Source organism: Blastococcus litoris (assembly GCF_003075095.1).
Lineage (GTDB): Bacteria > Actinomycetota > Actinomycetes > Mycobacteriales > Geodermatophilaceae > Blastococcus_B > Blastococcus_B litoris.
The window spans coordinates 110,990-340,474 of sequence record NZ_QCZF01000005.1; the positions used below are offsets into that span (position 1 = coordinate 110,990).

213 protein-coding genes, 1 tRNA gene, 1 pseudogene and 2 riboswitches (1 of these 217 running past the window's edge) are annotated in these 229,485 nt (G+C 71.8%); of the genes and pseudogenes, 142 read left to right on the plus strand and 73 right to left on the minus strand.

The genetic code is table 11. The features are described from left to right. Window positions 1-150 precede the first annotated feature (150 nt). On the plus strand, window positions 151-1,092 hold the full coding sequence (locus DCS98_RS12245) for a LysR family transcriptional regulator (protein ID WP_164704534.1): 942 nt from the start codon (window positions 151-153) through the stop codon (window positions 1,090-1,092). Window positions 1,093-1,165: 73 nt separating this feature from the next. Here DCS98_RS12245 and DCS98_RS12250 read toward each other — a convergent pair whose 3' ends face one another. Continuing rightward, window positions 1,166-2,194 carry a GAF domain-containing protein gene (locus DCS98_RS12250; protein WP_164704535.1) on the minus strand — a complete coding sequence of 343 codons (1,029 nt, stop codon included), beginning with the start codon at window positions 2,192-2,194 and terminating at the stop codon, window positions 1,166-1,168. Continuing rightward, window positions 2,191-2,508: a helix-turn-helix transcriptional regulator gene (locus tag DCS98_RS12255; protein ID WP_116451658.1), complete on the minus strand. Its 318-nt coding sequence runs from the start codon at window positions 2,506-2,508 to the stop codon at window positions 2,191-2,193. Before DCS98_RS12255 ends, DCS98_RS12250 begins: the two co-directional genes overlap by 4 nt. Window positions 2,509-2,735: 227 nt before the next feature. Between DCS98_RS12255 and DCS98_RS12260 the strand changes: the two genes are divergently transcribed. The 5 genes from DCS98_RS12260 (at window position 2,736) to DCS98_RS12280 (ending at window position 6,878) form a co-directional block, all read left to right on the plus strand. Then, on the plus strand, window positions 2,736-3,890 hold the full coding sequence (locus tag DCS98_RS12260) for a glutathione-independent formaldehyde dehydrogenase (RefSeq protein ID WP_116451659.1): 1,155 nt from the start codon (window positions 2,736-2,738) through the stop codon (window positions 3,888-3,890). A 1-nt stretch (window position 3,891) separates the two neighbouring features. Beyond that, on the plus strand, window positions 3,892-4,467 hold the full coding sequence (locus DCS98_RS12265) for a type 1 glutamine amidotransferase domain-containing protein (RefSeq protein ID WP_116451660.1): 576 nt from the start codon (window positions 3,892-3,894) through the stop codon (window positions 4,465-4,467). Continuing rightward, a complete protein-coding gene (locus DCS98_RS12270) occupies window positions 4,464-4,952 on the plus strand; it encodes a hypothetical protein (RefSeq protein ID WP_116451661.1) in 489 nt (162 codons plus the stop codon). Before DCS98_RS12265 ends, DCS98_RS12270 begins: the two co-directional genes overlap by 4 nt. Continuing rightward, a complete protein-coding gene (locus DCS98_RS12275) occupies window positions 4,949-6,124 on the plus strand; it encodes a zinc-dependent alcohol dehydrogenase (RefSeq protein ID WP_116451662.1) in 1,176 nt (391 codons plus the stop codon). The genes DCS98_RS12270 and DCS98_RS12275 overlap by 4 nt, the downstream gene beginning before the upstream one ends. Before the next feature lie 79 nt (window positions 6,125-6,203). Then, window positions 6,204-6,878: a DUF1345 domain-containing protein gene (locus DCS98_RS12280; protein ID WP_241037741.1), complete on the plus strand. Its 675-nt coding sequence runs from the start codon at window positions 6,204-6,206 to the stop codon at window positions 6,876-6,878. A 24-nt stretch (window positions 6,879-6,902) separates the two neighbouring features. Here the strand turns inward: DCS98_RS12280 and DCS98_RS12285 are convergent, their stop codons facing one another. Beyond that, complete coding sequence (locus DCS98_RS12285; protein WP_206340234.1) at window positions 6,903-7,583, minus strand: maleylpyruvate isomerase family mycothiol-dependent enzyme; 681 nt, start codon at window positions 7,581-7,583, stop codon at window positions 6,903-6,905. Window positions 7,584-7,642: 59 nt separating this feature from the next. Here DCS98_RS12285 and DCS98_RS12290 point away from each other — a divergent pair, with 59 nt between their 5' ends. The 4 genes from DCS98_RS12290 to DCS98_RS12305 all read left to right on the plus strand — a co-directional run bounded on the left by DCS98_RS12290 (window position 7,643) and on the right by DCS98_RS12305 (window position 10,279). Next, on the plus strand, window positions 7,643-8,074 hold the full coding sequence (locus DCS98_RS12290) for a MarR family winged helix-turn-helix transcriptional regulator (protein ID WP_116451665.1): 432 nt from the start codon (window positions 7,643-7,645) through the stop codon (window positions 8,072-8,074). Window positions 8,075-8,332: 258 nt separating this feature from the next. After that, window positions 8,333-8,530, plus strand: coding sequence for a hypothetical protein (locus DCS98_RS12295; protein WP_116451666.1), 198 nt, complete (start codon window positions 8,333-8,335; stop codon window positions 8,528-8,530). 58 nt (window positions 8,531-8,588) lie between these two features. After that, complete coding sequence (locus DCS98_RS12300) at window positions 8,589-9,530, plus strand: NAD(P)H-binding protein (RefSeq protein ID WP_116451667.1); 942 nt, start codon at window positions 8,589-8,591, stop codon at window positions 9,528-9,530. Further along, on the plus strand, window positions 9,503-10,279 hold the full coding sequence (locus DCS98_RS12305; protein WP_116451668.1) for a CPBP family intramembrane glutamic endopeptidase: 777 nt from the start codon (window positions 9,503-9,505) through the stop codon (window positions 10,277-10,279). The genes DCS98_RS12300 and DCS98_RS12305 overlap by 28 nt, the downstream gene beginning before the upstream one ends. Window positions 10,280-10,328: 49 nt before the next feature. On the opposite strand, the gene DCS98_RS12310 is transcribed toward DCS98_RS12305, so the two are convergent. Then, a complete protein-coding gene (locus DCS98_RS12310) occupies window positions 10,329-10,760 on the minus strand; it encodes a hypothetical protein (protein WP_116451669.1) in 432 nt (143 codons plus the stop codon). Further along, window positions 10,757-11,005 (minus strand): hypothetical protein, encoded by a 249-nt coding sequence (locus tag DCS98_RS12315; RefSeq protein WP_116451670.1) that lies wholly within the window; start codon window positions 11,003-11,005, stop codon window positions 10,757-10,759. Before DCS98_RS12315 ends, DCS98_RS12310 begins: the two co-directional genes overlap by 4 nt. 385 nt (window positions 11,006-11,390) lie before the next feature. Between DCS98_RS12315 and DCS98_RS12320 the strand changes: the two genes are divergently transcribed. Further along, a complete protein-coding gene (locus DCS98_RS12320; protein ID WP_116451671.1) occupies window positions 11,391-12,050 on the plus strand; it encodes a hemerythrin domain-containing protein in 660 nt (219 codons plus the stop codon). Here DCS98_RS12320 and DCS98_RS12325 read toward each other — a convergent pair. Both DCS98_RS12325 and DCS98_RS23330 read right to left on the minus strand, forming a co-directional pair. Further along, window positions 12,031-14,271 carry an ATP-binding protein gene (locus DCS98_RS12325; protein ID WP_116451672.1) on the minus strand — a complete coding sequence of 747 codons (2,241 nt, stop codon included), beginning with the start codon at window positions 14,269-14,271 and terminating at the stop codon, window positions 12,031-12,033. The genes DCS98_RS12320 and DCS98_RS12325 overlap by 20 nt on opposite strands. A 462-nt stretch (window positions 14,272-14,733) precedes the next feature. Continuing rightward, on the minus strand, window positions 14,734-15,006 hold the full coding sequence (locus DCS98_RS23330; protein WP_206340236.1) for a helix-turn-helix domain-containing protein: 273 nt from the start codon (window positions 15,004-15,006) through the stop codon (window positions 14,734-14,736). A 355-nt stretch (window positions 15,007-15,361) separates the two neighbouring features. On the opposite strand from DCS98_RS23330, the gene DCS98_RS12335 reads away from it, so the two are divergent. The 28 genes from DCS98_RS12335 to DCS98_RS12475 all read left to right on the plus strand — a co-directional run bounded on the left by DCS98_RS12335 (window position 15,362) and on the right by DCS98_RS12475 (window position 43,868). Then, window positions 15,362-15,814: a helix-turn-helix domain-containing protein gene (locus tag DCS98_RS12335; RefSeq protein ID WP_116451674.1), complete on the plus strand. Its 453-nt coding sequence runs from the start codon at window positions 15,362-15,364 to the stop codon at window positions 15,812-15,814. A 385-nt stretch (window positions 15,815-16,199) separates the two neighbouring features. Next, window positions 16,200-16,610: a hypothetical protein gene (locus DCS98_RS12340; protein ID WP_241037743.1), complete on the plus strand. Its 411-nt coding sequence runs from the start codon at window positions 16,200-16,202 to the stop codon at window positions 16,608-16,610. Further along, a complete protein-coding gene (locus DCS98_RS12345) occupies window positions 16,604-17,521 on the plus strand; it encodes an ATP/GTP-binding protein (protein ID WP_241037745.1) in 918 nt (305 codons plus the stop codon). Before DCS98_RS12340 ends, DCS98_RS12345 begins: the two co-directional genes overlap by 7 nt. Beyond that, window positions 17,518-18,201 carry an SAF domain-containing protein gene (locus DCS98_RS12350; RefSeq protein ID WP_116451676.1) on the plus strand — a complete coding sequence of 228 codons (684 nt, stop codon included), beginning with the start codon at window positions 17,518-17,520 and terminating at the stop codon, window positions 18,199-18,201. The genes DCS98_RS12345 and DCS98_RS12350 overlap by 4 nt, the downstream gene beginning before the upstream one ends. 12 nt (window positions 18,202-18,213) lie before the next feature. Then, complete coding sequence (locus tag DCS98_RS12355) at window positions 18,214-19,017, plus strand: CpaE/TadZ family protein (RefSeq protein WP_116451677.1); 804 nt, start codon at window positions 18,214-18,216, stop codon at window positions 19,015-19,017. A 64-nt stretch (window positions 19,018-19,081) separates the two neighbouring features. Beyond that, on the plus strand, window positions 19,082-20,428 hold the full coding sequence (locus DCS98_RS12360) for a TadA family conjugal transfer-associated ATPase (RefSeq protein ID WP_241037747.1): 1,347 nt from the start codon (window positions 19,082-19,084) through the stop codon (window positions 20,426-20,428). Continuing rightward, window positions 20,425-21,330 (plus strand): type II secretion system F family protein, encoded by a 906-nt coding sequence (locus DCS98_RS12365; protein ID WP_116451899.1) that lies wholly within the window; start codon window positions 20,425-20,427, stop codon window positions 21,328-21,330. Before DCS98_RS12360 ends, DCS98_RS12365 begins: the two co-directional genes overlap by 4 nt. Further along, window positions 21,327-22,241 carry a type II secretion system F family protein gene (locus DCS98_RS12370; RefSeq protein ID WP_116451679.1) on the plus strand — a complete coding sequence of 305 codons (915 nt, stop codon included), beginning with the start codon at window positions 21,327-21,329 and terminating at the stop codon, window positions 22,239-22,241. Before DCS98_RS12365 ends, DCS98_RS12370 begins: the two co-directional genes overlap by 4 nt. 28 nt (window positions 22,242-22,269) lie before the next feature. Continuing rightward, window positions 22,270-22,467 carry a hypothetical protein gene (locus tag DCS98_RS12375; RefSeq protein WP_116451680.1) on the plus strand — a complete coding sequence of 66 codons (198 nt, stop codon included), beginning with the start codon at window positions 22,270-22,272 and terminating at the stop codon, window positions 22,465-22,467. Window positions 22,468-22,606: 139 nt separating this feature from the next. Next, the gene (locus DCS98_RS12380) at window positions 22,607-22,951 is read left to right on the plus strand and encodes a TadE/TadG family type IV pilus assembly protein (RefSeq protein WP_116451681.1); all 345 of its coding nucleotides are present in this window, start codon (window positions 22,607-22,609) and stop codon (window positions 22,949-22,951) included. Then, the gene (locus tag DCS98_RS12385) at window positions 22,948-23,373 is read left to right on the plus strand and encodes a TadE/TadG family type IV pilus assembly protein (RefSeq protein WP_116451682.1); all 426 of its coding nucleotides are present in this window, start codon (window positions 22,948-22,950) and stop codon (window positions 23,371-23,373) included. Before DCS98_RS12380 ends, DCS98_RS12385 begins: the two co-directional genes overlap by 4 nt. Continuing rightward, window positions 23,370-23,804 carry a TadE/TadG family type IV pilus assembly protein gene (locus DCS98_RS12390; RefSeq protein ID WP_116451683.1) on the plus strand — a complete coding sequence of 145 codons (435 nt, stop codon included), beginning with the start codon at window positions 23,370-23,372 and terminating at the stop codon, window positions 23,802-23,804. Before DCS98_RS12385 ends, DCS98_RS12390 begins: the two co-directional genes overlap by 4 nt. Next, a complete protein-coding gene (locus tag DCS98_RS12395; RefSeq protein WP_116451684.1) occupies window positions 23,801-27,025 on the plus strand; it encodes a LysM peptidoglycan-binding domain-containing protein in 3,225 nt (1,074 codons plus the stop codon). The genes DCS98_RS12390 and DCS98_RS12395 overlap by 4 nt, the downstream gene beginning before the upstream one ends. A gap of 309 nt (window positions 27,026-27,334) precedes the next feature. Then, on the plus strand, window positions 27,335-28,057 hold the full coding sequence (locus DCS98_RS12400) for a hypothetical protein (RefSeq protein ID WP_164704536.1): 723 nt from the start codon (window positions 27,335-27,337) through the stop codon (window positions 28,055-28,057). After that, entirely contained in the window at window positions 27,979-28,905 is a 927-nt protein-coding gene (locus DCS98_RS12405; protein ID WP_164704537.1) for an NACHT domain-containing protein, read from the plus strand. Before DCS98_RS12400 ends, DCS98_RS12405 begins: the two co-directional genes overlap by 79 nt. Then, window positions 28,902-30,806: an NACHT domain-containing protein gene (locus DCS98_RS12410; protein WP_164704538.1), complete on the plus strand. Its 1,905-nt coding sequence runs from the start codon at window positions 28,902-28,904 to the stop codon at window positions 30,804-30,806. Before DCS98_RS12405 ends, DCS98_RS12410 begins: the two co-directional genes overlap by 4 nt. Before the next feature lie 409 nt (window positions 30,807-31,215). Further along, window positions 31,216-32,085 carry a hypothetical protein gene (locus DCS98_RS12415; RefSeq protein WP_241037773.1) on the plus strand — a complete coding sequence of 290 codons (870 nt, stop codon included), beginning with the start codon at window positions 31,216-31,218 and terminating at the stop codon, window positions 32,083-32,085. Continuing rightward, complete coding sequence (locus DCS98_RS12420; RefSeq protein WP_241037776.1) at window positions 32,082-32,465, plus strand: hypothetical protein; 384 nt, start codon at window positions 32,082-32,084, stop codon at window positions 32,463-32,465. The genes DCS98_RS12415 and DCS98_RS12420 overlap by 4 nt, the downstream gene beginning before the upstream one ends. A gap of 119 nt (window positions 32,466-32,584) precedes the next feature. After that, complete coding sequence (locus DCS98_RS12425; protein ID WP_338070213.1) at window positions 32,585-33,280, plus strand: hypothetical protein; 696 nt, start codon at window positions 32,585-32,587, stop codon at window positions 33,278-33,280. 43 nt (window positions 33,281-33,323) lie between these two features. Continuing rightward, window positions 33,324-34,913 carry a hypothetical protein gene (locus tag DCS98_RS12430; protein ID WP_241037779.1) on the plus strand — a complete coding sequence of 530 codons (1,590 nt, stop codon included), beginning with the start codon at window positions 33,324-33,326 and terminating at the stop codon, window positions 34,911-34,913. Next, on the plus strand, window positions 34,913-36,427 hold the full coding sequence (locus DCS98_RS12435) for an SCO6880 family protein (RefSeq protein ID WP_116451689.1): 1,515 nt from the start codon (window positions 34,913-34,915) through the stop codon (window positions 36,425-36,427). Before DCS98_RS12430 ends, DCS98_RS12435 begins: the two co-directional genes overlap by 1 nt. Beyond that, window positions 36,424-37,935 (plus strand): ATP-binding protein, encoded by a 1,512-nt coding sequence (locus DCS98_RS12440; protein ID WP_116451690.1) that lies wholly within the window; start codon window positions 36,424-36,426, stop codon window positions 37,933-37,935. Before DCS98_RS12435 ends, DCS98_RS12440 begins: the two co-directional genes overlap by 4 nt. Then, entirely contained in the window at window positions 37,932-39,101 is a 1,170-nt protein-coding gene (locus DCS98_RS12445; RefSeq protein ID WP_116451691.1) for a M23 family metallopeptidase, read from the plus strand. Before DCS98_RS12440 ends, DCS98_RS12445 begins: the two co-directional genes overlap by 4 nt. A 61-nt stretch (window positions 39,102-39,162) precedes the next feature. Then, a complete protein-coding gene (locus DCS98_RS12455) occupies window positions 39,163-41,073 on the plus strand; it encodes a type IV secretory system conjugative DNA transfer family protein (protein ID WP_116451693.1) in 1,911 nt (636 codons plus the stop codon). Then, entirely contained in the window at window positions 41,070-41,642 is a 573-nt protein-coding gene (locus DCS98_RS12460) for a hypothetical protein (protein ID WP_241037784.1), read from the plus strand. The genes DCS98_RS12455 and DCS98_RS12460 overlap by 4 nt, the downstream gene beginning before the upstream one ends. Continuing rightward, on the plus strand, window positions 41,639-42,238 hold the full coding sequence (locus DCS98_RS12465) for a hypothetical protein (RefSeq protein WP_116451694.1): 600 nt from the start codon (window positions 41,639-41,641) through the stop codon (window positions 42,236-42,238). Before DCS98_RS12460 ends, DCS98_RS12465 begins: the two co-directional genes overlap by 4 nt. Beyond that, window positions 42,235-42,531 (plus strand): hypothetical protein, encoded by a 297-nt coding sequence (locus DCS98_RS12470; RefSeq protein ID WP_116451695.1) that lies wholly within the window; start codon window positions 42,235-42,237, stop codon window positions 42,529-42,531. The genes DCS98_RS12465 and DCS98_RS12470 overlap by 4 nt, the downstream gene beginning before the upstream one ends. A 2-nt stretch (window positions 42,532-42,533) precedes the next feature. Further along, window positions 42,534-43,868 carry a hypothetical protein gene (locus DCS98_RS12475; RefSeq protein WP_116451696.1) on the plus strand — a complete coding sequence of 445 codons (1,335 nt, stop codon included), beginning with the start codon at window positions 42,534-42,536 and terminating at the stop codon, window positions 43,866-43,868. 57 nt (window positions 43,869-43,925) lie between these two features. On the opposite strand, the gene DCS98_RS12480 is transcribed toward DCS98_RS12475, so the two are convergent. The 3 genes from DCS98_RS12480 to mobF are packed head-to-tail and all read right to left on the minus strand — an operon-like array spanning window position 43,926 to window position 50,093. After that, window positions 43,926-44,243 (minus strand): ribbon-helix-helix protein, CopG family, encoded by a 318-nt coding sequence (locus tag DCS98_RS12480; protein WP_116451697.1) that lies wholly within the window; start codon window positions 44,241-44,243, stop codon window positions 43,926-43,928. Continuing rightward, window positions 44,233-44,517, minus strand: coding sequence for a hypothetical protein (locus DCS98_RS12485; RefSeq protein ID WP_116451698.1), 285 nt, complete (start codon window positions 44,515-44,517; stop codon window positions 44,233-44,235). Before DCS98_RS12485 ends, DCS98_RS12480 begins: the two co-directional genes overlap by 11 nt. 53 nt (window positions 44,518-44,570) lie before the next feature. Further along, entirely contained in the window at window positions 44,571-50,093 is a 5,523-nt protein-coding gene (mobF, locus tag DCS98_RS12490; RefSeq protein ID WP_116451904.1) for a MobF family relaxase, read from the minus strand. Window positions 50,094-50,710: 617 nt separating this feature from the next. On the opposite strand from mobF, the gene DCS98_RS12495 reads away from it, so the two are divergent. The 3 genes from DCS98_RS12495 (at window position 50,711) to DCS98_RS12505 (ending at window position 52,988) form a co-directional block, all read left to right on the plus strand. Further along, window positions 50,711-51,130 carry a hypothetical protein gene (locus DCS98_RS12495; RefSeq protein ID WP_116451699.1) on the plus strand — a complete coding sequence of 140 codons (420 nt, stop codon included), beginning with the start codon at window positions 50,711-50,713 and terminating at the stop codon, window positions 51,128-51,130. 5 nt (window positions 51,131-51,135) lie between these two features. Beyond that, on the plus strand, window positions 51,136-51,717 hold the full coding sequence (locus tag DCS98_RS12500; RefSeq protein WP_116451700.1) for a nucleotidyltransferase family protein: 582 nt from the start codon (window positions 51,136-51,138) through the stop codon (window positions 51,715-51,717). Between the two features lie 224 nt (window positions 51,718-51,941). Further along, window positions 51,942-52,988: a hypothetical protein gene (locus DCS98_RS12505; protein ID WP_116451701.1), complete on the plus strand. Its 1,047-nt coding sequence runs from the start codon at window positions 51,942-51,944 to the stop codon at window positions 52,986-52,988. A gap of 89 nt (window positions 52,989-53,077) precedes the next feature. Here the strand turns inward: DCS98_RS12505 and DCS98_RS12510 are convergent, their stop codons facing one another. From DCS98_RS12510 to metF, 6 genes are all read right to left on the minus strand, one after another. Beyond that, window positions 53,078-54,214 carry a DUF4238 domain-containing protein gene (locus tag DCS98_RS12510; protein WP_116451702.1) on the minus strand — a complete coding sequence of 379 codons (1,137 nt, stop codon included), beginning with the start codon at window positions 54,212-54,214 and terminating at the stop codon, window positions 53,078-53,080. Window positions 54,215-54,299: 85 nt separating this feature from the next. After that, complete coding sequence (locus DCS98_RS12515) at window positions 54,300-55,895, minus strand: HEPN domain-containing protein (protein WP_116451703.1); 1,596 nt, start codon at window positions 55,893-55,895, stop codon at window positions 54,300-54,302. A gap of 111 nt (window positions 55,896-56,006) precedes the next feature. Beyond that, window positions 56,007-59,507, minus strand: coding sequence for a hypothetical protein (locus tag DCS98_RS12520; RefSeq protein WP_116451704.1), 3,501 nt, complete (start codon window positions 59,505-59,507; stop codon window positions 56,007-56,009). Window positions 59,508-60,161: 654 nt separating this feature from the next. After that, window positions 60,162-60,995, minus strand: coding sequence for an RNA polymerase sigma factor (locus DCS98_RS12530; protein WP_116451706.1), 834 nt, complete (start codon window positions 60,993-60,995; stop codon window positions 60,162-60,164). A gap of 174 nt (window positions 60,996-61,169) precedes the next feature. Continuing rightward, a complete protein-coding gene (locus DCS98_RS24110) occupies window positions 61,170-61,559 on the minus strand; it encodes a tyrosine-type recombinase/integrase (RefSeq protein ID WP_116451707.1) in 390 nt (129 codons plus the stop codon). A gap of 191 nt (window positions 61,560-61,750) precedes the next feature. Continuing rightward, window positions 61,751-62,647 carry a methylenetetrahydrofolate reductase [NAD(P)H] gene (gene metF, locus DCS98_RS12540; RefSeq protein ID WP_241037795.1) on the minus strand — a complete coding sequence of 299 codons (897 nt, stop codon included), beginning with the start codon at window positions 62,645-62,647 and terminating at the stop codon, window positions 61,751-61,753. Between the two features lie 162 nt (window positions 62,648-62,809). Continuing rightward, a riboswitch (SAM riboswitch) is annotated at window positions 62,810-62,919 on the minus strand. A gap of 721 nt (window positions 62,920-63,640) precedes the next feature. Between metF and DCS98_RS24115 the strand changes: the two genes are divergently transcribed. Further along, a complete protein-coding gene (locus DCS98_RS24115; protein WP_476727145.1) occupies window positions 63,641-63,859 on the plus strand; it encodes a luciferase domain-containing protein in 219 nt (72 codons plus the stop codon). Between the two features lie 386 nt (window positions 63,860-64,245). On the opposite strand, the gene DCS98_RS12555 is transcribed toward DCS98_RS24115, so the two are convergent. Continuing rightward, window positions 64,246-64,464: a hypothetical protein gene (locus DCS98_RS12555; RefSeq protein WP_204262193.1), complete on the minus strand. Its 219-nt coding sequence runs from the start codon at window positions 64,462-64,464 to the stop codon at window positions 64,246-64,248. A gap of 613 nt (window positions 64,465-65,077) precedes the next feature. On the opposite strand from DCS98_RS12555, the gene DCS98_RS12560 reads away from it, so the two are divergent. Then, on the plus strand, window positions 65,078-66,514 hold the full coding sequence (locus tag DCS98_RS12560; protein ID WP_116451711.1) for an aldehyde dehydrogenase family protein: 1,437 nt from the start codon (window positions 65,078-65,080) through the stop codon (window positions 66,512-66,514). A 64-nt stretch (window positions 66,515-66,578) separates the two neighbouring features. On the opposite strand, the gene DCS98_RS12565 is transcribed toward DCS98_RS12560, so the two are convergent. Next, window positions 66,579-69,623, minus strand: a complete 3,045-nt coding sequence (locus DCS98_RS12565) for an NAD-glutamate dehydrogenase domain-containing protein (RefSeq protein ID WP_116451712.1) — start codon at window positions 69,621-69,623, stop codon at window positions 66,579-66,581. A 59-nt stretch (window positions 69,624-69,682) separates the two neighbouring features. After that, entirely contained in the window at window positions 69,683-71,032 is a 1,350-nt protein-coding gene (gene gabT, locus DCS98_RS12570; RefSeq protein WP_116451713.1) for a 4-aminobutyrate--2-oxoglutarate transaminase, read from the minus strand. Window positions 71,033-71,177: 145 nt separating this feature from the next. Between gabT and DCS98_RS12575 the strand changes: the two genes are divergently transcribed. Continuing rightward, window positions 71,178-72,692, plus strand: a complete 1,515-nt coding sequence (locus DCS98_RS12575; RefSeq protein WP_116451714.1) for a PucR family transcriptional regulator — start codon at window positions 71,178-71,180, stop codon at window positions 72,690-72,692. Here DCS98_RS12575 and wrbA read toward each other — a convergent pair whose 3' ends face one another. Continuing rightward, complete coding sequence (wrbA, locus tag DCS98_RS12580; protein WP_116451715.1) at window positions 72,693-73,292, minus strand: NAD(P)H:quinone oxidoreductase; 600 nt, start codon at window positions 73,290-73,292, stop codon at window positions 72,693-72,695. 208 nt (window positions 73,293-73,500) lie between these two features. Here wrbA and DCS98_RS12585 point away from each other — a divergent pair, with 208 nt between their 5' ends. Beyond that, the gene (locus tag DCS98_RS12585; protein ID WP_164704541.1) at window positions 73,501-73,953 is read left to right on the plus strand and encodes a tetratricopeptide repeat protein; all 453 of its coding nucleotides are present in this window, start codon (window positions 73,501-73,503) and stop codon (window positions 73,951-73,953) included. A gap of 59 nt (window positions 73,954-74,012) precedes the next feature. On the opposite strand, the gene DCS98_RS12590 is transcribed toward DCS98_RS12585, so the two are convergent. Further along, window positions 74,013-74,363, minus strand: coding sequence for a cupin domain-containing protein (locus tag DCS98_RS12590; RefSeq protein WP_116451717.1), 351 nt, complete (start codon window positions 74,361-74,363; stop codon window positions 74,013-74,015). A gap of 147 nt (window positions 74,364-74,510) precedes the next feature. On the opposite strand from DCS98_RS12590, the gene DCS98_RS12595 reads away from it, so the two are divergent. After that, window positions 74,511-75,740 carry a PucR family transcriptional regulator gene (locus DCS98_RS12595; RefSeq protein ID WP_164704542.1) on the plus strand — a complete coding sequence of 410 codons (1,230 nt, stop codon included), beginning with the start codon at window positions 74,511-74,513 and terminating at the stop codon, window positions 75,738-75,740. Between the two features lie 321 nt (window positions 75,741-76,061). Then, entirely contained in the window at window positions 76,062-77,507 is a 1,446-nt protein-coding gene (locus DCS98_RS12600) for an APC family permease (protein WP_116451719.1), read from the plus strand. Between the two features lie 276 nt (window positions 77,508-77,783). On the opposite strand, the gene DCS98_RS12605 is transcribed toward DCS98_RS12600, so the two are convergent. Genes DCS98_RS12605 through DCS98_RS12615 form a run of 3 tightly spaced genes read right to left on the minus strand, consistent with a single transcriptional unit; the run spans window position 77,784 to window position 80,989 of the window. Beyond that, on the minus strand, window positions 77,784-78,905 hold the full coding sequence (locus DCS98_RS12605) for an XdhC family protein (RefSeq protein WP_116451720.1): 1,122 nt from the start codon (window positions 78,903-78,905) through the stop codon (window positions 77,784-77,786). Beyond that, window positions 78,898-80,073, minus strand: coding sequence for a vWA domain-containing protein (locus tag DCS98_RS12610; protein ID WP_241037797.1), 1,176 nt, complete (start codon window positions 80,071-80,073; stop codon window positions 78,898-78,900). The genes DCS98_RS12605 and DCS98_RS12610 overlap by 8 nt, the downstream gene beginning before the upstream one ends. Further along, window positions 80,066-80,989 (minus strand): AAA family ATPase, encoded by a 924-nt coding sequence (locus tag DCS98_RS12615; protein ID WP_241037800.1) that lies wholly within the window; start codon window positions 80,987-80,989, stop codon window positions 80,066-80,068. The genes DCS98_RS12610 and DCS98_RS12615 overlap by 8 nt, the downstream gene beginning before the upstream one ends. A gap of 461 nt (window positions 80,990-81,450) precedes the next feature. On the opposite strand from DCS98_RS12615, the pseudogene DCS98_RS24120 reads away from it, so the two are divergent. Both DCS98_RS24120 and DCS98_RS23630 read left to right on the plus strand, forming a co-directional pair. Further along, a pseudogene (locus tag DCS98_RS24120) lies at window positions 81,451-82,398 on the plus strand (NAD(P)/FAD-dependent oxidoreductase); the annotation flags it as partial. Window positions 82,399-82,562: 164 nt separating this feature from the next. Then, the gene (locus DCS98_RS23630; RefSeq protein ID WP_241037802.1) at window positions 82,563-82,877 is read left to right on the plus strand and encodes a hypothetical protein; all 315 of its coding nucleotides are present in this window, start codon (window positions 82,563-82,565) and stop codon (window positions 82,875-82,877) included. Window positions 82,878-82,945: 68 nt separating this feature from the next. On the opposite strand, the gene moaA is transcribed toward DCS98_RS23630, so the two are convergent. Continuing rightward, on the minus strand, window positions 82,946-83,992 hold the full coding sequence (gene moaA, locus DCS98_RS12625) for a GTP 3',8-cyclase MoaA (RefSeq protein ID WP_241037805.1): 1,047 nt from the start codon (window positions 83,990-83,992) through the stop codon (window positions 82,946-82,948). Between the two features lie 512 nt (window positions 83,993-84,504). On the opposite strand from moaA, the gene DCS98_RS12630 reads away from it, so the two are divergent. The 4 genes from DCS98_RS12630 to DCS98_RS12645 all read left to right on the plus strand — a co-directional run bounded on the left by DCS98_RS12630 (window position 84,505) and on the right by DCS98_RS12645 (window position 89,636). Further along, a complete protein-coding gene (locus tag DCS98_RS12630) occupies window positions 84,505-85,581 on the plus strand; it encodes an alpha/beta hydrolase family protein (RefSeq protein WP_277394609.1) in 1,077 nt (358 codons plus the stop codon). Between the two features lie 292 nt (window positions 85,582-85,873). Then, the gene (locus DCS98_RS12635) at window positions 85,874-87,052 is read left to right on the plus strand and encodes a sugar ABC transporter substrate-binding protein (protein WP_116451722.1); all 1,179 of its coding nucleotides are present in this window, start codon (window positions 85,874-85,876) and stop codon (window positions 87,050-87,052) included. After that, the gene (locus DCS98_RS12640) at window positions 87,049-88,611 is read left to right on the plus strand and encodes a sugar ABC transporter ATP-binding protein (protein WP_116451723.1); all 1,563 of its coding nucleotides are present in this window, start codon (window positions 87,049-87,051) and stop codon (window positions 88,609-88,611) included. The genes DCS98_RS12635 and DCS98_RS12640 overlap by 4 nt, the downstream gene beginning before the upstream one ends. Further along, a complete protein-coding gene (locus DCS98_RS12645; RefSeq protein ID WP_116451724.1) occupies window positions 88,608-89,636 on the plus strand; it encodes an ABC transporter permease in 1,029 nt (342 codons plus the stop codon). Before DCS98_RS12640 ends, DCS98_RS12645 begins: the two co-directional genes overlap by 4 nt. A 76-nt stretch (window positions 89,637-89,712) precedes the next feature. Here DCS98_RS12645 and DCS98_RS12650 read toward each other — a convergent pair whose 3' ends face one another. After that, window positions 89,713-90,732: a glutathione S-transferase family protein gene (locus DCS98_RS12650; protein WP_116451725.1), complete on the minus strand. Its 1,020-nt coding sequence runs from the start codon at window positions 90,730-90,732 to the stop codon at window positions 89,713-89,715. Between the two features lie 179 nt (window positions 90,733-90,911). Then, the gene (locus tag DCS98_RS12655) at window positions 90,912-93,344 is read right to left on the minus strand and encodes a xanthine dehydrogenase family protein molybdopterin-binding subunit (RefSeq protein WP_116451726.1); all 2,433 of its coding nucleotides are present in this window, start codon (window positions 93,342-93,344) and stop codon (window positions 90,912-90,914) included. Between the two features lie 400 nt (window positions 93,345-93,744). Here DCS98_RS12655 and DCS98_RS12660 point away from each other — a divergent pair, with 400 nt between their 5' ends. The 16 genes from DCS98_RS12660 to DCS98_RS12735 all read left to right on the plus strand — a co-directional run bounded on the left by DCS98_RS12660 (window position 93,745) and on the right by DCS98_RS12735 (window position 111,885). Beyond that, complete coding sequence (locus DCS98_RS12660) at window positions 93,745-95,070, plus strand: flavin monoamine oxidase family protein (RefSeq protein WP_241037808.1); 1,326 nt, start codon at window positions 93,745-93,747, stop codon at window positions 95,068-95,070. Between the two features lie 119 nt (window positions 95,071-95,189). Then, entirely contained in the window at window positions 95,190-97,298 is a 2,109-nt protein-coding gene (locus DCS98_RS12665) for an oxidoreductase (RefSeq protein WP_116451728.1), read from the plus strand. Beyond that, the gene (locus DCS98_RS12670; RefSeq protein ID WP_116451729.1) at window positions 97,295-98,170 is read left to right on the plus strand and encodes an NAD(P)H-binding protein; all 876 of its coding nucleotides are present in this window, start codon (window positions 97,295-97,297) and stop codon (window positions 98,168-98,170) included. The genes DCS98_RS12665 and DCS98_RS12670 overlap by 4 nt, the downstream gene beginning before the upstream one ends. Before the next feature lie 25 nt (window positions 98,171-98,195). After that, a complete protein-coding gene (locus DCS98_RS12675; RefSeq protein WP_164704543.1) occupies window positions 98,196-99,422 on the plus strand; it encodes a PucR family transcriptional regulator in 1,227 nt (408 codons plus the stop codon). A gap of 132 nt (window positions 99,423-99,554) precedes the next feature. Then, window positions 99,555-100,508 carry an FAD binding domain-containing protein gene (locus DCS98_RS12680; protein ID WP_116451731.1) on the plus strand — a complete coding sequence of 318 codons (954 nt, stop codon included), beginning with the start codon at window positions 99,555-99,557 and terminating at the stop codon, window positions 100,506-100,508. After that, window positions 100,505-100,996 carry a (2Fe-2S)-binding protein gene (locus tag DCS98_RS12685; protein WP_277394610.1) on the plus strand — a complete coding sequence of 164 codons (492 nt, stop codon included), beginning with the start codon at window positions 100,505-100,507 and terminating at the stop codon, window positions 100,994-100,996. The genes DCS98_RS12680 and DCS98_RS12685 overlap by 4 nt, the downstream gene beginning before the upstream one ends. A gap of 215 nt (window positions 100,997-101,211) precedes the next feature. Further along, window positions 101,212-101,508: a Dabb family protein gene (locus DCS98_RS12690; protein ID WP_116451732.1), complete on the plus strand. Its 297-nt coding sequence runs from the start codon at window positions 101,212-101,214 to the stop codon at window positions 101,506-101,508. After that, a complete protein-coding gene (locus DCS98_RS12695; RefSeq protein WP_116451733.1) occupies window positions 101,505-102,446 on the plus strand; it encodes a cyclase family protein in 942 nt (313 codons plus the stop codon). The genes DCS98_RS12690 and DCS98_RS12695 overlap by 4 nt, the downstream gene beginning before the upstream one ends. Beyond that, on the plus strand, window positions 102,443-103,654 hold the full coding sequence (locus tag DCS98_RS12700; RefSeq protein WP_241037811.1) for an FAD binding domain-containing protein: 1,212 nt from the start codon (window positions 102,443-102,445) through the stop codon (window positions 103,652-103,654). Before DCS98_RS12695 ends, DCS98_RS12700 begins: the two co-directional genes overlap by 4 nt. Before the next feature lie 43 nt (window positions 103,655-103,697). Next, window positions 103,698-104,411: an SRPBCC family protein gene (locus DCS98_RS12705; protein ID WP_116451734.1), complete on the plus strand. Its 714-nt coding sequence runs from the start codon at window positions 103,698-103,700 to the stop codon at window positions 104,409-104,411. Next, window positions 104,408-105,220, plus strand: coding sequence for a carbon-nitrogen family hydrolase (locus tag DCS98_RS12710; protein WP_116451735.1), 813 nt, complete (start codon window positions 104,408-104,410; stop codon window positions 105,218-105,220). Before DCS98_RS12705 ends, DCS98_RS12710 begins: the two co-directional genes overlap by 4 nt. Before the next feature lie 227 nt (window positions 105,221-105,447). Beyond that, the gene (locus DCS98_RS12715) at window positions 105,448-106,302 is read left to right on the plus strand and encodes an FAD binding domain-containing protein (protein ID WP_116451736.1); all 855 of its coding nucleotides are present in this window, start codon (window positions 105,448-105,450) and stop codon (window positions 106,300-106,302) included. After that, window positions 106,299-106,781: a (2Fe-2S)-binding protein gene (locus tag DCS98_RS12720; protein ID WP_116451737.1), complete on the plus strand. Its 483-nt coding sequence runs from the start codon at window positions 106,299-106,301 to the stop codon at window positions 106,779-106,781. The genes DCS98_RS12715 and DCS98_RS12720 overlap by 4 nt, the downstream gene beginning before the upstream one ends. Beyond that, entirely contained in the window at window positions 106,778-109,138 is a 2,361-nt protein-coding gene (locus DCS98_RS12725; RefSeq protein ID WP_116451738.1) for a xanthine dehydrogenase family protein molybdopterin-binding subunit, read from the plus strand. The genes DCS98_RS12720 and DCS98_RS12725 overlap by 4 nt, the downstream gene beginning before the upstream one ends. Window positions 109,139-109,235: 97 nt before the next feature. Beyond that, entirely contained in the window at window positions 109,236-109,997 is a 762-nt protein-coding gene (locus tag DCS98_RS12730) for an MOSC domain-containing protein (RefSeq protein WP_164704544.1), read from the plus strand. A 247-nt stretch (window positions 109,998-110,244) separates the two neighbouring features. Continuing rightward, window positions 110,245-111,885, plus strand: coding sequence for an FAD-dependent oxidoreductase (locus DCS98_RS12735; RefSeq protein ID WP_116451740.1), 1,641 nt, complete (start codon window positions 110,245-110,247; stop codon window positions 111,883-111,885). 221 nt (window positions 111,886-112,106) lie between these two features. Here DCS98_RS12735 and DCS98_RS12740 read toward each other — a convergent pair whose 3' ends face one another. Continuing rightward, window positions 112,107-112,448, minus strand: coding sequence for a DMT family transporter (locus tag DCS98_RS12740; protein WP_206340239.1), 342 nt, complete (start codon window positions 112,446-112,448; stop codon window positions 112,107-112,109). A gap of 488 nt (window positions 112,449-112,936) precedes the next feature. On the opposite strand from DCS98_RS12740, the gene DCS98_RS12745 reads away from it, so the two are divergent. Beyond that, a complete protein-coding gene (locus DCS98_RS12745; RefSeq protein WP_164704545.1) occupies window positions 112,937-113,812 on the plus strand; it encodes an NAD(P)-dependent oxidoreductase in 876 nt (291 codons plus the stop codon). A gap of 314 nt (window positions 113,813-114,126) precedes the next feature. After that, a complete protein-coding gene (locus DCS98_RS12750) occupies window positions 114,127-115,665 on the plus strand; it encodes a PucR family transcriptional regulator (protein WP_116451742.1) in 1,539 nt (512 codons plus the stop codon). Between the two features lie 46 nt (window positions 115,666-115,711). Here the strand turns inward: DCS98_RS12750 and DCS98_RS12755 are convergent, their stop codons facing one another. The 3 genes from DCS98_RS12755 to DCS98_RS12765 form a co-directional block, all read right to left on the minus strand. Beyond that, a complete protein-coding gene (locus DCS98_RS12755; protein WP_116451743.1) occupies window positions 115,712-117,121 on the minus strand; it encodes an NAD(P)/FAD-dependent oxidoreductase in 1,410 nt (469 codons plus the stop codon). A 159-nt stretch (window positions 117,122-117,280) separates the two neighbouring features. Further along, window positions 117,281-118,132 carry a formyltetrahydrofolate deformylase gene (gene purU, locus DCS98_RS12760; protein WP_116451744.1) on the minus strand — a complete coding sequence of 284 codons (852 nt, stop codon included), beginning with the start codon at window positions 118,130-118,132 and terminating at the stop codon, window positions 117,281-117,283. Continuing rightward, entirely contained in the window at window positions 118,129-120,813 is a 2,685-nt protein-coding gene (locus DCS98_RS12765) for a GcvT family protein (protein WP_206340240.1), read from the minus strand. Before DCS98_RS12765 ends, purU begins: the two co-directional genes overlap by 4 nt. On the opposite strand from DCS98_RS12765, the gene DCS98_RS12770 reads away from it, so the two are divergent. The 6 genes from DCS98_RS12770 (at window position 120,791) to DCS98_RS12795 (ending at window position 129,357) form a co-directional block, all read left to right on the plus strand. Continuing rightward, entirely contained in the window at window positions 120,791-121,693 is a 903-nt protein-coding gene (locus tag DCS98_RS12770; protein ID WP_116451746.1) for a bifunctional methylenetetrahydrofolate dehydrogenase/methenyltetrahydrofolate cyclohydrolase, read from the plus strand. The two genes, DCS98_RS12765 and DCS98_RS12770, sit on opposite strands and share 23 nt — an antisense overlap. Before the next feature lie 77 nt (window positions 121,694-121,770). After that, window positions 121,771-122,253 carry an acyl-CoA thioesterase gene (locus DCS98_RS12775; RefSeq protein ID WP_116451911.1) on the plus strand — a complete coding sequence of 161 codons (483 nt, stop codon included), beginning with the start codon at window positions 121,771-121,773 and terminating at the stop codon, window positions 122,251-122,253. Between the two features lie 417 nt (window positions 122,254-122,670). After that, window positions 122,671-123,876 carry a phosphoglycerate dehydrogenase gene (serA, locus tag DCS98_RS12780; protein WP_116451747.1) on the plus strand — a complete coding sequence of 402 codons (1,206 nt, stop codon included), beginning with the start codon at window positions 122,671-122,673 and terminating at the stop codon, window positions 123,874-123,876. Window positions 123,877-124,668: 792 nt separating this feature from the next. After that, window positions 124,669-126,255: a methyl-accepting chemotaxis protein gene (locus tag DCS98_RS12785; protein WP_116451912.1), complete on the plus strand. Its 1,587-nt coding sequence runs from the start codon at window positions 124,669-124,671 to the stop codon at window positions 126,253-126,255. 493 nt (window positions 126,256-126,748) lie between these two features. Further along, complete coding sequence (locus DCS98_RS12790; RefSeq protein WP_116451748.1) at window positions 126,749-127,585, plus strand: NAD(P)-dependent oxidoreductase; 837 nt, start codon at window positions 126,749-126,751, stop codon at window positions 127,583-127,585. Between the two features lie 575 nt (window positions 127,586-128,160). Then, complete coding sequence (locus DCS98_RS12795; RefSeq protein ID WP_164704547.1) at window positions 128,161-129,357, plus strand: tyrosine-type recombinase/integrase; 1,197 nt, start codon at window positions 128,161-128,163, stop codon at window positions 129,355-129,357. A 114-nt stretch (window positions 129,358-129,471) separates the two neighbouring features. Here DCS98_RS12795 and DCS98_RS12800 read toward each other — a convergent pair. Together DCS98_RS12800 and DCS98_RS12805 are read right to left on the minus strand one after the other, a co-directional pair. Beyond that, window positions 129,472-129,556: transfer RNA gene (locus DCS98_RS12800), tRNA-Leu, on the minus strand. 55 nt (window positions 129,557-129,611) lie between these two features. After that, complete coding sequence (locus DCS98_RS12805; RefSeq protein ID WP_241037945.1) at window positions 129,612-130,637, minus strand: GGDEF domain-containing protein; 1,026 nt, start codon at window positions 130,635-130,637, stop codon at window positions 129,612-129,614. Window positions 130,638-130,846: 209 nt separating this feature from the next. On the opposite strand from DCS98_RS12805, the gene DCS98_RS12810 reads away from it, so the two are divergent. The 7 genes from DCS98_RS12810 to DCS98_RS12840 all read left to right on the plus strand — a co-directional run bounded on the left by DCS98_RS12810 (window position 130,847) and on the right by DCS98_RS12840 (window position 136,942). Further along, on the plus strand, window positions 130,847-131,578 hold the full coding sequence (locus DCS98_RS12810) for an SHOCT domain-containing protein (protein ID WP_164704548.1): 732 nt from the start codon (window positions 130,847-130,849) through the stop codon (window positions 131,576-131,578). A gap of 143 nt (window positions 131,579-131,721) precedes the next feature. Beyond that, window positions 131,722-133,041, plus strand: a complete 1,320-nt coding sequence (locus DCS98_RS12815; RefSeq protein ID WP_116451751.1) for a M20/M25/M40 family metallo-hydrolase — start codon at window positions 131,722-131,724, stop codon at window positions 133,039-133,041. Between the two features lie 7 nt (window positions 133,042-133,048). After that, the gene (locus DCS98_RS12820; RefSeq protein ID WP_116451752.1) at window positions 133,049-133,852 is read left to right on the plus strand and encodes an SDR family oxidoreductase; all 804 of its coding nucleotides are present in this window, start codon (window positions 133,049-133,051) and stop codon (window positions 133,850-133,852) included. Continuing rightward, entirely contained in the window at window positions 133,849-134,571 is a 723-nt protein-coding gene (locus tag DCS98_RS12825; RefSeq protein ID WP_116451753.1) for a tyrosine-protein phosphatase, read from the plus strand. The genes DCS98_RS12820 and DCS98_RS12825 overlap by 4 nt, the downstream gene beginning before the upstream one ends. Before the next feature lie 96 nt (window positions 134,572-134,667). Beyond that, complete coding sequence (locus DCS98_RS12830; RefSeq protein WP_116451754.1) at window positions 134,668-135,111, plus strand: SRPBCC domain-containing protein; 444 nt, start codon at window positions 134,668-134,670, stop codon at window positions 135,109-135,111. 99 nt (window positions 135,112-135,210) lie between these two features. After that, complete coding sequence (locus DCS98_RS12835; RefSeq protein WP_241037821.1) at window positions 135,211-136,122, plus strand: NADPH:quinone oxidoreductase family protein; 912 nt, start codon at window positions 135,211-135,213, stop codon at window positions 136,120-136,122. A 13-nt stretch (window positions 136,123-136,135) separates the two neighbouring features. After that, window positions 136,136-136,942: a pentapeptide repeat-containing protein gene (locus DCS98_RS12840; RefSeq protein ID WP_116451756.1), complete on the plus strand. Its 807-nt coding sequence runs from the start codon at window positions 136,136-136,138 to the stop codon at window positions 136,940-136,942. On the opposite strand, the gene DCS98_RS12845 is transcribed toward DCS98_RS12840, so the two are convergent. Continuing rightward, window positions 136,939-137,160, minus strand: coding sequence for a DUF5703 family protein (locus DCS98_RS12845; RefSeq protein ID WP_241037831.1), 222 nt, complete (start codon window positions 137,158-137,160; stop codon window positions 136,939-136,941). The two genes, DCS98_RS12840 and DCS98_RS12845, sit on opposite strands and share 4 nt — an antisense overlap. Window positions 137,161-137,275: 115 nt before the next feature. Between DCS98_RS12845 and DCS98_RS12850 the strand changes: the two genes are divergently transcribed. The 3 genes from DCS98_RS12850 to DCS98_RS12860 all read left to right on the plus strand — a co-directional run bounded on the left by DCS98_RS12850 (window position 137,276) and on the right by DCS98_RS12860 (window position 139,057). After that, entirely contained in the window at window positions 137,276-137,548 is a 273-nt protein-coding gene (locus DCS98_RS12850) for a hypothetical protein (protein ID WP_116451758.1), read from the plus strand. A 60-nt stretch (window positions 137,549-137,608) separates the two neighbouring features. Next, the gene (locus DCS98_RS12855; protein WP_116451759.1) at window positions 137,609-138,412 is read left to right on the plus strand and encodes a DUF2470 domain-containing protein; all 804 of its coding nucleotides are present in this window, start codon (window positions 137,609-137,611) and stop codon (window positions 138,410-138,412) included. 69 nt (window positions 138,413-138,481) lie between these two features. Continuing rightward, window positions 138,482-139,057 carry a dihydrofolate reductase family protein gene (locus tag DCS98_RS12860; RefSeq protein ID WP_116451760.1) on the plus strand — a complete coding sequence of 192 codons (576 nt, stop codon included), beginning with the start codon at window positions 138,482-138,484 and terminating at the stop codon, window positions 139,055-139,057. 6 nt (window positions 139,058-139,063) lie between these two features. Here DCS98_RS12860 and DCS98_RS12865 read toward each other — a convergent pair whose 3' ends face one another. Both DCS98_RS12865 and DCS98_RS12870 read right to left on the minus strand, forming a co-directional pair. After that, window positions 139,064-141,025, minus strand: coding sequence for an AAA family ATPase (locus DCS98_RS12865; RefSeq protein WP_116451761.1), 1,962 nt, complete (start codon window positions 141,023-141,025; stop codon window positions 139,064-139,066). After that, window positions 141,022-142,002, minus strand: a complete 981-nt coding sequence (locus DCS98_RS12870; RefSeq protein WP_116451762.1) for an aldo/keto reductase — start codon at window positions 142,000-142,002, stop codon at window positions 141,022-141,024. Before DCS98_RS12870 ends, DCS98_RS12865 begins: the two co-directional genes overlap by 4 nt. Before the next feature lie 159 nt (window positions 142,003-142,161). On the opposite strand from DCS98_RS12870, the gene DCS98_RS12875 reads away from it, so the two are divergent. From DCS98_RS12875 to DCS98_RS23340, 6 genes are all read left to right on the plus strand, one after another. Beyond that, a complete protein-coding gene (locus DCS98_RS12875; protein WP_116451763.1) occupies window positions 142,162-142,992 on the plus strand; it encodes an undecaprenyl-diphosphate phosphatase in 831 nt (276 codons plus the stop codon). 26 nt (window positions 142,993-143,018) lie between these two features. Continuing rightward, window positions 143,019-143,717: a histidine phosphatase family protein gene (locus DCS98_RS12880; protein ID WP_116451764.1), complete on the plus strand. Its 699-nt coding sequence runs from the start codon at window positions 143,019-143,021 to the stop codon at window positions 143,715-143,717. Between the two features lie 50 nt (window positions 143,718-143,767). After that, window positions 143,768-144,319 carry a DUF3090 family protein gene (locus DCS98_RS12885; RefSeq protein WP_116451765.1) on the plus strand — a complete coding sequence of 184 codons (552 nt, stop codon included), beginning with the start codon at window positions 143,768-143,770 and terminating at the stop codon, window positions 144,317-144,319. A gap of 13 nt (window positions 144,320-144,332) precedes the next feature. Further along, window positions 144,333-145,082, plus strand: a complete 750-nt coding sequence (locus DCS98_RS12890; protein ID WP_116451766.1) for an SCO1664 family protein — start codon at window positions 144,333-144,335, stop codon at window positions 145,080-145,082. A 173-nt stretch (window positions 145,083-145,255) separates the two neighbouring features. Continuing rightward, window positions 145,256-145,639, plus strand: a complete 384-nt coding sequence (locus DCS98_RS23335) for a VOC family protein (protein WP_206340241.1) — start codon at window positions 145,256-145,258, stop codon at window positions 145,637-145,639. Continuing rightward, complete coding sequence (locus DCS98_RS23340; RefSeq protein WP_241037840.1) at window positions 145,636-146,079, plus strand: SRPBCC domain-containing protein; 444 nt, start codon at window positions 145,636-145,638, stop codon at window positions 146,077-146,079. Before DCS98_RS23335 ends, DCS98_RS23340 begins: the two co-directional genes overlap by 4 nt. Window positions 146,080-146,083: 4 nt before the next feature. Here the strand turns inward: DCS98_RS23340 and DCS98_RS12900 are convergent, their stop codons facing one another. Next, complete coding sequence (locus DCS98_RS12900) at window positions 146,084-146,590, minus strand: putative glycolipid-binding domain-containing protein (RefSeq protein WP_206340243.1); 507 nt, start codon at window positions 146,588-146,590, stop codon at window positions 146,084-146,086. 57 nt (window positions 146,591-146,647) lie between these two features. Further along, entirely contained in the window at window positions 146,648-147,364 is a 717-nt protein-coding gene (locus DCS98_RS12905) for a maleylpyruvate isomerase family mycothiol-dependent enzyme (RefSeq protein WP_116451767.1), read from the minus strand. Window positions 147,365-147,473: 109 nt separating this feature from the next. On the opposite strand from DCS98_RS12905, the gene mshC reads away from it, so the two are divergent. The 3 genes from mshC (at window position 147,474) to DCS98_RS12920 (ending at window position 150,087) form a co-directional block, all read left to right on the plus strand. Next, complete coding sequence (gene mshC / locus DCS98_RS12910) at window positions 147,474-148,727, plus strand: cysteine--1-D-myo-inosityl 2-amino-2-deoxy-alpha-D-glucopyranoside ligase (RefSeq protein ID WP_116451768.1); 1,254 nt, start codon at window positions 147,474-147,476, stop codon at window positions 148,725-148,727. Then, window positions 148,724-149,785 carry an HD domain-containing protein gene (locus tag DCS98_RS12915; protein ID WP_116451769.1) on the plus strand — a complete coding sequence of 354 codons (1,062 nt, stop codon included), beginning with the start codon at window positions 148,724-148,726 and terminating at the stop codon, window positions 149,783-149,785. The genes mshC and DCS98_RS12915 overlap by 4 nt, the downstream gene beginning before the upstream one ends. Before the next feature lie 119 nt (window positions 149,786-149,904). After that, entirely contained in the window at window positions 149,905-150,087 is a 183-nt protein-coding gene (locus DCS98_RS12920) for an SRPBCC family protein (RefSeq protein WP_116451770.1), read from the plus strand. A 56-nt stretch (window positions 150,088-150,143) separates the two neighbouring features. Here DCS98_RS12920 and DCS98_RS12925 read toward each other — a convergent pair whose 3' ends face one another. Further along, the gene (locus DCS98_RS12925) at window positions 150,144-151,007 is read right to left on the minus strand and encodes a PAC2 family protein (RefSeq protein WP_116451771.1); all 864 of its coding nucleotides are present in this window, start codon (window positions 151,005-151,007) and stop codon (window positions 150,144-150,146) included. A 187-nt stretch (window positions 151,008-151,194) separates the two neighbouring features. Here DCS98_RS12925 and metH point away from each other — a divergent pair, with 187 nt between their 5' ends. Further along, window positions 151,195-154,995, plus strand: a complete 3,801-nt coding sequence (gene metH, locus DCS98_RS12930) for a methionine synthase (RefSeq protein ID WP_116451772.1) — start codon at window positions 151,195-151,197, stop codon at window positions 154,993-154,995. Window positions 154,996-155,014: 19 nt separating this feature from the next. On the opposite strand, the gene DCS98_RS12935 is transcribed toward metH, so the two are convergent. Continuing rightward, window positions 155,015-156,628, minus strand: a complete 1,614-nt coding sequence (locus tag DCS98_RS12935) for an FG-GAP-like repeat-containing protein (RefSeq protein WP_116451773.1) — start codon at window positions 156,626-156,628, stop codon at window positions 155,015-155,017. Window positions 156,629-156,851: 223 nt separating this feature from the next. Continuing rightward, window positions 156,852-157,002, plus strand: a riboswitch (cyclic di-AMP (ydaO/yuaA leader). Window positions 157,003-157,015: 13 nt separating this feature from the next. On the opposite strand from DCS98_RS12935, the gene DCS98_RS12940 reads away from it, so the two are divergent. Continuing rightward, on the plus strand, window positions 157,016-157,900 hold the full coding sequence (locus DCS98_RS12940) for a VldE C-terminal domain-containing protein (protein ID WP_241037843.1): 885 nt from the start codon (window positions 157,016-157,018) through the stop codon (window positions 157,898-157,900). After that, the gene (locus DCS98_RS12945) at window positions 157,897-158,610 is read left to right on the plus strand and encodes an HAD family hydrolase (protein ID WP_116451774.1); all 714 of its coding nucleotides are present in this window, start codon (window positions 157,897-157,899) and stop codon (window positions 158,608-158,610) included. Before DCS98_RS12940 ends, DCS98_RS12945 begins: the two co-directional genes overlap by 4 nt. Here DCS98_RS12945 and DCS98_RS12950 read toward each other — a convergent pair. Together DCS98_RS12950 and DCS98_RS12955 are read right to left on the minus strand one after the other, a co-directional pair. Beyond that, entirely contained in the window at window positions 158,603-159,796 is a 1,194-nt protein-coding gene (locus tag DCS98_RS12950; RefSeq protein WP_116451775.1) for an amidohydrolase family protein, read from the minus strand. The genes DCS98_RS12945 and DCS98_RS12950 overlap by 8 nt on opposite strands. Before the next feature lie 59 nt (window positions 159,797-159,855). Then, on the minus strand, window positions 159,856-160,785 hold the full coding sequence (locus tag DCS98_RS12955; protein ID WP_241037852.1) for a RecB family exonuclease: 930 nt from the start codon (window positions 160,783-160,785) through the stop codon (window positions 159,856-159,858). 95 nt (window positions 160,786-160,880) lie between these two features. Here DCS98_RS12955 and DCS98_RS12960 point away from each other — a divergent pair, with 95 nt between their 5' ends. The 4 genes from DCS98_RS12960 to dop all read left to right on the plus strand — a co-directional run bounded on the left by DCS98_RS12960 (window position 160,881) and on the right by dop (window position 165,740). Continuing rightward, on the plus strand, window positions 160,881-161,756 hold the full coding sequence (locus DCS98_RS12960; protein WP_277394611.1) for a tRNA (adenine-N1)-methyltransferase: 876 nt from the start codon (window positions 160,881-160,883) through the stop codon (window positions 161,754-161,756). 117 nt (window positions 161,757-161,873) lie between these two features. Beyond that, a complete protein-coding gene (arc, locus tag DCS98_RS12965) occupies window positions 161,874-163,652 on the plus strand; it encodes a proteasome ATPase (RefSeq protein WP_116451777.1) in 1,779 nt (592 codons plus the stop codon). 67 nt (window positions 163,653-163,719) lie between these two features. Next, the gene (locus DCS98_RS12970; protein WP_116451778.1) at window positions 163,720-164,172 is read left to right on the plus strand and encodes a hypothetical protein; all 453 of its coding nucleotides are present in this window, start codon (window positions 163,720-163,722) and stop codon (window positions 164,170-164,172) included. Between the two features lie 62 nt (window positions 164,173-164,234). Further along, window positions 164,235-165,740, plus strand: a complete 1,506-nt coding sequence (dop, locus tag DCS98_RS12975; protein ID WP_116451779.1) for a depupylase/deamidase Dop — start codon at window positions 164,235-164,237, stop codon at window positions 165,738-165,740. Window positions 165,741-165,788: 48 nt separating this feature from the next. Here dop and DCS98_RS12980 read toward each other — a convergent pair whose 3' ends face one another. Continuing rightward, entirely contained in the window at window positions 165,789-166,553 is a 765-nt protein-coding gene (locus DCS98_RS12980; protein ID WP_164704549.1) for an ATP synthase subunit B family protein, read from the minus strand. Window positions 166,554-166,874: 321 nt separating this feature from the next. Here DCS98_RS12980 and DCS98_RS12985 point away from each other — a divergent pair, with 321 nt between their 5' ends. From DCS98_RS12985 to pafA, 6 genes are all read left to right on the plus strand, one after another. Then, window positions 166,875-167,084: a ubiquitin-like protein Pup gene (locus DCS98_RS12985; RefSeq protein ID WP_116451917.1), complete on the plus strand. Its 210-nt coding sequence runs from the start codon at window positions 166,875-166,877 to the stop codon at window positions 167,082-167,084. Between the two features lie 51 nt (window positions 167,085-167,135). Then, a complete protein-coding gene (locus DCS98_RS12990; RefSeq protein ID WP_164704550.1) occupies window positions 167,136-167,834 on the plus strand; it encodes an endonuclease domain-containing protein in 699 nt (232 codons plus the stop codon). Then, window positions 167,831-168,688 (plus strand): proteasome subunit beta, encoded by an 858-nt coding sequence (prcB, locus tag DCS98_RS12995; RefSeq protein WP_206340244.1) that lies wholly within the window; start codon window positions 167,831-167,833, stop codon window positions 168,686-168,688. The genes DCS98_RS12990 and prcB overlap by 4 nt, the downstream gene beginning before the upstream one ends. Before the next feature lie 3 nt (window positions 168,689-168,691). Next, a complete protein-coding gene (prcA, locus tag DCS98_RS13000; RefSeq protein ID WP_116451782.1) occupies window positions 168,692-169,546 on the plus strand; it encodes a proteasome subunit alpha in 855 nt (284 codons plus the stop codon). A gap of 1 nt (window position 169,547) precedes the next feature. Next, entirely contained in the window at window positions 169,548-169,892 is a 345-nt protein-coding gene (locus DCS98_RS13005; protein ID WP_116451783.1) for a hypothetical protein, read from the plus strand. 82 nt (window positions 169,893-169,974) lie between these two features. Beyond that, window positions 169,975-171,333 carry a Pup--protein ligase gene (gene pafA / locus DCS98_RS13010; protein WP_116451784.1) on the plus strand — a complete coding sequence of 453 codons (1,359 nt, stop codon included), beginning with the start codon at window positions 169,975-169,977 and terminating at the stop codon, window positions 171,331-171,333. 4 nt (window positions 171,334-171,337) lie between these two features. On the opposite strand, the gene DCS98_RS13015 is transcribed toward pafA, so the two are convergent. Beyond that, the gene (locus tag DCS98_RS13015; protein ID WP_116451785.1) at window positions 171,338-171,631 is read right to left on the minus strand and encodes a putative quinol monooxygenase; all 294 of its coding nucleotides are present in this window, start codon (window positions 171,629-171,631) and stop codon (window positions 171,338-171,340) included. After that, window positions 171,628-172,752 (minus strand): DUF3866 family protein, encoded by a 1,125-nt coding sequence (locus tag DCS98_RS13020; RefSeq protein ID WP_116451786.1) that lies wholly within the window; start codon window positions 172,750-172,752, stop codon window positions 171,628-171,630. The genes DCS98_RS13015 and DCS98_RS13020 overlap by 4 nt, the downstream gene beginning before the upstream one ends. A 69-nt stretch (window positions 172,753-172,821) precedes the next feature. Between DCS98_RS13020 and DCS98_RS13025 the strand changes: the two genes are divergently transcribed. The 8 genes from DCS98_RS13025 to DCS98_RS13060 all read left to right on the plus strand — a co-directional run bounded on the left by DCS98_RS13025 (window position 172,822) and on the right by DCS98_RS13060 (window position 180,838). Beyond that, window positions 172,822-173,799 (plus strand): helix-turn-helix transcriptional regulator, encoded by a 978-nt coding sequence (locus tag DCS98_RS13025; protein ID WP_116451787.1) that lies wholly within the window; start codon window positions 172,822-172,824, stop codon window positions 173,797-173,799. After that, entirely contained in the window at window positions 173,796-174,773 is a 978-nt protein-coding gene (locus DCS98_RS13030) for a helix-turn-helix transcriptional regulator (RefSeq protein WP_116451788.1), read from the plus strand. Before DCS98_RS13025 ends, DCS98_RS13030 begins: the two co-directional genes overlap by 4 nt. A gap of 9 nt (window positions 174,774-174,782) precedes the next feature. Beyond that, entirely contained in the window at window positions 174,783-174,998 is a 216-nt protein-coding gene (locus tag DCS98_RS13035) for a hypothetical protein (RefSeq protein WP_116451789.1), read from the plus strand. 33 nt (window positions 174,999-175,031) lie between these two features. Further along, complete coding sequence (gene tatA, locus DCS98_RS13040) at window positions 175,032-175,352, plus strand: Sec-independent protein translocase subunit TatA (protein WP_116451790.1); 321 nt, start codon at window positions 175,032-175,034, stop codon at window positions 175,350-175,352. A 26-nt stretch (window positions 175,353-175,378) separates the two neighbouring features. Further along, window positions 175,379-176,272, plus strand: a complete 894-nt coding sequence (gene tatC, locus DCS98_RS13045; RefSeq protein ID WP_241037854.1) for a twin-arginine translocase subunit TatC — start codon at window positions 175,379-175,381, stop codon at window positions 176,270-176,272. 10 nt (window positions 176,273-176,282) lie between these two features. Then, the gene (locus DCS98_RS13050; protein WP_116451791.1) at window positions 176,283-177,173 is read left to right on the plus strand and encodes a diacylglycerol/lipid kinase family protein; all 891 of its coding nucleotides are present in this window, start codon (window positions 176,283-176,285) and stop codon (window positions 177,171-177,173) included. 34 nt (window positions 177,174-177,207) lie between these two features. Next, window positions 177,208-180,051, plus strand: coding sequence for a DEAD/DEAH box helicase (locus tag DCS98_RS13055; protein WP_116451792.1), 2,844 nt, complete (start codon window positions 177,208-177,210; stop codon window positions 180,049-180,051). Window positions 180,052-180,148: 97 nt separating this feature from the next. Next, entirely contained in the window at window positions 180,149-180,838 is a 690-nt protein-coding gene (locus tag DCS98_RS13060) for a DUF4333 domain-containing protein (RefSeq protein WP_116451793.1), read from the plus strand. 3 nt (window positions 180,839-180,841) lie between these two features. Here the strand turns inward: DCS98_RS13060 and DCS98_RS13065 are convergent, their stop codons facing one another. Beyond that, on the minus strand, window positions 180,842-181,750 hold the full coding sequence (locus DCS98_RS13065) for a 5'-3' exonuclease (protein WP_116451920.1): 909 nt from the start codon (window positions 181,748-181,750) through the stop codon (window positions 180,842-180,844). Window positions 181,751-181,826: 76 nt separating this feature from the next. Between DCS98_RS13065 and DCS98_RS13070 the strand changes: the two genes are divergently transcribed. The 6 genes from DCS98_RS13070 (at window position 181,827) to DCS98_RS13095 (ending at window position 187,046) form a co-directional block, all read left to right on the plus strand. Further along, a complete protein-coding gene (locus DCS98_RS13070) occupies window positions 181,827-182,981 on the plus strand; it encodes a M24 family metallopeptidase (RefSeq protein WP_241037863.1) in 1,155 nt (384 codons plus the stop codon). After that, entirely contained in the window at window positions 182,956-183,429 is a 474-nt protein-coding gene (locus DCS98_RS13075; RefSeq protein ID WP_116451795.1) for an Lrp/AsnC family transcriptional regulator, read from the plus strand. The genes DCS98_RS13070 and DCS98_RS13075 overlap by 26 nt, the downstream gene beginning before the upstream one ends. Beyond that, window positions 183,429-183,833 (plus strand): nitroreductase/quinone reductase family protein, encoded by a 405-nt coding sequence (locus DCS98_RS13080; protein WP_116451796.1) that lies wholly within the window; start codon window positions 183,429-183,431, stop codon window positions 183,831-183,833. The genes DCS98_RS13075 and DCS98_RS13080 overlap by 1 nt, the downstream gene beginning before the upstream one ends. 28 nt (window positions 183,834-183,861) lie before the next feature. Then, window positions 183,862-185,004 (plus strand): Rv2578c family radical SAM protein, encoded by a 1,143-nt coding sequence (locus DCS98_RS13085; RefSeq protein ID WP_241037865.1) that lies wholly within the window; start codon window positions 183,862-183,864, stop codon window positions 185,002-185,004. A 68-nt stretch (window positions 185,005-185,072) separates the two neighbouring features. Continuing rightward, window positions 185,073-186,566 (plus strand): HNH endonuclease signature motif containing protein, encoded by a 1,494-nt coding sequence (locus tag DCS98_RS13090; RefSeq protein WP_116451797.1) that lies wholly within the window; start codon window positions 185,073-185,075, stop codon window positions 186,564-186,566. A 36-nt stretch (window positions 186,567-186,602) separates the two neighbouring features. Continuing rightward, the gene (locus tag DCS98_RS13095) at window positions 186,603-187,046 is read left to right on the plus strand and encodes an HIT family protein (RefSeq protein WP_116451798.1); all 444 of its coding nucleotides are present in this window, start codon (window positions 186,603-186,605) and stop codon (window positions 187,044-187,046) included. A gap of 1 nt (window position 187,047) precedes the next feature. Here DCS98_RS13095 and DCS98_RS13100 read toward each other — a convergent pair whose 3' ends face one another. Beyond that, a complete protein-coding gene (locus tag DCS98_RS13100) occupies window positions 187,048-187,893 on the minus strand; it encodes a hypothetical protein (RefSeq protein WP_116451799.1) in 846 nt (281 codons plus the stop codon). 271 nt (window positions 187,894-188,164) lie between these two features. Here DCS98_RS13100 and DCS98_RS13105 point away from each other — a divergent pair, with 271 nt between their 5' ends. Next, on the plus strand, window positions 188,165-189,337 hold the full coding sequence (locus DCS98_RS13105; RefSeq protein WP_206340245.1) for a carboxylate-amine ligase: 1,173 nt from the start codon (window positions 188,165-188,167) through the stop codon (window positions 189,335-189,337). Window positions 189,338-189,346: 9 nt separating this feature from the next. Beyond that, window positions 189,347-190,207, plus strand: a complete 861-nt coding sequence (locus DCS98_RS13110) for a lysophospholipid acyltransferase family protein (RefSeq protein WP_116451801.1) — start codon at window positions 189,347-189,349, stop codon at window positions 190,205-190,207. A gap of 7 nt (window positions 190,208-190,214) precedes the next feature. On the opposite strand, the gene DCS98_RS13115 is transcribed toward DCS98_RS13110, so the two are convergent. Continuing rightward, a complete protein-coding gene (locus tag DCS98_RS13115; protein WP_116451802.1) occupies window positions 190,215-190,745 on the minus strand; it encodes a GNAT family N-acetyltransferase in 531 nt (176 codons plus the stop codon). A gap of 44 nt (window positions 190,746-190,789) precedes the next feature. Further along, window positions 190,790-192,199, minus strand: a complete 1,410-nt coding sequence (locus DCS98_RS13120) for a KamA family radical SAM protein (RefSeq protein ID WP_116451803.1) — start codon at window positions 192,197-192,199, stop codon at window positions 190,790-190,792. A gap of 114 nt (window positions 192,200-192,313) precedes the next feature. Between DCS98_RS13120 and kdd the strand changes: the two genes are divergently transcribed. The 8 genes from kdd (at window position 192,314) to DCS98_RS23915 (ending at window position 200,911) form a co-directional block, all read left to right on the plus strand. Further along, window positions 192,314-193,342: an L-erythro-3,5-diaminohexanoate dehydrogenase gene (kdd, locus tag DCS98_RS13125; protein ID WP_116451804.1), complete on the plus strand. Its 1,029-nt coding sequence runs from the start codon at window positions 192,314-192,316 to the stop codon at window positions 193,340-193,342. Continuing rightward, window positions 193,339-194,844, plus strand: a complete 1,506-nt coding sequence (locus tag DCS98_RS13130; RefSeq protein ID WP_116451805.1) for an amidohydrolase — start codon at window positions 193,339-193,341, stop codon at window positions 194,842-194,844. Before kdd ends, DCS98_RS13130 begins: the two co-directional genes overlap by 4 nt. After that, complete coding sequence (kamD, locus tag DCS98_RS13135) at window positions 194,841-196,424, plus strand: lysine 5,6-aminomutase subunit alpha (protein WP_116451806.1); 1,584 nt, start codon at window positions 194,841-194,843, stop codon at window positions 196,422-196,424. The genes DCS98_RS13130 and kamD overlap by 4 nt, the downstream gene beginning before the upstream one ends. Next, entirely contained in the window at window positions 196,417-197,160 is a 744-nt protein-coding gene (gene kamE, locus DCS98_RS13140; protein ID WP_116451807.1) for a lysine 5,6-aminomutase subunit beta, read from the plus strand. Before kamD ends, kamE begins: the two co-directional genes overlap by 8 nt. Beyond that, window positions 197,157-197,552: a 3-aminobutyryl-CoA ammonia lyase gene (gene kal, locus DCS98_RS13145; protein WP_116451808.1), complete on the plus strand. Its 396-nt coding sequence runs from the start codon at window positions 197,157-197,159 to the stop codon at window positions 197,550-197,552. The genes kamE and kal overlap by 4 nt, the downstream gene beginning before the upstream one ends. A gap of 437 nt (window positions 197,553-197,989) precedes the next feature. Beyond that, window positions 197,990-199,612, plus strand: coding sequence for an apolipoprotein N-acyltransferase (gene lnt / locus DCS98_RS13150; protein ID WP_241037875.1), 1,623 nt, complete (start codon window positions 197,990-197,992; stop codon window positions 199,610-199,612). Continuing rightward, window positions 199,609-200,394, plus strand: a complete 786-nt coding sequence (locus tag DCS98_RS13155) for a polyprenol monophosphomannose synthase (protein ID WP_241037885.1) — start codon at window positions 199,609-199,611, stop codon at window positions 200,392-200,394. The genes lnt and DCS98_RS13155 overlap by 4 nt, the downstream gene beginning before the upstream one ends. Beyond that, window positions 200,387-200,911, plus strand: coding sequence for an FxsA family protein (locus DCS98_RS23915; protein ID WP_116451811.1), 525 nt, complete (start codon window positions 200,387-200,389; stop codon window positions 200,909-200,911). The genes DCS98_RS13155 and DCS98_RS23915 overlap by 8 nt, the downstream gene beginning before the upstream one ends. 61 nt (window positions 200,912-200,972) lie before the next feature. Here DCS98_RS23915 and DCS98_RS13165 read toward each other — a convergent pair whose 3' ends face one another. The 6 genes from DCS98_RS13165 to DCS98_RS13190 all read right to left on the minus strand — a co-directional run bounded on the left by DCS98_RS13165 (window position 200,973) and on the right by DCS98_RS13190 (window position 206,537). Continuing rightward, the gene (locus DCS98_RS13165; RefSeq protein ID WP_089336610.1) at window positions 200,973-201,317 is read right to left on the minus strand and encodes an RNA polymerase-binding protein RbpA; all 345 of its coding nucleotides are present in this window, start codon (window positions 201,315-201,317) and stop codon (window positions 200,973-200,975) included. Between the two features lie 192 nt (window positions 201,318-201,509). After that, the gene (locus DCS98_RS13170; protein WP_116451812.1) at window positions 201,510-202,229 is read right to left on the minus strand and encodes a thymidine kinase; all 720 of its coding nucleotides are present in this window, start codon (window positions 202,227-202,229) and stop codon (window positions 201,510-201,512) included. Next, entirely contained in the window at window positions 202,226-203,602 is a 1,377-nt protein-coding gene (locus DCS98_RS13175) for an MFS transporter (protein ID WP_116451922.1), read from the minus strand. The genes DCS98_RS13170 and DCS98_RS13175 overlap by 4 nt, the downstream gene beginning before the upstream one ends. Before the next feature lie 52 nt (window positions 203,603-203,654). Further along, window positions 203,655-204,545 carry a lysophospholipid acyltransferase family protein gene (locus tag DCS98_RS13180; protein WP_116451923.1) on the minus strand — a complete coding sequence of 297 codons (891 nt, stop codon included), beginning with the start codon at window positions 204,543-204,545 and terminating at the stop codon, window positions 203,655-203,657. After that, the gene (locus DCS98_RS13185) at window positions 204,542-205,318 is read right to left on the minus strand and encodes a glycerophosphodiester phosphodiesterase family protein (RefSeq protein ID WP_206340246.1); all 777 of its coding nucleotides are present in this window, start codon (window positions 205,316-205,318) and stop codon (window positions 204,542-204,544) included. The genes DCS98_RS13180 and DCS98_RS13185 overlap by 4 nt, the downstream gene beginning before the upstream one ends. Window positions 205,319-205,364: 46 nt before the next feature. After that, window positions 205,365-206,537, minus strand: a complete 1,173-nt coding sequence (locus DCS98_RS13190; RefSeq protein ID WP_241037892.1) for a MalY/PatB family protein — start codon at window positions 206,535-206,537, stop codon at window positions 205,365-205,367. A 94-nt stretch (window positions 206,538-206,631) separates the two neighbouring features. On the opposite strand from DCS98_RS13190, the gene DCS98_RS13195 reads away from it, so the two are divergent. After that, complete coding sequence (locus DCS98_RS13195; RefSeq protein WP_241037901.1) at window positions 206,632-207,039, plus strand: hypothetical protein; 408 nt, start codon at window positions 206,632-206,634, stop codon at window positions 207,037-207,039. A 5-nt stretch (window positions 207,040-207,044) separates the two neighbouring features. Here the strand turns inward: DCS98_RS13195 and DCS98_RS13200 are convergent, their stop codons facing one another. Continuing rightward, on the minus strand, window positions 207,045-207,269 hold the full coding sequence (locus DCS98_RS13200) for a hypothetical protein (protein WP_116451813.1): 225 nt from the start codon (window positions 207,267-207,269) through the stop codon (window positions 207,045-207,047). Between the two features lie 543 nt (window positions 207,270-207,812). On the opposite strand from DCS98_RS13200, the gene DCS98_RS13205 reads away from it, so the two are divergent. Continuing rightward, complete coding sequence (locus DCS98_RS13205; protein ID WP_116451814.1) at window positions 207,813-208,175, plus strand: VOC family protein; 363 nt, start codon at window positions 207,813-207,815, stop codon at window positions 208,173-208,175. Between the two features lie 56 nt (window positions 208,176-208,231). Next, window positions 208,232-208,426 (plus strand): hypothetical protein, encoded by a 195-nt coding sequence (locus DCS98_RS13210; protein WP_116451815.1) that lies wholly within the window; start codon window positions 208,232-208,234, stop codon window positions 208,424-208,426. Window position 208,427: 1 nt separating this feature from the next. On the opposite strand, the gene DCS98_RS13215 is transcribed toward DCS98_RS13210, so the two are convergent. Both DCS98_RS13215 and DCS98_RS13220 read right to left on the minus strand, forming a co-directional pair. After that, window positions 208,428-209,069, minus strand: a complete 642-nt coding sequence (locus DCS98_RS13215; RefSeq protein ID WP_116451816.1) for a LysE family translocator — start codon at window positions 209,067-209,069, stop codon at window positions 208,428-208,430. 41 nt (window positions 209,070-209,110) lie between these two features. Further along, window positions 209,111-209,710 (minus strand): antibiotic biosynthesis monooxygenase, encoded by a 600-nt coding sequence (locus tag DCS98_RS13220; RefSeq protein ID WP_241037904.1) that lies wholly within the window; start codon window positions 209,708-209,710, stop codon window positions 209,111-209,113. Between the two features lie 119 nt (window positions 209,711-209,829). Here DCS98_RS13220 and DCS98_RS13225 point away from each other — a divergent pair, with 119 nt between their 5' ends. Then, entirely contained in the window at window positions 209,830-210,534 is a 705-nt protein-coding gene (locus DCS98_RS13225; RefSeq protein WP_116451818.1) for a M50 family metallopeptidase, read from the plus strand. Here the strand turns inward: DCS98_RS13225 and DCS98_RS13230 are convergent. Together DCS98_RS13230 and DCS98_RS13235 are read right to left on the minus strand one after the other, a co-directional pair. After that, complete coding sequence (locus DCS98_RS13230) at window positions 210,527-212,935, minus strand: glycoside hydrolase family 65 protein (RefSeq protein ID WP_116451819.1); 2,409 nt, start codon at window positions 212,933-212,935, stop codon at window positions 210,527-210,529. The genes DCS98_RS13225 and DCS98_RS13230 overlap by 8 nt on opposite strands. Further along, on the minus strand, window positions 212,932-213,678 hold the full coding sequence (locus DCS98_RS13235; RefSeq protein WP_116451820.1) for an HAD family hydrolase: 747 nt from the start codon (window positions 213,676-213,678) through the stop codon (window positions 212,932-212,934). Before DCS98_RS13235 ends, DCS98_RS13230 begins: the two co-directional genes overlap by 4 nt. 160 nt (window positions 213,679-213,838) lie before the next feature. Between DCS98_RS13235 and DCS98_RS13240 the strand changes: the two genes are divergently transcribed. After that, on the plus strand, window positions 213,839-214,384 hold the full coding sequence (locus DCS98_RS13240) for a YbhB/YbcL family Raf kinase inhibitor-like protein (RefSeq protein ID WP_116451821.1): 546 nt from the start codon (window positions 213,839-213,841) through the stop codon (window positions 214,382-214,384). 89 nt (window positions 214,385-214,473) lie between these two features. Further along, window positions 214,474-215,379 (plus strand): serine hydrolase, encoded by a 906-nt coding sequence (locus DCS98_RS13245; RefSeq protein ID WP_241037906.1) that lies wholly within the window; start codon window positions 214,474-214,476, stop codon window positions 215,377-215,379. A 3-nt stretch (window positions 215,380-215,382) separates the two neighbouring features. Here the strand turns inward: DCS98_RS13245 and DCS98_RS13250 are convergent, their stop codons facing one another. After that, window positions 215,383-216,195, minus strand: coding sequence for a GNAT family N-acetyltransferase (locus DCS98_RS13250; protein WP_116451822.1), 813 nt, complete (start codon window positions 216,193-216,195; stop codon window positions 215,383-215,385). Window positions 216,196-216,316: 121 nt separating this feature from the next. Between DCS98_RS13250 and coaA the strand changes: the two genes are divergently transcribed. Both coaA and DCS98_RS13260 read left to right on the plus strand, forming a co-directional pair. Beyond that, window positions 216,317-217,270, plus strand: coding sequence for a type I pantothenate kinase (gene coaA / locus DCS98_RS13255; RefSeq protein WP_116451823.1), 954 nt, complete (start codon window positions 216,317-216,319; stop codon window positions 217,268-217,270). A gap of 205 nt (window positions 217,271-217,475) precedes the next feature. Continuing rightward, window positions 217,476-217,667 (plus strand): DUF5999 family protein, encoded by a 192-nt coding sequence (locus DCS98_RS13260; RefSeq protein WP_116451824.1) that lies wholly within the window; start codon window positions 217,476-217,478, stop codon window positions 217,665-217,667. Window positions 217,668-217,689: 22 nt separating this feature from the next. Here DCS98_RS13260 and DCS98_RS13265 read toward each other — a convergent pair whose 3' ends face one another. The 12 genes from DCS98_RS13265 to DCS98_RS13320 all read right to left on the minus strand — a co-directional run. Continuing rightward, window positions 217,690-218,268, minus strand: coding sequence for a DinB family protein (locus DCS98_RS13265; protein ID WP_116451825.1), 579 nt, complete (start codon window positions 218,266-218,268; stop codon window positions 217,690-217,692). 31 nt (window positions 218,269-218,299) lie between these two features. Continuing rightward, complete coding sequence (gene gcvP, locus DCS98_RS13270) at window positions 218,300-221,335, minus strand: aminomethyl-transferring glycine dehydrogenase (RefSeq protein WP_241037908.1); 3,036 nt, start codon at window positions 221,333-221,335, stop codon at window positions 218,300-218,302. A gap of 160 nt (window positions 221,336-221,495) precedes the next feature. Continuing rightward, complete coding sequence (locus tag DCS98_RS13275; RefSeq protein WP_116451826.1) at window positions 221,496-222,068, minus strand: MerR family transcriptional regulator; 573 nt, start codon at window positions 222,066-222,068, stop codon at window positions 221,496-221,498. A 214-nt stretch (window positions 222,069-222,282) separates the two neighbouring features. After that, entirely contained in the window at window positions 222,283-222,771 is a 489-nt protein-coding gene (locus DCS98_RS13280) for a bifunctional nuclease family protein (RefSeq protein WP_116451827.1), read from the minus strand. A gap of 92 nt (window positions 222,772-222,863) precedes the next feature. After that, on the minus strand, window positions 222,864-223,601 hold the full coding sequence (gene ftsR, locus DCS98_RS13285) for a transcriptional regulator FtsR (protein ID WP_116451929.1): 738 nt from the start codon (window positions 223,599-223,601) through the stop codon (window positions 222,864-222,866). Window positions 223,602-223,606: 5 nt separating this feature from the next. After that, window positions 223,607-224,125: an oxoglutarate dehydrogenase inhibitor Odhl gene (odhI, locus tag DCS98_RS13290; protein ID WP_116451828.1), complete on the minus strand. Its 519-nt coding sequence runs from the start codon at window positions 224,123-224,125 to the stop codon at window positions 223,607-223,609. 242 nt (window positions 224,126-224,367) lie between these two features. Beyond that, complete coding sequence (gcvH, locus tag DCS98_RS13295; protein ID WP_116451829.1) at window positions 224,368-224,772, minus strand: glycine cleavage system protein GcvH; 405 nt, start codon at window positions 224,770-224,772, stop codon at window positions 224,368-224,370. Window positions 224,773-224,890: 118 nt separating this feature from the next. Next, a complete protein-coding gene (locus tag DCS98_RS13300; protein ID WP_116451830.1) occupies window positions 224,891-225,844 on the minus strand; it encodes a DUF881 domain-containing protein in 954 nt (317 codons plus the stop codon). Beyond that, entirely contained in the window at window positions 225,841-226,173 is a 333-nt protein-coding gene (locus tag DCS98_RS13305; RefSeq protein WP_116451831.1) for a small basic family protein, read from the minus strand. The genes DCS98_RS13300 and DCS98_RS13305 overlap by 4 nt, the downstream gene beginning before the upstream one ends. A gap of 4 nt (window positions 226,174-226,177) precedes the next feature. Beyond that, window positions 226,178-227,101 (minus strand): DUF881 domain-containing protein, encoded by a 924-nt coding sequence (locus DCS98_RS13310; RefSeq protein WP_116451832.1) that lies wholly within the window; start codon window positions 227,099-227,101, stop codon window positions 226,178-226,180. Next, entirely contained in the window at window positions 227,098-227,781 is a 684-nt protein-coding gene (clsA, locus tag DCS98_RS13315) for a cardiolipin synthase ClsA (protein WP_241037910.1), read from the minus strand. The genes DCS98_RS13310 and clsA overlap by 4 nt, the downstream gene beginning before the upstream one ends. 77 nt (window positions 227,782-227,858) lie before the next feature. Further along, window positions 227,859-229,485, minus strand: partial view of an elongation factor G-like protein EF-G2 gene (locus DCS98_RS13320; protein ID WP_116451834.1) — the 3' portion only. 440 nt of this gene lie beyond the right edge of the window; 1,627 of the gene's 2,067 nt are visible here — the last part of the coding sequence; the start codon falls outside the window, past its right edge; the stop codon is at window positions 227,859-227,861.

Here is a 229,485-nt window from a genome sequence, read left to right on the forward strand (position 1 = left end):
GCTGCTCGACGGGGGCGGGCGCACACGGACCAGGTACTGATACCGCAGGACGCGGCGGTCCACCGGGTGTGCCGTGACGTAGAACCACATGCCCGTGAGTCCTGGCCTCACGCGGGGGGCCGGGCCCGGTCCGCGGCGGTAGCGTGTCCTGTGGACCTGCGCCAGCTCCGGTACTTCCTCACCGTGGCCGAGGAACGGCGCTTCGTCTCTGCCGCGCGCCGGTTGCACGTCGCCGCTCCGTCGCTCTCGCAGCAGATCCGTGCGCTGGAGCGGGATCTGCGCGTCGCGCTCTTCGACCGCACACCGCGGGGAGCGGAGTTGACGCCTGCCGGGCGCGTCCTGATGGAGCGGGCACGGGTGATCCTGGCCGAGGTCGACCGGGCCCGGGAGGACGTGCGATCGGCGGCGCCGGACCGTAGGGAGCAGGTGTCCCTCCGCGTCTGCACGATGGCGGAGCGGGTCCTCGACGGCCCGCTGCGGCTGGTCAGCGTCGCGCTCCCGGGCACGGAGGTCGTCGTCGCCTCCAGCCCGGGGGACGACGCCGTGGAGGCCACCCGCCAGGGACGGGCCGATGCGGCGGTCGTCTGGTACCGACCCCAGGAGCACCGCGACCTCGACGGTGTCGTCCTCGGCTCGGTGCTGTTCGGCATCGTCCTGCCGCAGGGGCATCCCCTCGCGGGACTGGCGGAGATCCCGGTCGCCGGTCTCGACCACGAATCCACGGTGATGTTCCCGTTGCCTCCCTTCGCCGGCATCTGGCAGCGCACCGTCGACCACCTGCTGCCCGGGGGACCGCAGCCGGGACAGGTCGTCGTGGAGCCGGACCTCATCAACTGCCCCGAGGCGATGTTGCGGGCGGTCGCTGCGGGGTCCGGGGTGGCGCCGGGGATCCTCGGCGTCGCCGAGCACATGGACGTGGCCGGGATCGTCGTGCTGCCGCTCGATCCGCCGCTGTTGCTCGACCTCGAGGTCGTCTGGCGCACTCCGCCGCGCCCCGCCGTGCGCGGCCTCGTCGACTTCCTGGCCGCCGCGGTGGACGACCCGGAGGTCCTCGTCGCGCCGCCTCGTCGTCCCCCCGGCCGGAGGCCGTGAGGCGTCAGGACGACCTCCTCGCAGCCGTCCCCGCTCGTCTCGACCGTGCCGTAGCCGTACAGGTGGTGGTGGCTCAGGTCGCCGCCGTCACGCCCGGTGGGATGCGCAACCCGCCGCGCAAGGCACGCATCGTGGCCGACGTGAGGTCGCTCGAACGCAGGGCCCCCAGGCTCCGGCCGAGGCTGTCGGCCACCACCGTCGTGCCCACGTGGAGTGCCTGCGCCAGAGCGGGGATGTGGGTGACGCCCTCGATCAGGAGGCCCAGGACCCGGAGATCGAGGACGTCGAGGCCGTGCAGGTCGCCCGGTGGGCCCAGGAGCACCGCGGCAGAGAGGTGGTCCAGGTCGGGGCGGGCGAAGTCGAGCGCGGTGACCCGGACCAGCTGCGCGCCGTCCGCGCCCGCTGTGGGGGCGAGGAACGAGGTGTACGCGCCGCTGTCGGCCAACTCGTCCGCGGCGACCGCGAGGATCGGGGAGCCTGGCGCCAGCAGGCGGTCGTCGGGGAGACCTGGCAGCGGCAGGACGTCGCCTCCGCGGGTCAGGACGATGCCGGCGTCGGCCTTCCGGATGATCCGGGCGGTCTCGGCGATGTCCCGGCTGCGGTCGAGCTCGTCGGCCACCACCGTGGTGATGGCCGCGATGACCCTCCGGTCGGCCGGGCTCGGCCGCGAGGGATCGGCGGAGAGGAGAGCGAGGGAGCCGATGTGCCGACCGTCCGCCGTGAACAGGGGGGCCGCCACGCCCTGGCGGAAACCGGCCGGGAGCAGGTGGTCGGCCCACGCGCGGACCTCGGACAGCGGACCCGGGATCTCGCTGGCGAGCATGGGCAGCCGCCGCCGGTTGAGCCCCAGTCGTTCCAGCTCCTCGTCGGCCTCCGGACGGGCGAAGTAGTCGTAGAGCGGCGCGGCCGCGCCCGTGCTGGCCAGCGGGAGGTGCCGGTGCCGCTCGGGGTCGCGTGCGGCGATCCAGCCGGCGTCGAACGCCATGATCCGCCTGAGGTGGTGCAGAACCTCTGCAGCCCGTTCCTGCACGGTCGCGGAGGAGGCGGCGATCCCCGCGAACTCCCGCCGCAGCTCCGGGAGCGGCGGTTCTCTCCCCCTCATGGCGGCGGTCCCTCCTCCGCGCGTGGCGGGACGTACGAGCCGGCGCGTTCGGCGCGGGCGGCGGCGTGGGTTCGCGTCGGCGCACGCGGCGTCGCCGGGATGGGCGCGACGTGCGCCGCCACCGTCCGCCGGGAGACGAGGGGCGTGCGCGCGATCTGCCTGTTCGCGCAACCGGCCACCAGGGCCGGCCGGGCGCTGTCGAACGGGACCACCCGGCGCAGCACGGCGAGTGCCTCCTCGCCACGGCGTGGCAGCGGGTCGGAGGGACCGGCGATCGCGGTCATCTCGAGGGCCGCCGGCCCGTAGTCCCGCATGGCCGTCTCCCGATGCCCGGCTGATCCCTGCCTGCAGATCCCGAGGATGAGGGCGCATGCCCGCGTCCGGCATCGGCAGAGCGACCGATCCTCCCCATCCCGATCCGGAATGGGCATGTCTACCGATACCGGAGCGTCTCCGCCCGGCGTCCCATGGAGGAGCCTCCGGCGCCGCCACGGTCGACGTCCAGGGCGTCCCTGATGAACGAGACGAACGAGGAGTCAGCATGAAGGCAGTGGTCTACGAGGGCCCGCGTCAGGTCAGCGTCAAGGACGTACCGGACGCGCGGATCGAGCGGCCGACCGACGTCCTGGTGCGGATCACCTCGGCGAACATCTGCGGCTCGGACCTGCACATGTACGAGGGCCGGACCGATTTCGAGACCGGGCGCTGGTTCGGGCACGAGAACCTGGGCCAGGTGGTCGAGGTCGGCGACGGGGTCGACAAGGTCCGGGTGGGCGACTGGGTGGTCCTGCCGTTCAACATCGCCTGTGGTCACTGCAAGAACTGCGAACGCCAGCTCACGAACTACTGCCTGACCGCGCAGCCGAAGCAGGAGTGGGCGGGCGCGGCGTACGGCTTCGCCGACATGGGCCCGTACGGCGGGGGACAGGCGGAACTGCTGCGCGTGCCCTGGGGCGACTTCAACTGCCTGCGGCTGGGCGAGGACGCCGAGCAGCGCCAGACCGACTACGTGATGCTCGCCGACATCTTCCCGACCGGCTACCACGCCACCGAGATGGCCGGCGTCAAGCCCGGCGACCAGACCGTCATCTACGGCGCCGGCCCGGTCGGCCTGATGGCGGCGCTCTCGGCCACCATCCGCGGGGCCAGCAAGGTGATGGTCGTCGACCGGCAGCCCGACCGGCTGAAGCTGGCCGAGTCGATCGGGGCCATCGCCATCGACGACTCGAAGGTCGACCCGGTGCAGGCGGTCCTCGAGCAGACCATGGGCCTCGGCGCCGACAACGGGTGCGAGTGCGTCGGGTACCAGGCGCACGAGCCCGACGGCCAGGAGAAGGCCAACCTGACGATGAACCGGCTGGTCGCCTCCGTGCGCTTCACCGGGACGATCGGCGTCGTCGGGGTGTTCATCCCCCAGGACCCCGGGGCCAGCGACGAGCTGGCCAAGCAGGGCAAGCTCGCCTTCGACTTCGGCATGTTCTGGTTCAAGGGCCAGAAGATGGGCAGCGGGCAGGCGCCGGTCAAGAAGTACAACCGGCAGCTGCGCGACCTCATCGCCGGGGGCAAGGCCGAGCCGTCGTTCATCGTCAGCCACGAGCTGCCGCTGGACCAGGCGCCGGATGCCTACGAGCACTTCGACAACCGTGACGACGGCTGGACCAAGGTCGTCCTCCACCCGGCGATGGCGGGGGCCTGACGTGGCGGGCGAGCTCGACGGACGCCGGGTCGCCATCCTCGCGGCCGACGGCGTGGAGCGGGTCGAGCTGGAGCGGCCCCGGCAGGCGCTGGAGGACGCCGGTGCCCGCACCGACGTCGTCTCGATCGCGAGCGGCGAGATCCTGGCGCGCAACCAGGACCTCGAGGACGCCGGCACCTTCGGCGTCGACCGGCTCGTCGGGGCGGTCTCCATCGACGACTACGACGCGCTGCTGCTGCCGGGCGGGACGGTGAACCCGGACAAGCTGAGGATGGAGCCGGCCGCCGTCGCCTTCGTCCGCGACTTCGTCCGGTCCGGCAAGCCGGTCGCCTCGATCTGCCACGGTCCGTGGAACTTCGTCGAGGCCGACGTCGCGCGCGGTCGCCGGCTGACCTCGTGGCCGAGCGTCCGCACCGACCTGCGCAACGCCGGCGCGGAGGTGGTCGACGAGGAGGTCGTCACAGACGGCAACATCACGACGAGCCGGTCGCCGGACGACCTGCCGGCCTTCTGCGCACGCATCGTGCAGGAGTTCGCCCGCGCCCTGCAGCCCACCGGGGCGGGGAGTCGGGCATGACGTCCTCGATCGGGAACGTGGCGTCCGTAGCCGCCAGGGCCGGGGGGTCCGTCGTCCGCCAGGTGCGGGCGGTCATCGATCCGTCGGCCGCCCACCCGGCCGGCGCCGGCCAGCCGGCGTCCGGGTGGCTCGCGGTGACGGTGTTCCGCGAGCCGTCCGACATCGACACCGCGGTGCTGCCCGCCCCCCTGGCCGAGTTCGGCGACCGGATCGAGGTCCGGGTCCGCCGGGCCCCGGGCGAGAAGGGCACCGAGCTGGCCGCCCGGCTGCGCGACCAGCCGGCACCGGGCAACGCGCTCAGCCGGCTCAGCGGCAGCGATCCGCACGGCCGGCTGCGGTCCGCGCTGCGCAAGGCCAAGCAGCTGATCGAGGTGGGCGAGGTGCTGGCGGTGGACCCGGCACCGCACGGCAAGCGGACGGCGACTCCCGGCGGCGCCCTGCTGGAGGCCTGGACCAAGGTGGCACCGAAGGCGGGTGTGCGGTGAAGGCGGTCACCTGGCGCGGGGTGAACGAGATCGGTGTCGAGGACGTCGCCGAGCCCACGATCCTCAACGACCACGACATCATCCTCGAGGTGGGGCTGAGTGCCACCTGCGGCTCGGACCTGCACCTCATGGGCGGCTACATCCCGGCCATGCGCGCCGGTGACGTGCTCGGGCACGAGTTCATGGGCACGGTCGCCGAGGTCGGCCGCGGCGTGACCAAGCACCACGTGGGTGACCGCGTGGTGGTGGTCTCGTTCACCAGCTGCGGGCAGTGCTGGTACTGCAAGCAGGGGCTGTTCTCGCTGTGCGACAACGGCAACCCCAACCCCGGGATCACCGAGGCGCTCTGGGGGCAGGCCATCGGCGGCTGCTACGGGTACTCCCACGCGCTCGGCGGCTACGCGGGCAGCCACGCCTCCTACATCCGGGTGCCGTACGCCGACCAGGGTGCCTTCGCGATCCCGGACGGCGTCTCCGACGAGCGAGCCCTGTTCGCCTCCGACGCCGCACCCACCGGGTGGACCGGGGCCGACCAGGCCGGGGTGCGGGCCGGGGACGTGGTCGCGGTGTGGGGCGCCGGAGGCGTCGGCCAGATGGCCGCACGCAAGGCGATGCTCATGGGCGCCGAGCGGGTCGTGGTCATCGACCGGTTCGACAACCGGCTCGAGCAGGTCCGCACGCACGTCGGGGCGGACACGCTGGACTACGAGGAGGTCGACGTCCCCGCCGAGCTGCGCGAGATGACCGGTGGCAGAGGGCCGGACGTCTGCATCGAGGCCGTCGGCATGGAGGCGCACGGCACGGGTCCGCAGTACCTCTACGACCAGGTCAAGCAGCAGATGCGGTTGCAGACCGACCGGCCCACGGCGGTGCGCGAGGCGATCTACGCCTGCCGCAAGGGCGGGTCCGTCTTCACCCTCGGCGTCTTCGCCGGTCTGGTGGACAAGTTCCCCCTAGGCGCCGTGATGAACAAGGCGCTGACCCTGCGCGGCGCCCAGCAGCACGGGCACCGCTACATCCCGGAGATCCTCGACCTCATGAGCCGGGACGAGGTGAGGACCGAGCACCTCGCGACCCACGTGATGTCGCTCGACGACGGGCCGAAGGGCTACCGGATGTTCAAGGACAAGGAGGACGGGTGCGTCCGTGCTGTGTTCCGTCCTGGTGCGTGAGGCGCCGACGGGTGGATCGCCCCGGGTCGGGGCGTAGAGCCGGGGCGGGACCCCCGCCGGCCCGGTGCGGGGCTCGCAGGTGAGCGTCGCACCGAGCCGGACGGCGGTGGACACGGGCCCGCGGCCCACGATCCTGTCGTGGCGCCGACTGCTGATCTGTCTCGCTGGCGGTCTCGTCGCGGCCGGACTGGCCGTGCTGGCCGGCGTCCCCGAGATCGCGGTGCTCGTCGGCTGGGCCGTCGCCGCCGGCGCCCTGCTGGTCTGGGTGTGGCGGATCAGCTGGCCCCGCGACCCGGACGGGACGAAGCGGCTGGCCGAGGAGGAGGGGCAGACCCGCGTCACGGACACGGCGGTGCTGGGAGCGGCGGTGGCCAGCCTCGCAGCCGTCGCGGAGGCCCTCGTCCGGTCCAGCTCCGGGGGCGCCGTCGGGGTTGTCACCGTGGTGCTCGGCGTCCTGGTGGTGATCGTGTCGTGGGCGCTGGTCAACACGGTCTTCGCGCTCAAGTTCGCGCGCCACTTCTACTCCGGCGGCGACGGCGGCATCGACTTCGGCCAGCGGGATCCGCCTGCCTACAGCGACTTCGCCTACCTCGCGTTCACGGTCGGGATGAGCTTCGCGGTGCCGGACACCCAGATCGCGGACACGTCGATCCGCAAGGTCGCCCTCGGGCACGCGCTGCTGTCCTACCTCTTCGGCACCGTGGTGATCGCCGTGGCGGTGAACCTGGTGACCAACCTCGGACAGCAGGGATAGCCGCTGGGGACGGTGTTCACCCGCTCAGGCGAGCCGACCGGCCCGGCGTCGTCGCCGGCGTGCCGGATCGAGCAGCTGCTCGAGAGCAGGGCCGGTCAGGTGCGGTGCCGCGGCCTCCGTGCGCCCGGTGAGCAGGAGGAGCAGAGCCTGGACCGGCCCCCGGATCTCGAGCCCGTCGCCGGCGGTCCAGTCGACGTCGGTGGCGACCAGTCGCGTGCCGCGCAGCCGACGACGGGCCCAGAACGGCCAGCCCATCCGCCAGACCCGCTCCGCTCCCGCTCGGGCCGCGTCGACCGGCATGTTCGCAGCCAGACCGAGCGGCACCGCGACGTCCTGGACGTGCACGAGGGTGTCGAACAGGAGGTTGTCCACCGTCGTGATGGCGGGCCTGCGCCGGCTGGAGGCCATCTCCCGCAACTCGGCCACGAGGTGGGCGGGAGGACGGTCGGCGTGCGCGACCGCCAGCTCGCGGTTGACGGCGTCGAAGCTGCCGCCGGCCCGGAGCGCCAGGGCGAGGATCCGGACCAGCCCGGGGGACTGCGGGGTGAGGGCGACGTGCGCGACGACGTCCTTGACCCGCCACCGGTCGCACAGCGACTGCCGTTCCCAGTCGTCGTCCTCCAGGTCGGCGACCAGCTCGGCCAGGGTCCGCCGTTGACCGGCGATCACCCGCCACTTCTCCTCGAGGTCCATCGTCGTCCCCATTCGTAAGAGACTCTGACCAGATGGTCAGAGTGTCTTACCATCGCCTAGCATCGTCAAGCATGGAGCCGCTGAACGTCGGACTGCTGCTGTTCCTGCCCTACCGGGCCATGGAGGCGCGCGTCTTCACGGGTCTGGCCGAGGCCGGCTTCGACGACGTCACCCCTGCCCAGGCTCGGGTCTTCCAGCGGATCTCGCCCCACGGCAGCCGGCTCACGGACCTGGCCGCCCAGGCGGGGGTCACCAAGCAGACCGCCGGGTTCCTGGTGGACCAGCTCGAGCGTGCCGGGTACGTCGACCGCGTTCCCGACCCGGCGGACGGGCGCGCCCGCCTGGTCCGCGTCGCGGAGCGGGGTGCGCGCAGCGTGGAGGCGTCCCGCGCGATCGTCGCGCAGGTGGAGGCCGAGTGGACCGCGCACCTCGGTGAGCACCGGATGGTCGAGCTCCGGGAGATCCTCACCGACCTGCGCGAGATCACCGATCCGTGGCGGTGACCGGCCGACGACAGAGGCCCCTCCGGGGCCATGGTGCGTCTGCCCGGCGGGCGCTCGCCGTGACGCAGACTTGCGAGCCGCGGGCGGCTCGGATGACGATCGGGTGCACGTCGTCTCGTGCACCGGTGCGCGCGACGGCCAGGCTCCGTCGGTCCAGGACCCGGCTGGCGGGGCCGCCTCGGACACCCGGAGGTCGGGCGTCGCCAGGCGGAGCGAAGCCGATGCATCCGCACCCACCGGTGGGGACGAAGACCTGGCATGAGCGTGACGACTGCGGACGGCGCCCCGGACGTCCTCCTCGTGGAGTTCGAGCTGGCCCGCCTGGACCTGGCAGCGGCCACGGCGGCCCTGCGCCACAAGGACACACCTGCCGCGCGCGGGGAGGTCGCGGAGTGCCGGGCGCGGATCGACAGGATCCTCGACTCCTGGAACGCCGGCGCCCGGGTCCCTCTGTGACCCGGCCGTCGACGCCGGACGATTCGCGCCCGGCGCCCATCCGGGTCACCCTGCGCCGGTGAGGATCCTGGTCACCGGCGCGTCCGGATTCGTGGGCAGCCGGCTGGTCGCCGCGCTCGACGGGGAAGGCCACGAGGTCCGCGCGATGACCCGACGCCCCGAGCGCTACGAGGGCGTCGGCACCCCGGTCGCCGGAGACGTCGGGGACGAGGGCTCGCTTCGGGGTGCGCTGGAGGGGTGTCAGGTCGCCTACTACCTGGTGCACTCCCTCGACGACCCGGACTTCGAGCGCAAGGACGCCGAGGCGGCGCGTGCCTTCGCCCGAGCCGCGGCCGCGGCCGGGATCGACCGGATCGTCTACCTCGGCGGCCTGGGCCAGGACGGCGACACGCTGTCCCGGCACCTGCGCAGCCGCCGAGAGGTCGAGCGGCTCCTGGGCAGCACCGGTGTGCCGGTGACAGTGCTGCGCGCGGGCATCGTGGTCGGGCACGGCGGGGTGTCGTGGGAGCTCACGCGCCAGCTCGTGGCGCACCTGCCCGCCATGGTCACGCCGCGGTGGGTCAGCACGCGCACGCAGCCGATCGCGGTGGCCGACGTCGTCCGGTACCTGGTCGGCGTCCTCGACGCGCCGGAGACCGCCGGGCGGGTGTTCGAGGTGGGCGGCCCGGAGGTCCTCACCTACCTGCAGATGATGACCCGGGTCGCCGAGCTCCAGAACAGGCATCTGTTCGTCGTCCCCGTGCCGCTGCTCAGCCCTCAGCTGTCCTCGCGCTGGCTGGCTCTGGTCACGGACGTCGACGTGGCCACCGGCCGCTCCCTGATCGACTCCATGACCAACGAGGTGGTCGTCACCGACGACGCCATCCGTTCGATCGTGCCCTTCGAGCCGATGGGCTACGACGAGATGGTGATGACCGCCCTGGTGGAGCGGGCACGGGAACGCCGGCGGCAGGCCGGTGAGCGTCGCGGCGGATGGCTGAGCCGCGGAGCGCGGCGGTGACCCGCCTGCGCGCCGTCGGGGTCCGGGTCCGGCGCGCGGCCGAGCCGCTGCTGCGCCGCGTGCCCCGCGACCACTGGGAGAGCGACGAGGCGTTCCGGCGCCGCCGGCGGGTCACCGGCGCCACCGCCGTCGCCGGCGCGTCGCTGCTCGGGGTGTCTCTGTCGACGCCGCCCGGTTCGCCGCGGTTCTACGGGCTCACGCTCGGGGTGGCCGCCACCTGGGTGGTCGGCGGCCTGGCGTCCGGCCCGCTGCACCTGGGGCGGATGTTCGGTCCGGGGGAGCAGCTGCGCCGGCCGGTGGTCACGCCGGTCCTCTCCGGGATCGGCGCGTTCGGTGCCTTCTACGCCGCGGCGCTGGTCGCCCGGCGGATCCCCGTCCTGGAGCGGGCTGTCGCCTCGGTCCTCCGCTACGCCGACCAGGGGACGACGCCGCTGGTGCTCACCACCACGCTGGCCAACGGCGTCGCGGAGGAGGTGTTCTTCCGCGGCTCGGTCTACGCGGCGGCCGCCCACCGGCCGGTGCTCGCCTCGACCGTCGTCTACGGGCTGGCCACGACGACCACCCGCAACCCGGCGCTCGTCCTGGCCAGCGTCCCGATGGGCGTGCTCTTCGCCCAGCAGCGCAGGGTCACCGGAGGCATCCAGGCGTCGATGCTGACCCACGTGGTGTGGTCGGCCCTGATGCTGCGCTACCTGCCCCCGCTGTTCACCCGCGGGCTCGCCGAGGAGCGGGTCACCGCCGGCGCGTGAGTCGTCCGGGTGGGGCGCGGCGGCCTCGACGACCGCCGCGCCCCACCCGTCAGCGACGGCGGCGCAGCAGGACGGTGACCAGCGCCGCCGCCACCGCGGCCGCCGCGAGGACCCGGCGGCCGCGGCCGGCGGCGATCACCACGACGGCGGCGCCGGGCCGGACCAGCCGGGTCCCGAGGAGCAGCCCACCCGCCGCCGAGTCGACACCGGCACCGGCCACCGCCACCGGGCGCGTGGGGGAGGAGAGGTGCGCCGTGATGCCTGCCTGGGCCAGTGCCTCGGCGAGTCCTCCCAGGTCGCGTCGGCCCGGCGCCAGCCCCGTGCGTGCGGTCGCCGCCTCCCGGACCCGCGCCACGAAGGCGCCGACGTCCTCGGCGACGATCCGCACGTCCGAGCCCTCGGCGTGCACCTGCACGCCCGACCCGTCCACCTCCAGCGACAGGTCACCGGACAGGTGCACCGGGCCGCGCGGGTCGGTCATCCCCGGCTGGCGTTCTCGGCGGTCGTGATCCGCAGGGTGCCGTTGAGCTTCCAGGTCGCGCGCGGAGCGTCCGAACCCGTCTCCCGCGGCACCTCGACGGTCATGTCGACGAACTCGTAGTTGATGGCGGCGCCCTTGCCGGTCAGGTAGGCCCACATCTCCTTGCCGAGGTCGGCGAAGCTGGTCTTCTCGTGGCTCTTGATGTCCCGGGAGCCGGTTGCGACGTCGGTGCTGTTCACGCTCATGGTGCGATCTCCTCGCGCGTCATGGGGCCGCCGGCGTTCCGACGGGTTCGTCCGTGGGGTGCCTGATGACCTCTCTTCGTGGCGACCGGCGTCCAGGGATGCGGACATCTGGTCGTTCTTCTGCCGGTGCGCGCGAGGCGCACCGACGTCTTCGGCAGCGCTGGGACGGACAGGAGGACGAACGGGTGGCCCGGGGGCGCACCGCCGGCTCCGGGCGATCGGCGCCTCGTGCGAGCGCCGGCGTCCGATGCCGCGCCGGCGGGACTCCCGGCCCGGGCAGCCGGCCCGGCCGGAGGCCCACAGCGGTGGCGAGGGGCAGGTGTGGGGGTGGGTGTGGGAGTGCTGTGGGTGGGGTGCGAGGCCGCCGGCCGACAGGCTTCCCGGCATGACGCACACACAGAACGCCCAGCTCACCGACGTGTCGGACATGTACACCGTGCACCGCGCCTTCCGCCGCGAGTTCGGCCTCATGCCCCGCCTCGCCCGGTCCGTGGCCGCCGGCGACACCGCCCGCGCCGCGGTCCTCGCCGACCACGGCCGGCGGATCCTCACCGGCCTGCACTACCACCACAGCGGTGAGGACGAGCTGCTCTGGCCGATGCTGCTGGAGCGCTGCCCGCCGGACGCCGAGCTGATCGAGCGCATGGAGGCCCAGCACGAGGGCGTGCACGAGCTCATCGAGCGGCTGCAGACGGCGCTGCCCCGCTGGGAGGCCGAGGCCCGCCCGGCCGTCACCGAGGAGGTGGCCGACACGTTCGCGGCGCTGCACGCGGCGCTGCTGGAGCACCTCGGCGAGGAGGAGCAGCACATCCTCCCGCTGGCCGCCCGGCACGTCAGCCAGCAGGAGTGGGCCCAGCTCGGCGAGCACGGCTTCGGTCAGATGGCGAAGTCCGAGCTGCCGCTGATGTTCTGGATGGTCGTCGAGGAGGCGACGCCGGAGGAGGCTAAGGAGATGTACGCCAACGTCCCTCCGCCCGTCCGCCTGCTGCTGAGGACCGTCTTCGCGTGGAAGTACCGGCGTTACGTCAGCCGCGTGCGCGGTTGATGCGGGCGGCGAGGTCGGGGACGTCGGCCGGCTGCACGTGCCGGCCGCGTTCCCAGGCCTCCCCGAACCGCTCCTCGCCGAGCGTGTCGCGGGCCGCGTTGAGCCAGCGGTCCGCGAGCTCCGGATCCGGGGGGACGGCGACGGTCAGCGCGGCAGCGGCGGAGCCCGCCCCGAACAGCTCCGCGGCGAGCTCCGGCTGCCCGCGCTCGGCGGCCAGGGCGCCGAGGTCGGGCAGCGCGTAGGCCAGGTTCCACGTCGTCGGTACCTCGGCGGCCAGCTGCACGACCTCCAGCAGCAGCTCCAGCGCTGCGTCGTCCTCGCCCCTGAGCCTGGCGAGGGTGGCCCGGGCGTTGAGCGCCGTCGCGACGGTGAACGGGGCACCGGTGTCCCGCGCCAGGTGTTCGGCGTCGGCCAGCACCTCGGCCGCGGTCGGCAGGTCACCGAGGCGCAGCAGCCGCCGTCCCTCGACCTGCGCGGCGTGCGCCTCGGCCCACGCATTGCCCGAGTCGTGCGCGACCCGGCGCGCCTCGTCCACGCGAGGCGCGGCGGCCGCCGGCTCGTCGAGGAAGAGCGCCGCGGACGCCCGCAGCATCAGCGCCTCGGCCAGCAGCGCGTCGTGCTCCGCCGCGCGCGCGGCCCGGGCGGCCGCATCGGCCGGCGCCACGATGCCGGTGAGGTCGCCGGTGGCGTAACGGAGCCCGGCCAGACCGGTCCCGCGGGCGGCGCGCCCGACGTCGTCGAGGCCCTCTTCGGGGATCCGCGAGACCCACCCCAGGCCTTCGACGCCGTAACCGCGCAGCGCCCAGTACAGCCAGCTGTCCGCGGCGAGCACCGCCGCGTGTTCGTGCCGTGCTGAGCCGAGCAGGTGGGCGAACGTGGCTGCCAGGTTCCCGTGCTCGGCGGCGAGCCGGTCGAGCGAGCGCCGCTGGCGGGCGTCCTGGAGCCCCGGGCGGGCGCCGGCGGCCAGGTCGAGGAAGAAATCGGCGGCCCGGTCGGCGACAGTCCCGGTCTCGCCCGCCTCGGTCAGCCGCGCGGCTGCGTACTGCCGGACCGGCTCCAGCATCCGGAAGCGGCCGTTCTCGGCGACCACCAGCGACTGCTCGACCAGCCCGCCGAGCACGGGCAGCGCGTCGGGTTGCAGGTGCTCGGCCGCGTCCAGGGAGAACCCGCCGGCGAAGACCGACAGCCGCCGCAGCAGCGCCTGCTCGGCGGCGGTGAGCAGGTCGTGGCTCCAGTCGAGGGTGGCGCGGATGGTGCGCTGCCGTTCGGGGAGGTCCCGGCTGCGGGGCGAGCTGACGGCCTGGTCGAGCCGGTGCAGCAGCGCATCGGGAGCGAGGTACCGGGTGTGGGCGGCGGCGAGCTCGAGCGCCAGGGGCAGCCCGTCGAGGCGACGGCAGATGGCGGCGACGTCGGCGGCGGTGCCGGCGCTGAGGACGACGGTGCCGCCCGCGGCCCGTGCCCGGTCGAGGAACACCTGGGCGGCGGGGGAGCGGCCGACGTCGTCCGGGTGGGGGCTGCCCGGGAGGCCCAGCGGTCGCAGCGGGTACTCGTGCTCGGCGCGGATGCGCAGGGGTGCGCGGCTGGTGGCCAGCACGGTCAGGCCCGGCGCCCGGGCCACCAGCTCCGCCACGTCGCCGGCCGCGTCCAGCAGGTGCTCGAGGTTGTCCAGGACCACGAGCCGCGGCCGGCCGCCGAGGTGCGCGACCACCGCGTCGAGCAGCGGCGTGCCGGACTGGCGCAGGCCGAGAGCACGGGCCAGCGTGGGCAGCACCAGGCGGGCACCGGTCACCGGCGCCAGCTCCACGACCGTGACCGGGAGCCCGACCGCGGAGGCGACGTCGAGAGCGAGGCTGGTCTTGCCGACCCCGCCCGGCCCGGTGAGCGTGACCAGCCGCTCGTCGTGCAGGAGCCGCACCAGCTCGGCCCGCTCGCGGTCGCGGCCGACCAGCGGGACGGCCGGTGCCGGGAGGGGCTGGGCTCCGGCGGTGGTCGCCGGCTTCGCGGCGGCCGCGAGCGCGTCGCGGTCGGCGTCGTCGAGGCCCAGGGCCGCGGCCAGCGCACGGACGGTGTGCGGGTAGGGACGGCGGCGTTCGCCCCGCTCCAGGGCGCTGACCGCCTTGGCGGTGATCGCGGCCCGCTCGGCGAGCTCCTCCTGGGTGAGCGCCGCCTGCTCGCGGAAACGGCGCAGCAGCTCCGCGAACTCGCCCGGCGCCTCGGTCATCGGCCGGGAACGTAGCAGCGCCCAGCCGTCGGGCGCGGTGACCGCGCGCCGCCCCGGACGAGGCAGGCCCAGGAACAGGTGAACCCCCGCCGATCCGAGGATCGCGGGGGTCCAACTCGGTGTCCGAGGGGGGACTTGAACTCCCGTTGAATGACGAGCATCCGGATACCTTGAAGTCCCCTGACCTGCACTTTCGGCGTGACCGACCAGACCGCCACGGCCGTGAAAGGCACCCAGATACCCCGGAATACGCCGGCTGCAGTATCACGCGAAGTATCACGAACCAGTCGGAGCGCTCCCCGTGGTGGCCCGGCGACAGCTGATGAGAGGCGTGCGTGGAGTAGCCCTGGCGAAGCTGCGGTTCTCAAGTCCAAGACGCCGGTCGACTGGTCATAGGCGTCGCGACTGCATCGGCACTTGGCCGAGCCCCCGCGGCTGTTGTCAGCAGACCGCACCGGGTCGCTACCCCTGGGCAGGGGCCACAGAAGCACCCTTGGAGCCGTCGCTTCGCCGACGCGGGTCCGACGTCTCAGCGAGATCGCCGTCTCCAGACACCCCCAGGCAGGCCAGAAGCGGAAGCCGAGGAATCAACACTCGACGTCCCAACCGTAGTGCAGGCAGTTCGCCCTTCTGGATCGCGCGAGTCACCGTGCGCACGTCGACGCCGAAGACCGAGGCCGCCTGCGCGACGGTCACAACGGCGGAGGGGCTGGCCTTGAGGTCCTCGAGGTTCACCGCGCCTCCTGCGTACGAGCTGGGACGTCGAGCTGCGCCGACGCTGTCTGCCTCATGAATGGTCGGGCACTGGCCTTCCGTCGTTCTGCAGTTCCTCTCTTTGGGGGACGCGCGCCCGCGCGCCTGACCTTGCCTCAACGGGGGATGAGGTCGAGCCGATGGCGCTGGGGTGCCCCATCCCGCAGCCGCAGCTCGGTTGGGGATTCTCGGCATCCTCCGGTCTCGCTCCTGTACTTCGCCAGCCGCCAATTCGTGTCGCGCCGGTGGAGTGGCGCTGCGGGATCGGATGGGCGCTGGGCGCTAGGGTTCAGCGCCACGGGGCGGGTGTTCACCGAACGGGTGATGGGGGGCTGCCGTGGCGCGGCCGCTGCTTCGAGGCGATCGCCTGCAAGCTGCCCGTGAGGCCAAGGGGCTGACCAGAGAAGACCTGGCGACGAGGCTGGAGCTCTCCAGCCCGGTGCGCATCCGGGTCTGGGAGACGGGGCTCGAGCGTCCACGGCCTCGCTTCATACCGCGCCTGGCGGTCGCGCTTGGCGTCGAGCCCTTGTACCTGCTCGACGCCGATCCGGACGATCCGCCCTTGGCGGCTCTTCGCCTGGCGGCCGGACGTGCCACGAACGAAATGGCTGCTCCGGGCGTATCCGTGATGACGTACGTGCGTCTGGAGGACGGCCGCCCTGGCGCGGCTCCCTCCACCACAGTCCTGACCGCCGTAGCCGGCTTGCTCGGCGTGGACGTCGCACGGGTGGAGGCTGCCGTCCATCGCTCGCGTTGCAATCACGCATCCTCGGCCTCGTTCAGCGGCTGAACTGGAGAATTACTGGTGAATGGGCCTCACCTCTCAAGCGATTCCGGTGGTAATTTCCCGCCACCGCTGCCCGGGAGGTACCCATGGCCCGCACGACAGAGTCGAGCGTGACCTGCGCCGGCCCAGTGACCAGCCTTGTGCGGCGACCGCTGACGGCCATGCTTCGACCGGAGCATCCGCGCGCCCGTAGCGGCCGGTCACGATGACTGTGCGGCGGTGGGTGACTGGCGCGTGCATTGCGTTGCTGCCCCTTGCCGGGTGCTCGGAGGGCGAAGCCTCCCCGGATGGCTCCTCGCCGACCGCGACGGCACCGTCCGAGATCAAGGCGACACCTCCTGCGACAAGCAAGGCGTCGACTCCGGAGGAATTGGCATCTCAAGACGCGATGACGGCTTTCGAGGAGATGCTGCGAGTGACGGACGCAGCCAGTCGGGATCCAGGTTCCCGGGACTGGGAGCAAGAGATCCGGCGATACGCGGCCGACCCTGCCGCCTTCCTCGCCGTCCAGTCGGTACGTGACTTGGCGACGCTGGGCCTGCGCCAGGAAGGCGACTCGCGCGTCGACGTGGAGGTTGCGGCCGTAGACCTGGAGGCGCCGGAAGGGCCAACTGTTCGACTTACCGCTTGCTACGACAGCCAAAGCGCGCAGATCGTCGACATAGCAACCGGCGATGTCGTCCCACCGGGGACTCCGCCTCGCTATATCTGGGACATCTCAATCATTCGGTACGTCGAGGAACCGGGTGAGCCCTGGTTGGTGAGCGGCCTGGACCCGCTGACGGACCAGCCATGCTGAGGATCGCCCGCGGCTTCCTGTCTCTGGTTGCGGCAATAGCGGTGATGGCAATGAGCAATCCAGGCGTCGCCGTGGCTGAGCCGCCGGTCGAGTGCACCAAGACCAACCCGCGTACCGGGGGGTGCCTGCTCTGGGCCTCAGTGCCGGAAAGTGGAGGTGCCGGCAGTGGCACCGGTTCAGGGGTGCCCAGTGGTACGGAGCAAAGCAGCAATGAAGCGAATCCGCCGAACCCGTGCACGTACTCGGTGGCGGATCCTCAGCCGTGGCCTGGGCACCCGGTCTGGGCCGGACAGCGCCCGGAAGACGGAACGATCTGGACGTTCGCCTGCCCTCGGCCCGCCGGTTTCGGTTCCGGCCTGTGGTCCGGGCTGGTCTTCCTGGCGAACGGGGCCGAGGTCCCCGCCGCACCATTAGTGGATCCGCGTGCTCTTGCCCAGCAGGCGATCTCGTCGATGACGTTGCGGGCACCAGAGATCCGGATGGCGCCGCCGCCGGGTTCTGTGAGCGGACTGGTGGGCCTGCCCGTGTGGATGTGGGTCGAGCGAAGTGCCGACATCACCGGCCCGGCCCGTGCCTCTGCCTCCGCCGGTGGCATGACCGTGACCGCAGTGGCTCAGGTCAGCCAGGTCCTCTGGGACATGGGAGACGGGAACACCGTCACCTGCGGCCTGGGGACGCCGTATGTGGACGGCGTCGGGACTGCCTCTCCTGACTGTGGCTACCTCTATGCACAGGCATCGAGCCGACACGTGCCCGGTGGCGGGCCCTGGCCGATCACCGCGACAAGCACGTGGGCGATCACCTGGTCCGGCGGGGGCATGTCGGGAACCGAGGCGCTGGAGCTGTCGTCGTCGTCCGAGCTGTTCGTTGGCGAGTTGCACGTCCTCAACCAGGACGGGAGCAGCCGATGACCCGCACCCAGCCTCCGAAACCGAGCGCGCCGCTCCCTCCCCAGGCGGTCAACGGACTGTCCCGAGCGCCCGTGTTGCCGGCACCACGTCGGCGCCGCCGTCCGGCCCTGCTGGCCCTGGCCGTCACCATGGTCATCCTCGGTGCGCTGGGTGCGGCCTACCTGGCGACGTCGCTGGGGCAGACGTCCTCGGTGATCGCGATCGCACGGGAAGTGCCCTGGGGCCAGACGCTCACCGCAGCCGACCTTGCGGAAGCGCGGATCTCGGCCGACCCTGCGTTGGAGCCCATCCCGTACGCGGAGCGCGACCAGGTGATCGGGCGGATGGTGGCGTCCACTCTCGCGCCGGGCTCGCTGCTCACCCGGGATGCGCTGACCGATCAGCGGCTTCCGGCTCCCGGCCAGCAACTGGTCGGCGTCGGCGTGTCGACCGTGCAGCTACCGACAACCGCGCTGCGCGCGGGCGACGACGTCCTCTTGGTGCCCGTGGTCGCAGGCGCTGCTCCAGCCACAGGGGCGGCGGGTCCCGGTGTGGTGGAGGCGACCGTGGTGCAGACGGGTCCGCCCGGGACTGACGGGCTGCGAGTGGTCGACGTGCTCGTCGACTCGGCCGACGGGCCGGACGTCGCCGCTCGCGCTGCTGCGGGTCTGATCGCCATCGTCGTGGTGCCCGGCGAGTAGGGGACGGCTGCCGTGTTCATCGCGCTGTGCTCGGCCAAGGGTGCACCCGGGGTGACTACCAGCGGGCTGGCGCTGGCGCTGTCCTGGCCGCAGCCGGTGGTGCTGGCTGAGCTGGATCCGGCCGGCGGGGACGTTCTGGCGGGGTACGGCAGAGGTGAGGTGTCCGCCGTTGGGCTGGCCGACCTGGAGCTTGCGGCGCGACGCGGCGGTATGGCCCGGCAGCTGGACGCCCAGCTGCTACTGCTCGACGCCGAGGGCCAGGCGCGGCTCTTGCCCGGCCTGGCCGATCCCGCCAGCGCCCGACACGTGGACTGGGATCGCCTCGCCGCCGTGCTGGCGTCGATAGAGGACGGCGCCGTCGACGTGCTGGCCGACTGCGGACGGCTGCGCGCCGAACACTTCCCGGCCGCGGTGCTACATCGGGCCGCCGCCGTGGTGGTGGTCACCGGCTCCACGCTGCGAGCCGTGCGCGCGGCGGCACACGCGATCGCCGAGCTTCGAGAGGGTGACGGCCGCCCCGGCACGCTGGCCACGCTGGTGGTCGGGCCGGGGGAGCCGTACGGCGAGCGAGAGATCAGCGAGGCGCTCGGCGTACCGGTTATCGGTTCCCTGCCCAGGGATGGAAAAGCGGCCGCAGTGCTCAGCGACGGTGCGCCGGCCGGACGGTTGTTCGCCCAGTCCGTGCTGCTGCGGGCCGCCCGAACCGTTGCCTCCCGGTTCGTCGAGTCTGCCGCAGCGCACGAATCCCGGCTGACGCCGCCGCCGACGCCGCTGTCTGCATCGGCGACCGCGGTCGGGGGCAGCGGTGTCCGCTGACCTCACCACCGACCTCCTCGGCGTCGGACCCGTGCCTCGAGGACTCGACGCCTCAACGGTTCCGGTGGACTGGAGGCTGGTGCGGCGGCTGCACGAGGCGACGGCGACCGGCCTGGCCGAGGAGCTCAAGCGCCGTCCGTCGCTGAGCCTGGCCGCGCAGCAGGAGCTTGCTCGCACGTTGATCCAGGACGGGATCGACCAGCTGGTCCGAGAGCGGATGCACGCGGGGCCGGCGGTGCCTTCGGCAGCCGAGGAGCAGGCGATCGCCGAGGCGGTGTTCGCCGCCCAGTTCGGGCTGGGCCGGCTGCAGCCCTACGTCGACGACCCGCTCGTGGAGAACATCGAGGCGCACGGGCACGACAACGTCTGGGTCGGCTACGCCGACGGCCGAGATGTACGGGTCCCTCCGATCGCGGATTCCGACGAGGAGATGGTGCGGCAGCTGCAGCACATCGCCGCCCGGCTGGGCCGTGCAGAGCGGACGCTGACCACTGCGAGCCCCCTCCTCACCATGCGGTTGCCCGACGGGTCTCGGCTGGCGGCGGTGATCGAAACGGTGCCACGCCCACAGCTGGTGATTCGCCGGCACCGGATCCGCAACGTCGAGCTCGACGACCTGGTGGAGCTGCGGGCGATCGACCGGCCGCTATCGGAATTTCTGCGGGCGGCGGTGCGGGCTCGGAAGAACATTGTGGTCACCGGCGGGCAGGCCGCAGGCAAGACGCTGCTGTTGCGAGGGCTGGCCAACGAGCTGCCGGTCGAGGAGAACCTGGCGACGATCGAGAAGCACTTCGAGCTGCTGTTGCACGAGCTGCCTGACCGGCATCCGCGGGTGGTGCCGTTCGAGGCGCGGGAGGGCACCGGCGAACGTGGTCCGGACGGCCGTCGCCTGGGGGAGGTGACGCTGACCGAGCTGGTCGAGCACGCATTGGTGATGAACGTCAGCCGGGTGTGGCTGGGGGAGGTGCGCGGCGACGAGGCGTGGCCGCTGATCGAGGTGATGGAGGCCGGCGAGGGCGGCTCGTGCTGCACGCTGCACGCCCGCTCGGCCCACCACGCCTTCGAGCGGCTGGCCAACCTCTGCATGCGCGGCCGCGCTGCCGTCAGCCCCGAGCACGCGTACCGGTCGTGTGCGTCGGCGATCGACCTGGTCGTGCACATCACCACCGTTGACGAACGGTGGATCGGGGGAGAGCGGCACCGGTTCGTCAGCCAGGTCGTCGAGTGCAACGGAGTGGGGGAGGGCGGGCGCCCGGCACTCACGGAGGTGTTTGTTCCGGGCCCGGACGGACGAGCGATGCCTGACCACGACCCGGTGGCCCTGGCCGACTACGTCCGGGTCGGGTTCGATCCGGACTGGTTGCGACCCGGCCGCGGTCATTGGGCCGGCGCGGTGGGGCGACCACGGTGAACGGCCCCGTGCTGCTGGCCGGCGTATGCGGGGCGCTGCTGGTCGGAGGCCTCTTGCTGGCCGCCCGCGCCCTCACCGGCCCGGAGACTCCGGCGCGGCCACGCCGCATATCGCGTCCGACGGCGCAGGCCGACCGCCAGGCGGCGCGGCGACAGCGGAGGGTGTGGGTGGGCGGCGGCGTGGCGGCGGTGGCGGTGTGGCTGGCCTCCGGTTGGCCGGTCGGCGGTGTGCTGGTCGGGCTGGCGGTGGTCGGTGTGCCTTGGCTGTTGGCGCAGTTCTCTGCCGGAAACGCCGCGGTGGAACGGCTGGAGGCACTACAGGAGTGGGTGCGACGCATCTCCGACGTGCTGGCCGCCGGTGGGGGCCTGGAACAGACGCTGATCCGATCGGCCCGCACCGCGCCGGAGCCGATCGAGGCGGAAGTGGCCACGCTCGCGTCTCGGCTACAGGCGCGGTGGCCGACGTCGCGGGCACTGCTGACCTTCGCCGACGACCTGGACGACGCCACCGGCGACCTGGTGGTCGCCGCTTTGCTGCTCGGATCAGAGTTGCGCGGGCCGGGGCTGGCGCGGGTGCTGACCGAACTGGCGCACAGCCTCAGCGAGGAGGTCACCATGCGGCGCAAGGTGGAAGCCGACCGCGCCAAGCCCCGGGCAAACGCTCGATGGCTCCTACTGATCACGGTCGTCACATCCGGGCTGGCCGCACTGAACGGCGACTACCTGGCTCCCTACGGCAGCGGGCTGGGGCAGCTGGTCCTCGCGGCGATCGCCGCGCTGATCGTGGCCTGCTTGCTGTGGATGCGTCGACTCACCGTGCCCACGCCGAGTCCCCGCTTCCTGATCGATCGGGAGGGCGGTCGACGGGCCGAGCTCGAACCGGAGGGGGTGCCGGTCCGATGAGCGGCACTCAGATGATGCTGGTCGGCTCCGGGGCGCTCGCCGGGCTCGGGGCGCTTCTCCTGCTGCGAGCGGTGCTGGTCTTCGAGCAGCCGCAGCTCTCCGACGCGCTGGCCCGCCTGGACGGGCGCATGGACCCGGCCCTGGTCGGACAGGACGCGGGGGCGGGTGACGGGTGGGGGCGAGCGGCCGGGCGCGCCGGGGTGTGGATCGGTGCCCGGTTCAGCGCCGCCGGGCTGCGGGCGCCGGGTCAGGGGCTGGCGCTGATCGGCTGGACACCGGAGGGCTATGCCGCCCGCAAGGTCGGTCTGGCTGTGTTCGGCGCGGTCTTCGTGCCGTTGCTCACCGCTGTGCTCGGTCTGGTGGGTCTTCGGTTGCCCGTGGTGGTGCCGGTAGTCGGGTCCCTAGCACTGGCCGTCGTCCTGTTCTTCGTCGTCGACCTCATCGTCCGCGATCAGGCCACCGAGGCGCGCGGCCAGATGCGTCGGGCCCTCTGCTCCTACCTTGACCTGGTCGGCTTACGTCGTGACGCCAGTGAAGGCCCGACCATCGCCCTGGAACGGGCCGCCGCGTTGGGCGAGGGCTGGGTGTTCCGTCGGATCACCGACGCCCTGGTCGCTGCGCGGCTGGCCGGCGAGCCGCCTTGGGACGGGCTGCGCCGGCTGGCCGCCGACACCGGCGTCGGCGAGCTGACCGACATCGCCGACATCGCGGCGGTCGCCGCACAGGAGGGCGCCTCGATCGCTCCGACGCTGCGGGCCCGGGCGCAGTCTCTGCGGGTGCAGTTGCTGGCCGAGGAGGAGGCCGCCGCCAACACCGCCAGCGAGAAGCTCAGCGCCCCGGTGGCGCTGCTCTCGATCGCCTTCCTGCTGCTGTTCCTCTATCCGGCCCTGGCCCGCCTGATGGGCACCTGACCGCACAGCCCCGACCGAAGGGATCACCATGACGCCGCTGTTCAGCACCCTGCTCGCCCTCGGCGGGGCCCTACGCGACCGGATCCGTTCGCGGCGCGCGGAGCCGGAGCGGGGCTCGCTGTCGGTCGAGCAGGTGATCATCACCGTGGCCCTGGTCGGCATCGCCGTCGCGCTGATGGTGGTGATCGCCAACGCGGTCACGTCCCGCTCCGGCCAGATCCAGTAGCCGGGTCATGCCGACCCCTGCCCAGCACCGCGGCCGCCCTGGGCCACCCGGGTGCGTGGGTGCCTCGAGCCGCCGTCGTGGCGGCCGGTCGTGCGACGGGGGGAGCCGGCGGTTAGCGGGGGAGCGGGGGTCGACGTCGGTGGAGGTCGCGGTGGTCTTCCCAGTGGTCCTGCTGCTGGTGATGACTCTCATCCAGGCCGCGCTGTGGTTCTACGCCCGATCGGTGGCCCTCGGTGCGGCACAGGAGGGGGCGCGGGAGGGGCGGGTGCAGCCGGCGTCGGTGGCGCGGGCGCAGTCGGCGGCCGAAGACTTCCTCACGCAGACCGCGCAGGACCTCCTGGTGAGCCGCTCGGTGGCGGTGTCCGGGTCGCCGTCCACCGTCGAGGTGACCGTGACCGGTACTTCGATCAGCCTGTTTCCCGGCCTGGGCGGCTGGCCGGTGACCCAGACCGCCGTCGGCCCAGTGGAACGGCCGACCCCATGAGGACCGCAAGCGGGGAGCGCGGGTCGGTGTCGGTCGAGCTGGCTCTCCTGGCGCCGGCCCTGCTGTTGCTCCTGTCCCTCGCCGTGTTCGCCGGCCGCGCGCAGGTCGCTGACAACGCCGTCGAAGAGGCAGCACGCGCTGCCGCGCGCGAGGCGTCCCTGGCCCGTGACGCCGCCACCGCCGTCGGATCGGCCGGGGCGCAGGCGCAACGCACCCTGACCGCTCAGGACCTGCGCTGTCAGGCGACCTCTGTCGACGTAGACACCGCAGGCTTCCAGGCGCCGCTCGGCCAGCCCGGCGACGTCACGGTATCGATCAGCTGCACCGTCGCCATGGGTGACCTGCTGGCTCCTGGCCTGCCCGGCTCGGTGACCGTGCAGGCGTCCTTCTCCAGCCCCGTCGACGCCTACCGCGAACGATGACCACCCCACCGTCCACCGGGAGCCGGCAGTCCGAGCGCGGCGCGATCAGCGTCTTCCTCGCCGTCCTCGTGCCCGGGCTGCTGCTCATCATCGGCCTGGCAGTCGACGGCGGCGCCAAGGTGCAGGCCACCCAGCGCGCCAACGCCATCGCCGACGAAGCAGCGCGCGCCGGCGGGCAGGCCATCGATGTCTCCGCCGCGCTCGGCGGGGAGGTGCGCATCGACGTACCGGCCGCAATCGCCGCCGCACAGGAGTACCTGGACCGCACAGGAGTACCGGGCGCGGTGGCGGTCGTGGACGGCGACACCCTGCAGGTCACCACGACGATCACCGAGCCCACCACCTTCCTCGGCCTCATCGGTATCTCCACCCTCACCGTCGAAGGCGCCGGCACCGCGGAGCTGATCACCGATCTCGGAGCCGGGCCATGACCACCTCACCGCGATTCTTTGACCCGCTGCGTCGGCTGCTGGCCGCACTCGCGCTGGGAGCCGTGGTCTTCGGCGTGCCAATCGCCCTCTGGGGGCTGGGTGGCTCCTACCTACCCGACCGCGTGCCTTCCTGGACCCAGGTCACCGCCGCGCTGACGGGCCCGGACACCGGCGCGGTATTCCTCGGGCTGCTCGTGCTCATCGGCTGGGCCGCGTGGGCCGCGTTCGCCGTCTCCGTGGTCGCCGAAATGGCCGTTCAGCTGCGAGGCCTGCCCCCGGTGGACCTGCCCGGCCTGCGCGCCCCGCAGCAGCTGGCCGGAGTGCTGGTGGCCGCGGTCATCGGCGTGGGGGCCGCACCTCTGCTCCTCACCCCGGCGCTTGCCATCCCCCCGGTGGTCGCCGAACAACCCATCGAGGAATGGCCCGCCCCCTCACCCGACCGCGCGCCTGCCGCCGAACCGGCTCCGCCAGCGAGCACCGGACCCACCTACACCGTGCAGCCCCGGGACACGTTGGGGCGGATCGCCGCCCGCCATCTCGGTGACTGGGCTCGGTTCGACGAGATCCTCGACCTCAACCTCGGCCGGCTCCAACCCGACGGCGGCACCCTGACCGACCCCGGACTCATCCGTCCCGGCTGGACGCTGGTGCTCCCCGCCGACGCCGACCTGCCTGGTTCCGACCCGGCGGCTGCACAGGTGACGGTGCAGTCCGGCGACACCCTCGCCGATATCGCCGCCGAGCACCGCATCGACGGCTGGCAGCCCATCTTCGACCTCAACGCCGGCGAGCCTCAGCCCGGCGGTGGCCGCTTCACCGACCCCGACGTCATCCGCCCCGGTCAGGTCCTCGACCTCCCGCACGCGGCTGCGCCTGAGCCCACCCACCCCGTGCCTCCGGTGGAGGCCGACCCGGCGACACCGCCGGCAATCGAGGACGCCCCCAACCCCGCCGGACCACCACGCGGACAGGTACCGATACCGGACGACACGTCGAACAGGGACCAGGCAGAGGCGGCGGACTCTGACGCCGCAGCAGGCGGCGACGCGGCGGACACCGACCGGTCTCCGGCGGAGCTGGCGATCGTGCTCACGGGCAGCGGCGCGCTGCTCGCCGCAGGCCTGGGCGCGGCCTGGCTGGCCCACCGACGGCAGCGCCTACGCCGACGCCGCCCCGGCCGGACCCTGACGCCGCTGCCTGCCGAACTCTCCGAGGCCCAGGCCGCGGTGCGAGCTGGTGCCGACACCGGCAACCCCGACTACGCCGCCCTCGACCACGCCCTGCGGGCGCTCGCCGTCGCACTCTCGGACCAGCCCGACGCGCGGCTCCCCGACGTCGTCGCCGCCAGACTAGGCGCCGACCGCCTGGACCTGCGGCTGCAGACTCCGGGTGCCTCGCCGCCGCCGGCGCCGTGGGCCGCCGATCCGACCGGCCTGTGGTGGTCGATCGGCATGGATGAGGACACCGGCGTCGAGGCCGACCGCGCTGCCGCGCGGCTGGCCCCCTACCCGACGCTGGTGACCGTCGGGGCGGAGGACGGGCGGCGTTGGCTGCTGGACCTGGAACGCATCGGTGTCCTGCGCATCAGCGGACCGGCTGAGCGCCGGGAGCAGTTCGCCCGGCACGTGGCCGCCGAACTTGCCGTCAACAGCTGGTCTGACCTGCTCACCGTCACGCCCGTCGGCTTCGGCGGCGAATTGATCGACCTGGCCCCGGACCGGATCCATGTCGTCGCCCAGGCTTCCGATGTCTGGCTCCAGGGGACGCTGCGCCAGGCCGCCGAACAACAGGACGGCGACGTGCTGCAGGGTCGGCTACGGGCCGAGGCGGGTGATGGATGGATGCCCACCGTCGTCCTGGCCCCGCACGCCCCCGACAGCGACGGCGGGGAACTGGCCGAGCTGATCGCCACTCTCGACAACCGAGACATCCGCGGCGCAACCGCGGTGCTCCTCGGCGCCCACCCGACAGGCGATGCCCCGTGGACGCTCACCGTGACCGACGACGGGCATCTGCTCGTCCCTGACCTGGAGCTGCGGCTGCCCACTCCACAGCTGACCGCCCAGCAGGCCAGCGACATCGCCGCGCTGCTGTCCTTCGAACGCGACGCCGGCGACGCGCCTGTGCCGGCTGCTGACGGCGACCAGCCATGGCAGGACAGCACCGACGCCGCGGGTGCACTGCGCGAGGACCTGACGCTGCCCCGAACGCTCGAAGCCGCGGAAGAGAAGGCGGGGCCCCCGTCGGAGGCGCACGCGCCCTGGGCGCCAGCGGTGTCGGACTCACCTCTGCCGCAGCCCCCCGACACCTACCTGCAGACCTCGCCGGCCACACCCGAGGACATCGCCGTGCTGGGCCGTCGCGCACCCACCGAGCTCCGCCGACGCCTCGAAACCGACTTGGAGCTACTCGACCACGACCTGGCCGACTGGTGGGCACCGGACTGCACGCGCCCCCGACTGACCCTGCTCGGCCCGATCACCCTGCGGGCCCACGGCGACGAGGCTGCCGTCACGAAGTCAGGGCTGCGCCGTCGGTATGAGGAGGTCGTAGCCTACCTCGCCACGCGCCCGCACGGCGCCACCGTCGACGAGGCCGCAACCGCCCTGCAGCCCGCCCGTTCCGGCAGGACAGACCCGGTCAGCGCCCGCGCCTACGTCCACAGGGTCACCGCCGGCGCCCGAGGGTGGCTCGGCACCGACCCGGCCACCGGCGAGAAGCACCTGAGTTCCGGTCACCGAGGCCCGTACACCCTGACGAATGTCCTGGTCGACGCTGATCTGTTCCGGCAGTTGCGCGCCCGCGCCGGAGCTCGCGGCTCTGACGGCATGCCCGACCTGCTCGCCGCCCTCGCCTTGGTTTCGGGACCGCCGTTCGCCCAGCGTCCGGCCGGCTATGAGTGGCTGGGGGGCCTCGAGCTGACCTACACCGCCGCCATCTGCGACGTCGCCCACCTCGTCGTCACCTCCGCACTGGCCGACGACGACCTCGATGCTGCTCGCACCGCCAGCGCCACCGCGCTGCTCGTCGCCCCCGACGACGAGAAGGTCCTGCTCGATGCCATGTGGGTTGCCTACCGCGAAGGCAACCGCGCCGAAGCCGAGACCTACGTCGCCCGCATCGTCGACGTCCACGACGGAGAGGATGAGATGGACCTCCCCATGAGCACCGCCGAGATCATCAACCGCGCCCGAAGGCAGTACCTCGATCGCGCTTCGTAATGGTGCGATCCCGGTCCCGCGGGACTTTGGGGACGCCGCTTCTGTACCGCGCATCACCTGGGGCCTACTGTGTGCCGCCGTGCCGGGCATCCGCCCGACCCCTCGACAAGCCCCGAGTGCGAACTACCGACCGCGGTAGGACGTCGGAGACCCGGAACTGCTGCGCGCGGCTCTGCCTCCTTGTCGGCGGATGGGCTCACGCGGTCCGGCGGTCAGTGGGAGCACGACGGTGTGCCCTTGCGCTGGCTGTCGGTCCGCTCTGAGAGAATCCATCTAGCGCGCCGTTGTCGTCGTGCGCAAGGGATGCCCGTGGAATTGTCGAGGAAAGACCGGAGGATCCTGTGGGGTCGTTCCCGTCACCTCTGTGCGTTTCCGCAGTGTCGGAGGCAACTGACTGAGGATCAGGTCGATGCCAAGACAGGGGAGACCTTCCAGACCATCATCGGCGAGGAAGCGCATATCTATTCGGCGACGCCCGACGGTCCGCGCTATGACCCGAAATTTCCTAAGGAGAAGCTCGAGACATACGAGAATCGGGTTCTTCTCTGCAGCGTCCACCACACGCTCATCGACTCGGAGAGAGGTCGCGCGTACGACCCGAATACCCTCCTTGAGATGAAGCGCCGCCACGAGCGGCAGGAGGAGCGCAGAGAGCGCATCTCCGGCACCGTCCGCGCCTACATTGCAGACCAGTACGAAGCCGACGACAAGGTGCTGTTCCGCCAAGTCAAGCTTGAGGGGCCGCGGGTTGATGCGATGTTTGTCGACGTGCCGTTCGCTTCGCGTGGAGACACGGCTGCCGCAGCATTGTTAGCCCGCATCGCCGCCGACCGGCCGGGCGATGCCCTGGCGGACGATGGCTTTGTCGTCACTGGAGCCGCGCAGGCGCTCCTGCATCCCGAGTGGAGTGGAAATGCACTCGTGGTCGGGGGGCCGGGGCAGGGTAAGTCGACGTGCTCCAGTATCTCTGCCAGTTTCATCGGGCTCGACATCGACGGGCAACGGACTATTCGGGCGAGGCGCAGGGCCTGAAGCCCCTGACGGATGTCATGCGTGTGCCGATCCGCCTTGACCTGCGCGATTACGCTCAGTGGGCCAGTTCGACAGCTGCCGCGGTCGAGGCCAAGTCCGCCGTCGCCAAGAAGCAAGCGAGAACCGCCGTGCCGTCGCGCTTCGGCAATGACGGCTGGCCGCAGCTGGAGCGCTATATCGCTGACCAGATCGGCAAGAACGGCGGTGCCCGAAAGTTCCGAGTGGACGACTTATCCACGTTGCTTGCGACCGAACCTGTTCTGCTTGCGCTCGACGGATTGGACGAGGTCGCGAACCTGAAGCACCGTGACCGAGTTGCGAGCGAAATTGTTCGTACCGGCGTCCGCCTTGGAGCCGACGCTCACAACTTGGTTATCGTGGTGGCGACCCGTCCGGGGATGACGACGTCACCACTTTGGTCATCGACCGAGTTCCCGGTCTTTCATCTCCAGAAGCTCACGGCGGGTCTGCGCCTGCAGTACCTGCAGCGCTGGACCATGGTCGCCGAGCTAACGCAGGAAACCGCAGGCAAGTTGCTGCGGACGTTCCTGGAGCACGAGAGTCTCCCGCACATCAGAGACCTCGCGTCCTACCCCATGCAACTCGCCATCCTGCTGCATCTGCTGCATCGTCGCGGCCTCCTGCCCCAGCAGCGAACGGAGCTGTACTCCGAGTACGTACAAACGTTTCTAGACAGGGAGCAGACCGAGGAAAGGAACCACTTCTCTCGTCGGACCGTGATGTCATCGAGGACGTCCACGCCTTTCTTGGGTGGCACCTTCAGCAACAGGCTGAGGGCTCTGGCAGCGCTGGCCATATCTCCCGGACCGATCTTAAGCAGCTCTTGATTCGGCACCTCGCCGGCAGAGAGAAGGGTCAGGAGCTTGCGGCGCAACTGTTTGCGGCGATGGAAGGTCGCGTGCTGTGTCTGGTTGAGCGAACTCCCGGGTACTTCCAATTCGAGGTCCAGTCACTGCGCGAATACTTCGCTGCGGCTTACGTGAACCAGTACGCGGACCCGCGGGGCGTCGGGAACTCTCGCGTCGATTGCTTCGACGCACTGCTGGCGCGGCCGTACTGGCTCAACACCTGTCGGTTCTTCGTTGGCATGTTCACCAAAATTGAAGTGCGGGGGATCGAGCGCAGTCTCCGTGAGCTCGAGGCAGAGCCGGAACTCAAGTTGCATCCGCACCTCCGCCTGACGGCAGGGCGCGTGCTGGACGATCGGGCGTACCAGGGCCAGCCAAGCGACACGATTCGCAAGGTGGTCGACTTCATCCTGGACGGTTCCGGCGTCGTCCTTGCCGAAGACGGGTTTTTGGAGGAGACGGGCCGGCCACTTACCTTCGCGGAGGACGCCGGACGGAACCAGGCCGTGGTCCACTTGAAGGCACGCCTTGCGTCGCCGGCAGCGAATGGCACGCGCCAGGCTGCCGCGCGGATGCTCAGGCGTCACGGGGATCGGGCCGACCTCACTAAGTGGTGGTGGAGCAAGTTTCAGCCGTCCGGTGACTGGCTCGAAACGGCGGCCGACCTCGGCGCTATTGCCGCTTTCGGTGCCGAGCAAGAGGGCAAGCTGGCGAACGCCGTCTCGAACGCGGACGGTGACACCCGGTGGGGGGTCGAGCTGCTGGCGCGCGGCGGATACGCTGGAAACGCGGACGATGTGCTCGCGGTCTGCAAGGAGCAGATTGGCGACGGAGCGGTGGACGTGCTCTCCCTCGATGCCTCCACCCCTCTGGGTAAGCTCGTCTGGGCGGCGCGCGCGGTGCTGCTCCGACATCCTCGTGAGAGCGGGAATGCCGGGCCATCAAGCGCCCGCACGCGAATCCGTTCAGCGGCGGGACGCAAGCTTGTTGCAGATGTTCTCACCGCGATGGAACCGCTTCGTGCACTCCCAGCTCACAACGCAGACACAAAGGTCTGGGTCGATCGACTGGCGCAGGTGGTGCAAGTCTGGGGAGACAGTTGGCTGACACGTCAGGCCGTCGGGCTCCTGCCGTCATCGGTTGATCTTGCCGCAGCGGAACGCACGGTCGCGAACTCGGCGCCCCGGTTGGCGTCGGCGCTCTCTCGCGAGATGCGAGCACGCGAGCACCGCTCGGACGCCGACTGGTGGCGCTCGCAGGGGGAATGCGCGAACGGCGTGCTGGATAGGCGCGTCTGGCTGCTTTCGGTGTTGACGATCGTGCGGCTTCCGGTGATTGTTCAGCTCTCCACCGAAATCGATGTGGCTAGCGCCGCGCTTGTGCCCAAGCACTACCGGGCGATGGAACAAGCCATCGCGTCGTTCATGAAGTCACCGCTGGCGAGGCAGTTGGTGCTCCACGATCCTCTGCGCCGTGGCCTAGTGTCTTTCTCAGGGCGCTCGCTGGGGCTGCTCAGCCTGGTCGCGACCGATAGCAGTAGTGAACAGCTGGCAAGGAAGTCGGCTACGGCCTACGTTGAACTACTCGAGCCCGGAATGGGTGATCGGCGGCAGATGCTCCGGGCGCTGGGGCAGCGCAAGACCGTCAGGATCAGTGACTTGAGGGGCACGCGCGAAACCCTTCCTGACGGGGCTTGGGCTGGTGAGGTCAAGCTCGGCGCGATCACGGCAGCGACGGCCAAGGATGTCCTACAGCATCCGGAGGTATGGCCCTCAGAGATCGTAGAAAAGGCAATCCAGGTGGAGGCGAACCGGTTGAGTGGATTGCCGCCGATCGCCCGCACTGCGAAGGAGAACGGTTGGTTCCGGTCCAGCGAGTGAGTTAGCGAGCCGCTCCCCAGGAAGCGATCCTTGCCAGGCGTTAAGGTTTGGCCACTCCGATGCTCCAATAACGCCGGTCGGAGGCTCTGACTGCATCCAAGCCGGCGACCGCAAGGGCCGCTGCGCGCGGATGTCGAGGTACTTGCCTTCCAAGAGCCAGCAGGGTCGCTCCTCCAGTCGCGGTATGTGGTCGGTTGTGCACGCGTTGAGGATCGAGACTTCGCCTCGGAACTGACTGGAGGAAGACCGGAGGTTACCCGGGCACGGTGCCCGTATGCATTGCAGCCCCGCATTAGGGGACCAAGAGTCCCGGTCTTATTCGCTGAGCGGCGACGTATCGCCTCGCGCGCCGGCGCTAACCAGCACGCTGTTGTTGCCGCCTCAAACACCGAGGCTGTCAGTCCCGGCGATGCGCGCAGCGGTTATCGCGATTCGGGCGGGAGAATTCGACGGCCGGGAGGACGTCGACACTTCACTCGGCGGCTGCATCCGTTCGCGAGAGGTCCGCCGCGAACCTCGTCGGCAGATTCCGGCCTGCCTGCCGTGGAAAGAGCTCGAAGCCCGCGTTCCCATCGTCGTGGTTCTCGCCGGCCATGCCGGAGCTGGCGCGTCCACCGTGGCGATGGCGGTCGCCGAAGCGATGGCGGACGGTCGGCGGACGCAGCTGGTCGAGTACACCGAGCCGGCCCGGTCGGGGCTGGTGGCGGCGGCGAGAATCGAGCTGGGTGCAGAGGGCGGCTGGTGGCGTCGCGGCCGCCGCGGGCACCTCGACCTCTTCCGCCTTGCTCGAAGTCCAGCCGACGGACAGCCATCCCCACCGGAAGGTGACGGGGAGGCACGGCTGATGGTCGTGGACGCCGGCTGGCCGCTCACCACCGCGCTGCTGGAGACGCGGTCTGCAGAGGCGTTCGTCCACGACGAGCGGTCGGTCGTGGTGACCCGGGTGTCGGTTCCTGCAGTGCGGCAGACCGAACGCGTCCTGGCTGCCGTCGGCGACGAGGCCCTGGTGGCCGCGGTGGGGCCGGCCCGGTGGCCGCGGGCGGTGGAGGCCAGCTGCGGACCCCGGCTGGCTGAGCTGCGGTCTCGTCACCGAGTGGTCCGGGTGCCGATCGACCGGCGACTGGAGATCACCGGCCTGACCGGCGACCGACTGCCGAAGTCGGTGGCTGCCGCAGGTCGGTCGCTGGCCGCGTTGTTGGTGCCGGCCGTGGCGCCGCAGCCCCGTCATCGGCGTCGGGCGGAGCCATCCCGGACGGGCCCGGCGGAGGAGCCCGAATGATGAACCACCGCCGGACCGCTCCCGCAGCGGTACGAGCGGCCAAGACTGTGGTGCTGGTCGTTTCGGTGCTGGTCGTGCTGAGCGCGTCGCCTGCTTCTGCCGCGTCGGTGGAGTTGACCGCGGCGGTCTGCCCGGAGGCGCCGCCGGGGATGCAGACCTTCGCCAACGACGTGACGGCGTGGGTCAAGTGGGGCGTGCTTGCGCTGATCGGAATCGGCGCCGTCATCTCGCTGGGCTCGATCCTGGTGGGCCGGATCTTTTCCCATCCGCACGCCTCCCGGTACGGAGCGATGGGCGTCGCGGTCGTCGTCATGGTGGCCATCACCTACACGGTCATCCTCGTCATTCTGGACTCGATCACCGGTAGCGGGTGCACCTGATGCGCCGCCGGCAGAGGGGGCGGGTCGGCGGCGCTGCGCCCGCGGTGTGGAGTCCCGCGAAGCTGCTCGCGGCAGTGGTCGCGTGCGCGGTAGCCGGGCTGGCCGTGCTGGCCGGGTTCGTGCTCGCGATCGTCACCGGCCTGACCGACGACGAGCCCGCCCGACCGGCGGGCCAGACGGACTCGACGACGTCGTCGGCGTCGGTCACCCGAGAGGACGAACTCGCCGCCGCGCCGATGCCGGCCGCTGAGCCGGACGACGCGCTGCCCGGGCCGGTGTCGAATCAGGCCGCGGGCGTGCTCGAGGTGCCGCGCGCCACGGGTGTCGGCCCGGCCGACGTGCCCATCGGCTTTCCCCCTACTCCGGAGGGTGCCCTGGCGCAGCTGGCGGCGATCGACGTGATGGCGATGCAGACCGGCTCGATGGACGGTGTGCGGCGGGTGATCGCCGAGTGGGCCGCACCGGGTGGCCCGACTCCGGAGAGCTGGTCCGGTGTGGATGGCATGGCGAACCTGTTGTCGGCCGCGGGCCTGTCCGGTGCCGGCTCGCCGCAGCTGGCGATCGTCGTCCGCCCGGTGATGGGACTCATCAAGGGCACGGTGGGCCCGGATTTCGCGGTGGTCTGCGTGAACTTCGAGTTCACCGTCACCGTGGAGCAGACCTCGCGAATCGCGATCGCCGACTGCCAGCGCATGACGTGGGTCGGAGAACGGTGGGTGATCGGCGCCGGGCCGGAGCCGGCGCCGGGGCCGTCGATCTGGCCGGGCACGGAGGCGGCGATCGCCGCCGGCTGGCGGGATCTGCGCTATGTCTAGGCACCCGCTCGGTCGGCGCGGCAGATGGTCGCGCCCGCGAGCGTTGGTCGTCGTCCTCGTGCTGGCTGCGGCGGGCTGGCTGGTGGCCGCCGCCCCGGCCTCGGCCGACCCGATGGTGGTGGCGTTCCCCGTGACTCCGGCGGCGGACGACGGCTCGCTGCCGTGTCTGCCCATCAACCCGTTCTGCGTGATCGGCGAGGCAGCCGGGGCCGTGGTCGCCGACGTGTGGGTCAGCGCGATGCTGTCGCTCTGGGAAGCGGGCCTGTGGCTGCTGGGACTGGCATTCTCGGTGATCGACGCCCTGGCTACCCCCGACCTGTCCGCCGGCGGCCCGCTGGCCGGGGTGTATCCGGTGACCTTCGGCATCGGCGCGACCGTGGCGGCGCTGATGGCGCTGGTTCAACTGGGCGTCGCGGCCGTGCGTCGCGACGGGGAGACGCTGGGCCGGCTGCTGATCGGGCTGCTGCAGTTCGGGCTCGTCTGGGCCGGCTACGTCGGTGTGGCCGCTCTGCTGGTCACCGGCGTCTCCGGGCTGACCACCGGCCTGCTGCGCAGCCTGCTTGACATCGACACCATGGCCGCCTTCGAGCCGTCGATCAGCGTGAGCCGCGACCTGGTCGACGGCACGGTCGCCACCGTGCTAGGGGTCAGCTCGATCTTCCTGCTGGTGCCGGCCAGCGTGGGCTACCTGCTGCTGATGCTGGTCCGCGAAGCCGCGCTGATCGTGCTCGCGGCGACCTCAGCCATCTCGGCAGGTGGTCTGCTGGCGCAGTCCTCGAGCGCCTGGTTCTGGCGCAGTCTGCGCTGGTTCCTCGCCGCGCTGCTGGTCTCCCCGGTCGCAGTCCTCGTCCTCGGTGTCGGTGTGACCATCACGGAGGGCATCGTCGCCGGGGCGGAGGAGACGAGCACCGAGGCTGCGGTCGGCATGGCGGTGGTCGGCTGCCTGCTGATCCTGCTCGGCGCGATCTGCCCGCTGGCGCTGTTCCGGCTGCTGGCCTTCGTCGACCCGGGGACCTCCAGCGGAGCAGCGCTGCGCTCCTCGCTCGTCGCTTCCGGTGGGGTCACCGGCGCACTAGGCAATCTCGGCGGCGGAAGAGGTCGAGCCGCGGGTGCTGCGGCGGTCGCGGCCTCGGGTGGGGTGGCCGCGACCGGGGCCGCGGCACAGCTGGCCGGCGACCGTGCGCAGGGCGAGTCGACCGCGGATGGCGCAACCAGCGGGCGCTTCGCCGGCGCGCTCCATGCGCTGACCACCGGCACGTCGGCGGCCGGCCGACTCGCGGCCGGGGTGGCCGCCTCGGCCGCCGACGTGCTCTCCGGCGCTGGCATCGGACACACCGCCCCCTACTACGGGCAGTCGATGCGAGGCCGGGTCACCGCAGGCAGCACCGGACAGGCCACCGGGACTTCGGGTCCAGCACCGTCCGGTGGGTCGCCGCGTTCGTACGACGACGCCGCTCAGCCCGTTGGCGTGATCCCGGATCCGCTGTGGTCGCCGGTCGTCGACCGTGCCGACGGCAGCACGGCCGTCAGCTGGCCGAGGGAGCAGTGGAACGGCTCCGAACCCGGCGGACGTGCGGAGTCTCCAGCCCCTCGACCGCCCGATGGCGGTTCTCCTCGGGACGGCGATGCCTGATGAGCGCGCACCGCTATGGCGACTACGCCAAGGACGTCTCGGGCTGGTTCCTCGGCATGACCGGCGCCCAGCTGGCCCTGGTCACCCTCGCCGGCGTGCCGGCGCTGCTGACCCTCAACGCCCAGGCATGGGCGCTGTTCGCCATCTGGCTGCCGGTGTGGGCCCTGCTTGCCGTAGTGCTGCTGGTCCCCATCCGGGGCCGGGCGGCCGGCCGCTGGTTCGGCGATCTCTGCCTGTACGCGATCGGAGGAGCGATGGGCTGGACGGTGTTCGGCTCCCGAGCCGCGTCCGGGACGGCCGGGGACCTGTCCGACGCGGACCTGCCCGGGGTACTGGCCGGCGTCCGTACCCACGACGGCCCGCCCTACGGGCACCTGTTCACCCGTCCGGTGATCGTGCAGAACTCCGCGGCTCGCACCTGGGCGGTGGTGGCGCGTCTCGCCCATCCCGGTATCGGCCTGGCCGAGCCGGGGGAGCGGGACAGGATGGGTGCCGGCCTGGCCGAGCTGTGCGAGCTCGCCGCGCGCACGGAACTGGTCGACGTCCTGGCCCTGCAGGTGCGCACCGTTCCCGACGACGGCGCTGAGCGCGCCGCCTGGGAACGGGCGCACGCACGCGCGGACGCCGCGCCGCTGGCGACCCGGGTGAACGCGTTGCTGGGCGCCACCCTCACACCGGCCGCGGTACGCACCGAGGCCTTCGTGACCGTGGTGGTCGGAGAGGGACGGATCGGCCGCGCCGCGAAGGAGTCCGGCGGCGGGGTGGACGGCCGCGCCCGGGTGCTGCACGGAGTGATGGCCGAGATCGAGGCTGCGCTGCGCGGCCCGGTCGGCTGCACGGCGGTGACCTGGATGGATTCCGCTGCGCTCGCCGCCGCGGTGCGCACCGGCTTCGCCCCCGGTGACCGCGGCCAACTGGTCGCCGCCGACCTGGCCGCCGCCGACGGGCAGCGCCTCGCGACCGGGGTGCCGATGGCAGCCGCCGGCCCCACCCAGGCCCGAGCCGAGGTACGGCACTACGTGCACGACGCGTGGGCGTCGGTCACCGACACCATCCTGCTGCCCGACCAGGGGGCGGTGCTGGGCGCGCTGGCCCCGGTACTGGTGCCCACGACGGCGGGGGAGCGGCGCTGTCTGACGGTGTTCCTCCAGCCCCTGCCGCCGGCGCGGGCCACCCGGATCGTGGGCAGGGAGGAGATGAGCGCCACCACCGGCAACGAACTGCGTGCCCGGATGGGCTTCCGCCAGCGGGCTCGGCAGCGGCGCGATACCGAGCGGATCGGCGTCGCGGACGAAAAGCTGGCCGCCGGGCGGGCGCTGGTCCGCCCGGCCGTCGCAGCGTGCGTCACCGTGCCCGCCACCTGGCCGGTGACCGAGCACGGCCGCCGGCTCGCCGCGTCGATCCGTGCCGCCGGCTACGTGCCGCTGCGGCTGGACCTGGCGCAGGACTCCGGCTTCGCCGCCGCAGCCATCCCACTGGGTGTCGGCCTGCCCGACCGCCGGGGCCGGCGATGAGCCGCCGTACGCGGGGCCAGGGCCGGGGTCGGGACGTCGCCGTCCTGCTCGACGACTTCGGCCACCGACTCCCCAGCGCCCCTGCCGCAGCCGCCGCGCAGCGGGAGCGGGGGCCGTTCACCCAGCTCGTGCCTCGCCTCGGGCCGCGCGGCCGCGGCCGGGGTCGCGCAGTGGCGCTTGCGCCGCTGTCGGTGTGGCGAATGACGTCGGAGCAGACACCGGTGGTGTGGCCGTTGATCGCCACGAGCGGACTGCCGCCCACCGGCGCGCAGATGGGCCTCGACCTGCTGTCGGGCGGGGCGTTCTACTGCGATCCGGTTGGCTGGGTCACCGACGACGGCATCCCGGTCACCAATCCCAACGTCGTCGTCTTCGGCAAGCCCGGGCGCGGCAAGTCCGCCACCGTCAAGGCCTTCGCGCTGCGAATGCTGGGCTATGGCTATCGCACGCTGATCCTGGGTGACACCAAGGACGAGTACGAGCCACTGTGCCGCGCGCTCGGCGTAGAGCCGTTCGTCATCGGCCACGGCCTGTCGGCGCGGGTCAACCCGCTGGCCTTCGGCCCGCTCGGGCACGGCTGGGACCGGCTCGATGCCGCCGAGGCACGCCGCCGCGAGGCGATCATGTTCGCCCGGTGGATCGTGCTGCTCCGCGGTCTGGTCGGCTCCCAGCACGTGCCGTTCGGTCCGGTGGAGGAGACCGCCGTCGGCGAGGCGCTGCGGCTGCTCACCGGCTACCGCATCGGCGCCACCCGGCTGACCGAGATCACCATTCCGCAGCTGTGGCGGGCGCTGGACGAGCCCACGGCCGAGCTGGTCGCCTGCTGCCGCTACGCCGACCGGCAGCACTTCCTCGACGCTACCCGAACCCTGCGCGATGCCCTCGGCTCCCTCGTGAAGGGCTCCCTGGCGGGGCTGTTCGACGACCACACGTCGATTGAGGTCGACTGGCGGGCGCCCATCCAGTCCCTGTCGCTGTCCCGCCTGGAGCCGCTCGGTGACCAGGCCGTCGGCATCGCGCTGACCTGCCTGAACTCCTGGGGTCAGGCGATGCGGGAGATCGCCGACCCCGGTGACCTGCGCATCGTCGTCCGCGACGAGACCTGGCGGCAGATGCGCCTGGGCGCCGAGGCGATGAAGAGCCTGGACGCCAACCTGCGGTTGTCCCGCCGCGACGCCGACGTGCAGATCCTGCTGGCGCACAAGCCCTCGGACATGCTCGCCGCCGGCGACGCCTCGTCCCAGGCGGTGGCCATCGCCCGCGACCTGCTGCACCTGTGCGACGTCAAGGTGCTGCACGGCCAGGACCAGGCCGTCGGCGACGAGCTCGGCAGCATGCTCGGCCTGACCCCGATCGCCCAACGGGTGGTCACCGGCTGGGCGGTCGCAGGCAAGGGCCGCGCCCTGTGGCTGGTCGGTGACCGGGCGTTCAAGGTGCAGACCGTCCTCACCGAGCCCGAGCTGCGCCTGACCTTCACCAACGAGGCCCTCACAGGACGTCCGGTATGAGCGGGACGGCGCCGTACGCGGCTCAGGAGTATGCGAGGCGATGGCTGTGGAAGGCCGCTGCGCCAGCGGCCGTCCCGTTGTTCGCCGCGCTCACCCTGCTGCTCATCCCGCTGGCGGTCATCGGCGCCCCCGAGACGGGGGCGGGGACCGCGTCGTCGGCCTGCTCGATCGGCGGGACCGGCGCCACCGTCGCCGGCATCGAACTGGACGCCGTCCAGATGGGCCATGCGCAGACGATCGTCAACCTCGCCGCGGCCGGCGCGCTGGACCCCTACGCGGCGACCGTGGCGCTCGCTACCGCGTACCAGGAGTCGAAGCTGCGGATGCTGGCCAATGACGGCAACAGCCAAGAGCTGACCGCCGAGCAGGCCGCGGTGACCGCCACCAGCCTGCAGTACCCGCACGACGGACTCGGCTCCGACCACGACAGCGTCAACACCTTCCAGCAGCGCTGGATCGCCGGCTGGGGCACCGTCGCGCAACTGATGGACCCCGCCTACGCCGCCGAGGCCTTCTACGCCCGGCTCGTCGAGGTGCCCAACTGGCGGAGCATCCCGCTCACCCAAGCGGCCCAGGCCGTGCAGATCTCGGCCGCCGGCGGAGCCTACGCCCGATGGGAACCGTTCGCCCGCGAGCTGACCGCCATGCTCTGGCCCGCCGCCGAGGGCACCGCGGGCGGCCAGGCTGGCGTAGCGTCCGGCGTCTGCCCGGGCCTGTCGGTTGCCGACGGTTCCTGGATCCGGCCCGCCGCCGGCACGGTCACCTCCGGCTACGGGTCCCGCTGGGGCACCCTGCACGCCGGCGTCGACATCGCCGGCCCCCGCAACACCCCCGTCTATGCCGCAGCCGACGGCAGCGTGGTGACTGCGGCATGCGCCAGTGCCTACTGCGACCGCGACGGCAACCTGAGCCTGGCCGGCTACGGCAACCTCGTCGAGCTCGACCACGGCGGCGGAGTGACCACCCGCTACGGGCACCTGTCCGCCTTCACCGTCACCCCCGGCCAGCAGGTCACCGCCGGGATGCTGATCGGCTTCCAGGGCTCTACCGGCAACAGCACCGGCGTCCACCTGCACTTCGAGGTGCGCCAGCACGACGCGCCGGTCGACCCCGTCCCGTGGCTGGCCGACCGCGGCGTCGACTTGCTCGCACCCAACCCCGGCTGAGCCGCTCCCAAGCCACCGAACAAGGAGGAGCCATTTACGCCACGGACATCGGACGGCGGCAGTGAGCGCCGGGCGAACACGGTCCGACGTCGGCCCTGTCAGCTGGGAGATCCCGGCTGCCGCCGTCCTCGTGTGGCTGGTCGTCGGAGCGATGCTGCTGCCGGCCGGCCGCGCCGCTGCCGCGCTGCTGACCGGCGGCGGTTGGGTGTGGCCGGACGGGTCGACAGCCCTGGTGGTTTCCGTCGGCGGGCTGCTCACCGGCGAGACCACCGCCGGCCTGGATACCAGCCGGGTTGCGGCGGTGCCGTCAGCCGCGGCCGTGTACGCCGTCACCGCAGCAGCGCTCGGACTGTTCCTGGCCGGCAGCGGGGGAGCGGCCTGGGCCGGGCGTCGATGGCTGGGTGGGCGGTCGGGCATGGCTACTCGTGGCCAGGTCGCCGAGGTGCTCAGCCGCGCTCGGCTGCACGAGGTCGCCCCCGTGATCCGCCCCGACCTGGTTCCGGCCCGCCGACGCGGGCCCCTCCGCGCGGCAGGGACCGACGTGGGGTGGCGGTTGGGCCACTCCGTCGTCCCCGCCGCGGGGGAACTGTGGGTGCCCTTCGACCGGACCACCGGCGTCTACGGGCCCCAAGGCTCCGGAAAGACCCTCGACCTGCTCGCTCCCGCACTGCTCGACGCACCCGGGGCGGCGCTGGTGACGCTGACCAAGGCCGAGGATCTGCTGCTCACCATCGACGCCCGCGCCGCCGACGGCCGCCCGGTCACCGTCCTGGATCCCTTCGGCGCGGTGCCTGGCCTGCGGGAGCTGGTCTGGGACCCGGTGGACGGATGTGTGGACCCGATGGTCGCCGAGCGCCGGGCCAAGGCCTTCGCCGCCGGCACGGTCACCGGCGCGGTCACCGGCGGCAGCACCGACAGCGCGGCCCGCTTCTACGCCTTTGAGGCGGCCAAGGTGCTGCAGGCCTACCTCCACGCTGCCGCGCTCACCGGCCGCACCGTCGAAGACGTTCTGGAGTGGGTCGCCCATCCACAGGCAAGTACACAGCCAGCGGACATCCTGCGCGCCCACCCGCACGCCGCCCCCTTCTGGGACGGGCTGCTGCACGGTGCCCTGCACGGCGATCCGCGCACCGCCGGCAATACCGCGACAACCGTGCAGCAGGCGCTGGCGTTGTTCTTCCAGACCGACATCCGCCGCCGCTGCGTGCCTGGGGCCGGCCGGCCGGCCACCGACGTCGCCGAGCTGCTCAGTGCCGGAGGCACCATCTATCTGCTCGGCCGCGAGGACCCCTACGCCTCGGCGTCCCCCCTGATGACCGCCCTGGCGGAGCATGTCCTCGACACCGCCCTGCAGCTCGCCAATGCCGCACCGACGGGGCGGCTGTGTCCGCCGCTGCTGGCCTGCCTGGACGAGTTGCCCTCCACCGCCCCGCTGCCCACGCTGCGCACCCGGATGGCCAATGACCGCGCCCTGGGCGTCAGCTTCCTCTACGCCGCCCAGACCTGGCGGCAGCTTGTGCTGATCTACGGCGAGGACGAGGCCCGCGCCCTGTTCGGGCTCACCAACGTCATCGTCGCCTTCGGCGGCGGCAAGGACGGCGCCTTCTACCGCGAGCTCTCCGACCTGCTCGGGGTCACCCGGGTACGGCGCACCTCATACAGCTACCGAGGAGCCGGGTGGGCACGATCAACCCACGGCGAGGACACCCCGGTGCTGCGGCCCGAAGAGATCCGCCAACTGCCTCCGGGCCGGGCACTGGTCGTGGCCGAGAACGCTCCACCTCTGATCGCGAGGCTCACGCGGTGCATTACCGGCCGCCAGGGCGCGGCGCTACTGACCGCCCAGGCCGCCGCCCGCAAGCGGGCCACCGCCGCTCGCGGGCGCGGTCCGGATCTGGCCCAGCGAACCGGTCAGGCACACGAGGCAGCCGCCCGGGCCGGGCTGTCGCCGGCCGGACGGGAGACACGGTGAGCCCCGAGCTGGCGGTCCCGTTCCCGCCGCCGCCGCGCTGGGTGCGCCACGCCCTCGAGCACTTGCGACAGGCCGAGGACGCCGGCCTCGAGCCCACCGGCCTGCAGCTGCTGGACCGGCCGTGGGACCCGGCCAGCTGCTCACGGCATGTTCGGCAACAGCTGTGGCCGTGGCTGGACGATGTCGCCGCCTGGCTTAACCACACCTACGCCTGGCAGACCACCTCCGCGCTCCCGGCCTGCTGGCCCGCCCATCCGCACCTGGTGCATGAACTGGCCGTGCTGGCCTGCCTGCGTGTCGCGGCCGCCGACGCCACCGGTCCGCAGGCGCTGGAGGAGTGGCACCGCTACGCCCTGCCCGGCTTTACCGCCCGGATGCGTGAACGGCTCGGCGTCGGCTGCCCACCCGGCCGGCACCTCGACTGGCCCGCCCGCTCCTGGGCGGTGGAGTTCGACAGCCCGCAGGCGACCGAAGCGCGACGGACGCTGTTTGACGGCGACATCGGCTCCACCCGGCTCGCCGCCGCGCAAGCTTCCCCGCCCCGGGGCTTCCGCGGAGCGACCTCGTGAAAAGCCCGGCCCGGCGCGACCGCGGCGACTGGGTGTCGCTCATCGACGGCGTACGGGTCAGCCGCCACTGGATGACCCGGCACACCCCGCGACTGCTGGCCGCCTGGCGCGATGCCCGAACGCTCGAGCGCCGACGGGCTGTCGCCGTGCGCATTCTGCAGGTCGCCGCTGAGCTGGAGAGCGAACCCGACGGTTTCGACATCGACGACACGCTCGCAGATCAACCATGGCGGACGGTCGCGGAGCGGATTGACGCCCGCCTGGTGTGCGGCCCGGATTGGTTGCCTCTGGCCGCCGCCCTCGCCCGCGCCGCGGCCGCCGGTTACGACGTCGTAGCCCGGCTGGCCACGCTCGCGGCGGCCGCGCCGCTGCCCGAACGGCAACCGGCCCGGGAGCTGCACTGGCGGTTGCTCGACGACTGCCCCGCCGCCCTCCCGGTACTCAACGCAGTCCAACGCCCCGCAGGGGCAAACGGCCTGCCGGATAGAGACAGCGCAGCCCCCTATCCACAGATTTGCCGCGATATCCCACGAGCGGCCTGCGGCGACGCAGCCTCGAACCGCAGCCACCCTCCCTGCGAAGGAGATCAGTCATGACCGTCGACGCCGCCACCGACCCGCTCAGCTACGCCGCCTCCCTGCTCGACGCCGTCGGCGCCGATCGAGAGCAGCTGCCCGCCGAGATCGCGCTGGAGTGCCTGTACGCCGCTGAGCTGCTCGAGCTGGCCGGCGGCCGCGCGGAGCCCACCCCGCTGATCGACGGCGATCCGCGCGCCAGCATCCGCGCGGCCATGACAGCTCTCGGGAGCCTGGGCGTAGAGGACTTCGCCAGATCCTTGGTGATCGATGCCGCCCGCGCCGCCCGGCATGCGCTGCGGCAGCTGGCCTGAACGTGGCCACCACCCTGCAGCAGCTGGTGGACGAACTCGCCGCCCGGGCCACCGCGGCGATGCAGGCGACCATCGAGGACGTCACCGGCGCCCTGGCCCACCTCGGTCGGGCGCTCACCGGGCTGACCGACGACGGGCTCACCCCGGCTGGCAGTTCCCGGCAGCAGATCGCCGTCGACCTGGCTGTTGCTTGCACCATCGCCGGCCGGCTGTGGCCACGCACCGGCGGACCACTCACCGACCTCGCCGGCGTCGCCGCCGACCTCGTCGGCCGCGACCGCGCCATCCTGGGGCGCTCCCACCGCTGGGCGGTCACCATCGAGCTGGCAGAGGTGGCCGATCACTGCGCGCGGCTGGGCCACGGGCTGCTGCCGCAGGCAGCCGTGGGGGAGCTGGCCGCCGTCCGTCAGCTGGCCGCCGCCATCGAACGCGACGCCCAGACCGATCCACCAACAACCTCGGGTTTCGTGATCCTCGACCGCCTGGTGCCCATGCCCGGCGTTCCGAGACGTGGCTCGGACGTGACCGCCCTCGACGCGTCGGCGGCGCTCACCGCAGCACTCGGCCGAACACAGCGGACCGGTGAGCTCACGCTCCGCGACTTCCGCGCCGCCGTCGCAGCCGCAGAGATCAGCAGCCGATGCGCCGCCGCCGTCACCGCGGCAGCGACCGGCGAAAAACCAGGCCGGCTACCGGGGGCAGCGGTCGCATGGGAACTCACTGGCCGCACCAGCATGGTGTTCGAGGACGGACGACGCATGCGGCCGACCGACCCCCAGGGTGTCGTACCGTGGGCTCGGACACTCGCCGATGCACTGCTTGCGGACGTCGGATCGCCCGCCGACGTCGGAGCGCTACGCGACCGGAACGATCTCGCCCGGGTAACGCACGGCGTACAGCAGGTGGCCCACCAGATCCCCGTGCTGGCCGGCGAATTCGCCGCAGCCGTCGACCGGTGGTCCCGCACCGGCCAGCTGTACGCCTCGGCGCGAGACCTGCCACGCATGGACAACATGCCCGAAGACCGAGTGCGCGACGTGATCGCCGGACGCCGCGTCCAGGCCCGCGGCACCGACCTCAACGCCCTGGCTCACGTCGTCGGCCGGGCGGGCGCACTGTCCACTGCGCTGGCCGATGCCCTCAATCGCGCCGCGCCCCCCGGAGCGCCAGTCCAGCGGCACCTGGCCGCCTTCTATGCCCGGCGAGCGCGAAGCCCCGGCTCGGCCGAGCAGCTGCTCGGCCAGGCCCAGGCGGTCGAGCGCGCCCTCGCGGCAACGCCGGCCCCACCCGCAATAGGTGGACACATCCAGGGCCGCCCGACATCACCGGAGCACTGACCGCCCATCTCCGCGGACATGCGACGCAGCCTTGCCGGAAGGGCCGGGCGCCGGTCGTCAGCTGGCTGGATGCACCCGTAGGTAGTCGTTCAGCGCGTCCCGCATGACCGCGCTGGCGCTGCGGTGCTGTGCGGCGGCCACCGCTGCTAGCTGCTGGTCGAGCTCACTGGGAAGGCGCACCTGGCGGGTACGGGCGTGCTCTCCGGGCTTAGCGGCCGGATCGATCGAGGGCCGGCCACCCAGAGCACGGGCGAGCGCCTCCCGGCCATGCTGGGCTGCCGCCGCGCCCCGCCGGGCGGTCGCCGAGTCAGGCTGCAGCTGCATCTCGTGCTCGGCCCAGTCCGCGGCAGCCTGGTAGTCCCGTTCAGTCGGCATCGTCGCTTGCCTCCATTCGTTCCAGGTGTTTCTGACGGGCTTCCATGACGTGGAAGACGTGCAGTCCGCGGGGCGGGCGCACCTCCACCATCACTTCCAGCAGCGGGGCGCCTCGCCCCCGCTGCGGACCGATGTACAGGTGCGGACGGATGTCGTTGGGCGGCCGCGGGTTATCGAACTCTTCTTCGACGTAGACGGCGTTGGCGATCGCGTGCAGTGCATCCTCATGGGCGATGCCGTGCTTGTCGGCACTATGTGCCCACGTCACACCCACCTCGGTAATGTACTACACAACCTCCCGCAGTGGCAGGGTCTCAGCGGAGGGGTTCACCGGCCTGGCGTCGACGCCGCGTCCGGAGGTTGCGGCTTTGTGGCTGCTTGTGGGGGAGGGGAAAGGGGACGTCGTGGCATTCGGTCTCGCGTCCGTGCCGGAGAGGGTGCCTGCGAGCCGCTGGACGGTGGAGCCGGGGGACGTGTCGAACGCGACGCGGTTGATCCTCCGGCGTCGAGGACGGCCCAGTAGAGACGGCCGGCGGCGCCGGGCAGCTGCTCGAGCACGCGGTCGATGTGCTTCAGCCACCGCAGCGGAGGCAGCGCTGCGATGATCCCCGCGACATCTCGCAGAACTGCGTCGTCGTGAAGGTTGCTGGGGCTTTCAGTGGCCTGTGCGATGCGGGCACTGATTAGCTGGTCGGCGAGGCTTCCAGCATCCGTGATCGCCTTTCGAAGGGCAGGAGCGCCGTCGCGGTGCAGCAGGTCGGCGGGATCCAGGCCTTCCGGTAGGGCAAGTCGGCGGGGGGCATCGCCGCGGGCGGTGAGTTGCCAGAAGGTCCGTTCGGCGGCGCGCTGGCCGGCCGTGTCGTTGTCTGTGGCCACCAGGATGCCCGGGCCCTCGGGCCGGATATGGGCGCGCAGCAGGTCGGCTTGGTGTTCGGTGAGGGCAGCGCCGAGGGTGGCCACGCCGATGGTGTGCCGGTCTCCGGCGAGGGTGAGCGCGATGGCGTCCAGCGGTCCTTCCACCAGAGCCGGGGTGGCGCCGGCGGCGACCGCGTCGCGTCCGTCGTGCAGGCCGAGCAGGTGTTCCCCCTTCCGGTACAGGTCTGTGCGGGGGCTGACGAGGTACTTCGGTCCGGCGTGACCGTCGTTGGAGGCGGTGGGGTTGCGGCGGGCGATGAATCCTCGGATGGCGCCGTCCGTGTCGCGGACGGGAAAAGTGAGCCGGTCGCGGAACCGGTCGATCAAGGTTCCGGTGCGCGCTCGCTGGGCAAGGCCGGCGGCAAGCAGTTCGGTCTCGGTGGCGCCGCGGTCGCGCAGGTGTTCGACTAGGGCGGTCCAACCGGCAGGGGCGTATCCGGGTGTGAATCGCGGGTCGCCGGAAAGGTCGGTGCCCAGCCGCTGGTGCAGGTAGTCCGGCGCCCAGGATTTGGGGTAGCGATCGGTGTAGAAGGCGGCGGCCTGGGTGTTGAGTTCGATGAGCCGGTCGCGTCCGACGGTGGCGGTGGCCCAGAAGTGCTGTTCGAGCAGGTAATCCGCCTCATCGGAGGCCGACCCGCCGGGAGCGAAGGGGTCTGGGGTGAGGTACCGCGGTTCCGCGGGCGGCGGTTCATCATCGTCGGGGGCGAGCGGCTCCTCGTCATCGCTTAGTACGTCGGCAAGGTCCGCGTCGACGAGGGTCGTGTTGTACGCGGCAGGCGGGAGCAAGTGAGCGTCGTCGGGTGCCTGCAGGTCTGCGGGCAGAGGCTCAGGGGCTTCGATGGGTGCAGGATCGGTGAGGGCAGCGACTCGGAAGACAAGGGCCTCGGTCACCCCGTCGCCGGACCGGTCGGCCGCCACTGTTGCGGGAAGGCCGGTGACGGCCGCGGTGAGCAGGTCGGTGGCGTTCCAGCCGGCGCGGATGCCGGTGGTGACAGCGGCAACCAGCGCCGGCCAGGCCGGGTCGGCCAGCAGTTGCTGGGCGTGCTCGGCGGGTAGGAGCACGAGAAGGGTGGTGCACCAGTCCGGGCGCAATCCGGTGTGGCCTGGTGCTGCGGTGACGGTGGCCGGGCTCAGATGAGGAGCCAGCCGCCACCACAGGGCGGCGGCGGGCAGGTCGTCGGGCAGTGGCCGCCCGGCCCCGACGGCGGCCAGCAGACCGGCGGCGTCGAGGCCGGCGCGGTCGGCGGCAGCCAAGCGCTCGGCCAGAGCGGGCCAGTGCGCGTCGCGGCGGATGCGGGGATCGATGCTGTCGGCCAGCGAGGTCCACACCGAGGTGTCCGGGCTTGGGGCGACGGTGAGCGCCTCGTCCAGCCGCGCCTGGTGGTGTCGCTCGGCGGCCGGGAGCCGCGGTGGGCCGGTGGCTCGTCGGTCATCGGTCGGTATGCCCAGCGCGGCGCGCCAGACGGCGAGGTCGGCCCGCAGGGAGAGGTGTTCGCGATCCAGCAGTGGCCGGGCCCACTCGGGCGCGGTGGCTGATTTCATGGCCGCGGACGCCTCGGCGACGCGCGTGGCGCAGTCCGTGAGGTGGGCGGCGCGGGCGGCCAGGTAGGGGCCCCAGTGCGGGCCGTCGGCCAGCGGGGCGGGGATGCCGGGCAGCCACGGCAGGGGACCGGGAGGTCCGGTGTCGGCGAGCCGCCAGTCGAGGACGGCGGCGGGGTCGGCAGCGCTGTCCAGTCCACGTATCCCGGCGGCAGTTGCCAGCGCCGCGATGGGGTCGGTGCCGGAGGTGGCGAGCAGCGCCAGGTGTCCGCGCAGCGTCGGCCACGCCGCCGCGGCGGTCAGCCCCGGCTGGAGGCTCTCGGCGGCGTTCTCCAGTTCTTCTGCAGCCGTCGGACCGAGGCGGTGGTCGGCGGCGAAGCGCAGCGCGTCGGCGTAGCGGACGGCCGCGGTGTGCAGCTGCATGGCCGGGTCGGCCAGCGCCCGGCGGGAACCGGTGGCCGACGATTGGGCACCGTCGCGGGCCAGCATGGCGACCAGCAGGTCGGTGGCCGTCGGCGGCGAGACCGCGGCCGGGCTGATGACGCTGTGCGGATCGCCGTCGCCGACCGTGGCGAGATAGACGTGGTTGGCGGTGCGGCCGCGGGACAGCGCGACATAGAGCAGCTGCCGGCTCTCGGCGCCCGTGAGCACGGTGTGGCAGGCGTCGGCGGTCGCGCCCTGGGCGCCGTGCACGGTGGCCGCGTAGCCCAGCTGCACGTGCTGGTGAACGTAGGCGGCCGGCAGCGTGATCCGGCGGCCAGTGCCGTTGTGGGCGACGGCCAGGGCGCCGTCCCCGCGGACGGTGTGGATGGTGAAGCGGTCGCCGTTCTTCACCCAGTCCGCGGCGCCGAGCGGCAGGGCCCGGTCGTTGCGGCGGGTGATGATGGCATCTCCGGCGCTGGCTCGGGTGCCATCGGCGAGCATGACCTCGGGATCCGCTGGGCCGGGGGAGCGGGCCAGCCGTTCGGCGCGGGCCCGCTCGTTCAACTGAAGCACCACCTCCCGGGTGGCCGCCAGCAGCAGCGCGTCCAGGCCGCGGTCCCGGTCGGCTGCCCAGGCGGCATACGCCTGCACGGCACAGGTGGCCAGATCGCCGACGTGTACCCGGCCGGCGTCCAGATAGAAGCCCAGCCCGGTGGTGTCGCCGTCGCGGATCGCGACGGTGGCTGCGGCCTCGGCCACGTCAGCGAAGCGCACCAGCTGAGTGAGCGTCACCGCCCCCTGCGTGGCGGCGATCTCGCCCAGCACCCCGCCGGCGGCCACCGAGGTCAGCTGCTGCGGATCGCCGACCAGCCGGACGCTGCCGCCGCGCCTTAAGACGTAGTCCACGGCGCGGGCCAGTTCCACAGTGCCGGCCATGCCGGCCTCGTCGACGATCACCAGCGTGCCGGGCCCGATGCCGGCGACCCAGTCAGGAACCTCTTCGACGTCCAGGGACCAGACCAGTTTGGTCAAGGTGTCGCACGAGCCGGCGATAGAGGCGCGTAGCCCCGCGGCGGCGACCGCGGAGGGCGCCAACCCGACCACGCTGCCCCCGCCCGCGGTCCAGGCACGGGCCAGCGTCGCCAGGGCGGTGGTCTTACCCGCGCCGGCTGGCGCGATGGCCAGCTGCACCCGGGCGCCGCTGCCGGCCAAGTCCCGGACCAGCTGGGCCTGCCCCGGATTGAGGTCGGTGCCGTTGGCGGTGGCCTCCAGCAGCGCCAGTTCGACGACGGCCGCATCGGCGCGACGGCCATCGCCGCGGCCGGCGGCCGCGACCAGCAGGACTTCGGCGTCCAGCACCGCCTGGCTGGTGAATAGGCCGGCGCCCGCGACGGTGTAGACGCTGGCCCCGTCCGAGCGGCGCAGCTCGGATGGGTCGACCACCGGATCGGGAGCATCGAGCGAAACGGACATCCCACGCGACAAGGCCGTCTCGGTCACCCGAGACACCACGCCGTCGATGTCGCCGGGGGCCAGGGCGGCGGCGCGCACTTCCCGTTCGGCCTCGGCGCGCACGTGCCAGTACTGCCAGCTCGCCCGCTGCCCGCTCACCGTCTCCAGCACCCGGGTGGCGGCTGACTGAACCCAGGCCTCGGTGAGACGCGGCGGGCGCGGCGCCGGCGCACGGCCCAGGACGCGGTCGAGCATTGCGGCCAGATGCGACGGGTCGCCGAGGACGCCCAGGGCCTGCTGCCGCCAGGCCGCCCGCTGCTCGGCGAGCGAGCGCGGCTGGTGCTTGGCCTGTCGCGTCTCCAGGGTGGCCCGCTGGGCAAGCGCTATCGCCTCGGGTGTGGTCGGCGGGCGACCGTGCGCGGACTGGAAGTCGGTGGCCAGCTCTCCGCGGCGCACGTCGATGACCTGCCGCCGCGACGACCAGGCGGCCAGCAGCCGGGAGTCGAGGCCGACGATCTCTCGCACCGGCCGCTTCCCGGGTTCCTGGTCGGTGCGCTCGGCGAAGCGGACCCCGAGCCCGGCCACCAAGTGGGCCTCGAGTCGGGTGTTGTACCGCTCCGAGGCCGCGACGTTGGCCTTGTACAGCACCCGCCCGTCCAACGCCCGCCACCGCCGATCGGGAGTCTGCACCTTGTTGCTCACCGCCACGTGGGTGTGCAGATCCGGATCCCCGGCGCGCGAGTCGCGGTGGGTGAACACCGCCGCGACCAGACCGGTCGTTTCCACCTGCCGCGCTCCGCCGGCGCCCAGCCGCGTGAAGCAGGCGTGCCGCTCCAGCCAGGCCAGGGTGTCGGCGACCGCCGCGGAGTGAGCGGCCTCGATCCGCTCGGCGATCTGCCTCGGCGCCAGCGCCCACAACGCCGACACAGACTTCACCGGCGAGAACGTCAGGTCGTAGCCGGCCACTGCCCGCGTCGCCGGCCGGGAGGCGCGGGCAATGAACCCGGACAACTCCCGGGCGTCAGCAGGTGGGCGGCCGTTCTCGGCGGTGAACATGCCGCGCGCCACCTCGCTGCGGATCCGGGCACGCACCTGCTCCGGCAGGGGCGTGTCGCACGGACGCCCCCGCGACGCGTTCACCGCGGCGAACTCCTGCGCGCAGCGGGCCCGGATGCCGTCCACGGGTGTGGGGTAGACCAAGAACGGCAGCCCGAGGGCGCCCGCGGCTCGCGCCTGCTCCGGCGTCCGCCCGGCGGCCAGCGCCTCCCGCACCAGGCGCTCGGCGTCGGGATGGCGCCCCTGCCCGAACAGCGACTTCATCTGCGCCTCGCCGACCGGCTGCCCGGCACCCACCCCGGTCACGCCGGCCAGGCCGCTGCCGGCCCACACCCCCGGCGACTCACCCCGCTGCGAGTAGTAGTCACCCAGGCCGACAAGGCCGCGCTCGGTGGCATCCAGCGCCGCCACCTGCCGCGTCAGGTACGTGTACCCGTCGCCCGCGGTCAGCTTGTGCAGCGACATCACGGACGCGGACGCTAGGAACGCCGCCTCCAGTCCCGGCTGCGCGATTCTCCAGTTCCTGCGGGCCTCTCTAACAGAGCAGGTTGCCTCGGCCGTCGACGCGGTGCACGCCACGTCTCACGGCTCGCCACGATCCGACAAGCAGGGGGCAAGGCAGCCGGCCCTCCCGGCAGGTGGCGAGGCGGGGCCAACCAACCTCGAAATCAATCGCGTTGCCCTCATCACCAGACGGATCCGGCTTCAGCGGCCGGCTTGGCAAGGCGCGCAGGGCGGTCGTGGAGGGCTTTGGGTCCTCCCGTTAGGCGTCGCCCAGCAGGTCGATAGGCGATCTTCACCCGACAGTGCATGAGGTGTGATGCCTTGCGATCTTGAGTCTCCAGTGCCACTCGACTCCGGGGCGACTGCTCTGCGTAGGCAGGCGGCGAGGGATGCACAGTTGGAGGGCCGGCTCAGGCGTCGGACGCCGGATGTCTCTAGTGGCGGCGGCATAACACCGCTGAGGGATCACCGAGCGAGTCGACCTGTCCCAGTGAAGGTGGATCGCTCGGGCCAGCCCCCCCGGATGCCAGACACTAGGTTGCTGAACCGAGGGTCACCGGGACCGGTACCGTCGCCCAGTGGCTGCGGACTGGTTGCCTTACGTGACCGGCATCGGAGGCTTGGCGCTCGGCAACCTGCTTCCGTCAGTCGTGGACCTGATCAAGTCTGGCAAGGACCGCGCGCAAGCGAAGACGCTTGCCGACCAGGCCGACGCGCGGGAGCAATCGAAGAGCAACCGGCAGCTCATCTCTGAGGCGGAAGCTCAGCTGGACGACCCAGACAAGGCCGAGCGCGCTTGGGCGAAGCTCGACGCGATCGCCCAGATGGACGGACTATCGAAGGACGACGCGCTGTACCTCGGTGCGATCCTCGCAGGCCGCGAGCCTCACGAACGCATCGAGCGCGCGAAGGAGCTGGACGCTGGATCGGAGGACATCACGGAGTTCTACGTGGACAGCGACGTCTACGAAGCCGACGATGTAAACAGGGAGGACTGACGCTGATGCCGCACTACCTCGCTGTATCGCCTGACGAGGTCAGAGCCGCGCGCGTCCACGTCAAAGCCTACAGAACCGCAGGGCTTGAGCCTGATCCGTATCTGGTGCGCGTAGCGGAGGCGAAGCCACGCTCGAGCAGCAGGCTCCGCGAGCTGTCTGAGCGGTCGAGCGTCGATGCAACACGTCTGAGCGCCGAGATCGCTGAGCTGTTCAAGGCGAAGGATCGGGACTCGCACCGCGAGGGCTTCAAGAAGCTGCTGCGCCTAGCTAAGGCAAGTAGGCAGGTCCACGATCGGGACATGCTCCTGGCCGTCGCAGCGATAGGTCTTCAGACGCTTGGTGACGACTCGCTTGAGATGGTCCAGAGAGGCAGCAAGTCCTGGGGTACCGCGATCAAGCCTGTTGGGGACGTTGATGTCGTCGTCAGCCTCAGCGACGCCGCAAGCTCCTTCGTTCGGCACGCTGAACGACTCAAAGAGTTGTTGAGCCGGAACGTCGAGCCCCTGCACCTAACGGAGGCGGAGAAGCTCACCGCAGAGCTTGAAGCCGACCTCGAAGAGATCAACCAACTCGCAGCGCAGGCCTGACATGCATCGGCCTGGCGCGTCACCGGCTTAAGGATGGCGGGAACTGGGGCCGCTACTGGCCGTCGAGCGGATGAAGCGCTGACTAACTGTCGCTGGTGCTCGCGGGACTACTCCTCAGCTCTGCAGGCGCCCGATCATGCCGCGCAGCGCGCTGACCCCCTCTGCCGCCAACCCGAGGTCGTGACGGCCTCGTGAGCAATGGAGTTTCCTCGCACGACCACATCATGAGGATCTTCGAACAGCGTCAATACGGGCACGTCGGCGGCGCGGCCACAGCCCTAGCATTGGCTGAGGCGCTCACCAGGGCAGGCGCCACGTCCCCGGTCACCACCGAGTCTCTGATGACGTCGGCTCGCCGTCATGCTGCCCGTGGATTGCGAGCACGCGACCAGGGAGAGCACGACGACGCGTCGCTACAGCTGGGGATCATGCTTGAGCACCTGGCGAAGGCCTACCTTGCCAGCCTTCACCCCACACTGCTGCTTGAGAGGAACTTCGATTTCCTATCGCTGGTGCGGCTGGCCGGCCAGGGGCAGCGCATTAAGCCCGGGCACATCATCAAGACCGTTGGCATGACCGACGCACTCGTGCGGATCGGCACGCTCCAAGCAACCGGCAATGAGGAAGCCGGCCGGAGGTGGGCGAGGGACTTCAACCTCGTCCTTCAGGCGCGCAACGGAGTCGCTCACATCGGGGACGACGGGGGCCTGGCGGACCAGGTCGCGCAGACGGCCGTCAGGGGCGCAGCCGAAATCCTCGGCTTGATGAACCGGTCGCTTAGCGAGCTGTTCGCCGACCTCACGGGCGCCGCTGAGACGTTGCTCAACGAGCATGCGACCGCCGTGCAGCAACTAGTCTCGCTGCGCCTCGCGCAGGCTCGTGCCCGCTTCGCCGAGAGGTACGGCCCGGCCGATGAGGAGCGACTCAATGCCCTTGACACCGTGACGAGCGCGTCATCCGACGCGCCTAACATCCAGCACCCACAACGATGCCCCGCGTGTCACCGGCTCGGCGTGCTCAGCGGCACCTGGGACATCGACGGAGTTGACGATCCAGATGATGACGACGAGCCATTTGCGAAGCCTGCGAGGCTCGTCTTAGTGCTGGCCGTCGACGCCTTCCGGTGTCCCGTTTGCGTGCTCGGACTAGGCGGTCCGGAGGAGTTGCGGGAGGCTGGTCTGCCGCAGTCGGTGACCCTTCGACAGGCGACCGATGAAGACATCCTGATGGTCCTCAACGAGCCGAAAGTAGTCGACGGAGACCGTTCATGAGGCGTCGGCCGTGGCCAGCCGAGGTTGAGCGGTCTTAAGTCACTGACCTCGGGGAAGCTGCGAGAGCTCGGAGGGGAGCGGCTTGGTCGCTAGGGAAACCAACGGCTGACCGGCCAAGGGGGCGGGTGCTCTTCGCCGGCCCACCTTGTTGGGGAGTAGATCCGGTATAGCTCGTGGTGTTCCTGGCCCTCTGCCATAGGCAGCGGACCTTCCCGCTTGAGTTGCGGAAACCGAAGAGGAACTTGAAGCAACTCCGTGTGCCTCTTAGAGGCTCTTTCGAACGCCCAGCGCGAGGCCGAAGCGAGGATTTCACGATTTATCTCGGAGCACTCGATTGGATCCAACTCGTACGGTGGGCGTAGGCGGTCGGCGTCCTTGCTCATGACAAGCAAAGCTTCCGGCGATAATGGGAATACGAGGATCGGCGCAACGCCCAGCCCCAAGCGCTCGTCGCGTTTATCACCGGGCCCGCCGATCCGAACGACCGGTTCGTCACATGTGATGAGTGTCTTGGGCGTCTTGTACACCTGCCAGTCGCGGGACAATAGGGCCGATCCCAGTGCCCCGGCGCTCTCTGCAGACGACCCGACTAGTGCGGCGTCCTGCTGTCGAATCTCCAAGCGGCCAGCAAGTAGGTCTTCGACACCCCTCCTGGCGGCGGCGACGTCTTCAGCTGTGGCAGGCGCTCCGTTCTTCCTCAAGATCTTGAGCAAGCCCTCGTCTGTAATCTCGCTATAAAGAAGGCGGAAGTAATCATTCGTTATGAAGGTCATCTGTTGACGATAGGCATGACCTCGCGTGACCTGGAAACTCAAGTACCACGTGAAGTACGCCATCTCCTCGCTGGGAATCTCCCAAGGTTGCATAATTAGCAATTTGTCGATCGTGCCCACGGCCCTGCCCTCAAGCTCGCCCAGCAGCGTCTCAAACAAAAGCGGGGACACCTCGGTGGGATCGATATCCGGGGACGCCATGCTGTAGTAGTCCGTCTCACGGGCTGCTTGCTCGGGAGCGGCCAAATAGCTCCGGTCGCGCTCCAGGTCCCGCACTCGTATTAGCTTGTCGTCTGCCCACCGTCGGAGGTAGGAAGCTGGAACGAGGTGATGTTTACGCGGGGCCGACGGCCCTTCGGCCTTCCGCGCCTTATCGAGTAGCGCCTGGAACTCCGGAGGGTAATTGGGCTTCCGACGACGCCGATGATTTGTCATATCGGAATAACCTCGCATCCAAACTTGAGGGCCCACCAGGGGACCAGCAACCTGCTTGCAAACCGTTCGCTACTACGTCTCATGGAGTCTGCACTCGGGTTATTCAGCCGTCTCCGCTGGTCGACTCCTCAGCCGCAGCCGCAGCCGCAGCCGCAGCCACGTGCGCGTCCTCGGTGTCCGATTCCGGGTCGGCCGGGTTCGCCGGGGCCAACCCCTTCAAGACCATCGCGTCGAGGTCCTCGACGGACCAGTCGGACCGGACGAGGCGCTCGCGGAGAACCTCCCTGACCATCCACACGGCAACCGAGTGGGTGGAGAACTCCGGTCCGTCCTCCTGTGGCTGAACCGTTGCGTGCTTGCCGCTGGTGCTGCCGTGGACCAGTTCGGAGCGCCGGTCGTAGACCTTGCGGGCAAGCTTGAACGTGAGCTCGGGGTCACGAGGTTCATCCGCCTTGGAGGCGAGAAGCGCAGCCGCGCGGACCGAGACTCGGTACGAAATTTCAGCGCCCTTCTGCCCGAGCAGGGCCTCGAGCCCGATGCACGCATCGATGAGCTGGTCATCCTGCGTGTCCCGAAGCAACGCCATCGATAGCCGCCTGGACGCCAGCTTTGCCTGTGCACTGGAGGTCTTCAGAGCTGCCGCGATCGCCGGAAGCTGCGCTGCTTCCTCGGCGGTCACGCCCGTGTGCTCTTTGAGCCAGCCGCCGTCCTCGAAGTACGAGGGATAGCGGCGAGCGGTAAACACGTGGTCCAGGTTCGGAAGGTGATCTTCCCAGTGTCGCGCCCAGTCACGCGGGCGACGGAACACGCGAGCCCACCCGGGGCGTGCGAGAGAGACGATGCGGATGGCATCGCAGACGGCCTCGACACCTCGGGTGTCGATGGGGGCGTCCCGGGTGAACAGCATCCGGCCTTCTCCGATGTTGTCCATCGGAGGCATGTCCACGACCACGGCCCACTTCGCCGCGTCAGCGAGCGGGGTCATCACTGTGAACCGGTCGACCTCGCTGATGCGTCGCAGGTCGTCGTCGAGCAGTCGCTCGATTCGCGTGACTTCGTCCACCTGAAGGCCCTCGTCGCCGATGTCGAAGTCGGTCAGCAGCAGAGGAACCACGAGCTGGTACTCCAACGTGGGCGCGAGCCACGACCTCTCCCGCTGCAAGTACAGGTCGGAGACGGCCGGGTCGGTCATCTCCAAGTCGAGCGCGGTCGCCCGGTCGTAGATGCTCTTCGGGAACAGCACGATGGTCGTGTCCATCAAAGACTCGGCCAGCTCGTCTGGAAGGGTGCCGGCGGCGTTCTGCGGCCGAATCTTGTCGAGCACCGCCTCGGTCGAGGTGACGTACTCCTTAAGCGCGGCCATGCCAGGGACGTCGTCGTAGGTGAACGGGTCGATGGCGCTGGACCTGTGTGCGAACAACTCCGCCGGCGCGACACGGGACTCGTCCTTCTCCTTGGAGTACACGTTCGGCCAACCCGAGTCGAAAGCCTTCACCTGCCGCTTCTCCCGGTACGGCGTGTACTTGTAGCCGTCTCGAGCGAAGTACTCGGTCACCATCGCGTCCATGTGCGCGACCACCGTCATCGTCAGTCGGAACAATTCCGGGTCGATGACCGTCTCTGGCATCGGCGGAAGCTCTACGGACGTCTCTTCGGGTGACGGCGTATCGGACAGCTGCTCGGGCTCAGTGTCGCTCACGACCCCATCCAACCAACCTGGTGTTGGTGGTTGGAACCGCGAATCCCTCAGCAGTCGCGAGTCAGTTCGGCGGGGAAACGCGACCCCGACCGAAAGATCGGCTCGGCGGTGTCAGTAGCCGAGTGTCCCCCGCACCGCAGCCCGTCGTGCAGCAGCTTTCGCCTCAGCCAAACGCGGTTCGAAGGTCTCGATGCCTCGCTCCCCGAGCCGCGCGAGGTCCGGCTCGGGTGACTTGGCCAGGTCACGGCACACGTTGAGGTGCCGTTCGAGCCGTTCATGGTCTTCGCCGGAGTGCGTTCCAACCTCGAGGGTCCAGAGAAGGTCATCGGGCTGCCACTTGAGCGGTCGGAGCATGACAGCAAGAACCTCCAGTGGGTATCGCTTGCCGTGCTGGAACCGCGTCGCGTGCAGCAGCTTGCTGAGCGACACCGGGAAGGTCGGGTCGGATACGGCCGTGGTTATCCATCCGACATCTGTGGCTGAGATGACCCAAAAGAGGTTCTTAGCCATCGGGCTCTCCCGCACCCGGTTCCAGAGTTCGAAACGGTGCGCGCCGCTCAGCTTTCGCGCGCTTTCCTCCCACTCGTCGAAGTCATCGTTGCCCTCGAGCGCGTCGACGTGTTTGACCAGCAGGCTCATGTAGATCTCTGGGTTCGTCTTCGCGAGTATCTCGAGCGCCTTGGACTGCATGTGGTCGCGCGTGGTGCCTGATGGGACGGTGAGGTCGCTCATGGCCGTAGCCCAATCGGGGTCGGCTGGCATCTCCTCTGAGGAGTACGCCATCTCGGCCGCCCACAGCGCGGCCGCGCTGCTTCGAACCTGGGGGTCCGGGTGGATGAACAATGCCTGACGGGTGGAGTCGGATGCGTGACGGATGGCGTAGGACGAGTCGAGGCCCGCGATGTCTTCGACCGTGAGGGCGTCGACGATCAGACTCGTGAGCTCGGCGTCCTGGCAGTCGCTGATCACCGAGCTGATGAGGGAGCCTCTCCCGCCTGTGTCGCCGAGGAGCTCCGTGGCAAGAGGAACAGTCATGATGCCGTTGGCGACGCACCTACTGATGAGCGGGCCGGCTGAGGGACCCAGTCCATGGTCCAGAGCGGCACGGAGCCAAGCCTCGGGGTCGCAACGCATGGAGAGGCGGACCATGACGCGCCACGCTGCTGAGCCGTCCTTGACCGTGGCGAGGTCGGCGTCGTGGCCTGCGAGCCACGTCATGATGACGCTGGGCGGTTGCTCGATATAGGCAGCAAGTGCTCGGTCGAGTTCAGCCTCTCGGAGGCGGCGGTCCTCTTCCCAGTCTTTGGACAGGTCGCGCTCGGCGGTCAGCGCCGCGAACAGCTCATCCGGTTCGTCGAGCATGATCTCGAGGCTGGAAGCTTCTCGGTTGAAGACTGCGCGTAGGCCTGGCGTGGCGATCAGCGGGGCGATGGCTTTGGCGATCGAGACCGCGATCCGTCGCGCCGCGGTCTGCTGCCCTGGGTTCGGGACCCCACGGACTGGAAGAGGGTATCCGCTGGCGATGTGGGCCCATTTTCTCATGACCTCGATGAGGTCTGCGAGCTCTTCGTTCGAGGCCGAGGCGATTCGACTGACCAGCTCGGGTTCGAGCGCCTCATGCATGGCGCCAATGTCTTCTTCGGGCCAGGTGAATGACTGCAGGACGAACGAGTTCACCTTCTCGGGGCTCATGTAGTTGCCGTCGAAGGTCGGCTGGAGCACGTGGCATGCGAGCTTGAGCCAGACGTGGTCAGGCAGTTCCTGGGCTTGGTCGCTCGCCATTGCCGCGCAGAGGTGCACGATCGCCGTCGCGGTGGGGAAATCTCCGGTCCGGGCGTCCTGGACATCCTCAACCACCGTCTTGATGGCCGTCGTGTAGTCCCACCCTCGTGCAGCCAAGTGGGTCAGTGACGCGAAGAAGAGCGCGATGCACTCGGTATTCTCTGCCTGAAGCGAGTCGGCGACACGCGCGGCGAGGACCTTGGTCGCGGCGACGGCGGACCGCTCATCGTCTACTTCGGTCGCGTCTTGCACGGCCTGCATGAGGTAGTCGAAGGCGAAATGGGTGCACTCACTGTTGATGAGTGCGTAGGTGCGCAGGAGTTCGTCGCCGTCCGAGCCCAGTCCCAGGTCGGCCAGGACGGCGAGAAGTTCCTCTGCGGTGGGAACCATCGGCTCTTCGGCACCGAGCAGCGCGGCGTAGATCTGGGTTTGCAGAATGCCTGGCAGGAGTTCTGGCAGCGCACTCTTGACGTCGCTGACGCGTACGGCGGTCGCGTGGCCGGCGAAGTAGACGTCGGCCACGATGCTCGCTGCGATGGTTCGCGGAACAACACGGTAGGAGCTATCGAAGGTTCGCCCGTCGGGAGAGTTCCACAGCCGGTTGCGGCGGACGTCGACGAGCCCGGCGATTGCGACCGAGCGAATGAGCCCCTCGAACTGAGTAGGGGTGAGTTCGAATAGCTTCGCGATGGTACGCGCTTGGTCCTCGGTGGCGTCGCTGACGAGGGCGATGGCTGCGAGCAGTTGGATGGCTTCAGCCGGCGCCATTGACCGTCGCAGGAACGCCCGGATCTGCTCCCTGAGAGCTTGCCCGGTCCACACGGCTTGCCAGGCACCTTGCTGGACGAGGAGGTCTGCGAGGTTGAGCGCCCATGCGGGTCGCCCTTGGGCTTGCTGGAGCAGCTGAGCGATGACCGAGGTCCGGGTGATGCCTCGCTCGCGAAGGAGGATTCCGATTTCCTCCACGGTGAGCAGGTCCACCTCGAGGGCAAGCGCCTCCGGCAGGTGGTCGGCGACGCTTTCCCTCTCGTGTGGCCAGCAGGTGACGGCGACCCGGAACTGGAGCTTCTCTGCGTGCCGAGCGTGCAGGAGATGCTCGACGTCCTCGGACCGGCCGCCGGCGTCGTCTACGACCACGAGCTTCGGTTTGGTGGCGAGGAGGTCATCCAGTAGTCGTTCGGGTGCGGTGTTCCGTTCGAGGAACAGCGCGCTGCCCAGCCGTCCGGCTACGTGGCTCTTGCCGGCGCCGGGGACCCCCCACAGGATGAGGTCCCGGTCGGAGTTCTCGGCGCGGTCGAGTAGTTCGTCGCGACCGACGGTGGGGAGCTGGTGCTCATCAGGGCGTGCGCCGCGCGGTGTGCGGGAAAGGCTGAACGCGCCGCCTTCGATGTGCAAAATCCTCCGGCGCCAGTCGGGGTCGTCGCGGAATGCGTTGGCGAACCAGGGGCGGTCGTAGACCTGGATGAGATCGCAATCGAACTCCTTGGCGATGGCGGCCAGCTTGATGCGCTTCTGCCGGTTGACCTCGGCTAGGTTCGCCACAACGACTTGGTCGACGCGCATCTTGTGGTCTCGGGCCGACTCGAGGCTCCCGCGGAGGCTCTTCTTGGCGCCCTCCCATGTGCGGGATGAGGTGATGATGAGGCCGAGGACCTGGCCGTTGGGTTTGACGAGCTCTGCGTCAAGGCCGTGGTCGGTTCCGCCTGTCACGGGAACGAGACCTGGGTAGTCGTGCCCGATGAGCGCGGCCGCGCAATCCTCGAAGTCGGATTGCTGCAGGCGGTATTGAGTGTCGTTTAGACGTTGGTCGATACGGTCGAGCAGGTTCACGAGCCGCCTACCTACCTCTCTACTCGGACCGGGCGACTCTATGCGTCGGAGCCCTCACCGTTCGTTCAGTCCCGCCAGCGGCGCGATCCCGGCGGCCGGCGCGCGGGTGTGACTGATATGAAGTCAGGCAACAACGGAGCCCCCCGCAATTGGTGTGCGGGGGGCTCCGTTGTTCGCCTACCAGGCGACGAGGCTTCAGCCTCTCTCAGTCACGCTGGTGTTCGGGTGCCGCGCAGCTGCGGCGCCGGAGATGTACTTCCCGGTGATGGCGCTGCGGTGGTGCGTACCGCTGCTGCGGTTGGCTCCGCTCTCGCTGACGCTGGTGCGGGGATGCCGCGCAGCGGCCGCCCGAGAGATGTACCTCCCGGTAATGGCGCTGCGGTTGTGGCCTCGAGCCATGATGACCCTCCATTTCTGGCGGAGCCGGGGTTGGATCCGCCTGTCGGCTCATACATCCGTCGAGCGCTTCGATCCCTCAGCTGTGGCCCTTCTTTCCTGACTGATCCCGCTTCGTGCCCCGGTCGACTGATCGCGAGACGAGGTTGGCGGCAAGCGACGAAGGCACGGTCTGGCGCACGGCGCTTGCTTGGGGGCTGCCCAGAGACGACCGCTCGATGAGCTTGGTGACTGAAGTCCTGGGGTGACTCCTCTTGGTCATGCCGACTGCCGCCTTCCTGACGTGGGTGTGGTCCCCCGGATACGTGCTTTCCACCGGGTGACCAGGTTCTCGACGGTCTTTGCGCTATCGAGCTTGAGGAAGACAGCGATCTCCGCGTAGCTGTACCCCTCGGCCTGGTAGATGAGGGCGGACTGAGCCTCGGCGCTCTCGATCCTGCCCAGCGTCTCGGTCACTTCGGCCTCGCGATCGAAGGACGCTTCGACGTTGTTGTGGGCCGGCGCGAAGACGTTGCGCTCGACCAGGTCGTCAAGCGAGTCCGAAGGGGGCCGTCGCTTCTGAGTGCGCCGCCACTCTTTGTAGACGTTGGGGAACTGCCACTTGCACTGACCGATGAAGTAGGTCTTGAGACTGGCCCCCTTGTTCGGGTCCCAGCTGTGATTCTTCAGGGCGATCTCGAGGAACTTGTCCAAGGCGTTGACGACGGTGAAGCTCGCTAGGTCGTGGACGTCCTCGCGGCCCTGGATCCGCTCGTCGAAGTCTCGCGTGAACCCGTAGTTGGTAGCCTTCGTGACGATGCCGAAGATCAATCCCCGCCGGATCCATGAGCTGATCACCGCGTAGCCGTACCGAGCGAACTCTTCGGCGATGGGCTTCCAGACCTTGGGGGAGTAGTTGCTGAGCTGGAGATTGAGCAGGAGGTCTGCGTCTCCGAGCATTCGGTCGAGTCTGTCGCCGTCTGGGTGGCGGTCCTCGTCAACGAGGCGGTCTTCGCGTCGGAGTCGCTCTTCGTCGCTCTCGAGGCCCTGTGGGGGTTCTAAGTCCTCCTCACGCGCGCTCCAGCCACCGGCGAGGTGGGGCGGCTGGCTCATGCGCGGTCTCCGGAGCGAGGCATCAAGCAACGAACTTCGCTGCTTGGTCCCTCTTAAGTCCGGCCCTCAGGGAGATCCCTCGCTTCGACCAAGATTTTTTTTAGATTTTTCTCGGCACCCAATCGACCAGGTTGAGCGTACCTGTTTCCGCTGCTCAGAGGGGGTGTCACAGGCTCAGTGGGCCCTTGTGAGTGCGCTGGCGAGTAGGTAGTTGGGGGAGCGGTCGAGGTTGTGACGGCTTTGTCGTAGCGCCGCGTCGTGCGGGTCGGCGTGGCCGAGCGCGTCCTGCACGTCTTGCAGCGTGGCGCCTAGGCGCAGCGCTTCGGTCGCGTAGCTGTGGCGCAGGCTGTGAGGGCTCACGCCGGCAGGAAGGCTCGCGGTCTTGGAGAGCCGAAGGAGTTGCTCGTAGGCCAGCTTGTAGCCGTAGCGGTCGCGACCGTTGCTTGCGAGGAAGATTGGCCGCCAGCACCTCTTGCGGAGGGGGCTCTCACTTGTTGGCCGTTCTGGTTGCAGTTGTGGTGAATCCGTGGCCGTCCACCGACGTCCGCCGTCGTCTCGGAACAGCGTGAATTAGCTGCTCAAGTGCCTGCTGCGGACCCTGGCGAACCGCCACGAACGCGATCATGACGGCCTGGCAGTGTGCGGACCTCGCTCGCTTGACCTGGGAAAACAGCGTCGTCGAGCCGTCACGGATTGGCGGTCTACCACTGAGGTTCTTGGGGGCTGTCCCGCAGGCCCGCGCCTTGGCGTCGTGTCTAGGCGACGTCTCGAGCCGCAGCGGCGCCCGACGCGGCCAGCGTTGGCGCATTACTGAGGCCTAAGTTGGCGCAGACCTGAGTGGTGGCTGCTGCCTTGTTCATGGTGATGAAGTGCAGGCCAGGCGCACCCTCGTCGATCAGCCGCTGCGATAGCTGGGTAGCCACCGCGATGCCGTAAGCGCGCACCGCAGCGCGGTCCTGCGGCCGATCGCCGTCCAGGGCGGCGAATCTGTCTGCGAGCTTGCGGGGGAAGCCCTGGCCCGACAGCTGCACGATGCGAGCGATCTGGCGGACGTTGGTGACAGGCATGACGCCGGCAATGATCGGTACGTCACAGCCCCGGGCGGTCACCTGGTCACGCAGCCGCAAGTAGTCCTCGGCGCGGAAGAACATCTGGGTGATCGCGAAGTCCGCCCCCGCACGGCACTTGGCTACGAACCTCTCGACACAGGTCGCGAGGTCAGGGGAGCGCGGGTGCTTCTCCGGGAAGGCCGCGACGCCGACGGAGAAGTCGCCCATCGCGCGCACCAACTCCACCAGCTCGGCGGCGTAGCGCAGCCCATGCGGGTGGGCCACCCACTCGGCCTGCGGATCAGCTCCAGGTGGATCGCCGCGCAGGGCCAACACGTTGCGCACCCCAGCCGCCGCCAGCCGACCGATTGTCTGCCTCAGCTCGGCCACGCTGTGGTCGACCGCGGTCAGGTGCGCCAGCGGCGTCATGGTCGTCTCGGTCGCGATCTGCTCGGCCACCGCCAGGGTGCCCTCCCGCGTGGAGCCGCCAGCACCGTAGGTCACCGACACGAACGATGGCTGTAGGCGCTCGAGCTCGCGCAACGCACTCCACAGCTCGGCCGCACCGCGCGGCGCCTTAGGTGGGAAGAACTCGAAGGACACCGTCGGCCCCATCCCGGAGAGCGATCCGCGTATGGGCATGGGACCGGTCGGGCGAGTCGCCGCCAGGGCGCCGCCTCGCAGGCGGCGGGGGAGTGGCCGGGACATTTGGTGGGACAAGGCGTCTCCAGGACGTCGCTGCGGCGCGCAGGACGGCCAGGTTGGTCGCTGCGCTTGCCCTGCCGGCGACAGGGCCAGGTCGTCACCCGGGGCACCCCACCGCAGCGGAGGGTTGCCGGCCAGCGAGCCGGGGCTTGACGCTGGCACTCGAGACCCGGATAGAAGCTAAGGCAATGGACGTTCTGTCAGCAAGGTCGGCGGACGTGACCGCCGTCACCACAGGTGGGCCCACCCAGATAGGCCGTCGTCGCCCAGGTGATGCCGAATTCTCGCGCCCCGCCGGAGCAGCCTGCGACCGTTCGCTTCGGATCCTTAGGTCGTCACGAGGAGAGGCATCTTGCGAAGGTCGCAGAGCTGCCGCCGACGAACGAGGGCCGTGCTCGGGAACACGGACGGCGACTTCTGCCGCTGCTCCGCGCAGGTCGTCGACCTCGTCGCCGAGCCGGACGAGGTTCAGCGATGCGCCGGCCATGTAGGCAGGTGCGGTACTGAGAAGCGGCTGTGTAGAACGGGCGCAGAAACCTCACCGGTCTCGCGTCGACGGCCCACTCACGACTCGGTAGTGAACGACCTAGGGGAGGCGCGCTCTTCGGCTACGGGCCGCCGACGGATAGTAGGTTGACGAATATGGCTACCCCTAGCGCCCTTCCGCAACGCCCTGGCCCAGCACCTGAGGTTGTTGGACCGGCTCCGCACGCCCAAAGGTCGCAAATTGCTCCTGTCATGGTGCAAGAGGAACTTTGGTCGCGGATGCGCGCATTGCCTTATGTCTACATGGCTCCTACGCTAGTTTCCGTTAAGCATGCCCGTGCTCTGCACCTGCCGGAGAACGTCGGATCTGCTTCTCCCGACCGGTTTCAGGGCGGCCGCGAGTTCATGCACCTGCACCCCCATCACGACGGCAGTCTGCATCTCTCCCTTCCAGATTGGGCGAGGGATGCCGCCACCCGTAGCGGATGGGGCGTGCCTCATCCCGTTCAAAACGCTTTCCTTGTCTTCGGCCCCCGAGACCGTGGTGAGCTCGAAGTTGTCTGGCACCTGGTCCAGGTGAGCTATGCATGGGCAATGGGCGAGGTGGCCGCAGAGCCCACATAGCGGAGGCTGCAAGGTCGGCCGCTCGGCGACGCCTGGACCCGCCAGCTAGGAGCCGGCTCACGGCGTGGCAAGACCGCCGGCCCCTAAGAAGCGGCGGGTCCGCGGCCGTGCCGAGCGCAGCCACTTCCTGCATCCCACCGGACGGCTGCCAAGTCGTCAGTCACTCAGTCGACGGCGCCGCAGTCATGTCGAAAGCCGCCCGCGATGGATGACCCGATAGCGGTTGGCGGTCAGCTGCTCCTTGTCGTTGCCGTGGCGATGTGCGAGTACATCAAGGACTCGGCCGAGCGCCCAGTCGACGACGGACCCCTGGTCCATGTCGATGCACCGCCGCGAGGCGGGGCGGTGCAGCTGCTCCGCCCCGCCCCGCGGGATCACGCGTTCGGTCAGGCCGAGCCGTCGGCGCCACCGTCGGCACCTCCGTCGGCACCGCCGTCGGCACCGCCGTCCGAGCCGCCACCTGCCGCACCACCGTCCGCGGGTCCGTGCCCGCCTCCCGCGGCACCGACGTCCATGGCGCCGTCATCCGCGGGCCCGCCCTCGCCGTCGGCCAAACCATGGTCGGCGCCTTCGATCGGGCCAAACCCGTGCGTCATGTCGTCCATTGCCGTGGCTCCTTCGATGACGTCGTCCTGGGCCACCGGCCGGCGGCCCCCGGCGCTGCTTACCTCGGGCGTCGCGCGCTCACACCCGGCCGAGCTGCGCCGGTGAGGTTGGGGATGCCGCCGTCGTCGTGTACGCGCACCGGGACGCCGTCGCAGTGGCGCTGCAGCTTCCGCTTGCTCAACACGCACCCGGCAACTCCGCTTCGGACAAGTGGGCGGGCCGGGGCCCCGTCGAGCACCTACTGGCGACAGGGGGCGGGGTGTGCGTCAGACCAATCTCTGCTGGAGGGGATGCACACGGCCTGGACGGGGGCCGGGCATAGAGGTCGTCGCAGATGGCTCGTTGCGGCTCCCTAGGTGGCGGCCCGAAAGACTGCCGCGCTCTTTCCGCGGCTGCGCTGCTGTCAGGGACAGGAACGCCCGCCGACGTGGACGGCGAGAACACGCCGGTCTGCGGGCACCGGCAAGATTCCGTCGCTTCGGACCATCGATCCACGGACCGTGGCCGGTCAGGCGTCCTCTGGCTGCATGGGTGGACATCCTGGCACCTCGCACGCGACTGCGTGATACGTGAGCCTCGACTCGCCACCCTGCCTTCGACCGAGGAGAAAACATGACGGTCACGCCGTACTGGATCGCCGGCGAGCCGGGCTCCGGCGCCGAAATCCTAGAGGTCGTCTCGCCGCACGACGGCCGCGTGGTCGGCCGCACGACTCTGGCTACGCCCGAGGACGTCGAGGCAGCGACGGCCGCCGCGCACGATGCACTCGCCGCCTGCGCGGCCACGCCGGCACACCGGCGCGCCGCGGCTCTCGATCACGTCTCGCGGCGGTTGGGCGAGCGTGCCGAGGAGGTCGCCGCCCTGATCACCGCGGAGTCGGGCAAGCCGCTGAAGTGGGCCCGGCTGGAGGTGAACCGCGCCGTCTCCACCTTCCGCTGGGGCGCCGAGGAGGCCCGCCGCTGGTCGGGCAGCCTGCAGCGGCTGGACACCGATCCCGCCGCAACCGGACGCATGGCCCTGGTGCGTCGTGCACCCCGGGGCCCGGTACTGGGCATCGCACCGTTCAACTTCCCGCTGAACCTTGTCGCCCACAAAGTGGCGCCAGCGATCGCGGTCGGCGCGCCGATCGTGCTGAAGCCTGCCCCCGCGACCCCACTGACGGCATTGCTGCTCGGTGAGATCCTGGGCGAGACGGATCTTCCGGCAGGGACGTGGTCGGTCCTCCCGGTGACTAACGACGTCGCCGGCGAGATGGTCCGCGACCCCCGACTGCCCGTCGTCTCGTTCACCGGCTCGGTGCCCGTGGGCTGGTCGATCCGTGATGCCGTGCCCCGCAAGCACGTCACCCTGGAGCTCGGAGGGAACGCTGCCGTCGTCGTGGCCCCCGACCAGGACGATGATGCTCTCGCCTGGGCTGCGTCCCGCATCGCGACCTTTGCGATGTACCAGGCCGGTCAGTCCTGCATCTCGGTGCAGCGGGTCTTCGCGCACCGCGACGTCGCCGGAATCCTCACCGAGCGGGTTGTCGAGGCTGTGCAGAACCTCAGCACCGGTGATCCCGCGGACGACGCCACCGATGTCGGCCCGCTGATCGACGAGGCGGCCGCCCGCCGGGTGGAGACCTGGGTCGAGGAGGCGGTCGCCGCCGGCGCCACGGTGCTCACCGGCGGCACCAGGGCCGGTGCCGCCTACGCGCCCACCGTGCTGACCGACGTCCCTGCGACCGCCAAGGTGGCGTGCGAGGAGATCTTCGGGCCGGTCGTCGTCCTCGACGTCGTCGACACAGTGGACGAGGCGTTCGGCCGGGTCAACGACAGCCGCTTCGGTCTGCAGGCAGGCGTCTTCACCCGCGACCTGCAGTTGGCATTCCGCGCTGCTCGCGAGCTCGAGGTCGGTGGGGTTGTCATCGGCGATGTTCCCAGCTTCCGCGCCGACCAGATGCCCTACGGCGGCCTCAAGGACTCCGGGACCGGCCGCGAGGGCGTGCACGCGGCGATGGAGGACCTGACCGAGGAACGGGTGCTCGTCCTCACCGGCATCGACGTCTGAGCCCACGAACCGAGGCCCCGGTCCGGTCGGACCGGGGCCTCGGCGTGGTCCGGCAAGGGCGGGATCAGGCCGCGCTCTGCCGAAGTCGGTACAGCTCGTTGGTGAGCACGACCAGCAGGGCGACGGCGTCGTCCCGGGCTGTCGAAGCCGCGCTCCGGACGGCGGCGAACCGGTCGACTGCCGCCGCGTGCCGGGTGAGGAAGCCGTCGACGCCGTCGTCGGATGCGAGCATCGCTGCGGTCAGCGCGCGGGCGTGCTTGTCGAACTGCTCGCGTAGTGCGGTCTTGGCAGTGAGGACCCAGGACGAGTCGCCAGGCGCCTCCACCGCGCCCGCGCGGGCACCCGGCAGCCCGAGGGCATTGGCCAGTGCGAGGTGGCCGGCGACCACCGCCTCGACCGGCAGTCTGGTTCGCTCGACCACCCACCCCAGGTCGACCGCCTCCGCCCGGCGGACCAGGACGGCGACGCTCTGGGCCAGCGCGGGACGAGCGCCCGCCGCCAACAACTGGTCGGCCCGCTCGGGGTCACCCTCGACGACGCGCGCGGCCAGCCGGGCCAGGCCTGGCGCGGCCGCGGTGAGCGACGACGGTGCGGGATGGCGGCGCAGCAGCGCGTCCGCCACCCGCTCGGTTACCCGATGCACTTCTGGTAGCGCGAGTCGTTCGACCGCGGGCGGGACGTCCTCGTCGAGCAGGGCCCACACCGGATCCAGCCCGAGAACCTGCTCGGCGACCGCGAACGCTCGAGCCGCGACCGGCGTGGGCACGCCATGCCGCTCCTCCAACCGGTGCAGGAACCCCGGCCCGACCCGGTTCAGCAGGTCGTTGGCCAGCTGCGTGGCGGTGATCTCACGAGCCAGCGGGTGGGCAGCGATCCGGTCTGGCCAGCGCTCGCGCACCACCTGGGGGAAGTAGCGCCCCAGCACCGCACCGAGCGCCGGGTCCTCGGGGACGTCGCTGCTCAGCAGCTCCTTCCGCACCAGGTTCTTGGAGTACGCGAGGAGCACCGCCGCCTCCGGGCGGGTCAGCCCGCCACCTGCCGCGCGTAGCCGCTCGATGTCGGCTTCCGACGGCAGGTGCTCGAGCGTGCGGTCGAGACCGGCCTGCTGCTCGAGGTTCCGCATGAGTGCGGCGTGCCGATCGAGCAGGAAGGGTGCCTGGTCGGCGCAGACGGTGAGGGCGCGGGCTTGGTGGGCGTTGTCGGCGAGCACCGCCGCAGCCACCTCGTCGGTCAGGTCGTGCAGCAACTGATCGCGTTCGACGCCGGTCAACTCGCCGTCCCGCACCGGTCCGGCCAGGAGGAGCTTGAGGTTCACCTCTCGATCGGACGTGTCGACGCCGGCCGAGTTGTCGATGAAGTCTGTGTGCAGCCGCACCCCGGCGCGGGCTGCGGCGATCCGCGCGCGTTGGGTCAACCCGAGGTTGCCGCCCTCGCCGACCACCCGGCAGCGCAGCGTCCCCGCGGTCACCCGGACCCGGTCGTTCGCTCTGTCGCCGACAGCAGCGTCCGTCTCGTCGTCGGCTCGGACGTAGGTGCCGATGCCGCCGTTCCACAGCAGGTCGACCGGCGCCCGCAGTATCGCCCGCACGACCTCGTCCGGCGTGAGCTCGGTCGCCTCGATGCCCAGTCGGTGGCGGACCTCGGGGGAGAGGGGAACCACCTTCGCGTCGCGCCGGTGCACGCCGCCGCCTGGAGAGAGCACCGAGCTGTCGTAGTCGGCCCACGACGAGCCGGGCAGCGCGGCCAGGCGGCGGCGCTCGGCGAAGGAGGCCGCCTGATCGGGGTCCGGGTCGAGGAACACGTGCCGGTGGTCGAACGCACCGACAAGGCGGAGTTGGTGCGACAGCAGCATCCCGTTGCCGAAGACGTCGCCGGACATGTCACCGATGCCGACCGCTGTGATCTCGTCGGTGTCGACGTCCATGCCCAGTTCGCGCAGGTGGCGGCGCACCGAGACCCAGGCGCCGCGCGCGGTGATGCCCATGGCCTTGTGGTCGTAGCCCGCCGATCCGCCCGAGGCGAATGCATCACCGAGCCAGAAACCGCGCTCGATCGCGAGCGTGTTGGCCAGGTCGGAGAAGGTCGCGGTGCCCTTGTCGGCAGCGACGACGAGGTAGGGATCGTCCTGGTCGAGCACGACCGTGCGTGCTGGGTGAACCACACGGCCCTCGACGCGGTTGTCGGTGATGTCGAGCAACCCGGAGACGAATGAGCGGTAGGCCGCCGCCACCTGTTGACGCACAGCAGCCCGGTCACACCCACGCAGGTCGGCACGCACGATGAACGCACCCTTGGCTCCGGCCGGCACGATGACCGCGTTCTTGACCAGCTGCGCCTTGAGCAGGCCCAGGACCTCGGTACGGAAGTCCTCGGGGCGGTCGGACCAGCGGATGCCGCCACGCGCCACCGGACCCCCGCGGAGATGGAGCCCTTCGACGGTGGGGGAGTGGACGAACGTCTCGACCCAGGGCCGGGGCGGGGGGAGGAAGGGAAGCCGGGGCGAGGCGATCTTGAGCGCGAGCTGGGCCGGTGGCCGCCCGTTGGGGTCCTGGAAGGCGTTGGTGCGGACGACGGCGTCGAGCACGTCGCGCAGCCCATGCAGGATGCGGTCCTGGTCGAGGCTCGTGGTCTGGCCCAGCAATTCGTCGAGTTCCTCGCCCGCCGCGGCGTCGACCGCGGCGTCGAGGGCGTCGGGGTCGTGCTGCGCGGAGAAGCGCCGCACCAGCGCCCGCGCGAACCGCGGCGCGCCCAGGACCGTCTCCTCGATGTAGCCGCGGGACAGCCCCGTGCCGGTCTGTGCCAGGTAGCGGCATGCCGCACGGAGCACGCCGACCTGGAGCACCGGCAGGCCCTCCGTCACGGTGAGCCGGGCCAGGCCGTCCAGCTCGGTCTCCCCGGCCCACGCCGCAGCGAGCGCCGCGTCCAGCGCCTGCAGCGCGGTTGCCGGCGCCACGCCGTCGGGCAGGAGCAGGTCCAGGGGGGTCGCCGACTCGTCGTCGTCCGGCAGGGACAGCGCGTTCGCGACACGGACGCCGAGTCGTTCGAAAACCGGGACGACGTCGGCGAGCAGCGGCCGTTCGCCAGGCCACTCGACAACCACGCCGACCATCGGGCCGGCCCCGGTTGACGCCTGACGGAGCCGGACCCGTTCGCGTAGCGGGGCGGCGGTCACGACACCGCGGCGAACGCGGCGTCGAGCACGTCGAGCGCCTCGGAGAGCAGGTCCGGACCGATCACCAACGGCGGCAGGAACCGCAGCACGTTGCCGAAGGTGCCGGCGGTGAGGACGACGACGCCCTGGGCGTGGCAGTGGCTGGCCACGGCCGCCGTCAGCGCGGGGTCCGGCTCGGTCGTGCCCGGCTTGACCAGCTCGATGGCGATCATGGCACCGCGGCCACGGATGTCGCCGATGGTGGGGAACCGTGCCTGAAGCGCGCGCAGCCGGGGCAGCATGGTGTCGCCGATGGCGCGGGCAGCACCGGCGAGGTCGAGCTCGCGCATCGTCTCGATCGAGGCCAGCGCGGCGGCGCAGGCCAGCGGGTTGCCGCCGTACGTGCCGCCGAGTCCGCCGGTGTGGACGGCGTCCATCAGCTCGGCGCGGCCGGTGACGGCGGCCAGCGGCAGGCCGCCGGCCATGCCCTTGGCCAGGGTGATCAGGTCGGGCACGACTCCCTCGTGCTCGCTGGCGAACCAGTCGCCGGTGCGGCAGAAGCCCGTCTGCACCTCATCCGCGATGAAGACCGCACCCGCACGGCTGCACCACTCGGCCACCGCGGGCAGGAAGCCGGGCGCCGGCACGACGAAGCCGCCCTCTCCCTGGATGGGCTCGACGAGCACTGCGGCCACGTTCGCGGCGCCGACCTGGGTTTCGATCTGGCGGATGGCGCGGGCCGCCGCCTCCGCGCCGGAGAAGCCGTCGGCATCGCGGAACGGGTAGGACATCGGCACCCGGTAGACCTCGGGGGCGAACGGCCCGAACCCGTTCTTGTACGGCATGTTCTTAGCCGTCAGCGCCATCGTGAGGTTCGTGCGGCCGTGGTAGGCGTGGTCGAAGACGATGACTGCCGATCGGTTGGTGGCCACCCGCGCGATCTTGACTGCGTTCTCGACGGCCTCGGAGCCGGAGTTGAACAGCGCGGAGCGCTTTTCGTGGTCGCCCGGCGTGACCCTGGCCAGCTCCTCGCAGACGGCGACGTAGCCCTCGTACGGCGTGACCATGAAGCACGTGTGGGTGAAGGAGGCGACCTGTTCCTGGACGGCGGCCACCACGCGCGGGGCGGCGTTGCCGACGTTGACCACGGCGATACCCGCCCCCAGGTCGATGAGGGAGTTCCCGTCGACGTCCACAACCACGCCGCCGCCGGCACGCTCGACGAAGACCGGGAGCGTGGTGCCGACGCCGGCAGACACAGTCGCCGAACGACGGGCCATGAGCTCTCGCGACCGCGGGCCCGGGATCTCGGTGACCAGCCGTCGTTCCTGGGTCGGGGAGGACTGGGGTGCAAGCAGATCGGTCATGGCGACTCCTGACCTCGACGGGTGAACGGACGCGCATCGAGTCTCAGCTGCACGCACGGCTGCGAGTACTGTCCGGATCGGCGCGCCGTGCCCCTCTGGATGTCCATTGCGGCACCGGCCGTCGTGCAGTGTGAGAGGAGCTCGCGTGCCGGTCACCGTCGCCGATCTGGTCGCCCAGCCCGAACTCGGCCTGCGCCTGCTCAGCGCAGGTGCTCCGGTGGACCGGCCGTTGTCCTGGGTTCACGTGAGCGAACTGGCGGATCCCACTCCGTTCCTGGAGGGCGGGGAGCTGCTGCTCATGACAGGGCTCGCGCTGGACCACGGAGAGGCGGCGGAACCGTACGTGCGCCGGCTGGTCCGCGCCGGCGTCGCCGCGCTGGGGTTCGGTATCGGGGTCGGCCAGGACGTCGTGCCTGCCGCTCTCGTGGAGGCTGCCGAGGACGCCGGCCTCCCATTGCTCGAAGTGCCTCACCGAACGCCCTTCATCGCGATCTCGCGCGGCGTGTCGGCGGCCCTGGCAGCCGACGAGTACGCCGCGGTCGCCCGCGCGGCCACCACCCAGCAGGAGCTGACCAGGGCAGCCTTGGCTCCCGGTGCTCCGGCGGCGGTGCTCGGCCGGCTGGCCCGATCGATCGGCGGCTGGGCCCTGCTGCTGGACGCGGTGGGTGCCTCCGTGGAAGCCGCTCCGCGCGCGGCCGCCCGGCGAGCTTCGGGGCTGCAGGCCGAGCTGGACCGGCTGCGCGGCATGCGGGCGCCTGCCAGTGCCGCGCTGAGCGACCCGGAGCAGACGGTGCTGATCCAGTCGTTGGGCACCGGGTCGCGCACGCGCGGCTTCCTCGCCGTCGGCCGCTCCGGGCCGCTCCCGCCGGCGGACCGGCACGTGGTCAACGCGACCGCCCTGCTGCTGACCCTGCGGATGGAGCAGTCCAGAGCCTTGGACAGCGCGACGGCGGCGCTGCGCGCGGCGCTGCTGCGGCTGTTGCTGGCCGGGGAGGAGCGGACGGTCGCGGCCGTGGCCGGCGAACTCGGTCAGCAGCTGCCCAAAGAGCCGCTGCACGTCGTCGCTGTGCTGGGTGGTGAGGAGCATCGCTCCGCCGCGGTGGACGTCGCCGCCGACGCCGCCGCCCACGAGCACGAGCCGCTGTTCTCCGCGGAGCTCGACGAGGCGCTCGTCGTCCTCGTCTCGGCCGAGGGGCCCCTACCGGTGCGGCTCGGTGTCCTGGCGGCCCGGCTACGAGGTGCGGCGATCGGTTCGTCCCGGCCGGTGGCCTGGGCACGGCTCGCCGAGGGCGTCCAGCAGGCACGGCAGGCCGCGGAGTACGGCCGCAGCCGGGAGGGCGGGATCGTCGCCTTTCCCGATCTCGCCGTTCCCGGCCTGGGCGGCCTTCTGGAGTCCACCGCGACGCGAGCCTTCGCGGACGCGCTGCTCGCTCCGCTGGTCGCCGCGGACCGGGCGGGAGCGGGAGACCTGGTCCGCTCCATTAGGGTGTGGCTGGCTCACCACGGACAGTGGGAGCCGGCAGCCGCGCAGCTCAAGGTGCACCGGCACACGCTGCGCAAGCGCGTGCACCGGGCAGCCGACCTCCTCGGCCGCGACCTCGAGGACCCCGGCGCGCGTGCCGAGCTGTGGATCGCCCTCCACCCACCCGGCGGCGACTAGCTAGCCAGCGAGCTTGGCCGTGATCTCGGCCAGTCGGCGGCCCTGGTACCGCGCCGCGATGAGTTCCGCGTCGGAGGCGGTGGTGGACTTGCCACCCGAGGCGGTGGAGATGCCGTAGGGGTTGCCGCCGGCCTCGAACAGGAGCGGATCGGTGTAACCCGGCGGCACGATCACCGCGCCGAAGTGGGAGAACACGTTGAACAGCGTGAGAATCGTCGACTCGTTCCCTCCGTGGACGTTCTGGGCGCTGGTGAACGCGGTGGCACCCTTGTTGGCCAGCTTGCCGGTCGCCCACAGTCCGCCGAGCGTGTCGATGAATTGCTTCATCTGGGCCGCGGGCGTCCCGAACCGCGTAGGGGTTCCCAGCGCGTAGCCGTCGGCCCACTCGAGGTCGGCCGGAGTCGCCACGGGTATGTCGGTGGTCGCCTCGGCGTGCTCCCGCCAGAGCGGGTTCGAGTCGATCGCTTCTTGCGGAGCGAGCTCGGGGACGCGGCGCAGCCGCACCTCGGCGCCCGCCTCCTCTGCTCCCTCGGCCAGAGCGGTGGCCAGCTGGTGGACGTTCCCGGTCGATGAGTAGTAGACGACGGCGATGTTCGGCATGGTTCTCCTCTGAGATCGTGGAGCCCCCGTGACAAACCCGACGAGGTCGGATGCTCTCGATCGAGCGAGATCACAGGGGCCGACCTCGACTCTCCGTCGCGCGCCCCTTGGGGACCTATGCAGAAAGCCACCAGGCCGGCGGGGTAGTTGCGCGGATCCGTGAACGCACGCAAGATCGCCGACGTCGGCGGTAGGCAGGGGGATGAGCATGAGCTACGAGCCCGAAGCGCAGCGTGCCGCGACCCACTCGGTCACCGAGCTCAGGGACGCCACAACCTTCCCGCCGGCCGCCGTGGAGCTGCTGCAGCGCACCCTCGAGGAGTTCGAGCGGGTACACGGCACGGAGCACACGAGGACCGTCGATCTCCGTCGCCACTTCGCGGTGGTGCTGCAGAGCAGGGGTTGCGTGTCCGAGGCCCTGCCCCACTTCGAGCGGGTCCTGCTGGCACATGAGCGCTCGCTCGGGTCGTCCGCTCCCGAAACCCTGGAGGCACGCTACGAGCTGGCGCTCGCCCATCGTGATGCCGGTCGTCACGAGCAGGGCCTGATCGTACTGGCGGACACCGTCGTCGAGGCCGAGCGCACGCTCGGCGCCAGGCATGCACTTGCCATAGCCAGCCGCCAGCTGCGCGCCGAACTTCTTGACTCAGCTGGCGGATGACGCAGCGGAGCCGCGGCGCCCCCCGTGGGCCCCGCGGCTCCGAGCGGACCTGGAAGGTGTCAGTCCGCGAGGACCCAGAACTCCTTGAAGCGGGTCTTGAACGTCCAGGTGGACGTGTGTCCCTTGGGGAGGAAGGCAGCGTCCCCGGGCTTGACCTCGACGAAGCTGCCGTCCTCGAGCTCGATCCGGGCCTCGCCCTCGAGGACGTAGATCATCTCGTTCTCGGTGAGCTCGTAGGTGGTCTTGGCGGGGTCGCACTCGAAGAAGCCGCATCCCCGGGCGCCGTCCGTGAAGTCCTCGAAGAGGGTGAAGCCGCGCCCAGCGGGCTCTCCGCTGTGGACGGTGACCCCCTCGGGCTGCCAGGTCTCGAGCGTCGCGGTCTGTGCAGTGGCGGACCTGATCGTGGTCATGGGGATTCCTCCAGTTCGTCGGCGGTCACCCGGATTCTGGTGAATGGTGGAGCCACCGCTGTTGTCAGAACCCGCAAGCATCAGTCCACGGATGCACCATCAGTGCACATGAGACGCGCATGGGAGCGGCGGTCGTAGTCTGCGAGCGTGACACTCGAGGACGACCTGCGAATGCTGGCCCAGGGAGTCGAAGCCCGGTTGCCGGCGCTGACGGAGACGATCGTCCGGCGTCTCCGGGAAGAAGTGCCGGAGTTCTACAAGCTCGACGACCCAGTCCTGGGAGATGCCGAGAGCGACGCCATCGCAGCGTCCCTCCGCGACATCCTGGACGGTCTCGTGGAGGGGCGGACCCCTCCCGAGCAGGCATCCGACCGCATCCTGCGCGAGGCTCGGCTTGCGGCGCAGGCCGACATCGATCTCCACGCCTTGCTGCGGACCTCCCGGGTGGGCCAGGCCGCGACGTGGGACTGCTTCCTCGAGGTCGCCGATGAGCTGCTGCCCGACGCGGGCCAGCGGCTGCCGGTGCTGCGCCACGCCAGCCAGTACCACTTCGCGTGGAACGATCGCGTCGCCGCCTCGATCATCGATGCGTACCAGAAGGAGCGGAACGCCTTCTACTTCCACGGGCGCGACCGCAAGCGGCGCGCCCTGGTGCGGGACCTGCTCGCCGGGATCCCGGTCGACGAAGCAGCGCTCGGCTACTCCCTCCGTGGACGTCACCTGGGGATCGTCGTCTGGGGCGACGCACCGGAGGCGGCCCTCAAGCAGCTGACGAACACGCTGGGCTGGCAGTCGCTGACTGTCACGGGGACCGCGGGAACGGTGCTGGGTTGGATCGGCCGGCCGGCAGGAAAGGCGTCCGGCGACGACGACCTGTCGCGGCTGAGCCTGCCCTCGGGCACCCACCTCGCCTGCGGGGAGTACATGAACGACGTCGAGGGGATGCGACTGACCCACCGGCAGGCCTGGCAGGCCTACCGCGTCGCCAGGATCAAGGGTCAGCCGATCACGTGGTACCGCAAGGTTGCCTTGGAGGCCCTCGTTCTGCGGGACCTTCCCGCAGTGCGGAGCTTCGTGCGGCAGGAACTCGGCCCGCTCTACGGCCCTGGGGAACGTGCAGTGGTCCTGCGGGAAACGTTGCGTGCGTACTTCGCCAGCGGCCAGAACGCAGCGTCGGCCGCAGCCGTCATCGGAGTGCACGAACGGACGGTCGCCTACCGGCTCCGCTCGGTGGAGAAGTGGCTGGGCACATCGATCACCTCCGTGCGGGACGAACTGTCCGTCGCGCTTCGCCTTTCCGAGCTGTTCCAGGGCGCGACGGAGGAACGGGATCTCACCTTGCAGGAGGAGCAGGCCTTCGACGGATCTCCCCTCTGAGCCCATAGGCAGGTGCGTCAGCGGTCCGCCGCGCGGCGGACGGGCGCGCGGACAGTTGTGCTCGCCGCTGGCGCTGCGAGCGCCTGGGCACCCGCGGCGACCTCGGTCACCAGCATCCCGGCCACGCAGGCCCTCGCGCCTGCACAGAGGACCGGGAGTCGTCGCAGCGTCGACATGGGAAGCGGACTCCCGTTCGCCGTCAGACCGGGCCTTGCCGAACTCAGCAATGTCGCGAACGCTTTTGCGCGATAAGGGATAATCCTGTCACCCAGGTCACTTCAATACTTCCTCGACTGAGCAAACGCCTCACGAGGAGAAGAGATGTCGTCGAACGTCGCCGAACACGCACCAGACGGCCACGAAGAACTCAGCGGACTGCAGCAGGGGACGCTGAGCCTGCCCAAGGCCCTGGGCCTTGCCGTCGTCACCTTCAGCCCGGTGCTCATGGCCGCCACCGTCGGCGCGCTGGCCGGTGGGGTAGCCGGTTCCAGTGCCTGGGTCTCCGTCCTCGCCGGTACGGTCATCGTCACGTTCATCGGCCTGGCGATCGTGCCGTTCGCCCGCCGCTACGTGGTGACCGGCGCTCTGTACTCCTACATCGGGCACGAACTCGGTTCGAAGCTGCGCACCCTGGCAGGCGCGTCCCTGGCCGTGGGCTACGCCTGCGGGATGATCGTCTTCCTGCAGGCCCTCGGGGTGTACGCAGCCAGTTTCGTCGCCACCGTGTTCGACCTCCCCGCGGCTTACGGACTGGGAGGCCAGGCGGTCATCTACGTGCTGTCCATGGTCAGCATGGCCGCGTTCGCCATCCGCGGACTGGACACCTCCACCCGGTTGGGCATCGGCCTGCTGTTCGTGTCCACACCCGTCGTGGCAATCATCCTGGTGTCCAACGTCTTCACGGATGGCTTCGCCTTCGCCGATCAATTTGCGTTTGGCGGCTTCTCCTTCAGCGCCTTCTTCTTCGGCATCGTCCTGTCGGCGACCTTCTTCGTGGGTTTCGAGTCCAGCGCCGCGACGGCGCTGGAGACCAAGAACCCGATGCGCACCATCCCCCGGCTGATGACGCTGGTGCCCATGATCGTCGGCGGCGTCGGAGTCCTTGCGACGATGCTTACCGTCCCCGTCCTGCCGGCGATCGCCGATGCCACTGCTGCGGGCGAGTCTCCCCTCTCGGCGATGGCCGACAACGCCGGGCTCGGGGCACTCGGTCCGGTGGCGGACCTCTGCTTGGCCATCACCTGCTACGCGGGGGTGCTGGGGTTCCTGAACTACTCGGCGCGGGTGTGGGCCACGATGGCCGTCGACGGCATCCTGCCCAAGTACCTGGCCCACGTGGACGAGAAGCGCCACACGCCCGTGCGAGCGATCGTCATCCTCTCCGTGATCTCGATCATCGTCCCGATCGCGCTGTCAGCCTTCAGCGGCGGAACTCCCTTCGAGGTCTACGCGCACGTGGCCACGCTGTACCCGTACTACTGGGTAATCCCGTACGTGCTGATCTGCGTCGGTGCGATCGTCATGCTTTCCCGCAGCGGCGAGCTGCGCGCCGGCACGGTCGTCGTCGCCACGATTGGCGGGCTGGGCTTCGGTTACGTCTGGCTGAGTGCCGTGCTGAACCCCACGGGGACCTCCTACGACGCCATGACGTGGGCAGCTCCCGCCTCCATCCTCCTGGCGCTGCTGGTGGTCCTGGCCATTCGGGCGTCGTCGAAGCGCAGCTCTGGCGAGAGCCGGCGTGAGGTCCCGGCGAACCGGACCGACTGACATCGGCTGGATGCGTCCGGCACTACCGGCGACGACGACGCAGGCAGTCGTGGTCGCCGGTAGTGCCGCGTTGCGGGCCCCCAGTGCCCTGCTGACCCCGTTCCGTCGGTCGCAGGTCGGGAAGCCGCTGATCGGCTGGCTTCGCCCGCCTGTCCGAGGAGCTGGCGAAAGCTGCTCGACCGGCTGTTGCGGAAACGCCGAGAACGTCACCGGGCTCGGGAAACGCTCACCGCTCCCTCCCGGGCGAAACCTGAGCCGTTACTGCCAATGGGGCCCTCACCGCTCCGCAGTGCGGTGGATCGGCCCGTCGATGCTGGCGAGCCTCTCTCCTGAGCCCCCCCAGCGCCCGGCGATGATCTCCGCCGCGATCGAGACGGCGGTCTCCTCCGGGGTGCGGGCGCCGAGGTCCAACCCGATGGGCGAGGACAGCCGGGCGATTGCCCCCTCGGCGAGCCCGGCCTCGCGGAGCCGCTCCTCGCGCTCCCCGTGCGTGCGGCGGCTGCCCATAGCACCGACGTAGGCGACAGGAAGGCGCAGCGCCACCTCCAGCAGCGGGACGTCGAACTTGGGGTCGTGGGTGAGGACGCACAGGGCGGTCCGCTCGTCGATCCGGCCGGCGTCCACCTCCGCCTGCAGGTAGCGGTGCGGCCACTCGACGACCACCTCGTGCGCCTCGGGGAAGCGCTTGGGGGTGGCGAAGATCGGGCGGGCGTCGCAGACGGTCACCCGGTATCCGAGGAAGGCGCCGACCCGGGCGACGGCGGCGGCGAAGTCGATGGCGCCGAACACGACCATGCGGGGAGCTGGCGCAAGGGCGTTGACGAACAGCGACAGGTCGTCGCCACGGCGCTCACCGTCGTGTCCGACGTGCAGGATGCCGGTCCGGCCCGCGGCCAGCATCCCTCGAGCATCGGCGGACACGGAGTCATCCAGCCGCTGCAGGCCGAGGGTGCCCGACGCGCGGTCGGGCCAGACAACCAGTCGCCGTCCCACACGCTCGTCGGGGCCCGCGACGCAGGTGACCACGGCGACCGGCTCGTGTCGTCGGACCGAATCGCCCACCTGGCCGAGTTCCGGAAAGGATTCCCGGGACACCGATTCGACGAAGACGTCGAGGATGCCGCCGCAGGTCAGGCCGACGGCGAAGGCGTCGTCGTCGCTCACGCCGTACCGCTCGAGGGCGGGGACTCCGGTGTCGACGACCTTCTTGGCCTCCTCGTAGACCGCGCCCTCGACGCAGCCGCCGGAGACACTGCCCACCGCGGTGCCGTCGGGTCCGACGAGCATCGAGGCGCCGGCGGGGCGGGGCGCCGACCTCCAGGTGGCAACCACGGTGCCCATGCCGACGGTCTCGCCCGCCTGCCACCAGCCCATCAGATCGTCCAGAACCTCACGCATGCTGGATCACTACCGTCAGCTCCTCGAACGCGGCCAAGCTGTGCCCCGACACGAAGTGGTCGACCGACGGCAGGGCCGCCCGCATGCCGCCGGTCAGCGGTTCATAGCCCGCACGGGCCTTGTGCGGGTTCACCCAGATGACGGCGTGGGCGAGCCGGCGCAGCCGGGCCATCTGTGCGCCGAGCAGCGCCGTCCCTCCCCGCTCCCAGCCGTCGCTGCACACTGCGACGATCGCGCCGCGAGCGATGCCCCGTTGTCCCCACCGGTCCAGAAATGCCTTGAGCATGTCGCCGAGGCGGGTGCCGCCGGACCAGTCGGGGATCGCCGACCCGCTCGCGGTCAACGCTCGGTCGGGATCGCGCAGTCGCATCTCCCGTGTGACGCGGGTCAGCCGGGTGCCGATCGTGAACACTTCCGTGGAGGAGGGTCGCGCCCGCGCCGCGACGTGCGCGAAGCGGAGCAGGGCGTCGGCGTAGGGCGCCATCGACCCGGACACGTCGACCAGCAGGACGACGCGCCGCGGCCGGGCCCGCCGCCGGTGGTGGGCAAGCCGGGTGACCTCGCCACCGGATTGCAGCGCCCGGCGCACCGTTCGTCCGGGGTGCACCGGTCCCCGGGCGCTGGGCCGCCGGCGGCGGGAGGGCCGCATCGGCGTCGCCGGCGCCAGAAGAGCGAAAAGCCGGCGCAGGTGCGCGCGCTCGGCCGGGGTCAGCTGGGCGACGTCGCGGTGCCGCAGCACCTCCTCCGCGCTGGCATGAACGGAGAGCTCCTGTTCATCGGAGGCGTCGTCGGCGTCCGAGCCACCTGCCTCGAGCGGCGCGGCGTCGGATGCGTGAACTTCGGGGCGGGCGTTCGGGGGAGGGACACGCGGTCGCTTCCCGGCGAAGTAGGCCGAGAAGGCCGCGTCGTAGCGGTCGAGGTCGTCAGGACCCCCGCACAGGGTCAATCGGCCGGCCCAATACACGGCCCGCGGGTCGAGGACGTCGAGGCTCCCGAGCGCCTCGAGCATTGCCTCCACCCGGTCGGGCGACGCCGCGACCCCGGCGTGGCGCAGCGTCCGCGCGAACCCGAGCACGGTGTCGACCACATCGCGACGTGGTTTAGCAGCCCCGTCCGAAGGCTCGTCCTGAGTCTGCGCCGGGTGAGAGTGACGTGGTCCTTCACCCACCGAAGAGCACACCCGGCGCCATCCCCTGCACCCGCTCGGTGTCCTCGCGATACTTCAGGACCGCCCCCAGCGTTCGGGCGGCCAGGTCGGGGTCGAGGTCGCGCGCGCCGAGCGTGTGCAGCGCCGTGGCCCAGTCCATCGACTCGGCGATGCCCGGCGGCTTGAGCAGGTCCAGGGTGCGCAGCTTCGCCGTCGCGCGGGCTACCTCGCGGGCCAGCTGCTCGGTCACCTGCGGCAGCCGGCGGCGCAGGATCGCCACCTCCCGGTCGAACTCGGGGTGCTGCAGCCAGTGGTAGAGGCACCGGCGCTTGAGGGCGTCGTGCACCTCACGCGTGCGGTTGGAGGTGAGCACCACCAGCGGCGGGGTCTGCGCCCGCACGGTGCCCAGCTCCGGGATCGAGATGGTGAAGTCCGACAGCACCTCAAGCAGGAACGCCTCGAACTCGTCGTCGGCGCGGTCGACCTCGTCGACCAGCAGCACGCTCGGCGAGTCCTCCAGCGCCTGCAGCAGCGGGCGGGCGAGCAGGAACCGGCGGTCGTACAGCGAGGCCTCGAGCTGCTCGGTGTCGGCGGTGGCGTGCGCGGCCTCGGCGGCGCGCAGGTGCAGCAGCTGGCGGCCGAAGTCCCAATCGTAGAGGGCCTGGCTGGCCTCCAGCCCCTCGTAGCACTGCAGCCGGTAGATCGGGCGCGCGGTGACCTGGGCGAGCGCGTGCGCCAGCGCGGTCTTGCCGACGCCGGCCTCGCCCTCCAGGAACAGCGGGCGGTGCATCACCAGCGCCAGATAGGCAGCCGTCGCCAGCCCCTCGTCGGGCAGGTATCCGGTCGACTCGAGCGCCGTCGCCATCGAGTCGGGTGCGGCCATCGCGTCGGTCCCGTCGCGCGAGCCCTGCTTCGCCAAGGCGTGTGTCCGGTCCATCGAGTCCTCACTCCCGGCACGAGCCGGCGCGCTGTGGCGGCCGATCGGTCGGCATCGCCCGTGCTCGCGGCTGCATGTCGTTCGAGGCCCGTGTCATCCCATGGTTGCCCACGCGCGGACCGGAGCGCTCTGCGGAATCCGCGCAAGCCGAGCGGCTGCTTTCCGGAGGCCACAGAAACGCGTCAGCGGCCCGCACCCGGACGTACCCGCCCGGCGTCCGTCGCCGGCTCGGTCGCGGGTGCCGCCCCCGAGCGGCCTGCCATAGTGCGCAGCCGACTCGCGGAACGGAGTAGCACCGTTCCGGGCTGCATGGGTTGAGGACCTCCCTGGGCCTGCGCAGTTGTGCACCTTCCGTAGGACATGGCCGTCGAATCTGCGGCACGTGCACTGTGGCCGCCGGCAGAGCCGCCCGAACACTGGCTTCGGGCGCAGCGCCTGGGTGCAGGAGGACCGCTGGTCACATGAGCACAGACGGGACGAAGGTGGACGGAACTTTCGGGACGGGTATCCGACGGAGCCCCTGGCTCGCGGAGGCGCTGGCCGTCGAGCCTCCGACGGAGGGCACGGCCCTGAGGGGGCGGACGACCGCCGACGTGTGCATCGTCGGAGGCGGTTACACCGGTTTGTGGACGGCGCTGGAACTCAAGATCAGACGGCCGGACCTAGACGTTTGCCTGGTTGAGGCGGGGGTGTGCGGCAGCGGGGCCAGCGGCACCAACGCCGGCCTGCTGATGAATCTCTGGCCCAAGTTTCCCTCTCTGGAGGCGCTCGCGGGCCGGACCGAGGCCACCTGGCTGGCTCAGCAGTCGAGCAATGCCGTCGACGATGTCATCGGGTTCTGTCGCGACCACGACATCGAGGCCCACATCGAACGACGCGGCTGGTTGTGGGCGTCGAGTGCTCCGGCCCAGGACGGCGCGTGGACCGAATCGCTGAACCTCGTCGAGGGGCTCGACGGTGCTCCCTTCCGGGTCCTCGACGGTGATACCGCCCGAGCCCTGGGGAGCACGGCGCTGCGTGGAGGGGTTCTCGACCCCACGTCGGCGACTCTTCAGCCGGCACTGCTCGTCCGGGGCCTGCGTCGGGTGGCGGTCGAGCGGTATGGGGTCCGGATCTACGAGCACACCCCGATGAGGGCCACGGAGGAGCGGGGCAACTGCACCCACGTCGTCACATCGCACGGGCGGGTCGAGGCCGGCGCGGTCGTGCTGGCGATCAACGCCTGGATGAGTGCCTTCGCCCACGTCCGACGGACCATGGTGATGAGCGCCAGCGACAACGCCATCACCCGTCCGCTGCCGCCCGAGCTGCTCGCCGGCGCGGGAGACCCGGGACTGGGCGTCAGCGACTCGACCCGGATGCTGAACTACTGGCGCACCACTCGGGACGCGCGCGTCGTCTTCGGCAAGGGAGGGGTGGGGCTCGGATTCCGTCAGCACGGAGCACGGTCGATGTTCGGGCCGGTCCGACGCGACGCGATCATCCGGCGTAGTTCGACCGCCTCCTCCCAGCGCTGGCCGGGGAGGACTTCGCCGCGACCTGGCGGGCGCCGGTCGAGTACACCCTCACGTCGTTGCCCTACTTCCAGCAGCTGCCCGGTCGTAGCCGGGTGTGGTTCGGCACCGGCTACTCCGGTGATGGTGTGGGCCCCAGCCGCATGGGAGGTCGGATCCTCGCCAGTCTGGTGCTCGGCGAGGACGACGAATGGTCGAACTGCGCCTTCACGCAACCGCCGCGCGGCTGGCTGCCGCCCGAACCGTTCCGGTTCCTGGGCGGCCAGGTGGTGAAGCACGCCATGATCAGCAAGGAGCGAGCGGAGAACGACGGTCGGACGCCGGGCTCGGTCGTCGGCGCCCTGAGTCGCCTCGATCCGACGACCTGGGTCTGAGCCGCGGCGGCCCCGGTCGCGGCGTTCCGCAGCGACGTCCTCCGCTCACGGGCTCATCTCTCGGGCGCTCAGCCGCCGATGGCCGACATGGGCCGGGCCGGCTGGAGGAAGCTCGGGTCGTCGATGCCGTGGCCGGGCAGCTTCCCGAGGGTGGCGATCCGCCAGCGGTCGGCGATCTCGGCGTCGGTCGCGCCCTCGCGCATCGGCGTCCGCAGATCGGACTCCTCCCGCGCGAACAGGCAGTTGCGGACCTGGCCGTCGGCGGTGAGCCGCGTGCGGTCGCAGCTGCCGCAGAAGGAGCGGGTCACCGAGGCGATCACACCGACCGTGGCGGGTCCGCCATCGACCAGCCAGCGCTCGGCCGGTGCCGACCCGCGGGCCTCGGTGTCCGGCGTGAGCGTGTGCGCGGCCGACAGCCGCTCGAGGATGTCCTCGGCTGTCACCATCTCGCCCCGGGTCCACGCGTGGTGCGCGTCGAGCGGCATCTGCTCGATGAACCGGAGCTGGTAGCCGCGCTCCAGGCAGAAGTCGAGCAGCGGGACGGCGTCCTCCTCGTTCATCCCGCGCAGGAGGACGACGTTGACCTTGACCGGCGTCAGCCCGGCCGCCTGCGCCGCCGCGAGCCCGGCGAGGACGTCGTCGAACCGGTCGCGGTGGGTGAGCTGCTTGAACCTGTCGCGGTCGACGGTGTCGAGGCTGACGTTGATCCGGTCCAGCCCGGCCGCGGCCAGCGCCGGGGCGACCCGCGCCAGGCCGATCGCGTTCGTGGTGAGGCTGACCTCCGGACGGGGCTCCAGGGCGGTGGCGCCCGCGACGATGCCGACCAGGCCCGGCCGCAGCAGCGGCTCCCCGCCGGTGAAACGGACCTCGCGGATGCCGAGCTGCTCCACCCCGATGCGCACCAGCCGGACGATCTCCTCGTCGGTCAGCACCTCGACCTTGGGCAGCCAGTCGAGCCCCTCGGGCGGCATGCAGTAGGTGCACCGGAGGTTGCAGCGGTCGGTCAGCGAGACGCGCAGGTCGGTGGCGACGCGGCCGTGCCGGTCGACCAGCCCGCCGCTGCCCGGCGCGGGCGCCGCGACGACCCGGCGCGCCACGGGCTCAGGCAACGTCACTGCACATCCACGATGACATCGTGCCCGAATTGCACGGGTCCCACCGTTCTCTCGAGGCGTGAGCAGGGTCCACACCAGTCTCCAGCGAGCGCCCGGCTCGTGCGTAGGCACAATCCCGTCAGCGGGTCGTGGAAGTTGCGGTGATCCGTCAACCCGCCGGGAGATGACGCGGTGCGGTCGGATACCACGATGAGGAGCGGTGGACCGACGAGGAGAGTCGTCGCCGGCCAACGCCCTGCGGCGGGAGCGGGTGGCGATCCCACGGGTCGAGTGAGCCGTGGCGGCTGGTACGCCATCGCCTCTATCCATCCGTGTCGATCCGGTCCTGCTCGGATTCCGCAGCTAGACGGTTCCCTTTGTCGGTCCAGGGCAAGGCTTCGCGGTCGTGGATCTCGCGATACTGCTGGAGACACGCCTCGGATCCGGTGACGCCCTGCCGACACACAGCGCGCCAGCCGGGACGGTGCCGCGTGACACCACCTGTGGCGACATGTGTTCTGGAGAGGGCTCTCGTGACCAACAACAGCGGTACTGCTGCGCTGCAGCCGGAGCAGGAGATGCTCAACTGGGGACGGCTCATCCTGGATGGCGTGCCGTACGCCGATCTGGTGAGCGCCCGTGACCGCGACCCGTCCGTGACGTGGTTCGACCACTGGATGGAGACGGCCGCGAACTACGAGCGGCTCGGCGAGGAGGCGCAGGCCGCCGGTCACACGATCACCGCCGGCGAGTACTTCGTCCTCGGTTCGCTCGCGGCGCAGTACGCCCAGTTCCTCTGGTTCGACGACCGTCGTCGTGTCGGCCAGGAGCGCAAGGTGGAGCTCTACCGCCGTGCTGCGCCGCTGCTCAACCCGCCGGCCGAGCGCTTCGAGCTGACGGTGGACGGCGCCACCGTTCCCGGTTTCGTCCGCGTGCCCGCGGTCGGAAGCGGCCCTTACCCGACCGCCGTCCTGCTCGGCGGTCTGGAGTCCACCAAGGAGGAGAGCTACCAGTTCGAGCAGCAGCTCCTGGCGCGGGGCATCGCCACGGTCACCTTCGACGGGCCGGGGCAGGGCGAGATGTTCCCGGAGGTCCCGCTGCGCGGTGACTACGAGCGGTACACCTCCGCGGTCGTCGACTACGCCGAGAAGCTGCCGGAGGTCGACGCCTCGCGGATCGGGGTCGTCGGTCGCAGCCTCGGCGGGCACTACGCGCTGCGCAGCGCCGCCCTCGACCAGCGCTTCGTCGCCTGCATCTCCTGGGGTGGCTTCGCCGACATGGACTCCTACGACGACGAGACGCCGATGACGAAGGAGAGCTGGAAGTACGTGACCGCCTCGTCCACGCACGAGGAGGCACGCGAGCGGGTCACGAGGCTCATGGACGTCCGGTCGGAGCTCCACAAGCTCCGCGTCCCGACGTACATCCAGCACGGCATGCATGACGAGGTCCCGGTGAGCGAGGTCGACGTGGTCAAGCAGCTGGCCGTCGACGCACCGCTGACCATCGTCATCGAGCCCGACGGTGACCACTGCTGCCACAACCTCGGGCCGCGCCCCCGCTTCGAGATGATCGACTGGCTGGAGGAGCAGCTCAAGCCGCGCCCCTGACACCAGCTCTTCGCTGCGCTGCTGCCCTCCACCGGTCCGCCGGTAGAGGGCAGCAGCGTTTCGGCATGTCCGGCCTGAACGGCGGCAGGTGAGCTCGTCATTCGCGGAGAGCACCGTCCGCTGGGGCCGGTGTTGCCCTCGGTCATCCGCGCTGCGACTGCCCGCCTGCGGGATCGGAAGAAAAGCCTCCCGCGCTTGTCGCCTGCTGTGTACTTCGACACATCGGTGCGCCTGCACGCTTCTCGCCAACGAGGTCACGGACTGAGTGACCACCGCGAGAAGGAGAGCTGACATGAGGGTGACCGGGGTGGGACCGCGTCGTCGCTGGGCGACGTCCGTGGTGGCGGCGTCGGCCGCGCTGGCGCTGACCGCGTGCAGCAGCGAGTCAACCGCTGGCAGTGGCTCCGACGGCGAGCCCGTCAACGAGGAGGCCGCACAGGTGGTCCAGGAGGCCCAGGAGCGCATCGAGGCCCGGCTCGCCGGCGAGACGTACGAGGAGCCGCCGAGCGAGGGACCGGCAGCCGTCAGCGGTGCCCGGGTCGCGATGGTGAACGTCGGTACCCAGGCACCCACCGGCGCCTACGTCGCCGAGAACGCGGAAGAGATCGCCGGGATCATGGGCTGGGAGCTCAGCATCTACGACGGCGAGTTCAACCCGACCAAGTTCCAGGAGGGCATCCGGCAGGCCATCGCCGCGCAGGCCGACGTCATCTGGCTCTTCGCGGTCGACTGCCCAGTAGCTCGCACCGCGCTGGAGGAGGCCAAGGCCGCCGGTATCCCGGTCATCTCGCAGGAGGGGGCCGACTGCAGCGACGTCGAGGACGGCGCTCCGAGTTTGTTCACCCACAACCTCGAGTTCGCCGACGGCGACTTCATCGAGTGGGGCCGGGCGCTGGGCGCGGCGCAGGCGGACTACCTCATCGCCGAGACGGGCGGGAATGCCCGCGTCATCGAGATCTCCGTACCCGACCTCTACGTGACCGCGGCCCTGCACGAGGGATTCGTCGAGCGCATGGAGGAGTGCTCGACATGCGAGATCCTGCAGACGATCGAGAACTCCGCCGCGGCGCTCGGCCCGGAGCTGCAGGCCAAGATCGAGCAGGCTCTGCTGCGCAATCCGGACGCCAACGGGCTCGCCGTGTCCTACGACGACCTGATGACCGCGGGCGGGGCGGCCGCGGTGATGGCCTCAGGTCGATCGGACGATCTCGCGGTCGTCGCGGGCACCGGCTTCGAGCCCAACATCGAATTGGTCCGGAACGACCAGGGCCAGGACGCCGGCTACGGCATCGACTACGGCTACGAGACCTGGGCCGGTGCTGACCTGGTGAACCGGTTCTTGGCCGGTGCCGAGATCGGCCCCTCCGGGGACAGCCTGGGTTTCTACGACCGGGACAACCTGCCGGGGAGTGGCTCCTACACCAGCCCCATCGACTACCGCCCGGCGTACACGGAGGTCTGGCAGGGATGACCGACGGGTTGACCACTCCGGCGGGACCCGCCGGTCCGAGCAACGGTGGTCTGGCGCTGGCGAGCACTGGGGTCACCAAGACCTACGGTGTTACCAAGGCGCTCGACGACGTGAACGTCAGCGTCAGCGCTGGCCGCATCCACGCGCTGATGGGCGGCAACGGCTCAGGGAAGTCGACGTTCATCAAGGTGCTCGCCGGGGTGGTCACCCCGGAGGACGGGCGGCTCCTCCTGTCAGGGGAGTGGAGCGACGCACGCTCGCACACCCCCGCACGGGCTAAGGCTGCAGGCCTGCACTTCGTGCACCAGCAGAACTCCACGTTCCCCGACCTGACAGTGGCGGAGAACCTGGCGCTTGGCCGGGGATTCGAGCAGACGCGGGTGGGAAGCATCGCGTGGCGAGCGCAGCGCGACCGGGCTCAGGCGGTGCTCGACCGGTTCGAGATCTCGGTCTCGCCCGACGCCGCGGTGGTCCGCCTCAGCGCTGCCAACCAGATGATGGTCGCCATCGCGCGGGCTCTGCAGGATCAGGACCAGGCCGGCGGGCACGGCGTCCTGATCCTCGACGAACCGACGGCCAGCCTGCCCAAGCACGAGGTGGAGGTCCTCCTCGACGCGTTGCGCCGCTACGCGGCAGCGGGCCAGACGATCGTCTACGTCTCCCACCGGCTCGAGGAGGTGACCGCGATCGCCGACGAGGTGACCGTCTTGCGCAACGGTCGGGTCGCCTCGGTGCTCTCCGGCGGCGAGATCACCCATGACGCCCTCGTCGAGGGCATCACCGGAGCCCGGCTGTCGGTGATGAGTGCCTCGGAGTCGAATCCCCCGGCCGTCGACTCCGAGGCGCCGGTCCTCACCGCCCGGACGGCGGACGGGCAGGAGGCGGTCTGCCTCCGGCCCGGCGAGATCGTCGGAGTGGCCGGCCTACTGGGCTCTGGGCGTTCCCGGATGCTCAAGCAGCTCTTCGGCGTCCTGCCGAGGCCGGAGCTCAGCGTCGACCTCGCAGGACGCTCCCTCAGACCGGACGACGTGCGCGAGGCGATGCGGCGAGGAATAGCGTTCGTGCCCGAGAGCCGGTTGGCGGAGGCGGCATTCCCCGAGCTGAGCATCGCCGAGAACCTGTCGATCGCCCGGCTCGAGGAGTACTCCACCGCGGGGTACGTGCCCTCCCGCCGTGAGCGGGGGATCGCCGGTCGTCTGATCAGCACGTTCGGGGTCAAGGCGCCTTCCGCCGCGGCTCCCCTCACCGCACTCTCTGGTGGCAACCAGCAGAAGGTCATCCTCGCCCGGTGGCTGCAGCGCGAGCCCAGGGTCCTCCTTCTGGACGAACCGACGCAGGGCGTCGACATCGGGGCGCGCAACGAGATCTATGCCCTCGTCCGCCGCGCTGCACTGAGCGGGATGGCGGTGCTCGTGGCGTCGTCCGACTTCGACGAACTCGCTCAGCTCTGCCACCGGGCGATCGTGGTCAGCAAGGGCCGCGTGGTCCGGCGGCTCGATGGACCCCCCACCGAAGACCTGCTCAACGATGCCGTGTACCAACAGGAGAAGTCAGCATGACCCAGACCGTCGACACCAGCCCTCAGGAGCCTTCCGCGGTGGATCGTCCCGCGCCGAGCGGACGTCCTGCCAGGCGGCGCCTGGCCTCCTTCCTCGAGGCCTACGCGCTCCTGGTCATGCTGGTGGTGATCGCTCTGTTCTTCACGTTCTGGCCGGAGACGTCGTCGACGTTCCCGACCGCGGCCAACATGCGGATTCTCGTTGCCAGCCAGGCGGTCATCGGAGTCATCGCCATCGGTGCGCTGCTGCCCTTGCTGGTCCAGGAGTTCGACCTCTCGGTGGGCGCGGTGGCGGGGGTGTCGGCGATCTTCGTCGCGGCGTATCTCTCCGATGACGGAAGCGTGCTGGTGGGGGTCCTGCTCGCGGTGGCCATCGGGCTGGTCGTCGGCACGATCAACGCGCTCTTGGTGACGCGCGCTCACGTGAGCGGCGTCATCACCACGCTCGGCATGTCGACCATCCTCGCCGGGGTCATCCTGCAGAGGACCGGAGGCCTGGCCCTGTCCAGCGACATCCCCGCAGCGCTCACGTCATTCGGCACGGGATTGCTGGCCGGCGTGCCGTTCATCTTCGTGACGCTCATCGTCATCGCGGGCATCGTGTACTTCGTCCTGGCGCACACGTCGTTCGGGCGCGCGATCTACGCGGTGGGGTCGAACAGCGAGGCGGCCAAGCTGGTCGGACTGCGGACGGATCTCATCCGCGGGATCGCCCTGGTCGCAGGCAGCACGCTGTGCGCAGTAGCCGGCCTGCTCTACGTCGCTCGTGCCGGCGGAGCCTCGCCCAACGTGGGGATCAACTTCACGCTGCCGGCGCTCGCTGCCGCGTTCCTGAGCGCTGCCGCGGTCCGCCCCGGTCGCTTCAACGTCTGGGGGACCATCATCGCGATCTTCTTCCTGGCGGTCCTCAACAACGGACTGAACCTGGCGGGGATGCCGCGCTACGTGAACGACTACGTCAACGGGGGGGCGCTGATCATCGGCGTCGCGCTCGCAGCTGCCCTGTACCGGCGTCGGACCACCTGACCCGCGACCCCGGACGCACGGCTCACGCTCCGGTGCCCGCCGATCGTGCCTTCACGGACGGCGGGCACCGGCCTCGTCAGACGCCGTGCCCGGCCGGCAACGCCTCGCGAGGTGCGAGCGGTCCCGGGGCGGTGCCGTCACCGAACGGGGAGCCGCTGAGGGCTTCGCGACCGTGGGCCGTCAGCCAACCGGACAGGTCTGGTCCGCGGGGAACGATCCGCGTCGGGTTGATGTGTGCGTGCACGACGTAGAAGTGCTGCTTCGCCTCGACGAAATCGACGGTGTCGCCGAACCCGGGCAGCTGGAAGAGGTCACGGGCGTAGGCCCAGAGCACCGGCATCTCGGTCAGCTTGTGCCGGTTGCACTTGAAGTGGCCGTGGTACACGGCGTCGAAGCGGACGAGGGTGGTGAACAGTCGGACGTCGGCCTCGGTGATCGATCCGCCCATGAGGAAGCGCCGGGTGGCCAACCGGTCCGACAGCCAGTCCAAGGTGCCGAAGAGGCGCTCGTATGCCCGCTCGTACGCCTCCTGCGACCGGGCGAAGCCGCACCGGTAGACACCGTTGTTGACGTCGGTGTAGATGCGCTCCATCACCGCGTCCATCTCGTCACGCAGCGGCTCCGGATACAGGTTTGGAGCCCCCGCGCGGTGGAGCGCCCCCCATTCGGTAGCGAAGTCGAGCGTCATCTGCGCGAAGTCGTTGGTCACCACAGACCGCGAGGGGACGTCGACGAGCGCCGGCACCGTGATGCCCTTGTCGTAGTCCGGGAACCGAGCGAAGTACGCCTCCTGGAGTCGCTCGTACCCCAGGACCGGGTCGCGCCCATCGGGTTCGAGGTCGAACGTCCAACTGCGCTCGTCGTGCGTAGGCCCGCACGTAGCCATCGATAGTGCGTCCTCCAGGCCGAGCAGCCGGCGCACGATGATGGCCCGGCTCGCCCAGGGGCACGCCCGCGCGACGACCAGCCGGTACCGACCGGGCTCCACCTGCCACGGGCCTGAACCGTCGGTCGTGATTCGGTCGGTGATGTAGTTGGAGGCGCGCCGGAATTCCTGCTGCTCAGTGCCGGCATGCCCGGCCTGGTCATCGCTCATGCTGGTCCCGCCCTGTCGCCTCGTGGTCCGCACACTGGGGTGGAGCTCGATCGCCGGGTTCGGCAGAGGCTTCGCGCCTTGCCTGGACCTCGCTGGCGATCGATTTTCGGGGTGACGAAACGTCGCTGGGCAGCCGCCGGGTGCCACGGCCGGCCAGCACCGTCCGGGAGACAACCCGCTCAGTCCCCGGCGGTGGGGGACTCCCCGAGGTGGATGTCGAGCGCGCTCGTGTCGGATGACGCACCCTCCTGCGCGGCCGTCTGCTCCCGGCCGGCCACGGCGTCACGAGCCATCCCGAAGAGGGCTTGGGGGTGCACGGGCACCCGTCGCACGCGGAACTCGCCACCGAGCGCGTCGTCGATGGCGCCGGCGACGGCGGCACCGACCGCGATGAGCCCGACCTCCCCGAGTCCCTTGGCACCGAACGGGTTGTTGGGAGTCGGTGCGTCCTCGGTGATGAAGTAGTCGACGCGTGGCATGACGTCAGCGGTGGGGAGCAGATAGTCCATGAACGACGTCGCCAGCGGCTGACCGGCCTCGTCGTACAGGAACTCCTCGAAGAGGGCGCCCCCGATGCCCTGCGCCGCGGCGCCGATGATCTGCCCCTCGGTGGTGAGCCGGTTGATCACCTTGCCGGCCTCCGTGCTGACGAAGAACTTCCGGATCGTGTGGCTGCCCGTGGTCGGGTCCACCTCCATCTGCACCAGCGTGATCCCGTAGGGGTAGTTCATGTGGTCGTCGAGGTAGACGGCGTCGGCACCGAGCCCGGGCTCCTTGCCGGCCAGCCGGGCGGAGTAGTTGTCGAATCGCTGCGCGATCTCGGTCAAGGTCAGGGACATTCCCGGTGTCCCCACCACCTGGACCTTCCCGTCGCGCAGCTCGAGGTCGGAGACGTCGACCTCGAGCATCTCGCTGGCGAGCTCGAGCGCCTTGTCGCGCGTCTTGATCGCGGCGAGGCGGGCGGCGCCACCGGCCAGGACGGTGGACCGGCTCGACCAGGAACCGACGCCGTCCGGGATGAGGTCCGTGTCGCCGTGAAGCACGTCGATGATGTCCGGCTCGATGCCGAGCTGGTCGGCGACGATCTGGGCCAGGATGGTCTCCACGCCCTGGCCCACGTTCGAGGCGCCCGTCAGCACGCGGACGCGTCCGGTCTCGTCCACCTCGACCGATCCGGTCTCGTACAGGCCGAGACCAGCCTTGTCCATGAGCAGCCCGACACCGTTGCCGACGAGGCGCCCCTGGGCCCGCAGCTCCTCCGCCTCGGCGCGCCAGGCATCGAAGTCGGCAGCCACGAGCGCCTTCTGCACGTGGTCGAGCACGTCCCCGGAGTTGAACGAGTAAGGCTCGAACGCGATCTCGATGCCCGGCTCGTAGGGGAGGTCGGCGGCAGTCAGGAGATTGCGGAGCCGGAGCTCCACGGGGTCCATGCCGATCTCGGAAGCGGCGAGGTCGAGGAGCCGTTCGCGGGCGAAGGTCCCTTCGAAGCGGCCCGGTGCCCGGTAGGCGGCCAAGGGTGTCTTGTTCGTCAGCACGGCGTGCAGATCCACGTCGTACGCGGGAACCCGGTAGGGGCCGATGATCATGCCGGCCGTGATGTCGCTGACCAGGGGCTCGGCCTGGCGCATGAATGCACCGTGGTTGTGCCAGACCTCGTCTCGGAGCGCGAGGATCCTGCCCTCGGCGTCGAAGGCGCCCGAGATGCGGTGGACCTGCTCTCGCGCGTGCGCGATGCCGACCATGTGCTCGACCCGGTCCTCGATCCACTTCACCGGCCGCCCAAGGAGCTGGGCGGCGTGCGCGACGAGGACGTACTCCGGGAAGGCACCGCCCTTGACGCCGAAGTTGCCGCCGACGTCCGTGTGGCGCATGCGCATGCTGCTCTGCGGCATTCCCAGCATCTTGGCCATGACCCGGCGGGAGTCGTGCACGTGGACGGGGCCCCACATCCACAGCTCCTTGCGCGCGGGGATCGGCTCGACGATGCAGCCGCGGGTCTCCATCGGGATCCCAGTGTGGCGACCGACCACGAACTCCCCGGACACCACGTGGGCCGCCTGCGCGAAGGCGGTCTCGACGTCGCCGTACTGCTTGAGGAACCTCGCTGGCTCGTTCCCTCCCGGGAGCAGGTGCGTGCTCGACGTCGCCGCCTCGACCGGGTCGAGGAGGACCGGGAGCTCCTCGTAGTCGACGCTCACGAGCTCGGCCGCGTCCTCGGCCAGGTACGGGTCCTCGGCGATGACGGCGGCGACCGGCTGGCCCACGTAGAGCACCTTGTCCACGGCGAGCAGGGGATGCCCGAACTCGTCGATCCGGGGAAACATCTCGTGGTAGCCGATCTCCTCGATGGGGATCAGGCCGAGGTGGCGGACGTCCTCGCCGGTCAGCACCAACCGGACACCCGGTAGCGCCCGAGCCGCCTCCGTGTCGATCGCGAGGATCCTCGCGTGGGCCATCGTGGCGCGGACGACCCGCATCGACAGGCCGCCGGCCACCTCGACGTCGTCGACGAAGATGCCCTGACCGCGCAGGAGGCGGCGGTCCTCGATCCGTGGTGTGCGGCCGCCGACGTGCTTGGCCTCTGGCGCACGGCTGGAGCTGGTGACGGTCATGCGGGGTGTCGACCTTCCGCTTCGTGGGGTGGAGCACAGTATCGAGCCGCCGGAGTGCGCCTCCTTGCTCGGAATCCGAAGGTCGAGTCGCTGGATTGCCCGCAGACGACAACAGGGTGAACTCCCACCGACTCCGCACCGCGCGCGAACGGTGCGTCCGGGGGCCCCGCCCAGTTTGGCCACTCCGCTGGCTCCCGTCGTCCGTGGCCGGCGTGAACGGTGGAACCTGCGGTCCAGCGGAGTACATGGATGGACAAACCGATCTGTCACTTCTGCTGATCCGAGACATTCCGCAGGGTGCGCGGGTCCGGATACTCCACAGCAGTCGCCGCGGGGGAGCCCGGGACGCCGTTCCTCGCTGACACCAGCGGTCCGCTGCACCTGTTCGAAGGAGAGCCGAGTGGCATACGACGTCATCGTTGTCGGTGGAGGGTTCGCCGGCCTCCGGGCCGCGCGCGATCTCGCAGCAGCGGGCTCCTCCGTGGTCCTCTTCGAGGGCGGGGATCGCCTCGGCGGCCGTGCCTACACCCGCGCCTCCCAGCTGTTCCCCGAGATCCAGGTCGAGATCGGCGGTACGTACCTGGAGCGGCACCACCACCCGCGGTTGGCCGGTGAGCTCGATCGCTACGGGGTGGCCACGGCCCCAGCCCCGGAGGTCAGCGTCTTCCGCAACCGCCTCGGACCGGGCGACCACGACAGTGCCTTCCCCATCCCGGGGGAGGAGGCCGCAGCCGTCGAGACGGGCCTATACCGGATGCTCCGCGACGCTCATCGCATCGACATCACTGCAGGGCTGGAGAACCAGGGTCTCGACGATCTCGACATCCCGCTCACCGACTACGTCGACACGCTGGGCCTCGGACCCGTGGCCAGGCAGCTCGTCCTCTCCTGGAGCTGGAACATGCTGGGACAGCATCCTTCGAAGTCCTCGGCGCTGTGGGCGCTCCAGCAGATCGCCTCCCACGGATACAGCGTGCTCGGCGTCGTCCTCTCGCTCGACGAAGTCGTCCCTGCCGGCATGAACCAGCTGGTGGCCGCCATGGCCGCCGATGTCCCGGAGGTCGTCCTCGGAGCGCGGGTGACCTCCGTCGACCGGCAGGACGACGGGTCCTACGACGTGGTGGTCGAGCGCGGCGGCGAACGAGAGCACCACCGCGCTGCGCACGTGGTGATCGCGACACCGTTCAACACGTGGCGGAACATCACGCTGGACCCGCCGCTCCCATCGGTCCGCGCTGATGAGGTGGCACGAGGGCATGCGTGCAGGGGACTCAAGCTGATCGTCCACGTCACGGGCGTGCCCGAGGGGCTGTCGTGCACCGGGGACGGCGTCTTCCCGACCGTGTACGACTACATGGCGACCCCGGACGGAGGGCGGTTCCTGGTCGCCTTCACCGACTCCGAGTCATTCGATCCGACCGATCTGGGAGCGGTCGCCGCTGCGATCCACCACTACGTGCCCGAGGCAGTCGTGCACGGCGTCGAGTACCACGACTGGGCGGCCGATCCGCTGTTCGGCGGCCCTTGGGTTTCCCCGTACGTCGGTCAGTTCAGCCGGATCCACAAGGGTCTCGGTGAGCCGCACGGCAAGGTGTACTTCATCGGGTCGGACGTCTCGCTGCAGTTCCCCGGCTACATCGAGGGAGCGCTGGAGACCGCTGACGTCGCCGTGACCCGCGTCCTGGGCATCTCCCCGGAACGGCCTGCTGTCGCGGCCCACGTCTGAGCATTCGGGGTCCACGGACGTTCGGCGACGTATCGGCGATGCGGCACCCCGCGCCCGGCGACTGATCCGACGGCCCACACCACGACCGCGCGCCCACGTGTCGACGAGAGGTCTGCATCGTGCCACCTGCTGATCATCACGAGATCCTCTTCGAGCCGGTCGCCATCGGCCCCAAGACCCTCCGCAACCGCTTCTACAACGTCCCCCACGGCACCGCGTACGGGGTTCTCCGCCCGTCCACGTGGGCCGCGTACCGGGCGGTGCGCGCAGAAGGTGGGTGGGCAGCCGTGTCGACGGAGTTCTCCAGTGTGGGCCCGAGCAGTGACGAGTTCCCGTTGCACTCGAGCGACATCTGGGACGAGGAGGACGCCCGTCGCCACCGCTTGATGGTGGAAGCCGTCCACGCCCATGGCGCTCTCGCCGGCATCGAACTCCACCACGGTGGCGCTCACGCGATGCGTCGGATCTCCCGTGAGCCCGCTCTCTCTCCCTCCGGTCTGGCGCCCGAGCTACCCCCACCGGCGGGTCCGCCCGGGACACCGAAGGTCATGACTCTGGACGACATCGAGCGGATCGAGCAGGCCTTCGTGGACGCCGCGGTGCGCGCACGCGACGTGGGCTACGACATCGTGGACGTGCTCGCGGGGTACGGCTACCTCTTCGCACAGTTCCTGTCGCCCTTCCACAACCACCGCACGGACAGGTACGGCGGATCGTTGGAGAACCGCGCGAGGTTCTGGCTGGAGACCCTCGGTCGCGTGCGCGACGCCGTGGGCGCCGACTGCGCGATCGCGACACGCCTTTCGGTCGAGACGCAGGGGCCGTGGGGGCACAGCGTCGAGGACAGCGTGGAGCTGGTCCGGATGGCCGATCCAGTGGTCGACCTCTGGGACCTCAACGTCGGATCCGTCCTCGACTGGGGGAGCGACATCAGTCCCTCGCGGGTCATCCCCGAGGGCCGGAACCTGGAGCTCTTCGGGCGGATACGTCTCGCCACGGAGAAGCCTGTGGTGGGTGTGTCGCGGTGGACGAGTCCCGACCTCATGGCGCAGGCCGTGCGATCCGGAGTCATCGACATCGTCGGATCCGCACGTCAGTCGATCGCGGATCCCTTCTTCCCGCGGAAGGTCCAGGAGGGCCGCATCGAGGACATCCGCGAGTGCATGGGGATCAACCAGTGCATCAGCAGCCTCGACCGGGGCAACATGACCTGCGCGCAGAATGCCACCGCGGGGGAGGAGTACCGGCGCGGGTGGCACCCGGAGCGCTTCGAACCCCTCACCCGCCCCGACGTGAGCGTCCTGGTGGTGGGTGCCGGCCCGGCAGGCATGGAGGCGGCGATCGGTCTCGCGAAGCGAGGGGCCGAGATGGTGCACCTCGTGGACGCCGCGGAGCACCTCGGCGGGCATCTCCGGTCGGTCCTCGAACTGCCGGGACTTCGGGAATGGGGACGATTCATCGACCACCGGATGATCCAGATCGAGAAGCTCCCGAACCTGCAGTTCATCCCGTCGACCAGGTTGAGCGCCGAGGACGTCCGCGACTACGGGGCCTCGCACGTGGTCGTGGCCACGGGCGCTCGCTGGTCGGGCACGGGGCTCACGCCCGGTACGCACGCTCCCCTGGAGGGGGTCGTCGAGGGGGCGGACCGGGTGTTCACGCCGGAGCAGCTGCTCGTCGAGGGCCGGCGCCCCGCTGGGGGGAGCCACGTCACGGTCTACGACGCCGAGGGCGTCTACATGGGCGCCGGCATCGCCCAGCTCCTCGCCGACGAGGGCTACGAGGTCTCCGTCGTCACGCCCCATGCCCAGGTGGCAGCCGAGGGTGACCTGACCCTGGACGGGCCGGCCATCCGGGCGTCGCTGCACAGCAGCGGCGTGGCGATGCACCGCGAGATCACGTTGACCGTTGCCGATCAGGGACGGGTCCTCGGGGTGGGCGAGTTCCAGGAGCCCTTCTCGTTGGAGACGGACGCTCTCGTCCTGGTGACGATGCGGGCACCGCTGGACGATCTGTACCAGGAGCTCGTCAGTGACCGCGAGACGCTCGCCGCAGTGGGCATCGAAGCCGTCCACCGCATCGGGGACGCGCTGTCGCCGCGCCCGATCGCCGAGTCGATGTTCGAAGGTCACCGACTGGCGCGCGAGTTCGAGTCGCCCGACCCCGCGGTCGCACTTCCCTACAAGCGCGAGCCGCTGCGGCTGGTCCTGAAGGACCGACCACGGTGAGTCGGATCCTGGTCACCGGCGCCGGCGGCACGACGGGCCGCCACGTGGTGGCCGCACTCATGTCGCGGGGCGCCACCGTCCGCGCAGCCTCGCGCAACCCCGCACGGCTCCTCCTCGAGGGGGTGGAAACCGCCCGATTCGACTGGCATGACGAGTCGACCTGGGTTCCTGCGCTCGACGGAGTGGACGGCGTGTACCTCGTGAAGCCGCACTCGGGCGATGTCGTCGAGGTCGTCGCCGATTTCCTGATCGCCATGGAGGTCGCCGGCGCGCGCCGGCTCGTGCTTCTCTCCGAGTGCGCCGCCGACACGCGGTCCGAGGACATCAGCGAACGTCGCGTCGAGCGGGCGGTGGAGGCCAGCGGCCTGGAGTGGACGATCCTGCGTCCGAACTGGTTCATGCAGGACATCGTCGACGAGGACTTCTTCGGGCCCATGATCCGGAACGACCGGATCATCGTGATGACGACGGGTGGGTCGGCCATCGCGTGGATCGACGCCCGCGACATCGCCGCGGCCGCAGCGGAGGCGCTCGTGACCGGTGGGTGGGCGGGCACTGCGCTCGAGCTCACCGGCCCCGAGGGACTGACGCTGGCCCAGGTCGCCGAGCGCATCGCCGCAGCCGCCGGCGGCTGCGTCCAGGCCATCGAGGAGAGCCTCCCCGAGGCCGAGAAGCGCATGCGCACCGATGGGCTCGACGAGGCGTCCGTCGCCTACATGACACGGATCGCCGAGAGCATCGTCGCGGGGCACACCGCCACCGTGACGGCCGAGGTCGAGCGGGTGACCGGTGGCCGGCCACGCCACATCGACGCCTTCCTGGCGGAGCACGCAGCAGAGCTGTGGCCGTCCGGCGACGTGAGGAATGAGTGAGCGAGACACTCGTAGGCTTCAGCGCGTGACACTCGAGGACGACCTGCGCATCCTGGCTGACGGGGTCCGGGAACGACTACCCGCGCTCGCCACGAAGATCGCGCGGCGATTGCGGGAGGAGATCCCGGAGTTCTACCTGCGCGACGATCCCGTCCTCAGGGCCGCGGAGAGCGAGACGATTACGACCTCGGTCCGGGACATCCTCGACGGCATGACGGAGGAGCGACCTCCGCCCGAGCAGGCGTCCGACACGCGCCTCCGGGAGGCTCGCCTCGCGGCCCAGGCCGACGTCGACCTCCATGCCCTCCTGCGCACGTCCCGGGTCGGCCAGGCCCTGACCTGGGACTGCATCCTGGAGGTCGCGGACGAACTGATCCCCGACTCCGCACGGCGGCTACCCGTCCTGCGGCATGTGAGCCAGTACCACTTCGCCTGGAACGACCGGGTCACGGCTTCGATCATCGAGGCCTACCAGCGGGAGTACCACGCGTTCTACATGCAAGGGCGTGACCGCAAGCGCCGTGCTCTGGTCCGGGATCTCCTCGCCGGCATCCCCGTCGACGAGGCCGCTCTCGGATACGCCATGCGTGGCCGGCACCTGGGTGTGATCGCCTGGGGCGCGGAACCGGAAGCGACCATCAAGAAGGCCGCCACCGCGCTCGGCTGGCAGTCACTGAGCGTCTCCGGAGCGGCCGGCACGGTCGTCGGGTGGCTGGGTCGGCCGAGCACTAGGACGACCGACGACAGCGACCTCAGCGCGGTCGAGGTGCCGCGGGAGACGTACCTAGCAGTCGGCCAGTACGCGAACGACGTCGAGGGGATGCAGCGGACCTACCGTCAGGCCTGGCAGGCCTACCGGGTCGCACGGATCCACCCGCAGCCGCTGACCCGTTACAGCACGATCGCCTTGGAGGCTCTGGTGCTGCGGGATCTACCAGCGGTCCGTGACTTCATCGTCGAACAACTGGGGCCGCTGTACGGCAAGGACGAGCGCGCCAAGGTCCTCCGGGAAACCCTGCGCGCCTACTTCGCCAGCGGGCAGAACGCCGCAGCGACGGCCTCGGTGATCGGCGTGCACGAACGTACGGTGGCCTATCGCCTCCGGTCCGCGGAGAAGGTGCTGGAGCGGTCGATCGCCACCGCGAGGGACGAACTCTCGATCGCACTGCGCATGTACGTCCTGCTGCAGGAGGACGAGCGGACGGACCTGGCAACACTGGAGGACCAGGTCCTCGGTCCTGCTCCGCTGTGATTCCTCTGCGGAATCCGGGCAGCCGATGCTCGCCAATTGTGAGAGAGCGCAGAGACATCGGCGGGTTGGTCCGGGCAGTGTGGAAGCCATTCCGCACACGGCATCCCATCGAGGTGCCGTCGCTGCGGGCTGGTGAGGAGGAGGCCGCCATGTCCGAGAGTGCGTGCGCCATGGAACGGGACCAGTGACGCGGTCGTGAAGCCCCCGTTGTTCGATTACGAGGCGCCGTCCACGGTGGAGGACGCAGCCCGGCTGCTCGCGGAGGGTGGCGAGGACGCGAAGCTCCTGGCAGGCGGTCAGAGCCTGATCCCTCTGCTCAACCTCCGGTTCGCGGCGCCGTCCCTGCTGATCGACCTGAACGGTGTCGACGGACTCGGACAGATCCGGGCCGAGGACGGGCAGCTGAGGCTGGGTGCGCTGGTGCGGCACAGCACGGTGGCCGGCGACCCGCTCGTGGCAGACCGGCATCCGCTGCTGAGCGAAGCGATGGGCTACGTCGCCCACCCCCAGATCCGCAACCGGGGAACGATCGGCGGCACGACCGCGCACGCGGACCCCGCTGCAGAGGTCCCGGTGGTGCTGCTGATGAGTGACGCGCGGGTCGTCGCCCGCTCCACGCGTGGACGACGGGAGATCGGGGTCGACGACCTCTTCGTCTCGATCTTCACGACCAGCCTCGAGCCGGACGAGATCATCAGCGAGGTGATCATCCCGGATCGTGCGGTGGAACCCGGCACGGCCGTCGGTTCCTCTTTCCAGGAGTTCGCCCGCCGGCACGGCGACTACGCAATCGGCGGGGCCGCTGCGATCGTCCACCTCGGCCCCGACGGCGTGTGCCGTTCGGCACGGGTCGGCCTGCTCGGGGCCGGGATGCGACCGGAGGAGTCGCGCGCTGCAGCGGCAGTGCTCGAGAGCGGCACCTTCTCGGAAAGGGCCGCGCGGGAGGCGGCAGCAGTGGCAACGACGGACATCAGCCCCCTGGGCAACGTGCACGGCGACCCGGACTACCGGCGCGAGGTCATCCGGGAGATGACCTTCCGCGCCGTCATGACGGCAGCCGACAAGGCGAAGGCGAGGATCGCGTGAAGCGGGAGATCGAGCTCGAGGTCAACGGCGACCGCTACCAGCGTGCGGTCGAACCGCGGATGTTGTTGTCGGACTTCATCCGACACGAGCTGCGGCTGACCGGCACGCACGTGGGCTGCGAGCACGGTGTCTGCGGCGCATGCACGGTGCTGTTCGACGGTGAACCGGTGCGCTCCTGCGTGATGCTCGCGGTCCAGGCCGATGGGCACAGCGTGCGGACGGTCGAGAGCCTCGCCCAGGGCGGTCAGCTCAACAGGCTGCAGCGTGCGTTCAACGAGTGTCACGGACTGCAGTGCGGGTTCTGCACCCCAGGTTTCCTGATGACGTTGCAGCCCGTCGTGGACGAGGGGAAGCAGCTCTCCGACGACGAGATCCGCGACGCGATCTCCGGGAACATCTGCCGGTGCACGGGCTATCAGCAGATCGTGGAGGCCGTCAGCCAGGCTCTCGCCGAACCGCAGGAGGACGAGCGGGCCGGCACGGCCTGACCAGGAGCCATCGTCTGATCCCCACGGCGGGGTCGGTCTCCGGGACGTCCGGGGACCGGCCCCGCTTCGTCATTTCCGCGACGACGTGACTTTCGCGATTCGGACAAGCGCGGCCGGAGTTGTGTGGCGGATGCAATAGAAGGCAGCGGCAGGCCCTCGCAGACTTCGTCCACCGCCAAGTGATGGCGGCGTAGCGAATCCCCGAGGAGTGCAGCATGATCCGGCACGTTTTCATGTGGCAGGTCGCCGAAGGCAACGACCCCGATGAGGTCATCGACCTGCTGAACACGCTCAAGGGCATGAGCAGCATCCGCAGCTGGGAGCTCGGCAAGCACACCGGCGACCCCGGCGACAACGGCACGCCGTGGGACGGCGTCCTCATCAACGACTTCGACGACTGGAACGGCCTGGAGGAGTACTCGGTCGACCCCTTCCACGCCGAGGTGGTCGGGAAGCTGCTGCCCAAGCTCGCGGCTCGCGCGGTCGTCGACTTCGAGAAGGTCACCCCGTGACGGCGACGCAGCCTCGCGCGGACATCCAGGTCGCGACGAGCCCGTGGGGTCCCGACGACCAGCTCGGTGCCCTGAACTACCTGGACCCGGTCCGCTCGGCGGAGGTGCTCGCGCGCGCGGACGGGCGCCGTGTCTACGACCTCAGCATCGACTACTTCGTCGGCATGCCGAGCTTCCAGGCCGCGGGTGACCCGGCCTACCAGCTGTTCATGAGCCACACCCCGCAGGGAACTGTCGTCGACAACCTGAACGGTGTCGGGGCCGAGGTGAACCGGCACGTCTGCTACTCGGGCGACGTCGTGTTCATGTACACCCACACGGGCACGCACATCGACGCCCTCAACCACTTCGGTGTCGACGGAGCCATCTACAACAACTTCAAGGTCGACGAGCACCTCGGCAGCCGCCACTGGACCCGTGGCGGCGCGGAGCAGATCCCGCCGATCGTCACCCGAGGCGTGCTGTTCGACGTCGCCGGTCTCAAGGGCGTCGAGTGCCTGGAGCCGTCGTACGCGATCACGGTCGAGGACCTCCAGGCATGCCTCGAGCAGGCCGGCACCGAACTGCAGGCCGGCGACGTCGCACTCATCCGCACCGGGCGCATGGCGTTCTGGCCGGACGGCAGCAAGGTGCTGGGCAATCCGCCCGGAGTGGGGCTCGACGCGGCCCGCTGGCTGACGCAGCAGAAGATCGCCGCCGTCGCCGCTGACCAGGAATGCGTCGAAGTCGGACCGTCCGAGCAGGAGGACAACTGGCTGCCCGGCCATTGCCACTTCCTCGCCGAGGCGGGTGTCCCGATGATCGAGCTTATCGATCTCGAGGCCCTGGCGCGGGACGGTGTCCGGGAGTGCGCCTTCATCGCCGCACCCATCCGCCTCCGCGGTGCCAGCGGTGCGCCGTTGCGGCCGCTGGCGATGCCACTCGTCGACCCGGCATGACCGCCGCCCCGATGACCGGGCGCCCCGGCGACACGCGCATCGCCGTCGTCGGGGGCTCGATCGCAGGACTGACGGCGGCCGGGCTGCTCCGCGACGCCGGTTACGAGGTCGACGTGTACGAGCGGTCCCCGAGGCCGCTGTCCGGTCTCGGCACCGGGATCGTCGTCCAGCCGGAGCTGGTCCGGTTCCTCCTGGAGCGGACCGGCACGACCCTCGACGACATCAGCGTGCCCTCGTCCTCGGTGAAGTACGTGAACGCCGCGAGCGGAGCGATGATCGGGCAGACCGACGTCGGCTGGCGCTTCACGTCCTACAACGCGCTCTACCACCGTCTCCTCGGCCACTTCGGCCGGGAGCGCTACCACTTCTCCTGCAACCTGGAGCGGGTGGTGGATGACGGCGACCAGGTCGAGCTCTTCTTCAGCAGTGGAGAGGTGGCACGGGCGGATCTGGTCGTGCTGGCCGACGGTGGCGCATCCGCAGGTCGCCGCCAGTTGACCGGGGTGACGCCCGAGTACGCGGGGTACGTGACCTGGCGCGGTGTGGCGGAGCTCGACGCGTTGTCCTCACGGACCCTGGACTTCTTCGACGATGCCTTCTCGTACGGGTTGCTCGAGGACGGCCATCTCATCGCCTATCCGATCCCGGTCGTCGACGCGGAGGGTCGGGTCAGGCGGGGGCTGAACTACCAGTGGTACAGGAACGTGGCGGCGGGGCCGGAGCTCGACGCGCTGATGACCGACCGCAACGGTGTGCGGCGGCCCACGTCGGTCCACCACCACGACCTGCACCCCGACGTGCTCGCCGGGTTCGAGGAGTCCGCACGCCATCGGCTGGACGACATGTTCGCGGAGCTGCTGCTGGCAGCTCGTGAGCCCTTCGTCACCGTGATCGCCGATGCGGAGGTGCCGCGCATGCGGATCGGACGCTGCCTCCTCATCGGCGACGCGGCGATCACCCCGCGCCCGCACGCCGCCGCCGGCGGGGCGAAGGCCTGCGCCGACGCCTGGGCGCTCGTGGACGCGCTCACCGGTGCCGGAGACGACCTCGACGGTGCCCTCAGCCGCTGGGAGACTCACCAGCTGGCCGTCGGGCGCGCGTACCTGCGAAAGGTCCGCCGCATGGCGGAGGTCCTGCAGCACGGCGGCCCCTTCCCGCCCGGCGATCCGGCCTACCGGTTCGGCCTCCCGGCAGTCACCACGGTCTGACCGCGGCCCCCCGCAACTCCCTACGAGAGGTAAGTGCCTGATCATGCAGCTCACCAACGAGTTCGACGTGTCCGTGCCTGTCGAGGAGGCATGGCGCCTGCTCACCGATCTGGAGCGGGTCGGCCCGTGCCTGCCCGGCGCCTCCATCACCGGCCGGGACGGGGAGGACTACCTCGGCCAGGCCAAGATCAAGGTGGGCCCGATCACCGCCAACTACAAGGGAACCGCACGCTTCATCGAGTTGGACGAGACGGAGCGGCGCGCCGTGCTGTCGGCCAAGGGACGGGAGTCCCGCGGTGGCGGGGATGCGCAGGCAGTGGTTACCGCGACGCTGGTGGACAAGGGAGACGTCACCCACGTGACGGTGCTCACGGATCTCACGCTGTCCGGGAAGGTCGCCCAGTTCGGCCGTGGCGTCATCAACGACGTCAGCACTGCCCTGCTCAAGACGTTCGTGACCCGCCTCGAGGCGATGGTCCAGCAGCAGCCCGAGGAGAGCGCGCCCGAGCCGGCTGCCGCGGGCACCAGGACCGACAGCCGCCCCGGAACCGACGCGCAGCCACCGCGGTCCCGGGGCAGCGAGCCGGACCGCCTCCGGCCCGCGACGGCACCCGCCGCTGACGACCACGAGGACGTCTTGAGCGTCCTCACCCTTGCTCGCAGCATCACCGCGAGCAAGCTGCAGCAGCCGGTCCCGCTCGGCGCCGCCCTGCTCGCTGCCCTGTTCGCCTACCTGCTCGGCAGGCGCCGGTCATGACCGTTCCTTCCACGAGGACGGCGAACGTCCGGCTCCTGCAGATCGCCTACGGGGATACCGAGCCGCTGGTCGAACGCGTCGAGCGCGTCACGGCCCTGATCCGCCAGCAGCGCGGCGCGGATCTCGTCGTGCTGCCTGAGCTCTGGGCGCACGGCGGCTTCTCCTACGAGTCGTGGCAGGACGGCGCAGAAGGCGTGACCGGGTCGACCGTCAGCGCGATCCGTGCTGCGGCACGCGAGGCGCGTGTCGTCCTGCACGGAGGGTCGATCATCGAGCGGGACCCGGTGTCAGGCGCTCTGTACAACACCGCCGTGGTCATCGACAGCGGGGGTGAACTCGTCGCCACGTACCGCAAGCTGCACCGGTTCGGGTTCAGCGCCGGGGAACCGACCCTGCTGACCGCGGGGGACCAGCTCGCGACGGTGGACCTCGACCTCGGCGGCGAGTTTGTCCCCGTCGGTCTGGCCACGTGCTACGACCTGCGCTTCCCCGAGCTGTTCCGGATGTTGACGGTCAACGGGATGCAGCTGAGCGTGATCGTCGCCGCGTGGCCGCTCGCGAGGGTCGAGCACTGGCGGGTGCTCGCGCAGGCGCGAGCGGTGGAGAACCAGGTCGTCGTCATCGCGTGCAACACCGCCGGGACGCACGCCGGGGTGACGATGGGCGGCCACAGCATGGTCGTCGATCCCCTGGGTCGCGTGCTGGCGGAAGCCGGAGAGGACGAAGAGGTCCTCGCCGTAGAGCTCGACCTCGGCGGAGTCGACGCGACGAGGGCGAACTTCCCCGTGCTGCTGGATCGCCGGTTCTGAACGAGGACCACCCTGACGCCCGGCGCCGGAGGCGCGTGCCGCCCTCCGGCGCCGGTGAGCCCTGCCGCCCGTGCGCACCGCGGGTGGCCCACGGGCCGGTTTGCCGGATTCCGAGTGATGAGGGGCACAGATGCCCGTCTTCCGTACGCCGACGTGTGCATCGCCGCACCTAGTGTCGGGCTTCCGGGCCTGACGGTCACGCGTCGCCGCCCTCTGGAGGTGTCTGAGTGAAGTCCCCTGTTTTCGCCTATGCCGCGCCCGACAACGTGGCAGAGGCCTGCCGCCTGCTCGCCGAGGACGAGGACGCGAAGATCCTCGCCGGAGGGCAGAGCCTGGTCCCGCTGCTCGCGCTGCGTCTGGCGGCACCGACCACGCTGGTCGACCTGCGTCGCGTGCCGGGGCTCACGGGCATCGAGCATGAGGCCGGTGCTCTGCGGCTGGGAGCGATGACGACACACCGTGGCATCGAGCGATCTCCGGTCGTCCGGGACGTCGCGCCGGCGATCGCCGCGGCGGCGTCACTGATCGCCCATCCCCAGGTCCGGACCCGCGGGACCATCGGGGGTGCGGTCGCCCACGCCGACGCCGCGGCCGAGTGGCCCGCTGTGCTGCTCGCCCTGGGTGGGCACGTGGAGGTCACCGGAGTCGGCGGTGACCGCACGATCTCCGCCGACGACCTGTTCCAGGGACCGTTCATGACGTCCCTGGAGCCGGACGAAGTGATCACCTCCGTGCTGCTGCCCGTCAACGGGCGCCAGATCTGGGTCGGTGAGCACCACCGCCGTCACGGCGACTACGGGCTGTCTGTGATGGCCATGACCTATCGGCAGGACGGTGGGGTGCTCACCGACGTCCGCCTCGCCGTCGCGGGGGCAACCGGCAGCGTCACCCGCGCCCCCGACACCGAAGCGGCTCTGGAGGGACGCACGCCCGCGGACGGGGACGGCGCCGTCGCGGCGCTCGCCGGCGAGCTGTCCTACACCGCCGACATCCACGGCTCGGCCGACTACCGGCGAGACATCACCACCACACTGTTCCAGCGCGCCCTGCGGGCCGCGGGGGAGAGGTCCGGTCAGGCATGACGCAACCATCCGAGCAGGTCTCCGTCGAGGTCGAAGTCAACGGACGCGGCTACCGGCGCAGCGTCATGGCACGGATGACGCTCGCCGACTTCATCCGGGACGAGCTCGCGCTGACCGGCACCAAGGTCGGCTGTGAGCACGGCGTCTGCGGCGCCTGCACCGTCCTGGTCGACGACGAACCAGCCCGGTCCTGTCTCATGCTCGCCGTCCAGGCCGACGGCCGCCGGATCCGGACGGTGGAGAGCCTGGCGAACGGGCGGTCGATGAACCCCCTCCAGGAGTGCTTCCAGAAGCACCACGCCCTGCAGTGCGGCTTCTGCACGGCCGGCTTCCTCATGAGCGCCACGGCCCTGCTGGAGGAGGGGCAGCCCACGCGGGAGGACATCGTCGAGACGCTCTCCGGCCACTACTGCCGGTGCACCGGTTACGCCCCGATCATCGATGCGGTTGAAGAGGCCGCGGCCAAGGAGCGGTCATGAGCTTCGCGCACAGCGAGTCCCCCTCGATCGCCGCTCGGAGCATCGGCGCCCGCGTCCCGCGGGGGGATGATCCGCGTCTGCTGACCGGTCGCGGCCAGTACCTCGCGGACATCGTGCTGCCCGGTGAACTGCACGCGTGCTTCGTCCGGAGTTCGGCCGCGCACGCCCGCATCGCCGCGGTGGAAGTCGAGGACGCTCGTGCGCTGGACGGTGTCGTCGCGGTGTGGACTGGGGAGGACGCCGCGAAGTTCTGCGAGGGGATCGTCGGCGAACTCGAAGTCGAGGGGTGCGTCGCCACGACCATGCCGTTGCTGGCGCGCGACGTCGTCCGTTACGTGGGCGAGCCGGTCGCGGTCGTCGTCGCGGAGAGCCGGTACGTGGCCGAGGACGGCTGCGACCTCGTCGACGTGGACTACGAGCCCCTCGAGCCCGTTCTGGACCCTCGGTCGGCACTCCGGGGTGGGCCCGCCGCCAACGAGGAGCTCCCCGACAACGTCGCCTTGCGGGGAGGCAGGGTCCTCGGGGACGTCGAGGCTGCGTTCGCCGGCGCAGCCCGCGTCGTGGAGGCGACCTTCCACAGCGGCCGCCTGTCCGCGGGGCCCATGGAGACCCGGGGAGTCATCGCCGACTACGACTGGACCAGCCGGCGTCTGCGCCTGTGGACGTGCTCGCAGATGCCGCACTACGTCAAGTACTGCCTGACCGCGTACCTCGGCTTCCCCGAGAACGAGTGCGAGGTGCTGACCCCGGACACCGGTGGCGGGTTCGGGCAGAAGGCCCACGTCTTCCCGGAGGAGATGCTCCTACCGCTGCTGGCCCGGGAGCTGGACCGGCCGGTGAAGTGGGTCGAGGACCGGCGCGAGAACCTCATGACCGCGACGCATGCGCACGAGCAGTTCGTCGACATCGCCTACGCCTTCGACGCCGATGCGAAGGCGACAGCCGTGCGGATCCGCGCCACAGGGGACGGTGGGGCCTACCACCAGCCACCGTGGTCCATGGGCGTCGAGCCGTGGTGCACGGCGATGGTCACGCCGACCGGCGTCTACGACATCCCCGTCGCGGATCTCACGTACGAGGCTGCCGCGACCAATAAGACCCCGATCGGGGCCTACCGGGGAGTCGGGTACATGGCGGGCACGCTCGTCCGCGAGTGCCTGATGGACGACGCCGCCCGCGCGTTCGACCTCTCTCCGTTCGAGATCCGCCGGCGCAGCGTGGTGCGCGAGTTCCCGTGGACGAATCCGCAGGGGATCGTGTACGACGAGGGCAGCTGGCTGCAGACGATCGACGAGCTCGAGAGCATGGTCGACTACCCGGCGTTCCGCCAGCGCCAGGCGGCGCTCCGTGCTGAGGGCCGGTTCATTGGCCTCGGTCTGAGCGTCTTCGTGGAGAGCAGCGGCGAGAGCACCGCGATGGGCAAGGCGCACGATCTGGGGGGCGTCTACCACGACACCGCCACGGTGAAGATGGAACCCAACGGCAGCGTGACCGTCACCATCGGCCTCACCACCCAGGGGCAGGGGCACCGCACGACGATGGCGCAGGTCGTCTCGGACGCCCTGGGCGTCCCGCTAGAGGCGATCACCGTCCGAGCCGCCGAGTCCACCACCTACGGCTGGGGGAGCGGCACCGTGGGGAGCCGGGGCGCGGTCATCGCCGGCGGAGCAGTCCTCCGCGCGTCGCACACCATCCGCACCAAGCTCGTCGCGCTCGCGGCGAACATGCTGGAGGCGGACCCGTCGGACATCGATCTGGTGGACGGAGCGGCCGTCGTGCGCGGTGTGCCGGGATCCTCCGTCTCCATCATCGACCTCGCCACCGCCGTCTACTTCGACCAGACTTCGTGGCCGGAGGACTTCGATCCCACGCTCGAGGCGACGCTCGCCTACGACCCGGCCCGGCCGATCTTCTCCAACGGCGGCCACGCCATGATCGTGGAGCTGGACCCGGACAACGGGTTCGTGACTGTGGAGAAGGTCTTCTCGGTCGAGGACTGCGGAACGGTGATCAACCCCGACATCGTCGAGGGCCAGATCCGGGGCGGCGTGGTGCAGGGCATCGGGGCCGCCCTGCTCGAGCGGCTGGTCTACGACGACGCCGGCCAGCTGGTCACGACCACCCTCCTCGACTACCACATGCCGAGCATGGACTTCTCGCCGCCGTTCGAGATCCACCACCTGGAGACCCCGTCCTCGCACACCCCCGGAGGCATCAAGGGGATGGGGGAGTCCGGCCTCATCGCGGCGCCGGCCGCCGTGCTGAACGCCGTCAACGACGCCCTGTCCCACACCGGCATCGTGCTGCACGACATCCCCGTCACGCCGGAGCAGGTGCTGCGCGCCCTGCGCTCGTGAGTTGGTCGGCGAACCGGTGGAGCCGCTGACCGGCGGGGGAGGTCCGGCAGACGGGGTCCACGCCCCCCGCACGGAGCGGGTCGGGTCGGTCGCCCGGTTGGAGACTGCCGCGACCAAGGGTTTCGCCCTGCGCTCCGTCCTGGCGGTCGAGGTGTCGCGCACGGGGATCGTCGGCAACCGCGAGTTCTTCCTCGTCGACATCGACGAGCGCCTCTACTCCGTACCGAAGGACCCGGTCTTCCTCGGCTACTGGACGTCGTACGACCCCGACACCGGCGTGTTCTCCCTCGGCCGTGGTACCACGACGGTGTGCTCGGCGGTGGTCCGGCACGCGGGTGGCGTTCGTCCGTTCGTGTTCGACGATCGCATGGTCGACGGCTGGTGGGCGCCGGGCCCGTGGGACGAGGTGCTCTCCCATGTCGCCGGGCGGGACCTCCGCCTGGCGCACTGCGCCGAACCCGGGGGCGGGCACGACGTCCATCCGGTGACCGTGCAGTCCACGGCCTCGTTGGCAGCCCTGGGCTCCGAGCTCGACGGAAGGCCCGTGGACGGGCGTCGGTTCCGGTTGAACCTCACGCTCGACGTCGGTGACGTCCCCTTCGTCGAGGACACATGGGCGGGCGATGTCCTCGTCGTGGGAGCTTGCCGGCTCCGGCTAGGCAGCGGGATCCCCCGCTGCCTCGCCGTGGAGCACCGCCCCGACGACGGTGACCGCGGACTGCTGATGCAGCGCCGCATCCGCGAACTGCGCGGCCCGATGGTGAGCGACTGGGGACCCGGCGTGCTCTTCGGGATGTACGCCGACGTCGTGGAACCCGGTCGCGTGGCCGTGGGGGACCCGGTCTGCATGGAGTCCTAGGTGCGCCGAGTCCCGTCCCGCCACCGACCGCCGCCGCACGATGCGGGCGGATGGCCCGGCACAGAAGCGTCAGCGACGTCTGCCAGCACGAGAGCACACGCGCCGGCGGATCACCACCGCACGATCCCGATCTGCTCGTGACCCGCCAGCAGTCGAGAGGAACCGCGATGCCCGCGCCCCGCTCACCTGGGCACCGGCACTCGTCGCGCGATCCGCGGCGGGCGGCTCAGCAGGGAGAGAGGTGCCCATGACCTTCGTGATCACCCAGAGTTGCTGTGATGACGCATCCTGTGTGCCTGTCTGCCCCGTGCAGTGCATCCGTCCGCGCCCGGGGGACCCGGAGTTCACGACCACGGAGCAGCTCTACATCGACCCGGGCACCTGCATCGACTGCGGTGCCTGCGCTTTCGCGTGTCCTGTCGAGGCCATCTTTCCCGAGGCTGAGCTGCCGCCGTCGCAGGCGGACTTCCGCGACATCAATGCTGACTACTTCGCGGCACATCCGCTCCAGGACGTGACGCCGCTGCCCATCGAGCGCCGCCGGCTACCCCGGACACAGCCCGAGCTAAGGGTCGCGATCGTGGGAGCGGGACCGTCCGCCCTGTACGCCGCCGCGGAGCTGAGCGAGATCCGCGGAGTCACCGTCACGATCCTCGAACGAACTCCGACACCTCACGGACTGGTGCGCGCCGGAGTCGCACCCGACCACGAGCGCACCAAACTCATCGGCGATCGCTTCGACCGCGTGCTCCGGCGTCCGAACGTCATCTGTCTGTTCAACGTCGAGGTGGGGCGGCACGTCTCGGTTGCCGAGCTGCTCCGGCACCACCACGCCGTCCTCTGGGCTGCGGGCGCCTCGGACGACCGCCGCCTGGGTGTCCCAGGCGAGGAACTCGAAGGATCCATCTCCGCTCGCGAGTTCGTCTCCTGGTACAACGGCCATCCCGATGTCGCGCGACGGCACTTCGACCTCTCGGGCCCGAGGGCCGTAGTGATCGGCAACGGCAACGTGGCACTGGACGTCGCGCGCGTGCTTGCCCGGCCCGTCACCGCGTTCGAGAAGACCACGATGTCCGATCTCGCACTCCAAGCGCTTCGGTCGAGCCGCATCGAGGAGGTGGTGGTCGTCGGCCGGCGGGGACAGGCGCTCGCCGCCTGTAGCACCGCTGAGCTTTTTTCCCTGTCCCGGCTGCCCGGAGTCGACCTGCTCGCCGACCCGGCTGAAGTCGCGGTGACCGACAGGGATCTGCAGGCCGCCCGCAGCGGCGCAGCCGGCGACCTCGCCCGCCGGCAGGCGATCATCGATGCGGCCGCCCACCGCAGGCCTGCGTCCCCTCGTCGGATCGTGATGCGCTTCCGGCTGACCCCGACCGAGCTGACCGGCGACCAGGCCGTCAGCGGGATCGTGCTGACACGCCCGGACGGCACGACGGAGGCACTCGAGACGTCGCTGGTCATCCGCGCTGCCGGGTTCCGCGGCCGTGCAGCGCCTGGCCTCCCTTTCGACAGCTCAGCCGGGATCATCCCGAACGACGGCGGAAGGGTCGTGGATCCGGGGACCGGCCACCCACTGCCGGGGCTCTACTGCACCGGCTGGATCAAAAGAGGACCGACCGGAGTGATCGGGACCAACCGCGCCGACTCCGCCGAGACCGTCGCTTCGCTGCTCCGCGATGTCGCCGATCACCGTCTGACCGAGCCCCCCGACGGCCCGGAGCAACTGGTCGACCTACTGCGCCGACGTCAGCCGGACCTCGTCGATGCCTCGGGCTGGGGGCGGATCGACGAGGCGGAGAAGCACGCGGGCCGTGCCGCCGGCCGGTCCCGGGTGAAGTTCCTGAGCACGTATGACCTGCTGCTCGCAGCACGTGGGGAGCACCCGCGCTGACCGGGCAGGATGGGAGTTCGGGACAGGGCGGTCGGTCACCCAGCTGCAGGGCCTCGTCAGGTCGCTGACGGTATGCGACACGGGCCCCACGTGCCGAAGGCATTTGCTCTGGCGGCCCGATGCGCCTACCGGCGATGAGCCCTACGCGCTCCGTGCTGCTGAGGCGGTCGCACATCCGCACCCTTCGTGCGCCTGCGCGGTCCTGGCGTGAGGCTGCCTGGTCAGACCTCGCGATGGGCGCCGAGCTCGAGTGCCAGCACCCCGACGACGATCAGTCCCATCCCGAGCAGTTGCACGGTGGTGAGCCGCTCGCCCAGGAAGACCGCACCGATCACGGCGATCGACACGATGGCGACGGCGGACCACAGGGCGTAGACGACCGCCACCTCGAACCCGCGCTGCAAGACCAACGACAGCAGGAAGAAGGAGACCCCATACCCGCCCAGCACCAGGAGGCTCGGCACGAGCCGGCTGAAGCCCTCGGTGGCCCTCAGTGACAAAGTCGCCATGATCTCGACGGCGATCGCCAGTGCCAGCAAACCGTACGTCATCAAGCCCGTCACCCAGCCTCCGCTCCGTGTCAGCCCACGCGTCCCGCTGTGGCCCGGCCGTATGGCTCGCTGTCCGAGCCGGTTCCCGCCCTTCGCCGCTCGGAGCGAGGTCCGCGTGTGCGTCGTGCGCACCGCTTCAACACTTGCCGAGCACTGCCAGGTGGCTCTCCCGCAGGCGCGAGATGCCACCGGCCAACCGTCCCCCGTCTGGCCGTACGACGGCATGCCGGAATCCGGCAGACAGCGCTCCCGTCTAGTCCATGTCAGGCAATGACCGGCCTCCCTTCGCCTCGCTAGTGTCCGAGGGCCCGACGATCTCTTCACCTGTGGATCCACCGGGTCTCGTGGCGCTTGCTCCTCGGGGGAGACCAAGAACGTTCGATCGAGAGCCGATCGGTACAGGCAGATCCCTCCGTGGAGGTCAGCCGGTCGGCCCTCGCAACAGTGGCATCGGCCTCCGGACGACCGTCCGGACAGCCGTCTCTTCACAGGAGGTCGTCGTGATCGCAGTCCTCGGCACGGGTTCCATGGGAGCGGCCATCGCGGAGGGCCTGATCACTTCCGGCCATGCCGTCACCGTGTACAACCGCACCCGGGAGAAGACCGTCCCTCTCGAGAAGCTCGGTGCTCGCGTTGCAGAGTCGTCTGCAGGCGCTCTGCATGCTTGCGAGTCCGCGATCATCGTTCTTCCCGATGCGACTTCCACGCGCGAGTTGCTGCTCGAACCCTCGACTGCCGCGGCTCTCGACGGCAAGAGGGTACTCAACGTCGCGCACACCTCCGCGGCCGAGATCGTCGAGCTGGCCGAGGACGTCCGCGGGCACGGTGGCCGGCTCGCCGAAGTCAATGTCACCGTCTATCCGGAACCCGTGCGGTCGCACTCAGGGCACTTCAACGTCGCCGCTGACGACGAGGATGCGGAGTACTGGACTGTTCTCCTCGGCGCACTTGGAGAGCACGTGCACTTCGTGGGCCCCGTCGGAAACGCCTCGCACGCCGAATTCGCCCTCTGGCTGAGTTACATGTTCAACCCCGTTGCCGTGGCCTACTCGGCTGCGGCGTTCAAGGCCCTCGGGTTGCCTCATGAGGCGCTCATCTCGGCGCTCACTGACAATCCGACGCTACGGGTCACAGGAGCGGAGTCTTACATCCCGCAGATGATCTCGCGGGCATATGCGACGGATACTTTCTCGGTCGACAACTTCGCACACTCGGCCGGCCTGGTCATGCGAGACGCCGGACAACTAGGTCTGCCCACCTCACCGTTCGCGGACATTCTCGAGTTGTTCCTCGCTGCATCGCGCAGGGGTCACGGCGGTGATGACGTCTCGGCCGTCTTCGAAGTGATTGCGGGCAGCTCGTCTGGCCCGAGGTGATCGTGCGGAGGGTTGCCGCAGGTCCCGCTCAAAGGGAGTCAGCCAGGTCGGCGACTGCGGCCGGCCGGGATGGACGGCCGAGCTGGACAAAGCCTGACCACGTCGAAGGCACGGTCGGGCCCCGGACCACCGCTGGCGAGTGCGCTGATCTGCGTGAGGTGCTCGGACATTGCTGGGCAGGAAGATGATGCAACATCTCGCCGGAGTGGTGTCTCGAACCTGATCGGCGTCGAGGGCGCCTCGCCGGCGCGGAGGCGCCGACACCCATGCGAACACGGTGGAGCAGGGGGGCCGAGGAATAGGATGACGAGCCCATGGGCATCACGGTCAACGAGCTCGTCGCTCTCCCATCCGTGGGCACCCGGTTTCTCGCCGGTCGCTCCGGGGCGGACCGAGCGGTGCAATGGGCGCACACGTGCGAGCTGCCCGACCCGTGGAAATGGCTGGGCACAGGAGATCTTCTGCTGTCCGACGGGTACAACTTCCCCAGCGACGCAGCGGGGCAGGTCCGCTTCCTCGAAGAGCTCGCGCACGCGGCGTTGTCGGGGCTCGCGCTCGCCGAGGGAATGCACGCGGCGCCCTTGACGCACGAGGCGATAGCGGCAGCAGATGCCTTGGCCTTCCCGGTCCTCGAGACGGCGTACGCCGTCCCGTTCGTGACCCTCGTGCGCACTGTCGCCGACAGCAACAGTCTGGAAGCCAGCGCCCGGCTCGGCAAGATCATCCGCATGTACGACATCCTCCGGCGGTCGCATCAGGCGAACTTCCGCGGGGACCCCCTGCTGGACCAGCTCAGCCGGGACGCCCGGATTCGTCTGCACGTCCTCGACCCCCAGACGGGGAAGTCCCTCCTGCCGACCGAGGTGCCGATCGCCCCTTCTCTGTGCCGGGCGGTGCTCGACAGCGTCCGGGATTCCGGTGAGCCGCTGCCGACATTCATCCGGGTGACGGTCTCAGGGCAGTCAGCTCTCGCCCTTCCCGTCGGTACCGGTGAGAAGGCGGTGTTGCTGGCCGAGCCCCTGTCTGCTGGGGCGACCTTGGACCTCGTGGTGTTGCAGCACCTGGCGACGATCGCCCACCTCGAGGTCGAGCGTCGTACGGCCATGGCGCTCCGCCGCACTGAAGCCGGCGGGCGGCTGTTGGCCCAGCTGCTCGACGGGACCGTCGACGTCGACACCGCGGAGGCGCGGTTGGCCGCCCTGGGTCTGGCTCGCAAACCATGGCGTGCCGCCTGCATCCGGACCTCGGCTCAGGCGGATCACGACGCGGTCCAACTGCGGCTGACCTCGGCGAGGATCCCGCACTTGGTGATTCGTCGGGCCGACGAAGTGCTGGCACTGCTACCGGACGAGTGCGCCACGACGGACCTCTTCGACTTCGAGGGGGATAGCCGGGTCTCGGCCGGTATCAGCCAGGCCGTGCACACCGTGAAGGCGGTGGGGGATGCGGCGCGCCAAGCGCGGTGGGCCATGGAGGCGTCCCGGAGCGAGGGGCGCAACGTCGTGTTCTACGGCGAGCAGGTGCCCGCATTCATGCCCAGAACCGTCACGGAGGGAGCGGCTCTGGTGACCCGCATTCTCGGTCCCCTCATCACCTACGACAGCGAGAACGACTCGCAACTCGTGCACTCGCTGCGCGTGTTCCTCGACAGCAACCGGTCGTGGAAGGGCGGTGCCGAGCGTCTCGGCATCCATCGCCAGACCTTGGTGTACCGGATGCGGCGGGTCGAGGAGCTCACCGGTCGCCACCTGCAGAGCCTGCAGGACCAGACGGACCTCTACCTGGCCCTGAAAACCCTGCAACTGCTCGGAGGAGAGGTCCCCGTTCAGACCTCGACGGCCCGGCCTGAGTAGCCGGCGGTTCCGCGGTCGCCCGATCCGCTGACGAGGCGCCGGACCGTCAGCCGACGAAACTGGTCGGGTCGAGGCTCGCCAAGAAGGTCGCCACGCGCGATGGCTTGCGGCCGCTGTCCTCCGCGACCTCCTTGCTCGCGAGCGCGGTCCGCACGACCCGGCCGCCGACGTATCGGATCGGCTCCGGCGGCAGCCACATCTTCGGCTTGCGGACCATCGGGCTGTTCGACCACTCGTCGTCTGCACCGAGCAGCAGCGACGCCATGATCCGGCCGCCGAGGCCGGACGGTCCCACGCCGTTGCCGGAGAACCCGACTCCGTAGACCACTCGGGGGTCCCCACCGAGCCGTCCGAAGAACGGCAGTGCGTCGCTGGAGTAGTCGACCGGCCCGGACCACGCGTGGGTGATGTCGGTGTTCGCGGTGGCGGGGTACATCCGCGTCAGGTGGGCGTGCACATCGGCGGGGCGGCTGTTCCTTGACCACTCCTCGCGATCAATGCGGCCGCGGAACGCCAGCCGGCCTCCGCCCTTCCCGAAAACGATGCGGCCGTCATCGGTCGACCGGTAGTAGTGCACCAGCCGCCTCGAGTCCGAGATCGCCAGGCCCTCGGGCAGCGCGGACCCCTCCAGCAGCCGCGGGACCGGCGCGGTCGCGATGACGTCACTGCCGAGGACGATCAGGTGCCGGCGGATCTCCCGGAATCGGGCCAGCCAGGCACTCGTGGCCAGCGCCACCCGCTGCGCGAGCAGCGTGCCGCCGGGGGATGTGAGGGTCACGCCCTCCGTACCGCGGTGCAGCCCGGTCATGGGGGAGTGCTCCCAGACGTGGATGCCGGCCGCGATGGCGGCCGCCCGCAACCCCCGGACCAGACCCGCCGGCTGGATGGTCGCGACGCCTGCCTCGAAGACGCCGCCCAGGTGTTGATCGCTGCCACTCATCTCGGCGACCTCGGCGGCGCTCATTTCCTTGAACGGTTCGGCGCCCAGGGCGGCGAGGTGGTCGAGCGTCGCCTGCCAGCTGTCCATCTGGCTGGTGTTGGTCGCTGCCCACAGCCAGCCCGACGGCTTGAAGGCCGCGTCGATGCCGTGTCGGCGGCAGAAGTCGCCGATGTCCCGGACCGCCGCCTCCGAGGCTGCCGCCATCCGCAGCGCGTCGCTGGTGCCCATGACCTTCGCGAGCGTCTTGACCTTCGGCCACCAGGTCATGGCGAACCCACCGTTGACGCCGCTCGCACCCGAGCCGCAGACGTCGGCCTCGAGCACGGCTACGTCCAGCGAGGGATCCTGCTCCTTCGCCCGGATCGCCGTCCACAGACCGGTCAGGCCGCCGCCCACGACGCAGACGTCGACCTTCCGCGAACCGAGCAGGGCCGTGCCAGTACCGCTCTCGCGGGCCAGCGTCTCCTGCATCCAGAGGGAGCGCGCCGCGGGCGGGAGTTCGGACGACTGTGACATAGGACTTCCTCACACGAGCTGCCGGGGGAACACCGCAACTGTCGCTGCAGCGGTGGAGCCGCAGCAATGCGCTCGGGATGCCAACCTGTGACAGGGATCTGTGCACGTGTACAAACGATCAACGGGGTCCGAGCGTGGTCGGTCAGCACGGGGAACGCGTCAGCGGAAGACGACCGTCTTGCTGCCGTCGATGAACACCCGCTGCTGGGCGTGCGCGGTGACCGCGCGTGCGAGAGCCAGCGCCTCGATGTCCCGGCCGACGGCTGTGAGGTCGGCAGCCGAGAGATTGTGGTCCACTCGGGTGAAGTCCTGCTCGATGATCGGGCCCTCGTCCAGGTCGGCCGTGACGTAGTGCGCGGTCGCGCCGATCACCTTGACGCCGCGGGCGTGGGCCTGGAAGTAGGGCCGAGCGCCCTTGAAGCTCGGCAGCAGGCTGTGGTGGATGTTGATCGCACGTCCGTGCAGTTCGGCGCACAGCATGTTCGACAGGATCTGCATGTAGCGCGCGAGCACCACGGTGTCGGCCTCGTACTCATCCACGAGGCGGCGCAGCTCGTCCTCGGCCTGCGACTTGGTCTCCGCTGTGACAGGGACGTGGTGGAACGGAACGCCGTGCCACTCCACCAACCCACGTAGGTCGTCGTGGTTGGAGACGACGGCGACGATCTTCGCGGGGAGCGCACCGGTTCGCATCCGGTGGAGCAGGTCGTTGAGGCAGTGGTCATGCCGGGACACCATGACGAGCAATCGGTGCGGAGCTGTGGTGTCGTGGAGACTCCAGTTCATCGCGAACCGCTCGGCCACCTCCTCGAACGCGGAGCGCAACTCGTCCACCTTGACATCGTCGATGCTGCCGGCGTGGACACGCATGAAGAACAGCCCGGTGTCCTCGTCACCGAACTGCTGGCTGTCCCGGATGGTGAACCCGCGATCGGCGAGGAAGCCGGCCACAGTGGCCACGATGCCGGGGCGGTCCACGCAGGAAAGCTTCAGGACGACGTCGGTGTTCAACTCTTCGGCCTCTCGGACTTAGGGTCGTACATGGGGCGGAGGGAGGCCTTCGCCGGCACCCGGCGGTCCGCCACCTCGATCGCATAGGGGGCAGCTTCGAACCAGCCCCGCTCCACCGGTCCGGGAGCGGACACCCAGCCGAGAGCCACGGCTCCGCCGAGGGTGTGGCCGTACTGCGCCGATGCGACCCGGCCCACCAGATCGCCATCCCGGTAGATGGGCTCGTCGTGGAAGAGATGGGCCTCGGGCTCGTCGAGGACGAACTGGACCAGCCGGCGGGAGACGCCCGCCTCTTTGGCAGCGAGGAGCGCTTCCCGCCCGATGAAGCCACCCGGCTTGTCCCACTTGGCCGTGAAGCCGAGACCTGCCTCGAGGAGGTTGTCCGCAGACGAGACGTCGTGACCCCAGCTGCGGTAGCCCTTCTCGAGGCGCAGCGAATTCATCGCGTGGTAGCCGACAGGGCGCAGGCCGTCGCCGTCCACCCCGAAGAGCGTGTCCCAGATGTGCCGGGCGATGTCGGAGGGGATCAGCAGTTCCCAGCCGAGTTCACCGACGTAGGTGACCCGGGTGGCGCGGACGAAGCCGAAGCCGAGATCGATCTCGCGGGACGTCCCGAAGGGGAAGGCCTCGTTCGACAGGTCAGCATCCGTGAGCGGCTGGAGGAGTCGCCGCGCATTCGGGCCCATGACCGCGAGCATCGCCATCGTGCCGGTCACGTCGGCGACGGTGCAGAAGTCCTCCGGTCCGATGTGGCGGCGGAGCCGGGCGAGGTCGCGGTTCACCGTCGCCGGCCCCGACAGCACGAGGAACTGGTCCTCGGCGAGGCGGGTGACGGTGACGTCCGCCTCGATGCCGGCGTGCTCGTTCAGCCACTGCGTGTAGACGATGCGGCCGACGTCCACGGCGATGTCGTTGACCGACATGCGCTGGAGGACGCCGAGTGCGTCGCGGCCCTGGACCAGGAGCTTGCCGAACGACGAGGTGTCGATCACACCGACGTCCTCCCGGATCGCCCGGTGCTCGGCGGCGGAGTGCTCGAACCAGTTCTGCGGTCCGAAGCTGTACCGGTACTCCTTGCTCACCCCCTCGGGGGCGTACCAGTTGGCCCGCTCCCACCCCGCCAGCTCCCCGAAGACCGCACCTGCTGCTTCGGTCCGCTCGTAGAGGGGGCTGACCCGCAGGGGCCGGGCGCTCGTCCGCTGCTGGAAGGGCCAGTGGATCTCGTAGGACTCGTCGAGATACTCGACGACGCGCCGCTCGAGGAACCGGCGGTTCGTCTCGTGGCGCTGCACCCGGGCCGGATCCGTCTCCGGCAGGTCGATCGAGCTGCGGCCTTCCACGATCCAGTCCGCGAGCACCGAGCCGGCGCCAGGACCGGAGAGGAAGCCCACCGAGTTGAACCCGGCGGCCACGAAGTAGTTCTTGAGATCCGGCGCCTCACCGAGGTGGTACTGACCGTCGGGCGTGAAGCTCTCGGGACCGCAGAAGTGCAGCCGGATGCCGGCGTCCGCCAGAACGGGCATCCGCTCCATAATCTTCTCGTAGAAGGGCCCGAGATGGTCCCAGTCCTCGGGCAGCTGGACGAAGCCCTTGCTCTGCGGGATGCCCGTGCTCGCCCACGGATAACTGCCGGGCTCGAAGAAGCCCACCATGAGCGCGCCGGCCTCGTCCTTGATGTAGGCGTACTCGTCGCCGCTCTTGACCGTCGGCAGGTTGCGCGGCAGACCGGGGATGGCCTCGGTGACGACGTAGTAGTGCGCCAGCGCTTGCAGCGGCAGCCGGACGCCGGCGGTGACTCCGAATTCGCGCCCCCACATGCCGGTGGCGTTGACGACGTACTCCGCCTCGATGTCGCCCTGATCCGTCTGCACGCCGGTGACCCGGCCGGCCCCCGTCGTCACGCCGATGGCGGTGACGCCCTCGAGGATCTTCGCGCCGCGGGCGGAGGCGCCCCGGGCCAGCGAGATCGTGGTGTCGGTCGCGCTGCCACGACCATCGTGCGGGAAGAAGAGGCTGCCGTGGAGACCCTCCGGGTTGAGCAGCGGGTGGCGCTCGAGGGTCTGATCGACGTCCAGCAGGGTCGCTTCGACCCCGCTTCCGCGCACCGCGCTCGCCTGGTGGCGCAGTTCGTCCATGCGTTCCGGCGAGGCCGCGACGTTCAGGGTTCCGGTTTCCACGAAACCCGTGGCGAAGCCCGTGTCCTGCTCCAGGTTCTTGAAAATCTCGAGACTGCGCTTGACGATGCGACGCGTCCCGTCCGTGCCTCGCGCCTGGGTGACCAGGCCCGCCGCGTGCCAGGTGGTGCCCGAGGTCAGGGTGTTCATCTCGAGCAGCACCACGTCAGTCCAGCCGTGGCGGGCGAGGTGGTAGGCCGTGCTGGTCCCGATGATGCCGCCGCCGACGATGACGACCTGTGCTCGTGCCGGCAGTAGTGGCGCCATGGCCTCCTCCTTCGTTGCCGACCCACGGTTCTCGCGCGGCGCCACGCCAGCAATGCCCCATGTGTCTGAACGGGGCCGCCGAGCCTGTTCGATCGTCCAATTCCCAGCCGAGGTGCGGACCCATGACATTGAGTCGGCAAGGGGGCCGCCGAACCAGCGGCACGGCGGCTGGCATGCGTGTGGCGCGACAGCACGCCCAGGAAGGGCCCACGGACCGATGAATTCGAAAGCGGCCGTCATCGACGGCAACCTCGCGGCGGGCGAGATCAAGGCGGAGCTCCGTGCGCGCGTCGAGCGACTCGCTGCTGTTGGGCGCCGACCCGGTCTGGGCACGATCCTGGTCGGCGACGATGCCGGATCACGGTCCTACGTGGCTGGCAAGCATCGGGACTGCGCCGAGATCGGGATCGAGTCGATCCGGGTCGAGTTCCCGGAGGACGTCACGCAGTCGGAGCTGGTCCTGGCCGTCGAGGAGCTCAACCGAGATCCGCGCTGCTCGGGCTTCATCGTCCAGCTCCCTCTGCCGCCGCACGTGGACATGAGAGCGGTCCTCCGCGCGATCGATCCCGATAAGGATGCGGACGGATTGCACCCCATCAACCTGGGGCGACTCGTCTTGGGCGAGTCCGGGACCGTGCCGTGCACTCCTCAGGGCATCCTGGAACTGCTCCGTCGCAACGACGTACCGATCACGGGAGCCCAGTTCTGCGTGATCGGCTGCGGGACGACCGTGGGACGTCCCCTGGGGCTCATGCTGACCCGTCCCACCGAGCATGCGACGGTCACTCTGTGCCACGAGGCGACGGTGGACGTTGCGGCTCACACGCGCGTCGCCGATGTGGTGATCGCTGCGGCCGGAGTCGCACACCTCGTGAAGCCCTACTGGGTGAGACCGGGCGCGACAGTGCTCTCCGTGGGCATCACGCGCACGGTCGAGGGCATCCTCGGTGACGTCCATCCGGGCGTCGAAGAGGTGGCGGGGAAGTGGACTCGGGCGACCGGCGGTGTGGGGCCCATGACGCGGGCCATGCTGCTGCGCAACGTCGTCGACCTAGCCGAACGCCGCGCAGCCGCCGCCGAACGGCCCGTCCCGTCGATCACCTTGCGGCAAGGAAGGTGACACCTCCGGACCCTTCCTCGCTCCTTCCTCGTGAGGAGCCCACACCAGCCACGCCCGCTGAGCGCCACCGGTTGTCCATGACCATCCTCATGACCCCGGACATGTCCAACTTCGCCGGCAATGTCCATGGCGGCACCCTGCTCAAGTACCTCGATCAGGTCGCCTACACCTGCGCCACCCGGTACGCGCGCAACTACGCCGTCACCTTGTCGGTCGACCAGGTGGTCTTTCGGGAGCCGATCCACGTAGGGGAGCTGGTGACGTTCGAGGCCAGCGTGAACCGCACCGGCCGGACGTCGATGGAGGTCGGCGTCCGAGTGACGACCCAGGATCTCGTCGCTCAGACGGTGCGGCACACCAACAGCTGCTACTTCACGATGGTCGCGGTCGGGCCGGACCGCCGGTCGGTGCCGGTGCCGCCCTGGCAGCCACGGACGGCGGAGGAGATCCGCCGGCACCGGGCCGCCGAGCGTCGGCTCGAGCTGCGCAGGGCGGTCGCGCGAGCTACCGAGGAAATCCGGCAGTCCCCGGCCGAGGTGCCGGAGGATGGCCCGACATGAGGCGGGACAGGTTGGACGTCCACGGCGCCTCGCAGCGCTCTGCGCCTGCGCCCGTCGACCCCGCGCTCCGTGCGGGCTTCACCTACCGGGTGAGAGCGGCCGCCCGGAGTCCTGCTGGCGGAACGGATCCCGCAGCGCTCGGCTGGAGATCGACGTCGCAGACCTGAGCCGTGGGCTGTCCGTGACCCATGGACGGCTCAGGTCGACGTCGACGACATCCTCGAACTGAGCACCTGGCCATTGAGCTCGTGACCGACAGCCGAGAGCCACGCCACACCCGGGGGTCGGAGCTCCAGCTGGACCGCCGCTGGCCGCAATCCATGCCAGTGGTCGGCCCGCCTGCCCCGCCTCGCCTTGCGCCATAGTTGTGACTTCGTGGAGCAGCAGCAGATCGCTGCTGGAGGAGGTTGGCCGGCCATGCCCAGAGCTCTGCTCCTGGAGAACATCGATCCGGTAGCGGTGGAGCTGCTCTCCTCGGCCGGCTACGAGGTCGAGTCCGTGCGGGGAGCGCTCGACGAGGCGGATCTGACCGCTGCACTCGACGGCGTCGACGTGCTGGGTATCCGCTCTAAGACGCAGGCGACCGCGGACGTCCTGGCCGCCCGGCCGGAGCTGGCAGCGGTAGGAGCCTTCTGCATCGGCATCAACCAGATCGACCTGGCCGCAGCGGCCGCGCGCGGGGTCGCGGTGTTCAACGCGCCTTACTCCAACACCCGCAGCGTCGTCGAACTGGCGATAGCGGAGATCATCAGCCTGGCCCGGCGACTGGTCGACCGGGACCGCTCGCTGCACGCCGGAATCTGGGACAAGTCTGCGACCGGCAGCCACGAGATCCGGGGGAGGACGCTCGGCATCGTCGGCTACGGCAACATCGGCAGCCAGCTCTCCGTCCTCGCCGAGGCGCTTGGCATGCGGGTGCTCTTCTACGACCTGGAGGACAAGCTCGCGCTCGGCAACGCCGAGGCCTGTGGCAGCCTCGACGAGCTGCTCGAACGGGCCGAGACCGTGAGCCTTCACGTGGACGGGCGCGCCGGCAACGCCGGGCTGTTCGGCGCGGACCAGTTCGCCAGGATGCGCCCGCGCAGCCTCTTCCTCAATCTCTCCCGCGGCTTCGTCGTCGACCACGCGGCGCTGCGGGAGAACGTCCTCAGCGGGCATATCGCGGGTGCGGCGGTCGACGTGTTCCCCGAGGAGCCCAAGGAGCAGGGCGACGAGTTCGCCTCCGTGTTGCGCGGGCTGCCCAACGTCATCCTCACGCCGCACGTCGGCGGGTCGACGAAAGAAGCCCAGCACGACATCGGGCGGTTCGTCGCCGGGAAGCTGGTGGACTACGTGCGCGCCGGGACGACGACGCTCAGTGTCAACCTCCCCCCGGTGGCGCTGCACGGGTCGTCGGCGGCCCGATTCGCGCTGCTGCACCACAACGCGCCGGGCGTCCTGGCTCGGGCCGACGCCCTGGTCGGCCAGCACGGCCTCAACGTGGACGGGCAGGTTCTCGCCACCCGAGGACAACTCGGCTACGTCGTCACCGACGTCAACGATGCACCACCCCCTGCTCTGCTGACCGCGCTCCGCGCGATGCCGGAGACCCTCCGGCTGACGGCGTTTCCCGTGCGCCCCTGAAGGAACTCCTCCCGCAGGCTGGAGCCCGCCGACTCGACCGAGGGTGTGACCCGCGACCGACCCCAGTGCCGACGCGACAGGTGATGCCCGGCGTGTGGTTCACGCTGAGGCAACATCCGGTGGCCATCTGACGGCAGACCGTCTCGGCCGGCCGAGGGGCGCTGTGCGCCGGCGACGGTGGGGTCGCTGCCCCTTGCCAGCCGTCTGCGTGGAGCTCCGCGAGGTGCTCGTCCTCGACGGATCGGGCACCGCGGAACCGCAGCGGGGCGTCGGACATATGTCGTCAAGCGCTCCTTCGCACCTGCGACTCCTGACCACGACGGCCCTCGGTCACTGTAGGGCGTTGTCGGCGTTCTCCTGCTGAACGCCGACGTCAGAGCCGCTGTCCGTTGTCGCGAAGGGACAAGTGGGGTGTGGATATCACCGGCTTTGGCAAAGGGGTCGACAGTCGTGACGCCGATGGAAGAGCCGGAGCCAGCCGGTCCCGCCGTGACTAAGTAGCCAGAGTTCTCGACTCTCACGGTGTTGTTCGCCTGAGCGTGGCGCGCAGGTCGCACGGGGCTGGACGACTCCTCCGTTCCAACCTCGTCTCGCGCATGCGTACGGCCTTGTGCACGCCGCCTGCGGTTGACCCCCCGAACACCCGATCTCCGAATGAGGTCGGTGACTTTCGTCCGCGTAGTAGGGAGACGGCAGATGCCCAGAGAAGACTTGTCCGGCGGTGGCGCTGCGGTGGCCACAGCTGCAGGACCCACGGTGTGGAGCCGACGTGGCCGTCCCGGGGTGCGCGGAATGATCGCCGCCGTCGGTGCCATGGGCATCGTCGCCGCACTCGTCGTGGGCGGACTGGCCTTGCAGGGGCTCTACGACGCGGGTGAAGCGCGGCGCACGACTGGGTCCGTCGGAGCGGCCCTGTCGCACGTCCAGGAGATGGAGTACCGCGGCGCAGACATCAGCGGCTGGCAGGTGGCCTACGCCTGGGACGCGAGGCGGACCACGCCGCTCCAAGCGGTCGATGCCAGCAGCGGCAATCGGGCCGGCTTCTTGCTGTCCGGCGGAGAGCTGAACCAGCTCTTGGCCGACGCCCCCGTATCCGCGTTGACGCCGACCGAGCAGGCGTACTTCAGCGCGATAGTGGATGCCTGGGAGCGGTTCTTCCAATACGACGAACAGGTGGTAGGCCTGTACCGGCAGAACACGTCGGCGTCGATGGACGCGGCCGACGCCCTGATCCTCGGCGACAGCTATGACGTGTTCTACGAGGTCCTCGAGGAGACCGCGAAGCTGAAGGAATCGCTCCAGCAGCGGGAGCGGGAGGCGACCGAAGCCGCTGATGGCCAGCAGAGCACCACGACCTTCGTGATGATCGCGGCGACGGCCCTCGGTGCGCTACTGGTCCTCGCGGTGTCGGTTGCGGTTACACGCCGCATCACCCGTCCCCTCCTAGCCGTCGTCTCGGTGGCGGAAGCCATGGCCGACTGCGACTTGACGCAGTCCACCGGGATCACTAGAGGTGACGAGGTAGGGCGGGTGGCGGTGGCCATCGACGCCGCCCAGGCGAGTCTGCGGCGAGTGATGGCCTCAGTGATCTCGTCCGCCGATGCGGTGGCGGCATCGGCAGAGGAGCTGTCCGCCTCGTCCGCTCAGATTGCCGCCTCGGCTGAAGCGACGTCTGCACAGTCCGACGTGGCGGCAGACGCCACTCGCGAGATCAGCCAGAGCGTCGCGACCGTGGCATCCGGCGCGGAGGAGATGGGGGCGAGCATCCGCGAAATCGCCAGCAATGCAGCGGAAGCCAGTGCTGTGGCCGGACAGGCAGTGAACTCCGTCGAGTTGACCAGTTCGACGATCGGTCGGCTGGGGCAGAGCTCTGCCGAGATCGAGACCGTCGTGAAGGCCATCACCGCCATCGCCGAGCAGACGAACCTGCTGGCGCTGAACGCAACCATCGAGGCTGCACGTGCCGGAGAGGCAGGGAAGGGGTTCGGTGTGGTGGCCAGCGAGGTCAAGGAATTGGCAGAGGAGACCTCCAGGGCGACGGAAGACATCGTCCGGCAGGTCCAGGCCATCCAGAGCGACACTGGGGCGGCCGTCACGGCCATAACGGAGATCAGCGACATCGTCGGTCAGATATCGGACCGACAGACCACGATCGCCAGTGCGGTCGAGGAGCAGACCGCAACCACGAACGAGATGGCGAGATCGGCAGCCCAGGCGGCCAGCGGGACCGAGAGGATCACCGAGAACATCGCCAGCGTCTCTGCAGGGGCGTCCGCAACGACCGGGGCACTCATGCAAACCCGTACCGCGGTGGACGAGCTGGCGCATATGGCAGCCGAGCTGCGTTCCTCCGTCGCTCGGTTCACATTCGACCGGTGACCGTCGTCCTGTCCCGGCCGCCGATCGCGAGCGGCCGGGACGGGACGATTCTTCTCGGTCGGACCCGTCACGGATGCTGTGGTTCGGCCGTCACGTACGCGTCCTCGCTGGTGGGGTGAACCGGCTCTTCGCATCCCAGGGTGTACCCGCGGTCTGAAGCCGCCGGTCCCGAGCAGGCCCATGACCAGGTGGTTGATGAGGTTGCGAAACCGGAGACGCGAATGACCAGCGCGCCCACATCCTCCGCGATTATTCACACCGTCCTGACCGCGCCGGCGCACATCCGCCGATGCGCCCCCTTTCCGCACCGGCAGGGCCGATGTTCCGCCTGAACGCCGCGTGAGTACGTGTAGATCTTGTACACCTGTCGGCCAGCCTTTACGGATTTCGCAGAGGCCGGGCGAGAAGCGCTCATGGACGCTGACGTCCAACGGATGTCTCCCCGTCAACGGCTTGGAGCCATCCACCTCCACACCGACAAGGAGCAGCCGTCGTGACAACGCGAACGCACAGATCTCGGGTGACCGTGCTCGGCTTGGGTCAGATGGGGACAGCCGTGGCTCGCGTGCTCAGCGAGGCGGGGCACGACGTTACCGTTTGGAACCGCACCTCTTCCAAGAGTGAGGCGTTCCGGGGCTCCGCCACGGTTGCGGACTCCGCTGCATCGGCCTGCCAGGCTTCGGATGTCGTCCTCTCGGTGCTGAGCAGCTATGCGGTCACTGACGAGATCCTGCGGGCCCCCGACGCGACGGATGCCCTGCGTGGCAGGACGCTGATCCAGATGAGTACGGGCACTCCAGACGATGTCCGCGCTACCGCCTCATGGGCCGCGCGATCGGGCGTCCAGTACCTCGATGCCAAGATCATTGCGTACCCCAACTCCATCGGAACGGAGTTGTCAACGATCTTGTACTCCGGCGCTCCGGCAACGTTCGAACGGTGGCAGGACACGCTTGCGCCGCTCGCGGGCGAGAACGAATTCGTCGGCCAGGGCGTGACCGATGCGGCGACGTTCGACCTCGCGTGGCTTGGCTTCTGGTACGGCGCATCGGCCTCGTTCCTCCAATCGTTGGCACTGTGCCGCGCGGAGCAGCTGCCCGTCGAGAAATTGCTGTCGCGCCTGCGGTGGATGGTCGACTTCATCGAATACAGCGCGCGCGATGCGGCGGCCAGGGTGGAACGAGACGATTTCAGCGGCGCCGACTGCGCGCTCGAGGTGCACCGGCATGCGCTCGAGGACGTGACCCGAGCGAGCAAGAACAGGGGGCTCGACGACAGGCTGCCAGCTGCCGTGATCGAGCTGTTCGACCGGGCCATCTCGCTCGGATAGGGCAACGACGAGTTGCCGGCGCTCTATCAAGCTGTGGTTGAAGCGCAGTCCCCTGCGCCGAATTGACTCACGTGCGCCGAATAAGCTGAGCTCGATATCACCGGTTGATCATGGCGGTGATCGCGTGATCGCGTGATCGCGCGATCCGGGTCGCGGAACAGTGAGCGGTCAACGGTGTGCTGGTGCCCGGACCTCGTTATCCAGGTCGTCCACATTGGTCCGTGCTCGCGCAGCGGTGGCTGCCGAGTGCTCTGCCCGCCACGGCCGCCACGGCCCTGTCCGGACCAACCGGGCATCGTTGCGCTGGCGTGGCAGCGAGATCAAGCAGGACGAGCTCTGGCACCGGGTTGTCCGCTGACCAACGGCTCGGCTGGGGATGGCTCCTGACCTTGTCCGGTAGATCTCCAGCTATGCGCTGCGCGGCTTCTTCGTTTTTCGATTGCTCGTCCACAGCGCGACTCACTGTCCACAGATGTGGCTGCCCCTGTCCCTCAGCCCCATCAGTCGGGGTCAATGGCCATGGGCCCGGGGTCACCGTCGCTGGGCTCCTGACGGTGCGAGCAGCGGAGGCAGGGATGACCAAGCGGCGTCACAAGGGCGAAGGCGGGATCAGTGAGTATCGAACGAGATCTGGGCCGCGGTTCCTGATCAAGTATCCGGTCTCGCTTGAGGACGGCACCACTCGCGTCGTTCTCAAGCGCGGCTTCCTAACGAAGAAGGACGCGGCCGCCGCTCTCCGATCGGAGATCCGAAAGGCCGAGATCGGGCAGTGGGTGCCTCCCTCGAATCAGCGGCTTGACGCCTATCTCGAGGACTGGATCCAGGGGCAGCGACTGAGTCCCTCGACGGTGGCCTCGTATCGTAAGAACATCCGGTTGCACATCGATCCACATCTGGGCAGTGGGCAGGTCGCACGGCTGACCGGACCGATGGTCGACATCTGGATGCGGAAGCTGGAGTCCTCCGGCAGAGCCGACGGCACGGGCGGTCTGTCCGCGCGGACGGTCCGCTACGTCTTCACCATCCTGCGCTCGGCTCTGAGCGACGCCGTCAAGCACGGACGCTTCCCGGCTAACCCCACTGACCGATCCACCCCGCCGAGCCCCTCGGAGGCCCGCCCGCCGGAGATGCAGGCCTGGACCGCGGTCGAGCTCGGCCGCTTCCTCCGCTGGGCCGCCGCCTACGACAGAGACGCGGCCATGGGCTGGCGCCTGCTCGCGGCCACCGGCATGCGCCGCGGTGAGGCATTGGCCCTGCGGTGGCGCGACATCGATCTGGACGCCGGCCGGCTCGCGGTGCGCCGCAGCCTCGGCGTGATCAAGACCAAGGGCGCCGGCCAGCAGCTGGTCGAGGGCCCCACCAAGACGGGCCAGTCCCGAGTCGTCGACTTGGACGCCGGCACCGTGGCGGCGCTGCGCGCCTACCGCACCGCCCGGAACGAGGTTGCTGGAGATCTCATCCGGGACGGCGCGCTGCTCTTCAGCAACCTGGACGGCTCGCCGCGTCATCCGGAGCGGTTCTCCCGTCAGTTCGTCGCGCACCTTTCCCGAGCGCGCCAAGCGCTGGGCTGTGAACAGCTCCCGGCGATCCGTCTGCACGACCTCCGCCACACCCACGCCAGCCTGCTCCTCGCCGACGGTGTCCCGGTGAAGGTGGTCTCCGAGCGCCTGGGGCATGCCAACGCCACCATCACGCTCACCGTGTACCAGCACGTCCACCCCGGCATGGGCCGCGAGGCCGCGGACCGCTTCGCCGCCCTCCTGGAAGGCTGACGAGGCAAGGCTGACGAGGCGCCATAAGTATCAAATAGGTATCGCGAGGCCCTATTGACCTTGAGGCGAAACCGCCCCGGCTCTCTGACCTGCTGAGACGCCGGGGCGATGCTGTGTCCGAGGGGGGACTTGAACCCCCACGCCCGATAAAGGGCACTAGCACCTCAAGCTAGCGCGTCTGCCATTCCGCCACCCGGACGAGTGCAGGACCAGACTACCGGAGCGCTCCCGGCGTCCGAAGCACCCCCCGCCGCTCAGGTCGCGGCGACCGACACCCGTCCGCGGCCGGCCCGCTTCGCCTCGTACAGGGCGGCGTCCGCGGCGGTGTAGAGCCCCCGGCGGTCGCTGGAGTGCTGAGGCACGTGGGCCACGCCGACGCTGATCGACAGCGCCAGCAGCGTGCCGTCGGGGAGCGTCATCGGTGCCGAGCGGACCGCCTGGAGCAGGTCCTGCGCCCGGTACTGCGCGATCGTGCGGTCGCACCCGGGCATCAGGACGGCGAGCTCGTCGCCGCCGAGCCGGGAGAGGACGGCGTCCTCGGCCCGCACCCGGCCCGTCAGCACGGTCGCGAGGTGCACGAGGACGTCGTCCCCGACCGGGTGCCCGTGGGTGTCGTTGATGGTCTTGAACGAGTCGACGTCGATGAGCACCAGCGCCGTCCCGCCCGGGACCGACCGCGAGAGGGCCGCCTCCAGCGCGCCGTCGAAAGCGCGGCGGGTGGCCAGACCGGTGAGGGAGTCGACCGTCAGCTGCTCCTGCAGGGCGGTCACCAGCCGCTCCTGGGTGCTGTTGGCACGGACCAGCATCACCGCCATGACCACCAGGACGGCGCCGAAGAAGACGAGGTCGGTCATCGCCGCTTCCACGGGAAGCAGCAGCAGGAGAGCCACTCCGTCGCCGAGGACCGCCGTCCCGGTCACCACGACCACCGCCCCCCGCTGCAGGTGGGACGCCGCCCAGAGCACGGGGAAGGCGAGGAACGCCTGCGATGCCGCGGAGGGGTCGTTCGTGAGCACGTTGAGGCCGCAGATCAGCAGCACCCCGCCCAGGGCGATCATCGTGAAGACGCCCATGCGGTCGAGCCGGTCCGCCGGCGCGAGCGAGACCGCTCCGGCGATCACGAGGACCAGGCCGACCGCCGACCAGGCGGCTACCTTCGCCCACACGCTGTAGGGGAGCGGCTGGAAGGTGTTGAAGGCTGCGAGGACCAGGGCCGCGACGACCAGGATCAGCACACCGCTGCGGGCCGCCGACTCCGGCTCCCGCGCCCGCATGCTCATCCCCGTCACCCGATGAGCATCGACCGCTCCGGGCCTTCGGACGAGAGGCCCTCACCCCTCCGGGGGTGCCCCCTTGCGCACCGATGCGGACGACCTCGTCCGGAATCCCGGCAGCGGGGCCGCCACCCGGCAGCGCACGGTCACGCCTTCCACCCCCGCCCGTGCTCCCCCTACCCTCCGCAGCGGTCCGCCGCGGTCGGAGGTGCTGGGTGACGTCGTCGGAACCTCGGTCGGCCGCCGTCCGCGTCCGTGCTTTCGCGGTGCTCGGCGTCGGGGTGGCGGCCGGAGCCGCGGCGATCACCATCCTCTCCGACATCATGCGGTCGGTCGGCGCTGTGGGCGGGTCCTGCGCCGACGGCGGCCCCTACGTGTCCGCGCCGCCGTGCCCCGACGGCACGGGGACGGCGATGCTGCTCGTCCTGGGCCTCGCCGGCGTGTGCCTCGTCGGCACGCTGTGGGGCGCCCACGTGCTCCGGGCACCGCAACCGGTGTGGCTGGGCTGGCCGGCGCTGTTCCTCGTCCTCGGCTGGAACTTCCTCGAGGACGGCCTCGTCGACCCGCCCGAGGGCTTCGGCGTCAACGGCGGCTACGTCTTCTGCGGCGTCCTCTTCGTCGCGATGGGCGCCGGACCGCTGTTCATCGTGCTCTGGGCGCTGAAGGGCCACCGCCGGGACGGGTGGCAGCCGGGGCCGGCACCGGTCGTCGTGCACCGACGGGACCTCCCGGAGTCGGCGCCGCCACCCGGCCCGCTGGACGACGACATGCCCAGCGGCGACCTGCCCGGCGGCGACGCGCCCCCGCGCGACGACCCCCGCGCGTCGGCGATGTCGGTCGCCGGCCGCCTCGAGCGGCTGGCCGCCCTGCACGCCTCCGGCGAGCTCACCGACGAGGAGTACCGGCTGGCCAAGCAGGCCACGCTGCGCGAGGAGACCGCACGATGACCGATCCCCAGGTCCCACCGGAGCGGCGCACGTGGCCGTGGTGGCTGTTCTACCTGGGAGCCGCCGTGGTCGGGGTGCTGGCCGGGAACGCCCTGTTCACCTGGGTCAGCACCTGAGGCCGGCGGGCGGCATAGGCTCGCCCGATGGATGACGCGCCGCTGCTCCGGGCCCAGGACGAGGTCGCCGAGCTGCTGTCCGATCTCATCCGGATCGACACCACCAACACCGGCGACACCGCGACGAGCGCGGGGGAGCGGTCGGCCGCCGAATGGGTGGCCTGCAAGCTGGCCGACGTCGGCATCGAGTCCGAGATCCACGAGTCCGAACCGGGCCGGGCCAGCCTGGTCGCCCGCATCCCCGGCGCCGACCGCAGCCGCCCAGCGCTGCTCGTGCACGGCCACCTGGACGTCGTCCCGGCGGACCCGGCCGAGTGGAGCGTGCACCCGTTCTCCGGCGAGGAGCGCGACGGCTACATCTGGGGCCGGGGCGCGGTCGACATGAAGGACATGGACGCGATGGTCCTCGCACTGGTACGCGACTGGGCCCGCACCGGCGTCCAGCCGCCGCGCGACATCGTGCTGGCCTTCCTCGCCGACGAGGAGGCCGGCGGCAAGCTCGGCGCCCGCTGGATGGTCGACGAGCACGCCGACCTGTTCGAGGGCTGCACGGAGGCGATCAGCGAGGTCGGCGGCTTCAGCATCACCGTCCGCGACGACCTGCGCCTCTACCTCGTCCAGACCGCGGAGAAGGGCCTGGCCTGGATGCGGCTCACCGCGTCGGGCAAGCCCGGCCACGGCTCGTTCGTGCACGACGACAACGCCGTCACCCGGCTCTGCCAGGCCGTGGCCCGGCTCGGGTCGGCCCGGCTGCCGACCGTCCTCACCCCGCCGATGCGCGATTTCCTCGCCGCGGTCGAGGACGCCTACGGCATCGAGATCGACCCGGACGAGCCCGAGCAGGCGCTCGCCCGGCTGGGCAGCATCAGCCGGATGATCGGCGCCGCGCTGCGCAACACAGCCAACCCGACCATGGTCGACGCCGGCTACAAGGCCAACGTCATCCCCGGGACCGCGTCGGCGACCGTCGACGGCCGCTTCCTCTACGGCCAGCACGAGGAGTTCGAGCGCCAGCTCGCCTCGCTCATCGGCGAGGGCATCCAGCGCGACTGGATCGTCCACGACCAGGCGGTCGAGACGACGTTCGACGGCCCGCTGGTCGACCAGATGGTCGCCGCGCTCAAGGCCGAGGACGACGGCGCGCGACCGGTGCCGTTCACGATGAGCGGCGGCACCGACGCCAAGAGCTTCCAGACCCTCGGCATGCGCTGCTTCGGCTTCTCGCCGCTGCGGCTCCCGCCGGAGCTGGACTTCGCCTCGCTCTTCCACGGCATCGACGAGCGGGTGCCGGTGGAGTCGCTGAGGTTCGGCATCCGGGTGCTCGACCGGTTCCTGCGCTCGGCATGATGGGGACGTGACCCAGCCCACTCACGCCGCCGGATCCGTCGCTCTGATCACCGGGGGGACCGGCGGCTTCGGCCGCGCCCTCGCCACGAAGCTCACGGCCCACGACGTCACCGTCGTCCTCACCGACCTGGACTCCGAGCGCAACCGGCAGGTCGCCGCCGACCTCGGCTGCCCGTTCCTGCCGCTCGACGTCACCGACCTCGCCGCCAACGAGGCGGTCGTGGCGCAGATCGAGGCCGAGTACGGCCGGCTCGACGCCGCCTACCTCAACGCCGGCATCTCGGCGGCGAAGTCCGACGACGCGCTCGACCTCGACGAGTTCATGAAGGTCGTGGCCATCGACCTGTTCGGCGTCGTGTACGGCGCGCAGGCCGCCCGGCCGGCGATCCAGCGCGCCGGGGGAGGGGCGATCGTGGTGACGGCCTCGCTCGCCGGGCTCTCGCCGATGGCCGGGGACCCCGGCTACAGCGTGGCCAAGGGCGGGGCGATCGCCTTCGTCCGGTCGATGGCACCGCGGCTGCAGCGCGACGGCATCACCATCTCGGCGATCTGCCCGGGCTTCGCCGACACCGCGATCATCGACCGCATCCGCGACCAGTTCACCGCCGCGAACTTCCCGGTGCTCTCGGCCGAGGAGGTCGCCGACGCCATGGTCATGGCCTGGACGTCGGCCGAGCCCGGCGCCGCCTACGTCATCCAGCCCGGCGTCGGTGTCGTGCCCTACAAGTTCAAGGGCGTGCCGTCGGCCAAGACCGAGGCCGGCGAGACCGCCGTCGTCCCGGAGGCGCTGCGGCCGCCGTCGATGCGATGACCGGCGCGGCGGCGGAACGGGCGGTCGACTGGGACGGCTTCCACAACGCCCGCGACCTCGGCGGTCTGCCGACCCGCGACGGACGGCGGACCCACACCGGGGCGTTCTACCGGTCGGCGACGCTGGTGCTGGTCACCGACCGCGGCTGGCAGGAGGCCCGGGACGCCGGCGTGCGGACGGTCGTCGACCTGCGCAACGACGACGAGGTGGAGTCCGAGGCGGTCGACCCGGTCGGCATGACCCGCGTGCGGGTGCCGCTCGACGGGATCGAGGACGTCGAGCTGTGGCGCCACCTGCGCGAGGAGGGGCTCGACGGGACGCCGATGTACTACCTGCCGTTCCTGTCCCGTCGCCCCGACCGGGTCGCCGCGGTGATGACCGCCCTCGCCCGGAGCGAGCCCGGCGTCGTCTTCCACTGCAGCGCGGGCCGGGACCGGACCGGGCTGGTCACCCTGCTGCTGCTCGCGCTGGCCGGCGTCGAACCGGAAGCGGTGGCCACGGACTACGAGCTGACCGTTGAGCCGCTCAAGGTGCTCTACGCGGCCGCCGGCCGGCCCGACGACAGCGCCGAGGTGGCGGGCTTCCTGGCGGCGCGCGGGACGACGGCTCCGGCGGCGGTCCTGGCCACTCTCGAGCAGCTGGACGTCGAGGCCTACCTGCGGGACGCCGGCGTCGCCGACGCGGACGTGGCGGAGCTCCGGGCCCGCCTGCGGGGGTGAGTCGTCCCCGAGCCCCCCGCCGTCCGTGCGCTGATTCCGTCCGGCAGCCCCCGAACGGGCCACACTGACCCACCTGCCACGACTTGGAGGTGCGCCATGCGGCACCACATCGGGACCGAGATCGACATCGAGGCGCCGCCCGCCGAGGTGTGGCGGCACCTGGTCGACCTCGCCGCCTATCCCGAGTGGAACCCGTTCATCCCCTCCGCGGCGGGCACGGTGGCCGTCGGCGAGCGGCTGACGCTCCGCCTCCAGCCGCCCGGCGGCCGCGCCCTCCCGATCCGCCCGGCGGTGACCGCGGTGACCCCCGGGTCGGTGCTCGAGTGGCTGGGCCACCTCGGCGTCCCCGGGCTGTTCGACGGCCGGCACCGGTTCGAGCTCTTCCCGACGCCGGGTGGGACCCACCTCGTGCAGAGCGAGTCGTTCAGCGGGGTGCTCGTGCGGCCGCTCCGGGCATTGCTGGACGGCGGCACCCGCGCGGGCTTCGAGGCCATGAACGACGCGCTGCGCACACGCGCGCTCGACGGGCGGGCCGACTGACGAGCCGAACCACCCGGTGACGGTCGTCACGAGCCATCTGGCAGGGTCGGGGCCATGCGTGCATGGCGGGTACACGAGCTCGGCGACCCTTCGAAGGTCATGAGCCTGGACGAGGTCGACCAGCCCACCCCCGGGGAGGGCCAGGTCCTGGTCAAGGTGCGGGCGGCGGCGCTGAACTTCCCCGACGTCCTCATGGCCATGGGCATGTACCAGGAGAAGCCGCCGCTGCCCTACACCCCGGGCGTGGAGCTGTGCGGCGAGATCGTGGAGACCGGCCAGCGGGTCATCGGCTCGCCCGCCGGCGGCCCCGGCGCCTTCGCCGAGTACGCGCTCATGGACGCGGCCGGCGCCTTCCCCGTCCCCGACGAGATGTCCGACGAGAAGGCCGCCTCGCTCTACCTGACCTACCAGACCGGCTACGTCGGCCTGCACCGCCGGGCGGGCATCGCGGCCGGTGACTGGGTGCTCGTGCACGCCGGCGCCGGCGGCGTCGGGACGGCGGCGATCCAGCTGGCCAAGGCTGCCGGCGCGAAGGTCATCGCCACCGCCGGCGGGAAGCGCAAGACCGAGGTCTGCACGCAGCTGGGCGCCGACCACGTCGTCGACTACACGACCGAGGACTTCGTGCCGGTCGTCAAGGAGGTCACCGGCGGACACGGCGCCGACATCGTCTACGACCCGGTCGGCGGCGACGTCTTCGACAAGAGCACCAAGTGCATCGCGTTCGAGGGCCGGCTCGTGGTCGTCGGCTTCACCAGCGGCCGCATGCCCGAGGCGCGCGCGAACCACCTGCTGGTGAAGAACTACAGCGTGGTCGGCCTGCACTGGGGGCTGTACCGCAAGCACGAACCGGCGATCTTCGGGCAGGTCCACGACGAGCTGGTGAAGCTCGTGCGGTCCGGCGACGTCGACCCCCTGGTCGGGTCGGTGCACCCGCTGGAGGAGGCCCCGCAGGCCCTGCTGAAGCTGGCGTCGCGGGAGACCGTCGGCAAGGTCGTCCTCGTCCCGTAACTAGCGTGGAGCCGTGACGGAGCTCCCGCTGGTCGACGAGCGGGCGCACCTGCGGGCGGACTGCTCGCGCTGCGCCGGGCTGTGCTGCGTCGCACCGGCGTTCGCCGCCTCGGCCGACTTCGCCATCGACAAGCCGGCCGGGGTGGCGTGCCCGAACCTGCGCGAGGACTTCCGCTGCGGGATCCACGCGCAGCTGCGCGAGCGCGGCTTCCCGGGGTGCACGGTGTTCGACTGCTTCGGCGCCGGCCAGCGGATCACGCAGGAGACCTTCGGCGGGCGCAGCTGGCGCGAGGCACCGGACCTGGCGGCGGCGCAGTTCGCCGTCCTCCCCGTCGTGCGGCAGCTGCACGAGGCGCTCTGGTACCTCGCCGAGGCGCGGACGCTCACCGGTGCACGGGAGGTCCGGGAGCTGGAGCAGCTCACCGAGCGCCTCGCGGCCGGGACGGCGGACGAGCTGGCCGCCCTCGACGTCGCGGCGCACCGGGCGAGGGTCGGGGAGGTGCTCTCGGCCGCCAGCGAGGCCGTGCGCGGACCCGGAGCGCCCGACCGGCGCGGCGCGGACCTCATGGGACGCGATCTCCGCCGGACCCGGCTGCGGGATGCGAGCCTGCGCGGCGCCTACCTGATCGGGGCCGACCTGCGCGGCGTCGACCTGGGCCGGGCGGACCTGCTGGGCGCTGACCTGCGGGCCACCGACCTCCGCGGTGCCGACCTGGGCGCGGTCCTCTTCCTCACCCAGCCGCAGGTGACCGCGGCGCGCGGGAACTCCTCGACCCGGCTACCTGGCGCCGTGACGGTCCCGCCGCACTGGGGTGGCTAGATGACCGGCAGCGGGAGGTAGGACAGGCGCGCACGACGACGCAGGATCACCTTGCGCGTGCCGTCGGGGTGGAGCTGGAGCCGGGCGAGCTCCCAGCCGCCGGTGTCTGCCTGCAGGCTCAGCATGGTCGCCGCTGCGGACCGGGACGTGCCCGGAGGGATCCGCAGCGGCGCGTACTGGTAATCGCCGGCCGCCTCCATCGACTGCGATGGTGCCACGCGGGCACGCGCTGGTCACGCGATCGTGGCCTGGCCGACATCTCCGGTCTGCCACGGTCGATGCCGTCGGCCAGGATGGGGTCGACCCGCCAGCGCACGACCGGAGGAGGACGACGTGACCGGACCCGGCATCCCGAGCGAGGTGCCCGACGCCGACCGCGCGGAGCAGGAGGCCCTCCTGGACCCCCCGGCGGTGACCTCGGCCGGTGACGCGACCGGCCCGGGTGAGGACGTCCCCGAGGCCGACGCGCTCGAGCAGCAGCTGTCGGCGCGTCCGGGCGAGGCGGGCAGCCCTCCGCGTCCGGTGGGCGACCGCGAGGCGAACGAGGCCGACGTCCTGGAGCAGGAGGCCGACGTGCCCGTCGACGAGGACGACGTCCTGAGCTGAGGACTTCCGGCGGCCCTCGGCTTTGGTTAGGCTGCCCTAACCGAAGCCGAGGAGGGCGCCATGCCGACCTGTCCGAGCCGCCCGGCGCCCGAGCCCGAGCGCTCCGACGTCGATGCGCTGCGCCCGGGTCCGGCCGAACGTGCCCGCACCGTGGCGGCGCGGGCCGGCGCGAGCGTCTGCGCCGTCGGTGTCGAGGGCAGCCGGGTGCTGGCCCACGCCGTCACCGACGCCGGGCAGGTGCTCGTCGCCGTGCCGACCGACGGCGACCTGGTGCGCGCGGTCGCCGCGGCTCCCGGCTCGGACCTCTCCGCGCTCATGATGGTCACCGACCACGCGCCCGTTCCGGTGCGCCGGCCGGTCCGCGCGCAGCTGTGGCTGTCCGGCTGGCTCACGCCCGTCCCGGCGCGCGACGAGCGGCCCGCAGTGCTGGCCTTCGCCGACGCGCGCCCCAGCGAGGTGCTGCTCGACGTCGGCCGGACCGCCACCCTGCTCCGCCTCGACCTGGCCGAGGTGGTGCTCGGGGAGGGCGGCGCGGCGATCGACGTGAGCCCGCTGGAGTTCCTGGCCGCGCGCCCCGACCCGCTCGCGGCGCTGGAGGCCGAGCACCTGGCCCACCTGGACGGCGACCACCCCGAGTTCCTCACCCTGCTCGGCGGCCTCCTGCCGCCCGGCTCCCTCGGCCCGGACGACGTGCTGCGCCCGCTCGGGCTCGACAGGTTCGGTTTCCGGCTGCGCGTGGAACGCCCCGCCGGCCATCGGGACGTGCGGATCCCGTTCGGCCGGCCGCTGCGCTGCGCCGGGGAGCTCGCACCGGCCATCGGCCGCCTCACCTGCGCCGCGCGCACCCGGCTGCTGCGGGGATGACACCGGCGCGATGAGTCCCGCGGCCGGCTGCGGTCCTACGGTGACGCATCCGCACCCCGGGGAGGACGCATGACCGCCGTCTACACCTTCGACGTGTTCGCGACCCTCGACGGCTTCGGCTCCTACGGGGAGGACGGCGACTGGGGCGGCTTCTGGGGCAAGCAGGGCCCCGAGTTCCTCGACCGCCGCCTCGCCCAGTACCAGCAGGACCAGCGCCTGGTCCTGGGCGCGAACACCTTCCGGGAGTTCCTGCACTTCCTGGGCTCGGCCGACGAGGCGGGCGACCCGCTGAACGCCCGCATGAAGAACCTCCCGACGACAGTCGTCTCGACGACGCTCGAGGGCCCCCTCGACTGGCCGGACGCCACGCTCGTGCGCGGTGACGCGGTCGACGTCGTCGCCGCGCTCAAGGAGGAGTCCGACGTGCCCCTGCGCTCGCACGGCAGCCTGACGATGAACCGGGCGCTGATGGCCGCGGGGCTGGTCGACCTCGTCCAGCTGACGGTCTTCCCCGTGATCACCGGGCGGACCGGCACCGATCCGGTCTTCCGGGGGGCAGCCGACTTCGACCTCGAGCTGGTCTCCAGCCAGACCCTCGACGGCCGCATCCAGGAGCTCGTCTACCGGCCCACCCTGCACGGCTGACGAGGATCAGCCGGCGGCGTCCCCGGCGAGGTCCCCGAGATCCGCGAGCAGCGTCGCCAGCCGGGTGCGCCGCGGCCGGACGTCGACCTCGCGCACCGCGCGGGCCAGCGCCGCGCCGCTCGCGTGCACGATCGACAGGTGGCTCTGCGCGCGGGTGAGCGCGGTGTAGACCAGCGGCCGCGACAGCATGCCCCCGGCCTCGGGCGGCAGCACGACGACGACGGCCGGCCACTCCGACCCCTGCGCGCGGTGCACGGTGATGGCCCACCCGTGCCGGAGGTCGGGCAGCGCGTCGCCGGTGACGGTGACCGGGCCGGAGGAGAAGTCCACGGTCAGCGACCCCTCGCCGGTGCCGGTCACCACGCCCACCTCGCCGTTGGCGAAGCCGATCGGCTCCAGGTCGAGGTGGTTGGCGGTGGCGACGACCCGGTCGCCGGCGTCGAAGCCGAAGACGGTGCCCTCGCCCGGGTTGAGCTGCGCCTTGAGCGCCTTGTTCAGCTCGATCGTGCCGGCCGGCCCGCGGTGCACCGGGGTCACCACCTGCACCGAGGTCGCGGGGATGCCCAGGGCGCGCGGGATCGAGTCGGTGACCAGCTGCACCACCCGCCGGGCGGCCTCGGCGCTGCCGGTGGCCGGGACGACGACGACCTCGCGGTCCGGGGAGTCGACCGGCGGAAGCTCCCCACCGCGGACGGCCGTGGCCAGCCGGGCGATGGCACCACCCTCGGCCTGCCGGTAGAGCGTGGTCAGCTCGGTCACCGGGACCGCGCCCGAGTCGATCATGTCGCCCAGCACGTGGCCGGGACCGATCGAGGGCAGCTGGGCCGGGTCGCCGACCAGCAGGAGGTGGGTGCCGTCGGGGCAGGCCTCCAGCAGCGCAGCGGTCAGCTCGACGTCGAGCATCGACGCCTCGTCGACCACGACGACCTCGGCGTCCAGCGGCCACTCCTCGTTGCGGGAGAAGCCCCCGGTCATGCCCTGCGCGCCGAGCAGCCGGTGCACCGTCGTCGCCGGGTGGTCGGTCAGCTCCTCGAGCCGCTTGGCGGCGCGGCCGGTCGGCGCCGCGAGGGCGATCTCCGTGCCCTTCGCCCGCAGCAGCTGCACGATCGCCGCGACCGTACGGCTCTTGCCCGTGCCCGGGCCGCCGGTGAGCAGGCTGACGCCGGACCCGAGCACCTGGGCGACGGCCGCCGTCTGCGCCTTGTCCAGGCCCTTCGAGACCCGGCGCACCGAGAGCGGGTCGGCGATGAGCTCGGCGGACGCGGCCAGCCGGGCGACGCCCTCGGCGACCGCCTCCTCGGCCATCCCGTAGCGGGCGAGGGACAGCGACCGGAGCGCCGGATCCGGCTCGGCTTCCGGATCCTCCGGCTCGGGCGGCTCGTGCTCCAGCACGTCGCCCGACTCCACGGCCGCGACGATCGCCGCGGCCGGATCGGCGACCCCCTCCGCCTGCAGTGCCGCGACCACCAGGTCCGCCGGGAGCACGGTGTGGCCGTCGCGGGTCGCCGTCCGGAGGGTCAGGCCGACGATCGCCCGGCCCCGCCGGCTGTCCTGCCGGTCGGCGCCCTTGAGGATCGCGATCGCCAGCCGATCGGCGTCCCCGAGCGCGACGCCGGAGAGGCTCAGCAGCGCCCAGGGGTCGTCACGCAGCCGGCGGGCGGCGTCCGGACCGAGCGAGTCGGCGACGCCGGAGGCCAGCTTGGCCTGCAGGCCGGCGCCCACCAGCAGCTCGACCACCTCGTAGGTCGGCTGCGCGGACAGGAAGCTGGAGAACAACCGCTCGGCGCGCTGCCGGCCCACCCGCGGGAGCCTGATCAGCCGGTCGGCCGTGACGTCGTCGGGCGCGGTGATGCCGGCCGCGGGCAGCTCCGCGGCCGTCCGCCGGCCCAGGCCCGGCCACAGCCCGGCGGCGCAGAAAGCGGCGAAGACCGGATCGCCCCCGGCCGCCGGCGTCGCCGCAGCGGTCATGCCTCGGCCCGGCGTTCGGGGTAGCTGAACGTCGGGGCGGAGACGTCCTCGAGCGCGGTGCGGATCGCGGCGGGCAGGCGGACCTTCTCCGCGTCCAGGCTGGCCTGGAGCTGCTGGGCGGTGCGCGCACCGACGATGGGTGCGACGACGCCCGGCCGGTCGCGCACCCAGGCCAGCGCGACGGCCAGGGGAGTGGTGCCCAGACCTTCCGCCGCGGTGATGACGGCCTCGACGATCCGGTCGGCTTTGGCCGAGCGCAGCCCGTCGATGAAGCCCTGCCACTGCGGGGACGCGCCGCGCGACTCCGACGGCGTGCTGTGCCGGTACTTCCCGGTGAGCAGGCCGCGTCCCAGCGGCGACCAGGGCAGGACGCCCAGCCCCATCGCCTCGGCGGCCGGCACGACCTCGCGCTCGACGCCGCGCTGCAGCAGCGAGTACTCGACCTGGGTGCTCACGATCGGCGTCCGCCCGGGCCACGCGCGCTGCCACGTGGCCGCCTGCGCGGTCTGCCAGCCGGTGAAGTTGCTGATGCCGATGTAGCGCGCCCGGCCCGAGCTGACGGCCAGGTCGCAGGCCGCGAGGGTCTCCTCGAGCGGCGTCGTCTCGTCCCAGGCGTGCAGCTGCCACAGGTCGACGTGGTCGAGGCCCAGGCGCTCCAGCGAGGCGTCGAGCGCGGCCAGCAGGTGCCCGCGGGAGGCGCCGCGGCCCATCGGCCCGGGGCCGGTCCGGCCCACGGCCTTGGTCGCGACCAGCACGTCCGAGCGGGGGACGACGTCGGCGAGCAGGTGGCCGAGGGTGCGCTCGCTCTCGCCGCCGCAGTAGACGTCGGCGGTGTCGATGAGCGTGCCGCCGGCGTCGACGAAGGCCGTGAGCTGCATGGCGGCCTCGTCCTCGTCGGTGTCCCGGCCCCACGTCATCGTGCCCAGCGCCAGCCGGGACACGACCAGACCACTGCGTCCCAGCGTGCGTTGCTCCACGACCGGCCAACCTACCGGCGGACACCGACCGGCACCGGGGAGCCTCGGGGCACGCGGAGCGGCGCGCTGGGCCCCCGCCCGGTCCCGCCTAGGGTGATCGGTCGTGCCCGCCCGCCCCACGCCCCGACCTGCCCGCAGCGACCCGGCGGGAACCCGCTGATGGGCTGGCTCGAGGCCGTCGTCCTCGGCGTCGTGCAAGGCCTGACGGAGTTCCTGCCGATCTCCTCCAGCGCCCACCTGCGGCTGGTCGGCGAGCTCTTCGGCTGGGAGGACCCGGGCGCGGCGTTCACCGCGATCATCCAGATCGGCACCGAGGCCGCCGTCCTCCTGTACTTCCGCAAGGACATCTGGCGGATCGTCGTCGCCTGGCTCGGCTCCCTCGCCGGAAAGCGGAAGGGCGACCCTGACGCCCGCATGGGCTGGCTGATCATCGTCGGCAGCATCCCGATCGTCGTCCTCGGACTGCTGTTCCAGGACGACATCGAGACGACGTTGCGCGATCTGCGGATCGTCGCCATCTGCCTGGTCGCGTTCTCGCTGGTCCTGTTCTGGGCCGACCGGGTGGGCAGCAAGAAGCGGGAGCTGACCGACCTCACCGTGCCGCACGGGATCGGCTTCGGCTTCGCCCAGGCGATGGCGCTCATCCCGGGGGTGTCCCGCTCGGGGGGCACCATCACCGCCGGCCTCTTCCTCGGGTACTCGCGGGCGGCCGCGGCCCGCTACTCGTTCCTGCTCGCGATCCCCGCCGTCCTCGGCTCCGGGCTCTTCCAGGCCTACGAGGCGCTCACCGGTGACGTCGCGGGCCAGGGCGTCGACTGGGGGCCGACGCTCCTCGCCACGGTGATCGGCTTCGGCGTCGGGCTGAGCGTGATCGCCTGGCTGCTGCGCTACCTGGACCGGGGCAGCTTCACGCCCTTCGTCGTGTACCGCATCGTGCTGGGCCTGCTGGTCCTCGGGCTGGTCGGCGCCGGGGTGCTCAGCCCGACCTGACGCCCGACGCGCATACGCTCCGTCCTGTGACCACGGTGATCCTGCTCAGGCACGGGCGGACGACGGCCAACACCGGTGGCGTCCTCGCCGGCTGGACGCCGGGGGTGCAGCTCGACGAGACCGGTGCGGCCCAGGTCGCTGCGGTGGGGGAGCGCCTGGCGAAGGTGCCGCTGGCCGCCGTCGTGAGCAGCCCGCTCGAGCGGTGCGCGCAGACCGCGGCCGCCGTGGCCGCAGGGCGGGACCTCGAGGTGCACAGCGACGACCGGCTGGGCGAGGCCCGTTACGGCGACTGGACCGGCCGGGCGATCAAGGAGCTGGCCAAGGAGCCGCTCTGGAAGGTCGTGCAGCAGCACCCGTCCGCCGCGGTGTTCCCCGGCCCGGAGGGGGAGGGGCTCGCCCAGACCCAGGCCCGCGCCGTGGCCGCGGTCCGCTCCTGGAACGCGCAGCTCGGCCCCGACGCCGTCTGGCTCGCCTGCAGCCACGGCGACGTGATCAAGGCGGTCCTGGCCGACGCCCTGGGGCTGCACCTGGACCAGTTCCAGCGGATCGTCGTCGACCCCGCCTCGATCTCGGTGGTCACCTACACCGACACCCGCCCGTTCGTCGTCCGCGTGAACGACACCGGCGGGGACGTCTCGGCGCTGATCCCGCCGCCGCGCAGGCGCCGCCGGGCGCGGAAGTCCTCGGACGCCGTCGTGGGCGGGGGAGCGGGCACGACCGTCTGACCTCGGCGTCGTCGGAGCCGGACGTCGGCCCCGCCGCGTAACCTGGGCGCGTGCCCCGTCAGGTCCATCTCTTCGAGCGTCCGACCCGATTCGTCGCAGGCACCGTGGGCCAGCCCGGGGACCGCACCTTCTACCTGCAGGCATCCGACGACAGCGGCCGCACGGTCAGCGTCGCGCTGGAGAAGACGCAGGTGCAGGTCCTCGCCGACCGCATGAACGAGCTGCTCGACGAGGTGGCCGGCCGGGCGAGCACGATCATCCCGGCGGAGGCCGAGCCCGACGACCTCGAGCCGCTGACCGCTCCGGTCGACGAGGAGTTCCGCGTCGCCGCGATGGGCCTGGCCTGGGACGGCTCCGCCGAGGCCGTCGTCGTCGAGGCGGTGGCCGCCGGCGACGAGCCGATCGACGAGGAGGCGATCCTCTCCGACAGCGAGGACGGCCCCGACGCGCTGCGGGTGACGATCACGCCCATGGCGGCCCGCGCGTTCGTGGCCCGGGCCCGCCGGGTGGTCGCAGCCGGCCGCCCGCCGTGCCCGCTGTGCTCGCTCCCGCTGGACCCGGCCGGGCACGTGTGCCCTCGGCAGAACGGCTACCGCCGCTGACCGGCGGCTCCCCATGAGCGAGCAACCGGTCGAGCCGGATCTGCGCCCCCCGGCCGACGACGGCGAGGCGCTGCAGCTGCTGCTCGAGGGCGTCATCGACCTCGAGGGGCGCATGCTCGACGCCTCCAACGTGACGCTCGTCGGCTCCATCCGGTGCGGCGACCTGGCCGCCGATTGCGTCTACAAGCCGGTCGCGGGGGAGCGGCCCCTGTGGGACTTCCCCGACGGCACGCTCGCCGGCCGGGAGATCTCCGCGTTCCTGGTGTCGCAGGCGACCGGCTGGCGGGTCGTGCCGCCCACGGTGCTGCGCGACGGGCCCTTCGGCCCGGGCATGGTCCAGCTGTGGATGGACGGCGACGAGACGGTCGACCTGGCCGCGTTCGTCCGGCGGGACGACCCCGCGCTGCGCCGCATGGCGGTCTTCGACGCGGTGGTGAACAACGCCGACCGCAAGGGCGGGCACATCATCCCGATGCTCGACGGCCACGTGCACGGCGTCGACCACGGCATCTGCTTCTCCGTGGACCCGAAGCTGCGCACCCTGCTGTGGCGGTGGGCGGGCAAGCGGCTCCCCGAGGATGCCGTGGCCGTGCTGGAGCGGCTGGGCGACGAGCTGCGCGGCGACCTCGGCGAGCAGCTGCACGAGCACCTCACCCGCGGCGAGGTGCGGGCCACGCAGCGGCGGGTCACCGAGCTGCTGCGCACCGGCCGGCACCCCGAGCCCAGCGGCGAGTGGCCCGCGCTGCCCTGGCCGCCGTTCTAGCGGTTCGCCGAGCGGGGCCGGAGGCTCCCCGAGGCGGGACGCCGGAGCCGCCCCGCGAGGTCGCCGCGCGGAGCGGGGGCCGGAGGTCCCCCGAGGCGCGGTGAGGAAGAGCTCAGCGCAGTTGGGGACGGCTCCTGGTCGCGGTCGGAGCCCGGAGGGCGACAAGATGGCCCATGCACCGCTCGCGTCTCTCGATCCTGCTGCTCGACCTGCCGCCCGAGCACCACGTCGCCGGCACCGGCTTCTGGGCCGGCGCCACCGGCCGGAGCGCCGAACCCGACCACACCGACGAGGACTGGGCGTCCCTCGGCTCGTTCGCCGACGGGTGGCACGTCGAGATCCAGCGCACCGGCGAGGGGACGCCGCCGCGCTGGCACGTGGACATCGAGACCGACGACATCCCGGCCGAGGTGGCCCGCCTGGAGGCGCTCGGGGCCACCCGGCACCGGGACATGGGCTCCTTCTGGCAGCTGCTCGACCCGGCCGGGCTGGTCTTCTGCGTCGTCGGCATCCAGACCGGCGAGGAGTTCGAGCGCCACGCGGTGACGTGGCCGTGAGCACCACCCGCGTCACCGTCCTGCTCCAGGCTCCGCGGGCAGCGGTGTACCGGGCGCTCACCGACCCGGAGCAGCTCGGCCGGTGGCGGTTCCCCGACGGCATGAGCAGCGTGGTCGAGGTGCTGGCGGACGGCGGCTTCCGCGTCACCCTCACCTACGAGCAGCCGGACGCGCAGGGCAAGACGACCGCGCACGCCGACGTCTACCGGGCCCGGTTCACCCGCCTGGTGCCCGACGAGCTGGTCGTGGAGGTCGACCGGTTCGAGACCCCCGACCCGGCGATGGGCGGCGAGATGACGCTGACCATGACGCTGACCGACCGGGACGGCGGCACCGAGCTCGACGCGGTCCACGAGGGCGTCCCGGACGGCGTGGCGCCGGAGGACAACGCGCTCGGCTGGCGGATGGCCCTGGACCGGCTGGCCGTCCTCCTGGCCTGATGCGTCAGGCGGCGCGCCGCGCGATCCCCGGGTAGTCGAGCACCAGCCCCGCGGCGTCGTACTCGAGGACGGCGCGGAAGGCGCCGCCCTCGGACGAGTAGTCGAACGTTCCCGGGCCCCGGCGCCGGTAGGTCTGGTCCAGGCGCGCCACGGACACGTCGAGGGCTCGCACGTAGACCGCCGGGGCCGCCGTGACCTCGCCGTCCGGCAGGGCCAGCCGGTGCACGGGCAGCATGTTGGTGCAGGCGGACGCCTCGAGGTCGACGTCCACCAGGCCGTCCAGGTGCGGCGCCGGGACGCCGTCGACGGTCCACCGCCCCGCGCCGTCCGACACCAGGACGGTCGATCGCCGGCCGGTCACGGTCTCGGAGCTGACGTGCACCTCGCGGGTGCGCCAGCCGTCGGCGAGGCGGATGTCGTACGAGACGGCGTAGGGGCGGCCGTCCTCGACGGCCGTCGTGTGCCCCCGCAGCCGGCGGTCGGAGGGGTAGACCACCTCGAAGCCGTCCACGGCGTCGAGGTGGCCGCCAGGCGGCGAAGGCCGGCAACGGGACGAACCCCGGCACGCTCAGTCCAGCTTCACGAGGTCGATCATCGCCGCCGCCTGCAGGCCGTCGCCGTCGACCGTGAGCACCTCCAGCGGCACGCGGCGCCACAGCGCCAGGAGGAGGTCGCCGGCGGTGCCGGTCAGGGCGGCGATGGGGAAGGGGCGGCTGCCCGGGAAGAGCGTGCGCTCGGCGTCGGCGTCGACGGCGTGCAGGACGACGGGGTGCGCCGCCGCCGGCGGGCCGTCGGGCAGAGCGCCCGGGACCATGACCTCCAGCCACTCGTCGATCCCGTCGAGCCCGACGTCGGCCGGGATCGGGCGGAGGTCGCCGAGGACCTGCTCGACGTCGACGGTGTGGACCGTCGCCTCCTGCGCCTGCCGGCGCAGGACGAACGCGACGTCCTGCTGCGGCGCCCAGGTCCACACGCGCTCGTGCGGGTCCGCGCCGGCCAGCGCCGTCTCGAGCTCGGCGTTCCGGGCGGTGAGCCAGCCGAGCAGCTCGTCGTCGGGACGGCGCACCGGCTCGACGTAGGCCGAGGGGTCCGGGGCACGCGTCCGCACCACCCACGCCCAGAAGTGCTGCACCTCGGACAGGTGCCAGACCAGGTCGCGCAGCCGCCACCCGGGGCAGCCGAGGACCGGGGCCTGCCAGCCGTGCGCCAGCACCGCCTCGGCGGCGGCATCGGCGAACCGCGCGTTCGCCTTCTCCAGGACGGGCAGGTAGTCGTCGAGCTCCATCGGTTCCCCCTCGTCACGCGCGAGACCTGGACGCTAGGCGAGGACGCCCGCGATCGGTGCCTCGCGTGCGCGACGCAAGATCGTCGGACCGCCGAACTAGGCTCGTGCCGTGCTCTCCTGGCCCGCCCCGCTCCTGCCGACCCTGCCCGGGACCGGGCCCGTCCTCAAGGTCCACGACACCGCCCGCGGTGAGGTGGTGGCCACCAGCCCGGGCCCGACGGCCCGGATGTACGTCTGCGGCATCACGCCCTACGACGCCACCCACCTCGGCCACGCCGCCACCTACCTGGCGTTCGACCTGGTCAACCGGGTGTGGCGCGACGCCGGCCACGCCGTGCACTACGTCCAGAACGTCACCGACATCGACGACCCGCTGCTGGAGCGCGCCGACCGCGACGGCGAGGACTGGATCGTCCTCGCCATGCGCGAGACGGCGCTGTTCCGCGAGGACATGGCGGCGCTGCGCGTCCTGCCGCCCGAGGACTACGTCGGCGCGGTGGAGTCGATCCCGCGGATCGTCGCCCACATCGAGGACCTGCTGGCCGACGGGCTGGCCTACGTCCTCGACGACGGCACCGGCGACGTCTACCACGACGTCTCGCAGGCGCCCGGTTTCGGCTCGGAGTCCCGCTACGACGAGGCCACCATGCTGGGGTTCTTCGCCGAGCGCGGGGGAGACCCCGACCGCCCGGGCAAGCGCCAGCCGCTCGACCCGATGCTCTGGCGCGGCGAGCGGTCGGGCGAGCCGTCGTGGCCGGGGCCGCGGGGCACCGCCGGGCGGCCGGGCTGGCACATCGAGTGCGCCACGATCGCGCTGGACACCATCGGCATGGGCTTCGACGTCCAGGGCGGCGGCAGCGACCTGGTGTTCCCGCACCACGAGTACTCCGCGGTGCACGCCGAGGCCCTGACGGCGACCAAGCCCTTCGCACGCGCCTACGTGCACGCGGCCATGATCGGCCTGGACGGCGAGAAGATGAGCAAGAGCCGGGGCAACCTGGTGTTCGTCTCCAAGCTGCGCGGCGAGGGCGTCGACCCGATGGCGATCCGGCTCGCGCTGCTGTCGGGCCACTACCGCACCGACCGCGCCTGGACGGCGGACCTGTTGCGCACCGCCGAGGAACGCCTGGACACCTGGCGCCGGGCCGTAGCGCTGGACGCCGGCGCGCCCGCCGCGCCGCTGCTGGTCAGCCTGCGCGAGCGGCTCGCCGACGACCTCGACAGCCCCGGTGCGATCGCGCTGGTCGACGCCTGGGCGGCGGAGACGCTCGCGGGCGGTGCCGACCTCGAGGAGGAGTCGCCGCGCATCGTGTGCGACGCCGTCGACGCGCTGCTCGGCGTCGCGCTGGGCGACTGCGGATGACAGGGCCCTTCCGGTTCACCGACCGGGCCGCGCGGGAGGCCGCGGAGGAGGAGCTGGCCCCGGCGGCGACCCGTGCCGCCGCCAGCCGCGGCCGGGCCCGCCCCGAGGCGGAGGACCCGCTGCGCACCGCCTTCGAGCGCGACCGCGACCGGATCCTGCACGCCAAGGCCTTCCGGCGGCTCAAGCACAAGACGCAGGTCTTCCTCAACCCGGACGGCGACCACTTCGTCACCCGGCTCACCCACACGCTGCAGGTCACCCAGGTCGCGCGGTCGCTGGCCCGGGCGCTGGGCCTCAACGAGACGCTGGCCGAGGCGATCGCGCTGGCGCACGACGTCGGGCACTCGCCGTTCGGTCACCTCGGCGAGGACGCGCTGGAGCCCTACGTCGAGGGCGGCTGGCACCACGCAGCGCAGGGCGTGCGCATCGTCGAGGTCCTCGAGCACCTCAACCTGACGTGGGAGGTGCGCGACGGCGTCCGGTCGCACAGCTGGAAGATCGACCCTCCGCCGTCGACCCGCGAGGGTGAGTGCGTCCGCTACGCCGACCGCATCGGCTACCTGTCCCACGACGCGCTCGACGCCATCCGGGCCGGCGTGATCCGGCTCGACGACCTGCCCGCCCGCGCCCGCGAGGTGTTCGGCGAACCGGGCAGCGAGATGGTGGGCACGATGATCGACGCCGTCGTCGAGGGCTCGCTGGCGCCGGACGACCACGCCGGAGCCGTCGTCATGGCCCCGGGACCGCTGCAGGCCATGCACGAGCTCCGGGCGTTCATGTTCGAGCGCGTCTACGCCTCGGAGACCGCGGCGGGGAAGAAGCACGTCGCGATCGACGTGATCCGCCGGCTGGTCGACCACCACCTGGCCCATCCGGAGCTGATCCCCGCGTCCTACCGCGACACCGAGGCCGACGCGGTCACCCAGGTCGTGGACTACGTCTCCGGGATGACCGACCGCTTCGCCCTGGCCATGCACGACCGGCTGTTCGACGCCGACGCCACCTCGCGCATGACGCCGCTCCTCGGCGCCCCTCCGGGCCGCACCGCGGCCAGGTAGCGCCCCCGTCCCGCTGAGCCGCTGCGTCGCGCCTGCGCGGGACCGTCCGGGCCCCACTCGGCGCGACAGGGCGCTGCCCGTCTTCTTCCCGGCGCTCGGCGCTGGGCCTCGGCGACGAGGTGACCTCCACGGCCCGGCACGTCGGCATCCCGTGGCGCGGCCCCTTCCGGCGGCTGCGGCACGAGCACCTCTTCCAGCCCGTCGGCGACGGGACGACGACGCGGATGACCGACCGGGTCTCCTTCGACGCGCCGTTCGGCCCGGTGGGCGCGGTCGTCGGACGAGCGCTGCTGGCGCCCTAGCTGCGCCGCCTGCTCGGGCAGCGGGCGGCGTACGTCGGGCAGCTGGCGGAGACGGCTCAGCCGCCCGAGGCGCCGCGGCGGCGCAGGTAGCGCTCGAACTCCTTGGCGATCGTGTCGCCGTTGGCCTGCGACATGTCCAGCTCGGTGGCCCGCTCCTCGAGCGAGCGCACGTACTCGACGACCTCGTCGTCCTCGTTCGCCATCTCGTCGACGGTCTTCACCCAGTCGTCGGCCTGCTGCGGCAGGGCGCCCAGCGGGACGGCCAGCTCGAGGACCTCCTCGACCCGCTGCAGCAGCGCCACGGTCGCCCGGGGGGACGGCGGCTGGGAGACGTAGTGCGGCACAGCGGCCCAGAAGCTGATCGCCGGCAGCCCCGCCTGCACGCAGGCGTCCTGGAAGACGCCCAGGATCCCGGTGGGACCCTCGTAGCGGGACGTCTCCAGGCCGTACGCGCGGGCGGAGTCGGCGTCGTAGGCCGACCCGGTCACCGGCGTCGGGCGGGTGTGCGGCGTGTCGGCGAGCAGGGCGCCGAGCGCGACGACGATCGAGACGTCGAGCTCGCGCAGGATCGAGATCAGCTCGTCGCAGAAACCGCGCCAGCGCATGTTCGGCTCGATGCCGCGGATGAGGACGACGTCGCGCTCGCTGCCCGGCGGCCGGGCCACCGAGATGCGCGTGGTGGGCCACTCGATGCGGCGGCTCACCCCGCCCACGAGCGACACCGTCGGCCGGTTGACCTGGAAGTCGTAGTAGTCCTCGGGGTCGAGCGCGGCCAGCGGCTGGGCGTCCCAGATGAGCTCGAGGTGCTCGACCGCGCCCGTCGCGGCGTCCCCGGCGTCGTTCCAGCCCTCGAAGGCAACGACGACCAGAGGGTCGGTCAGCTGAGGCAGGTCGTCCGGGGTGGACTGAGGATCGATCACCTCTGCGAGCCTACGTCGATCCGCCGCTCCCGCCCGGTGTTCGACCCGTCCGCGTGATGTCTGCACCGCCGGACGCGCCAGGAATGAGAGGATGGCCGGTGACATCGGGAGCGCCCAAGCCTGGGTAAGCCCGCCGGGGTGCCGGAGCCTCGTAGCCCGCACACCCACAGCAGAGCGCCACTGGGGAATGCCTGTGTCCGAGTCACCCACCCTCCGTCCGGATGCCACCGCCGAGCTGACCAGCCTGCTCGAGGAGCGGATCCTCGTGCTCGACGGCGCGATGGGCACCGCCATCCAGCGCGACCGGCCCGACGAGGCCGGGTACCGCGGCGAGCGCTTCGCCGACTGGCCGACCGACGTGCAGGGCAACAACGACCTGCTCAGCATCACGGCCCCGGAGATCATCGCCGCCATCCACCGCGAGTACCTGGACGCCGGCGCCGACCTGATCGAGACCAACACCTTCAACGCCAACCGGATCTCGCTGTCCGACTACGGCATGGAGGAGCTCGCCTACGAGCTCAACGTGGCCTCCGCGCGCCTCGCCCGGGCCGAGTGCGACGCGCGGAGCACGCCGGACAAGCCGCGGTACGTCGTCGGGGCCATCGGCCCGACCAGCCGGACGGCGTCGATCTCGCCCGACGTGAACGACCCCGGCGCGCGCAACGTCGGCTTCGACGAGCTGGTGGCCGCCTACCTGGAGCAGGCGAACGGCCTGGTCGACGGCGGCTCGGACGTGCTCCTGGTCGAGACCATCTTCGACACGCTGAACGCCAAGGCGGCGATCTTCGCACTGGAGACGCTGTTCGAGGAGCGCGGCCGCCGCTGGCCGGTGATGATCTCCGGCACGATCACCGACGCGTCGGGTCGCACGCTGTCGGGGCAGACCACCGAGGCGTTCTGGCACTCGGTGCGGCACGCCCACCCGCTGCTCGTCGGGCTCAACTGCGCGCTCGGTGCCAAGGAGATGCGGCCCTACCTGGCCGAGCTGTCCCGCGTCGCCGACACGTTCGTCTCCTGCTACCCGAACGCCGGCCTGCCCAACGCCTTCGGGGAGTACGACGAGTCCCCGGAGGAGACCGCCGGCATCCTGGCCGAGTTCGCCGGCAGCGGCTTCGTCAACCTGGTCGGCGGCTGCTGCGGCACCACCCCGGCCCACATCGCACGCATCGCCGAGGTGGTCGAGGGCGGCAAGCCCCGCGTGCCCGTCCAGGCGGCGCCGGCGCTGCGGCTCTCCGGCCTCGAGCCGGTGACGGTCACCGAGGACAGCCTGTTCGTCAACATCGGCGAGCGCACGAACATCACCGGCTCCGCGCGCTTCCGCAACCTCATCAAGGCCGGTGACTACCCGGCGGCCCTGGCGGTGGCGCGCCAGCAGGTGGAGGCCGGTGCGCAGGTCATCGACGTCAACATGGATGAGGGGATGATCGACGGCGTCGCAGCGATGGACCGCTTCACCAAGCTGATCGCGAGCGAGCCCGACATCTCCCGCGTGCCCACGATGGTCGACTCCTCCAAGTGGGAGGTCATGGAGGCCGGCCTCAAGAACATCCAGGGCAAGGCGATCGTCAACTCCATCTCCCTGAAGAACGGCGAGGAGGAGTTCGTCCACCACGCCCGGCTGTGCCGGAAGTACGGCGCGGCGGTCGTCGTCATGGCCTTCGACGAGAACGGGCAGGGCGACAACCTCGAGCGCCGCACCCAGATCTGCCGGCGGGCCTACGAGATCCTCGTGGACCAGGTCGGCTTCCCGACCGAGGACATCATCTTCGACCCGAACATCTTCGCCGTCGCCACGGGGATCGAGGAGCACGCCAACTACGGGCTGGACTTCATCGAGGCCACCCGCTGGATCAAGCAGAACCTGCCCGGGGCGCTGGTCTCCGGGGGCGTCTCGAACGTCTCCTTCTCCTTCCGCGGCAACAACCCGGTGCGCGAGGCCATCCACTCGGTCTTCCTCTACCACGCGATCGCGGCCGGGCTGGACATGGCGATCGTCAACGCCGGCCAGCTCGAGGTGTACAGCGAGGTGCCCGAGCTGCTCCGCGAGCGGATCGAGGACGTGATCCTCAACCGCCGTCCCGACAGCACCGAGCGCCTCCTGGAGATCGCGGGTGACTACGCCGGCGACGGCTCGGTCAAGGAGGTGGCCACCGAGGAGTGGCGCACCCTGCCGGTGGACGAGCGGATCACCCACGCGCTGGTGAAGGGCATCGACGCCTTCGTCGAGGACGACACCGAGGAGCTGCGCGCGCTCATCAGCGAGCGGGGCGGCCGGCCCATCGAGGTCATCGAGGGCCCGCTGATGGACGGCATGAACGTGGTCGGCGACCTGTTCGGGGCCGGGAAGATGTTCCTGCCGCAGGTCGTGAAGTCCGCGCGGGTCATGAAGAAGGCCGTGGCCTACCTGATCCCGTTCATCGAGGCGGAGAAGAAGCCCGGCGACGCCGAGCGCACCAACGGCAAGGTCGTCATGGCGACGGCGAAGGGCGACGTCCACGACATCGGCAAGAACATCGTCGGCGTCGTGCTGCAGTGCAACAACTACGACGTCGTCGACCTCGGCGTGATGGTGCCGCCGCAGAAGATCCTGGACACGGCCAAGCAGGAGGGGGCCGACATCATCGGCCTGTCCGGGCTGATCACGCCGTCGCTGGACGAGATGGTCACCCTCGCCACCGAGATGGAGCGGCAGGGCTTCGAGGTCCCGCTGCTCATCGGCGGCGCCACCACCTCGCGTGCGCACACCGCGGTGAAGATCGCGCAGAAGTACCACGGGCCGGTCGTCTGGGTGAAGGACGCTTCGCGGTCGGTGCCGGTGGTCGCCGCCCTGCTCTCGGACGAGCAGCGACCCAAGCTGCTGGCGGAGACGGCGGCCGAGTACGAGGCCCTGCGCGAGCGCCACGCCGCGCGCCAGGACACGCGGACGATGCTGCCGATCGCCGCCGCCCGGAAGGCTGCCCCCGACCTCGACTGGAGCGGTTACACGCCGCCGCGTCCCCGCATGCTGCTGCAGCAGGCGATGGACGTGTGCGCCGGCCCGGCCTGCGACCACCAGCAGCACGTGGCCACGCACTTCGTCCGGACCTTCCGCGACTACCCGCTGGAGGAGCTGCGCGGCTACATCGACTGGCAGCCCTTCTTCAGCGCCTGGGAGATGCGCGGCAGGTTCCCGGACATCCTGCACAACCCGGCCACCGGGGAGGCGGCGCGGCGGCTCTACGAGGACGCGCAGGCGATGCTCGACCGCATCGTCGACGAGAAGTGGCTGACGGCGAACGGCGTGCTGGGGCTGTTCCCGGCCAACCAGGTCGACGGCGACGACATCGAGGTCTACACCGACGAGTCCCGCGGCGAGGTGCTGACGACGCTGCACCAGCTGCGGCAGCAGACCGAGGGCCGCGACGGCGCACCCCGGAAGTCGCTGGCGGACTTCGTGGCGCCCAAGGCGACCGGTCTGCGCGACTACGTCGGGGCCTTCGCGGTGACGGCGGGGCTGGGCTCGATGGAGCGCGTCATGGCGTTCAAGAAGGACAACGACGACTACAGCGCGATCATGCTGGAGGCGCTGGCCGACCGGCTGGCCGAGGCGTTCGCCGAGCGGCTGCACGAGCGGGTCCGCAAGGAGTTCTGGGGCTACGCGCCGGACGAGACCCACGACAACGACGCGCTGATCGCCGAGAGGTACCGCGGCATCCGCCCCGCGCCGGGCTACCCGGCCTGCCCGGAGCACACGGAGAAGCTGACGATCTGGTCGCTGCTCGACGTGGAGGCCAACGCCGGCATCGAGCTCACCGAGAACATGGCGATGTGGCCCGGAGCCGCCGTCAGCGGGCTGTACTTCTCGCACCCGCAGTCGCGGTACTTCGTCCTCGGCCGGGTCGGGCGCGACCAGGTGGAGGACTACGCGCGCCGCAAGGGGTGGACCGTCGCGGAGGCGGAGAAGTGGCTCTCGCCCAACCTGGGGTACCGCACCGAGGACGAGTGACGCGCCACCCTCCGCCGTCTCACACGATGGCGTCCATGCCGTTCCAGCCGAAGCCGACGCGCACCCGCGGCAGCCAGCCGCCGGTGCCGTTGCCGGGGTAGAGCCAGAGCTCCCCGGTCGACGTCTCGCGGGCGAGGAGGTCGGCGGTGCCGTCGCCGGTGAAGTCGCCGGGTGCGACGAGGGCGTTCATGACGTTCCAGCCGGAGCCGACGCGCACCCGCGGCAGCCAGCCGCCGGTGCCGTTGCCGGGGTAGAGCCACAGGTCTCCGCTGGACGTCTCGCGGGCGAGGAGGTCGGCGGTGCCGTCGCCGGTGAAGTCGCCGGGTGCGACGAGGGCGTTCATGACGTTCCAGCCGGAGCCGACGCGCACCCGCGGCAGCCAGCCGCCGGTGCCGTTGCCGGGGTAGAGCCAGAGCTCCCCGGTGGAGCCTTCCCTGGCCAGGAGGTCGACGCGCTGGTTCCCGTCGAAGTCGCCCGGCCCCACCAGGGCGTTCATGCCGTTCCAGCCGACGCCGACGCGCGCCGGAGCCAGCCAGCCGCCGGTGCCGTCGCCGGGGTAGAGCCACAGCTCCCCGGTCGAGGTCCAGCGGGCCAGGACGTCGACGGTGCCGTTGCCGTCGAAGTCGCCCACGGTGTCCAGCGCGTCGATCGTCTGCCAGCCGTTGCCCACCTGACGCGGAGCTCGCCACGTCACGCCCGGCGCCGTCGGGTCTCGGCCGTAGAGCCAGAGAGCGCCCGTCGCGCGGTCCCGGGCCAGCACGTCCCCGCCCCCGTCGCCGTCGAAGTCGCTGGTCTCCGGCGCCACGGACGGCGGCATCGGCAGCGGTGTGAACGCGTACGTGCCGCAGGTGAGGTCGTAGTCGCGGACGTCGTCGTACCACTGCGAGACGTACACCCGGCCCCCGGAGAAGCTCGGCTGCGTGCAGCGGTCCTGCGCCTCCGTCGGGTAGTCGAGCCGCCCCGCCGTCGCCCACACGGGGACGCCGGGCAGCCACCACGAGCCGGTGATCGACGTCCAGGCGTTCGTGTAGGAGTAGAGCCCGAACGGGATGCCGCCGTCACGCAGCCCGCGCATCACGCCCTCGAGCACGAGCCGGTTCTCCCGCTCCAGCGCCCGTGTCCCCGTCGGCCAGGGCTGGGCGCTCCGGGGCTCCACGTCGATCCACACCACCGGGGGCGCGAAGGACGTGCTCGTCAGGCTCGCCCGCGCCGCCACGGCCTCGGCGTAGCCGACGTTCGCCAGGCGACCGGCCCTGGTGGTGGCGGACCACGGTCCCTGGGTGCCGTAGGTGTCGAGCTGCTGCGCCGTCGGGAACGCGGCGATCGTGTACGCGTGCGCCGGCTTGGCGTTGGCCCGGACCCAGTCCACCTGGCTCTGCAGGCACGGGTTCACCGTGAAGGGGAGGCCCCGGGTCAGGCCGACGATGACGAACTGGGTGTCGGCCGGCGGCAGGGGGAGCCCGCCACCACCCGACGTCGGGCACTGCGGCCAGGAGATGTCGTGCCCGTACATCGTCGCCGCCCCTGCCGGGGTCGCTGCCCACGGCCCGCCCGCGCTCACCAGCAGGGCGAGCGCGAGGACGGCGAGGACCCGCCGGGTGGAGCGGCCGACGATGCCCTGCGAAGCGGCCATGGGAGCCTCCACGGTGCGGACGGCGCGGGTGCCCGGCGGGTTCCAGCTCAGGGTCCGGCCACCCGCTCCACGGGGGGAGGGCCAGAGGTCACCGGGCGCATCCTCCGAGGACCCTCATAGCGGGCGGCGTGTCAAGTGGGCAAGCATCACGTCACGCGCCACGACGTTTCGTAGTACTTTCGTAATCTGTCCGACGGGCCCCGCTCCTCGAACATGAGGACCCCGATGGACACCGCCGAACTGTGCGCGGCCGTGTGCCGTGGCAGACCGGGGACCCATGGTTCCTCTGGGGTGAATCCTGCGCGCATGCGCAGGTAGGGCAACTTCCGGCCCGAACCCGTCAGCTAACTCGGTAGGCGGCTGAGGAAGAACGGAGAGCCGCCCCCTGTGGCGCCCCTGAACACGTACACCGCACAGCCCGTCGACTCCGCCGAGGCGGGCAGCGACACCGCACAGTCCCCCCGGCCGGCCGCCAGGCACCGCAGGGTCCGGCTCCGCTCCGCGCCGAGCTCCCGCGTCGCCTACGCCCTGGGCGTCGCCACCGTCTGCACGCTGGCGCTGGTGAACCTGCTGTCGGGCGAGGAGGCCGCCAACGCGACGGCGGACTCGCCGTCGGTCGCCGTCGCCGCCGCCCTCGGCATCGACGGCTCGGGCATCGACGAGCCCGCCATGGAGGAGCCCCAGCTGCTCGACCAGCTGGCCGCCAGCCGGTCCGAGCGCGACGCCGAGCAGGCGGCCGCTGCCGCCGCGCAGGCCCAGGCCGAGGAGGCCGCCGCCGCGGCCAAGGCCGAGGCCGAGCGCAAGGCCGCCGAGGAGGCCGCTGCCGCAGCTGCCGCCGCCGAGGCCGCCGCTGCGCAGGCAGCTGCCGCCGCAGCCGCCCCCGCCGCTCCGGCCGCGTCCGTGGCCGCCAGCGTGATCGCGAAGATCAGCAACAGCGCCGGACCCATCAAGGCCGTGGCGCAGAACGCCGCGAACGCGGTCGTCTCCAACGTGCCCGGCGCGGCCGGCATCACCATCGGTGGCACCCGCGCCAGCGCGGCCGACCCCGGTGGGCACCCGTCCGGCCTGGCGCTGGACTACATGTGCAACCCGTCGCTCGGGGACGCGATCGTGGCCTATCACGTCGCGCATTGGGACGAGTTGGGCGTGGAGTACATCATCTGGCAGCAGCGCATGCTGTCCTCGCCCGGCGGCTCGTGGAAGGGCATGGAGGACCGCGGCAGCGCGACGGCCAACCACTACGACCACGTGCACGTGAACTACCGCGGATGACCCAGCCCGTGGGTCACCTGCGAGCGGTGCTCTTCGACATGGACGGCACGCTCGTGGAGACCGAGCAGTACTGGGGCCAGGCGATGTTCGAGCTGGCCGCCCGGCTCGGTGGCCGGATGTCCGAGGTCGCGCGGGCGTCGACGGTCGGCTCGACCATGCGCCGGTCGATGACGATCCTGCACGCCGACCTCGGGCTGGTCCGGTCCGAGGAGCAGCTGCTCGCCGACGCCCGCTGGGTCGAGGACCGGACGGCGCAGCTGATGGCGGCCGGCGTGACGTGGTGCCCCGGCGCCCGTGAGCTGGTCACCGGGGTGCGCGCGGCCGGCCTGCGGACGGCGCTGGTGACGACGACGCCGCGCCGCATCGCCGACATCGTGCTGGCGGCGATCCGGGCCGACCTCGGGGACGACCCGTTCGACGTGACCGTCTGCGGGGACGAGGTGCCGGCGCGCAAGCCCGATCCGGCGCCGTACCTGCAGGCGATGGAGGGGCTGGGCGTCGAACCGGGGGAGTGCGTGGTGATCGAGGACTCGGAGTCGGGTGTGGCCGCGGGTCTGGCCGCCGGGGCGGCCGTCCTCGGCGTGCCGGCGCTGCAGGCGCTCGCGCCGGCGCCCGGCCTCGTCCTCCGTGCGGGGCTCGTCGGCGTCGGGGTGGCGGAGCTGGCCGACGTGCTCGAGCGGGAGCTGGCGGACCGCCCGACCGTCAGCTGATCGCGTCGGCCGCCGGGGTCACCCGCTGCCCGCGCGAGACGACGAGCGACACGGCCCGCAGGGCCGCGACGTCGGTGCGCGGGTCGCCCTCCACGGCCAGGAGGTCCGCCTCCAGCCCGACCGCCAGCCGGCCCGTCCGGTCGCCGATGCCGCAGGCGCGGGCCGCGACGCTGGTCGCGGCGGCGAGCGCCTCGGCGACCGGGATGCCGGATCTCACCAGCTCGGCCACGGACTCCGCGACGATCCCGTGCGGCTTGGCCGGGCTGATCCCGGCGTCCACACCGGCGATCAGGGTCACCCCGGCCGCGTGCAGGCCCGCGAGCTGCGGATAGCGGTCCTCCCAAGTCATGTGGGCGCGCTCGAGGGCTGCCCGGATGTGCGGGGGGACGGCGGTCTCGACCCGGGCGAACGTCGGGGAGACGACGATCCCGGCTGCCGCGATCGCCTCGGCGAGCCCCGGGGGCAGGCGGAGGCCGTCGGCGGTCATGCAGGTGCAGTGCTCGATCGAGTCCACCTCCGCGGCGACGCAGAGCTCGACCGCCGCCAGCGGGTGCGCGTGCGCGGCCACCGGCAGCCCGGCGGCGTGCGCCTCGTCGACGACCGCCCGGAGCTCGCGCAGGGTGAACTGGCAGGCCAGCACGTCGGTCGTGCGGGTCATCAGGCCACCGCTGGTCATGATCTTCACGACGTCCACGCCGTGCGCCACCCGCTCGCGCACCGCGCGGCGCAGGCCCGCCTCGCCGGTCGCCCCGCCGCCCATGGCCGCGCAGTGGCCGTCCGGTGTGGTGATCGGTGGTCCCGCCGCGACGACGGTGGGTCCGAGCCGGCGGCCGCGGTGCCGGTCGGCCACCGCCCAGTGCGCGTCGCCGAGATCGCGGACGGCGGTGACGCCTCCCGCGAGGGATGCGGCCATCGATGCCCCGACGATCCCGTCGAGGTCGTCGTCGGTCAGTTCCGGGAGCTGGTCGAGCGCGCGGGGTCCGGCGTCACCGCACAGGTGGACGTGGGCGTCGATCAGGCCGGGGAGGAGCGTGGCACCGGGTAGCCCGGTGACCGGGCAGCCGTCCGGGACCGCCGACGACGCGGCCTCCAGGCCGACGATGCGGCTGCCCTCCACCAGCACCAGGGCGCCGTCGGGGAGGAATCGCTCGCCGTCGAAGGCGCTCCGTGCCCGGTACCCGTGCACGTCGGATCAGGCTAGTGACCGGCCCGGCGGCCGTGACCGGTCTCGTGCGCGGCTGCTCCTCAGTCGCGCTCGACGATCGGGAGGGTCTGCCAGCCGGCCGCCGCGGCCGCCTCCGTCGGGAACGGCGGGGGAGTGCCGCCGAACGCCGGGCAGACGGCCTGGTGGTCGCACCAGCCGCACAGCCGCGTCTTGTTGGGGCGGAAGTCGCCGGTCGCGACCGCCCGCTCGATGGCCGCCCAGATGGCGAGCAGCGTGCGCTCGAAGCGCACCAGCTCCGCCTCGTCCGGGGCGTAGGTGAGCGTGTCGCCGTCGCCGAGGTAGATGAGCTTCAGCTGCGCGGCGACGACGCCCCGCGTGCGCCAGAGCACCAGCGCGTAGAACTTCATCTGGAACAACGCCTTGGCCTCGAAGGCCTCGCGCGGCATGGAGCCCGTCTTGTAGTCGACCACCCGGATCGCCCCGCTGGGCGCCACGTCGACCCGGTCGACGAACCCGCGCAGCAGCAGCCCGTCGGGCAACGTCACCTCGACCAGCTGCTCGCGCCCGTCGGGCTCGATGCGGGTGGGGTCCTCCAGCGCGAAGTACTTCTCGACGAGCTTCCCGGCCGAGGCCAGCCACGCCTCCACCGACTCGGGTGCGTTCGCGTCGGTCTCGGCGCCGTCGTCCTGGACCACCTCGAACAGGTCGGCGATGCCCGGCTCGTCGCGCAGCTCCGCCCAGGCCGGCTCGATGAGCTCCTGCGCGGCCGCCACCGTGCGGCCCGCCGCGGGGAGGTCGTAGAGCTTCTCCAGCACCGAGTGGACGAGGGTGCCCCGCACCGCGGCGAGGCTCTTGCGCTCCGGCAGCCGGTCGATGGTGCGGAAGCGGTAGAGCAGCGGGCAGGTCTTGAAGTCGGCCGCGCGGCTCGGGGACAGGGACGGGCGGCGCGGGGCCTGCGCCTCGTCGGGCTGGACCCCGGTGCTCACGTCCGTCTCGACCATCGCCGTCATGCACCCGAGGCTAGGTCGCCCCTCCGACAGTTCCGAGTGCCCGCGCCGCACTGGGGACACGGGTCACACCGACCCCGTCCGTACCCTGAGCGCCCGTGGAGATCGAGCAGCGACCCGACGTCCAGGCCACCGAGCAGCGGGAGCCGGTGCCCGGGGCGTTCGTCGCCGGGGACCGGGTGCAGCTCACCGACCCGAAGGGCCGGCACCACACCGTCGTCCTCGAGCCGGGCAAGGAGTTCCACACCCACCGCGGTGCGATCCGCCACGACGACCTGATCGGGGCTCCCGAGGGCTCGGTCGTCCACTCGACGGCCAACACCGGGTACCTGGCGCTGCGGCCGCTCCTGGCCGACTTCGTGCTGTCCATGCCACGCGGCGCGCAGGTCATCTACCCGAAGGACGCCGCGCAGATCGTCGGCTTCGGGGACGTCGGCCCCGGGATGCGGGTGCTCGAGGCGGGGGCCGGTTCCGGCGCGCTGAGCTGCTCGCTGCTGAGGGCCGTCGGCTCGTCCGGATCGCTGACCAGCTACGAGCGGCGGGAGGACTTCGCCGACGTCGCGCGGGGCAACGTGCAGGCCTTCTTCGGCGAGGTGCCGGCCAACTGGTCGCTGCGGCTGGGCGACCTGGCCGACCACCCGGCCGAGGAGGTCGTCGACCGCGTCGTCCTGGACATGCTCGAGCCCTGGGCGGTGCTGCCCACGGTCGCGGCCGCCCTCCGGCCGGGCGGCGTCCTGGTCGGCTACGTGGCGACGACGACGCAGCTGTCCACCTACGTCGAGGCGCTGCGGGCGCAGGGCGTGTGGACCGAGCCGCACGCCTGGGAGTCGCTGCTGCGCCCGTGGCACGCCGTGGGGCTCGCCGTCCGGCCGGAGCACCGGATGGTCGCGCACACCGCCTTCCTGGTCACCTGCCGCCGGCTCGCCGAGGGCGCCGTGGCGCCGATCCGCCAGCGGCGCGCCCAGAAGTTCTGACCGCGGCTGGGGCGTGTGTGACGAGCCGGTCACAGCTACCCGCGAGCCCACGGCGAACTGTCGGAGCGCGTGTATAGATTTGCGTCTCGACTCCCTCGATGAGTGTGGAGGTGCGCGATGAGTCTGGGTCCCGACGAGATCCGCGCGCGGCGTGAACGAGACGTCGCGGCACTGCTCAGCCAGATCTCCTACCTCGAGGAAGAGATCGGCCTCCTCCGGCGGAAGGTGGCCGACAGCCCCCGGCAGGTGCGCCAGCTCGAGGAGCGGATCGCCGAGGCCGAGGGGCGTGCGGCGTTCCTCTCCGAGCGCAACGACAAGCTGGCCGGCACCCTCCGCGACGCCCGCGAGCAGCTCGTCACGCTCAAGGAGGAGGTCGACCGGCTGGGCCAGCCGCCGTCGGGCTACGGCGTCTTCCTGACCCGGTTCGAGGACGGCACGGTCGACGTGTTCACCGGCGGCCGCAAGCTGCGGGTCTCGGTGTCGCCGAACGTCGAGGTCGAGGGCCTGCGGACCGGCCAGGAGGTCATGCTCAACGAGGCGATGAACGTCGTGGAGGCGCGCGACTTCGAGCGTGCCGGCGACGTCGTCATGCTGAAGGAGCTGCTGGAGCCCGTCGACGGCGTGACGCCGCGGGCTCTGGTCATCGGGCACACCGACGAGGAGCGGGTGGTCTACCTCGCCGACTCGCTGACCGGTCAGCCGCTGCGCGTCGGCGACTCGCTGCTGCTGGAGTCGCGCTCGGGCTACGTCTACGAGCGGATCCCGAAGAGCGAGGTCGAGGAGCTCGTCCTCGAAGAGGTCCCCGACATCGACTACTCCGACATCGGTGGTCTCTCCCGGCAGATCGAGCAGATCCGCGACGCCGTCGAGCTGCCGTTCCTGCACGCGGACCTGTTCCGCGAGTACGAGCTGCGCCCGCCGAAGGGCATCCTGCTGTACGGCCCGCCCGGCTGCGGCAAGACGCTGATCGCGAAGGCGGTCGCCAACTCGCTGGCGAAGAAGGTCGCTGCCGCGAAGGGGAACGGCGACGCCAACCAGGGGAAGTCCTACTTCCTCAACATCAAGGGCCCGGAGCTGCTCAACAAGTACGTCGGCGAGACCGAGCGGCACATCCGGCTGGTCTTCCAGCGGGCGCGGGAAAAAGCCAGCGAGGGCACGCCGGTCATCGTGTTCTTCGACGAGATGGACTCGATCTTCCGCACGCGTGGCTCGGGGGTGTCGTCGGACGTCGAGTCGACGATCGTGCCGCAGCTGCTGAGCGAGATCGACGGCGTCGAGGGCCTGGAGAACGTCATCGTCATCGGCGCCTCCAACCGCGAGGACATGATCGACCCGGCGATCCTGCGGCCCGGCCGGCTGGACGTGAAGATCAAGATCGAGCGTCCGGACGCGGAGGCAGCGCGCGACATCTTCAGCAAGTACCTGACGACGTCGCTGCCGATCAACCCCGACGACCTGGCCGAGCACGGGGGCAGCCGCGAGGCGACGATCGCCGGGATGATCCAGCGCACCGTCGAGCGGATGTACACCGAGAGCGAGGAGAACCGCTTCCTCGAGGTCACCTACGCCAACGGTGACAAGGAGGTCCTGTACTTCAAGGACTTCAACTCCGGCGCCATGCTGCAGAACATCGTCGACCGCGCCAAGAAGATGGCGATCAAGGAGCACCTGGAGACCGGGACGTCGGGTCTGCGGGTCAGCCACCTGACGGCGGCGTGCCTCGACGAGTTCAAGGAGAACGAGGACCTGCCCAACACGACCAACCCCGACGACTGGGCGCGGATCTCGGGCAAGAAGGGCGAGCGGATCGTCTACATCCGCACGCTCATCAGCGGCAAGGGCAACGAGTCCGGTCGCGCCATCGACACGGCGACCAACACCGGTCAGTACCTCTGATCCCGACGCCTCGACGGCTCGGTCGCTGCGGCGGCCGGGCCGTCGTCCTGTCAGTGGTGCGCGGCGGGTGAGCGACATCCGGCTCCACCTCGTCCCGACCGATCCGCAGTGGACGGCCGGCGCGCTGCGCGTGCGCCGCGCCTTGCGGGCGCTGCGTGCCCTCGTTCCCGACGCGGAGGACGTGCGGGCCGAGCGCCACGCCGAGGTGGTCTTCGTCGACGCCGGTGGGAACACCGAGCGGATCGAGTGCCCCGGCTGCGGCGACACGCTTCCCGAGGACTGGTGGGCCGAACGCATGTCGTCGGCGTCGGAGCAGGCCTTCCGCGACCTCGCCGTCCGGACGCCTTGCTGCGGCACGGTGACCTCGCTGAACGACCTGCGGTACGTCTGGCCGGCGGGGTTCGCGCGGCTGGCGCTGACCGCGCATTGGCCGGCCCGCGACTGGCTCTCCGCCGACGAGCGCGATCGGGTCGCCGTGGCGCTGGGGCACCCGGTGCGGGAGATCCGCAGCCGGGTCTGAGCCGACCGTCGTCGTCCGGGAGCCGCGGGCCGTCCGGTCGGGGCGCGGCCTAGGGTTGGCGCATGAGCGTGCGGCGGGTCATGGGCACCGAGGTCGAGTACGGCATCTCGGTGCCGGGGCAGCCGACGGCGAACCCGACGACGCTGTCCAGCCAGGTGGTGAACGCCTGGGCCGTGGCGGAGGCACCGACGCCGCGTCGTCCCCGGTGGGACTTCGAAGAGGAGTCGCCGCTGCGCGACGCGCGCGGCTTCGACCTGTCGCCGGCGCAGGCGCTGGACCACAACGACCTCGACGAGGACACCGGGATGGCCAACGTCATCCTGACCAACGGGGCGCGGCTGTACGTCGACCACGCGCACCCGGAGTACTCGACGCCGGAGGTCACCAACCCGCGCGACGTCGTCCTGTGGGACAAGGCGGGGGAGCAGGTGATGGCGGAGGCCTCGCGCCGGGCCGCGCGCATCCCCGGCCAGCCGACGATCCAGCTCTACAAGAACAACACCGACGGCAAGGGCGCCTCGTACGGGGCGCACGAGAACTACCTGATGGACCGGAAGACGCCGTTCATCGACATCATCCGGGGCCTGGTGCCGTTCTTCGTGACGCGGCAGGTGTTCGCCGGCGCCGGCAAGGTCGGCATCGGGACGGAGGGCCGGACGCAGGGCTTCCAGCTGTCGCAGCGGGCCGACTTCTTCGAGGTCGAGGTCGGCCTCGAGACGACGTTGAAGCGCCCGATCATCAACACCCGCGACGAGCCGCACGCCGATGCCGACAAGTACCGCCGGCTGCACGTGATCATCGGCGACGCGAACCTCGCCGAGCTCTCCACGTACCTCAAGGTCGGGACGACGTCGCTGGTGCTGGCGATGATCGAGGCACGGGCGCTGCCGCGGGACCTCGCCATCGAGGAGCCGGTCGAGGCGCTGCAGGCGATCAGCCACGACCCGACGCTCACCCACCTGGTGCGGCTGCGCGACGGGCGGCGCATGACCGCGATCGACGTCCAGCGGGTCTACCTGGAGCAGGCGGAGAAGTTCGTCGCGACGCAGGGGGAGTCCGACGAGCAGACCGGGGACGTGCTGCGGCGGTGGGCCGAGGTGCTCGACGACCTGGCAGTCGACCCCATGCGCTGCGCCGACCGCCTGGACTGGCCGGCCAAGCTGCGGTTGCTGGAGGGGTACCGCAACCGCGACGGGCTCTCGTGGGGCGACTCGCGGCTGCAGCTGGTCGACCTGCAGTACTCCGACATCCGGCCCGAGAAGGGCCTCTACAACCGCCTCGTGGCCCGCGGCTCGATGCAGCGCCTGCTGACCGACGACGAGGTCTCCCGGGCGATGGTGCACCCGCCGGGGGACACCCGTGCCTTTTTCCGGGGCGAGTGCCTGCGGCGCTACCCGTCCCAGGTCGCGGCGGCGTCCTGGGACTCGGTGGTCTTCGACCTGGGCCGGGAGAACCTGGTCCGCATCCCGACGATGGAGCCGCTGCGGGGGACCCGCGAGCACGTGGGCGCCCTCTTCGAGGCGTCGGCGACGGCGCAGGAGCTCGTGGACACCATCACCGGATCGTGAGCCGCCGCTCGTCCGCTCGTCGGACGACGTCCCGGTCCACGTGCGTTCTCAGTTGCCGTCGTCGCCGGTGGGGCCCACGCCCTGGATGCTGCGGGCCAGGTCCCAGCGCTGAGCGGTGTCCCGCAGCCAGTCGGCCCACTGCTCGACGTCCTCGCCGTACTCACCGTCGACTGCATCCTCGACGATCTGCCGGACGTCGGCACGCGCCTCCTCCGGTTCCTGTCCGATGACCTGCTGGATGTCCTGCCGCAGCTCCTGCGGGAGGGAGGCGAGCAGGCCGCCCATCCGCTGGCTCCAGCGCTGGACCTCGTCGCCGTAGTCCCCGTCCGTGGCGGCGTCGATGATCTCCTGCAGGCGTTCGGTCCGCTCGCTCGCCGGCGTCTGCTGCAGGCTCTCCAGGTCCTCCCGGAGGTCGTCGGGGAGCCAGTCACCGGGGCTGACCCGGGGCAGGTCGCCGAAGACGTCGCCGGCCGACTCCTGGGCCTCGTCGGCCTGTTGCTGCGCCTCCTCGAGAGCTTGCTCGGCCTGCTGTCGCGCGTCTTCAACAGCCGCCTCGGCCTCGTCCACGGCCTCCTGGGCTTCTTCCCGGGCCTCGCCGGTGGCCTCCTCCGCCTGCTCCTGCGCCTCCTCCAGCGCGGCTTCGGCCTCCTCGACCGCCTCCTCGGCCTCCTCCTGGACCGCCTCGGCGGCCTGCTCGATCTGGTCCGACGGGGCGGCCGACGCTGCGGGCCCGACGAACACCGCCGCTGCCGTCAGGGCCGCCGCTCCCGCGCCGGCCAGGGCATGTCGTCGTCCTCGCGATCGCATCGTCACGGTGTGGTCTCCCTCATCTGTGGCTCTCAGCTGGTGCGACCGTCGGCCCCAACCGGGCTCCGCGGCCGGGAGCCGTCGCCGTGGTGCGCGGCTCCTCTTCGTCGTGTTCCCCCGGGGGACGCCTGCCACGACTGCAAGGCCGTGACAGAGCGATGACGGTCCCGAGACAGCCGCCGGCGGGTCTGCTCGTCCGGCCCCCCTCGCCTGCGGTCGCCCGGAGGAGGGAAGTGGTGCCGGACCTGGCCCGGCGCGGCCCGGCTGTCGGTTGTGGCGAGTACGTTTTCCTGGAGCACTGGGCTCGAGCACAACGTGGAGGCGGCCATGGCCACGAGGGACACCGGCGGACAGCAGAAGGCGACCCGTTCGCGCGAGGAGACCGACGAGGTCGAGGCGTCGGTCGACACCGAGGTCGCCGAACGCCACAAGGAGATGACCGAGGACGTCGACTCCCTGCTGGACGAGATCGACGAGGTGCTCGAGGAGAACAGTGAGGAGTTCGTGCGCCAGTACGTACAGAAGGGAGGCGAGTGATCGCTCTGCGTCACCGACTTTGTGACCGTGAAACGCTGTCCCTCATGCGGGGTGGACAAGCCGCCTGCTGAGTTCGGTCGCAATCGATCACTCGGAGACGGTCTCTCCTTCTACTGCCGATCCTGCAACCGGGCCAAGAGCAATGCGCATTACCGCAAGCGCAGGAACGCGATGGGAAAGACGGTCAGGGACCACTCGTGGGTCCCGGACGGGTTCCGGTGGCGCCCCGCGTGCGAGCAGGAGGTTGCCCACCAGAACTTCGACAAGAGCAGCCGCACCGCGTCGGGCCTGACCGGCTGGTGCAAGTCGTGCAAGAGCATCGCAAGCAGCAACGCCTACTACTTCCGGAAGTACAAGCTCACCCATCGGGAATTGAGCGCCTTGCGCGCGGCGCAGCAGGACCGTTGCGGCATCTGTGGTGCGTCCGAGCCCGAGCGCCTCGATCACGATCACGTGACGGGCAAGGTCCGGGCATTCCTCTGCCAGCGGTGCAACCAGGGCCTGGGCCTGTTCCGCGACGAGCCCTACCTCCTCCAGGTGGCCGCCCTACATGTCCAGGGACATCGGGAGAACCAAGCGATCGAAGCTGTCGCCGAGGCGGCGCGCGCTGCGGAGGACGGGGCCAGCCGGCCCGGGGAGCCGCCGGTAGGGTCGCAACGACGCCCAGGAGCCAGCGGCACCAGCACGCGGAGCACCGGGCGGAGCAGCGGTTCACGCCGGCGCACGCAGGCGGGAGAGGCGGATGGGTGAGCGAGCAGTCGATCGGCCGGAGCGGGTTCCCGCCCGCGTACCTGGACCGGGTGGGCTCCTCGTTCACCGACTTCCTGTCGGCCGCCGCGCCTGACCTCCTGCCCGGCCGGCGCCCCGTCCCGACCATGCCCGTCGGTGACCTCGCCCCGCACGGCACGACGATCGTGGCCGTCACCTACGAGGGCGGCGTCCTCATGGGCGGCGACCGGCGCGCCACCATGGGCAACCTGATCTCCAGCCGCGACATCGAGAAGGTCTACCCGGCCGACTCCTACAGCGTCATCGGCATCGCCGGCGCCGCCGGCATCGCCATCGAGATGGTGAAGCTCTACCAGGTCGAGCTCGAGCACTACGAGAAGATCGAGGGCCTCACGATGTCCCTCGACGGCAAGGCCAACCGCCTCGCCCAGATGATCCGCGGCAACCTCGGCGCCGCCATGCAGGGCCTGGCCGTCGTCCCGCTGTTCGCCGGCTTCGACCTCGACGCCGGCCCGGGCACCACGCCCGGCCGCATCTTCAGCTACGACGTCACCGGCGGGAACTACGAGGAGCGCGGCTACGCCGCCGTCGGGTCCGGCTCCCTGTTCGCCAAGAACAGCCTCAAGAAGACCTGGCGCAGCGGCCTGCCCGCCGACGAGGCCACCCGCACCATCGTCGAGGCCCTCTACGACGCCGCCGACGACGACTCGGCCACCGGTGGCCCCGACCCCGTCCGCCGGCTGTACCCGATCGTCTACCGGGTGGACGACGAGGGCGCCGTCCGCCTCACCGACGCCGAGGTGGCCGCCGTCGCCGACACGATCGTCACCGAACGCGCCGAGGCCGACCGCCGCAACATGGACCGGGAGGCCTGAGCCATGACCATGCCGTACTACGCCTCTCCCGAACAGCTCATGCGGGACCGCTCGGAGTACGCCCGCAAGGGCATCTCCCGCGGCCGCAGCGTCGCCGTCCTCACGTATGCCGACGGGGTCCTCTTCATCGCCGAGAACCCCAGCTCGACCCTGCACAAGGTGGGCGAGCTCTACGACCGCATCGGCTTCGCGGCCGTCGGCCGCTACAGCGAGTTCGAGAGCCTGCGCGTCGCGGGCGTGCGCCTGGCCGACGTGCGCGGCTACTCCTACAACCGGCGCGACGTCACCGGCCGGGTCATCGCGAACGCCTACGCCCAGACCCTCGGCGAGATCTTCACCCAGCAGACCAAGCCGTTCGAGGTCGAGCTCTGCGTCGCCGAGGTCGGGGACCGTCCGGAGGCCGACCAGCTCTACCGCCTCACCTTCGACGGTTCGATCGTCGACGAGCCGGACTTCGTGGTCATGGGCGGTCAGGCCGAGGCCGTGACGGGCAACCTGCGCGAGCACTTCCACTCCGGCATGGGCCTGTCCGACGCCCTGGACGTCGGCGTGCGCGCCCTGTCCGCGGTCAGCCCCGTCACCGCGGGCGCCACCAACGGCGGGCCCACCCGCCTCACCGGTGCCCAGCTCGAGGTCGCGGTGCTCGACCGGCGCCGCCCCAAGCGCGCCTTCCGCCGGGTCACCGGCTCCGCCCTCCGCCGGCTGCTCGGCGAGGAGGCCACGCCCGACGCCGTCCAGGACGCCCCGGCGACCGCTGCCCACGCGCCCAGCGTCTCCGAGCCGGGCACGCCCGCCGGCCTGGGCGATCCGGCCAACCCCGACACCGCGGGCGGAGCCGAGCACACCCCGCAGGACTGACATGCCGAACTACCGCGTCAACGAGGACGCCCTGGAGCAGGCCCGGAAGCTCATCGACGCCGGGAAGGTCGACGTCGACACCGAGTGGTCCGACGCCGCCCCCAGCGCCGACGACGGCAACGCCGAGATCGAGGCGCACGGCTACGAGGGCTACGGGCGGTGGCACCTCGCCGTCGACCCGGATGCGTCCGAGGAGACGAAGGGCCGGTACAAGTTCCCGTACGGCGACTTCTCGACGGTCAACCGCGCCGCGCTGATCCACGGCAAGCAGCGCGCCGCGCAGAACGACCACGACGCCATCGAGAAGGCGTTCAGCGAGCTCCTGGACCGGCTGGACGGCGAGTGAGCCGGCGAACGTTCACCTGGTCGTGACCCGTCCTGTGGCACGGGACACGCGCTCTGTCGCCCGGGCGGCCTAGTCTCGGATCGTGGACCGACGGATCTTCGGCATCGAGACCGAGTACGGCGTCACGTGCACCTTCAAGGGCCAGCGCCGGCTGTCCCCGGACGAGGTCGCCCGCTATCTCTTCCGGCGCGTGGTCTCCTGGGGCCGCAGCTCCAACGTGTTCCTGCGCAACGGCTCCCGGCTCTACCTCGACGTCGGCAGCCACCCCGAGTACGCCACTGCCGAGTGCGACGACCTCACCGAGCTCGTCGTCCACGACAAGGCGGGGGAGCGGATCCTCGAAGGCCTGCTGGTCGACGCCGAGCAGCGCCTCGCCGAGGAAGGCGTCACCGGCGACATCTACCTGTTCAAGAACAACACCGACTCCGCCGGCAACAGCTACGGCTGCCACGAGAACTACCTCGTCGGTCGGCACGGCGAGTTCAGCAGGCTCGCCGACGTCCTCATCCCATTCCTCGTCAGCCGGCAGATCGTCGTCGGCGCCGGCAAGGTGCTGCAGACGCCGCGGGGCGCCATCTACTGCGTCAGCCAGCGCGCCGAGCACATCTGGGAGGGCGTCTCCAGCGCCACGACGCGCTCCCGGCCGATCATCAACACCCGCGACGAGCCGCACGCCGACGCCGAACGCTACCGGCGGCTGCACGTCATCGTCGGCGACTCCAACATGAGCGAGACGACGACGCTGCTGAAGGTCACGATGACCGACCTCGTGCTGCGGATGATCGAGGCCGGCACCCCGATCAAGGACATGACGCTGGAAAACCCGATCCGGGCCATCCGCGAGATCAGCCACGACATGACCGGCCGCCGCAAGGTCCGCCTCGCCAACGGCAAGGAGATGTCGGCGCTGGAGATCCAGTCCGAGTACCACTCCCGGGCCATGGAGTTCGTCGACCGCGAGGGCTGCAGCGCCGAGCACCGGCAGATGCTGGAGCTGTGGGGCCGGGTCCTCAAGGCCGTCGACACCGAGGACCTGTCGCTGATCGACCGGGAGGTCGACTGGGCGATCAAGTTCAGCCTGCTCGAGCGGTACCGGGCCAAGCGCGACCTGCCGCTGAGCCACCCGCGGATCGCCCAGATGGACCTCGCCTACCACGACATCAGCCGCCGGCGCGGCCTCTACTACCTGCTGGAGCGGGCCGGCCAGGTCGAGCGGGTCGCCCACGAGCCGCGCATCTTCGAGGCCAAGAACGTGCCGCCGCAGACCACCCGCGCGAAGCTCCGCGGCGAGTTCATCCGCAAGGCCCAGGAGAAGCGCCGCGACTTCACCGTCGACTGGGTGCACCTCAAGCTCAACGACCAGGCGCAGCGCACCGTGCTGTGCAAGGACCCGTTCAAGGCCGTCGACGACCGCGTGGACAAGCTCATCGCGAGCATGTGAGCGGTCAGGGCGCCTCGACCGCGGAGATCCGGTACTTCCGGACGTCGGCGGAGAGGAGTTCCGGCACCTGCGGCTGCGGCGCGTCGGGACCGCCCGAGGAGCGGAAGCGCAGCAGGTCCTCGTCGGACTCCCAGCGCTCGTAGACGGTGATGCGCTCGGCGTCGAGCGGGTCGGCCGCCTGCGTGAAGTCCAGGCAGCCCGGAGCAGCTCGCGCCAGCCGGGCGACGTCGACGACCGCCGCCAGGTAGCGGCCGCGATCGGCGGCGGCGACCCGCAGCCACCCGGCCACGATGATCACGGGGCGGGCTCGGCCTCGGGGACCGGCACCCGCAGCGCGGCGAAGCGCCCCGCCGCCGCGGCCGCCAGGAAGTACGCCCGCTCCTCCGGGTAGCCGCGGCCCATCGTGCGCAGCGGCACGGGGGAGAGGACCAAGGCGTCGTCCAGGCCGTCGGTGTCCACCCAGACCACCGGGTTCCGCTCGGGCTGGCCGGCCAGGTCCTCGTCGACCTGCCCGCCGAGCTCGGAGGACAGCCCGCGCGGTGCGACCAGCGTGACCCCGCCCAGCGCCACCCGGCCGAAGGCCGTCAGCGAGTGGTGGGAGACCCCGCGGTGGCGGATGCGCGGGTCGGCGTCGGAGATCCGCAGCGCGCCGATCGCCTCGCCGCCCAGCACCGTCACCGCGTTGCACGCCTCACCGGCGGCCACCCCGGAGAAGCCCCACGGCGTCCCGGTGCCGAGGTTGCCCGGCCCCTGGGTGACGATCGCCAGGTCGGCGCCCAGCACGTGGCGGGCGGCCAGCAGCCCGGTGTGCACCGTGACCGCCTCCAGGTCGCCGCCGAACGCCTGCCCCACGGTGATCACCCCCGCCAGCGACGACGCCAGGGTGTCCAGAGTCCGCGAGAACGCCGCGGGCAGCGCCCCGCCGTCGGTCATGACGTAGGCGACCTTGAGGTCCGGGTCGGTCGCCAGCATCCCGATCAGGATCGCCGGCAGCGCGGAGTGCAGGTCGGCCACCACCACGGGCAGGCCGTCGAGCGAATCGGCCTCGGCCAGGAGCGCGTGGTGCTCGGTCTCCTGTTCGTCGACGCCGGTGACGGTCGCCTGCAGCGGCGTGTACCGCGCCTTCACCAGGTGCCCCGGCCCCTCCGGATCCGGCGGCAGGCGGTCGGGGACCGCCACCACCATGGCGACGCCGCCCGTGCCCAGGCCCTGCGCCAGCGCGGTCGTGTTGAGCAGCACGTCGTCCCCGACCTGGGGGATGCCCACCAGCGACGGGTAGGCCAGCGCGGGCAGCTGGCCCTCCTCGGGCACCTCGACGGTGAGCTGGAGGCTGTCGCGGCCCCGCCGGCCGGTCGCCGTCACCCGGCCGCGCCGCCAGCGGATGCGCATGGGCGGGGGAGGGGACGAGGAGAAGGGCATGCAGGCAGGCTAGCCAGCGCCGACGACACCGGCGCACCGGAGCCGTGGCGTCTGACTAGCCTGGGCGCCATGGCGGCCAAGCGGGCGGAACGACTGGTGAACCTGGTCATCGCCCTGCTCAGCACCCGGCAGTTCGTCACCGCGGCCCGGATCCGCGCCACCGTCCCCGGCTACGAGGCCGACGACGGCTCCGAGCGCGCCGACGAGGCCTTCAAGCGGATGTTCGAGCGGGACAAGGCCGAGCTGCGCGAGATGGGCGTCCCGCTGGAGACCGGGCGCACCAGCGTCTTCGACACCGAGGACGGCTACCGCATCGCCCGCGCGGACTACGAGCTGCCCGAGATCCACCTCACCGGTGAGGAGGCCGCCGCCGTCGGGCTGGCGCTGCGGCTGTGGGAGTCCGCCCAGCTGGCCGGCCCCGCGCACAGCGCCCTGGTCAAGCTCAAGGCCGCGGGCATCGACGTGGACAGCTCCCGCGCCATCCCGCTGCAACCCCGCCTGGACGCCGGCGAGCCGGCGTTCGAGCCCTGCTACGCCGCCGCCCGCGACCGCCGCCAGCTCGAGTTCGGCTACCAGCGGCCCGACGAGGACACCCCGGCACGCCGCCGTGTCCAGCCGTGGGGCGTCGTCGCCTGGCACGGCCGCTGGTACCTCGTCGGGCAGGACCTCGACCGGCGGGCGCCCCGCGTCTTCCGCCTCTCCCGCGTCGTCGGGGCGCCGAAGGCCACCGGCCCGGCGAACGCCTTCGAGCCGCCGGAGGGCCTGGACCTCAGCGAGGTGGTCGCCGGTCAGGTGACCGGTGAGGAGCAGCTCGTGGTCGTCCGCGCCCGTCCGGGCACGGCCATCGGGCTGCGCCGGCACGCCACCCCGCTCGGCCCGGCCGAGGACGGTGACGACCGGCTCCAGCTGCGCACCACCGAGCCCGGCAGCCTCGCCGACCAGCTCGCCGCCTACGGCGCCGACGTCCTCGTCGAGGCGCCCGGCGAGATGCGCGAGGCCGTCATCGCGCGCCTGACCCGGCTGGCCGCCATGGCGACGCCGGCATGACCGCCACCGGCACGACCGACCGCATGACCCGCCTGCTCGCGCTGGTCCCCTACCTGACCGCCCGCGCGGACGGCGTCCGGGTGGCCGAGGCCGCCCGCGACTTCGGGGTCACCGAGCGCCAGCTGCGCAGCGACCTCGAGCTGCTCTGGATGTGCGGCCTGCCCGGGTACGGCCCCGGCGACCTCATCGACCTCTCGTTCGAGGGCGACCGGGTCCGCGTCACCTTCCCGGCCGGCATGGTCCGGCCGCTGCGCCTGACCACCGACGAGGCCGTCGCGCTCGTCGTCGCCCTGAAGACCCTGCTGGAGCTGCCCGGCCTCGCCGAGCGGGACGCCGTCAGCCGTGCGCTGGCCAAGGTCTCGGCCGCTGCCGGCCACGCCGCCGAAGGCGTCACGCCCGTCGCCGTGAGCGTCGACGCGCGGGAGGAGGCGCTCGCCGTCGTCCGCGACGGCCTGGAGCGCAAGCGCGCCCTGCACCTGCACTACTACGTGCCCACCCGCGACGAGCGGACCGAGCGGACCGTCGACCCCATGCGCCTGCTCCTGGTCGACGGGAAGTGGTACCTCGAGGCGTGGTGCCGCCGGTCCGAGGGCGTGCGGCTGTTCCGGCTCGACCGGGTCGACGACGTCGTCGTCCTCGACGAGCGGGCCGCACCGCCCCCGGAGGCGCACGAGCGGGACGTCGACAACGGCGTCTACCAGCCCGACCCGGACTCGCCGGCGGTCCGCCTGCGGCTCTCCCGGGGCGCACGCTGGGTGGCCGACTACTACCCGGTCGACTCGGTGCAGCCGGTCGAGGACCCGCCCGGTGGCCTCGCGGTGACGGTCCGCACGCAGGACCTGGCCTGGGCGCGCCGGCTGGTCGCCTCGCTCGGCGGTGAGGCGCTGGTGGACGAGCCGGCCGATCTCGCCACCCAGGTCGCCGCCGACGCGCGTGCCGCGCTGGCCCGCTACGGGGTCGGGCCCACCGGCTAGGGTCGCCGCGTGCTGTTCTGGATCCTGCTGGCCGCCGCGGTGGTGCTCGCGCTGCTCGTGCTGGGCGTCGTGGCCTACGGCGTGCTGGGCGCGTTCGGCCGGCTGAACCGGGAGCTCGCGGCCGCGGAGCGCGACGCCCGCCCCCTGCTGGAGCAGGTCCAGGCGACGGTGGACCGGGCGGGGGCAACCGCGCGGGGCCCGGGATCCGAACGCCCTTCGGCGTAGCATTCCCCGGAGACCCACACCCCTGGAGGACCAGTGAATCTCGGCCCGCTGGAGATCGGCCTAATCATCCTGGCGATCCTGCTGCTGTTCGGCTACAAGAAGCTGCCCGACGCCTCGCGCTCCCTCGGCCGCTCGCTGCGGATCTTCAAGGGCGAGATGAAGGGCATGAAGGACGACGACGTGCGCGGCAAGGACGCCGCCCGGACGACCGTTCGCGGCGAGATCGTGCCGCCCACCCCGGCCGACAGCGACCTGACCGCCCAGCTGCACGAGGAGGCCCGCGTCGCCGAGGCGCGCGCCGCGGAGCTGCGCGCCCGCGCCGAGCAGTCCCGCGCGGCCGACGGCACCCGCTGACCCACCCCGTACCAGGCAGGACGACGGTGAGCGGTCCGCGGCTGCGTCGGCGCCGCGCACCCCGCGACGCCGAGGCGACCATGTCGCTGGTGGCCCACCTCACCGAGCTGCGCAACCGCATCGCCAAGGCGCTGCTGGCGCTCCTGGTCGCCACGGCGGTCGCGTTCTGGTGGTACGAGCACGGTCTCGGTGACTTCATCCGCGCTCCCTACTGCGGCCTGGACCCCGACCTCCGCTTCCCGCAGGACGACGGCCCCTGCGGCCTGCTGATCACCGATGTCTTCGGCGGCGTCTTCATCCGGCTCAAGGTCGCGTTCCTGGCCGGCGCGGTGCTCTCGGCGCCGGTCTGGCTGTACCAGCTCTGGGCGTTCATCACGCCCGGCCTCAAGCGCAACGAGAAGCGGTACGGCCTCACGTTCGTCGCCGTCTCCACGCTGCTGTTCGCGCTCGGGGCTCTCCTGGCCTACATCTCGCTGTCGGCCGGCCTCGAGCTCCTGCTGAGCCTGGCGGGGGACGGCGTCGTCGTCGCCCTGACCGCGCAGGACTACATCGGCTTCGTGCTGGCGCTGCTCGTGGCGTTCGGCGTCAGCTTCGAGGTGCCGCTGATCGCGATCGCGCTGAACCTCGTCGGCGTCCTCAGCTACGAGGTGCTGCGCAGGAGCCGGCGCTGGATCTTCTTCCTCACCATCGTGTTCGCCGCGTTCGTGACGCCCACCCAGGACCCGTTCACCATGCTGCTCATGGCCGGGCCGATGATCCTGCTGTTCGAGCTGGCCATCCAGATCGCCCGCGTCGTGGACCGGCGCCGGGCCAGGCGCGAGGCGCTCGAGCACTTCCACGACCTCGACGACGACGAGGCCTCCCCGCTCGACGCGCGGCCGTCGTCGCTGGACGACGCCCCGTCGCCCACCCCCCGATGACACGGCCCCGATGACGGCGGACGTCGCCCTCCTCGTCAGCCCGTCGGCGGGCCGTGGCCGTGGCACCGCGCTGGCCGCGGGCGTCCTCGCCGCGTTCCGCGACGCGGGCTTCACCCCGGAGGTGCTGCCGGCCACCAGCGGTGCCGACGGCGAGCAGCTCGCCGCGAAGGCCGTCGCCGCCGGGACCCGGGCAGTGGTGGCCGTCGGCGGGGACGGCACCGTGCACGCCGCCCTGCAGGCCGTCGCCGGGAGGGCGACGCCGCTGGGGATGGTCCCGGCCGGAACGGGCAACGACCTGGTTCGGGCACTGGGCGGACCGGACGAGCCGGTCGCCGCGGCCCGCGCCGCCGCGGAGGACCTCGCGGCCGGCACCAGCCGGGCCGTCGATGCCGGCCGCACCGGCGACCGGTGGTGGGCGACGGTCCTCTGCTGCGGGTTCGACTCTGCGGTGAGCGACCGCGCCAACCGGCTGCGCTGGCCCCGGGGACGCCGTCGCTACGACGTCGCCGTCCTGGCCGAGCTGGCCCGCCTCCGGCCGCGCGAGCTCACGCTCGTGCTCGACGGGGAGTCGCAGACGCTGCCGATCACGCTGGTCGCCGTCGGCAACACCGCCTGGTACGGCGGCGGGCTGAAGGTCTGCCCGGGCGCCGACCCGTCGGACGGCCTCTTCGACGTCACCGTGGTCGGCGCCTCCACGCGCCTCGAGCTGATGCGCACCAAGCCGCGGCTGACCACCGGCACGCACGTCGACCACCCGTCGGTGTCGGTGTTCCGCGCATCCCGGGTGGAGCTGTCGAGCCCGGGCGTCACCACCTACGCCGACGGCGAGCCGGTCGCCCCGCTGCCCGCGGTCGCCGAGTGCGTCCCGGGCGCGCTGCACGTGGTGGGCACCGGGCGCTGAGCCCGACCGCCGGGAGGTCCCTACTGTGGGGGGCATGTCCAGCCCCGCTGAGCGTTACGCGGCTGCGCGGCGGCGGACCGCGCACCCCACGCTGTCGGACTTCACCGCCGAGCTGGGTTTCTCCCTCGACCCGTTCCAGGTCGAGGCGTGCGAGGCGCTCGACGAGGGCTCGGGCGTGCTGGTCTGCGCGCCGACCGGGGCCGGCAAGACCGTCGTCGGCGAGTTCGCCATCCACAAGGCGCTGTCGGAGGGCCGCAAGGCGTTCTACACGACGCCGATCAAGGCGCTGTCCAACCAGAAGTACGCCGATCTGGTCGAGCGCTACGGCGCCGACACCGTCGGCCTGCTGACCGGCGACAACGCGGTCAACGGGAACGCGCCCGTGGTGGTCATGACCACCGAGGTGCTGCGCAACATGCTCTACGCCGACTCCCCGGCGATCGAGGGCCTCGGGTACGTGGTCATGGACGAGGTGCACTACCTCGCCGACCGCTTCCGGGGCGCGGTCTGGGAGGAGGTGATCATCCACCTCCCGGAGTGGGTCACCCTCGTCTCGCTCTCGGCGACGGTGAGCAACGCCGAGGAGTTCGGCGACTGGCTGGTCACCGTCCGCGGCCACACGAAGGTCGTCGTCAGCGAGGTGCGCCCGGTGCCGCTCTGGCAGCACATGCTGGTCGGCAACCGGGTGTTCGACCTGTTCGCCCTGCGCCCGGCGGCCCACGCGGGCGAGCTGGGCGAGAACCCGCGCGAGCTGTCCACCCGCGAGCGCGGGTCGTCGGTCGTCGACCCGGAGCTGGTCCGCTACGTCCGCGAGCACGAGCGCCGGATCGACAGCTGGCACGGCGGCAACGGCGGTTCCCGCCGCGACTCCTGGAACAAGCCGCGGTACCGCGCGCCGTCGCGCCCCGACGTCATCAGCCGGCTGGACGCCGCCGGGCTGCTGCCGGCGATCACCTTCGTGTTCAGCCGCAACGGCTGCGACGCCGCCGTGCACCAGTGCCTGCTGTCCGGGCTGCGTCTCACCGACGAGGCGGAGCGGGCCGAGATCGCGGAGATCATCGACCGGCGCACCGGCTCGCTGCCGGAGGAGGACCTGCACGTCCTCGGCTTCTGGGAGTGGCGGGAGGGCCTGCTCGCCGGCATCGCCGCCCACCACGCGGGGCTCGTCCCGGCGTTCAAGGAGACCGTCGAGGAGTGCTTCGTCCGCGGCCTCGTGAAGGCCGTGTTCGCCACCGAGACCCTGGCCCTGGGCATCAACATGCCCGCGCGCAGCGTCGTCCTCGAGCGGCTGGTGAAGTGGAACGGCGAGGCGCACGTCGACGTGACGCCGGGGGAGTACACCCAGCTGACCGGCCGGGCCGGGCGTCGCGGCATCGACGTCGAGGGCCACGCCGTCGTGATCTGGGCGCCGGGCATGGACCCCTCGGTGGTCGCCGGGCTCGCCAGCACCCGCACGTACCCGCTCAAGTCCTCGTTCCGGCCGAGCTACAACATGGCCGTCAACCTGGTCGGCTCCTTCGGCCGGGCCAGGGCACGGGAGCTGCTCGCGTCGTCGTTCGCCCAGTTCCAGGCAGACCGGTCGGTCGTGGGCCTGGCCCGGGCGGCTGCCCGGCACGAGCAGGAGGCCGAGCGGTTCGCGAGGGAGATGCACTCCGACCGCGGCGACGTCGGCGCGTACGCCCAGCTCCGGCGGGAGATCTCCGACCGCGAGAAGGAGCTGTCCCGCGACTCGCAGGCCAAGCGGCGCATCGAGGCGGCCGACGCCCTCGCCGCGCTGCGCCCGGGTGACGTGATCCGGGTGCCCAGCGGCCGGCGCCAGGGACTGGCCGTCGTCATCGACGCCGGGATCACCGACCTCGCCGATCCCCGTCCGCTGGTCGTGACCGAGGACAAGTGGGCCGGCCGGCTGGGCTCGGTCGACTTCCCGACGCCGGTCACCGCACTGGCCCGCGTCAAGGTCCCGAAGAACTTCAACCACCGCAGCCCGCACGCCCGCCGCGACCTCGCGTCGACGCTGCGCAACGCCCGCGTCGAGAACGAGCTGGGTGCCCGCCGGGTGAAGAACCGCTCGGCGGCCGCCGACGACCCGGTGCTGGCCGACCTGCGGCAGGCGCTGCGCAAGCACCCCGTGCACCAGCTGCCCGACCGCGAGGAGCGGGTGCGGGTCGCCGAGCGGTGGCTGCGCGCCGTGCGCGAGGCCGACGCGCTGCAGAGGAAGATGTCCGACCGCACGGGGTCGCTGACCCGCCAGTTCGACGCGACCTGCGACGTCCTGGAGGAGCTGGGCTACCTGGTGCCGGAGGTCGCCCCGCTCGTGCCCGCCGACACCGAGGTGCTCGGGGCCGCGGACGACGTCCCGGTGGTCACCGACGACGGACGGCGGCTGGCGCGGATCTGGTCGGAGGCCGACCTGCTGGTCGCCGAGTGCCTGCGCTCGGGTGCGTGGCGCGGCCTCAACCCCGCGGAGCTGGCCGCGGCGGCCTCGACGGTGGTCTTCGAGGCCCGGCGCGACAACCCGTCGCTGCCCGCCGTCCCGGCCGGCAAGGTGGCGGCCGCCATCGGCGAGATGCGGCGCATCCGGTCACGCCTGCAGGACGTCGAGGCCGACCACGGCGTCCGGGTCACCCGCGACCTCGACCTCGGCTTCGCGTGGGCCGCCTACCGCTGGGCCGACGGCCAGAGCCTCGACCGCGTCCTGGCCGGCGCCGAGCAGGCGGGGACGGAGCTGTCCGGCGGCGACTTCGTCCGCTGGACGCGGCAGCTGGTCGACCTGCTCGACCAGCTGGCCAAGGTCGCCGAGGAGCCGGTGGCCGCCGTGGCCCGCGCCGCGGTCGGGCGGGTGCGCCGCGGCGTCGTCGCGGTGGCGGTCGGGGGCTGACCGGCGTTTCGCCGCCGGCCGCGCGGGCCGGTCGTAGGGCAGAATTCGCACCCCGCGGCCGGTGGCCGCGGGAGGACGCCGGACCGGGGAGCCACGAATGACCAACCCGCCGCAGGGCAGCGACGAGCCCGGCCGCGCGCCGGGAGCGGCCGGCGACGCCGACCGGCAGCCGACCCAGCCGGTGCCGTCCTACGAGCGCCCGCAGGAGCCCGGCCCGTCCTACGGCCCACCGGCGCAGCAGCCCTACGGCCAGCAGCCGTACGGCCAGCCCTCGGACGCCCCTCCGCCGTACGGCCAGCAGCCGCAGTACGGGCAGCCCCAGCAGCCGCCGTCCCAGCCCTACGGGGCACCCCAGTACGGCCAGCAGCAGTACGGCCAGCAGCAGTACGGCCAGCAGCAGTACGGCCAGCAGCCCTACGGCCAGTACGGCCAGCCGCCGCTCGGGCAGCAGCCCTACGGCCAGCCGGCGGCCGCTCCGTCGACGTCGCGCGTCGGCCTGATCGCCGGGGTCACGGCCGGGCTGCTCGTGCTCATCGCCCTGGTCGTCGTCCTGGTGATGACGATGTCCTCGACCGTGCTCGACCGCAACGCGGTGCAGCGCGACGTCGCCACGCAGTTCGAGGAGCGCGAGGGCGTCGCCGTCGAGCTGAGCTGCGACGACGAGATGAAGGTCGAGGCGGGCGCGACCTACACGTGCACGGGGACGACGGCGGACGGCGAGGACGTGACCCTCGAGATCGCGGTCACCGACGAGGACACCGCCGCCTACACCTGGACCGAGCCCTGATCCTCAGCTGAGCTGCCAGCCCAGGGCCGCGCCCAGCCGCCGGACGCTGTTCTCGATGCCGTGCCGCTCGGCGAGCTCGGCCAGCGCGTCCGGGTCGGCAGGGGAGCGGGGGAGCGTCCCCTCGACCGGTGGCAGGTCGATGGTCCGGGCCACGGCGACGACGACCGGCGCTGCGTCGAGGTAGCCGGCGGCCGCGTGCATCTTCTTCAGGACCGCGGCGGTCAGCGGTGGCTTCGGGACGACGGTCCGCTGCACGGCCGTCCGGATGCCGGCGAGGTCGCCGAACTCGTTGATCAGCGCCGCCGCCGTCTTGGCGCCGACGCCGGCCACGCCCGGCAGCCCGTCGCTCGGGTCGCCGCGCAGGACCGCGAAGTCGGCGTAGGCGCGGCCGGGGATCCCGTACTTGGCGGCCACCGCCGCCTCGTCGACGAACTCGATGTCGGTGATGCCGCGGGCGGTGTAGAGGATGCGGATGCCCCGGGCGTCGTCGACGAGCTGGAAGAGGTCGCGGTCACCGGTGACGACGTCGACCGGGCCGCGGGCCCGGGTGGCGAGGGTGCCGATGACGTCGTCGGCCTCGTAGCCGGGGGCACCGACGCGGTCGATGCCGGCGGCGGCGAGCACGTCGACGAGCACCGGCACCTGGGGGCTGAGCTCGTCGGGCACTTCCTCGCCGCCCTCGGGGGCGACCCGGTGCGCCTTGTAGGAGGGCAGCGCCTCGACGCGGAAGGCCGGCCGCCAGTCGTCGTCCCAGCAGGCCACGAGCCGGTCGGGGCCGTGCGTCGTCAGCAGCCGGGCGGTCATGTCGAGGAAACCGCGGACGGCGTTGATCGGCCGGCCGTCCGGCGTCGTCACGCTGGTGGGGACGCCGTAGAAGGCCCGGAAGTAGAGGCTGGCGGCATCCAGCAGCATCGTCGTCACGATGGCGGACGGTAGCGGTCCGGCAACGATTGCGGAGATCGTCGTCCTGCCTGGTTAGTCTGCGCCCGTGGGAACCGCGACTGCACCGGCCGGAACCGGCCCCCTGGTGACGATCGACCGGGTGCACGCCGCCCGCGAGATCGCCGGCGAGCTGGGGCTGGACCTGCTCGTGTTCACGCCGGGTTCCGACCTGCGCTACCTGGTCGGCTACAACGCCCACCCGCTGGAACGGCTGACGGCGCTCGCGGTGCCCGCGCGGGGAGAGGCGTTCCTCGTCGTCCCGCGCCTGGAGGCGCCGATGGTCTCGGCGAGCCCGGCCGGGGGCCTGGGCCTCGACGTCCTCGCCTGGGACGAGACCGACGACCCGTTCGCCCTGCTGGCCGCCGCCGCGGGGGCGCGCCTGGGCGGTGCTCCCTCCCGCGTGGGCGTGGGCGCCCGCAGCTGGGCCGAGCACGCGCTCGGCGTCCAGCGCGCGGTCCCCGGCTCGGCCCTGGAGCTGGCCACGCCCGTCGTCGACCGGCTCCGGATGGTGAAGTCCGCCGCGGAGATCGAGGAGCTGACGATCGCCGGCGCCGCCATCGACCGGGTGCACGCCCGCATGGGGGAGTGGCTCCGCGTGGGCCGCACCGAGGCGCAGGTCGGTGCCGACATCGCGGCGGCCATCCTGGAGGAGGGCCACGTCAGCGTCGACTTCGTCATCGTCGGCTCCGGTCCGAACGGCGCCAGCCCGCACCACGAGCTCTCCGACCGGACCATCGGGGCCGGCGACGTCGTCGTCGTCGACCTGGGCGGAGGGACGCCGACCGGCTACCGCTCGGACTGCACCCGCACCTACGTCGTCGGCGGCGCGGCTGCTCCCGACGTCACCGAGTGGTACGGCGTGCTGCAGGCGGCGCAGCGGGCGGCCACGGACGCGGTGCGTCCCGGTGTGACGGCGGAGTCGATCGACGCCGCGGCGCGGACCGTCATCGCCGACGCCGGCTGGGGCGAGCACTTCATCCACCGCACCGGCCACGGCATCGGGCTGGACACCCACGAGGCGCCCTACGTCGTCGAGGGCAACGACATCCCGCTGGTGCCGGGGATGGCGTTCTCGGTGGAGCCGGGCATCTACCTGGCGGGCCGCTGCGGCGCCCGCATCGAGGACATCGTCGTCTGCACCGAGGACGGCGTCCGAGTGCTGAACCACGGTCCCCGTGAGCTCGTCGAACTCCCCGGCTGAGCCGGGGGCGGCGGTCGACGTCGACCGCGCGCTCCTCGCCGCGCTGGCCCGTGACGGCCGGGCCAGCTACACCGAGCTCGCCGAGAAGGTCGGTCTGTCGGTGTCGGCGGTGCACCAGCGAGTGCGCCGGCTCGAGCAGCGAGGGCTGGTCACCGGGTACCGGGCCACCCTCGACGCCAGGGCGCTCGGCCTCCCGCTGACGGCCTTCGTCTCCATCACGCCCATCGACGTCGCCCAGCCCGACGACGCCCCGGCGCGGCTGGCACACCTCTCCGAGATCGAGGAGTGCCACTCGGTCGCCGGGGTGGAGAGCTACATCCTCAAGGTGCGGGTGGCCTCGCCCGACGCGCTGGAGCACCTGCTGCAGGACATCCGGGCGGCCGCGAACGTCACGACGCGGACGACGGTCGTCCTCTCCACCTTCTACGAGGACCGTCCACCGATCTGATGGCCGCACGCTCCTGGTTCTGGACCAACCGGGTGGCCAACCCGGTGCTGCGCCGCGTGCTGCGGACGCCGCTCGGGCGGGGCCTCGGCCGGTCGCTGGCGGTGGTCCGGTACACGGGCCGGCGGACGGCCACCCCGCACGAGCTGGTCTGCCAGTACGTGCGGGACGGCGACCGGGTGTGGATCCTCGTCGGGCAGGCCGAGCGGAAGACGTGGTGGCGGAACCTGCGGTCACCCTCGCCGGTCGACCTGTGGCTGGCCGGCCGGCATCTCCCGGGGTCGGCGGTCGCCGTCGTGGGGGCCGAGGACCCGGGAGAGTGCGGCCGCGGGCTGGCCGTCTACGGCGCGGCCGGTACGTCGCCCGCCGAGGCCGTCATGGTGCGGGTGGACCTGCCCGCGTCCTGACTGGACATCGGTTCGAACATGTGTTCGCATGGTGGGCATGCGATGGGACGCGCAGCGGCTCGACCTCGACGAGCCCACGACGCTGCCCGGCATGCCGAGCATCCGCGGTCTCCTGCGAAGCGTGCAGGTGCCGGAGTTCCCGGGGCTGACCTTCCACGAGGTCCGCGCGAAGAGCGCCCTGAATCATGTTCCCGGAGAATCGGCGATGCCATTCCCGTACACGATCAATCCTTATCGCGGCTGCAGCCATCAATGTGTTTATTGCTTTGCTAGGAAAACGCATGAATGGCTGGAATTGGATTCCGGCAGGGACTTCGACACCCAGGTGGTCGTGAAGACGAATCTGGTCGAGGTCCTCCGCCGCGAGCTGGCCCGACCGTCGTGGACGCGTGAGCACGTCGCGTTGGGCACCAACACCGATCCGTACCAGCGGGCCGAGGGCCGGTACACGCTGATGCCCGGGGTCATCGCCGCCCTGGCCGACTCCGGAACGCCGTTCTCGATCTTGACGAAAGGCACCCTGCTCCGCAGGGACGTCCCGCTGCTCGTGGAGGCCGCCCGTCAGGTCCCGCTCGGCCTCGGGATCTCGATGGCCATCTGGGACGACGAGTTGCACGCCGGCCTGGAGCCCGGGGTCCCGAGCCCGCGGGCGCGGCTGGACCTCGTGAAGGCGCTGGCTGACTCGGGGCTCCCCTGCGGAGTCTTCCTCGCTCCGGTGCTGCCCGGCCTCACCGACGACGTGGCGAGCCTGGACTCCGCCCTGGCGGCGATCGCGGCCGCCGGCGCCCACGGGGTCACCGTCATCCCGTTGCACCTGCGCCCCGGCGCCCGCGAGTGGTTCATGGACTGGCTGTCTCGCGAGCACCCGGAGCTCGTGCCGCGCTACCAACAGCTCTACGCCCGCCGTGCCTACGTGCCCGCCGAGTACCGCACCTGGCTGGCCCGGAGGGTGGCGCCCCTCCTGGCGCAGCACGGGCTGGACCGGCAGAGCGGTGGAACCGCCCGCAAGGCGGTGGATGCGTCCGGGGTCCCCGGCGACCCGGAGGTGGGCTTCCCGGAGGGCAGCCTGCCGACCGGCGGCATGCCCGGCGTGCGCCCCAAGGCCCAGCTAGACCCTCGGACCCCGGTGGGCGAGGCCTCGGCCTGCGGCGAGCAGCTCTCACTGATCTGACGGAGCTGCGCCGGCAGGCCCGGTTCAGGGACACCAGAAGTGTCATATCTCGTACGTATGTTCGGTTCGTGCCCACCGCCGAGCTCGCGCGCAGCCCTATCGAGGGCGCGCTGGTCGGATTGCTGCTCGACCAGCCTCCGGGGGTGTCCCGGCTGCCGGTGGCGCTGCTGTCCGACGTGGAGAAGGCCGCCGAGCTCCAGCGGCTCCAGGCCCGGAAGGCGATGGACGCCGCGTACGAGGCCGAGCTGCTGATGGCGCTCGCGGCCGATCGCCCGGACGCCGACGACCCGCCGCCGGGTCACCCCGGTGCGCGGCGGCGGGGCGCGGGGTCGCCGGTGCCCGGGACGAGCGAGTTCCTGCCCGACGAAGTGGCGTTGGTGCTGAACTGCTCGCGCAGGTTCGCTGCGGGTGTCCTCGCGGACGCCTACGAGCTTGTCGAACGGATGCCTGCGGTGCAGGCGGCGTGTGCCGCGGGTGAGCTGGACTGGTGGCGGGCGCGGGTGTTCACCGATGTGCTGGGACCGGCCTCGGACGAGGTGGTCGCGGCCGTGGTGCCCGCGGTGCTGCCGGAGGCGGCTGGTCTGTCGTCGGGGCGGCTGCGGCGCCGGTTGGTCGCCGCGGCGGTGGCAGCGGACGAGGAGTTCGCCGAGCGACGGCGGATGGAGGCCGAGCGGCGGGCCGAGGTACGCACTCGGCCGACCCAGGACGGGATGTCGGTGCTGACCAGCGAGCTGCCCTCGCCGGTCGCGGCAGCGATGTGGTCGGCGATCGACCAGGCCGCGCAGCTGGCCCTGACCGCGGGCGACGACCGGCCGATCGGGGTGCTCCGGGCTGAGGCGCACGCGGCGATGGTGCTGCGGCCGGGCGGAGGCTCGGGCCCGCGATTCACCGGTTCGGTCACGGTGCTCGCCCCGCTGGCCTCGCTCCGTCAGGGGTGCACCGGGCCTGTCGACCGGGACCTCGGTCCCACTGTCGACGGGGTCCCGATCACCGCCGCACACCTGCGGGAACTGCTCACCCAGCTCGGCGCTCTCGGCGTGCAGAGGCCGCCGGGCGGCACCGTGGAGGTGGCGCTGACCGAAGAGAGCGGCGCCCTCCTGGCGGTCGTGACCCCTGGCGAGCTGGCGCGCCTGGCCGTCCGTGCTTGCCCCACGCACGGCCGGGCCGCTGACTGCGGCTGCACGGTGCTGACCGCGCCTGCCGCCGTGGATCGGTACGAGCCGTCGGCAGCGCAGTTGCGGTTCCTCAGGATGCGGGACCGGACCTGCCGGCATCCCGGTTGCTCCCAGCCCGCTGGGCGCGCGGACGCCGACCACGTCGTCAGCTACGACTGCGGAGGTCGGACCGGCTGCGAGAACCTCTGCTGCCTGTGTCGCACGCACCACCGGCTGAAGACCTTCGCCCGCGACTGGCGCTTCGCGATGCTGGCCGACGGCACGCTGCAGGTGACCACGCCCTCGGGGATCACCCGTACCACGCGGCCACCGGGTCTGCGCGAGCCGGTCGAGCAACGCGCTCTGCCGGGGCCACCACTGCTCCGTGTGGAACCGCCGCCGTTCTGAACCGTCGACGACCCTCGGGCTGGCACGCTGCACCGCATGACGGCCCCTGCGGACAACTGCATGCTGTGCGTGCCCGCGATCGCCGACGAGCAGTTCCGGCGCGTCCGGCTCTGGGAGGACGAGCTGTGGCGGCTGTCCGCCGTGCTGCAGGGACCGGTGCCAGGGTTCGCCCACCTCGAGCCGAAGCGCCACATCCCGTTCATCACCGACCTCGACGGCCCCGAGGCGGCCACCTTCGGACCGGTGCTCGCCCGCGTCACCCGCGCTCTGCGCGACGCTGCCGGCGCGGAGAAGACCTACGCCTACGTGTTCGGCGACCGGGTGCCGCACCTGCACCTGAACCTCGCGCCGCACCGCGACGGCGACGCCCTGCGCGGCGGACCGGGACTGCTCGAGCCCGGCGCGGAACCTGCACCTCCGGAGGTGCACGAGCGGGTCGCCGTAGCCGCCCGGGACGCGATGGTCGGCTTCTCGACCTGACTCAGCCGGCCAGGCGGGCGGACCGACCCACCGCGCGCGCCGCCCGCACCACGCCCCGCGGCGAGACCGGGGGCGCACCGGCGGCCAGTGCCAGGCGGCGGTAGGAGTCGTAGGAGAGCTCGCGGTAGGCCACGGCCAGCTCCTCGGCCCACGCCTGGCGCGAGGGGGCCGCGGTCGCCCGCAGATGCTGCGCCGTGCGCCCCGCGTGCTTGGTGAACGTGGTCTGCAGCGCCTGGTTGGACAGCCGGCCACCGATGCGGGAATCCAGCCCGGGGCCTCGGCGCAGCGCCGGCAGCACCCATGGGCTCTCGGCCAGCGCCGGGAACCGCGAACGCACCGCCTCCCAGGCGTGCCAGGCGGTCAGCGCACCGGCGACGGACCACTCGCCGTCGTCGGTCGACACGAGCAGCCTCCGCCCGCTGGGCCGCACCTGGTCGCGGCGCAGTGACCGGAAGGTCGCGACCGGCGCCGGCCAGCCCAGCGCCAGCGCGCACCAGGCCACCGCGCGCAGGTGCTCGGGGTCCTCGGTGCGGATCTGCGTCAGAGGGCGGAGGTCCAGCTCCGGCGGATCCGGCTCCGGCGTCGCCACCCGCGGCAGCGCCACGCCGCCGTACCGCGCGACCTTGCTGTACAGCGCCACCGTCGCCGGCTTCCAGCCACGGGCCGCCGCCAACGGGTCCAGGCCGGTCTCCCCGAGCTGGTCGGGCCCCAACCCGAGCTCCAGGGCGGCCTCGGCGAGGCGCCGCCACTGGGCCTCGTACCCGGGCGGGGCGTCCAGCCGGCGCCAGGCGCGCGCCGGGGGAGGGGCCGGCATGTCGGGCAGCGGCTGCTGCCACCCACCTCGCATGGCGGAACACTACCGTTATCCCCAACAAACATGCCCCCCGATTTCGTCGTCACCTGCCGAAACAAGGGTCTCGGCGCCCTCCGGGCGCCAGGCCGGCAACCGCGGGACCCGTGGTCGTCGTCGGTACAGCACCACCCGGGGCGGGACCGAAGGTCCCGCTGAAGATCGGTCGACCACTTGGGGATAACGGATCGACGAAGGGCGTGCCCCGATGGGGTGGCTCCAGAGCCGTCGCCCGGCGGCGTCGCGCGGCGCTGGCGATCATGGGCACGTGCGAACGGTCGGCGTCGAAGAGGAGCTCCTGGTCGTCGACCCCACCGGACGGCCGGCGCCGCTCGGGCCCGACGCCCTGCAGGTGGCGTCCCGGCGCGGCGAGGGGGAGAGCCCGGAGGAGCACGAACGCGCCGAGCAGGAGGAGCCGGACGCCGGGAGCGCTGCCCACCTCATGCCGGAGCTCAAGGCGCAGCAGCTCGAGCTCGGTACCGCGGTGTGCACCGGGCTCGACGAGGTCGAGCGGGAGCTGCGCCACTGGCGGGCGCGGGCGCAGTCGGCCGCCGCGGCCACCGGCGCCTCCGTCGCCGCCCTGGCCACCTCACCGGTGCCGGTCGACCCCATCCCGACAGCCGGCGACCGCTACGCCCGCATGCTCGACACCTTCGGCCTGACCGCCCGCGAGATGCTCACCTGCGGCTGCCACGTGCACGTCTCGGTCGCCGACGACGACGAGGGCGTCGCCGTCCTCGACCGCATCCGCGTCTGGCTGCCGGTGCTCACCGCGCTCACCGCCAACTCGCCGTTCTGGCAGGGCGAGGACAGCGGCTACGCCAGCTTCCGCTCGCAGGCCTGGCACCGGTGGCCCTCGGCAGGACCCAACGAGGTCTTCGCCGACGCTTCCACGTACCACCGGCTCATCGACGAGGTGCTCGCGACCGGCACGGTCCTCGACACCGGGATGGTCTACTTCGACGCCCGGCTGTCGGCCAACTGGCCGACGGTCGAGGTCCGCACCGCCGACGTCGCGCTCCGCGTCGAGGACGCCGTCACGCTGGCCGGCCTGGTGCGCGGGCTGGTCGAGACCGCCGCCCGCGACGCCGCCCCTCCGCCCGACGTGCCCGCGGCGGTCCTGCGGGTCGCCGCCTGGCGGGCGGGCCGGTCGGGCCTCGGCGGAGACCTCGTGCACCCCGTCACCGGGCGACCGGCGCCGGCGGCCGACGTCGTCGGGGACCTCCTCGAGCACGTGCGCCCCGCCCTCGCCGACGCCGGGGACGAGCAGCTGGTGGCCGACGGCCTGGCCGCGCTGCTCCGCCGCGGCACCGGGGCGGACTTCCAGCGCCGCGTCCACGAGCAGACCGGTGACCTGGCGGCCGTCGTGCGCGCCGCGGTGGCGGTCACCGCCGGCCGGTCCGTCGACGCCGCCCAGGCAGCTCACAGCTCGACCGGCTAGATTCCGGCCATGTACACCGCGAGCTGGCGCGACGTCGTCCGCCGCGACCTGTTCGGACCGTCGCCCGATCCGCGCGACAAGCCCTACCGCTTCGTCGACCGCGCGGTCCTGCTGGTCTTCACGGCGTTCGGCTTCCGGTTCGACATCCGTGGCTCGGAGCACGTGCCCGTCAACGGCGGCGCGATCATCTCCAGCAACCACGTCAGCTTCTTCGACTTCATGTTCCTGGGGCTGGCCGCGCTGCCGCAGCACCGCATGGTCCGGTTCATGGCGAAGGCCGCCGTCTTCGGGCACTGGTTCGCCGGCCCGTTCATGCGGGCCATGCAGCACATCCCGGTCGACCGGAAGGCCGGCGCGGCCGCCTTCGAATCGGCGGTCCGTGCGCTCAAGGACGGAGAGGTCGTCGGCGTCTTCCCCGAGGCGACCATCAGCACCAGCTTCACGGTCAAGGACCTCAAGGCGGGTGCGGCGCGGATGGCCGTCGACGCCGGTGTGCCGATCATCCCCGCTGCGGTCTGGGGCGGGCAGCGGATCGCGACCAAGGGGCACAAGGTCCAGTGGCGGCGCGGTGTCCCGGTCACCGTGATCCTCGGCGAGCCGATCGTCGCGGAGCCGGGGGAGCGGCCGCAGGCCCTGCTCCGCCGGACGAAGGCCGCCATGGAGGCCCTGCTGGACGAGGCCCAGCGCAGCTACCCCGAGCAGCCCTCCGGGACCGACGACAGCTGGTGGCTGCCGGCCCACCTCGGCGGTACCGCTCCCACGCCCGAGGAGGCCGCGTCCTCCGACGCCGTCCGTGCCGCGGGCAAGGAGGTGACGGCCGCGCGGCCGCACCCCGCCAAGCGGCTCCTGACCCGGCTCCGCCGGCGCTGAGCGCGCCTCACTCCACGACGACCGGCGCCATCAACCGGAACGCCTCGAGCTCGACGTCGTACCACCGACGGAAGCGCCCGAGAGGTGCCATGCCCAGCCGCCCGCAGACCGCCATCGAAGCGCGGTTCCCGGGACGCACGACGGCGTAGACCTCGGGCACCCCCGCCGCGAACCCGCGGTCGATGACGGCACGGGCGGCCTCGGTCGCGTAGCCGTGGCCCCACGAGTCCGGGTGCAGGTGCCACCCGACCTCGACCTCGCCCACCCCGTTGGGCAGCGGCTTGAACAGCACCGTGTCGGACACCGACCCGTCGGCCTGCTGGATCGCCCAGCAGCCGTACCGCTCGTCGAGGGCGTGCACCGTGGCCCACCGCGCCACCAGCTCGTCCGGCGGGACCGACGGCGTACCGCCGACCCAGCGGATGATCTCCTCGCGGGAGTAGATCTCGGTGAGCCGGGCCAGGTCGGCCGCCGACGTCGTCCACGGCCGCAGCCGCAGCCGGTCGGTGCGCACCAGCACCTGCTCCGTCGCCCCCACGGGGCGTGCCTACCCCGCCCGGTGGGCGCCGGACACCCTCCGGATCAGACCTGCAGGTCGGCCACCGACGCGGCGCGGGACTCCGCCGCCCGCCGCTCCGCGGTGACCGGGTCGTGCTCCCGCTCGGCCCACCAGCGCTGCCCGCTCTCCGGCAGCGTGCTGATCGGGTCGTAGTAGGTGTAGCGCCGGTCCAGCGCCGCCTCGTCGCCCAGCTCGATACCGGTCCGGTAGTTCTTGGTCCAGTAGCTGATGCCGCGCTCGCGGTCGTACTCCGCGACCTGGTGCACCCAGCGCTTCCCGACGTAGGGCACGTCGCAGACGATCCGCGGCGTCGCGAAGCCGGGCAGGTAGCCCATGAGGTCGTGCTGCAGGGTCTGCGCCTCGGCCAGCGACACCCGCCAGTGCTCGGCGCTGGGGATCATGTCGCACATGTAGAAGTAGTACGGCGTGATCGACGCGCCGTCCTGGAGCGCGAAGCACAGGTCGAGCAGCTGACCCGCGGTCGCGTTGACCCCCTTCAGCAGGACGCCCTGGTTGCGCACGTCGCGCACGCCCGCGGCCAGCATGGCCGTGGCCGCCTCCGCGACGAGCGGGGTCACCTGCTGGGCAGCGTTGACGTGGGTGTGGATCGCCAGGGAGACGCCGCGCTCGCGGGCGGTCCGGGCCAGCCGGCCCATGCCCTCGACGACGTCGTCCTGGAGCCAGTGCTGGGGCAGGCCCATGAGCGCCTTGGACGCCAGCCGGATGTCGCGGACCGACTCGATCTCCAGCAGCCCGGCGACGAACGCCTCGAGGTTCTTGAACGGCAGGTTGGCGACGTCGCCGCCGGACACCACGACGTCCCGGACGCCGGGGGTGCGGCGCAGGTAGTCGAGCATCCGGCCCTGGCGGTCGACCGGCTTGAGCTCGAACTTCAGCTTGGGGACGGCGGGCGTCGAGTTGCCCACCAGGTCCATCCGGGTGCAGTGGCCGCAGTACTGGGGGCAGGTCGACAGCAGCTCGGCGAGCACCTTGGTGGGGTAGCGGTGGGTCAGTCCCTCGACCGCCCACATCTCGTGCTCGTGCAGCGAGTCGCGGGCCGCGTACGGGTGGCTGGCCGCGGGCCCGGGCAGCCGGTCGGAGGCGACGGGCAGCATGTAGCGCCGCACCGGGTCGGCCAGCATCGCGGCGGTCGTCGGAACCTCGCCGGGCACCATCGTGTTGAGCATCTGCGGCGGCAGGAGCAGCGACATCGTCGCCCGCCCCACCTGGTCGGCCTCGACGTCGGCGTAGAACGACTCGTCCAGCAGGTCGCCGTAGACGCCGCGGAGCTGGCGGAGGTTCTTCACGCAGTTGACGCGCTGCCACTGGGCGCTGCGCCACTGCTCCTCGGAGACGTCGGCGAAGCCGGGCAGCCGGCGCCAGTCGGGCTCGACGAGCTCGCGTGCGACGTACTCGTAGGGCTGTTCGAGCACGGTGCCACCTCCTCAGGTCTCCGCAACACGGGTGAGCCTACGGGAGAATCTTCGGTCGAACGTGCCCGACGCGATAGGTTCTTCTGCATCGAACGGGTGAGGCGGGAGAGTCGAGTGGGTGGATCGGTCGAGCGGGCCCTCGGGGTGCACCGCGTCCTGGAACCGCGCGGCGCCCTGCCGCAGGCGGCGCTGCGGCTCGACGCCGATCCGGCGATCGGCCCGGACGAGGTGCGCATCGCCGTCGAGCGGCTGAACCTCGACGCCGCCTCCTTCCGCCAGCTGTCGGAGTCCTGCGGCGGCGACGGCGCCGCGGTGCGCGCCGCCGTCCTGGAGATCGTCACGACCCGGGGCAAGATGCAGAACCCGGTGACCGGCTCCGGCGGCATGCTGATCGGCGTGGTCGACGCCGTCGGCCCCGAGTCGCCCCTGGGCCTCGCCGTCGGGCAGCGGGTCGCCACCCTGGTCTCGCTCACCCTCACCCCGCTGCGCATCACCGACGGGCTCGCGGACTGGGACGGGCGCAGCGAGCAGGTGCCGGCGGAGGGGACGGCGATCCTGTTCGCCCGGTCGATCGCCGCCGTGCTGCCCGACGACCTGCCCGACCCCGTCTCCCTGGCTCTGCTGGACGTCTGCGGCGCGCCTGCCGCCACCGCCCGGGTGGTCGAGCGCACCGGCGCCCGGTCGCTGGTGGTCCTGGGCGCCGCCGGGAAGTCCGGCTGCCTGTCGCTCGCGGCGGCCCGCGAGGCGGGTGCCGTGGACCTGACCGGCCTGGTCCGCGACGAGCGGGAGGCGGCCGCGCTCCGGGCCGCCGGCCTGGCCGACCGGGTCGTGATCGCCGACGCCACCGATCCGCTCGCCGTGGCGGCCGCTGTCGGCACCCCGGCCGACGTCACCGTGGTCTGCGTCGACGTCCCCGCTGCCGAACACGGCGCCGTCCTCGCGACGGCGCAGGGGGGCACCGTGGTCTTCTTCTCCATGGCCACGTCCTTCCCGGCGGCGGCCCTGGGCGCGGAGGGGATGGCGGCGGACGTGACGATGCTGGTGGGGAACGGCTACACGCCGGGGCACGCGGCACTGGCGTTGGACCTGTACCGACGGACGCCCGGCGTCCGCGCGCTGGTCGACCCGCGCGTCGAGGCATGAGCCTCCTGCTGACCGACGTCACCGTCGGCGACCGCCCCGGCCGGGCCGTGCACCTGGTGGACGGCCGGATCACCTGGCTCGGCGACGCCGCCGACGCGCCGGCCGCCGACCGGACGATCGCGGGCGAGGGGGCGCTGCTCACCCCGGCGTTCGTCGACGGGCACGTGCACGCCACCGCGACCGGCCTGGCGCTGACCGGCCTCGACCTCCACTCGAGCTCGAGCGTTGCCGACGCGGTGGCCGCCCTGCGCGCCCACGTCGACCGGACGCCCGACGGCATCGTGCTGGGCACCGGGTGGGACGAGACCGGCTGGCCGGACGGGCGTGGCCTGACCCGGCACGATCTCGACGCCGTCGTAGGGGACCGCCCGGCGTACCTCGCGCGGGTCGACGTCCACTCCGCCACGGTGTCGACGGCACTGCTCGACCGGATCCCGGGCATCACCGCGCTGCCCGGCTACGACGCCGACGGTCAGCTGCGGGTCGACGCCCACCACGCCGCCCGCCAAGCGGCCTACGGGGCGGTGGACGACGCCCAGCGCCGCGCCGCCCAGCGGGCCACCCTCGCCACCGCGGCGGGCCTGGGCATCGGCTCCCTGCACGAGATGGCGGGCCCCGAGGTCTCCAGCGCCGACGACCTCGTCGGCCTGCTCGCCCTGGCCGGGGAGCACCCGGGCCCCCGGGTCCTCGGCTACTGGGGGGAGCTCGCCGAGCGCGGGGGGCTGGACCTGGTCCGCGAGCTCGGGCTCGCCGGGGCCGGCGGCGACCTGTTCTGCGACGGGGCGTTCGGCTCGCACACCGCGGCGCTGGGCAACGGGCCCTACACCGACCGCCCCGAGACCTCCGGCAACCTGCGCTTCGCGACGGGTCAGCTGGTCCACCACGTCCGCGCCTGCACGGAGGCCTCGATCCAGGCCGGGTTCCACGTCATCGGCGACGCGGCCGTCGCGCAGGTGATCGCCGCGGTCGAGGCCGTCGCCGCCGACCTGGGGCGAGACGCCGTCCGCGCCTGCCGGCACCGGCTCGAGCACGTCGAGATGATCGACGGCCCCGACATCGAGCGGATGCGCGACCTGGGCATGGTGGCCAGCGTGCAGCCGGCGTTCGACGCCGCCTGGGGCGGCGACGCCGGGATGTACGCCGAGCGGCTGGGCGTCGCGCGGGCCCTGGCGACCAATCCGTTCGCCGACCTCGCGGACGCGGGGGTGGCCCTCGCGCTGGGGAGCGACGCGCCGGTCACCCCGCTCGACCCGTGGGGCAGCGTGCACGCCGCCATCGACCACCGGACGCCCGGCTCCGGGCTGCGGCCCTTCGACGCGTTCGACGCCCACACCCACGGCGGCTGGCACGCCGCCCGGGCGGAGCACCCCACCGGCCCCCTCGGCATCGGCGCGCCGGCGGACCTGGCCCTCTGGGAGACGCCGCAGACCCTCTCGGCAGTCCTGTCCGAACGCGGGCGGCCGGCCTGCCGCCTGCTGGTCGTCGGAGGAGAACCCGTATGACGCACCTCGACCTCGACCCGGTCCTCGTGGCCCGCGCCCGGGAGCTGGCCGCGCGGGCGGCGCAACCCGTCGTCGACCTCGCGCACCGGCACACCACGGTCTCTGTGGAGCGCGCCGTCCTGCGGCTGGCCGGGCTCACCGGTACCGACCCGGTGACGGGGGAGGGGAGGCTGGAGGACCGGGTGCCCTGGGCCAACCGCGTCGTCGACGCCGTCCGCGACCAGGTCGGCCTGGAGTCCGGCGTGGCCCTGCCGGTGTGGCACGCCCTCGCCTCCGGTGGGACGCTGCAGTCCCTCGCCGAGGAGGTCGGCGCCGGGACGGCGCGCTTCGCGATCCCGACCGGCGCGGACGCCGAGCAGGCCCGCGCGGCGGCACGCGACGCGGCGGCGCAGGGGATCGCGCGGATCGACGCCAACCGCCGGCGCCGCGAGGAGCTCGTCGCGCTGCACGGCGACCCCCCGCGCCGGCCGTGGATCTACCTGATCGTGGCCACCGGCGACATCCACGAGGACATCCCGCAGGCCCAGGCGGCGGCGCGGGCCGGCGCCGACGTCATCGCCGTCATCCGCTCCACCGGCCAGTCGCTGCTCGACTACGTGCCCGAGGGCGCCACGCGGACCGGGTACGCCGGCACCTACGCGACGCAGGAGAACTTCCGGCTGATGCGGGCCGCACTGGACGACGTGAGCGCCGAGCTCGGCCGCTACGTGCGGCTCACCAACTACGCAAGCGGCCTCTGCATGCCGGAGATCGCCGTCCTGGCCGGGCTCGAGCGGCTGGACATGATGCTCAACGACGCGATGTACGGGATCCTCTTCCGCGACATCAACCCTCGGCGCACCTTCGTCGACCAGCGGTTCAGCCGGATGGTGCACGCCCGCGCCGGGATCATCATCAACACCGGCGAGGACAACTACCTCACCACCGCCGACGCCGTCGACGAGGCGCACACGGTCACCGTGAGCCAGCTGCTGAACGAGACGCTGGCCAAGGAGGCAGGCCTCGAGGACTGGCAGCTGGGCCTCGGGCACGCCTTCGAGATCCAGCCCGAGCGCGAGGAGTCCTTCCGGCTCGAGCTGGCGCACGCACTGCTGGCCCGCAACCTCTTCCCCGACGCGCCGCTGAAGTGGATGCCGCCGACCAAGCACATGACCGGCGACGTGTTCCGCGGCTACCTGCTCGACGGCTTCTTCAACCTGGCCGGCGCCCTCACCGGCCAGGGCATCCTGCTGGTCGGGATGATGACCGAGGCCGTCGTCACGCCGTGGCTCTCCGATCGGGACCTGGCCCTGCGCAACGTCCGCTACGTGCTGAACTCCGCGGGCAACCTCGCCGAGGACTTCGCCCCGCCGAAGGGCGGTTTCATCGACCGCCGGGCCGACACGGTGCTGCGCGAGGCCGTGGACCTGCTCGGCCGGATCGCCGACCACCCCGAGGGCCTCATCCAGGCGATCGCCGACGGGACGTTCGGCATCACGAAGCGCCCGGCCGACGGCGGCAAGGGCCTCGACGGCGTCGTCGCGACCGGCCCCGACGCCTACAACCCGGCCCTGGACCTCCTGGAGCGCGTCCATGCCTGACGGAACCGTGATCCGCCCCTACGGCGACACCACGGGCGACGGGATGGTGCAGACGTCGTTCACGCTGCCCGTGCCGATGGGCCCGAAGGCCGAGGGCGCGGCGCTGCAGCTGGCCGACAAGATGGGTATCGAGCCGGCGATGGTGGTGCACAGCCACGCGATCGACGCCGGCTACACCTTCTTCGTCGTCTACGGCAGCGTGAAGCACCTGGTCGACCTCGACGCCGTCGTGGTCGAGGAGCGCGCCTACCCGCTCCTGTCTTCCTCGGAGATCAACGGCGCCATCCGCAGCGGGCTCAACCGGAAGATGGTCGTGCTCGGCGCGTGCATCGGCACCGACGCCCACACCGTCGGCATCGACGCGATCCTCAACGTCAAGGGCTTCGCGGGGGAGAAGGGCCTGGAGTACCTGCGGGAGATGGCCGTGACGAATCTCGGCGCGCAGGTCACGGTGCCCGAGCTCGTCGCGAAGGCCCGGGCCGCCCGCGCCGACGCCGTCCTCGTCTCGCAGGTGGTCACCCAGAAGGACGCCCACCTGCGCAACACCCGCGAGCTCGCCGCCGCCTTCCGCGAGGCGATGGGGGAGCGGCGCCCCCTGCTGGTCGTCGGCGGCCCCCGCTTCGACCCCTCGATGGCCGCCGACCTCGGCGTCGACAAGGTCTTCGGCCGGGGCACGACGCCCGGTGAGGTCGCCAGCTACCTCGTCCACGCACTGATCAAGGAGACGCCCGCATGACCGAGCCGGATCCCCGCACCGGCCTGACCGTCACCCACCGCCGGTACGTCCCGTACGCGCACGCCCACTACGGCGGTGCGCTCGTCGACGGGGCCTACACATTGGGTCTGTTCGGCGACGTCGCCACCGAGGTCGCCATCGTGATGGACGGCGACGAGGGCCTGCTGGCCGGCTACTCGGAGGTGCGCTTCCTCGGGCCGGTGCGGGCCGGGGACGTGCTCGAGGCCAGCTGCGAGGTCATCCGGATCGGGCGGCGCAGCCGGGAGCTGCGGTGCACGGCCCGGGTGGTGGCCCGCGCCGAGCCGGAGCGCGGCGCCTCGGCCGCGCGCGTGCTCGACGAGCCGCTGACCGTCGTCGAGGCGACCGCCACGCTGGTCGTCCCGGGCTCTTGACGCGCCGATAACGTTTCAGCCACAGTAGCTCCCGCAGTCACCGTATGTACGCGTGTGAGCGCGCGCAGTTCCTACAGTCGCTGCAGTTCCATCCGGGAGCACCGCGATGCGCTCCTCCGGATCGGGCCGGGACGCCCGTCGACCGAACCAGGTCGCGCGGGGCCCGGCAGGCCGGAGGTCCGCTGAGCGGCCACCCCGGCGGGGCCCCTCGGATCCGCGTCATCAGACAACGGTCGAGCCGATCGCGCCCAGCGACCGGCCGTCCGGCCCGAAGACGCGGAACCCGCGGGGAGCACCTGCCGGCCGCTGACCCGGTGGAGGGACGGACCGGCCGCGCACGCGCGCCGGGATGGGATGCTGGGTCAGGACCGCAGCCGACAGCGCGGCGGTCCGGACCCCGTCCGACCGGCTCGGGGGAGCGACCCGGGAGGCTGTGGGTGCCGGCAGGAGCAGGCGAGCCGGCGGTCGGCACGCTGACGCGGCCGGCCCCCTCGCCGTCGCAGGCCCAGGACCGCCGCCGGTGGCCGTGGCGCACCCTCGTCGCCGTCGTCGGCGGTCTCGTCCTCGTCCTGGCCTTCCCCGGCTACGACCTCGTCGGCCTCGCCGTCCTCGGCCCGGCCGCGCTGGCGTACGCGGTGCACGGGCAGCCGGTGCGCTCGGGCGTCTGGCTCGGGCTGGTCTTCGGCCTCGCCTTCTTCGTCCCGCTGCTGTCCTGGACCGGCATCTACGTCGGTCCGCTGCCCTGGCTGGCCCTCGCCGTCTGGGAGGCCCTGCACCTCGCCCTCCTCGGCGCCGCCACCGCCTTGACCTCCCGGCTGCGGTTCTGGCCCGTCTGGACGGCGATGCTGTGGGTGGCCGACGAGGCGATCCGCGGGCGCTTCGTCCTCGACGGCTTCCCCTGGGGGCGGCTGGGCTTCAGCCAGACCGAGGGCCCGCTGCTCGCCCTGGCCGCCTACGGCGGGGTCCCCCTGGTGACCTTCGCGGTCGCCCTCGTCGGTGCGCTGATCGCCGCCGCGGCGCTGGCCCTGCAGCGCGCCTGGCGCGCATCGGACGACGTCGAGGTGCGCGGCCCCGCCCTGCGGACGGGCGCACTGCTCGTCGTCGCCGTTCTCGCCGTGCCGCTCGTGGGCATGCTCGCCTGGCTGCCGCTCGCCGGGGGATCGCTCACCACGGGCGGCCCGACGTCGACGGTCGCCGTCATCCAGGGCGACGTGCCCCGGGCGGGCCTCGACTTCAACGCCCAGCGGCGGGCGGTCCTCGACAACCACGTGCAGCGGACGCTCGAGCTGGCCGACGCCGTCGCGGCGGGGGAGGAACCCCAGCCCGACGCCGTCCTCTGGCCGGAGAACAGCTCCGACATCGACCCCTACGTCAACGAGGACGCCGCCGCGCAGATCCGCCGCGCCGCACGCGCCGTCGGGGCGCCGATCCTCGTGGGTGCGGTGGTGAAGGGGCCGGGCCGGTTCATCAGCAACACCGCGATCGTCTGGGACCCCCAGGACGGCCCGGGGGACACGTACGTGAAGCGGCACCCCGTACCGCTGGGGGAATACGTGCCGGCGCGCAGCTTCTTCCGTTTCTTCAGCGAGGACGTCGACAGGGTCACCGACCAGTTCGCGGGCAGCGAGGTCGGCGTGCTCGACGTCGGCGGCGTGCGGGTCGGCAACCTCATCTGCTTCGAGGTGGTCTACGACGGCCTCGTGCAGGACGTCGTCGACGGCGGCGCGGGGATGATCGTCGTCCAGACCAACAACGCCACCTTCGGCTACACCGACGAGAGCGCCCAGCAGCTGGCGATGAGCCGGCTGCGCGCCGTCGAGTTCGGCCGGACCGTCGCCGTCGCCGCCACGAGCGGCATCTCCGCGATCGTCGCGCCCGACGGGTCGGTCGTGCGCTCCTCGGAGCTGTTCGAGCCCGCCGTCTTCGTCGAGGAGATCGCCCAGCGCAGCTCCACCACCGTCGCCCAGCAGCTCGGATCGGCACCGGAATGGGTGCTCACCGGGCTCGGCGCGGCGGCCGTCGCCACCGCCGTGGTCCTGCGCCGGAGGAACGCCCGGTGAGCGACCGCGTCCTGGTGGTGATCCCGACCTACGACGAGGTGGAGAACCTCGAGCGGATCCTCGACCGGCTGCACGCCAGCGTGCCCGCGGCGCACGCCCTGGTGGTCGACGACGGCTCGCCCGACGGCACCGGTCAGCTGGCCGACAAGCTCGCCACCCTCGACGAGCGCGTCCACGTCCTGCACCGCACCGCCAAGCAGGGCCTGGGGCAGGCCTACGTCGCCGGCTTCCGATGGGCCCGGGAACGCGGGTACGACGTCCTCGTCGAGATGGACGCCGACGGCTCGCACGCTCCCGAGCAGCTGCCCGACCTGCTGGCGGCGCTCGGGTCGGCGGATCTGGCGCTGGGCTCCCGCTACGTACCCGGGGGAGAGGTGACCGACTGGCCGCTGCACCGCCTGCTGCTGTCCCGCCTCGGCAACCGGTACACCCGGTGGGCGCTGCGGCTGCCGCTCGCGGACGCGACCGGCGGCTACCGGGCCGCCCGGGCCGAGCTGATCGACCGGCTGCCCTTCGCCGACGTCGCCAGCCAGGGCTACTGCTTCCAGGTCGACTGGGCCTGGCGGGCCGTGCGGGACGGCGCCCGGGTGGTCGAGGTGCCGATCACGTTCGCCGAGCGCGCGTTCGGCAGGAGCAAGATGAGCGGCTCGATCGTTAGAGAGGCATTGGTACGGGTCACCGTGTGGGGCCTGCGGGACCGGCTGGCCGACTGGCTGCCGGGCCGTGTGCGCCGTCCGGTGCCGGCGCGAGCCGGGCGCAGAGAGGCAGGACAGCATGAGTGACGCCGTGGGGCGCCGGGTCCGGACGGCCGCAGGCCTGCTGGTGCTCGCCGAACTGGTCGTCTTCGTCCTCGTCGCGGCGTGGATCGGGGTCGGCTGGACGATCCTGGCCACGCTCGCCACCAGCGTGATCGGCTGGGTGCTGCTGGCCCGGCAGGGCACCCGCGCGCTCGCCGACCTGCGCGAGCGGGCCCGCAGCCGCCGCTCGCCGGGCGCCGAGCTGGGCAACGCGGGCCTGGTGGCCGCCGGGGGCCTGCTCATGGTGCTGCCTGGCTTCATCGGCGACGTCGTCGGCCTGCTCTGCCTCCTGCCGGGAACCCGGAACCTCGTCCGGGGCGCGCTGACCCGCCTGGTCCTGGCGCGGCTGCCGGTGGGCCTGCGCCCGCCGGTGCGCGTCGAGAGCGTCCGCACCGCCGAGGTGCCGCTGGCCGAGGACGTCCCACCGGGACGCCCGGGGAGCTCCCGACTGGTGATCGAGGGAGAGGTCGTCCGCGGGCCGGACGGCCGGCCGCTCGCCTGACGCAGACGCAGAACGGCCCCGGTGGATTCCTCCACCGGGGCCGTTCTGCGTCGTGCTGAGATCAGCTGGCGCGGGTGCGCCGACCACGGAGCACGTCGAGGCGCTCGGCGAGCACCTCTTCGAGGTCCTCCACGGAACGACGCTCGAGGAGCATGTCCCAGTGGGTCCGCGGCGGCTTGACCTTCTTCGGCGCTGGCTCGGCACCGCCGACCAGCTTCGCGGCCGAACCGTCGAACTTGCACTCCCAGGTGTCGGGGAGCTCGGCGTCGTCGGCGAAGGGCACCGTGAACAGGTGGCCGGACGGGCACCGGTACTCGGCGTACTGCCGGTCGATCGGCGCGGTGTTCCGCTCCGTCTCGTAGCTGACGCTGCCCAAGCGGCTGCCGCGCAGGGAACGCTCGCCCATGGCACACCGTCCTCTCGTTCGTATGTCGGTCGCGACTCGATCTCCGGCCACGCGGGGGCATACCCACGAACCCGGAGGAGTCACAGAGATGAACGACAGAAATCGCGGAAGGATTCCGCCGAATCAGTTGTCCATCATCGCATGGGGGCAGATCCGCCGCTCGGTTGCCCCTCGCATGGGTGAGCCCGCAGGTCAGGGCAGGGCCAGCTGCCCCGGTCCGGCGGCCGTGGGGCCCAGTTCGCCGCGCACGTAGTGCCGCCGGCACAGCACCTGGTAGCGGACGGCGGGGGAGTGGCCGCGGTCCTCGCCGGGCAGCTCCGCGGGCGCGGTGTCGGCCACCACGACGGTCTCGCCCGAGTGCACCATCACGCCGTCGACCACGCGGGCGTTGAGCAGCCCGGGCAGCCCGCACCAGCAGAGCACCTCGACCTGGATGCGCTGGACGTCGTCGGCCACCTCGAGCAGCCGCCGGGTGCCGGGGAAGAGCTGCGCGCGGAAGTCGGTGGTCAGCCCGAAGGCGTAGACGTCGACGTGCCACTCGTCGACCAGCTCGGCCAGCTGGTCCACCTGCACGGCGGTGAGGAACTGCGCCTCGTCGACGATCAGGTAGTCCACCCGCTGCCCGTCGGACCACCGCTCCCGGACCAGCCGGCGCAGGTCGACGTCGTCGTCGATCTCCGTCGCCGCCCGCGACAGGCCGACCCGGGAGCTGATCTGGGGAGCCGCCGAGCGGTCGCCCTGGGTCAGCAGCAGCCCGTACCGGCCCTGCCGGCTCTGGTTGTGGTCGACCTGCAGGGCCAGCGTCGACTTACCGCAGTCCATCGGCCCGTGGAAGAACCGCAGGTGCGCCGGCGCGGGGTGCCGGCGGCGGTCGCCGGACGCCGGGACCGAGTTCGGTCCGACCGGGGTCACAGGCGCTCCGGGGGAGTGTTGCCCGCGGCGACGACGGCGCGCCGCATCGGCAGGGCCGCCAGGGCGATGAAGCCCCCCACGAAGAAGATGACCAGGCTGACGATGGCCAGCCGGTAGGAGCCGGTCAGCTGGTAGGTCAGGCCGAAGGCCAGCGGCCCGAGCCAGCTCGTGCCGCGGTCGCTGATCTCGTAGAAGCCGTAGTACTCCGCCTCCTTGCCCGCCGGGATCAGCTGGCTGAACAGCGACCGGGAGAGCGCCTGGGTGCCGCCCTGCACCAGGCCGATGACGGCCGCCAGGGCGTAGAACTGGGCCACCGCTCCGGTCTGCAGGGAGAACGCGGCCAGCAGCACGCCGATCCAGGCCACCAGCGCGCCCAGGACGACCCGCTTGGCGCCGTAGCGGCCGGCCAGCCGGCCCAGCCCCAGCGCACCGAAGATCGCGACCACCTGGACCATCAGGATGGCGCCGGTGAGCACCTCCTGCTCCAGGTCGAGCTCCTCGGTGGCGTAGGTCGCCGACAGCGAGATGACCGTCTGGACGCCGTCGTTGAACAGCAGGTAGGCGCCCAGGAACCACAGCGTGAGAGGGAACGCCCGCATCTCCCTGAAGGTCCGCGCGAGCTGCCGGAAGCTGCTGCCCGACCGGGCGGCGTCGGCGTCCCGGACCGGCCGGTTGCGCAGCCGGGAGACGGTGAAGACGGTGAACGCGCCCCACCACAGACCCGCGGTCGCCAGGCAGATGCGCACCGCCTCGCCCGTGGTGAGCCCGAGCGACTCCGCGCTGAGCACCAGCCCGAGGTGGATGGCGAGCAGCAGCGCGCCACCGACGTAGCCGAACGCCCAGCCCCGGCTGGAGACCTTGTCCCGCTCGTCCGGCCCGGCCAGGTCGGGCAGCCACGAGTAGTAGACGACCGTCGCGGCACCGAAGCTCACGTTCGCCACGACGAACAGGACGGCGGCCATCAGCCACCGGCCGTCACCGGCGAAGAAGAGCGCGGTCGTGGCCAGCGCGCCGAGGAACGCGAAGCCCGCCAGCATCTCGCGCTTGCGGCCGGTCCGGTCGGCCACGGCCCCGGTCAGGGGCAGCACCAGCACCTGGACGATGACCGAGAACGACAGCACGTAGGAGAACCAGCTGCCGGCGGCGACGGAGAGCCCGAGGAAGGACAGCCGCTCGTCGGGGCCGGCGGCGTCGCGCGCGATCGCCGTCAGGTACGGGCCGAGGAAGACGGTCGTCACCGAGGTGTTGAAGACCGACATGGCCCAGTCGTAGGAGTACCAGCCGAAGCGCTCGCGCTTCAGGGCCTTCTCGTCCGCCGGGTCGACGGGTCGGCCGGCGGGCCCGGTGCCGGTGTCCGGCGGCGCAGTTGTCACGGGCGCAGGTTCCCAGCCGCCGGACGAGCGGTCCAGCACCGGGACCAGGTCGTCACGGGATGTCCTCCGGAACCACACCTCCGGGGTACGCCGCGACGGCAGTGGTCGGCCGGGTCCGGTCGACGAAGGCCGGCCGGTCCGGCTCGTCCGCCCGCAACGGCACCAGCCCCCGGGTGATGGCCGCGGCGATCCGGTACCGCGCCCGGTTGGCGTCCCCGACGCGGCCCATCTGCAGGTCGTCGAGCTGCACCGGCGGGCCGACGTGCACCCGGAGCGCCGGCCGCCGCACGACAGCGCGCAGGGCGGTGCGCAGCTTGCCCCAGTCGTTGCCGTACTGGAGCACCTCGTGCGCGCCCCACTGGCTCACCGGGATCACCGGCACGCCGAGCCCGAGGGCCATCCGCGCCATCCCGGTGCGCCCGCGCTCCGGCCAGCCGTCCGCCGTCAGGCCGACCCGCCCCTCGGGGTAGGCGACCACGTGCCCGCCGGAGACCAGGGCCACCTCGGTGACCCGCACGGCGTGCCGGGCGAGCTCCGTCCCGCGCTCCACGCGGATGGCGCCGGTCCGCTCCAGCAGCGGGCCCGCCACGGGCGCCGACATGATGCCGCCGGTCGCCATGATCCGGGGCACGACGCCGGCCTCGTGCAGCGCGACGGCGATCACGAACGGGTCGAAGTCCCCGATGTGGTTGGCGGCGAGCAGCAGCGGTCCGTCGCGCAGCTCGTCGGGAACGCCCCCGGTGACCTCGACGCGACCGAAGATGCCGACCAGCCACGAGAAGTTGCGGAGCACGAACCGCCAGAACCACCACGGCGGCGCCGCCGCGATCGCCATCTCCCGGGCGAACCAGTCCGGGTCGTCCGGCTTGACCAGCGGCGCGAGGTCCTCGGGGAGCGGCGGCGGGGTCGGACGCCAGGCGCGCAGGCGTTCGCCCAGGCTCACCGCGGGACCCACTGGCCGCGCTTCTCCAGCAGCTCGCGCAGCATGGCCGGCCGGTCGGTCATGACGCCGTCGACGCCGAGGTCGAGCATCCGGGCGGCGTCACCCTCGTCGTCGACGGTCCACACGTGCACCTGCAGCCCACGGGCGTGCGCGGCGGCGATGAAGCGCTCGTCGACCAGCGCGCGGCCGCCCAGCTGCAGCGGCACCTGGGCGCAGCCGGCCTGGATGCGGACCAGGCCGGCGGCCTTGGGCGAGTAGGAGGACAAGCGGAGGGCGGCGACGCCCCGGGGCCCCAGGGACGTGCACACCGACGGGCCGAACAGCCGGCGGGCGGCGGCCAGCCGCGCGTCGGAGAAGGACCCGAGGCAGATGCGGTCGGCCACCTTCATCCGCCGGACGGTGCGGACCAGCGGCGCGAGCACCCCGGCGGCCTTGATGTCGAGGTTGAACCGCACGTCCGGCCAGGCGCCGAGCAGGTCCTCCAGCCGCATGATCGGCTCGCGGCCGCCGATCCGGGCCTCCGAGACCTCCGCCCACGACAGGTTCTCCACCCGCCCGGTGCGGTCGGTGACCCGTTCCAGCGTGGGGTCGTGGAAGACGACCAGGACGCCGTCGGCGGTCACCCGGACGTCGGTCTCCAGGTAGCGGTAGCCGAGGTCGACGCACGCCTGGAAGGCGGGCATGGTGTTCTCGAGGTGCTCGATCGCCCCGCCGCGGTGGGCCATCGCCAACGGCGTCGGCCCGTCGAGGAAGGCGTACTGCGCGGCGGGCACGGCATCCACGCTAGTGGCAGCCCTCCCGGCCGTCGCGGGGCCCCGATCAGGCCCGCCGGACGGCGTCGGCCAGCCGCGCCACGATCGTCGTCAGCACGGGCCTGGGCGTGGCGAAGTTGAGCCGCACGTGCCCCGCTCCGGGGGCGCCGCACTCGGGGCCGTCGACCAGCGCGACCCCCGCCCGCTCGAGGAAGAACTCGCCGGGTGACCCCGGGAGGTCGAGCTCCCGGCAGTCCAGCCAGGCCAGGTAGGTGCCTTCGGGGGGCGTCCAGCGCACGGCCGGCAGGTGCTCGGCCAGCAGCCCCGCCAGGTGGCGCCGGTTCCCGTCGAGGTAGGCCAGGACGCCGTCCAGCCACGGCCCGCCGTCGTCGTAGGCGGCCGTGTTCGCCAGCACGCCGGGCGTGGCGGCCGCGTGGGTGTAGAGGAAGCCCACCTCGGCCCAGCGTGCGGCGTCCTCGCCGTTGCTCAGGACCAGCTGGGCGGTCTTGAGGCCCGGCAGGTTCCACGCCTTGGACGCCGACGTGGCGGTGACGGTGTGCCGGGCCGTCGCGGCGGACAGGGACGCGTACGGGCGGTGGACGGCTCCGGGGTGCACGAGCGGGGCGTGGATCTCGTCGGAGAAGACACGGACGCCCGCGGCCTCGACGACGTCGGCCAGCGCGAGCTGCTCCTCGACGGTGAAGACCCGGCCCAGCGGGTTGTGCGGGTTGACGTGCACCAGCAGCCGCCCGCCGGCGGCGAAGGCCCGGGCGAGGCCGTCGAGGTCATAGGTCGGCCGGCCCTCCCGCTCGACCATCGGCACCGGGATCAGCTCCCGGCCGAGCAGACCGGGCACCGCGAGGAACGGCATGTAGGCGGGGGTGGGCAGGACGACGGGGCTGCCGGGCGGGGTGAACCGCTCGATCGTCGCCTGCAGACCGGCGATGACGTCGCCCAGCGGGGTGATCCACTCCGGCGGCACGTCCCAGCCGTACCGGCGGCGCTGCCAGCCGGCGCAGGCGCGGGCCATGTCCTCGGCCGCGCCGGTGGTCAGGTAGCCCAGGCGGCCGCGGTCCACGGCCTCGTGCAGCGCGGCGGTGACCGCGGGTGCGGTGCCGAAGTCCATCTCGGCGACGAACGCCCCGATGGCGGTGCCGTAGCGCGTCCACTTGAGGCTGCCCGCCGTGCGCAGCGAGTCCTCCGACAGCGCGTCGAAGCCGAGGGCGTCCACGTCGTTCACCGATTCCCTCCTGGTGGGCGCGGAGTGGTTCGTCGCCGCGCCGCTCTGGCGTGTCCCCGAAACCTGTCGCCCCGGCCGTCTACCGTGCGCAGACGTGGCAGAACGACACGCAGCGGGCACCACGGCGGAGCTCCCGGTGGCGCCGATCCCGAACCGGGGGAGCGACGAGCAGCGGCGCTGCGGCTGGTGCCGCCGGGTGCTGCCGTCCCAGGGGTCGGTCGGCCGGCCGCGGCTCTACTGCGGGCAGGCGTGCCGTCAGCGGGCCTACGAGCAGCGTTCGGCCACCGCGAAGGCCGGTCTCCCGGGTGACGTCGTGCTGGTGTCACGGAACGAGCTCGACGGGTTGCAGGACCGGCTGTACCAGCTGCGCTGCGCGCTCGAGGACGCCCAGACGCTGCTGACCGAGAAGCCGACCAAGGCGGAGCTGGAGCGCCAGCTCGCCGAGCTGGTGCGCTCCACCGGGCGTCTGGACCGGCTCTGGGTCAGCGAGCGCTCCGCCTGACCGGATCAGTCCGGGTCCTGCTGGTCGTCGCCGTCGTCCTCGTCGCTCGGCTCCTGGTTGCTGTTGTCGGGAACGTCGGACTCCTGGTCGGCGCCGCCGGTGTTGTCGCTGTCGTCGGTCGTCCCGTCGTTCTGGTCCTGCCCGGCGGCCTCGCAGGCGGTCAGCGTGACGCCCCCTCCGAACAGCGCCAGGGCGGTCATCAACGCGGCGATCGGACGTCGGATCTGCATGTCCCGACACTACGAACACCCGGCGGTCGGCGCCCGTCGAGCCGGCCCACATCGCCGTCATTACGTCACCGTGACGTTATCGACCCAGGGTGGCTGCACCAGGGGAGGCTGCACCCAGAGGCGGTCAGGGCGATCTGACCGGGTCGCAGCCCGAGTCGGCAGGTCGGTCGCGCCGGACGAGCTCGTCGGGGACAAGATCAACTCACGGGGGAGTCGGACCGATGGGGCGGGCGTACGGCGGCGTCCGGACCGGCGGACCCGGTCGACGCGCCGGTGGTGCACGAGCCGGTGCACGAGCAGCAACGGCGACGCGGAACACGGGCGCCGTCGGGCCTCGGACGGCGGGGGCGAACTCGTGACGACGAGACGTGTCGCTGTGGACGTCGTAGGGCGGCGGCACGACCGGGCGCAGCCGGCCCCTTCCGGCTCGTCCAGCTAGCGCCGATAATGCACATTATGTCAATTCGTCGAGCGCAGGCGGTGCGACCGACGAGTTCGGGCCACTCCTCCGGTCGGTACTGACGACCCCGCGAAGGAGAACCCATGCCGGCCACCGTCCGACCGATCATCGTCAGCAACAACCTCGGGCGCCTGCTCACCTTCTACACCGGGCTGCTCGGCGCCGAGGAGGTCATGCGGTACCCGGAGGACGGCGACGCGTTCTACGTCGGTCTGCGCCTCGGCGACTCGGAGTTCGGGTTGTCGTCGGACTCCGCTGTCTCCCCCGGTGACCCGGGCCGGATGCTGCTGAGCATCGAGGTGCCCGACGTCGACGCGGTGCTCCCGCAGGTCGAGCGCCTCGGCGGCACGGCGACCAGCGGCGCCAACGACATGCCCTGGGGTCAGCGCGTCGCGCACCTCACGGACCCCGACGGCAACGTGGTCAACCTGACGCAGCAGCTGTGATCAGCGGGCGCGGTCGTCCGGGTTCCGGCCGCTCCGCCGGGGGTAGCGGGAACCGCATGACCCAGGAGCGCCCCGACACCGGCGAGCGGAACGAGCCGGCGGGCACGCCGTCCCCCGGGCCGGACGACCTGACCGCCACGCCGGCGACGCCGGGCACGGACGACGCCGGGCGGCCGACCGCGGTCCCCGGTGCCTACGAGGCCGGCGACGCCGAGCAGGAGCGCGGCAAGGCCGTGAAGCCCGGCGGCTGAGTCACCGGCTGGACACAGCGACGCGCAGCCCCAGGGCCACCAGCACCGAGCCGCTGACGGCCTCGAGCCGGGCACGGATCCGGGGCCGGCGGAACCAGGCGCCCGCCCGGGCGACCCCCGCCGCCAGGGCGAGGTACAGGCCGGTCTCCAGGGTGATCTGCAGCAGCCCCAGCACCGCTGTCGTCGCGAACACCGGCCCGTCGGCCGGGACGAACTGCGGGTAGAACGCGATCATGAAGACGGCGGCCTTCGGGTTGGCCAGCTGCACGAGCACCCCCTCGCCGAAGGCCCCCCACCAGTGCCGCCGGCCGGCCGGGGGCGCCACCTCGGGCGCCTCCCCGCCGCCGCCCCCCCGCCAGGCCGCCCGGAACGCCTTGATGCCCAGGAACAGCAGCACCGCGGCGCCGACGACCCGCAGCACCAGGTAGGCGACCTCCGAGGCGGCGACCAGGGCCGCGAAGCCCGCCCCGGCGAACAGCGCCCAGGCATAGAGCCCGACCTCGAGACCCAGGACCGTGGGCACGGCACCGCGCAGGCCGCGCAGTGCCGCCCGCCGGAAGATCAGCGCCATCGCCGGCCCGGGCGAGGCGGAGATCAGCAGCACGGCAAGCACGAACGCCGGCAGCGAGGAGAGCACGTCCACGCCGGTGATGGTGGCACTCCCCTCCCCCGGCGATCGACCGCTTATCGGCGGTCCCGGAACCGTCGTCCGTGCAGCCACCAGTCCAGCCGGGCGGTCATCCAGGGCAGCAGCAGGTAGGTCATGATCGGCGTGAGGGTCAGCGTCAGGACCAGCACCCGCACCACCACCGGCACCTCGCCCATCAGCCGGCCGAGGGTCACCGTAGCGAGCAGGTTCATCGGGAAGAAGACGAGCCAGATCGTGACCGCCTGCTTCCAGCGCGGCGGTGCCGTCCGCGGTGACGGCGACGTCACCTGGGCCTCCACCGGGGCGTCGAACCAGCCCTCGATCCCGGTGCGCCGCTCGGTCCGCGTGACCTCGGCCAGGCCCTGCGCCGAACGCAGCCACCACTGCCGCTCGGGCGAGGAGTCCCAGGCGGCCAGCGACCGCTGGTCGGCGAACCGGCACAGCATGTGCCACTCGTCGGACTCGCCGCGCGGCCGGACCCACCCGCCCCCGAGGAAGCCGGGGAAGCCCTCGGCCATGCTCAGCCCGGCGCGGATCCAGGCGGTCATCTCCCGCGCGTGACCGGGATCGGCGCGCCTGGTGAAGGACACGGTCACCGGGAGGTCCTGGGCGACGGCGGGCGCGGGCGGGGTCACCGCTCCAGGATCCCGGCCCGGCGGCCCCCCGTCGCCCCCAGGACGTGTGAGGAGCACCGCAGCCGCCGGTCGGCGCCGACCTGCCGGGCCCATCCGGGCGCGTGCGGTTGACTCGGGCCGTGGAGGTGGTCGGCCGGTTCTGGGCGCGCGTCACGGCGACCGTCCCCGACCTCTCCGTCGGCGTGCTCCTCGCCGCGCTGGCCGCCGCGGCGGTGCTGGTCCTCTCCCCCACCCTCTGGCGGGCCAGCCGCCACGCGGTCACGATCGCCCACGAGGGAGCCCACGGGCTCGTCGCGCTGGCGGCCGGCCGGCGCCTCTCGGGCATCCGGCTGCACTCGGACACCTCGGGGCTGACGGTCTCCGCGGGGAGGCCCACCGGTCCGGGCATGGTGCTCACCTGCGCGGCGGGCTACACCGGGCCCGGGCTCTTCGGGCTGGGCGCGGCCGCGCTGCTGGCCGCCGGCCACGCCATCGGCCTGCTCTGGGCACTGCTCGCCCTGCTGGCGCTGCTGCTGGTGCAGATCCGCAACTGGTACGGGCTGTGGTCGGTGCTGGCCACCGGCACCGTCGTCTTCGCGGCGACCTGGTGGCTCCCCCCGCAGGGGCAGGCGGTGTTCGCCGCCGTCGCCACCTGGTTCCTGCTGCTGGCCGCGCCGCGCACGGTGCTGGAGCTGCAGAGCTCGCGCCGCCGGCGGCGGGCGCCGGACTCCGACGCCGACCAGCTGGCCCGCCTGACACCGTTCCCCGCGCTGGTCTGGGTCGGCGTGTTCCTGCTGGTCGACCTCGGCGCGCTGGTGCTGGGCGGGAGCTGGCTGCTCACCTGAGCCGTTCGGTGTCCTTGACCGATGGGTGCACCCGCGGCGGGGCGCCGGTCCGGGCCCGGCGGCGCGGCTCGCAGCCGACCGGCTGGCGGACCGGCTCCGCCTGCGGGGCGGGCGGGATGCCGAGGACGAGGTCCTCGTGGTCGACGGTCACCTGGCGGCCGTGGTGGCGGATGTCGAGGGGCTCACCCTCCACCAGCCGGTACGTGGCGCTCTCGTGGGTCACGGTCACCGTCAGCTTGCGGCCCCGGTACACCACGCGGAACCGCATCCGGGTGATCCGCTCCGGCAGCCGGGGGCCGAAGGTCAGCTCGCCGTTGTGGTCGCGCAGCCCACCGAAGCCGGCGACCGCCACCGTCCAGCCACCGGCCAGGGACGCGATGTGCAGCCCGTGGCCGGAGTTGTGGTGCAGGTTCTGCAGGTCGGTGAGCGCCGCCTCCGCCCAGTAGTCGTAGGCCAGCTGCAGGTGCCCGGTCTCGGCGGCGACGACGGCCTGCTGGCTCGCCGACAGCGAGGAGTCCCGGGTCGTCCGCTCCTCGTAGTAGGCGAAGTTGGCGATCTTCTCCTCGAGCGTGAACGCGTCGCCGCGCAGGTGCAGCGCCATCACCAGGTCGGCCTGCTTGACCACCTGCTTCCGGTAGATCTCGAAGTAGGGGTAGTGCAGCAGCAGCGGGTAGTTCTCCTTCGGCGTGCCCGCGAAGTCCCACTCCTCGTGGTGGGTGAACGCGTCGGACTGCATGTGCACGCCGCGCTGCGTGTCGTAGGGCACCGCCATCAGCGAGGCCGCCCGCAGCCAGGTGTCCACCTCGTCGGACGCCACGTCCAGCCGGCCGGCGACGTCGGGCTGCCGCTTGACCGCCTCGGCGGCCTCCCGCAGGTTCCGCTGCGCCATCAGGTTCGTGTAGACGTTGTTGTCCACGACGGCGGTGTACTCGTCGGGGCCGGTCACGCCGTCGATGCGGAAGCCGTGCTCGGGGTCGAAGTGGCCCAGCGACGCCCACAGCCGCGCCGTCTCGATGAGCAGCTCGGCGCCGAAGTCGCGGTCGAAGTCGTCGTCCAGGGTGGCGTTGTAGTACCGCACGACGGCGTCGGCGATGTCGGCGTTGATGTGGAAGGCCGCCGTCCCCGCCGGCCAGTAGCCGGAGGTCTCCTCACCCCGGATGGTCCGCCACGGGAAGGCCGCGCCGCGGCGTCCCAGGACCCGCGCGCGTTCCCGGGCCATGTCCAGCGTCGAGTGCCGCCAGCGCAGCGCATCCCGCACGGCGTGCGGCGCGGTGTAGGTGAGCACCGGGAGGACGTAGGTCTCGGTGTCCCAGAAGGTGTGCCCGTCGTAGCCGGGCCCGGTCAGCCCCTTGGCCGGGATGGGCTGGCGCTCCCCGCGCAGGCCCGCCTGCAGGACGTGGAACATGCCCACGCGGACCGCCTGCTGCAGCTCGTCGTCGCCGTCGATCTCGACGTCGGCCTCGTCCCAGTGCTGGTCGAGGATCTCCCGCTGCTCCCGGGCCAGCCGCTCCCAGCCGGCCAGCTTGGCCGTGGCGAGCGCGGCCTCGACCTGGTCGCGCAGGGCCGGCCCAGAGCGCCGGGAGGACCAGCCGTAGGCCAGGAACTTGACCAGCTTGAGGCTGCCGCCCTGCGGGATCCGCGCCGCGAGCGTGTAGCGGGCGAGGTCGCCGGCGGCCTCGATGTCCTCGGTCGCGCTGTCGGGGATCTCGATGACGTGGTCCATGCCGGCCGCCATGCGCAGCTTGCTGCGCTTCGTGCAGTGCACGAGGACGGCGCGGCGGCCCCGGCCGACGGCGATCTCGCACTGCAGCGGCTTGGCGAGCATGGCCGCCGCCCGCGGGTCGTCGTCGTCGGTGGGCACGGTCTCGTTGGCCAGGAGGTCCGACTGCAGGGCGACGTAGAGGTCGCCCAGGTCGTCGGTCACCTCGACCTTGTACTCGATGGCGGCGATCGAGCGGCGGGCCAGCGACACCAGGCGCGTGCTGGTCACCCGCACGGTCCGGCCACCGGGCGAGCGCCACTCGGTCGAGCGCCGCAGCACCCCGGCGCGCAGGTCGAGCGTGCGCGTGTGGTCGATGATCTCGCCGTAGTCGAGATCGAGCGGCGAGTCCTTGACCAGCAGCCGGATCAGCTTGCCGTCGGTGACGTTGACCATCGTCTGGCCCTGCTCGGGGAAGCCGTATCCGGCTTCCGCGTAGGGCAACGGCCGTTCCTCGAAGAAGCCGTTGAGGTAGGTGCCGGGGACGACGACCGGCTCGCCCTCCTCGAACGAACCGCGCATGCCGATGTGCCCGTTGGTCAGGGCGAACACCGACTCGTGCACGGCCAGCGAGGAGTGGTCGAGCCCGACCTCGGTCAGCGACCACGGCTCGATCGGGAAGGTCGCCCGTCCCTCGGTCATGCCCTTTCCCCCATCAGCTGCTCGAGGTCGGTGACGACGACGTCCGCGCCGGCGGCGCGCAGCGCGTCCGTCTGGCCCACGCGGTCCACCCCGACGACGTAGCCGAAGTTCCCCGCACGACCGGCCTGCACGCCCGAGATCGCGTCCTCGTAGACCACCGCGGCGGACGGCTCCACGCCCAGCATGCGGGCCCCGGCCAGGAACGTGTCGGGCTCCGGCTTGCCGCGCAGCGAGTCGCGTGCGGCCACGACGCCGTCGACCCGCACGTCGATGAGGTCGGCGAAACCACCGGCGGCGATGACCTTCTCCCCGTTCGCCGACGCGGTGACCACGGCGGTGGCGAGCCCGGCGTCCTTGACCGCGCGGAGGTACCTGACCGACCCCGGGTAGACCTCGACACCGTGCTCGTCGAGCTCGCGCAGCACCATCTCGTTCTTGCGGCTCGCGATCGCCTGCACGGTCGCCGCGTCGGGCGGGTCCCCGTCGCCGCCCTCCGGGAGGTCGATCCCCCGGCTGGCCAGGAAGCCGCGCACCCCGTCGGCGCGGTGCTTGCCGTCGACGTAGCGGTTGTAGTCCAGCTGGCTGAACTCGGCCTGTCCGGCGTCGTATCGCTGGAGGAACTCGTCGAAGGTGCGCTTCCACGCCGCGAAGTGGACCGTCGCGGTCTTCGTCAGGACGCCGTCCAGGTCGAAGAGGCAGACGCGGACGGTGTCCGGGAGGCCGAGCGGGCCGGGAGCTGGCACGCGGGCGACGGTACCGGCGGGAGGCGCGGTGCACGCGTCGCAACGGCGGCAGTCGTGCAACGGTTCGCACCGAGGAGCGCCGCGGGCCCGCCCTGCCTAGGGTCGCGTGGGGAGGCCGTGCACCGGCCCTGCCCGCCCGCCCGAGAAGAGGAGAGCCGCGATGGCCGACCGGCCGCTGACCTACGACCCCTACGAGCACCTCCCCCAGGTGCCGAGCTTCACCGTCACGAGCAGCGACTGCAGCGACGGCGAGACGCTCCCGATGCCGCACGTCAGCGGCGTGATGGGGGCCGGGGGCGAGGACCGGTCCCCGCAGCTGAGCTGGTCCGGCTTCCCGGAGGGCACGAAGAGCTTCGCCGTCACGGTGTACGACCCGGACGCCCCCACCGCCAGCGGCTTCTGGCACTGGGCGGTGGCGAACATCCCCGCCTCGACGACCGAGCTGCCCAGCGGCGCCGGCGACAAGGACTCACCGCAGCTGCCCGCGGGCGCGCTCCAGCTGCGCAACGACGGCGGTTTCGCCGGGTACGTGGGAGCCGCTCCCCCGTCCGGGCACGGGGCGCACCGCTACTTCGTCGTCGTCCACGCCGTCGACACCGAGACGCTGGACGTCACCGCCGACACCACCCCGGCCGTGCTCGGCTTCAACCTGTTCTTCCACACCCTCGCCCGCGCCACGATGGTCCTCACCTACGAGGAGGACTGACGGTCACCCCACGCTGACGGTCCATCACCGGCGCGCGGCAGGTCCATGAAGGTGCAAGCACCTGCCGCCGCCGGGAGGACCATGGCCGCATGGGCTCGGCAGCGGCTGCCCCGGGACGCCCGGTCCCCTGCGGTCTGCGGCGGGTGCTGCTCCCCCTGACCGTGCTGGCCCTGATGGTGAGCGAGGTGCTGCTGCCGCCGGACCGGCGCGCGTGGGCCGGGGGCCCTCCGGCCGCCGAGCTGGTACCGGCGGTGGTCGCGGCCTACCCGGAGGTCGGGACGCTGGCCGTCGCGGTGGCGCGCCTGCACGTGCCGGCGACGGGGCTGTCGGTCCGGGCGGCGGAGGCCCGCACGGCCCGGACGACCGCCGCCGCCGCCGGGAACGCCGCCGCCGACCGGCCGTTCCCGACGGCGTCGATGGTGAAGCTGTTCGTCGCGGAGGACGTGCTGCGCCGCGTGCGGGCCGGGAGCGTGGCGCTGCGGCCCGACGACCCCGCGCTGCTGAGGGACATGATCCGCAGCTCGGACGACCCGGCCGCCTCGGCGCTGTGGGTGCGCTACGGCGGTGGCGCGATGGTCACCGACGTCGCCCGCCGGTACGGGCTGGCGGGGACCGCTCCCCCGGTCCGGCCGGGCCGGTGGGGCGAGACCACCACGACCGCGCGCGACCTGGCCCGCTTCCTCGCCCTCCTGCCGGTCGTCGCCCACCCCGACGACGCCGCGGCCATCCTGGGCTGGATGCGAACGGCCACCTCGACCGCGGCCGACGGCTTCGACCAGCGGTTCGGCGTCTTCGCCACCGCGCCGCCGCTGACGGCCGTCAAGCAGGGCTGGATGTGCTGCGTCGGCGGCAACCGGCACCTGCACTCGGTCGGGGTCCTCGGGCGGCGCGTCGTCGTGCTGCTCAGCGAGGTGCCGCGGGCGACCGGGTACGAGGAGGCGCGGGGCGCGCTCGACGCCGCGGCCGGAGCCGTGCCCCCTCCGGGAGGCCCCTGACGCTCAGACCTGCGGACGCCGGTCGGCCACGGCGGAGGTCGCCAGGCGGGCGAAGCCGACGCGCTCGTAGACCCGGGCCACGTCGTCGTCCCCCGCCGCGAGGAAGACCAGCTCGGCGGTCTCCGTGGCGTGCGCGACCAGCGCCGAGGTCACGCCCGCCCCGAGGCCGCGCCCGCGCAGGCGCGGCAGGGTGGCGACGCCGATGACCTCGCTGATCTCGCGCCCGTCGACGTCGACCGGCTGGTGGGAGCCGACGGCGACCGGCTCGCCGTTCTCGACCGCGACCATCATCACGGTGCGGCCCGAAGCGATCCGCTCGCGCAGCACCTCGGTGCGGGCCCGGGCCTCCGCGGAGGTGTCGAGCGGGACGGCGCCGGCGTCGGAGGCGCCGCCCGGGTGGGCGAACGCCGTGGCCGCGACCAGCTGGTAGCGCGGCAGCTCCGGGTCGTCGGCGCCCACGACGTACAACCGGACGCCGGCCGGCAGCAGCAGCTCGACCGGGTCCGCGGCGACGAGCAGCGGGAGCTCCTCGACGGTGAGACCGGCGGCGCGGGCGACGGCCGCCGTCTCGGGCGAGCACTCCGGCACCCACTCCAGGGCCGCTTCCAGGCCGGACTCCTCCTGCAACGCCACAGCGGCCCGGACGTCGTCCTCGGTGACCGGCCCCTCCCCCACGCGGGGGCGGGCGGGGTAGGGCCAGGTGGGGTCGCCGATCGGCACGTCGAGCCCGCCGACGCGGTGGATCCGCGCGTCCGGGAGCGGAGCGGCGGCGAAGTAGCTCTCGATGCACTCGAGCAGCCCCGGGCGGGTCGGCACACGCCGACCCTAGACGCGCCGGGGCCGGACGTCCGCCGCGGCGCCCGTCCGGCAGCGCTCCCCCACCCGCGTGGGTGACCCGGCCGAGGGGACCAGGCGGTCCGGACGGCACGATGGGGCCGTGACGTCCGGTACGCGGAGCTCGATCTCCCCCTACGCGGTGTTCGACCGCGCCTCGTGGCGCGCGCTGGCCGCGGGGTCGCGGCACCCGCTCGACGAGGCGGAGCTGCGGGAGCTGGCCACCCTCGGCGACCGGATCGACCTCGACGAGGTCGCCACCGTCTACCTGCCCCTGGCCGAGTTGCTGGAGCTGCACGTCGCGGCGAGCCGGCGGCTGTGGGCGGCGCAGAGCGAGTTCCTCGGCGACGCCACGGCCAAGGTGCCGTTCGTCGTGGCGGTCGCCGGGAGCGTGGCGGTCGGGAAGAGCACCACCGCGCGGCTGCTCCAGCGGTTGCTGGCGTCGGCTCCCGGCTCCCCGCGCGTGGACCTGGTGACCACCGACGGTTTCCTGCTCCCCAACGCGGTGCTCGAGTCCCGGGGGCTGCTGGGCCGCAAGGGATTCCCGGAGAGCTACGACCGGCGGGCGCTGGTGCGGTTCCTGGCCGACGTGAAGTCGGGCCGCCAGGAGGTGTCGGCCCCCGTCTACGACCACCAGTCCTACGACATCGTCCCGGGCGCCCGGCAGGCGGTGGACCGCCCGGACATCCTGGTCCTGGAGGGGCTCAACGTGCTGCAGGCCGGCGGCCGCGGCGACGGCGCCACGCCCGAGGTCTTCCTCTCCGACTTCTTCGACTTCTCCGTCTACGTCGATGCCGCGGAGTCCGACATCCAGCAGTGGTACGTCGAGCGGTTCCTGGCGCTGCGGCGGACCGCGTTCCGCGACACGACCGCGTACTTCCACAGGTTCGCCGACCTGACCGACGACCAGGCACGCGAGACCGCCCTGGGCATCTGGTCCGCCGTCAACGGCCCCAACCTGCGGAGCAACATCGCGCCCACCCGCTCCCGCGCCCGGCTGGTGCTGCAGAAGGCCGCCGACCACTCGGTGCGCCGGGTCCTGCTGCGCAAGCTCTGATCCGGCGGACACGCCGAGCCGACCTGCGCGGATGCGCCCGAGGCGGAGTCCGGCTTGGCAGGACCTGCCCACTCCGTGGGGTGATCTGGTGACCCAGCTCACTCCCGCTCGCTTCAGCTCGCGCGCAGACTTGCCGAATCGAGTAATCGAACGAGCACGGTACGTACTCGTACTGGCCGTGGATACCGAGCGAAGAGGAACCACCATGTGCCACCACGTAACGCCCTGCCCCGAGGCCTCCAGCGAGGCGCGTGATCTCGCCGCGGTCGTCAGCAGCCACCCCGAGCAGGGCTGGAGCCTGCTGTGCAACGGCGTCGTCCTCTTCGACGACGACGGCGAGCTGCTCCCCGACGGCCAGGCCGTGAACGACCACCACGTCTGGCTGGCCCCCGCCTGAGCCGGACCCCGCTGAGCAGGCTTCAGCCGGCGGCCTCCCGCGCGGCCCGCTCGAGCCGGTCGCGGTAGCCGGCCCACCAGCCCGCCTCGACCTCGGGCAGGTTGTCGTCGTCGGCGCGCAGGCCCGCCGCGCCGTCGATCTGCTCCCGGACGATGTCGGCGTGACCGGCGTGCCGATGGGTCTCGGCGACGACCTGCACGAGCACCTGGTGGAGCGTCACAGCCCGGCAGTCGGGACGCCACCAGGACACCTCGCCCGGCGCATCCAGCGGCAGCGCCTCGACCGTCGCATCGGTCACCGCCCACGCACGGCGGTAGAGCGCGACGACGTCCTCCCGCGACTCGTCGGCCGTCGCCCACATGTCGGCGTTCCACTCGAGGTCGTCGGCGAGCCAGGGCTCGACCTCGGGCACCGGCCGGCCGAACGTCGGGCCGAAGTAGCCCATCTCCACGTAGGCCAGGTGCTTGAGCAGGCCCAGGAGGTTCGTGCCGGTCGGCGTCACCGGCCGGCGCGCGTCGTACTCCCCCAGCCCCTCGAGCTTCCAGAGCAGCGCGTCGCGCCCGGACTGCAGGTAGCGGTGCAGATCTGCCTTCGCGTCCATGCGCCGCACCCTGCCAGGTGGTGCTGACGGATCAGGCCGGAGCGCCCACCACGTCGGCCGCCGTGCCGAGGTCGTCCGGGTGCCCCTCCCCGCGACCGGGCACCGCGCCGTCGGCCGAGGGCGCGTGCGAGGAGAAGTCGTGCTCCTCGAAGGCCTCGGGCGAGGGGCACGAGCACACGAGATTGCGGTCGCCGTAGGCCTGGTCGATCCGCCGCACCGGGCTCAGGTAGCTGCGGCCCTGCAGGGCGCGGACGGGGAAGACCGCCTCGGTCCGCGGGTAGGGCCGCTCCCACTCCCCCGCCAGCATGGCCAGGGTGTGGGGGGCGTTGCGCAGCGGGTTGTCGGTCGCGTCGTACTCCCCCGTCGCGACCTTCTCGATCTCGGCGCGGATGGCCACCATGGCCTCGACGAACCTGTCGAGCTCGGCCTTGTCCTCGCTCTCGGTCGGCTCGACCATCAGCGTGCCGGCGACCGGGAAGCTCATCGTCGGCGCGTGGAAGCCGAAGTCGATGAGCCGCTTGGCGATGTCGTCGTTGGTCACGCCGGTCGCCTTGGTGAGGGGCCGGATGTCGAGGATGCACTCGTGGGCCACCAGACCGGTGGCGCCGGTGTAGAGCACCGGGAAGTGCTCCTCGAGCCGGGTGGCCAGGTAGTTGGCGGCGAGGATCGCGTGCTCGGTGGCGGCGAGCAGGCCGTCGGGCCCCATCAGCCGGACGTAGGCCCACGAGATCGGCAGGATGCCCGCCGAGCCCCAGGGGGCCCCGGACACGGCCGGGCCCTTCCCGCCCGTGTCGGCCAGCGGGTGGCCCGGGAGGAACGGGACGAGGTGCTCGCGGACGCCGATCGGCCCGACCCCGGGACCGCCGCCGCCGTGCGGGATGCAGAAGGTCTTGTGCAGGTTGAGGTGGCTGACGTCGGAGCCGAACCGGCCCGGCTTGGCCAGCCCCACCATCGCGTTGAGGTTCGCGCCGTCGACGTAGACCTGGCCGCCGGCGTCGTGCACCGCCGCGCAGATCTCCTGGATGTCGACCTCGAACACGCCGTGGGTCGACGGGTAGGTGACCATGATCGCCGCGAGCCGCTCGGCGTGCTGGTCCACCTTGGCGTGCAGGTCGGCGACGTCGACGTTGCCCGCCTCGTCGCACGCGACGACGACCACCCGCATGCCGGCCATGACCGCGCTGGCCGCGTTGGTGCCGTGCGCGGAGCTCGGGATCAGGCAGACGTCGCGCTGGTCCTCGCCCCGCGAGCGGTGGTAGGCGCGGATCGCCAGCAGCCCGGCGAACTCGCCCTGCGAGCCGGCGTTGGGCTGCACGCTGACGGCGGCGTAGCCGGTGACCTCGGCGAGGGCCGTGCACAGCTCGTCGATGAGCGTGCGGTAGCCGCGCGCCTGCTCGGCCGGGACGAACGGATGCAGGTTCGCGAACTCCGGCCAGGTGATCGCCGCCATCTCGGTGGCCGCGTTCAGCTTCATCGTGCAGGAACCCAGCGGGATCATCGTCCGGTCGAGCGCGAGGTCCTTGTCGCTCAACGACCGGAGGTAGCGCAGCATCGCCGTCTCGGACCGGTGCGCGGAGAACACGGGGTGCGTCAGGAACGGGGTCGCCCGGCGCAGCTCGATGGGCAGCGCGTCGGCCCCCTCGCCGCGCAGATCGCCCGCGGGCACGCCGAACGCCTCGGCCACGGCGCGCAGGACGGCGGGCGTCGTCGTCTCGTCGCAGGCGACCGCGACGGTGTCGCCGTCGACGAGGCGCAGGTTGATCCGCCGCTGCGCCGCCGCTGCGACGACCTCGGCGGCCCGGCCGGGCACCCGCACCGCGATCGTGTCGAAGTAGCTCTCGTGCACCAGCTCGAGGTTGCCCTCGGTGAGCCAGCCGGCCAGCGTCTGGGCACTGCGGTGCACCCTGGCCGCGATCGCGGCCAGGCCCTCGGGCCCGTGGTAGACCGCGTACGCCCCGGCCATGACGGCGAGCAGCACCTGGGCGGTGCAGATGTTGCTGGTCGCCTTCTCGCGGCGGATGTGCTGCTCGCGGGTCTGCAGCGCCAGCCGGTAGGCGACGTCGCCGTCGGCATCGACCGAGACCCCGACGAGGCGGCCCGGCAGCTGGCGGGCCAGACCCTCGCGGACCGAGAGGTAGCCGGCGTGCGGGCCGCCGAAGCCCATCGGGACGCCGAAGCGCTGGCTGGTGCCGCAGGCGACGTCGGCGCCCCACTCCCCCGGCGCCTCGAGCAGCGTGAGCGCCAGCAGGTCGGCCGCGACGACGACGGATGCGCCCGCCTCGTGCGCGGCCGCTGCCAGTGCGCGGTGGTCGCGCACGGCGCCGCTCGCCCCCGGGTAGGACAGCAGCACGCCGAAGGCGCCGGCCTCCGGCAGGTCGGTGGGCCAGCCGGCCGAGAGGTCGGCGACGTGCAGCCCGATGCCCAGGGGCTCGGCCCGGGTCTCGAGGACGGCGAGGGTCTGCGGGAGGGTGTCGGCGTCGACGACGAAGACCGCGTCGGCCTTGGCCCGGCCGGCCCGGCGCACGAGGGTCATCGCCTCCGCCGCGGCGGTCGCCTCGTCGAGCATCGAGGCGCCCGCGACCGGCAGGCCGGTCAGGTCGGCGACCATCGTCTGGAAGTTGATCAGCGCCTCGAGCCGGCCCTGGCTGATCTCTGGCTGATACGGCGTGTAGGCGGTGTACCAGGCGGGGTTCTCCAGCACCGTGCGCTGGATGACCGCCGGCGTGACGGTGCCGTAGTACCCCAACCCGATCATCGAGGTGTAGACGTCGTTGGCGTCGGCCCGCTCGCGCAACAGCTCCAGCACGGCGGCCTCGTCCAGAGCGGCGGGCAGGTCCAGCGGCGTCCGGTCGCGGACGCCCTCGGGCACGCACGCGTCGACGAGCGACTCCAGCGTCGGGTGACCGACAGCAGCCAGCATCTCGGCGGTGTCACCGGCACGGGGGCCGATGTGCCGGGCGGCGAAGGCGCCCGACGGGTTCAGCGACGTCAGGGACGGGAGCGGTCCGGACAGCGGCGGGAGGGTCGCCCCCACCGTTCCGGCCGAGGTGTCAGCGCGGTCGGCCACTAGGTGAACGCTACCAGCGCGGTGGCGCGCGACAGGTGACCTCGTGGGTCACGCCGAGTGGGCCCCGCAGGGGTCCGCGCAGGCGCGACGAAGCGGCTCAGCGGTGCGCGGGCACGGCTCCTGGCCGCGGTGCGGTCCGGAGGACCGCGGTGTCACAGCGTCAGACCGCGGCGCGGCGGCGACGGCGCATGGAGAGCTCGTCGTCGCCGGCGTGCACCGGGCCGCCGTCGAGGCGCTCGGCGGGCAGCTCGGCCAGCTCGCCGGAGAGCTCGCGCAGCGCACCGCTGACCGCGATGCCGAAGACACCCTGGCCGCCGGCGAGCAGGTCGACGACCTCCTCGGCGGAGGTGCACTCGTAGACGGTCGCACCGTCGGAGAACAAGGTGACGTTGGCGAGGTCCTTGATCCCGCGCGTGCGCAGGTGGTCGACGGCCTTGCGGATGTTCTGCAGCGAGACCCCGGTGTCGAGCAGCCGCTTGACGACCTTCAGCACGAGGATGTCGCGGAACGAGTACAGCCGCTGCGTGCCCGAGCCCGTGGCGCTGCGCACCGACGGCGCCACGAGGCCGGTGCGGGCCCAGTAGTCCAGCTGGCGGTAGGTGATCCCGGCAGCCGCGCACGCCGTCGGGCCGCGGTAACCGACCAGGTCGGTGTCGACCTCGTCGTACGGCGGGGCTCCGACGGCCGCATCACTGAACAGCTGACCCTGGGAGCCGTCCCTCTGGTCGCTCACGCCAGCGTCCTCCTCTGGTCCCGTACCGCTCGCGCGGTCCGGGTCGACGGCTGCGCACCTGCGGGGTCTTGCACCCACTGACCTCAGATGTCACACCGTTGTTGTTCGCCGACCGTAAGCCGGGCCAGGGGTGCGGTCAACTGAGCGGGGCGGCGTGTCGGCCCGCTCATCATTTCGGGTGGAGACCGCGACCCCCCCTGCCGATATCCAGGAGTTAGGCCGCGCCGCCCGAACCGGAGCCCGCGCCGAAGTCCTCCGGGGAGATCTGGTCGAGGAACTCGCGGAACTTCTCGACCTCGTCCTCCTGCTCGTCGGGGATCTCGATGCCCACCTCGTCGAGCAGGTCGTCGGCGCCGTAGATCGGGGCACCGGTGCGCACGGCGAGGGCCACGGCGTCCGACGGGCGAGCGCTGACCACGCGCTCGTCGCCGAACACGAGCTCGGCGATGTAGATGCCGTCGCGCATCTCGGTGATGTTGACGGCCTCGAGCGTCGCGCCGAGCGCGGTGACGACCTCGCGCAGCAGGTCGTGCGTCATCGGGCGGGCCGGGCGGACGCCCTGCTGCTCGAAGGCGATGGCGGCGGCCTCGACGGCCCCGATCCAGATCGGCAGGTACCGCTCCCCCTGCGTCTCCTTCAGCAGGAGGATCGGCTGGTTGCCGGGCAGCTCGACGCGGACACCGACGACTCGAAGCTCCTGCACGGTCTGGCTCCTCGGCTGCTGGCCCGGGGAAAGCGGGCGGGTCGGTCTCGTCACGCGGGTGAGCGCTGCGACGTCCTCACGGTACGCCCGAGTCAGGGGCGCAGGAGATCCCGGAGTCGCGACTCCAGGAGGGCCGAGTGCAACTGGGCCGACAGCGTCGCCAGCTCGCGCAGCTTCTCGGCCGCGCGGGTCCGTGCCTCCTCGGAGCGGGCCCGGAGCACCGGGGCCACCAGCTGCTCGACCAGCCCGGCCTCGCGCTCCACGCCGCTGCGGTACACCCGCAGGTGGCGCGGCTCGATGCCGTGCCGCGCCAGCCCGGCCGCGGCGCGGGCCACCGGCAGGTCGGCGGCCGGGTGGCGGCCCTCGGCGTCGGTCGCCAGCAGGCCGAACTGCACGCAGTCGGCCAGCTGCTGCTGGTCGAGCCCGGCGGCACGGGCGAACTGCTCCGCCGTCAGCGGGGGCACCGCGGTCTCGTCGTCGCCGTCGACGGCGGGTGGCGGCGGGACCGAGCCCGGCCCGCCGGCCCCGCCGGGCAGCGGCTCGCCGCGGTCCAGCGCCTCGAGGTGCTCCTTGATGACCCGCAGCGGCAGGTACTGGTCGCGCTGGGCGGCCAGGACGTAGCGCAGCCGGCTGACGTCGGCGCGCGAGAACTTCCGGTACCCCGACGGCGTGCGCTGCGGGTGCACCAGGTCCTCGGACTCCAGGTACCGGATCTTGCTGATCGTCACGTCGGGGAAGTCGTCGCGAAGAACAGCCAGCACCTCGCCGATGGTCAGGCGAGGCGTGCGCTGATCGGCGGCGTCCCCGAGCGCGCTCTCGCGCTCGGGCACGCTCACTAGCGAGCGGCCGGCTCGCCGGTGCGGGGTCCGGTCAGGTAGACGAGGCGGAACTTGCCGATCTGCACCTCGTCACCCCCGGCGAGGCTCGCGACGTCGACCGGCTCCCGGTTGACGTAGGTGCCGTTGAGGCTGCCGACGTCGTGCACCGAGAAGCCGCCGCCCTCGCGGTGGAACTCGACGTGCCGGCGGCTGACGGTGACGTCGTCGAGGAAGATGTCGCTGTCGGGGTGCCGGCCGGCCGTGGTGACGTCCTGGTCGAGCAGGAAGCGGCTGCCCGCGTTGGGCCCCCGCTTGACGACGAGCAGCGCCGAACCGGCAGGCAGCGACTCGACGGCGCCGGCGTGGGCGTCGGCCGCGGCCTCGGTCACCTCGGGCTGGTCGCTGGTGTCCTCACCGCCGACCTTGGGGATCACGCTGGTCGACTCGCCGACCCGCTCCTGGGAGAGCGCCGAGCCGCACTGCGCGCAGAAGCGACTGCCCTCGGGGTTCTCGTGGCCACATCGAGTGCAGTGCACGTCTGTCTCCTCCTGTGCGAGGGGCCCCGCCGCGGGCCTCGGAACGGGCCGCGAGCGGCCGGCGGACGACGGGCCGGACGGTCCGCCGTGGGTCGGCCGCCGCGGGGGCGGCGGACCGTTGGTCATGGAACCAGCCGGTCGGCCCGAGGGTCAACCGGACGTTCAGGGTGTGGAACCGAGGTTCCGGTGAGCTGTGACGATCATAGTGATCAGGCCGCCGCCGGGGCCCGGCGGCGGGGGCGTCACGACGCGTCGACCAGCGCCTGGTAGGCGTCGGCGTCCAGCAGGCCGCCGATCGGGTCGCCGCCCTCCCCCGCGACGCTGATCTCGACCAGCCAGCCGGCCCCGTACGGATCGGCGTTGATGGTCTCGGGCGTGTCCGCGAGGGCCTCGTTGACCGCTGCGACGACCCCGGCGACGGGCGCGTAGATGTCGGAGACCGACTTCGTCGACTCGACCTCCCCGATCGGCGCCCCCGGGCCCACCTCGTCCCCGACAGCGGGCAGCTGCACGAACACGATGTCGCCCAGGGCGTCCTGCGCGTGGTCGGTGATCCCGACGCGGACGACGCTCGACGTCCCGTCGGTGCCCTGCACCAGCGCCCACTCGTGCTGGTCGGTGTAGCGGCGGTCGTCTGGGGTGGCCATGCGGGCGATCGTCTCCTGGGGCCTAGTCGCTGGTGGGCTCAGTCGGTGGTGGACTCAGTCGGTGGTGGACTCAGTCGGTGGTGGACTCAGTCGGTGGTGGACTCAGTCGCTGGTGGGCTCAGTCGGTGGTGGGCGAAGCGTATTGAGGCGTGTCGAGCGGTCGCAACGCATCCACCACGACCTGCTCGGACGGCACGATGTCGACCGAGGCGCCCTGCCGGGTCAGATCCTGCACCACCCCGCCGGGGATGTTGAGGGCGGTCCGCATGCTCTCGGGCGACCCGATCACGACGATCTCGTACGGCGCCGTGATCGGCCGGCCGTCGACCATCAGCTCGCCGGGCCGCCCGGTGACGGCGGTCGACACCCCGACGCGGACGCCGTCGATCTGCATCGTCTCGGCACCGGCGCCGCGCAGCTCCTGGATGGCGTCGAGCAGGTCGCTCACCCGCACCTCCTCCTCGGGGTCGCGGATCGTGATCGTCAGCCCCGGCCCCTGCGCGGCGATGGTGCCGTTGAGGATGCCGATCGCCTCGGCCCGGGCGCGGGCCTCCTCGAGCGCGGTCGCCGACTGGCTGTCGGTGTCGGTGAGGTCCTCCAGCGCCCCGCGCTGGTCGGCGATCTGCCCCCTCAGGCGCTCCTCGCGCGCGTCGAGGTCGTCGAGGATGCGGACGAGGTCCTCCTCGCGCGCGCCGGCGTACTGCTGGTCCTCCCCCACGGCACGGACCTGGACGGCGAACGCGAAGCCGAGCAGGAGCGTCAGCACGCCGATGAGGGCTGCCGCCAGCGGATCGCGGGTGCGCCGGCGGGGCGGCTGCCCCGCCGCGGCGGGTACCCCGGGGGTCGGCTCCTCATCGGCAGGCCTTTCGTCGGTGCCGGGCTCGACCGCGTCCTCGGGCTCGACCGCGTCCTCGGGCTCGACGGCGTCCTCCGGCTCGTCGGCGTCCTCGCCGGGGGCGTCGTCCGGCTCGCCCGCCTGCTCGCCCCGCGTGCCGGGACCGAACGGGTGCGGGACGACGACGTCGTCCTCCCCCGGGTCCGGGCCCTGGCCGGGCCGCTCGTCGCCGCTCATGCGCGGAACACGTGCCTGCGGATGGCGGCGGCGTTGCCGAAGATGCGGATGCCGAGGACGACCACGACGGCGGTGGACAGCTGCGCGCCGACGCCCAGCTGGTCGCCGAGGAAGACGATCAGCGCGGCGACGACGACGTTCGACACGAAGGAGATGACGAAGACCTTCGCGTCGAAGATGCCGTCCAGACGCGCCCGGAACCCGCCGAAGACGGCGTCGAGCGCGGCGACCACGGCGATCGGCAGGTACGGCTGCAGCCACACCGGCACGGTGGGGTCGAAGAAGAGGCCGAGGAGGACGCCGGCCGCGAGTCCGAGGATCGGGATCACGGGGTCAGCCTCCAGAGGTGGGGTCGGGGGTCGGGTCCGGGTCGTCCACCGGGTCGTCGCCGTCCACCGGGACGGCGGAGCGGAGCTCGGGGACGCCGGCCGCGGGAATGCTCAGCTCCTCCTGCTCCGCGTAGTCGAAGCGGAGCCCGAAGGTCTGCGAGATGACCGCGAGCGCGCCCACCTCGGGGCTGGCGAGGAACTCCGAGATCAGCGTGTCCGGATCGCCGATGGCGCTGATCTCGTAGGGGTTGGTCACCGGGCGGAAGTCGACCAGCACCGCCTCGCCGGCGAAGCGGATGGCGGTCGTGGGACCCAGCCGCTGACCGTTGATGCTGATGGCCTCGGCGCCCGCGGCCCAGAGGGCGTTGACCACCAGCTGCAGGTCGCCGTCCTGGACCTGTTCGCGGGGGTCCTCCTCGGCGGTGCCGCCGCCGACCGGGTCCTCGTCGGCCCGCGGATCGGCATTGGCGAGGGTCACCAGCAGGCCAGGGCCGGTGACGGGCACCGCCCCGGCGCCCTCCTCGGCCCGCGCCAGGGCGTCGCGGGCGCGCTGACCGACGGCGCTGGCCGCCAGGAGCTCGTCCCGGGTGCTCGTGACCTCGGTGCGCAGCGCCTCGACCTGGGCGGCGAGGTCGTCGCTGACCGCCGACGCGCTGTGGATGTCGTCGATCAGCGCGGCGCGCACCTGGTCGCGGCCCTGCACCGTGGCGGCGGCCTGGTCGTAGGTGACGGCGACCAGCAGCCCGGCGACGACCATCGTCAGGGCGACCAGCACCCGCCCGGAGCGGCGGCGACGGGGCGCACCGCCCTCCGCCGATCGGGCGGCGGCCGCCTGGGCGTAGGCCGGGTCGAGGGTCTCGGCGAGGACGGCGTCGAGGAGGGACGCGCCCATCGAGCGCGGCCCGCCGCCCCGCGGGGGTGCGGTCACCGCGCCGTCCGGGACGGGCGGGCGGTCCGCTCGGCACGGAGGATGCCCGCGACCTGCACGAGGTAGAGGACCCCGGCCAGCACGTAGAGCGCCGTCCCCCAGATCGTGAACGCCCACGCGAACGGCTCGATGGCGACGGCCAGCCATCCCGACCCGTCGGCCAGCAGCAGGCCCGGGAACGCGTACAGCAGCAGCAGCGTGGCGGCCTTGCCCAGGTAGTGCACCTGCAGCGGCGGGTAGCCGTGGCGGCGCAGCACGAGCAGGGCGAGGGCGAGCACGACCTCGCGGCCCACGAGCACCGCGACGAGCCAGAGCGGGACGATCCCGCGCAGGGCCAGCGCGACGAGGGTGCTGACGATGTAGAGCCGGTCGGCCGCGGGGTCCAGCAGCGCGCCGAGCTTGCTGCTCTGGTCCAGCCACCGCGCGAGCTTGCCGTCGAGCCAGTCGGTGAAACCGGAGACCATGAGGATGGCCACTGCCCAGCCGTCGGCCTCGGGTCCCAGGAGGAGCCAGAGGAAGACGGGGACGCCGAGCAGCCGCAGCAGCGAGAGCGCGTTGGGCACGGTCCAGATGCGGTCGGGCAGGGCGTCGCGGTCGGTCACCGGCGGGGAGCCGGCGACCGGGAGCTGACCCGACGGCGGGACGGGGACGGCCGCCGACGGACCGTTCGACGACGTCACTGCTCCCCCACCTCGACCGACAGCGTGCTGCACCATCCACGAGGCTAGTGGACGCGCCCGCGTCGACCCGTGAGCCGCTACGCGGAGACGGCCAGGTTGGCCGGGGCCGGCTCGTAGCCCAGCGGGCGGCGCGAGAAGCTGCCGGTCCCGTGGGTCACCGACCGGAGCACGCCGGGATAGCTCAGCAGCTCCACCTCGGGCACCTCGGCGCGCACCGTCGTCCGGTCGCGGACGGGGTCGGCGTCGCTGCCGGTGACCCGCGCGCGGCGGCCGGAGAGGTCGCTCATGACCGCCCCGACGTACTCCCCCGGGACGACGACGTCGACCTCGCACCACGGCTCGAGCACCCGGGTCCCCGCCGCAGCGGCGAGCTCGCGCAGCGCCAGCGCTCCCGCGGCCTGGAACGCCGCGTCGGAGGAGTCGACCGAGTGGGCCTTGCCGTCGACGAGGGTCAGGTGGACGTCGACCAGGGGCCGGTCGCCGGTGATGCCCCGCTCCGCCTGGGCCCGGATGCCTTTCTCCACGCTGCCGTGGAACTGGCTGGGCACCGTGCCGCCGACGATCTTCTGCTCGAAGACGATGCCCGATCCCGCCGGTCCGGGCTCGGCGTCGACGACCACCACGGCGTACTGCCCGTGCCCGCCGGACTGCTTGACGTGCCGGCCGGTGACCCGGGTGGGCCGGGCCAGCGTCTCGACCATCGGCACGCGGACCGGGACCGTGGAGACCGCGACGCCGTGCCGGGTCCGGAGGCGGTCCAGCAGCACCTCGGCGTGCGCCTCGCCGACGCACCACAGCAGGAGCTGGCCGGTGTCCGGCCGCCGTTCCAGGCGCACGGTGGGGTCCTCGGCCACCAGCCGGGCCAGCGCGGTGGCCAGGCGGTCCTCGTCGGACCGCGTGGCCGCCTCGATGGCGACCGGCAGCTGCGGGACGGGCAGGTCCCACGGCGGGACCAGCCGTGGGTCCTCCGGCGAGGAGAGGGTGTCCCCGGTCTCCGCGCTGGCCAGCCGTGCCACCGCGCAGATGTCGCCGGCCGGGCAGGACGGGACCGGCCGCAGCGCAGCCCCCAGCGGCGAGGAGAGCGCCCCGATCCGCTCGTCGACGTCGTGGTCGGGGTGCCCGCGGTCGGTCATGCCGTGACCGGAGACGTGCACCGGGATGTCGGGGCGCAGGGTGCCGGAGAACACCCGCACGAGGCTGACCCGCCCCACGTAGGGGTCCGTGGTGGTCTTGACGACCTCGGCCACGAGCGGGCCGTCCGGGTCGCACTCCAGGGACGACGTCGCCGTCCCCTCGGGCCGGGAGACCGGCGGGCAGCCGTGCTCCGCGGGGCACGGGAAGCCGGAGACGACGAGCTCCAGCAGGTCGTCGACGCCGATGCCGCTCAGCGGGGCGGCGCAGAGGACCGGGTGGAAGTGCCCGCGGGCGACGGCCGTCTCGAGGTCGGCGATCAGATCGGCCTGGACCAGCTGGTCACCGGCGAGGTAGCGCTCCATGAGCGCCTCGTCCTCGCTCTCGCCGATGATCCCCTCGATCAGCTCGGACCGGAGCCGGTCGGCGTCGGGGGCATCGGCGGCGGGCTGCAGGAGGTTGACCAGCCCGCCCACCGAGCCGTCCGCGGCGCGGTCGACGAGGTGGACCGGGTAGACGCCCTCCCCCAGCAGCAGCTGGCAGAGCCGGACGGCGTCCTCGACGTCGGCGCGC

Excerpts from the sequence above, each read along its gene's own strand:
- DCS98_RS12720 (WP_116451737.1), top strand. The coding sequence starts at position 106,299 with ATGACGCAACCATCCGAGCAGGTCTCCGTCGAGGTCGAAGTCAACGGA.
- DCS98_RS12935 (WP_116451773.1), bottom strand. The coding sequence starts at position 156,628 with ATGGCCGCTTCGCAGGGCATCGTCGGCCGCTCCACCCGGCGGGTCCTC.
- DCS98_RS12470 (WP_116451695.1), top strand. The coding sequence starts at position 42,235 with ATGACCGTCGACGCCGCCACCGACCCGCTCAGCTACGCCGCCTCCCTG.
- DCS98_RS13005 (WP_116451783.1), top strand. The coding sequence starts at position 169,548 with ATGCCGAACTACCGCGTCAACGAGGACGCCCTGGAGCAGGCCCGGAAG.
- DCS98_RS12645 (WP_116451724.1), top strand. The coding sequence starts at position 88,608 with ATGACCCAGACCGTCGACACCAGCCCTCAGGAGCCTTCCGCGGTGGAT.
- DCS98_RS13055 (WP_116451792.1), top strand. The coding sequence starts at position 177,208 with ATGTCCAGCCCCGCTGAGCGTTACGCGGCTGCGCGGCGGCGGACCGCG.
- DCS98_RS12270 (WP_116451661.1), top strand. The coding sequence starts at position 4,464 with ATGACGTCCTCGATCGGGAACGTGGCGTCCGTAGCCGCCAGGGCCGGG.
- DCS98_RS12830 (WP_116451754.1), top strand. The coding sequence starts at position 134,668 with ATGCGGCACCACATCGGGACCGAGATCGACATCGAGGCGCCGCCCGCC.
- DCS98_RS24115 (WP_476727145.1), top strand. The coding sequence starts at position 63,641 with ATGCACCTGCACCCCCATCACGACGGCAGTCTGCATCTCTCCCTTCCA.
- DCS98_RS12700 (WP_241037811.1), top strand. The coding sequence starts at position 102,443 with ATGACCGCCGCCCCGATGACCGGGCGCCCCGGCGACACGCGCATCGCC.
- DCS98_RS12395 (WP_116451684.1), top strand. The coding sequence starts at position 23,801 with ATGACCACCTCACCGCGATTCTTTGACCCGCTGCGTCGGCTGCTGGCC.
- DCS98_RS12985 (WP_116451917.1), top strand. The coding sequence starts at position 166,875 with ATGGCCACGAGGGACACCGGCGGACAGCAGAAGGCGACCCGTTCGCGC.
- DCS98_RS12860 (WP_116451760.1), top strand. The coding sequence starts at position 138,482 with ATGACCGCCGTCTACACCTTCGACGTGTTCGCGACCCTCGACGGCTTC.
- DCS98_RS12815 (WP_116451751.1), top strand. The coding sequence starts at position 131,722 with ATGGATGACGCGCCGCTGCTCCGGGCCCAGGACGAGGTCGCCGAGCTG.
- DCS98_RS12770 (WP_116451746.1), top strand. The coding sequence starts at position 120,791 with ATGAATTCGAAAGCGGCCGTCATCGACGGCAACCTCGCGGCGGGCGAG.
- DCS98_RS12655 (WP_116451726.1), bottom strand. The coding sequence starts at position 93,344 with ATGACCGTCACCAGCTCCAGCCGTGCGCCAGAGGCCAAGCACGTCGGC.
- DCS98_RS13205 (WP_116451814.1), top strand. The coding sequence starts at position 207,813 with ATGCCGGCCACCGTCCGACCGATCATCGTCAGCAACAACCTCGGGCGC.
- DCS98_RS12865 (WP_116451761.1), bottom strand. The coding sequence starts at position 141,025 with ATGACCGCTGCGGCGACGCCGGCGGCCGGGGGCGATCCGGTCTTCGCC.
- metH (WP_116451772.1), top strand. The coding sequence starts at position 151,195 with ATGCCTGTGTCCGAGTCACCCACCCTCCGTCCGGATGCCACCGCCGAG.
- DCS98_RS12565 (WP_116451712.1), bottom strand. The coding sequence starts at position 69,623 with ATGGTCGGCGTGGTTGTCGAGTGGCCTGGCGAACGGCCGCTGCTCGCC.
- DCS98_RS12750 (WP_116451742.1), top strand. The coding sequence starts at position 114,127 with ATGGGCATCACGGTCAACGAGCTCGTCGCTCTCCCATCCGTGGGCACC.
- DCS98_RS13165 (WP_089336610.1), bottom strand. The coding sequence starts at position 201,317 with ATGGGCGAGCGTTCCCTGCGCGGCAGCCGCTTGGGCAGCGTCAGCTAC.
- DCS98_RS12530 (WP_116451706.1), bottom strand. The coding sequence starts at position 60,995 with ATGAGCCAGCCGCCCCACCTCGCCGGTGGCTGGAGCGCGCGTGAGGAG.
- DCS98_RS12340 (WP_241037743.1), top strand. The coding sequence starts at position 16,200 with ATGACGGCTTTCGAGGAGATGCTGCGAGTGACGGACGCAGCCAGTCGG.
- DCS98_RS12890 (WP_116451766.1), top strand. The coding sequence starts at position 144,333 with ATGAGCGAGCAACCGGTCGAGCCGGATCTGCGCCCCCCGGCCGACGAC.
- DCS98_RS12295 (WP_116451666.1), top strand. The coding sequence starts at position 8,333 with ATGAGCGTGACGACTGCGGACGGCGCCCCGGACGTCCTCCTCGTGGAG.
- DCS98_RS12310 (WP_116451669.1), bottom strand. The coding sequence starts at position 10,760 with ATGACCGACCCGCGCGGCCCGGTGCACCTGTCCGGTGACCTGTCGCTG.
- DCS98_RS12855 (WP_116451759.1), top strand. The coding sequence starts at position 137,609 with ATGCCGACCTGTCCGAGCCGCCCGGCGCCCGAGCCCGAGCGCTCCGAC.
- DCS98_RS13085 (WP_241037865.1), top strand. The coding sequence starts at position 183,862 with ATGGTGGGCATGCGATGGGACGCGCAGCGGCTCGACCTCGACGAGCCC.
- DCS98_RS13060 (WP_116451793.1), top strand. The coding sequence starts at position 180,149 with ATGACCAACCCGCCGCAGGGCAGCGACGAGCCCGGCCGCGCGCCGGGA.
- DCS98_RS12285 (WP_206340234.1), bottom strand. The coding sequence starts at position 7,583 with ATGGGGACGACGATGGACCTCGAGGAGAAGTGGCGGGTGATCGCCGGT.
- DCS98_RS12325 (WP_116451672.1), bottom strand. The coding sequence starts at position 14,271 with ATGACCGAGGCGCCGGGCGAGTTCGCGGAGCTGCTGCGCCGTTTCCGC.
- DCS98_RS13230 (WP_116451819.1), bottom strand. The coding sequence starts at position 212,935 with ATGACCGAGGGACGGGCGACCTTCCCGATCGAGCCGTGGTCGCTGACC.
- DCS98_RS12435 (WP_116451689.1), top strand. The coding sequence starts at position 34,913 with ATGAGCGCGCACCGCTATGGCGACTACGCCAAGGACGTCTCGGGCTGG.
- DCS98_RS13200 (WP_116451813.1), bottom strand. The coding sequence starts at position 207,269 with ATGCAGATCCGACGTCCGATCGCCGCGTTGATGACCGCCCTGGCGCTG.
- DCS98_RS12510 (WP_116451702.1), bottom strand. The coding sequence starts at position 54,214 with ATGCGAGGTTATTCCGATATGACAAATCATCGGCGTCGTCGGAAGCCC.
- mobF (WP_116451904.1), bottom strand. The coding sequence starts at position 50,093 with ATGTCGCTGCACAAGCTGACCGCGGGCGACGGGTACACGTACCTGACG.
- DCS98_RS13080 (WP_116451796.1), top strand. The coding sequence starts at position 183,429 with ATGGCCGCACGCTCCTGGTTCTGGACCAACCGGGTGGCCAACCCGGTG.
- DCS98_RS12250 (WP_164704535.1), bottom strand. The coding sequence starts at position 2,194 with ATGAGGGGGAGAGAACCGCCGCTCCCGGAGCTGCGGCGGGAGTTCGCG.
- DCS98_RS12710 (WP_116451735.1), top strand. The coding sequence starts at position 104,408 with ATGACCGTTCCTTCCACGAGGACGGCGAACGTCCGGCTCCTGCAGATC.
- DCS98_RS13245 (WP_241037906.1), top strand. The coding sequence starts at position 214,474 with ATGGGCTCGGCAGCGGCTGCCCCGGGACGCCCGGTCCCCTGCGGTCTG.
- DCS98_RS13025 (WP_116451787.1), top strand. The coding sequence starts at position 172,822 with ATGGCGGCCAAGCGGGCGGAACGACTGGTGAACCTGGTCATCGCCCTG.
- DCS98_RS13110 (WP_116451801.1), top strand. The coding sequence starts at position 189,347 with ATGTACACCGCGAGCTGGCGCGACGTCGTCCGCCGCGACCTGTTCGGA.
- DCS98_RS12825 (WP_116451753.1), top strand. The coding sequence starts at position 133,849 with ATGACCGGCGCGGCGGCGGAACGGGCGGTCGACTGGGACGGCTTCCAC.
- DCS98_RS12560 (WP_116451711.1), top strand. The coding sequence starts at position 65,078 with ATGACGGTCACGCCGTACTGGATCGCCGGCGAGCCGGGCTCCGGCGCC.
- DCS98_RS12725 (WP_116451738.1), top strand. The coding sequence starts at position 106,778 with ATGAGCTTCGCGCACAGCGAGTCCCCCTCGATCGCCGCTCGGAGCATC.
- DCS98_RS12585 (WP_164704541.1), top strand. The coding sequence starts at position 73,501 with ATGAGCTACGAGCCCGAAGCGCAGCGTGCCGCGACCCACTCGGTCACC.
- DCS98_RS12755 (WP_116451743.1), bottom strand. The coding sequence starts at position 117,121 with ATGTCACAGTCGTCCGAACTCCCGCCCGCGGCGCGCTCCCTCTGGATG.
- DCS98_RS12705 (WP_116451734.1), top strand. The coding sequence starts at position 103,698 with ATGCAGCTCACCAACGAGTTCGACGTGTCCGTGCCTGTCGAGGAGGCA.
- DCS98_RS13020 (WP_116451786.1), bottom strand. The coding sequence starts at position 172,752 with ATGCCCTTCTCCTCGTCCCCTCCCCCGCCCATGCGCATCCGCTGGCGG.
- DCS98_RS12370 (WP_116451679.1), top strand. The coding sequence starts at position 21,327 with ATGAGCGGCACTCAGATGATGCTGGTCGGCTCCGGGGCGCTCGCCGGG.
- wrbA (WP_116451715.1), bottom strand. The coding sequence starts at position 73,292 with ATGCCGAACATCGCCGTCGTCTACTACTCATCGACCGGGAACGTCCAC.
- DCS98_RS13210 (WP_116451815.1), top strand. The coding sequence starts at position 208,232 with ATGACCCAGGAGCGCCCCGACACCGGCGAGCGGAACGAGCCGGCGGGC.
- DCS98_RS12290 (WP_116451665.1), top strand. The coding sequence starts at position 7,643 with ATGGAGCCGCTGAACGTCGGACTGCTGCTGTTCCTGCCCTACCGGGCC.
- DCS98_RS12305 (WP_116451668.1), top strand. The coding sequence starts at position 9,503 with ATGGCTGAGCCGCGGAGCGCGGCGGTGACCCGCCTGCGCGCCGTCGGG.
- DCS98_RS12390 (WP_116451683.1), top strand. The coding sequence starts at position 23,370 with ATGACCACCCCACCGTCCACCGGGAGCCGGCAGTCCGAGCGCGGCGCG.
- serA (WP_116451747.1), top strand. The coding sequence starts at position 122,671 with ATGCCCAGAGCTCTGCTCCTGGAGAACATCGATCCGGTAGCGGTGGAG.
- DCS98_RS12615 (WP_241037800.1), bottom strand. The coding sequence starts at position 80,989 with ATGGACCGGACACACGCCTTGGCGAAGCAGGGCTCGCGCGACGGGACC.
- DCS98_RS12320 (WP_116451671.1), top strand. The coding sequence starts at position 11,391 with ATGACGCACACACAGAACGCCCAGCTCACCGACGTGTCGGACATGTAC.
- DCS98_RS12480 (WP_116451697.1), bottom strand. The coding sequence starts at position 44,243 with ATGCCGACTGAACGGGACTACCAGGCTGCCGCGGACTGGGCCGAGCAC.
- dop (WP_116451779.1), top strand. The coding sequence starts at position 164,235 with ATGAGCGTGCGGCGGGTCATGGGCACCGAGGTCGAGTACGGCATCTCG.
- DCS98_RS12635 (WP_116451722.1), top strand. The coding sequence starts at position 85,874 with ATGAGGGTGACCGGGGTGGGACCGCGTCGTCGCTGGGCGACGTCCGTG.
- DCS98_RS12555 (WP_204262193.1), bottom strand. The coding sequence starts at position 64,464 with ATGGACGACATGACGCACGGGTTTGGCCCGATCGAAGGCGCCGACCAT.
- DCS98_RS23915 (WP_116451811.1), top strand. The coding sequence starts at position 200,387 with ATGAGTGACGCCGTGGGGCGCCGGGTCCGGACGGCCGCAGGCCTGCTG.
- DCS98_RS13130 (WP_116451805.1), top strand. The coding sequence starts at position 193,339 with ATGAGCCTCCTGCTGACCGACGTCACCGTCGGCGACCGCCCCGGCCGG.
- DCS98_RS12640 (WP_116451723.1), top strand. The coding sequence starts at position 87,049 with ATGACCGACGGGTTGACCACTCCGGCGGGACCCGCCGGTCCGAGCAAC.
- DCS98_RS12445 (WP_116451691.1), top strand. The coding sequence starts at position 37,932 with ATGAGCGGGACGGCGCCGTACGCGGCTCAGGAGTATGCGAGGCGATGG.
- prcA (WP_116451782.1), top strand. The coding sequence starts at position 168,692 with ATGACCATGCCGTACTACGCCTCTCCCGAACAGCTCATGCGGGACCGC.
- DCS98_RS12945 (WP_116451774.1), top strand. The coding sequence starts at position 157,897 with ATGACCCAGCCCGTGGGTCACCTGCGAGCGGTGCTCTTCGACATGGAC.
- DCS98_RS12375 (WP_116451680.1), top strand. The coding sequence starts at position 22,270 with ATGACGCCGCTGTTCAGCACCCTGCTCGCCCTCGGCGGGGCCCTACGC.
- kal (WP_116451808.1), top strand. The coding sequence starts at position 197,157 with ATGACCGAGCCGGATCCCCGCACCGGCCTGACCGTCACCCACCGCCGG.
- DCS98_RS12440 (WP_116451690.1), top strand. The coding sequence starts at position 36,424 with ATGAGCCGCCGTACGCGGGGCCAGGGCCGGGGTCGGGACGTCGCCGTC.
- arc (WP_116451777.1), top strand. The coding sequence starts at position 161,874 with ATGAGTCTGGGTCCCGACGAGATCCGCGCGCGGCGTGAACGAGACGTC.
- gcvH (WP_116451829.1), bottom strand. The coding sequence starts at position 224,772 with ATGGCCACCCCAGACGACCGCCGCTACACCGACCAGCACGAGTGGGCG.
- DCS98_RS13240 (WP_116451821.1), top strand. The coding sequence starts at position 213,839 with ATGGCCGACCGGCCGCTGACCTACGACCCCTACGAGCACCTCCCCCAG.
- DCS98_RS13100 (WP_116451799.1), bottom strand. The coding sequence starts at position 187,893 with ATGCGAGGTGGGTGGCAGCAGCCGCTGCCCGACATGCCGGCCCCTCCC.
- DCS98_RS13095 (WP_116451798.1), top strand. The coding sequence starts at position 186,603 with ATGACGGCCCCTGCGGACAACTGCATGCTGTGCGTGCCCGCGATCGCC.
- DCS98_RS12260 (WP_116451659.1), top strand. The coding sequence starts at position 2,736 with ATGAAGGCAGTGGTCTACGAGGGCCCGCGTCAGGTCAGCGTCAAGGAC.
- DCS98_RS12955 (WP_241037852.1), bottom strand. The coding sequence starts at position 160,785 with ATGACGGCGATGGTCGAGACGGACGTGAGCACCGGGGTCCAGCCCGAC.
- DCS98_RS13030 (WP_116451788.1), top strand. The coding sequence starts at position 173,796 with ATGACCGCCACCGGCACGACCGACCGCATGACCCGCCTGCTCGCGCTG.
- kamD (WP_116451806.1), top strand. The coding sequence starts at position 194,841 with ATGACGCACCTCGACCTCGACCCGGTCCTCGTGGCCCGCGCCCGGGAG.
- DCS98_RS12420 (WP_241037776.1), top strand. The coding sequence starts at position 32,082 with ATGATGAACCACCGCCGGACCGCTCCCGCAGCGGTACGAGCGGCCAAG.
- kamE (WP_116451807.1), top strand. The coding sequence starts at position 196,417 with ATGCCTGACGGAACCGTGATCCGCCCCTACGGCGACACCACGGGCGAC.
- DCS98_RS12650 (WP_116451725.1), bottom strand. The coding sequence starts at position 90,732 with ATGAGCGATGACCAGGCCGGGCATGCCGGCACTGAGCAGCAGGAATTC.
- DCS98_RS12350 (WP_116451676.1), top strand. The coding sequence starts at position 17,518 with ATGACCCGCACCCAGCCTCCGAAACCGAGCGCGCCGCTCCCTCCCCAG.
- DCS98_RS13260 (WP_116451824.1), top strand. The coding sequence starts at position 217,476 with ATGTGCCACCACGTAACGCCCTGCCCCGAGGCCTCCAGCGAGGCGCGT.
- DCS98_RS12775 (WP_116451911.1), top strand. The coding sequence starts at position 121,771 with ATGACCATCCTCATGACCCCGGACATGTCCAACTTCGCCGGCAATGTC.
- DCS98_RS12785 (WP_116451912.1), top strand. The coding sequence starts at position 124,669 with ATGATCGCCGCCGTCGGTGCCATGGGCATCGTCGCCGCACTCGTCGTG.
- DCS98_RS12505 (WP_116451701.1), top strand. The coding sequence starts at position 51,942 with ATGAGGATCTTCGAACAGCGTCAATACGGGCACGTCGGCGGCGCGGCC.
- DCS98_RS12905 (WP_116451767.1), bottom strand. The coding sequence starts at position 147,364 with ATGGAGCTCGACGACTACCTGCCCGTCCTGGAGAAGGCGAACGCGCGG.
- DCS98_RS12765 (WP_206340240.1), bottom strand. The coding sequence starts at position 120,813 with ATGACGGCCGCTTTCGAATTCATCGGTCCGTGGGCCCTTCCTGGGCGT.
- DCS98_RS12590 (WP_116451717.1), bottom strand. The coding sequence starts at position 74,363 with ATGACCACGATCAGGTCCGCCACTGCACAGACCGCGACGCTCGAGACC.
- DCS98_RS13300 (WP_116451830.1), bottom strand. The coding sequence starts at position 225,844 with ATGAGCGGCGACGAGCGGCCCGGCCAGGGCCCGGACCCGGGGGAGGAC.
- DCS98_RS12735 (WP_116451740.1), top strand. The coding sequence starts at position 110,245 with ATGACCTTCGTGATCACCCAGAGTTGCTGTGATGACGCATCCTGTGTG.
- gabT (WP_116451713.1), bottom strand. The coding sequence starts at position 71,032 with ATGACCGATCTGCTTGCACCCCAGTCCTCCCCGACCCAGGAACGACGG.
- DCS98_RS23335 (WP_206340241.1), top strand. The coding sequence starts at position 145,256 with ATGCACCGCTCGCGTCTCTCGATCCTGCTGCTCGACCTGCCGCCCGAG.
- DCS98_RS12875 (WP_116451763.1), top strand. The coding sequence starts at position 142,162 with ATGGGCTGGCTCGAGGCCGTCGTCCTCGGCGTCGTGCAAGGCCTGACG.
- DCS98_RS12690 (WP_116451732.1), top strand. The coding sequence starts at position 101,212 with ATGATCCGGCACGTTTTCATGTGGCAGGTCGCCGAAGGCAACGACCCC.
- DCS98_RS12915 (WP_116451769.1), top strand. The coding sequence starts at position 148,724 with ATGACAGGGCCCTTCCGGTTCACCGACCGGGCCGCGCGGGAGGCCGCG.
- DCS98_RS12805 (WP_241037945.1), bottom strand. The coding sequence starts at position 130,637 with ATGAGCATGCGGGCGCGGGAGCCGGAGTCGGCGGCCCGCAGCGGTGTG.
- DCS98_RS12255 (WP_116451658.1), bottom strand. The coding sequence starts at position 2,508 with ATGCGGGACTACGGGCCGGCGGCCCTCGAGATGACCGCGATCGCCGGT.
- DCS98_RS12835 (WP_241037821.1), top strand. The coding sequence starts at position 135,211 with ATGAGCCTGGACGAGGTCGACCAGCCCACCCCCGGGGAGGGCCAGGTC.
- DCS98_RS13050 (WP_116451791.1), top strand. The coding sequence starts at position 176,283 with ATGACGGCGGACGTCGCCCTCCTCGTCAGCCCGTCGGCGGGCCGTGGC.
- DCS98_RS12345 (WP_241037745.1), top strand. The coding sequence starts at position 16,604 with ATGCTGAGGATCGCCCGCGGCTTCCTGTCTCTGGTTGCGGCAATAGCG.
- DCS98_RS12315 (WP_116451670.1), bottom strand. The coding sequence starts at position 11,005 with ATGAGCGTGAACAGCACCGACGTCGCAACCGGCTCCCGGGACATCAAG.
- DCS98_RS13065 (WP_116451920.1), bottom strand. The coding sequence starts at position 181,750 with ATGCTGCTGGATGCCGCCAGCCTCTACTTCCGGGCCTTCTACGGCGTC.
- DCS98_RS12415 (WP_241037773.1), top strand. The coding sequence starts at position 31,216 with ATGCGCGCAGCGGTTATCGCGATTCGGGCGGGAGAATTCGACGGCCGG.
- DCS98_RS12385 (WP_116451682.1), top strand. The coding sequence starts at position 22,948 with ATGAGGACCGCAAGCGGGGAGCGCGGGTCGGTGTCGGTCGAGCTGGCT.
- DCS98_RS13265 (WP_116451825.1), bottom strand. The coding sequence starts at position 218,268 with ATGGACGCGAAGGCAGATCTGCACCGCTACCTGCAGTCCGGGCGCGAC.
- DCS98_RS12605 (WP_116451720.1), bottom strand. The coding sequence starts at position 78,905 with ATGCGTGAGGTTCTGGACGATCTGATGGGCTGGTGGCAGGCGGGCGAG.
- DCS98_RS12500 (WP_116451700.1), top strand. The coding sequence starts at position 51,136 with ATGCCGCACTACCTCGCTGTATCGCCTGACGAGGTCAGAGCCGCGCGC.
- DCS98_RS12795 (WP_164704547.1), top strand. The coding sequence starts at position 128,161 with ATGACCAAGCGGCGTCACAAGGGCGAAGGCGGGATCAGTGAGTATCGA.
- DCS98_RS12600 (WP_116451719.1), top strand. The coding sequence starts at position 76,062 with ATGTCGTCGAACGTCGCCGAACACGCACCAGACGGCCACGAAGAACTC.